At 58.7% G+C, this 226,441-nt stretch carries 204 protein-coding genes, 8 tRNA genes, 3 rRNA genes and 9 pseudogenes (2 of these 224 running past the window's edge); 104 read left to right on the forward strand and 120 right to left on the reverse strand.

Annotated features, from left to right (window positions below):
• Positions 1-1,304, forward strand: the 3' portion of a protein-coding gene (locus ACYZT2_RS23875) for a methyl-accepting chemotaxis protein (RefSeq protein ID WP_461967897.1). The gene continues 838 nt to the left of window position 1, outside the view; only the last 1,304 of its 2,142 coding nucleotides appear in the window; its start codon lies beyond the left edge, outside the window; its stop codon occupies positions 1,302-1,304.
• Positions 1,305-1,443: 139 nt separating this feature from the next.
• On the opposite strand, the gene ACYZT2_RS23880 is transcribed toward ACYZT2_RS23875, so the two are convergent.
• From ACYZT2_RS23880 to ACYZT2_RS23890, 3 genes are read right to left on the reverse strand one after another with little or no spacing between them, the layout of a single operon-like run.
• Positions 1,444-2,067 (reverse strand): SOS response-associated peptidase, encoded by a 624-nt coding sequence (locus tag ACYZT2_RS23880; protein WP_461967899.1) that lies wholly within the window; start codon positions 2,065-2,067, stop codon positions 1,444-1,446.
• Between the two features lie 35 nt (positions 2,068-2,102).
• The gene (locus tag ACYZT2_RS23885; protein WP_461967901.1) at positions 2,103-2,363 is read right to left on the reverse strand and encodes a putative signal transducing protein; all 261 of its coding nucleotides are present in this window, start codon (positions 2,361-2,363) and stop codon (positions 2,103-2,105) included.
• A 9-nt stretch (positions 2,364-2,372) separates the two neighbouring features.
• A complete protein-coding gene (locus tag ACYZT2_RS23890; protein ID WP_461967903.1) occupies positions 2,373-2,555 on the reverse strand; it encodes a CPXCG motif-containing cysteine-rich protein in 183 nt (60 codons plus the stop codon).
• Positions 2,556-2,697: 142 nt separating this feature from the next.
• On the opposite strand from ACYZT2_RS23890, the gene ACYZT2_RS23895 reads away from it, so the two are divergent.
• Positions 2,698-3,861: a 1-acyl-sn-glycerol-3-phosphate acyltransferase gene (locus ACYZT2_RS23895; RefSeq protein WP_461973237.1), complete on the forward strand. Its 1,164-nt coding sequence runs from the start codon at positions 2,698-2,700 to the stop codon at positions 3,859-3,861.
• Between the two features lie 176 nt (positions 3,862-4,037).
• On the opposite strand, the gene ACYZT2_RS23900 is transcribed toward ACYZT2_RS23895, so the two are convergent.
• The gene (locus ACYZT2_RS23900; protein ID WP_461967905.1) at positions 4,038-4,316 is read right to left on the reverse strand and encodes a hypothetical protein; all 279 of its coding nucleotides are present in this window, start codon (positions 4,314-4,316) and stop codon (positions 4,038-4,040) included.
• A gap of 193 nt (positions 4,317-4,509) precedes the next feature.
• Between ACYZT2_RS23900 and ACYZT2_RS23905 the strand changes: the two genes are divergently transcribed.
• A complete protein-coding gene (locus ACYZT2_RS23905; RefSeq protein WP_030129737.1) occupies positions 4,510-4,716 on the forward strand; it encodes a hypothetical protein in 207 nt (68 codons plus the stop codon).
• A gap of 276 nt (positions 4,717-4,992) precedes the next feature.
• Here ACYZT2_RS23905 and ACYZT2_RS23910 read toward each other — a convergent pair whose 3' ends face one another.
• Entirely contained in the window at positions 4,993-5,577 is a 585-nt protein-coding gene (locus tag ACYZT2_RS23910) for a YajG family lipoprotein (RefSeq protein WP_038981596.1), read from the reverse strand.
• Positions 5,578-5,782: 205 nt separating this feature from the next.
• Here ACYZT2_RS23910 and ACYZT2_RS23915 point away from each other — a divergent pair, with 205 nt between their 5' ends.
• On the forward strand, positions 5,783-6,016 hold the full coding sequence (locus ACYZT2_RS23915; RefSeq protein WP_461967908.1) for a hypothetical protein: 234 nt from the start codon (positions 5,783-5,785) through the stop codon (positions 6,014-6,016).
• A 739-nt stretch (positions 6,017-6,755) separates the two neighbouring features.
• Positions 6,756-8,264 carry a malate dehydrogenase (quinone) gene (gene mqo, locus ACYZT2_RS23920; protein ID WP_461967910.1) on the forward strand — a complete coding sequence of 503 codons (1,509 nt, stop codon included), beginning with the start codon at positions 6,756-6,758 and terminating at the stop codon, positions 8,262-8,264.
• A 155-nt stretch (positions 8,265-8,419) separates the two neighbouring features.
• Here the strand turns inward: mqo and ACYZT2_RS23925 are convergent, their stop codons facing one another.
• From ACYZT2_RS23925 to ACYZT2_RS23935, 3 genes are all read right to left on the reverse strand, one after another.
• Entirely contained in the window at positions 8,420-8,707 is a 288-nt protein-coding gene (locus ACYZT2_RS23925) for a PA4642 family protein (protein WP_461967912.1), read from the reverse strand.
• A 63-nt stretch (positions 8,708-8,770) separates the two neighbouring features.
• Positions 8,771-9,256 carry a hypothetical protein gene (locus tag ACYZT2_RS23930; protein ID WP_461967914.1) on the reverse strand — a complete coding sequence of 162 codons (486 nt, stop codon included), beginning with the start codon at positions 9,254-9,256 and terminating at the stop codon, positions 8,771-8,773.
• A 177-nt stretch (positions 9,257-9,433) separates the two neighbouring features.
• The gene (locus ACYZT2_RS23935; RefSeq protein WP_253552804.1) at positions 9,434-9,991 is read right to left on the reverse strand and encodes a hypoxanthine-guanine phosphoribosyltransferase; all 558 of its coding nucleotides are present in this window, start codon (positions 9,989-9,991) and stop codon (positions 9,434-9,436) included.
• Positions 9,992-10,166: 175 nt separating this feature from the next.
• On the opposite strand from ACYZT2_RS23935, the gene upp reads away from it, so the two are divergent.
• Both upp and ACYZT2_RS23945 read left to right on the forward strand, forming a co-directional pair.
• Positions 10,167-10,805 carry a uracil phosphoribosyltransferase gene (gene upp, locus ACYZT2_RS23940; RefSeq protein ID WP_008011992.1) on the forward strand — a complete coding sequence of 213 codons (639 nt, stop codon included), beginning with the start codon at positions 10,167-10,169 and terminating at the stop codon, positions 10,803-10,805.
• A gap of 2 nt (positions 10,806-10,807) precedes the next feature.
• Positions 10,808-12,082 carry a uracil-xanthine permease family protein gene (locus ACYZT2_RS23945; protein ID WP_461967917.1) on the forward strand — a complete coding sequence of 425 codons (1,275 nt, stop codon included), beginning with the start codon at positions 10,808-10,810 and terminating at the stop codon, positions 12,080-12,082.
• A gap of 130 nt (positions 12,083-12,212) precedes the next feature.
• Here ACYZT2_RS23945 and hemH read toward each other — a convergent pair whose 3' ends face one another.
• Both hemH and ACYZT2_RS23955 read right to left on the reverse strand, forming a co-directional pair.
• The gene (gene hemH / locus ACYZT2_RS23950; RefSeq protein ID WP_461967919.1) at positions 12,213-13,235 is read right to left on the reverse strand and encodes a ferrochelatase; all 1,023 of its coding nucleotides are present in this window, start codon (positions 13,233-13,235) and stop codon (positions 12,213-12,215) included.
• Positions 13,236-13,243: 8 nt separating this feature from the next.
• Positions 13,244-14,152, reverse strand: coding sequence for a TIGR01777 family oxidoreductase (locus ACYZT2_RS23955; protein ID WP_461967921.1), 909 nt, complete (start codon positions 14,150-14,152; stop codon positions 13,244-13,246).
• Positions 14,153-14,348: 196 nt separating this feature from the next.
• On the opposite strand from ACYZT2_RS23955, the gene ACYZT2_RS23960 reads away from it, so the two are divergent.
• From ACYZT2_RS23960 to ACYZT2_RS23985, 6 genes are all read left to right on the forward strand, one after another.
• A complete protein-coding gene (locus ACYZT2_RS23960) occupies positions 14,349-15,335 on the forward strand; it encodes an NAD(P)/FAD-dependent oxidoreductase (protein WP_461967923.1) in 987 nt (328 codons plus the stop codon).
• 154 nt (positions 15,336-15,489) lie between these two features.
• Positions 15,490-16,449 (forward strand): YbgA family protein, encoded by a 960-nt coding sequence (locus ACYZT2_RS23965; RefSeq protein WP_461967925.1) that lies wholly within the window; start codon positions 15,490-15,492, stop codon positions 16,447-16,449.
• Positions 16,449-17,390 (forward strand): MerR family transcriptional regulator, encoded by a 942-nt coding sequence (locus ACYZT2_RS23970; protein ID WP_461967927.1) that lies wholly within the window; start codon positions 16,449-16,451, stop codon positions 17,388-17,390. The genes ACYZT2_RS23965 and ACYZT2_RS23970 overlap by 1 nt, the downstream gene beginning before the upstream one ends.
• A 34-nt stretch (positions 17,391-17,424) precedes the next feature.
• Positions 17,425-18,873, forward strand: coding sequence for a deoxyribodipyrimidine photo-lyase (gene phrB / locus ACYZT2_RS23975; RefSeq protein WP_461967929.1), 1,449 nt, complete (start codon positions 17,425-17,427; stop codon positions 18,871-18,873).
• 67 nt (positions 18,874-18,940) lie between these two features.
• Positions 18,941-19,717: an SDR family NAD(P)-dependent oxidoreductase gene (locus tag ACYZT2_RS23980; protein ID WP_461967931.1), complete on the forward strand. Its 777-nt coding sequence runs from the start codon at positions 18,941-18,943 to the stop codon at positions 19,715-19,717.
• 60 nt (positions 19,718-19,777) lie between these two features.
• The gene (locus ACYZT2_RS23985) at positions 19,778-20,083 is read left to right on the forward strand and encodes a YkgJ family cysteine cluster protein (RefSeq protein WP_007905822.1); all 306 of its coding nucleotides are present in this window, start codon (positions 19,778-19,780) and stop codon (positions 20,081-20,083) included.
• 114 nt (positions 20,084-20,197) lie between these two features.
• Here the strand turns inward: ACYZT2_RS23985 and ACYZT2_RS23990 are convergent, their stop codons facing one another.
• The 6 genes from ACYZT2_RS23990 to hemA form a co-directional block, all read right to left on the reverse strand.
• On the reverse strand, positions 20,198-20,716 hold the full coding sequence (locus tag ACYZT2_RS23990) for an acyloxyacyl hydrolase (RefSeq protein WP_461967934.1): 519 nt from the start codon (positions 20,714-20,716) through the stop codon (positions 20,198-20,200).
• A 117-nt stretch (positions 20,717-20,833) separates the two neighbouring features.
• Positions 20,834-21,625: a glutamate racemase gene (murI, locus tag ACYZT2_RS23995; protein ID WP_461967936.1), complete on the reverse strand. Its 792-nt coding sequence runs from the start codon at positions 21,623-21,625 to the stop codon at positions 20,834-20,836.
• Positions 21,618-22,373: a molybdopterin-synthase adenylyltransferase MoeB gene (locus ACYZT2_RS24000; RefSeq protein WP_461967938.1), complete on the reverse strand. Its 756-nt coding sequence runs from the start codon at positions 22,371-22,373 to the stop codon at positions 21,618-21,620. The genes murI and ACYZT2_RS24000 overlap by 8 nt, the downstream gene beginning before the upstream one ends.
• Positions 22,367-23,197, reverse strand: a complete 831-nt coding sequence (gene prmC, locus ACYZT2_RS24005) for a peptide chain release factor N(5)-glutamine methyltransferase (protein WP_461967940.1) — start codon at positions 23,195-23,197, stop codon at positions 22,367-22,369. Before prmC ends, ACYZT2_RS24000 begins: the two co-directional genes overlap by 7 nt.
• Positions 23,198-24,280, reverse strand: coding sequence for a peptide chain release factor 1 (gene prfA, locus ACYZT2_RS24010; RefSeq protein WP_461967942.1), 1,083 nt, complete (start codon positions 24,278-24,280; stop codon positions 23,198-23,200).
• Positions 24,277-25,566, reverse strand: a complete 1,290-nt coding sequence (hemA, locus tag ACYZT2_RS24015; protein WP_048397746.1) for a glutamyl-tRNA reductase — start codon at positions 25,564-25,566, stop codon at positions 24,277-24,279. The genes prfA and hemA overlap by 4 nt, the downstream gene beginning before the upstream one ends.
• 235 nt (positions 25,567-25,801) lie before the next feature.
• Between hemA and ACYZT2_RS24020 the strand changes: the two genes are divergently transcribed.
• From ACYZT2_RS24020 to ACYZT2_RS24060, 9 genes are all read left to right on the forward strand, one after another.
• The gene (locus ACYZT2_RS24020; RefSeq protein WP_461967944.1) at positions 25,802-27,526 is read left to right on the forward strand and encodes a tetratricopeptide repeat protein; all 1,725 of its coding nucleotides are present in this window, start codon (positions 25,802-25,804) and stop codon (positions 27,524-27,526) included.
• Between the two features lie 4 nt (positions 27,527-27,530).
• Positions 27,531-28,148 carry a lipoprotein insertase outer membrane protein LolB gene (lolB, locus tag ACYZT2_RS24025; protein WP_461967946.1) on the forward strand — a complete coding sequence of 206 codons (618 nt, stop codon included), beginning with the start codon at positions 27,531-27,533 and terminating at the stop codon, positions 28,146-28,148.
• 2 nt (positions 28,149-28,150) lie between these two features.
• Positions 28,151-29,002 carry a 4-(cytidine 5'-diphospho)-2-C-methyl-D-erythritol kinase gene (gene ispE, locus ACYZT2_RS24030; RefSeq protein WP_461967948.1) on the forward strand — a complete coding sequence of 284 codons (852 nt, stop codon included), beginning with the start codon at positions 28,151-28,153 and terminating at the stop codon, positions 29,000-29,002.
• 37 nt (positions 29,003-29,039) lie between these two features.
• Positions 29,040-29,114, forward strand: a tRNA-Gln gene (locus ACYZT2_RS24035).
• Positions 29,115-29,160: 46 nt separating this feature from the next.
• On the forward strand, positions 29,161-30,102 hold the full coding sequence (locus tag ACYZT2_RS24040) for a ribose-phosphate pyrophosphokinase (protein WP_003171603.1): 942 nt from the start codon (positions 29,161-29,163) through the stop codon (positions 30,100-30,102).
• A 143-nt stretch (positions 30,103-30,245) separates the two neighbouring features.
• The gene (locus tag ACYZT2_RS24045) at positions 30,246-30,845 is read left to right on the forward strand and encodes a 50S ribosomal protein L25/general stress protein Ctc (protein WP_461967950.1); all 600 of its coding nucleotides are present in this window, start codon (positions 30,246-30,248) and stop codon (positions 30,843-30,845) included.
• A 169-nt stretch (positions 30,846-31,014) separates the two neighbouring features.
• Complete coding sequence (gene pth, locus ACYZT2_RS24050) at positions 31,015-31,599, forward strand: aminoacyl-tRNA hydrolase (protein ID WP_461967952.1); 585 nt, start codon at positions 31,015-31,017, stop codon at positions 31,597-31,599.
• Between the two features lie 23 nt (positions 31,600-31,622).
• The gene (gene ychF, locus ACYZT2_RS24055) at positions 31,623-32,723 is read left to right on the forward strand and encodes a redox-regulated ATPase YchF (RefSeq protein WP_461967954.1); all 1,101 of its coding nucleotides are present in this window, start codon (positions 31,623-31,625) and stop codon (positions 32,721-32,723) included.
• Between the two features lie 383 nt (positions 32,724-33,106).
• Positions 33,107-34,507 carry an aminotransferase-like domain-containing protein gene (locus ACYZT2_RS24060; protein WP_461967956.1) on the forward strand — a complete coding sequence of 467 codons (1,401 nt, stop codon included), beginning with the start codon at positions 33,107-33,109 and terminating at the stop codon, positions 34,505-34,507.
• Positions 34,508-34,513: 6 nt separating this feature from the next.
• Here the strand turns inward: ACYZT2_RS24060 and panB (ACYZT2_RS24065) are convergent, their stop codons facing one another.
• Complete coding sequence (gene panB, locus ACYZT2_RS24065) at positions 34,514-35,329, reverse strand: 3-methyl-2-oxobutanoate hydroxymethyltransferase (RefSeq protein WP_461967958.1); 816 nt, start codon at positions 35,327-35,329, stop codon at positions 34,514-34,516.
• Between the two features lie 35 nt (positions 35,330-35,364).
• Between panB (ACYZT2_RS24065) and ACYZT2_RS24070 the strand changes: the two genes are divergently transcribed.
• Together ACYZT2_RS24070 and ACYZT2_RS24075 are read left to right on the forward strand one after the other, a co-directional pair.
• The gene (locus ACYZT2_RS24070; RefSeq protein WP_461967960.1) at positions 35,365-35,676 is read left to right on the forward strand and encodes a hypothetical protein; all 312 of its coding nucleotides are present in this window, start codon (positions 35,365-35,367) and stop codon (positions 35,674-35,676) included.
• Between the two features lie 21 nt (positions 35,677-35,697).
• Complete coding sequence (locus ACYZT2_RS24075; protein WP_461967962.1) at positions 35,698-37,011, forward strand: MFS transporter; 1,314 nt, start codon at positions 35,698-35,700, stop codon at positions 37,009-37,011.
• Positions 37,012-37,119: 108 nt separating this feature from the next.
• On the opposite strand, the gene ACYZT2_RS24080 is transcribed toward ACYZT2_RS24075, so the two are convergent.
• Positions 37,120-38,337, reverse strand: coding sequence for an MFS transporter (locus ACYZT2_RS24080; protein WP_461967964.1), 1,218 nt, complete (start codon positions 38,335-38,337; stop codon positions 37,120-37,122).
• A 323-nt stretch (positions 38,338-38,660) separates the two neighbouring features.
• Between ACYZT2_RS24080 and ACYZT2_RS24085 the strand changes: the two genes are divergently transcribed.
• From ACYZT2_RS24085 to ggt, 3 genes are all read left to right on the forward strand, one after another.
• Positions 38,661-40,718, forward strand: coding sequence for a methyl-accepting chemotaxis protein (locus tag ACYZT2_RS24085; RefSeq protein ID WP_461967966.1), 2,058 nt, complete (start codon positions 38,661-38,663; stop codon positions 40,716-40,718).
• Positions 40,719-40,834: 116 nt separating this feature from the next.
• Positions 40,835-40,911 (forward strand) — tRNA-Met (locus ACYZT2_RS24090).
• Between the two features lie 149 nt (positions 40,912-41,060).
• Positions 41,061-42,905, forward strand: a complete 1,845-nt coding sequence (gene ggt, locus ACYZT2_RS24095; protein ID WP_461967968.1) for a gamma-glutamyltransferase — start codon at positions 41,061-41,063, stop codon at positions 42,903-42,905.
• Between the two features lie 103 nt (positions 42,906-43,008).
• On the opposite strand, the gene ACYZT2_RS24100 is transcribed toward ggt, so the two are convergent.
• From ACYZT2_RS24100 to ACYZT2_RS24120, 5 genes and pseudogenes are all read right to left on the reverse strand, one after another.
• A complete protein-coding gene (locus ACYZT2_RS24100) occupies positions 43,009-43,437 on the reverse strand; it encodes a TOBE domain-containing protein (protein ID WP_461967970.1) in 429 nt (142 codons plus the stop codon).
• A 74-nt stretch (positions 43,438-43,511) separates the two neighbouring features.
• The gene (locus ACYZT2_RS24105) at positions 43,512-43,856 is read right to left on the reverse strand and encodes a gamma-glutamylcyclotransferase family protein (RefSeq protein ID WP_461967972.1); all 345 of its coding nucleotides are present in this window, start codon (positions 43,854-43,856) and stop codon (positions 43,512-43,514) included.
• 167 nt (positions 43,857-44,023) lie between these two features.
• Positions 44,024-44,290, reverse strand: a pseudogene (locus ACYZT2_RS24110) (LysE family translocator); the annotation flags it as partial.
• 66 nt (positions 44,291-44,356) lie between these two features.
• Entirely contained in the window at positions 44,357-44,965 is a 609-nt protein-coding gene (locus ACYZT2_RS24115; protein ID WP_461973247.1) for a methyl-accepting chemotaxis protein, read from the reverse strand.
• Positions 44,945-45,721, reverse strand: a pseudogene (locus ACYZT2_RS24120) (PAS domain-containing protein); the annotation flags it as partial. The gene ACYZT2_RS24115 and the pseudogene ACYZT2_RS24120, both read right to left, overlap by 21 nt.
• A 241-nt stretch (positions 45,722-45,962) precedes the next feature.
• Between ACYZT2_RS24120 and ACYZT2_RS24125 the strand changes: the two are divergent.
• Entirely contained in the window at positions 45,963-47,135 is a 1,173-nt protein-coding gene (locus tag ACYZT2_RS24125) for a hypothetical protein (RefSeq protein ID WP_461967974.1), read from the forward strand.
• 179 nt (positions 47,136-47,314) lie between these two features.
• Positions 47,315-47,839 (forward strand): SET domain-containing protein-lysine N-methyltransferase, encoded by a 525-nt coding sequence (locus ACYZT2_RS24130; protein WP_461967976.1) that lies wholly within the window; start codon positions 47,315-47,317, stop codon positions 47,837-47,839.
• Between the two features lie 7 nt (positions 47,840-47,846).
• Here the strand turns inward: ACYZT2_RS24130 and can are convergent, their stop codons facing one another.
• Positions 47,847-48,491, reverse strand: a complete 645-nt coding sequence (can, locus tag ACYZT2_RS24135; RefSeq protein ID WP_461967978.1) for a carbonate dehydratase — start codon at positions 48,489-48,491, stop codon at positions 47,847-47,849.
• 176 nt (positions 48,492-48,667) lie between these two features.
• On the opposite strand from can, the gene ACYZT2_RS24140 reads away from it, so the two are divergent.
• Positions 48,668-49,072: a serine kinase/phosphatase gene (locus ACYZT2_RS24140; RefSeq protein ID WP_461967980.1), complete on the forward strand. Its 405-nt coding sequence runs from the start codon at positions 48,668-48,670 to the stop codon at positions 49,070-49,072.
• A 125-nt stretch (positions 49,073-49,197) separates the two neighbouring features.
• Here ACYZT2_RS24140 and rimI read toward each other — a convergent pair whose 3' ends face one another.
• Both rimI and ACYZT2_RS24150 read right to left on the reverse strand, forming a co-directional pair.
• Positions 49,198-49,650 carry a ribosomal protein S18-alanine N-acetyltransferase gene (gene rimI, locus ACYZT2_RS24145; protein WP_461967982.1) on the reverse strand — a complete coding sequence of 151 codons (453 nt, stop codon included), beginning with the start codon at positions 49,648-49,650 and terminating at the stop codon, positions 49,198-49,200.
• Positions 49,643-50,383, reverse strand: a complete 741-nt coding sequence (locus tag ACYZT2_RS24150) for an energy transducer TonB (RefSeq protein WP_461973249.1) — start codon at positions 50,381-50,383, stop codon at positions 49,643-49,645. The genes rimI and ACYZT2_RS24150 overlap by 8 nt, the downstream gene beginning before the upstream one ends.
• Before the next feature lie 238 nt (positions 50,384-50,621).
• Here ACYZT2_RS24150 and mksB point away from each other — a divergent pair, with 238 nt between their 5' ends.
• Genes mksB through mksF form a run of 3 tightly spaced genes read left to right on the forward strand, consistent with a single transcriptional unit; the run spans position 50,622 to position 55,439 of the window.
• Positions 50,622-51,899 (forward strand): Mks condensin complex protein MksB, encoded by a 1,278-nt coding sequence (mksB, locus tag ACYZT2_RS24155; RefSeq protein ID WP_461967984.1) that lies wholly within the window; start codon positions 50,622-50,624, stop codon positions 51,897-51,899.
• Positions 51,889-52,602: an Mks condensin complex protein MksE gene (mksE, locus tag ACYZT2_RS24160; protein WP_461967986.1), complete on the forward strand. Its 714-nt coding sequence runs from the start codon at positions 51,889-51,891 to the stop codon at positions 52,600-52,602. Before mksB ends, mksE begins: the two co-directional genes overlap by 11 nt.
• A complete protein-coding gene (gene mksF, locus ACYZT2_RS24165; RefSeq protein WP_461967988.1) occupies positions 52,599-55,439 on the forward strand; it encodes an Mks condensin complex protein MksF in 2,841 nt (946 codons plus the stop codon). Before mksE ends, mksF begins: the two co-directional genes overlap by 4 nt.
• Positions 55,440-55,568: 129 nt before the next feature.
• Here the strand turns inward: mksF and ACYZT2_RS24170 are convergent, their stop codons facing one another.
• The 14 genes from ACYZT2_RS24170 to ACYZT2_RS24235 all read right to left on the reverse strand — a co-directional run bounded on the left by ACYZT2_RS24170 (position 55,569) and on the right by ACYZT2_RS24235 (position 71,043).
• Complete coding sequence (locus tag ACYZT2_RS24170) at positions 55,569-57,872, reverse strand: PqiB family protein (protein WP_461967990.1); 2,304 nt, start codon at positions 57,870-57,872, stop codon at positions 55,569-55,571.
• Positions 57,865-58,488: a paraquat-inducible protein A gene (locus ACYZT2_RS24175; protein WP_461967992.1), complete on the reverse strand. Its 624-nt coding sequence runs from the start codon at positions 58,486-58,488 to the stop codon at positions 57,865-57,867. The genes ACYZT2_RS24170 and ACYZT2_RS24175 overlap by 8 nt, the downstream gene beginning before the upstream one ends.
• Positions 58,475-59,134 carry a paraquat-inducible protein A gene (locus tag ACYZT2_RS24180; RefSeq protein WP_461967994.1) on the reverse strand — a complete coding sequence of 220 codons (660 nt, stop codon included), beginning with the start codon at positions 59,132-59,134 and terminating at the stop codon, positions 58,475-58,477. Before ACYZT2_RS24180 ends, ACYZT2_RS24175 begins: the two co-directional genes overlap by 14 nt.
• Before the next feature lie 146 nt (positions 59,135-59,280).
• A 5S ribosomal RNA gene (rrf, locus tag ACYZT2_RS24185) occupies positions 59,281-59,396 on the reverse strand.
• A 171-nt stretch (positions 59,397-59,567) separates the two neighbouring features.
• Positions 59,568-62,459, reverse strand: a 23S ribosomal RNA gene (locus tag ACYZT2_RS24190).
• 229 nt (positions 62,460-62,688) lie between these two features.
• Positions 62,689-62,764, reverse strand: a tRNA-Ala gene (locus tag ACYZT2_RS24195).
• Between the two features lie 10 nt (positions 62,765-62,774).
• Positions 62,775-62,851: transfer RNA gene (locus ACYZT2_RS24200), tRNA-Ile, on the reverse strand.
• Between the two features lie 123 nt (positions 62,852-62,974).
• A 16S ribosomal RNA gene (locus tag ACYZT2_RS24205) occupies positions 62,975-64,513 on the reverse strand.
• Together the 16S, 23S and 5S rRNA genes with 2 tRNA genes alongside form the textbook arrangement of a ribosomal RNA operon.
• Before the next feature lie 545 nt (positions 64,514-65,058).
• Positions 65,059-65,679 (reverse strand): protein-methionine-sulfoxide reductase heme-binding subunit MsrQ, encoded by a 621-nt coding sequence (msrQ, locus tag ACYZT2_RS24210; protein ID WP_461967996.1) that lies wholly within the window; start codon positions 65,677-65,679, stop codon positions 65,059-65,061.
• Positions 65,679-66,692 (reverse strand): protein-methionine-sulfoxide reductase catalytic subunit MsrP, encoded by a 1,014-nt coding sequence (msrP, locus tag ACYZT2_RS24215; RefSeq protein ID WP_461967998.1) that lies wholly within the window; start codon positions 66,690-66,692, stop codon positions 65,679-65,681. Before msrP ends, msrQ begins: the two co-directional genes overlap by 1 nt.
• A 63-nt stretch (positions 66,693-66,755) precedes the next feature.
• Positions 66,756-67,613, reverse strand: coding sequence for a CDP-diacylglycerol--serine O-phosphatidyltransferase (gene pssA, locus ACYZT2_RS24220; RefSeq protein ID WP_008006914.1), 858 nt, complete (start codon positions 67,611-67,613; stop codon positions 66,756-66,758).
• A gap of 146 nt (positions 67,614-67,759) precedes the next feature.
• On the reverse strand, positions 67,760-68,776 hold the full coding sequence (gene ilvC / locus ACYZT2_RS24225; RefSeq protein ID WP_007948647.1) for a ketol-acid reductoisomerase: 1,017 nt from the start codon (positions 68,774-68,776) through the stop codon (positions 67,760-67,762).
• 48 nt (positions 68,777-68,824) lie between these two features.
• Positions 68,825-69,316, reverse strand: coding sequence for an acetolactate synthase small subunit (gene ilvN, locus ACYZT2_RS24230; RefSeq protein WP_003176102.1), 492 nt, complete (start codon positions 69,314-69,316; stop codon positions 68,825-68,827).
• Between the two features lie 2 nt (positions 69,317-69,318).
• Entirely contained in the window at positions 69,319-71,043 is a 1,725-nt protein-coding gene (locus ACYZT2_RS24235; protein WP_030130347.1) for an acetolactate synthase 3 large subunit, read from the reverse strand.
• 401 nt (positions 71,044-71,444) lie between these two features.
• Here ACYZT2_RS24235 and ACYZT2_RS24240 point away from each other — a divergent pair, with 401 nt between their 5' ends.
• On the forward strand, positions 71,445-71,867 hold the full coding sequence (locus ACYZT2_RS24240) for a DUF4124 domain-containing protein (protein WP_461968001.1): 423 nt from the start codon (positions 71,445-71,447) through the stop codon (positions 71,865-71,867).
• A 31-nt stretch (positions 71,868-71,898) separates the two neighbouring features.
• On the opposite strand, the gene ACYZT2_RS24245 is transcribed toward ACYZT2_RS24240, so the two are convergent.
• From ACYZT2_RS24245 to mrcB, 3 genes are read right to left on the reverse strand one after another with little or no spacing between them, the layout of a single operon-like run.
• Positions 71,899-72,237 carry a YqcC family protein gene (locus ACYZT2_RS24245; RefSeq protein WP_461968003.1) on the reverse strand — a complete coding sequence of 113 codons (339 nt, stop codon included), beginning with the start codon at positions 72,235-72,237 and terminating at the stop codon, positions 71,899-71,901.
• The gene (locus ACYZT2_RS24250) at positions 72,234-72,968 is read right to left on the reverse strand and encodes a tetratricopeptide repeat protein (RefSeq protein WP_461968005.1); all 735 of its coding nucleotides are present in this window, start codon (positions 72,966-72,968) and stop codon (positions 72,234-72,236) included. The genes ACYZT2_RS24245 and ACYZT2_RS24250 overlap by 4 nt, the downstream gene beginning before the upstream one ends.
• A gap of 16 nt (positions 72,969-72,984) precedes the next feature.
• The gene (mrcB, locus tag ACYZT2_RS24255; protein WP_461968007.1) at positions 72,985-75,306 is read right to left on the reverse strand and encodes a penicillin-binding protein 1B; all 2,322 of its coding nucleotides are present in this window, start codon (positions 75,304-75,306) and stop codon (positions 72,985-72,987) included.
• A gap of 118 nt (positions 75,307-75,424) precedes the next feature.
• Between mrcB and ACYZT2_RS24260 the strand changes: the two genes are divergently transcribed.
• The 3 genes from ACYZT2_RS24260 (at position 75,425) to ACYZT2_RS24270 (ending at position 77,932) form a co-directional block, all read left to right on the forward strand.
• Positions 75,425-76,981 carry a bifunctional aminoglycoside phosphotransferase/ATP-binding protein gene (locus ACYZT2_RS24260; RefSeq protein WP_461968009.1) on the forward strand — a complete coding sequence of 519 codons (1,557 nt, stop codon included), beginning with the start codon at positions 75,425-75,427 and terminating at the stop codon, positions 76,979-76,981.
• Positions 76,982-77,072: 91 nt separating this feature from the next.
• A complete protein-coding gene (locus ACYZT2_RS24265; protein WP_461968011.1) occupies positions 77,073-77,417 on the forward strand; it encodes a pentapeptide repeat-containing protein in 345 nt (114 codons plus the stop codon).
• A gap of 242 nt (positions 77,418-77,659) precedes the next feature.
• Positions 77,660-77,932 (forward strand): TfoX/Sxy family protein, encoded by a 273-nt coding sequence (locus ACYZT2_RS24270; RefSeq protein ID WP_007902045.1) that lies wholly within the window; start codon positions 77,660-77,662, stop codon positions 77,930-77,932.
• Positions 77,933-78,200: 268 nt separating this feature from the next.
• Here ACYZT2_RS24270 and ACYZT2_RS24275 read toward each other — a convergent pair whose 3' ends face one another.
• From ACYZT2_RS24275 to ACYZT2_RS24290, 4 genes are read right to left on the reverse strand one after another with little or no spacing between them, the layout of a single operon-like run.
• Positions 78,201-79,064 carry a ChaN family lipoprotein gene (locus ACYZT2_RS24275; RefSeq protein ID WP_461968013.1) on the reverse strand — a complete coding sequence of 288 codons (864 nt, stop codon included), beginning with the start codon at positions 79,062-79,064 and terminating at the stop codon, positions 78,201-78,203.
• 21 nt (positions 79,065-79,085) lie between these two features.
• On the reverse strand, positions 79,086-79,853 hold the full coding sequence (locus ACYZT2_RS24280) for a heme ABC transporter ATP-binding protein (protein WP_461968015.1): 768 nt from the start codon (positions 79,851-79,853) through the stop codon (positions 79,086-79,088).
• Positions 79,853-80,836: a FecCD family ABC transporter permease gene (locus tag ACYZT2_RS24285; protein WP_461973250.1), complete on the reverse strand. Its 984-nt coding sequence runs from the start codon at positions 80,834-80,836 to the stop codon at positions 79,853-79,855. The genes ACYZT2_RS24280 and ACYZT2_RS24285 overlap by 1 nt, the downstream gene beginning before the upstream one ends.
• 50 nt (positions 80,837-80,886) lie before the next feature.
• Positions 80,887-81,759 carry a heme/hemin ABC transporter substrate-binding protein gene (locus ACYZT2_RS24290; protein WP_461968017.1) on the reverse strand — a complete coding sequence of 291 codons (873 nt, stop codon included), beginning with the start codon at positions 81,757-81,759 and terminating at the stop codon, positions 80,887-80,889.
• A gap of 162 nt (positions 81,760-81,921) precedes the next feature.
• Between ACYZT2_RS24290 and ACYZT2_RS24295 the strand changes: the two genes are divergently transcribed.
• Positions 81,922-82,239 (forward strand): Rieske (2Fe-2S) protein, encoded by a 318-nt coding sequence (locus ACYZT2_RS24295; protein ID WP_461968019.1) that lies wholly within the window; start codon positions 81,922-81,924, stop codon positions 82,237-82,239.
• Here ACYZT2_RS24295 and sfsA read toward each other — a convergent pair.
• The gene (gene sfsA, locus ACYZT2_RS24300) at positions 82,236-82,949 is read right to left on the reverse strand and encodes a DNA/RNA nuclease SfsA (protein ID WP_461968021.1); all 714 of its coding nucleotides are present in this window, start codon (positions 82,947-82,949) and stop codon (positions 82,236-82,238) included. The two genes, ACYZT2_RS24295 and sfsA, sit on opposite strands and share 4 nt — an antisense overlap.
• Positions 82,949-84,121: a pyridoxal phosphate-dependent aminotransferase gene (locus tag ACYZT2_RS24305; RefSeq protein WP_461968023.1), complete on the reverse strand. Its 1,173-nt coding sequence runs from the start codon at positions 84,119-84,121 to the stop codon at positions 82,949-82,951. Before ACYZT2_RS24305 ends, sfsA begins: the two co-directional genes overlap by 1 nt.
• A 335-nt stretch (positions 84,122-84,456) precedes the next feature.
• On the opposite strand from ACYZT2_RS24305, the gene dksA reads away from it, so the two are divergent.
• The 15 genes from dksA to ACYZT2_RS24380 all read left to right on the forward strand — a co-directional run bounded on the left by dksA (position 84,457) and on the right by ACYZT2_RS24380 (position 104,613).
• A complete protein-coding gene (dksA, locus tag ACYZT2_RS24310; RefSeq protein ID WP_030130357.1) occupies positions 84,457-84,900 on the forward strand; it encodes an RNA polymerase-binding protein DksA in 444 nt (147 codons plus the stop codon).
• A 205-nt stretch (positions 84,901-85,105) separates the two neighbouring features.
• A complete protein-coding gene (gene gluQRS / locus ACYZT2_RS24315; protein ID WP_461968026.1) occupies positions 85,106-86,002 on the forward strand; it encodes a tRNA glutamyl-Q(34) synthetase GluQRS in 897 nt (298 codons plus the stop codon).
• A 77-nt stretch (positions 86,003-86,079) separates the two neighbouring features.
• Positions 86,080-86,256, forward strand: a complete 177-nt coding sequence (locus tag ACYZT2_RS24320; RefSeq protein ID WP_003176118.1) for a hypothetical protein — start codon at positions 86,080-86,082, stop codon at positions 86,254-86,256.
• Positions 86,240-89,194, forward strand: a complete 2,955-nt coding sequence (locus ACYZT2_RS24325; RefSeq protein ID WP_461968028.1) for a sensor histidine kinase — start codon at positions 86,240-86,242, stop codon at positions 89,192-89,194. The genes ACYZT2_RS24320 and ACYZT2_RS24325 overlap by 17 nt, the downstream gene beginning before the upstream one ends.
• A gap of 22 nt (positions 89,195-89,216) precedes the next feature.
• Positions 89,217-90,653 (forward strand): sigma-54-dependent transcriptional regulator, encoded by a 1,437-nt coding sequence (locus ACYZT2_RS24330; protein ID WP_461968030.1) that lies wholly within the window; start codon positions 89,217-89,219, stop codon positions 90,651-90,653.
• 889 nt (positions 90,654-91,542) lie between these two features.
• Entirely contained in the window at positions 91,543-92,943 is a 1,401-nt protein-coding gene (locus ACYZT2_RS24335) for a polynucleotide adenylyltransferase PcnB (RefSeq protein WP_461968032.1), read from the forward strand.
• Between the two features lie 3 nt (positions 92,944-92,946).
• On the forward strand, positions 92,947-93,432 hold the full coding sequence (gene folK / locus ACYZT2_RS24340) for a 2-amino-4-hydroxy-6-hydroxymethyldihydropteridine diphosphokinase (protein ID WP_461968034.1): 486 nt from the start codon (positions 92,947-92,949) through the stop codon (positions 93,430-93,432).
• Positions 93,433-93,814: 382 nt separating this feature from the next.
• Positions 93,815-94,615 (forward strand): 3-methyl-2-oxobutanoate hydroxymethyltransferase, encoded by an 801-nt coding sequence (gene panB, locus ACYZT2_RS24345; RefSeq protein WP_461968036.1) that lies wholly within the window; start codon positions 93,815-93,817, stop codon positions 94,613-94,615.
• Complete coding sequence (gene panC / locus ACYZT2_RS24350) at positions 94,612-95,472, forward strand: pantoate--beta-alanine ligase (protein WP_461968038.1); 861 nt, start codon at positions 94,612-94,614, stop codon at positions 95,470-95,472. Before panB (ACYZT2_RS24345) ends, panC begins: the two co-directional genes overlap by 4 nt.
• A gap of 128 nt (positions 95,473-95,600) precedes the next feature.
• Positions 95,601-95,981: an aspartate 1-decarboxylase gene (gene panD / locus ACYZT2_RS24355; RefSeq protein ID WP_461968040.1), complete on the forward strand. Its 381-nt coding sequence runs from the start codon at positions 95,601-95,603 to the stop codon at positions 95,979-95,981.
• A gap of 229 nt (positions 95,982-96,210) precedes the next feature.
• A complete protein-coding gene (gene pgi / locus ACYZT2_RS24360; RefSeq protein ID WP_461968042.1) occupies positions 96,211-97,875 on the forward strand; it encodes a glucose-6-phosphate isomerase in 1,665 nt (554 codons plus the stop codon).
• 233 nt (positions 97,876-98,108) lie between these two features.
• Entirely contained in the window at positions 98,109-100,046 is a 1,938-nt protein-coding gene (acs, locus tag ACYZT2_RS24365) for an acetate--CoA ligase (RefSeq protein WP_461968044.1), read from the forward strand.
• Between the two features lie 205 nt (positions 100,047-100,251).
• A complete protein-coding gene (locus tag ACYZT2_RS24370) occupies positions 100,252-101,268 on the forward strand; it encodes a class I SAM-dependent rRNA methyltransferase (RefSeq protein WP_461968046.1) in 1,017 nt (338 codons plus the stop codon).
• 61 nt (positions 101,269-101,329) lie between these two features.
• A complete protein-coding gene (locus tag ACYZT2_RS24375) occupies positions 101,330-104,317 on the forward strand; it encodes a DUF748 domain-containing protein (protein ID WP_461968048.1) in 2,988 nt (995 codons plus the stop codon).
• Entirely contained in the window at positions 104,317-104,613 is a 297-nt protein-coding gene (locus ACYZT2_RS24380) for a DUF2845 domain-containing protein (protein WP_461968050.1), read from the forward strand. Before ACYZT2_RS24375 ends, ACYZT2_RS24380 begins: the two co-directional genes overlap by 1 nt.
• 281 nt (positions 104,614-104,894) lie before the next feature.
• On the opposite strand, the gene ACYZT2_RS24385 is transcribed toward ACYZT2_RS24380, so the two are convergent.
• Both ACYZT2_RS24385 and ACYZT2_RS24390 read right to left on the reverse strand, forming a co-directional pair.
• The gene (locus ACYZT2_RS24385; RefSeq protein ID WP_461968052.1) at positions 104,895-105,251 is read right to left on the reverse strand and encodes a BON domain-containing protein; all 357 of its coding nucleotides are present in this window, start codon (positions 105,249-105,251) and stop codon (positions 104,895-104,897) included.
• A gap of 316 nt (positions 105,252-105,567) precedes the next feature.
• A complete protein-coding gene (locus tag ACYZT2_RS24390; RefSeq protein ID WP_461968054.1) occupies positions 105,568-105,987 on the reverse strand; it encodes a pilin in 420 nt (139 codons plus the stop codon).
• A gap of 226 nt (positions 105,988-106,213) precedes the next feature.
• Between ACYZT2_RS24390 and pilB the strand changes: the two genes are divergently transcribed.
• The 5 genes from pilB to yacG are packed head-to-tail and all read left to right on the forward strand — an operon-like array spanning position 106,214 to position 110,825.
• The gene (gene pilB, locus ACYZT2_RS24395) at positions 106,214-107,914 is read left to right on the forward strand and encodes a type IV-A pilus assembly ATPase PilB (protein WP_461968056.1); all 1,701 of its coding nucleotides are present in this window, start codon (positions 106,214-106,216) and stop codon (positions 107,912-107,914) included.
• Between the two features lie 2 nt (positions 107,915-107,916).
• Positions 107,917-109,134 carry a type II secretion system F family protein gene (locus ACYZT2_RS24400; protein ID WP_461968058.1) on the forward strand — a complete coding sequence of 406 codons (1,218 nt, stop codon included), beginning with the start codon at positions 107,917-107,919 and terminating at the stop codon, positions 109,132-109,134.
• Between the two features lies 1 nt (position 109,135).
• The gene (locus ACYZT2_RS24405) at positions 109,136-110,008 is read left to right on the forward strand and encodes a prepilin peptidase (protein WP_461968060.1); all 873 of its coding nucleotides are present in this window, start codon (positions 109,136-109,138) and stop codon (positions 110,006-110,008) included.
• Positions 110,005-110,628: a dephospho-CoA kinase gene (gene coaE / locus ACYZT2_RS24410; protein WP_038981519.1), complete on the forward strand. Its 624-nt coding sequence runs from the start codon at positions 110,005-110,007 to the stop codon at positions 110,626-110,628. Before ACYZT2_RS24405 ends, coaE begins: the two co-directional genes overlap by 4 nt.
• Positions 110,625-110,825 carry a DNA gyrase inhibitor YacG gene (gene yacG, locus ACYZT2_RS24415; protein WP_077750267.1) on the forward strand — a complete coding sequence of 67 codons (201 nt, stop codon included), beginning with the start codon at positions 110,625-110,627 and terminating at the stop codon, positions 110,823-110,825. Before coaE ends, yacG begins: the two co-directional genes overlap by 4 nt.
• A 9-nt stretch (positions 110,826-110,834) precedes the next feature.
• Here yacG and ACYZT2_RS24420 read toward each other — a convergent pair whose 3' ends face one another.
• Entirely contained in the window at positions 110,835-111,050 is a 216-nt protein-coding gene (locus ACYZT2_RS24420; protein WP_007938959.1) for a hypothetical protein, read from the reverse strand.
• Between the two features lie 63 nt (positions 111,051-111,113).
• The gene (locus tag ACYZT2_RS24425) at positions 111,114-111,803 is read right to left on the reverse strand and encodes an energy-coupling factor ABC transporter permease (protein ID WP_461968063.1); all 690 of its coding nucleotides are present in this window, start codon (positions 111,801-111,803) and stop codon (positions 111,114-111,116) included.
• A gap of 243 nt (positions 111,804-112,046) precedes the next feature.
• On the opposite strand from ACYZT2_RS24425, the gene ACYZT2_RS24430 reads away from it, so the two are divergent.
• Complete coding sequence (locus ACYZT2_RS24430; RefSeq protein ID WP_461968065.1) at positions 112,047-113,501, forward strand: TrkH family potassium uptake protein; 1,455 nt, start codon at positions 112,047-112,049, stop codon at positions 113,499-113,501.
• A 9-nt stretch (positions 113,502-113,510) separates the two neighbouring features.
• On the opposite strand, the pseudogene ACYZT2_RS24435 reads toward ACYZT2_RS24430, so the two are convergent.
• The 5 genes and pseudogenes from ACYZT2_RS24435 to ACYZT2_RS24455 form a co-directional block, all read right to left on the reverse strand.
• Positions 113,511-113,606: pseudogene (locus tag ACYZT2_RS24435) on the reverse strand (LysR family transcriptional regulator); the annotation flags it as partial.
• Between the two features lie 143 nt (positions 113,607-113,749).
• A pseudogene (locus ACYZT2_RS24440) lies at positions 113,750-114,998 on the reverse strand (OprD family porin).
• A 15-nt stretch (positions 114,999-115,013) separates the two neighbouring features.
• A complete protein-coding gene (locus ACYZT2_RS24445) occupies positions 115,014-115,151 on the reverse strand; it encodes a hypothetical protein (protein ID WP_461968067.1) in 138 nt (45 codons plus the stop codon).
• A 16-nt stretch (positions 115,152-115,167) separates the two neighbouring features.
• Positions 115,168-115,290 (reverse strand): annotated as a pseudogene (locus ACYZT2_RS24450) (benzoate/H(+) symporter BenE family transporter); the annotation flags it as partial.
• A gap of 3 nt (positions 115,291-115,293) precedes the next feature.
• Positions 115,294-116,293: pseudogene (locus ACYZT2_RS24455) on the reverse strand (MFS transporter).
• A 362-nt stretch (positions 116,294-116,655) separates the two neighbouring features.
• Between ACYZT2_RS24455 and ppk2 the strand changes: the two are divergent.
• The 7 genes from ppk2 to ACYZT2_RS24490 all read left to right on the forward strand — a co-directional run bounded on the left by ppk2 (position 116,656) and on the right by ACYZT2_RS24490 (position 123,445).
• On the forward strand, positions 116,656-117,480 hold the full coding sequence (gene ppk2, locus ACYZT2_RS24460; RefSeq protein WP_461968069.1) for a polyphosphate kinase 2: 825 nt from the start codon (positions 116,656-116,658) through the stop codon (positions 117,478-117,480).
• 49 nt (positions 117,481-117,529) lie between these two features.
• On the forward strand, positions 117,530-119,305 hold the full coding sequence (locus ACYZT2_RS24465) for a SulP family inorganic anion transporter (RefSeq protein WP_461968071.1): 1,776 nt from the start codon (positions 117,530-117,532) through the stop codon (positions 119,303-119,305).
• Between the two features lie 143 nt (positions 119,306-119,448).
• Positions 119,449-120,336 (forward strand): AI-2E family transporter, encoded by an 888-nt coding sequence (locus ACYZT2_RS24470; RefSeq protein WP_461968073.1) that lies wholly within the window; start codon positions 119,449-119,451, stop codon positions 120,334-120,336.
• Between the two features lie 75 nt (positions 120,337-120,411).
• Complete coding sequence (locus ACYZT2_RS24475) at positions 120,412-121,038, forward strand: DUF1780 domain-containing protein (RefSeq protein WP_095630608.1); 627 nt, start codon at positions 120,412-120,414, stop codon at positions 121,036-121,038.
• A gap of 166 nt (positions 121,039-121,204) precedes the next feature.
• Positions 121,205-121,378 carry a DUF3094 domain-containing protein gene (locus tag ACYZT2_RS24480; RefSeq protein WP_253548430.1) on the forward strand — a complete coding sequence of 58 codons (174 nt, stop codon included), beginning with the start codon at positions 121,205-121,207 and terminating at the stop codon, positions 121,376-121,378.
• A gap of 60 nt (positions 121,379-121,438) precedes the next feature.
• On the forward strand, positions 121,439-122,737 hold the full coding sequence (locus ACYZT2_RS24485) for an NAD(P)/FAD-dependent oxidoreductase (RefSeq protein ID WP_461968076.1): 1,299 nt from the start codon (positions 121,439-121,441) through the stop codon (positions 122,735-122,737).
• A 306-nt stretch (positions 122,738-123,043) separates the two neighbouring features.
• Positions 123,044-123,445, forward strand: coding sequence for an HvfA family oxazolone/thioamide-modified RiPP metallophore (locus tag ACYZT2_RS24490; RefSeq protein WP_461968078.1), 402 nt, complete (start codon positions 123,044-123,046; stop codon positions 123,443-123,445).
• Positions 123,446-123,551: 106 nt separating this feature from the next.
• Here ACYZT2_RS24490 and ACYZT2_RS24495 read toward each other — a convergent pair.
• The 7 genes from ACYZT2_RS24495 to rluD all read right to left on the reverse strand — a co-directional run bounded on the left by ACYZT2_RS24495 (position 123,552) and on the right by rluD (position 128,661).
• A tRNA-Pro gene (locus ACYZT2_RS24495) sits at positions 123,552-123,628 on the reverse strand.
• Between the two features lie 94 nt (positions 123,629-123,722).
• Positions 123,723-123,798 (reverse strand) — tRNA-Lys (locus tag ACYZT2_RS24500).
• A 5-nt stretch (positions 123,799-123,803) separates the two neighbouring features.
• Positions 123,804-123,880, reverse strand: a tRNA-Pro gene (locus tag ACYZT2_RS24505).
• Between the two features lie 9 nt (positions 123,881-123,889).
• Positions 123,890-123,965 (reverse strand) — tRNA-Asn (locus ACYZT2_RS24510).
• 317 nt (positions 123,966-124,282) lie between these two features.
• Positions 124,283-126,847 carry an ATP-dependent chaperone ClpB gene (gene clpB, locus ACYZT2_RS24515; RefSeq protein ID WP_461968080.1) on the reverse strand — a complete coding sequence of 855 codons (2,565 nt, stop codon included), beginning with the start codon at positions 126,845-126,847 and terminating at the stop codon, positions 124,283-124,285.
• A gap of 129 nt (positions 126,848-126,976) precedes the next feature.
• Positions 126,977-127,702 carry a peptidoglycan editing factor PgeF gene (pgeF, locus tag ACYZT2_RS24520; RefSeq protein ID WP_461968082.1) on the reverse strand — a complete coding sequence of 242 codons (726 nt, stop codon included), beginning with the start codon at positions 127,700-127,702 and terminating at the stop codon, positions 126,977-126,979.
• On the reverse strand, positions 127,699-128,661 hold the full coding sequence (rluD, locus tag ACYZT2_RS24525; protein WP_007942311.1) for a 23S rRNA pseudouridine(1911/1915/1917) synthase RluD: 963 nt from the start codon (positions 128,659-128,661) through the stop codon (positions 127,699-127,701). The genes pgeF and rluD overlap by 4 nt, the downstream gene beginning before the upstream one ends.
• A gap of 151 nt (positions 128,662-128,812) precedes the next feature.
• On the opposite strand from rluD, the gene ACYZT2_RS24530 reads away from it, so the two are divergent.
• The 4 genes from ACYZT2_RS24530 to ACYZT2_RS24545 all read left to right on the forward strand — a co-directional run bounded on the left by ACYZT2_RS24530 (position 128,813) and on the right by ACYZT2_RS24545 (position 133,126).
• Positions 128,813-129,835, forward strand: a complete 1,023-nt coding sequence (locus ACYZT2_RS24530; protein WP_461968084.1) for an outer membrane protein assembly factor BamD — start codon at positions 128,813-128,815, stop codon at positions 129,833-129,835.
• A 135-nt stretch (positions 129,836-129,970) separates the two neighbouring features.
• Positions 129,971-130,204 carry a PP0621 family protein gene (locus tag ACYZT2_RS24535; protein ID WP_461968086.1) on the forward strand — a complete coding sequence of 78 codons (234 nt, stop codon included), beginning with the start codon at positions 129,971-129,973 and terminating at the stop codon, positions 130,202-130,204.
• Positions 130,194-131,783 (forward strand): sensor histidine kinase, encoded by a 1,590-nt coding sequence (locus tag ACYZT2_RS24540; protein WP_461968088.1) that lies wholly within the window; start codon positions 130,194-130,196, stop codon positions 131,781-131,783. The genes ACYZT2_RS24535 and ACYZT2_RS24540 overlap by 11 nt, the downstream gene beginning before the upstream one ends.
• Positions 131,784-131,785: 2 nt before the next feature.
• On the forward strand, positions 131,786-133,126 hold the full coding sequence (locus ACYZT2_RS24545) for a sigma-54-dependent transcriptional regulator (RefSeq protein ID WP_461968090.1): 1,341 nt from the start codon (positions 131,786-131,788) through the stop codon (positions 133,124-133,126).
• A gap of 127 nt (positions 133,127-133,253) precedes the next feature.
• On the opposite strand, the gene thiO is transcribed toward ACYZT2_RS24545, so the two are convergent.
• The 7 genes from thiO to ACYZT2_RS24580 are packed head-to-tail and all read right to left on the reverse strand — an operon-like array spanning position 133,254 to position 140,050.
• Entirely contained in the window at positions 133,254-134,354 is a 1,101-nt protein-coding gene (gene thiO, locus ACYZT2_RS24550) for a glycine oxidase ThiO (RefSeq protein WP_461968092.1), read from the reverse strand.
• Between the two features lie 56 nt (positions 134,355-134,410).
• Positions 134,411-134,812, reverse strand: a complete 402-nt coding sequence (locus ACYZT2_RS24555) for a type IV pilin protein (protein ID WP_461968094.1) — start codon at positions 134,810-134,812, stop codon at positions 134,411-134,413.
• 14 nt (positions 134,813-134,826) lie between these two features.
• A complete protein-coding gene (locus ACYZT2_RS24560; RefSeq protein ID WP_461968096.1) occupies positions 134,827-137,946 on the reverse strand; it encodes a pilus assembly protein in 3,120 nt (1,039 codons plus the stop codon).
• Positions 137,933-138,412 (reverse strand): pilus assembly PilX family protein, encoded by a 480-nt coding sequence (locus ACYZT2_RS24565; protein WP_461968098.1) that lies wholly within the window; start codon positions 138,410-138,412, stop codon positions 137,933-137,935. The genes ACYZT2_RS24560 and ACYZT2_RS24565 overlap by 14 nt, the downstream gene beginning before the upstream one ends.
• Before the next feature lie 11 nt (positions 138,413-138,423).
• Entirely contained in the window at positions 138,424-139,134 is a 711-nt protein-coding gene (locus tag ACYZT2_RS24570) for a PilW family protein (RefSeq protein WP_461968100.1), read from the reverse strand.
• Entirely contained in the window at positions 139,131-139,580 is a 450-nt protein-coding gene (gene pilV / locus ACYZT2_RS24575) for a type IV pilus modification protein PilV (protein ID WP_305446957.1), read from the reverse strand. Before pilV ends, ACYZT2_RS24570 begins: the two co-directional genes overlap by 4 nt.
• On the reverse strand, positions 139,577-140,050 hold the full coding sequence (locus ACYZT2_RS24580) for a GspH/FimT family pseudopilin (RefSeq protein WP_461968103.1): 474 nt from the start codon (positions 140,048-140,050) through the stop codon (positions 139,577-139,579). The genes pilV and ACYZT2_RS24580 overlap by 4 nt, the downstream gene beginning before the upstream one ends.
• A gap of 129 nt (positions 140,051-140,179) precedes the next feature.
• On the opposite strand from ACYZT2_RS24580, the gene ACYZT2_RS24585 reads away from it, so the two are divergent.
• A complete protein-coding gene (locus ACYZT2_RS24585) occupies positions 140,180-140,737 on the forward strand; it encodes a GspH/FimT family pseudopilin (RefSeq protein WP_461968105.1) in 558 nt (185 codons plus the stop codon).
• Here ACYZT2_RS24585 and ispH read toward each other — a convergent pair.
• From ispH to murJ, 6 genes are all read right to left on the reverse strand, one after another.
• The gene (ispH, locus tag ACYZT2_RS24590) at positions 140,706-141,653 is read right to left on the reverse strand and encodes a 4-hydroxy-3-methylbut-2-enyl diphosphate reductase (protein WP_461968107.1); all 948 of its coding nucleotides are present in this window, start codon (positions 141,651-141,653) and stop codon (positions 140,706-140,708) included. The genes ACYZT2_RS24585 and ispH overlap by 32 nt on opposite strands.
• Before the next feature lie 140 nt (positions 141,654-141,793).
• On the reverse strand, positions 141,794-142,231 hold the full coding sequence (gene fkpB, locus ACYZT2_RS24595) for an FKBP-type peptidyl-prolyl cis-trans isomerase (RefSeq protein ID WP_461973252.1): 438 nt from the start codon (positions 142,229-142,231) through the stop codon (positions 141,794-141,796).
• 7 nt (positions 142,232-142,238) lie between these two features.
• On the reverse strand, positions 142,239-142,751 hold the full coding sequence (gene lspA, locus ACYZT2_RS24600; protein ID WP_008008698.1) for a signal peptidase II: 513 nt from the start codon (positions 142,749-142,751) through the stop codon (positions 142,239-142,241).
• A complete protein-coding gene (gene ileS, locus ACYZT2_RS24605) occupies positions 142,744-145,575 on the reverse strand; it encodes an isoleucine--tRNA ligase (protein WP_461968110.1) in 2,832 nt (943 codons plus the stop codon). Before ileS ends, lspA begins: the two co-directional genes overlap by 8 nt.
• A complete protein-coding gene (ribF, locus tag ACYZT2_RS24610) occupies positions 145,576-146,526 on the reverse strand; it encodes a bifunctional riboflavin kinase/FAD synthetase (RefSeq protein WP_461968112.1) in 951 nt (316 codons plus the stop codon).
• 129 nt (positions 146,527-146,655) lie between these two features.
• Positions 146,656-148,194 (reverse strand): murein biosynthesis integral membrane protein MurJ, encoded by a 1,539-nt coding sequence (gene murJ, locus ACYZT2_RS24615; protein WP_461968114.1) that lies wholly within the window; start codon positions 148,192-148,194, stop codon positions 146,656-146,658.
• Positions 148,195-148,581: 387 nt separating this feature from the next.
• Here murJ and rpsT point away from each other — a divergent pair, with 387 nt between their 5' ends.
• Positions 148,582-148,860, forward strand: a complete 279-nt coding sequence (gene rpsT / locus ACYZT2_RS24620; RefSeq protein ID WP_003185593.1) for a 30S ribosomal protein S20 — start codon at positions 148,582-148,584, stop codon at positions 148,858-148,860.
• 186 nt (positions 148,861-149,046) lie between these two features.
• Here rpsT and ACYZT2_RS24625 read toward each other — a convergent pair whose 3' ends face one another.
• The 5 genes from ACYZT2_RS24625 to rplU form a co-directional block, all read right to left on the reverse strand.
• Positions 149,047-149,511 carry a CreA family protein gene (locus ACYZT2_RS24625; RefSeq protein ID WP_461968117.1) on the reverse strand — a complete coding sequence of 155 codons (465 nt, stop codon included), beginning with the start codon at positions 149,509-149,511 and terminating at the stop codon, positions 149,047-149,049.
• A 12-nt stretch (positions 149,512-149,523) separates the two neighbouring features.
• On the reverse strand, positions 149,524-150,642 hold the full coding sequence (gene proB / locus ACYZT2_RS24630; RefSeq protein WP_461973254.1) for a glutamate 5-kinase: 1,119 nt from the start codon (positions 150,640-150,642) through the stop codon (positions 149,524-149,526).
• A 123-nt stretch (positions 150,643-150,765) separates the two neighbouring features.
• The gene (gene cgtA, locus ACYZT2_RS24635) at positions 150,766-151,989 is read right to left on the reverse strand and encodes an Obg family GTPase CgtA (RefSeq protein ID WP_461968119.1); all 1,224 of its coding nucleotides are present in this window, start codon (positions 151,987-151,989) and stop codon (positions 150,766-150,768) included.
• A 193-nt stretch (positions 151,990-152,182) separates the two neighbouring features.
• The gene (rpmA, locus tag ACYZT2_RS24640; protein ID WP_007901871.1) at positions 152,183-152,458 is read right to left on the reverse strand and encodes a 50S ribosomal protein L27; all 276 of its coding nucleotides are present in this window, start codon (positions 152,456-152,458) and stop codon (positions 152,183-152,185) included.
• 35 nt (positions 152,459-152,493) lie between these two features.
• The gene (gene rplU / locus ACYZT2_RS24645; protein WP_007901869.1) at positions 152,494-152,808 is read right to left on the reverse strand and encodes a 50S ribosomal protein L21; all 315 of its coding nucleotides are present in this window, start codon (positions 152,806-152,808) and stop codon (positions 152,494-152,496) included.
• A 240-nt stretch (positions 152,809-153,048) separates the two neighbouring features.
• Here rplU and ACYZT2_RS24650 point away from each other — a divergent pair, with 240 nt between their 5' ends.
• From ACYZT2_RS24650 to ACYZT2_RS24660, 3 genes are all read left to right on the forward strand, one after another.
• The gene (locus ACYZT2_RS24650) at positions 153,049-154,017 is read left to right on the forward strand and encodes a polyprenyl synthetase family protein (RefSeq protein WP_305503360.1); all 969 of its coding nucleotides are present in this window, start codon (positions 153,049-153,051) and stop codon (positions 154,015-154,017) included.
• Positions 154,018-154,196: 179 nt separating this feature from the next.
• Positions 154,197-154,538: a zinc ribbon domain-containing protein YjdM gene (locus ACYZT2_RS24655; protein WP_010467527.1), complete on the forward strand. Its 342-nt coding sequence runs from the start codon at positions 154,197-154,199 to the stop codon at positions 154,536-154,538.
• 206 nt (positions 154,539-154,744) lie between these two features.
• Positions 154,745-155,002, forward strand: coding sequence for a PA4570 family protein (locus tag ACYZT2_RS24660; RefSeq protein WP_084319505.1), 258 nt, complete (start codon positions 154,745-154,747; stop codon positions 155,000-155,002).
• A gap of 125 nt (positions 155,003-155,127) precedes the next feature.
• On the opposite strand, the gene ACYZT2_RS24665 is transcribed toward ACYZT2_RS24660, so the two are convergent.
• From ACYZT2_RS24665 to ACYZT2_RS24675, 3 genes are all read right to left on the reverse strand, one after another.
• Positions 155,128-155,745 (reverse strand): FKBP-type peptidyl-prolyl cis-trans isomerase, encoded by a 618-nt coding sequence (locus tag ACYZT2_RS24665; RefSeq protein WP_038981481.1) that lies wholly within the window; start codon positions 155,743-155,745, stop codon positions 155,128-155,130.
• A gap of 128 nt (positions 155,746-155,873) precedes the next feature.
• Positions 155,874-156,170 (reverse strand): DUF6482 family protein, encoded by a 297-nt coding sequence (locus ACYZT2_RS24670; protein WP_461968124.1) that lies wholly within the window; start codon positions 156,168-156,170, stop codon positions 155,874-155,876.
• A gap of 212 nt (positions 156,171-156,382) precedes the next feature.
• On the reverse strand, positions 156,383-156,871 hold the full coding sequence (locus tag ACYZT2_RS24675; RefSeq protein ID WP_461968126.1) for a TIGR00645 family protein: 489 nt from the start codon (positions 156,869-156,871) through the stop codon (positions 156,383-156,385).
• 160 nt (positions 156,872-157,031) lie between these two features.
• Between ACYZT2_RS24675 and ACYZT2_RS24680 the strand changes: the two genes are divergently transcribed.
• Positions 157,032-158,861: a hypothetical protein gene (locus tag ACYZT2_RS24680; RefSeq protein ID WP_461968128.1), complete on the forward strand. Its 1,830-nt coding sequence runs from the start codon at positions 157,032-157,034 to the stop codon at positions 158,859-158,861.
• A 5-nt stretch (positions 158,862-158,866) separates the two neighbouring features.
• On the opposite strand, the gene ACYZT2_RS24685 is transcribed toward ACYZT2_RS24680, so the two are convergent.
• Together ACYZT2_RS24685 and ACYZT2_RS24690 are read right to left on the reverse strand one after the other, a co-directional pair.
• Complete coding sequence (locus tag ACYZT2_RS24685) at positions 158,867-159,208, reverse strand: PA4575 family protein (RefSeq protein WP_007901845.1); 342 nt, start codon at positions 159,206-159,208, stop codon at positions 158,867-158,869.
• Between the two features lie 325 nt (positions 159,209-159,533).
• Positions 159,534-161,972, reverse strand: coding sequence for a Lon protease family protein (locus tag ACYZT2_RS24690; RefSeq protein ID WP_461968131.1), 2,439 nt, complete (start codon positions 161,970-161,972; stop codon positions 159,534-159,536).
• 275 nt (positions 161,973-162,247) lie between these two features.
• Between ACYZT2_RS24690 and ACYZT2_RS24695 the strand changes: the two genes are divergently transcribed.
• From ACYZT2_RS24695 to ACYZT2_RS24710, 4 genes are all read left to right on the forward strand, one after another.
• Positions 162,248-162,736 carry a DUF3015 domain-containing protein gene (locus ACYZT2_RS24695; protein WP_007901840.1) on the forward strand — a complete coding sequence of 163 codons (489 nt, stop codon included), beginning with the start codon at positions 162,248-162,250 and terminating at the stop codon, positions 162,734-162,736.
• A 105-nt stretch (positions 162,737-162,841) separates the two neighbouring features.
• Positions 162,842-164,695 carry an Lnb N-terminal periplasmic domain-containing protein gene (locus ACYZT2_RS24700; protein WP_461968134.1) on the forward strand — a complete coding sequence of 618 codons (1,854 nt, stop codon included), beginning with the start codon at positions 162,842-162,844 and terminating at the stop codon, positions 164,693-164,695.
• Between the two features lie 202 nt (positions 164,696-164,897).
• Complete coding sequence (locus ACYZT2_RS24705; protein ID WP_461968136.1) at positions 164,898-165,254, forward strand: hypothetical protein; 357 nt, start codon at positions 164,898-164,900, stop codon at positions 165,252-165,254.
• 71 nt (positions 165,255-165,325) lie between these two features.
• The gene (locus ACYZT2_RS24710; protein WP_461968138.1) at positions 165,326-165,820 is read left to right on the forward strand and encodes a GreA/GreB family elongation factor; all 495 of its coding nucleotides are present in this window, start codon (positions 165,326-165,328) and stop codon (positions 165,818-165,820) included.
• A 157-nt stretch (positions 165,821-165,977) separates the two neighbouring features.
• Here ACYZT2_RS24710 and ettA read toward each other — a convergent pair whose 3' ends face one another.
• Complete coding sequence (gene ettA, locus ACYZT2_RS24715) at positions 165,978-167,642, reverse strand: energy-dependent translational throttle protein EttA (RefSeq protein ID WP_461968140.1); 1,665 nt, start codon at positions 167,640-167,642, stop codon at positions 165,978-165,980.
• 285 nt (positions 167,643-167,927) lie between these two features.
• On the opposite strand from ettA, the gene ACYZT2_RS24720 reads away from it, so the two are divergent.
• The 3 genes from ACYZT2_RS24720 (at position 167,928) to ACYZT2_RS24730 (ending at position 174,127) form a co-directional block, all read left to right on the forward strand.
• Positions 167,928-171,776, forward strand: coding sequence for a sensor domain-containing protein (locus ACYZT2_RS24720; protein ID WP_461968142.1), 3,849 nt, complete (start codon positions 167,928-167,930; stop codon positions 171,774-171,776).
• Between the two features lie 248 nt (positions 171,777-172,024).
• Positions 172,025-173,278, forward strand: a complete 1,254-nt coding sequence (gene glyA / locus ACYZT2_RS24725; RefSeq protein WP_461968144.1) for a serine hydroxymethyltransferase — start codon at positions 172,025-172,027, stop codon at positions 173,276-173,278.
• Between the two features lie 291 nt (positions 173,279-173,569).
• Positions 173,570-174,127 carry a hypothetical protein gene (locus ACYZT2_RS24730; RefSeq protein WP_461968146.1) on the forward strand — a complete coding sequence of 186 codons (558 nt, stop codon included), beginning with the start codon at positions 173,570-173,572 and terminating at the stop codon, positions 174,125-174,127.
• 344 nt (positions 174,128-174,471) lie between these two features.
• Here the strand turns inward: ACYZT2_RS24730 and yjiA are convergent, their stop codons facing one another.
• From yjiA to ACYZT2_RS24745, 3 genes are all read right to left on the reverse strand, one after another.
• Positions 174,472-175,443: a GTPase gene (gene yjiA, locus ACYZT2_RS24735; RefSeq protein WP_461968148.1), complete on the reverse strand. Its 972-nt coding sequence runs from the start codon at positions 175,441-175,443 to the stop codon at positions 174,472-174,474.
• A 170-nt stretch (positions 175,444-175,613) separates the two neighbouring features.
• Entirely contained in the window at positions 175,614-175,811 is a 198-nt protein-coding gene (locus ACYZT2_RS24740; protein WP_007895266.1) for a YbdD/YjiX family protein, read from the reverse strand.
• 14 nt (positions 175,812-175,825) lie between these two features.
• Positions 175,826-177,892, reverse strand: coding sequence for a carbon starvation CstA family protein (locus ACYZT2_RS24745; protein ID WP_461968150.1), 2,067 nt, complete (start codon positions 177,890-177,892; stop codon positions 175,826-175,828).
• Positions 177,893-178,048: 156 nt separating this feature from the next.
• Between ACYZT2_RS24745 and ACYZT2_RS24750 the strand changes: the two genes are divergently transcribed.
• The gene (locus tag ACYZT2_RS24750; RefSeq protein ID WP_461968152.1) at positions 178,049-178,417 is read left to right on the forward strand and encodes a PilZ domain-containing protein; all 369 of its coding nucleotides are present in this window, start codon (positions 178,049-178,051) and stop codon (positions 178,415-178,417) included.
• Between the two features lie 119 nt (positions 178,418-178,536).
• Here the strand turns inward: ACYZT2_RS24750 and radA are convergent, their stop codons facing one another.
• The 3 genes from radA to katB are packed head-to-tail and all read right to left on the reverse strand — an operon-like array spanning position 178,537 to position 182,103.
• Positions 178,537-179,904 (reverse strand): DNA repair protein RadA, encoded by a 1,368-nt coding sequence (radA, locus tag ACYZT2_RS24755; RefSeq protein WP_461968154.1) that lies wholly within the window; start codon positions 179,902-179,904, stop codon positions 178,537-178,539.
• A 45-nt stretch (positions 179,905-179,949) separates the two neighbouring features.
• Positions 179,950-180,504 (reverse strand): ankyrin repeat domain-containing protein, encoded by a 555-nt coding sequence (locus ACYZT2_RS24760; RefSeq protein ID WP_461968156.1) that lies wholly within the window; start codon positions 180,502-180,504, stop codon positions 179,950-179,952.
• Between the two features lie 57 nt (positions 180,505-180,561).
• Entirely contained in the window at positions 180,562-182,103 is a 1,542-nt protein-coding gene (katB, locus tag ACYZT2_RS24765; RefSeq protein WP_461968158.1) for a catalase KatB, read from the reverse strand.
• 285 nt (positions 182,104-182,388) lie between these two features.
• On the opposite strand from katB, the gene mscL reads away from it, so the two are divergent.
• Positions 182,389-182,802: a large-conductance mechanosensitive channel protein MscL gene (mscL, locus tag ACYZT2_RS24770; protein WP_461968160.1), complete on the forward strand. Its 414-nt coding sequence runs from the start codon at positions 182,389-182,391 to the stop codon at positions 182,800-182,802.
• 463 nt (positions 182,803-183,265) lie between these two features.
• On the opposite strand, the gene ACYZT2_RS24775 is transcribed toward mscL, so the two are convergent.
• Entirely contained in the window at positions 183,266-184,324 is a 1,059-nt protein-coding gene (locus ACYZT2_RS24775; protein ID WP_461973063.1) for an IS110 family RNA-guided transposase, read from the reverse strand.
• Between the two features lie 180 nt (positions 184,325-184,504).
• Positions 184,505-185,281, reverse strand: coding sequence for a ferredoxin--NADP reductase (locus tag ACYZT2_RS24780; protein ID WP_461968162.1), 777 nt, complete (start codon positions 185,279-185,281; stop codon positions 184,505-184,507).
• A 273-nt stretch (positions 185,282-185,554) separates the two neighbouring features.
• Between ACYZT2_RS24780 and ACYZT2_RS24785 the strand changes: the two genes are divergently transcribed.
• Positions 185,555-186,262, forward strand: a complete 708-nt coding sequence (locus tag ACYZT2_RS24785; protein WP_461968164.1) for an autoinducer binding domain-containing protein — start codon at positions 185,555-185,557, stop codon at positions 186,260-186,262.
• Between the two features lie 191 nt (positions 186,263-186,453).
• Entirely contained in the window at positions 186,454-187,578 is a 1,125-nt protein-coding gene (locus ACYZT2_RS24790) for a methyltransferase (RefSeq protein ID WP_461968166.1), read from the forward strand.
• A gap of 74 nt (positions 187,579-187,652) precedes the next feature.
• On the opposite strand, the gene ltrA is transcribed toward ACYZT2_RS24790, so the two are convergent.
• From ltrA to ACYZT2_RS24810, 4 genes are all read right to left on the reverse strand, one after another.
• A complete protein-coding gene (ltrA, locus tag ACYZT2_RS24795; protein ID WP_461968168.1) occupies positions 187,653-189,074 on the reverse strand; it encodes a group II intron reverse transcriptase/maturase in 1,422 nt (473 codons plus the stop codon).
• A gap of 489 nt (positions 189,075-189,563) precedes the next feature.
• A complete protein-coding gene (locus ACYZT2_RS24800; protein ID WP_461973256.1) occupies positions 189,564-189,731 on the reverse strand; it encodes a DUF2474 domain-containing protein in 168 nt (55 codons plus the stop codon).
• 52 nt (positions 189,732-189,783) lie between these two features.
• Positions 189,784-190,791 carry a cytochrome d ubiquinol oxidase subunit II gene (cydB, locus tag ACYZT2_RS24805; protein WP_429429804.1) on the reverse strand — a complete coding sequence of 336 codons (1,008 nt, stop codon included), beginning with the start codon at positions 190,789-190,791 and terminating at the stop codon, positions 189,784-189,786.
• Between the two features lie 3 nt (positions 190,792-190,794).
• Positions 190,795-192,234, reverse strand: coding sequence for a cytochrome ubiquinol oxidase subunit I (locus ACYZT2_RS24810; RefSeq protein WP_461968170.1), 1,440 nt, complete (start codon positions 192,232-192,234; stop codon positions 190,795-190,797).
• 509 nt (positions 192,235-192,743) lie between these two features.
• Between ACYZT2_RS24810 and ACYZT2_RS24815 the strand changes: the two genes are divergently transcribed.
• Positions 192,744-193,982: an MFS transporter gene (locus ACYZT2_RS24815; protein ID WP_461968172.1), complete on the forward strand. Its 1,239-nt coding sequence runs from the start codon at positions 192,744-192,746 to the stop codon at positions 193,980-193,982.
• Between the two features lie 21 nt (positions 193,983-194,003).
• On the opposite strand, the gene ACYZT2_RS24820 is transcribed toward ACYZT2_RS24815, so the two are convergent.
• Entirely contained in the window at positions 194,004-194,555 is a 552-nt protein-coding gene (locus ACYZT2_RS24820; protein ID WP_461968174.1) for a DJ-1 family glyoxalase III, read from the reverse strand.
• A 67-nt stretch (positions 194,556-194,622) separates the two neighbouring features.
• Positions 194,623-195,078 carry a DUF4879 domain-containing protein gene (locus tag ACYZT2_RS24825; protein ID WP_461973258.1) on the reverse strand — a complete coding sequence of 152 codons (456 nt, stop codon included), beginning with the start codon at positions 195,076-195,078 and terminating at the stop codon, positions 194,623-194,625.
• Positions 195,079-195,291: 213 nt separating this feature from the next.
• Here ACYZT2_RS24825 and ACYZT2_RS24830 point away from each other — a divergent pair, with 213 nt between their 5' ends.
• Together ACYZT2_RS24830 and trmA are read left to right on the forward strand one after the other, a co-directional pair.
• Entirely contained in the window at positions 195,292-196,587 is a 1,296-nt protein-coding gene (locus tag ACYZT2_RS24830) for an NCS2 family permease (RefSeq protein WP_007895297.1), read from the forward strand.
• Positions 196,584-197,663: a tRNA (uridine(54)-C5)-methyltransferase TrmA gene (gene trmA / locus ACYZT2_RS24835; protein WP_461968177.1), complete on the forward strand. Its 1,080-nt coding sequence runs from the start codon at positions 196,584-196,586 to the stop codon at positions 197,661-197,663. Before ACYZT2_RS24830 ends, trmA begins: the two co-directional genes overlap by 4 nt.
• Before the next feature lie 54 nt (positions 197,664-197,717).
• Here the strand turns inward: trmA and ACYZT2_RS24840 are convergent.
• Both ACYZT2_RS24840 and ACYZT2_RS24845 read right to left on the reverse strand, forming a co-directional pair.
• A pseudogene (locus tag ACYZT2_RS24840) lies at positions 197,718-198,163 on the reverse strand (DUF2442 domain-containing protein).
• Complete coding sequence (locus ACYZT2_RS24845) at positions 198,160-198,588, reverse strand: DUF4160 domain-containing protein (RefSeq protein ID WP_461968179.1); 429 nt, start codon at positions 198,586-198,588, stop codon at positions 198,160-198,162. Before ACYZT2_RS24845 ends, ACYZT2_RS24840 begins: the two are co-directional and overlap by 4 nt.
• A 261-nt stretch (positions 198,589-198,849) precedes the next feature.
• Here ACYZT2_RS24845 and ACYZT2_RS24850 point away from each other — a divergent pair, with 261 nt between their 5' ends.
• The 3 genes from ACYZT2_RS24850 to ACYZT2_RS24860 all read left to right on the forward strand — a co-directional run bounded on the left by ACYZT2_RS24850 (position 198,850) and on the right by ACYZT2_RS24860 (position 201,295).
• Positions 198,850-199,761, forward strand: coding sequence for a LysR family transcriptional regulator (locus ACYZT2_RS24850; RefSeq protein WP_461968181.1), 912 nt, complete (start codon positions 198,850-198,852; stop codon positions 199,759-199,761).
• A 233-nt stretch (positions 199,762-199,994) separates the two neighbouring features.
• Positions 199,995-200,435, forward strand: coding sequence for a type II 3-dehydroquinate dehydratase (gene aroQ / locus ACYZT2_RS24855; protein ID WP_030129491.1), 441 nt, complete (start codon positions 199,995-199,997; stop codon positions 200,433-200,435).
• A 5-nt stretch (positions 200,436-200,440) separates the two neighbouring features.
• Positions 200,441-201,295, forward strand: coding sequence for a shikimate dehydrogenase (locus ACYZT2_RS24860; protein ID WP_461968184.1), 855 nt, complete (start codon positions 200,441-200,443; stop codon positions 201,293-201,295).
• 103 nt (positions 201,296-201,398) lie between these two features.
• Here ACYZT2_RS24860 and ACYZT2_RS24865 read toward each other — a convergent pair whose 3' ends face one another.
• The 3 genes and pseudogenes from ACYZT2_RS24865 to ACYZT2_RS24875 all read right to left on the reverse strand — a co-directional run.
• Positions 201,399-202,076, reverse strand: a complete 678-nt coding sequence (locus ACYZT2_RS24865; protein WP_461968186.1) for a TetR family transcriptional regulator — start codon at positions 202,074-202,076, stop codon at positions 201,399-201,401.
• A gap of 103 nt (positions 202,077-202,179) precedes the next feature.
• Positions 202,180-203,190, reverse strand: a pseudogene (locus ACYZT2_RS24870) (4-hydroxyphenylpyruvate dioxygenase family protein); the annotation flags it as partial.
• Positions 203,179-203,913: pseudogene (locus ACYZT2_RS24875) on the reverse strand (IclR family transcriptional regulator); the annotation flags it as partial. The pseudogenes ACYZT2_RS24875 and ACYZT2_RS24870, both read right to left, overlap by 12 nt.
• Positions 203,914-204,155: 242 nt before the next feature.
• Here ACYZT2_RS24875 and ypfJ point away from each other — a divergent pair.
• Both ypfJ and ACYZT2_RS24885 read left to right on the forward strand, forming a co-directional pair.
• On the forward strand, positions 204,156-205,040 hold the full coding sequence (gene ypfJ / locus ACYZT2_RS24880) for a KPN_02809 family neutral zinc metallopeptidase (protein WP_461968188.1): 885 nt from the start codon (positions 204,156-204,158) through the stop codon (positions 205,038-205,040).
• Positions 205,040-205,999, forward strand: coding sequence for an alpha/beta fold hydrolase (locus ACYZT2_RS24885; protein ID WP_461968190.1), 960 nt, complete (start codon positions 205,040-205,042; stop codon positions 205,997-205,999). The genes ypfJ and ACYZT2_RS24885 overlap by 1 nt, the downstream gene beginning before the upstream one ends.
• 125 nt (positions 206,000-206,124) lie before the next feature.
• Here the strand turns inward: ACYZT2_RS24885 and ACYZT2_RS24890 are convergent, their stop codons facing one another.
• The 3 genes from ACYZT2_RS24890 to ACYZT2_RS24900 all read right to left on the reverse strand — a co-directional run bounded on the left by ACYZT2_RS24890 (position 206,125) and on the right by ACYZT2_RS24900 (position 208,260).
• On the reverse strand, positions 206,125-206,718 hold the full coding sequence (locus tag ACYZT2_RS24890; protein WP_461968192.1) for an HAD family hydrolase: 594 nt from the start codon (positions 206,716-206,718) through the stop codon (positions 206,125-206,127).
• The gene (gene tesB, locus ACYZT2_RS24895; protein WP_447794576.1) at positions 206,715-207,584 is read right to left on the reverse strand and encodes an acyl-CoA thioesterase II; all 870 of its coding nucleotides are present in this window, start codon (positions 207,582-207,584) and stop codon (positions 206,715-206,717) included. Before tesB ends, ACYZT2_RS24890 begins: the two co-directional genes overlap by 4 nt.
• Positions 207,585-207,690: 106 nt before the next feature.
• Positions 207,691-208,260: a GNAT family N-acetyltransferase gene (locus ACYZT2_RS24900; RefSeq protein WP_461968194.1), complete on the reverse strand. Its 570-nt coding sequence runs from the start codon at positions 208,258-208,260 to the stop codon at positions 207,691-207,693.
• A gap of 92 nt (positions 208,261-208,352) precedes the next feature.
• Between ACYZT2_RS24900 and ACYZT2_RS24905 the strand changes: the two genes are divergently transcribed.
• Together ACYZT2_RS24905 and ACYZT2_RS24910 are read left to right on the forward strand one after the other, a co-directional pair.
• A complete protein-coding gene (locus tag ACYZT2_RS24905; protein ID WP_461968197.1) occupies positions 208,353-209,273 on the forward strand; it encodes a histone deacetylase family protein in 921 nt (306 codons plus the stop codon).
• Between the two features lie 280 nt (positions 209,274-209,553).
• A complete protein-coding gene (locus ACYZT2_RS24910; RefSeq protein ID WP_461968199.1) occupies positions 209,554-210,795 on the forward strand; it encodes a TIGR03862 family flavoprotein in 1,242 nt (413 codons plus the stop codon).
• Between the two features lie 152 nt (positions 210,796-210,947).
• On the opposite strand, the gene ACYZT2_RS24915 is transcribed toward ACYZT2_RS24910, so the two are convergent.
• Together ACYZT2_RS24915 and yedA are read right to left on the reverse strand one after the other, a co-directional pair.
• A complete protein-coding gene (locus tag ACYZT2_RS24915; protein ID WP_461968201.1) occupies positions 210,948-212,282 on the reverse strand; it encodes a DEAD/DEAH box helicase in 1,335 nt (444 codons plus the stop codon).
• A 77-nt stretch (positions 212,283-212,359) separates the two neighbouring features.
• A complete protein-coding gene (gene yedA, locus ACYZT2_RS24920) occupies positions 212,360-213,286 on the reverse strand; it encodes a drug/metabolite exporter YedA (RefSeq protein ID WP_461968203.1) in 927 nt (308 codons plus the stop codon).
• A 163-nt stretch (positions 213,287-213,449) separates the two neighbouring features.
• Between yedA and ACYZT2_RS24925 the strand changes: the two genes are divergently transcribed.
• Positions 213,450-213,905, forward strand: a complete 456-nt coding sequence (locus ACYZT2_RS24925) for an Lrp/AsnC family transcriptional regulator (protein WP_008012657.1) — start codon at positions 213,450-213,452, stop codon at positions 213,903-213,905.
• A 137-nt stretch (positions 213,906-214,042) separates the two neighbouring features.
• Here the strand turns inward: ACYZT2_RS24925 and ACYZT2_RS24930 are convergent, their stop codons facing one another.
• The 3 genes from ACYZT2_RS24930 to ACYZT2_RS24940 all read right to left on the reverse strand — a co-directional run bounded on the left by ACYZT2_RS24930 (position 214,043) and on the right by ACYZT2_RS24940 (position 216,038).
• Complete coding sequence (locus tag ACYZT2_RS24930) at positions 214,043-214,654, reverse strand: 3'-5' exonuclease (protein ID WP_461968205.1); 612 nt, start codon at positions 214,652-214,654, stop codon at positions 214,043-214,045.
• 22 nt (positions 214,655-214,676) lie between these two features.
• On the reverse strand, positions 214,677-215,156 hold the full coding sequence (locus tag ACYZT2_RS24935; RefSeq protein WP_030129509.1) for a LabA-like NYN domain-containing protein: 480 nt from the start codon (positions 215,154-215,156) through the stop codon (positions 214,677-214,679).
• Between the two features lie 141 nt (positions 215,157-215,297).
• Complete coding sequence (locus tag ACYZT2_RS24940; RefSeq protein ID WP_461968207.1) at positions 215,298-216,038, reverse strand: DUF2076 domain-containing protein; 741 nt, start codon at positions 216,036-216,038, stop codon at positions 215,298-215,300.
• A 177-nt stretch (positions 216,039-216,215) separates the two neighbouring features.
• On the opposite strand from ACYZT2_RS24940, the gene ACYZT2_RS24945 reads away from it, so the two are divergent.
• Complete coding sequence (locus tag ACYZT2_RS24945; protein WP_461968209.1) at positions 216,216-216,890, forward strand: YciC family protein; 675 nt, start codon at positions 216,216-216,218, stop codon at positions 216,888-216,890.
• Positions 216,891-216,977: 87 nt separating this feature from the next.
• Positions 216,978-218,060: an endonuclease/exonuclease/phosphatase family protein gene (locus ACYZT2_RS24950; protein ID WP_461968211.1), complete on the forward strand. Its 1,083-nt coding sequence runs from the start codon at positions 216,978-216,980 to the stop codon at positions 218,058-218,060.
• 95 nt (positions 218,061-218,155) lie between these two features.
• On the opposite strand, the gene hrpB is transcribed toward ACYZT2_RS24950, so the two are convergent.
• Entirely contained in the window at positions 218,156-220,675 is a 2,520-nt protein-coding gene (gene hrpB / locus ACYZT2_RS24955) for an ATP-dependent helicase HrpB (RefSeq protein ID WP_461968213.1), read from the reverse strand.
• Between the two features lie 109 nt (positions 220,676-220,784).
• Between hrpB and ACYZT2_RS24960 the strand changes: the two genes are divergently transcribed.
• Together ACYZT2_RS24960 and ACYZT2_RS24965 are read left to right on the forward strand one after the other, a co-directional pair.
• Positions 220,785-221,204: a polyribonucleotide nucleotidyltransferase gene (locus ACYZT2_RS24960; RefSeq protein ID WP_461968215.1), complete on the forward strand. Its 420-nt coding sequence runs from the start codon at positions 220,785-220,787 to the stop codon at positions 221,202-221,204.
• 30 nt (positions 221,205-221,234) lie between these two features.
• A complete protein-coding gene (locus ACYZT2_RS24965; protein ID WP_461968217.1) occupies positions 221,235-222,131 on the forward strand; it encodes a cation diffusion facilitator family transporter in 897 nt (298 codons plus the stop codon).
• Here the strand turns inward: ACYZT2_RS24965 and ACYZT2_RS24970 are convergent.
• On the reverse strand, positions 222,125-223,123 hold the full coding sequence (locus ACYZT2_RS24970; RefSeq protein ID WP_461968219.1) for a DUF6515 family protein: 999 nt from the start codon (positions 223,121-223,123) through the stop codon (positions 222,125-222,127). The genes ACYZT2_RS24965 and ACYZT2_RS24970 overlap by 7 nt on opposite strands.
• Before the next feature lie 435 nt (positions 223,124-223,558).
• On the opposite strand from ACYZT2_RS24970, the gene ACYZT2_RS24975 reads away from it, so the two are divergent.
• Positions 223,559-224,038: an Lrp/AsnC family transcriptional regulator gene (locus ACYZT2_RS24975; RefSeq protein WP_007894448.1), complete on the forward strand. Its 480-nt coding sequence runs from the start codon at positions 223,559-223,561 to the stop codon at positions 224,036-224,038.
• Between the two features lie 212 nt (positions 224,039-224,250).
• Positions 224,251-224,460, forward strand: a complete 210-nt coding sequence (locus ACYZT2_RS24980; RefSeq protein ID WP_038981401.1) for a DUF2788 domain-containing protein — start codon at positions 224,251-224,253, stop codon at positions 224,458-224,460.
• On the opposite strand, the gene ACYZT2_RS24985 is transcribed toward ACYZT2_RS24980, so the two are convergent.
• Together ACYZT2_RS24985 and amn are read right to left on the reverse strand one after the other, a co-directional pair.
• Positions 224,455-225,096 (reverse strand): pseudouridine synthase, encoded by a 642-nt coding sequence (locus ACYZT2_RS24985; RefSeq protein ID WP_461968222.1) that lies wholly within the window; start codon positions 225,094-225,096, stop codon positions 224,455-224,457. The two genes, ACYZT2_RS24980 and ACYZT2_RS24985, sit on opposite strands and share 6 nt — an antisense overlap.
• Before the next feature lie 122 nt (positions 225,097-225,218).
• Positions 225,219-226,441, reverse strand: partial view of an AMP nucleosidase gene (gene amn, locus ACYZT2_RS24990; protein WP_161794734.1) — the 3' portion only. 277 nt of this gene lie beyond the right edge of the window; the window shows 1,223 of its 1,500 coding nt (coding positions 278-1,500); its start codon lies beyond the right edge, outside the window; it ends in the stop codon at positions 225,219-225,221.

Raw genomic sequence — 226,441 nt, forward strand, 5'->3', positions numbered from 1 at the left:
GCGAAAAGGTCAGCGACATACTCGACAGCAAGCAGATTGCCAACATGGCCAACCTCAAGCGCGGCGAAGTGACTTACACCGTCGACAAGGCCCAGGGCCGGATCGAGTTGTACCTGCCGTTCGGCATCGGCCAGACCGACGCCCGCTGGACCCTGATGCTGGAACTGCCATTGACTGCGGTGATGGCCGATCTGCAAAAACTTCAGGGTGATCTGGATGCACAGCGCAAATCCGACACCTTTGGCATGGCCATGGTCGGTCTATTGATTGCCGGTATCGGTTTGTTGGTGATCTGGCTGGTGGGCCACGGCATTGCTCGCCCGCTCAAGCAAATGGTCGCGATGCTCGACGACATTGCTCAGGGCGAAGGCGACCTCACTCGCCGACTGACCAGTGACCGCGCCGACGAATTGGGCTCGATCGCCAAGGGTTTCAACACGTTCCTGGCCAAGTTGCAGGCGATGATTACGCAAGTGGTGACGTCGGTGCAGAGCGTCAGCGACTCATCGGAACATACCGCCGACATCGCCATTCGCACCAACATCGGCGTGCATAAACAAATGGCCGAGATCGATCAGGTCGCGACCGCCGTGCATGAAATGACCGCCACCGCCCAGGATGTCGCGCGCAATGCGACCCAGGCTGCGCAAGCTGCCAGCCATGCGGATCAAGCAGCGGCGCAGGGCATGCAAATTGTCCGGGATACGTCGAATTCAATTGGCGTACTGGCGGTGGAAATCGGCAAAGCCGTCGGCGTGGTGCAGACCTTGGCCAAGGACAGCGAAAACATCAACGCGATTCTGACGGCCATTCGCGGCATCGCCGAGCAGACCAACCTGCTGGCCTTGAACGCGGCCATCGAAGCGGCGCGGGCCGGAGAACAGGGCCGTGGCTTTGCGGTGGTAGCCGATGAAGTGCGCAACCTGGCGCAGAAAACCCAGAAGGCCACTGAAGAAATTCAGACCATGATCCAGCAACTGCAGCAAGGCACCCGCGATGTGGTGCGGGTCATGGAAGACAGCCAGAACCGCACCGACGAAAGCGTGCAGCATGCGGCAAAAGCGGCCGAGGCGCTGGAGACCATTACGCAGGCGGTGTCGGTGATCAACGACATGAACACCCAGATTGCCAGCGCGGCCGAGGAGCAAAGCGCGGTGGCCGACGACATTAACCGTAACGTGATCAACATCGGGCAAGTGGCCAATGAAGTGGCCGGCGGAGCGGATGAATCGAGCGCGGCCAGTGCGGATTTGACCAAGTTGGCGGAACAGCAGCGGCGGTTGATCAATCAGTTCAAGGTTTAACAATTTCGGGAAGGTCCTGCGGACCTTATCGCGAGCAGGCTCGCTCCCACAGGGATATTTGGGAACACATTATTTGTGATCACCGAAGATCAAATGTGGGAGCGAGCCTGCTCGCGATGAAGCCAGCACCGCCGCCTCATCAACCCGGCGTCAAACACTCCGGCCCATTGAGCTTCGGATCATTCACCAGATTCGCCAGCACCCGCTCACGTAATGCCGCGGGCTCACTGGCAAGCAACGCCTGCAAGGCATGCAACGGGGTTTCCGGGTTGAGCCAGGCGTCCTGACCCGCCGCATCCAAAATCAACGGTCGACGCTGACTCGAGGCCGGCTGGGTGATCACCGCCGTACTCAGCCACACCTGCTCCTGCACCGGATACGCCTCCCAGATCGCCGCGAAGAACAGCGCCGAACCCTCCCCCGGGGTCAGCCAGTAGGGACGTTTGCGGGTGGTGCCGCGCCATTCGTAAAAACCATTGGCCGGCAGCAGGCAACGACGCAGGCGCAAGGCTTCGCGAAACATCGGTTGTTCGGCAACGGTTTCGGCGCGGGCATGGGCCGGGGTGCGGGACAAGTCGGTCAACCATGGCGGCGTCAGGCCCCAGCGGGCACGGGCCAACTCACGTTGCCCGTCTGCGCCGGCACGCAACATCAACACCGACTCGTTTGGGGAGATATTCCACTGGGCCTGCTGATCGGCGGGGAATCCGGGCAGGGCCGCGAAGGCGGGGTTCCAGCGAAACAGGGCATAACGTCCACACATGGGGCAATACGACTCTTGATCAAACGAACGTCAGCCTAACAGACCAGCGTGCCGGGAAAACTGTCCGGTTCATCGCTGGACAGTGGCAGCGCGGCATTGTACGCGGAGATCAGCTCCCGGGCGTATTCGGCCTGATCGTTATCGACCGATAGGCCCAGCAGGCCGAACATCGGCAACTCCCCGGTGCCGCCGACCAAATCACGCCCAACCAGATGCGCCTCGATGCCCTCGCTGGCGAGCATGCTCTGCAGCAATTCGCCTTCCATCAGGTTTTCCGGTTCGTAGATTCGCTGCATACGCCTTCCTTACTCGTTTTCGCTGTAAACCTCGAGCATCCATTCCGAACCATCGGTTTCGAGATGAAACTTAATCGGCCGACAACAGACCGGACAGTCTTCGATATATTCCTGATCCCCACCGGACAGGTCCAGAAGTGCCTCGGATTCTTTACCACAATATGGACATGTATAGCGCTCGGTTTCCAGCATCGCGGTCTCCCAGGTGACTTGTGCGTATAATCGCCGGTCTATTTGCAGGGCTATTTTTGTCTGGCTAACTTTTCAGACCGTGCCCCGTTGGTTTTCGATCAAAACCTTTACTTACCCTAGCCGTTTCTAACAAGAGAGCATGATGGGCGAATTCGATGCCATCCGACCTTACGACGACAGCGAAGTCCCGGCAGTACTGAACCGGTTGCTTGGTGACAAGGCGTTTCTAGATATCCTCATCCACTTCCGCTTCCCGCGTTATGCCGGTGCCTTCGGCTGGATGCTCAAACCTCTTATAGCTCATCGGCTGCGACGTGAGTTCGCCGGCATCACGTCGGTGGCCACCTTGCAGGACAAAGTCGAGTTTTACGTCGACCACACCATCGAGCGCGCCACGGACGGGGTGACCTACACCGGCGTGGAGCAATTCAAGTCCGGCAGCGCCTACCTGTTCATCGCCAACCACCGCGACATCGTGATGGACCCGGCCTTCGTCAACTATGCCGTGTACCACGCCGGCCTGCCGACCCCACGCATTGCCATTGGCGACAACCTGCTGCAAAAGCCTTTTGTCAGCGATCTGATGCGCCTGAACAAGAGCTTCATCGTGCACCGTTCGATCACTGGTCGCCGGGAAAAAATGGCGGCGTATCAGCTGTTGTCGGCGTACATCAACCATTCGATCCGTAACGATTGCGCCTCGATCTGGATCGCCCAGGCTGAAGGCCGGGCCAAGGACGGCGACGACCGCACCGAGTCGGCGATCCTCAAGATGTTCCACATGAGCCGCAAGGACGAGCCGTTCGGCGAAGTCATCCGTTCGCTGAACCTCACCCCGGTGTCGATCAGCTACGAATACGACCCGTGCGACCAGGCCAAGGCCCGCGAGCTGTACATCCGCGCCACCACCGGCAGCTACAGCAAGGTGCCGGGCGAGGATGACGTCAGCATCGCCAAAGGCATCACCGGTTACAAAGGCCGGGTCCACGTGAACTTCGCCGCGCCGATCACTGAACTGTTCGAAGACACCAAGCAATTGGCGATCGAAATGGACAAGCAGATCCTCAGCGGTTACCGGTTGTTCCCGGCGCACTACCTGGCCTATGCGCAGTGGAAAGACGCCGACCCGCAACTGCAGGTACCGAAAGCAGCCGAGGTGTTTGCGGCGGATGAACTGGCCAAGGCTCAGGAAGAATGGCAGGGTCGGCTGGATGCTTGCCCGGAGGAGCACCGTCCGTTTCTGGTGCTGCAATATGCGACACCGGTGCGTAATCAATATCGGGTGAAGGCCGGGTTGCCGCTGTAAGGCAATGGGCTGGATACGACAACGGCGCCTTCGGGCGCCGTTTTTGTTTGTGTTGCAAGATCAAAAGATCGCAGCCTGCGGCAGCTCCTACGGGGAATTGCGCATACATGTGGAATATCGTGTGTACTCGGTCAATGTAGGAGCTGCCGAAGGCTGCGATCTTCTGATTTTGAAATCTAAATCCGCGTGCTGATCCACGACACCAACAACGCCATCCCGAGGCAGGCAAACCCGAAGCGGTAGAAAAACCGGTTCATGCGCAGGGTCGCCCAATCCAGCGTTGGCTCTTCACTGGGACGACTTTGGCGCTGCGCCTCGATACTGGCCAGGGCGCGCTGTTCGCGACGACGGGTGGCGTGCAGTAACCAGCCGCCCGGGAAGGCGAACAGCAAGGCCAGCAGGTTGATCAATTTGGCAGGATGAGCGGTAAAGAACGAAATCAATTGCAGCGACATCACAAACCTCAGGCAAAACCGATGTGGCGGACGTCAACCGACGACCGCGGCGCGAATTCTACCGAAAGCGCTCCGGCCTGCCCCGGCTTTCCGACAAATAACGAAACCATTTGGCCGATTGCTGTCCTGTGTCACGGCGCCGTCATCTGAATCCGCCAGTCTGTCGCCCCTCGAAACCGACACGGACCCCGTCATGCTCCACGCCGAAAACCAGGACCGCCTCTACCTCATTGCCCAAAGCGACGAACAACAAACCTTAGTCGGCAGCCTCGCCTTCAACGTTCAGGACCGGCATTGGCTGGTGTATTGCGCGCTGGGCGGGCATCAACATGCGGATTTACCGGAGGCGGATTTGCTGACGGGGGTGAGTGTTCTGGATTTCTATTCGGAGGCGGCTTAGGCGTCTGCTCCTACTGTAGGAGCGAGGCTTGCCCGCGAAGACGGTCCAACATTCAACATTGATGTCGACTGACGGACCGCTTTCGCGAGCAAGCCCGCTCCCACAGTTGAACGGTGTACATCTGCAAGGGATTGGTCGGCTGTCAGGCCGTCTTCGCGGGCAAGCCTCGCTCCTACAGGTGAATCGTGAGCAGGTTCGCTTCCACAATGAATCTGTGGACACAAAAAAACCCGGCGCCATCACTGACACCGGGTTCTTTAAACAAGCCGCAAACCGTTACTCGGCAAGCACCTGACCAATCGTCGGGTCCTTGAACAAGCGGGTCAACGCATCACTCAACACATCACTGACCAGCTTGGTATTGGTTTCCTGATTCGGTGCCATGCCAAAACGCTGATCCAGCGACGCACCGTAGCGGCCGCTATAACGACGGTTGGCATTCTGCACATCCGAACGGAACGTCGCGCCAATCGTCGCCTCAGTCACATACATGCCTTCCTTGGGCGACTGGTACTTCAGCTCGGCCAGGGTCACCGTCAATTGCGGTGCATTCAGCGCATTGGCCGTCGGGGTAAAGCCCAGCAAGCGCACGGCCGCTTCAGCCTGAGCCTGCAACTTCGGCAGAATCTGCGCGCCCTGCACGGTGATCGCGCTGGTCTCCGGATACAGACCACCACGAGTTCCCAGGGTTGGCGACGGACGACCATCCACCACACGCACCACCACCGGCTGACCACGGCCGACCGGCGCCAGCTGAGCCGTCAGCTTGGGTTCCGGGTTCAGTTGTTGCGGGCTGTGGGCGCAGCCGACGAGGGTCAAACTGGTCACAGTGATCAAACCGAACAACAGGCGTTGCAACATGCTCTTCTCTCCAGAATCAGGCACAAACAGGCCCGCAGTATAGCGGTGCGCCACTGCGGCGAACTAGCGTCCAGCAACGATTACTGAAATCTCTGACAAACCCGGCACAGCGCGGCTCCTGTCACACATCTGTCACCGCCCATACACATGCACGTCATCGCTCAGTGGCAACCTTCACGGCAGTCACCCCACAAGGTACTTTGCCATGCGTTTTCTCATCTCGCTGTTCACGCCACGCCCACTGCATCGCTGCTTTGCCCTGCTCGACCGCAATGGCCACTGCCAGGCGTTCAAACAATGCAACCTGCAGCCCATGGGCGATGGCTGGGTCGAAATCGAAGAAATCCGCCTCAACTGGCTGCACCATCCGCTGCCCGCCAGCGCCCGTGTCAGCCAGCGCCAGCCACGTGCGCGGGCACAACACCTGTTGACCACCTGACCGGACACCTAATAAAAGTCATTAAACACGACCATTTCCCTGCGTTTCTTCGTTACAATCTCCCCCCGATTATAAGGACGTCTCCTGATCGGGCCTCGCAGCATCGTCAATGCCTCGGTATTGACACCCCCGCACCGCCCACAGAGAGCCGCCCACACAGATCGAGTGAAGCTGGCGCGCTTGCTGTTTCTTGAGCAAAACACCACTTTTCGCGAATCTGCAGAGCTGTCATTACGCTCGGTCACTGAGCTGTTTGCCCGTTTTGCCTGTCATGTACCCCATGGCGGCAATCCATCCGGGCACGGTGCCAGGCTGGGACAGCCCTTTTTTGAGGTTCACGTCTTCAAAAGAGCGTGAAAAAAACGGGTTTTCACAACTTCACAAGAGTGTGGCGAGCAAATGAATAGTTTTGCGTCTGAACATGCACCATTAGCGTCTACAACAGCCCAACGACACAGGACCGAGTATTCCTCGAACACCGGAGCCTGAAGCCTGTCCGCTACGGATTTGGTTGCACAAACGGATGTCTCGACCATAAGTCGAATTGCCAGCCGCGTGCCGAAATGAGTTCATGTGACTCTTGAGGCCAGGCCGCATGCATCCGTCGAAGTTGCGAAAAATTGCGAAGATTCGGACATGGCGATCCTGGCCATGGGTACTTGGGGCATCACTGACACGCCCCGGAACGCCTGGCAGCTATGCCGACAATTTGGTGCTGCAGATTTTGGAGACGCGTTAAATGGCGCATAACGAAGCAGTCGACGTAGTACTGGTTGGGGCCGGCATCATGAGTGCCACCCTTGCTGTACTGCTCAAAGAGCTCGACCCCGCGATCAAGCTGGAAGTCGTCGAGCTGATGGATTCCGGTGCCGCGGAAAGTTCCAACCCGTGGAACAACGCCGGTACCGGTCACGCCGGGCTGTGTGAGCTGAACTACACGCCACAGGCCGCCGACGGCACCGTCGACATCAAGAAAGCCGTGCACATCAACACCCAGTTCGAGGTGTCGAAGCAGTTCTGGTCCTACCTGACCAGGAAAGGCACATTCGGCTCGTGCAAGTCGTTCATCAGCCCGGTGCCGCACCTGAGCTTCGTGCAGGGCGACGACGGCGTCTCCTTTCTCAAGGAACGCTTCAAGGTGCTGAGCAAGCACCACGCCTTCTCGGACATGGAATACACCGAAGACAAGGCCACCATGGCCGAGTGGATGCCGTTGATGATGCCAGGCCGCCCGGCTGACGAAGTCGTCGCCGCCACTCGCGTGATGAACGGCACCGACGTCAACTTCGGCGCCCTGACCAACCAACTGCTCCAGCACCTCACCAGCGCACCCGATGCCCAGGTCAAGTACTGCAAGCGTGTGACTGGCCTGAAGCGCAACAACGGTTTCTGGACTGTCAGCATCAAGGACGTCAACAGCGGCAATACCCGTGAGGTCGATGCGAAATTCGTGTTCCTCGGCGCTGGCGGAGCGGCACTGCCACTGCTGCAAGCCTCGGGCATCGAAGAAAGCAAAGGCTTCGGCGGTTTCCCGATCAGCGGCCAATGGCTGCGTTGCGACAACCCGGAAGTGGTCAAGCACCACCAGGCCAAGGTCTACAGCCAGGCTGCGGTAGGTTCGCCACCGATGTCCGTGCCGCACCTGGACACCCGAGTGGTCGATGGCAAGAAGTCCCTGCTGTTCGGGCCTTACGCCGGTTTCACCACCAAGTTCCTCAAGCACGGTTCGTTCATGGACCTGCCAATGTCGGTCCGCGCCGGCAACATCGGCCCGATGCTGGCCGTGGCCAAAAACAACATGGACCTGACCAAGTACCTGGTCAGCGAAGTGATGCAGTCGATGGAGCAGCGCCTGGAATCCCTGCGTCGTTTCTACCCTGAAGCGAAAGCCGAAGACTGGCGCCTGGAAGTGGCCGGCCAACGGGTGCAGATCATCAAGAAAGACCCGAAGAAAGGCGGCGTTCTGCAGTTCGGTACCGAACTGGTCGCGGCCAAGGACGGTTCCCTTGCCGCCCTGCTTGGTGCTTCGCCAGGCGCTTCGGTGACTGTTTCGATCATGCTTGAGCTGATCGAAAAATGCTTCCCGAACAAAGCGTCCGGTGAATGGGCTACCAAGCTGGCGGAAATCTTCCCGGCTCGGGAAAAGGTTCTGGAAACCGACGCTGCGCTGTATCGCAAGATCAATGCGCACAACAATGTCGCGCTGGAACTGGTTGAAGCCAGTAACGAGACCGAAAGCTACGCTTGATTCGGCCGCATAAAAAACGCCCCGTCCTCATTGAGGGCGGGGCGTTTTTTGTGCCTTTAAAAGATCGCAGCCTCGCTTCGCTCGACAGCTCCTACAGGTGTGGGCGAACCATTTGTAGGACCTGTCGAGCGCAACGAGGCTGCGATCTTTTGATCTTAACCGCGAGCCTTGCTGATCAGCTCGATGTACTCGGCCGCATTGCGCTGATCCTTGATCAGGGCGACAAAGTCATTGCCGTGCTCATCCTTGCCATCCAGGTCACAGCCGGCTTCAACAAAGAATGTCAGAAAACGCTCGAAGTCATCGATGCGCAGGCCACGGTACGCCTTGATCAGTTTGTGCAGCGACGGTGAAGTGGCGTCGACCGGCTCAAAATCGAGGAACAGCTTGATCTGCTCATCGCCGATCTCGTCACCAATCACTTGCTTCTTATCTTTACGCATTGCCGACTCCAGCTCGCAGACATTTCACGGGGCGGGCAGTTTACCCCCGCGCAGGCGCCAGGCTCAACGCGGACGAACGCTGCCTGTGTGCAAATCGGCCCAGATATGGCCGTTGGCGTAGCTGAGGAACTGGCAATACACCGTGTCATTGCGCAACAAGTCGATCACCACCCGGTATTGGGCGAGCGGGTAATAGAGCGTCAAGGTTTTGCTTTTTTCGTCGTAGATCGGCTTTTTCAGGCTTTTGCTTTCGCCATCAAAGTTGACCAATACCTGGCTGATGGTCGCGCCCTTGTTCAAGGATTTTCCCTTGAGACGGATCAGCAAGGGCGATGTAACCGGGATAGGCTGTTGGTTGGACTGGCGCTGGCTGCCGATCACCACCGAATAGTCGGTGATCTGCAACAGTTGTTGCTGCTCGGGTTCGGCGTCACGCAGGGTCAGGTCGTCTGGAGGCAAAAACTGCGCATGCATCGGCGATGGAGCGGCGGCCAGGGGCAGGCTGAGGGTCAGCAACAGGGCGGCGCAGCTGCGGATCAAAAGGCTCATGAATGGCTCCGGGGGCGGGGCCGAGCACTGTAGCATGGGTGCATGGAAGTGGATCTGTGAACACAATCCATTGTGGGAGCGAGCCTGCTCGCGATAGCGTTGGCACATCCAACATAACGTTGCCAGACAGACCGCTATCGCGAGCAGGCTCGCTCCCACAGGAATTCGCGTCGGGAGTTACATGCCTTTAACAGCAAAAATCCCGTTAGCGTTACGCCAGTAGCCTTTGTAATCCATGCCATAACCGAAGATGTAACGGTCGATGCACGGCAGGCCGACGAAATCGGCTTTCAGGTCCGGGCGAGCCTTGCGGTCGTGGTCCTTGTCGATCAGCACGGCAGTGTGCACGGCGCGGGCGCCAGCGTGTTTGCAGAAGTCGATGATCGCGCCCAGGGTGTGACCTTCATCGAGGATGTCGTCGATGATCAGCACGTCACGGTCGATGAACGAGACTTCCGGCTTGGCTTTCCAGAACAGGTCGCCGCCGCTGGTTTCGTTGCGATAACGGGTGGCGTGCAGGTAGGACGCTTCCAGTGGGAAGTTCAGATACGTCAGCAGCTTGCCGGAGAAAATCAGCCCGCCGTTCATTACGCAGAACACCACCGGGTTACGTTCAGCCAGCTGATCGTTGATTTGTGCACCGACGCGGGCGATGGCCGCCTCGACTTCAGCTTCGGTGTACAGGCAGTCAGCCTCTCGCATGATTTGACGGATATGCTCGAGATCAGCGGACATGGCGCTCTCCAGGGGGATGGTAAAGGGAGGGACGGTTCAGGAAAAGCGGGCAAAGGTACGCATCAAGCGAGGCCAGATCAAGCGTTTGTGGACTAACGTTCTGTATGTCTATAGGACAACACCCTCGGATAGATTAATCTAGGCCGGTTTTTTGCCCGCCGCCGGAGCCTTCCCCATGCCCATCCTCGAGATCCGCCATCCGCTGATCCGTCATAAACTTGGCCTTATGCGCCGCGCCGACATTAGCACGAAGAATTTCCGTGAGCTCGCTCAGGAAGTCGGTGCCTTGCTGACCTATGAAGCCACCAAAGACCTGCCGCTGGAAAGCTACGACATCGAAGGCTGGTGCGGCACGGTGTCGGTCGAGAAAATCGCCGGCAAGAAAATTACCGTGGTGCCGATCCTGCGTGCCGGTATCGGCATGCTCGAAGGCGTACTGAGCCTGATCCCGGGCGCCAAAGTCAGCGCCGTGGGCGTGGCCCGCAACGAACAAACCCTGCAGGCCCATACCTACCTGGAAAAACTGGTACCGGAAATCGACGAACGCCTGGCGATGATCATCGACCCGATGCTCGCCACCGGCAGCTCCATGGTCGCCACCATTGATTTGCTGAAAAAGGCCGGCTGCAAGGACATCCGCGCAATGGTCCTGGTGGCCGCCCCTGAAGGCATCGCCGCTGTGGGGAAGGCTCACCCGGACGTGATGATCTACACCGCTTCCATTGACGAAAAACTCAACGAACACGGTTACATCATCCCAGGCTTGGGCGATGCCGGTGACAAGATCTTCGGCACCAAGCAGAAGGACGCTTGAGCATGCAGCAAGAGTTCAACGATCCGCTCTGGCGCACAGTGCTGTCGGGTGCGCAGATGCTGTTCGTGGCCTTTGGCGCGCTGGTGTTGATGCCGTTGATTACCGGCCTCGACCCGAACGTGGCGCTGTTCACCGCAGGTTTGGGGACGATTCTGTTCCAGATCGTTACCGGGCGTCAGGTGCCGGTGTTCCTCGCCTCGAGCTTTGCCTTCATCACGCCGATCATTCTCGCCAAGGGCCAGTTTGGCCTGGCGGCGACCATGGGCGGCGTGATGGCGGCGGGTTTTGTTTACACCTTCCTCGGCCTTGCCGTGAAGATCAAAGGCACCGGGTTCATCGACCGCCTGCTGCCACCGGTGGTGATTGGTCCGGTGATCATCTCCATCGGCCTGGCCATGGCACCGATCGCCGCCAACATGGCGATGGGCAAGGCAGGCGATGGCACGGAGCTGATTCCTTACCAGACGGCGATGTTGATCTCGATGCCGGCACTGCTGACCACCCTGATCGTCGCGGTGTTCGGTAAAGGTATTTTCCGCCTGGTGCCGATCATCTCCGGCGTGCTGGTCGGTTTTGCCATGGCGTTCTATTTCGGGGTGGTCGACACCGCGAAGATTGCTGCTGCACCGTGGTTCGCGATTCCACAGTTCACGGCGCCGGAATTCAACTGGCAGGCGATTCTGTTCATCGTTCCCGTAGCCCTGGCCCCGGCCATTGAGCACATCGGCGGCGTGATTGCAGTGGGTAGCGTGACTGGTCGCGATTATTTGAAGAAGCCCGGCCTGCATCGCACCTTGCTCGGCGATGGCATTGCCACCACCGCGGCCGGTCTGTTCGGCGGCCCACCCAACACCACCTACGCCGAAGTGACTGGCGCGGTGATGCTGACCAAAAACTACAACCCGAAAATCATGACCTGGGCGGCGATCTTCGCGATCAGCCTGGCGTTCATCGGCAAGTTCGGCGCCCTGCTGCAAAGCATCCCGGTGCCGGTGATGGGCGGGATTCTCTGTCTGTTGTTCGGTTCGATTGCTGCGGTGGGGATGAACACAATGATTCGCCACAAGATCGACTTGGGCGAAGCACGCAATCTGGTGATTGTCTCGGTGACGCTGGTGTTCGGGATTGGCGGCGTGCTGGTCGGCACCGGTACCGGCCCGGACGATTTCGGCCTCAAAGGCATCGCGCTGTGCGCGGTGGTGGCGATTGCGCTGAACCTGTTACTGCCGGGCCATGACAGCTGGAAGCACAAGCAGGCGCAAGAGCCGTTGCTGTAAGGGTTTGAGCTCTTTGTTGTCAGTGCAATAGCTATCGCGAGCAGCCTCGCTCCCACATTTGATCGGTGTCGAACACAAAATCTGTGTTCACCGAATATCTACTGTGGGAGCGAGCCTGCTCGCGATGCTTTTAAAGCGCCAACGGCGCCCGTTCACACAATGCGTTCAACGCCTTGGCCCACTGCGGATCATCGTTGAGACACGGCACCAGCACCAACTCCTCCCCTCCCGCTTCGCGGAATTGCTCCTTCCCGCGATCACCAATCTCTTCCAGGGTTTCGATGCAATCGGCGACGAACGCCGGGCACATTACCAAGACCTTTTTCACACCACTTTTGGCCAACTCATCGAGGCGCGCTTCGGTGTAGGGTTCGATCCACTTGGCCCGCCCCAGACGCGACTGGAACGACACCGACCATTTGCCGTCCGGCAGACCCATGCGCTTGGCAAACTCTGCGGCCGTGCGCAGACATTGAGCGCGGTAACAGGTCGCGACCACTTCCGGCGGCGCTCCGGCGCAGCAATCGCCGCCACCTTCGAAGCTGTGTCCTGGGTTGAGCTTCTTCAGGTGCCGTTCCGGCAAACCATGAAAGCTCAGCAGCAGGTGATCGTAATCCTGCTGCAGATGAGGTTTGGCGCTAGCCACCAATGCATCGAGGTATTCCGGCTGATCGTAGAACGGTTGGAGAATCGAGAACTGCACGTCGAGTTTCTTCTCCCGCACCACCCGCTTGGCTTCTTCGATCACCGTGGTCACGGTGCTGTCGGCGAACTGCGGGTAGAGCGGCGCCAAAGTCACTTTTTTGTGCCCCAGGGCAGCCAGCCGCACCAGAGTCGATTCAATCGATGGCTCGCCGTAGCGCATCGCCAGTTCTACCGGCCCGTGGGTCCACTGCGCGGTCATGGCCCGTTGCAGACGACGGCTGAGCACCACCAGTGGCGAGCCGTCCGCCCACCAGATCGACGCATAAGCGTGGGCCGATTGCTCCGGGCGCTTGATCAGGATTGACGACACCAGCAAACGCCGCACCGGCCACGGCAGGTCGATCACATACGGGTCCATCAGAAATTGATTGAGGTAGCTGCGCACATCCGCCACCGAGGTGGAAGCAGGTGAACCCAGGTTGACCAGAAGCAACGCGTGATCGGTCATGCAACGTCCTATTTCTTAAGGCGGCTGGACAGATCGTCCAACGCCGCGCGCAAATCAGTGAACTGGAAAGTGAAGCCCGCTTCCAGCAAGCGAGCCGGCATGGCCTTCTGGCCACCCAGCAGCAACAATGACAACTCGCCCAGGCCCACCTTCAACACCAGAGTCGGCATCGGCATGAACGCCGGACGATGCAACACGCTACCCAACGTTTGGGCGAATTCGCGATTGCGCACCGGCTTGGGCGCGCAGGCATTATATGGACCGCTGGCCTCATTGCGGTGCAGAAGAAAATCAATCAGGGCGATTTGATCCTTGATATGAATCCACGACATCCACTGCCGACCATTGCCGAGCGGCCCGCCCAGCCCCAGTTTGAACGGCAACAACAGCCGCGACAAAAAGCCGCCCTCGGCGGACAGCACCAACCCGGTACGAATGAGAATCACGCTTATGCCCAAGGCTTCGGCGCGCTGCGCGGTTTCCTCCCAGGCGACGCACAACTGGCTGGCGAAATCATCGATGACCGGTGGCGATTCTTCAGTCAACTCCCGCTCACCAGCGTCGCCGTACCAACCGATCGCGGAGCCAGAAATCAAGACCTGCGGTTTCTGCTCGCGGCTTTCGAGCCAGGCCAGCAGGGTTTCGGTCAGGGTGATCCGACTGCTCCACAACAACGCCTTGCGTTTGTGCGTCCAGAGTCGATCGGCAATCGGTGCCCCCGCGAGGTTGATAATGGCATCCACCGGTTCTTGACCCAGGTCCTCAAGCCGTGCGATTCCACGTACCTGTGTGCCACAGACTTGGGCGACTTTGGCAGGCGTGCGACTCCACACCGTCAGGTGATGCCCTTGGCTCAACCAGTGTCGGCAGAGTTGACGTCCTATCAAACCAGTACCGCCGGTCAGCAATATGTGCATGACATCTTCCTCGCGTGGCGTTTTACCCGCATCACTAGTCTATTTTTATAAGCAGGGATCTTTAGTATCGGACAGGCTCTGTGCTTAACAATAGGCCAAGCTGCCAGAACGAGAACGCTAAAAGTTATACCAAAAAACAATATTGTACAGGTTTGAACCACGGCGTAGTCTGTACAGACAGGTAAACGAGGCCCCTATGACTGTACCTATCGCAATCATCGGCACCGGCATCGCCGGACTCTCAGCCGCCCAGGCCCTGACGGAGGCCGGGCATGTCGTGCAACTTTTCGATAAAAGCCGCGGCAGTGGCGGACGCATGTCGAGCAAGCGCAGCGATGCGGGTGCTCTGGATATGGGCGCGCAATATTTCACTGCTCGCGATCGCCGCTTCGTCACCGAAGTCCAGCGTTGGCAAGCCAACGACTGGGTCGCCGTATGGACGCCGCAGCTCTATACCTTCCACGGCGGCCAGCTCAGACCCTCGCCGGATGAACAGACTCGCTGGGTCGGCACGCCACGCATGAGCGCGATCACGCGCGGCCTGCTCGGTGATCTGGAAGTGCATTTCGCTTGCCGCATCACCGAGGTCTATCGCGGTGAAGAACATTGGCATCTGCAAGACGCCGACGGCTTCACTCACGGTCCGTTCAGCCATGTCGTCATCGCCACGCCAGCCCCTCAGGCGACCGCGCTGCTGGCGGCCGCGCCGAAACTCGCCGGGGCCGCTGCCGGGGTAAAAATGGAACCCACCTGGGCCGTCGCGCTGGCGTTCGACACACCGCTGGAAACCCCCATCGAAGGCTGCTTCGTGCAGGACAGTCCTCTCGACTGGCTGGCGCGCAACCGCAGCAAACCGGGACGCGACACCACCCTCGATACCTGGGTGCTGCACGCCACCAGTGCCTGGAGCCGGCAGCATATCGATCTGCCCAAGGAAGCCGTGATCGAGCAACTGCACGGTGCCTTTGCCGAACTGCTGCACGACGCCATGCCTGCTCCGACCTTCAGCCTCGCTCACCGCTGGCTGTATGCCCGGCCGGCCAGCAGCCATGAATGGGGTGCCTTGGCCGATGCCGATCTAGGACTTTACGTGTGTGGTGACTGGTGCCTGTCCGGCCGTGTCGAGGGTGCCTGGCTCAGTGGTCAGGAAGCCGCCCGCCGACTGCACGAACACCTGCAGTGAATTGAATCGGTCCAGCCCATCGCTGCTGTCGACATAGGCAGCAGCCCCGCAAAAACCTATACAAAAAATTTGACTTGTACATCTTTGAATCTATGATGAAGTACATGTTGTACAGACCTAACAATCTGTACAGGTCTGGATTCGAGGCGCTCCGATGCCCCCTACAGCCATGAAACCCAAAATCGCCATCAGCGCCTGCCTGATGGGAGCCGAAGTGCGTTACAACGGCGGGCACAAGGCATCACCTCTGTGCAGCCGCATCCTTACTGATTATTTCGATTTCGTCCCGGTGTGCCCGGAAGTCGCCATTGGCCTGGGTATTCCTCGCCAACCAATCCGTCTGGTCGGCAACCTGGCACATCCGGAGGCTGTCGGCACCGTCCACCCAGAGATCAACGTCACCCGGCCGCTGGCCGAGTACGGTCAAAAAATGGCGCTGGAGTTGGGCGACATCTGCGGCTATATCTTCATGCAGAAATCCCCTTCGTGCGGGCTGGAACGGGTCAAGGTCTACCACGCCAACGGCGCGCCAGTGGATGGCGGTAGCCGTGGTATCTACGCCCAAGCCTTCTGTGCATTGCATCCTGATTTACCGGTGGAAGAAGACGGCCGCCTCAACGACCCGGTGCTGCGGGAAAACTTCCTCACCCGCGTGTTTGCCTACAGCGCCTGGCAGCAGTTGCTGCAAACAGGCCTGACCCGGCGCGCCCTCACTGACTTTCACTCGCGCTACAAATACCTGCTAATGGCCCACAACCCGATGCAATACAAAACCCTGGGCAACTTGTTGGGCAACATGGGGCAGACCGATCCGCAAGTGCTCGGCCCGCGCTATTTCAGCGAGCTGATGGCGGCCCTGAAAAAATGCGCCACACGCCGCAGCCACACCAACGTGCTGCAGCACCTCAGCGGCTATCTCAAACAGGCCATCAGCCCTGCAGACAAACAGGAAGTGCAGCACATCATCGGCCAATACCGCCGGGGCATCGTGCCGCTGGTGGTGCCACTGATGCTGCTCAAACACTACTTTCGCCAACACCCGGATCCATACATTGCGCAACAGGTTTACCTGCAACCGCACCCGGAAAACCTCAGCCTGCGAAACGCGATTTAATGAAAAATCCACCGGACACCAGCGCCAGCGAAGACCTCGGCACCGACTTCAAGAAAGCCTTGGACGCTGGTTGGCTGCCCATTCGTGAAGTGGCCCGGCAGACCGGGGTTAATGCCGTCACCTTACGCGCCTGGGAACGGCGCTATGGGCTGATCGTGCCGCAGCGTACGCCCAAGGGGCATCGGCTGTTCTGCGCCGAACACGTTCAACGAATCCTGACGATCCTCACCTGGCTCAATCGCGGCGTGGCTGTCAGCCAGGTCAAACAACTGCTCGACACGCCTCAGGGGCTTACCGACCCCGTCGGGAACGATTGGCTGCTGCTGCGCCAGACACTGCTGCAAGCGGTCACTCAGCTAGCCGAACGCACCCTTGATGACACGGTGAATCAGGCGATGGCGCTGTATCCGCCACGCACCTTGTGTGAACGATTGTTGATGCCGTTGCTGGCGGAACTGGAACAACGCTGGCAAGGCCAGTTCGGCGCGCAGATGGAGCGAGTGTTTGTTTATTCCTGGTTGCGCAGCAAGTTCGGCGCGAGGATCTACCATAACAACCGTCAGTTACGCACCGCGCCGCTACTGCTGATCAATCACTCGGACCTGCCACTGGAGCCTCATCTGTGGCTCACCGCCTGGCTGATCAGCAGTGTCGATTGCCCGGTGGAAGTCTTCGACTGGCCGCTCCACGCTGGCGAACTTGCCTTGGCGGTCGATCACCTGCAAGCCCGCGGCGTACTGCTGTATTCCAGCAAAGCCATGAATCTTTCACAGCTGACGAAACTTTTGAATGGCGTCAGCTGCCCAAAAATGATTGCCGGACCAACGGTGTGCATTCACCACGCCGAGTTATCCGCAAAAACCGTCGCCATTGCTGACTTGTCCCTGGCCGAAGACCCGTTATCGGCCCATCTGGGCCTCATTCAGCGCGGGATCATCTAATGGCGATTTTTTAATGGCTCGTGCGGATACCACCATGCAATTGATCTGGCTGCGCAGCGACTTGCGTCTACACGACAACACCGCCCTCTCGGCCGCCGCAGCCCGCGGCCCGAGTGTGGCGGTGTATTTGCTGAGTCCACAGCAATGGCTGGCCCATGACGACGCGCCGTGCAAAGTGGATTTCTGGCTGCGCAACCTGAGCGAGTTACGCCATGCGCTGGACGCCCTGAACATCCCGCTGCTGATTCGCAAGGCGTCCCGCTGGGATGAGGCACCGAAGGTCCTGCTCGAGCTGTGCCAGCAATTGAAGATCGACGCAGTGCACGTCAACGAAGAGTACGGCATTCATGAAACCCGTCGGGATGCCGCGGTGGCCCAAGCCCTGAAAGCCCAAGGCATCGACTTTTACAGCTACCTCGATCAATTGCTGTTCAAGCCCGGCACCGTGCTGACCAGAACCGGCACCTATTTCCAGGTCTTCAGCCAGTTTCGCAAGGTCTGTTACGAACGCTTGCATGCCTCATTGCCGAGATTGGTTACCGCCCCCGCCATCCAGGCTCCGCTGGGTATCGCCAGCGACGAACCGCCCTCTCGTGTCGAGGGTTTCGACACGCCCAGCGACAGTTTGCGTGCTCTCTGGCCGGCCGGCGAAGCCGAAGCCCGACGCCGCCTCGATACTTTTACCGACGCACAGATCGACTATTACCACAGCGAGCGCGATTTCCCGGCCAAACCCGGCACCAGCCAGCTCTCGGCCTATCTCACCGCAGGGGTCATCTCCCCTCGCCAGTGTCTGCACGCCGCGTTGCGAAGCAATCAGGGGGAGTTCGAAGGCGGCAAGGTCGGCGCCGTTACCTGGATCAACGAGTTGCTGTGGCGCGAGTTCTACAAACACATTCTGGTGGGCTACCCACGGGTCTCCCGGCACCGCGCCTTTCGCCCGGAAACCGAAGCCCTGGCTTGGCGTGATGCCCCGGAAGACCTCGAGGCCTGGCAGCAAGGCCGTACCGGCCTGCCGATCATCGATGCCGCCATGCGCCAATTGCTGGAAACCGGCTGGATGCACAATCGCTTGCGCATGGTCGTGGCAATGTTCCTGACAAAAAACCTGCTGATCGACTGGCGTGAAGGCGAGCGTTTCTTCATGCGGCATCTGATTGACGGAGATCTGGCGGCGAACAACGGTGGCTGGCAGTGGAGTTCGTCCACCGGCACCGATTCGGCGCCCTACTTCCGGATTTTCAACCCGCTGAGCCAGTCGGAAAAGTTCGACGCCGAAGGGGTTTTCATTAAGCATTGGTTGCCGCAGATCAATGAAATGAACAAAAAATACCTGCACAATCCCGCGAGACTCGGCGGATTGTTCGGTGTGACGGATTATCCATCGCCTATCGTCAACCTGAGCACTTCCCGCGAACGGGCCTTGGCCGCGTTCAAGAACCTGCCATCCCGACAGGGTTTATCACTACCGGAATTAAATTGATGCCGGCGCATTGCATTATAAATACGGTGTTGAGCCGGAAAATTATCGGGTTAAAAAGGGAATTGGGATGAGTCTTACACCTCCAAGGCGATACTGGCTGACCGGCGCCAGCAATGGCATTGGTGCCGCTTTGGCCGAAAAAATACTGAAAACCGGTGCCCACCTGGCCGTCAGCTCCCGCTCATTGGCGCCATTGAAAGCCCTGTCTCAGCGTTATCCCGGACAGGTGCTGGTGGTCGCAGGTGATTTGACCAATGGCCAACGGGTGCGCGAAATCGGCGAGCAGATTGCCGAGCAATGGGGTTCTCTGGACACCATGATCCTCAACGCGGGTACCTGCGAATACGTCGATGCCAGTCAGTTCGACTCGTCAATCATCGAACACATCGTGCGTACCAACCTGCTTGCCAGCAGCTATTGCATCGAAGCTGCCCGGCCCCTGCTGCAGGCGGGCACTGCGCCGCATCTGGTGGGCATGGCCAGCTCGGTGACTTACCTGCCCCTGCCACGGGCCGAAGCCTATGGCGATGCAAAGCCCGGGTTGCGTCATTTATTTGAATCCTTGCGCATCGACGTGGCGCCGCAAAACATCGAAATGACCATTGTCAGCCCAAGACTTATCGATATCCCCCTGAGCAAAGACGTTCCAGAACACCTCGACTGGTCGGCGGACAAAACTGCGCGATACCTCTTCGACCTGCTCAAAGATCGGCCACTGGAGCTCCCCTTACCGGAACTGCTCATGCCTGTTCTTTGGCCTCTGCCGCAAAAGCCTGGCCAGACGGGACTGGAAATCGGCAAGCGCATGGAGCGAAACAATCCGCCGTTCGAGGATCTGCCGTAAAGCCTGAGCGTCCGTCAGGCCTTTCACACAGCGTGGGCCCACTGCCTTACACTGCGCGCCATGAAAACCATTCCCCACACGCAAATAGCCGAACCCGCGGTCACCTGCTCGACCTGCGCAGCCTGCTGCTGTCAGCTTGAAGTCATGCTGATCACCGACACCGGTGTGCCCGAGCGTTTTATCGATACCGACGATTGGGGTGGGGAAGTCATGTTGCGACTGGATGACGGCTGGTGCGCCGCGCTGGATCGCAACAGCATGATGTGCACCATCTACGAAAAACGTCCACTGATCTGCCGGGAGTTCGAAATGGGCGCACCGGAATGCATCACCGAACGCCAGGGGATTGCGACGGCGTATCGGTGAAAGGGGCAATTTTAGAGAAAGGTCAGCAGGCCTGACGCCTTCGCGGGCAAGCCTCGCTCCTACAGGGTAAGGTGGTTCCTGTAGAAGCGAGGCTTGCCCGCGAAGCTTTTGACGTTACAACGGCATCGTGTAATGCAATGCGTAACTCTCTACGCCATCGTTCGGGCTGCTGATTCCGGCATTGGAATAGTGCGTGGCGCGAATCCCGACTTCATGTCCGCCGGTAAAGCGCAGACCAAACCCGAAACGGTCTTCGAACTGAAAGGCGCTGCCCAGTTTGTTGTCTTCGACTTCGGTGTTGGCAAACACCGCGATGCCGATACCCGCTTCAATGTAGGGTTTGATGGTCTGACCGGCAAACTCGTACACCAGTACCGGCGAGAACGACACACTGTGATTGCTCGACGTTTCATCGCCATCCCAATAGGTGTAAGCACCGCTCCAGTAGCCGGTCAAGCGACCGATATCACTCTGCAACCAGCTCTTGTCCCAGTCGAATTGCATGCCCAGTCGGTAGGTCATGGTCGAATCGCTGGTCTGGCTGACCCCGAATTCCACCCCTGCTGCCTGCGCGGTAAAACTGTGCCCCATCAATGCGGTCGCAATCGCGGCCAAGCAGAATAGTCGCTTCATTAGAAACATCCTTTTCCGAACAATTTCGTATTTTTTATGCTGCCCAACAGACAAAGCTATAGCAGTAGGCGCTATCGGAAGTTCAGCCCAATTATTCGTTTCTTCACATTTTTTTATCTACACGTCGAAGCTTTGCACAACACCCGTCGAGTGCCACAACACCGGCAAGATATTTCTGAAATGTTCCGGATCCGCACTCGACCAGAACCGGGCAGCGCGAGCAGGTCCCTCGGCCAGCAACTCACGCTCGGCCAACAATCGTTGAAGCTGCCGTGCCACAGCAGCACCGGTATCGATCAGGGTGATGCTCTGGGGGATCATCTGCTTAAGCAGCGGCTTGAGAAAGGGATAATGCGTACAGCCAAGAATGATCGTGTCTGCACCTGCAGCCAGCAGCGGGTCGACATACCCTTGCAGCAACTGACGCAATGCCTCGCTGTGCAAATCGCCATTTTCAATCAGCTCCACCAGCCCTGGGCATGGTTGAGTGATGACTCGCACATCGGCGGCGAAACGGTCCAGCAAGGCGGCGAACTTGGCACTCTGTAAAGTGCCGGTGGTGGCGAGTACGCCAACGACACCGCTGCGCGTCGCCGCAGCAGCCGGTTTGACTGCGGGCTCCATGCCGACAATGGGCCACTCGGGGAAATCACGCCGCAAGTCGGCAACACCCGCGACGGTCGCAGTGTTGCAAGCGAGCACCAACGCCTTGGCGCCCTGCTGCTGAAAGAATTGCGCCATGACATTGCAACGCTGACTGATGAATGCCGGTGATTTCTCACCGTAGGGAATATTCCCGCAATCGCCGAGGTACAAAAGAGACTCGTTGGGCAGCAACTGCTGGATCTCGGCCAGTACGGAGAGTCCACCGACGCCGGAATCGAATACAGCAATCGGCGCTTCACGCATGGCTTGACCCGCAGACGCTGCAACCCGGATCACGCTTGACCCGCAATTCACGGAAGCGCGTGCCCAAGGCATCGATCAATAACAGACGCCCCACCAGAGGCTCGCCGAACCCCACCAGTAGTTTCAGCGCTTCGAGGGCTTGCAGACTGCCGACCAGGCCCACCAGCGGACCGAGTACGCCAGCCTCGCTGCAGGTCAGCTCGGCTTCGCTGCCGTGCCCATATAAACAGTGGTAGCACGGGCTTTCCGGACGACGGGAGTCGAAGACCGACAACTGCCCTTCCAGCCGAATCGCCGCACCACTGACCAGCGGTTTGCGCGCAGCCACACACGCGGCGTTGACCGCTTCGCGGGTGGAAAAATTATCGGAACAGTCCAGCACCAGATCCACCGCCGCCACTGCTGCCGCCAGGGAATCTTCATCCAGGGCGGAGCGATGGGCAATCAGCTGAATCTGGGGATTGATTGCGGTCAGGCGACGGATCGCCGAATCGACTTTGCTCAGGCCGACGCTGTCGGTGTCGTGAACGATTTGGCGTTGCAGATTGGTCAGGTCGACCGTGTCGAAGTCCGCCAGATGCAACTCACCGATACCGGCCGCCGCCAGGTACAGCGCAACCGGTGAGCCGAGACCGCCGAGGCCGACAATCAGCACGCGGCTTTCTTTGAGCCGTAACTGGCCGTCGATGTCGACGTGTTGCAGCAGAATCTGCCGGCTATAGCGCAGTAATTCCTGATCATTCAGCACGGCAAGCGCCCCAGACTGATGCGTTCGTGACCGCCCAGATCGGTGCGGCTATGAACCTCTTCAAAGCCGCGGATCGTTAGCAAATCGCGCACGGCTTCGGCTTGATCGTAACCATGTTCAAGCATCAACCAGCCACCTGCCTCAAGATGATCCGGTGCCTGGGCGACGATCAAACGCAGATCATCGAGCCCATCGACGCCGGCCACCAGGGCACTGGTCGGTTCGAAGCGCACGTCGCCCTCCGCCAGATGCGGATCGGTCGAAGCAATGTAGGGCGGATTGCTGATGATCAATTGAAAGCGTTGGCCTTCCAAAGCGCTGAACCAATGGCTACTCAGCACCGTGACGTTGTTCAGGTGCAGCCGCTGGCGATTGCGCTCGGCCAAGGCCACGGCTGCCAGCACGCGATCCACGGCGCTGACTTTCCAGGCCGGGCGTTCGCTGGCCAGGGCCAGAGCGATGGCGCCGCTGCCGGTGCCCAAATCGAGCACCAAGGCCTGTGTGGCTGGCAACAATTCCAGCGCGGTTTCTACCAGCAGCTCGGTGTCCGGACGCGGAATCAGCGTGTGGGGCGCGACTTCCAGGTCGAGCTTCCAGAAACCTTGCTGACCCAGAATGTAGGCCACCGGCTCACCGCTACGGCGGCGATGCAGGTACTCGGCAAACTTCAGGGCCGCTTCACTCGGGACGATACGCTCGGGCCAGGTGTGCAGAAAACTGCGGGACTTGCCCAAGGCAGCCGCCAGCAGCAATTCGGCATCCAGACGCGCGGTGGGCGAATCGGGCAAATCAGCGGCGCGCAACAAACTGGCAATGATCGTCATTTACTCACCTATCGCTGCCAATTGGTCGGCCTGGAACTCGGCCAGCAGCGGTTCGATCACCGCATCCACGCCACCGGCGAGAATTTCGTCGAGCGAATACAGCGTCAGGTTGACCCGGTGGTCGGTGACCCGGCCCTGGGCAAAGTTATAGGTGCGGATCCGCTCGGAGCGGTCACCGGAACCTACCAGCAATTTACGCTCGCTAGCGATAGCGTTCGCGGCGGCGCTGGTCTGCTGGTCGTTGAGCTTGGCCGACAGCCAGGACATCGCCCGGGCGCGGTTCTTGTGCTGGGAACGTTCTTCCTGGCACTCGACGACAATACCGGACGGCAAGTGCGTGATACGGATTGCCGAATCGGTCTTGTTGACGTGCTGACCACCGGCACCGGAGGAGCGATAGGTGTCGACCCGCAGATCCGCCGGGTTGATCTCGATCACTTCCTGCTCGTCCGGCTCGGGCAACACGGCCACGGTGCAGGCCGAGGTGTGGATGCGGCCTTGGGATTCAGTAGCCGGAACCCGCTGCACGCGGTGTGCACCGGACTCGAACTTCAGCTTGCCGTAAACGTTCTCGCCTTCGACCCGGGCAATGACTTCTTTATATCCGCCGTGCTCGCCTTCGTTCTCCGAAAGAATCTCGACCCGCCAGCCACGCCGCTCGGCGTAACGCGAATACATGCGGAACAGGTCGCCGGAGAAGATTGCCGCTTCGTCACCGCCAGTGCCGGCGCGGATTTCGAGAAATACGTTGCGCCCGTCGTTCGGATCTTTGGGCAGCAGCATGCGTTGCAGGCTGGCTTCGATTTCGATCAGTTGCTCTTTGGCTTCGCGGACTTCTTCCACGGCCATTTCGCGCATGTCCGGGTCGCTGTCCTTGAGCAGCGCCTGAGCCCCTTCGAGGTCGCCCTGCACTTTAAGCAGCTGTTTATAGGTGCCAACGATCGGCTCGACTTCCGCGTATTCCTTGGAATAGGTGCGGAACTTGTTTTGATCAGAAATGACTTCGCCGTCGCCAAGCAGGGCGGTCAGTTCCTCGAAACGGTCCTGGAGGATGTCCAGCTTATTGAGCAGTGACGCTTTCATTGCGGTTTCTTATCCGAAAAGCTATCCGATGAGCCCTCACCGAGGGCAAAGAGTTCCTGGGCCATGGCCAGCGCATCGAGGCGGCCTTCGGCAGAGAGCTTTTTCAATTGCACACTCGGGGCGTGCAAGAGTTTGTTGGTCAGGCCGCGGGCCAGTTGCACCAGCACGTCTTCGGCGCTGCTGCCATTGGCGAGCATCCGTTGGGCTTTCTGCAATTCTTCGTCGCGCATGCGCTCGCTTTGTTGACGATAGGCCTTGAGCACATCCACTGCCGCCAGTTCGCGCAGGCGAACCATGAAATCTTCGGCACCGACCGACACCATTTCTTCGGCGGCCTGGGCAGCGCCCTGACGGCTTTTCAGGTTTTCGGCGACCACTTCGTGGAGATCGTCGACGCTATACAGGTAAACGTCGTCCAACTCGCCGACTTCAGGCTCGATATCCCGAGGAACGGCAATATCCACCATGAAAATCGGTTTGTGCTTGCGCAATTTCAAGGCACTTTCCACCGCACCTTTACCGAGAATCGGCAACTGGCTGGCGGTGGAACTGATGACGATGTCGCTACGCACCAGTTCTGCGGGGATGTCCGAGAGCAGCACTGCGTGGGCGCCGAACTGCTCGGCCAGGATGCTCGCGCGCTCCAGAGTGCGGTTGGCGACCACGATTCGCTTCACCCCCAGCTCATGCAGATGGCGGGCAACCAGGGTAATGGTCTCGCCAGCGCCGATCAGCAAAGCCTGGCTACGTTGCAAATCACTGAAAATCTGTTTCGCGAGGCTGACCGCGGCAAACGCAACGGATACCGGGTTTTCGCCGATGGCGGTGTCGGTTCGCACCTGTTTGGCCGCATTGAACGTGGCCTGGAACAGTCGCCCGAGCAGCGGACCAATGGTGCCGGCCTCGCGAGCGACAGCGTAGGCCGATTTCATCTGCCCGAGAATCTGTGGTTCACCCAACACCAGCGAATCGAGCCCGGAAGCGACCCGCATCATGTGACGAACTGCCGCATCATCTTCATGCACATAAGCGCACGCGCGCAGCTCGTCGAGGCTCAAATGATGATAATCGGCCAGCCAGCGCAATACGATGTCAGCCGAAAGGTGATCCTGTTCTATATACAGTTCACTGCGATTGCAGGTGGAGAGGATCGCAGCTTCGCGGCTGTCGGTGAGTCGGCAGAGCTGCTGCAAGGCCTCAACCAGCTGCTCAGGGGTAAAGGCCACGCGCTCGCGGACGTCTACTGAAGCAGTCTTGTGGTTAATACCGAGTGCAAGGAAGGCCATTCAAGGTCGCTGATGGTGACGTGAAGCCGACAATTGTCCTACTTCGACAGAGCCAGAACAACCACTCGATATCTATCGCTCCTGTAAGAGCTGCCGAAGGCTGCGATCCGTTCTCGTTTACAAGGGCGCCGGGCCTGCGGGGATTGCCCGCGCGGGTAAATTGGCCGGGCGGTTATGTTTGGCCGAAGGCTTGTGTCATGATGATCCGACCGCAGGTTAGTCGTCCTCTTCCTATATGAATAGATCTTCCGCGTTGCTCCTCGCTTTTGTCTTCCTCAGCGGCTGCCAGGCCTTGGCGCCCGTTTCATCGGACGGTACGCCGCCGGTCGAAGACAGCACTCCAGCCCCTGAAAAGCCCAAGGTTTACAGCTCGTTCAGCGAAGAAACCGTCTTCAGTCTGTTGAGCGCCGAATTGGCTGGCCAGCGCAATCGCTACGACATTGCCCTGGACAACTACGTGACCCAGGCCATCAATACCCAGGATCCGGGCATCTCCGAGCGGGCATTTCGCATTGCCGAGTACCTGGGTGCCGATCAGGCCGCCCTCGACACCGCATTGGTCTGGGCGAAAAACGCCCCAGACGATCTCGAAGCGCAACGGGCGGCTGCCGTGCAACTCGCCCGCGCCGGTCGTTACGACGACTCCATGGTCTATATGGAGAAAGTCCTGCAAGGCAAAGGTGACACGCATTTCGACTTTCTCGCCCTGTCCGCAGCCGATACCGACCAGGAAACTCGCAACGGTCTGATGAAAGGTTTTGACCGCTTGCTGCAGCGCCATCCGCACAACAACCAGCTGATTTTCGGCAAGGCCTTGCTGCTGCAACAGGACGGCGATGCCAAGGGCGCCCTGACCCTGCTCGAAGACAATCCGCCGGACGAGGGCGAAATAGCGCCGATCCTCCTGCGCGCGCGCCTGCTGCAAGGGCTCAAGCGTGGCGATGAAGCCTTGCCGCTGCTGCAAAAAAGCATCAAGAAATACCCGGACGACAAGCGCCTGCGCCTGACCTACGCGCGCATGCTGGTTGAACAGGACCGCATGGACGATGCCAAGGTCGAGTTCTCAAGCCTGGTGCAACAATACCCCGAAGACGACGAACTGCGTTATTCCCTGGCGCTGGTCTGCCTGGAAGCCAAGGCGTGGGACGAGGCCAAAGGTTACCTGGAAGATTTGATCGCTCGGGAAAGCCATGTCGACTCGGCACACCTGAACCTGGGGCGCATTGCTGAAGAGCGTAACGACCCGCAGGGCGCATTGATCGAATACGCGCAGGTCGGGCCGGGCAACGATTACCTGCCGGCGCAATTGCGTCAGGCCGATATCCTGATGAGCAATGGCAAGGCCGCCGAAGCCCAAAGCCGCCTCGCAGCCGAGCGCGGTGAGCAGCCCGATTACGCGATCCAGTTGTATCTGATCGAAGCCGAAACCTTGTCTGCCAACAAACAGGGCGACACGGCCTGGAAAATCTTGCAGCAAGCCCTGCAGCAATTCCCGGACGATCTGAATCTGCTGTATACCCGGGCCATGCTGGCAGAAAAACGCAATGACCTGGCGCAGATGGAAAAAGATCTGCGACTGATCATCAAGCGCGACCCGAATAATGCGATGGCGTTGAACGCACTCGGCTACACCCTGTCCGACCGCACCACACGCTACGCCGAAGCCAAGGCCTTGATCGAACAGGCGCACCAGATCAACCCGGAAGACCCGGCAGTCCTCGACAGCCTCGGATGGGTCAATTTCCGCCTGGGCAACCTCGATGAAGCCGAGCGTTATTTGCGCCAGGCGCTGGAGCGCTTTCCCGATCAGGAAGTCGCCGCGCACCTGGGCGAAGTCCTGTGGGCCAACGGCAAACAACGCGAAGCCAAGCAAATCTGGAGCAAGTTCCTCAAGGAACAGCCCGACAGCCCTACCCTGCGCGGCACCATCAAGCGCCTGACCGGATCAGAGACTCTTTAAAATTATGTTTTTGCGCCACTTCATTATTTTCAGCTTCATCGCCCTGCTCGCCGGTTGCGCGGGCTTCGTTGCCCGCGAATCGGTCCAGGGTCAAGGCAACAAGGCCCAATGGCGCGAGCACAAACAGCAACTGACCGGCCTCGACGGCTGGCAGATCAACGGTAAAATCGGCATCCGCGCGCCAAAAGATTCAGGTAGCGGCACGTTGTTCTGGCTGCAACGCCAGGATTACTACGACATTCGCCTCTCCGGCCCGCTGGGTCGCGGCGCGGCCCGCTTGACCGGTCGTCCGGGCAAAGTCTCGCTGGAAGTGGCCAATCAGGGCCGCTATGACGCTCAGACCCCGGAAGCCCTGGTTGAAGAACAACTGGGCTGGAAATTGCCGGTATCCCATTTGGCATGGTGGGTTCGCGGGCTCCCGGCCCCGGACAGCAAAAGTCGGCTGACCCTCGACGTCGACAGCCGCCTGGCCAATCTCGAACAGGATGGCTGGCAGGTCGAGTACCTCAGTTATGCAGAGCAAAACGGCTACTGGCTGCCCGAGCGGATCAAACTGCACGGCACCGACCTTGATGTCACGCTGGTGATCAAGGAATGGCAACCACGCAAACTGGGGCAGTGACCATGACTGCACCACGCCTGACACTGCCCTCGCCCGCCAAGCTCAACCTGATGCTGCACATCCTCGGTCGCCGCGAAGACGGTTACCACGAGTTGCAGACGATTTTTCAGTTCCTCGATTACGGCGATGAAATCACCTTCGCCGTTCGCGACGATGGCGTGATTCGGCTGCACACCGAATTCGCCGATGTCCCCCACGACAGCAACCTGATCGTCAAGGCCGCAAAAAAACTTCAGGAGCAATCCGGTTGTTCGCTGGGTGTCGACATCTGGATCGAAAAAATCCTGCCCATGGGCGGTGGAATCGGTGGCGGCAGTTCGAATGCGGCAACCACATTGCTGGGTCTCAATCATCTCTGGCAACTGGGCTGGAATGAAGATCGGCTGGCCGCGCTGGGCCTTACGCTTGGCGCCGACGTCCCGGTTTTCGTGCGTGGCCACGCAGCTTTCGCCGAGGGCGTGGGGGAGAAACTCACCCCTGTGGAGCCCGAAGAACCGTGGTATCTCGTGCTGGTGCCGCAAGTATCTGTAAGTACAGCAGAAATTTTTTCAGATCCACTGTTGACACGTAACACTCCTCCCATTAAAGTGCGCCCCGTTCCCAAGGGAAACAGTCGAAATGACTGCTTGCCGGTGGTAGCAAGGCGTTATCCGGATGTACGTAACGCATTGAATTTGTTAGGTAAATTTACCGAAGCAAAACTCACCGGAACTGGAAGTTGTGTGTTTGGGGGCTTCCCAAGCAAAGCTGAAGCTGATAAAGTCTCGGCCCTTCTAACAGAGACCCTTACAGGGTTTGTAGCAAAAGGAAGCAACGTTTCGATGTTGCATCGCAAGCTGCAAAGTCTGCTCTAAAAGGAATCGAGTACTGGGTACTCGTTGCAACAGATACAGGGGCGTCGCCAAGCGGTAAGGCAGCAGGTTTTGATCCTGCCATGCGTTGGTTCGAATCCAGCCGCCCCTGCCATTTTCCTATACTCATCCAGGTTACCCTCAGCCTTCAGGTACTGCGCGTGTCCAAGATGATGGTCTTTACGGGGAACGCTAACCCCGATCTGGCTCGGCGTGTTGTACGTCAGCTGCATATCCCTCTCGGTGACATTTCTGTCGGTAAGTTTTCCGACGGCGAAATTACTGCCGAGATCAATGAAAACGTTCGCGGTAAAGACGTCTTCATTATTCAGCCGACTTGCGCTCCGACCAACGACAACCTGATGGAACTGGTAGTGATGGCTGATGCCTTCCGCCGCTCCTCGGCTACTCGTATCACAGCTGTTATTCCTTACTTTGGTTATGCCCGTCAGGATCGCCGTCCGCGCTCCGCACGTGTGGCTATCAGCGCGAAAGTCGTTGCTGACATGCTTACCGTAGTCGGCATCGATCGTGTTCTCACGGTTGATCTGCATGCTGACCAGATTCAGGGCTTCTTCGATATTCCGGTAGATAACATCTACGGCTCCCCGGTACTGGTGGATGACATTGAAGATCAGCGCTTCGAAAACCTGATGATCGTGTCCCCGGACATTGGTGGCGTCGTGCGTGCACGGGCTGTTGCCAAATCCCTGGGCGTGGATCTCGGGATCATCGACAAACGCCGTGAGAAAGCCAATCACTCTGAAGTGATGCATATCATCGGTGATGTCGAAGGGCGTACCTGTATTCTGGTCGATGACATGGTCGATACCGCCGGCACTCTGTGCCACGCGGCCAAGGCCCTGAAAGAGCATGGCGCTGCCAAGGTTTTCGCCTACTGCACGCACCCTGTGCTGTCGGGTCGGGCGATCGAAAACATTGAAAATTCCGTGCTGGACGAGCTGGTGGTAACAAACACCATCCCGCTGTCCGCTGCAGCACAAGCCTGTGCGCGTATCCGTCAACTGGATATCGCACCGGTAGTTGCCGAGGCGGTCCGCCGCATCAGCAATGAAGAATCGATCAGCGCGATGTTCCGTTAAGGGCCCTGCCCTTCTCATTACATCTCGTTGACGAAAAGCGCCCCGCCCCGGCATTCCTGTCGGGGCGGGGCTTTTTTGCCCATATCGCCTTTAAGCGCTGGTCGCAAACGCTGGGGCGAATGTGGTTATTTTGGAGATACAACATGAACGATTTTACTCTGAATGCTGAAGTGCGTTCCGACCTGGGGAAAGGTGCGAGCCGCCGCCTGCGTCGTCTCGCAAGCCTGGTTCCAGCTGTAGTTTACGGTGGCGACAAAGCCCCTGAATCCATCAGCATGCTGGCTAAAGAAGTTGCCAAACTGCTCGAGAACGAAGCGGCTTACAGCCACATCATCGAGCTGAACGTTGGCGGCACCAAGCAAAACGTAATCATCAAGGCTCTGCAGCGTCACCCGGCCAAAGGCCACGTGATGCACGCTGACTTCGTACGCGTTGTAGCTGGCCAGAAACTGACCGCTATCGTGCCTGTACACTTCGTTGGCGAAGCTGCTCCGATCAAGAAAGGCGGCGAAATCTCGCACGTTGTTTCTGAAATCGAAGTTTCGTGCCTGCCAAAAGACCTGCCTGAATTCATCGAAGTTGACCTGGCTGATGCCGAAGTCGGCTCGATCATTCACCTGTCCGACCTCAAAGCCCCTAAAGGCGTTGAGTTTGTTGCTCTGGCTCACGGTAACGACCTGGCTGTTGCCAACGTTCACGCTCCACGTGTTGCTCCAGAAGCTACTGAAGGCGCAGCAGAGTAATTTCACTCTGTTCGCCGGAGTGACCGGAAACATCGCGGACTAGAGCGTAGCGAGAAAGCGGGCGAGAACGCGGAGTTTACATAATGGTAAATGAGCACTTGTCGTCCACTTTCGCCGCACACCCTGATTGCGGCGATGTTATCCACCACTCCAAGGAAGGGCCCCTATCGTGACTGCCATCAAACTGATCGTTGGCCTGGGAAATCCAGGCGCTGAATACGAACAGACCCGGCATAACGCAGGGGCCCTTTTTGTTGAGCGCATCGCGCACGCGCAGGGTGTCAACCTTGTGGCCGATCGCAAGTATTTCGGCCTGACCGGGCGCTATTCGCATCAGGATCAGGATGTTCGTCTGCTGATTCCCACCACCTACATGAACCGCAGCGGCCAGGCCGTCGCGGCACTTGCCGGCTTCTTCCGCATCAAGCCTGAAGAAATCCTGGTGGCGCATGACGAACTCGATCTGCCTCCGGGCGTTGCCAAGCTCAAACAGGGCGGCGGCCATGGCGGTCACAACGGGTTGCGCGACATCATCGCGCAACTGGGCAATCAGAATACCTTTCACCGCTTGCGACTTGGCATTGGCCACCCGGGCGTTGCCAGTATGGTTTCAAATTTCGTCCTGGGTCGTGCGCCACGCGCCGAACAGGAAAAACTCGATGTCAGCATCGACTTTGCCCTCGGCGTGCTGCCGGATATCCTCGCCGGTGAATGGAACCGCGCGATGAAAAACCTGCACAGCCAGAAGGCCTGACTCTACTCCTCGGGGAAAACACCATGGGATTCAATTGCGGCATCGTCGGCCTGCCTAACGTCGGCAAGTCCACCCTGTTCAACGCCCTGACCAAATCCGGGATCGCGGCCGAGAACTTCCCCTTCTGCACCATCGAGCCGAACACCGGTATCGTGCCGATGCCGGATCCGCGTCTGGAAGCCTTGGCGGCCATCGTCAATCCAAAGCGCATCCTGCCGACCACCATGGAATTCGTCGACATCGCCGGCCTGGTTGCCGGTGCCTCGAAAGGTGAAGGCCTGGGCAACAAATTCCTCGCCAACATCCGCGAGACCGATGCTATCGCTCACGTGGTCCGCTGCTTCGAAGACGAGAACGTGATTCACGTCTCCAACAGCGTCGACCCGAAACGCGACATCGAGATCATCGACCTGGAACTGATCTTCGCCGACCTCGACAGCTGCGAGAAGCAACTGCAGAAAGTCGCCCGCAACGCCAAGGGTGGCGACAAGGACGCCGTGGTCCAGAAAGGCCTGCTGGAACAATTGATCGCTCACTTCACCCTCGGCAAGCCAGCGCGCACGCTGATGAAGAGCATGGGCGCCGATGATAAAGCAGTGATTCGTGGCTTCCATCTGCTGACCACCAAGCCGGTCATGTACATCGCCAACGTCGCTGAAGACGGTTTCGAGAACAACCCGCTGCTGGACATCGTCAAAGCCATCGCCGAAGAAGAAGGCGCCATGGTGGTTCCGGTCTGTAACAAGATCGAAGCCGAAATCGCCGAGCTGGATGACGGCGAAGAGAAAGACATGTTCCTCGAAGCCCTGGGCCTTGAAGAGCCAGGCCTGAACCGCGTGATCCGCGCAGGCTACGAAATGCTGCACCTGCAGACCTACTTCACCGCCGGTGTCGAAGAAGTCCGCGCCTGGACCGTCCGCGTCGGTGCTACTGCACCACAAGCCGCCGGCGTGATCCACACCGACTTCGAAAAAGGCTTCATCCGCGCCGAAGTCATCGCCTACGACGACTTCATCCAGTACAAGGGCGAAGCCGGTACCAAAGAAGCCGGTAAATGGCGTCTGGAAGGCAAGGATTACATCGTTAAAGACGGCGACGTGATGCACTTCCGTTTCAACGTCTAACGGTGACCGTGGATTTACACGGCTCCCGGTAAACTCAAAATCCCCGTAATCACTTGCTGATACGGGGATTTTTGCGTCTTGGGGGTCACCCCCTTCCTCCACTGTGATCCGGAATGTTGATGAGTACGTTACCGGAACTCCTCAGCAGCCGGTTCCGCCACGCGGGTACGCTGCCGAGTTATGCAAGAATGGTTGTATTGGCAATCACAACAGGGATTGAAGAGCATGCCATTTCCTCTCGAATGTCGTCTGGTTTTGCTTGATGTCATTGCCCTGAGGCCCAGGGTCATCGCTGAACTTGAACACCTGGAACAACATGCCTCAGGCATGCCACGCCAGGTCGCCAGCATTGTCGTGAAGTGGGCACACAGGATTTTCAGCACGTGAGCCTGGATACAACCAAAGACGCTTCCTTCGCCTATCAGGCGGTGTACCGCTATTTGGTCGAGTTGATCGAGACCGCCAATTCCGAACGTGAGCAAAAATTACCGTCCTTGCGGCAACTGGCTCGGCGTCTGAACGTGTCGGTGTCGACGACCAAGTACGCCTATTCCCTTCTTGAGGACGAGGGGCGGATTTATGCCAAACCCAAATTCGGTTATTTCATCAAGGCGATGCCGCCCCCTTTATTAAGCGAGGGCTCGCCCAATCTGTTGGACAACGTATTCTCCAACGCACGCCAGCCTGGGATGCTGGCCCTTAGCAGCGACGCGCCGGCTATGCTGTTGTCGCTGGAAAATCCACTGTTGATGATGGAGCGCGAACTGGCTCGGCAATATCCGCGCTCCCATGCACCACTCTATCAGCCATTCGGCGAACCCGAGTTGCGCGGCGCTCTGGCCGACCGATACACCCGTTCCACGCACTGCTACTGGCAGGCCGAGCATGTGTATATCGGCTCGGACCTGCGCAGTGTGCTGGAGTTGTCCCTCAGTGCCCTGAATTTGGTTGGCACTGTGGCGCTGGTGGAATCGCCGTGTTCGTGGGCGATCCTGCGCCAGTTGCAAGCGGCAAAGATTCGCGTGATCGAAGTGCCCCTCGGCGAGGATGGACGTTTCAACCTGCCCGCACTCAATGAGCTGCTCAGGCGTGAGCCCATCCGGCTGGCAGTGCTGTCGTCGACCGTAAACATTCCCCAAGGCAATTTGATGCCAGCGCAGGATAAGCAGCAGATCTGTCGATGGTTGGCGGAGCGGGACATCTGGCTGTTCGAAAATGACAGCTACGGTGAGTTCTATTTTTCCCCCCTGCCCGCCCGCTATCGCGACTTTGCCGATCCGGAAAAGCTGCTGGTGTTCTCGACCTTCGACAAGATCATTGGCTCGGAAGCCCCCTACGGTTATGTGCTGTGTCGCCGACACGGGCCTCAGTTGCATCGGCTATTCCTGGAACGGGCATTTCGCCTGTCGCCGATCCGTCAGAAAGCGATCGCCAAACTCTTCAGTTCCAAGCGCATCGACCAGCATCTGATGGTGTTGCGGGCCATGCTGCTGGACCGTATGACACGGATGAAGGTCCTGCTGGAGGAACAAGGTGATGCCCCGTTACAGATTGTCGCCCCGCAAGGCGGCGCGACGTTCTGGCTCGAGGCCATACATCCCGTGGACATGCGACGGGTGTTCGAGCGCTTGCTGGCCCAGCGCATCGTTATCGCCCCCGGGGAAATCTTCAGCCAGCAGGGGGCCTGGCGGCATCACGTGCGCCTGAGCTACACCCTCGACTGGAGCAAGGATATTCCCTTGGCCCTGAAGAAACTGGCCCAGGCTATCAATGATGAGTCCTAACCATGACTAGAGCCCATAGCAATGCCGTGACTCAGGGAATCGGCCATCGCGCACCTCTTCGGCAAAACGCTCACAAGCGTCGCGAATCACCGCGCCGACATCGGCGTACTGTTTGACGAATCGCGGTACCTGCTCGCCGCCCAAACCCAGCACGTCTTCGGTCACCAGCACCTGGCCGTCGCAGGCCGGTGAGGCGCCGATGCCAATGGTGGGCATTTTCGAATCCAGAGTAATTTGCCGGGCTACGCCTTCGGCCACACCCTCGAGCAACAGACTGAAAGCTCCGGCTTCGAGATTGGCCCGAGCATCTTCGGCAATTACCGCGCCGGTTTCGGCGGTCAGGCCCTGGGCCTTGAATCCCCCCATGACATTGACGAACTGCGGCATCAGCCCGACGTGGGCCATGACCGGAATACCGCGCGCCACCAGAAACTCGATGGTACCTGCCAGAGCTTTGTTGGCTTCCAGCTTGACGGCATCGCAACCGGTGCGCGCCAGGACCTGCGCGCAATTGCGAAAGGCCTGCTCGTTGGATTCCTGATAGCTGCCGAACGGCATGTCGGCGATGACACAAGACAGACGTGTGCTGTCGACCACGGCCCGGGTGTGGCCGATGATTTCTTCGAGCTGCATGCTCAGCGTCGAGGCCCGACCATAGCCCACCATTGCAGTAGAGTCACCGACCAGAATGAAGTCGACGATAGGGTCGATCAGCCTGGCAATAGAGCTGGAGTATGCCGTCAGGGATACGATTTTCTGTTGGCCCTTCATCGCGACCAGTTGCGGAACCGTCAATCGTTTAGTACGGGTATGAGTGCTCATAAGTGTCTTCTTATGATGATTGAAAACTCCACGGGATGGTCATTACAACCGACCGAGTACAAATCGCGATTGTTCAACCTCCGATGATTAAAATCGTCGAAATTACGCTGAATTTCTTCCATGTTGTGCTCAATGTCCAGGATGAGGAAGTGCCCGATTATTGGTTAAACGCAAGAAAACTCAATGTACAGATTTGCGCTAAAAAGCAACCCAGATGCATTGTCTGGTTGTCCCGCCCGGTAATTGGATGGACCATTGCCAGCCAGATACCTGATGGCATTATTCAGACGACATGGCCCGTTCAAGGGCTTGGTTTCGAATGCTGTTTCAGTCGCGAATTTTCATAAGTACCAGTTTAGAGTCCCTTTATGACGGCCCATATTTATCCACAACCCGGTCGCTTTTCCCGGTCTGACTACAAGACCCTGGGTCTGGCGGCGCTGGGTGGCGCACTGGAAATCTACGACTTCATCATCTTTGTGTTCTTCGCCCTGACCCTCAGCCAATTGTTCTTTCCACCAGAGATGCCTGAGTGGCTGCGATTGCTGCAAAGTTTCGGGATTTTCGTCACCGGCTATCTGGCACGCCCGCTGGGCGGCATCCTGATGGCGCACTTCGCTGATCGGGTGGGGCGCAAGCGGGTGTTCAGCCTGAGCATCCTGATGATGGCTTTGCCCTGCCTGTTGATCGGGATCATGCCGACCTATGAACAGATCGGTTACTGGGCCCCCTTGATCCTGCTGCTGTTGCGGGTGCTGCAAGGTGCCGCGGTGGGTGGCGAAGTGCCGAGCGCCTGGGTGTTCGTGGCCGAGCATGCCCCGGTCGGGCATCGTGGCTATGCCTTGGGTGTGCTGCAGGCCGGGTTGACGTTCGGCTATTTGCTGGGGGCATTGACTGCGACCCTTCTGGCGCGGATCTACAGCCCGGCCGAGATCCTCGACTTCGCTTGGCGCTTCCCCTTCCTGCTGGGCGGTGTATTTGGAGTGATCGGGGTCTGGCTGCGGCGCTGGCTGAGCGAAACCCCGGTGTTCATGGCCTTGCAGGCGCGACGGGAGGCGGATGCAGAGCTGCCGTTGCGGACGGTGTTGCGCGATCACCGCAAGTCCATCCTGCCGGCGATGCTTTTGACCTGTGTGCTGACGTCGGCGGTGGTGGTGCTGGTGGTGATCACCCCGACCGTCATGCAGAAAAGCTTCGGCATGAGCGCCCGTCATACGTTCGCACTGAGCAGCCTGGGCATTGTGTTCCTGAATATCGGCTGTGTGCTGGCGGGATTACTGGTTGACCGGATCGGCGCCTGGCGTGCAGTGCTGGTTTATAGCCTGCTGCTGCCGGTAGGAACGGCGACGCTCTACGCCAGCCTGATCAGTGGTGGCTACTGGATCAGCGTGGCCTATGCTGTGGCCGGCCTGACCTGCGGCGTGGTGGGCGCGGTGCCTTCGGTAATGGTGGGATTGTTTCCGGCTCGGATCCGGGTGTCCGGCATCTCCTTTACCTACAATATTGCCTACGCACTCTGGGCCAGTACCACACCGCTGCTGCTGATCGGGCTGATGCCGTGGAGCCCTTGGGTCTGCGTAGGCTATTGCATAATCATGGGTACCGTCGGAGCCCTCATGGCATGGTTCTACGGTTTTCGCTCATCGTCCTCGGCTGACGTTTCGGTGGTTACGGGCGCCTGAGCCTGGCCCTTCGCGCCGCCGCTCGCGGCGCTTGCCCCTGAATATCAAAGGACGGCTCGGCATGCGCTGCGTCAACGATTTGCATGATCCCTACAGGTCGGTGTGGGGTCAGGCCTTTTTGGTTCTTGGCAGAAAGATCGCCAACACCCCAAGCAACGGCAGGAACGAACAAAGAAAGTAGACGTACTCAATGCCGTGGACATCCGCCAGATGCCCGAGTAACGCCGCACCAATCCCTCCGAAGCCGAACATCAGGCCGAAGAACACGCCGGCAATCATCCCGACATTCCCCGGCACCAGTTCTTGCGCATACACCACAATGGCCGAGAACGCCGAGGCGAGGATGAAACCGATCACCACGCTAAGGACGCTGGTCCAGAACAGATCGACGTGAGGCAGCATCAGGGTGAACGGTGCGACGCCGAGGATCGAGAACCAGATCACCGCCTTGCGCCCGATCTTGTCGCCGATCGGCCCGCCGAAGAAGGTCCCCGCCGCTACCGCTCCGAGAAACAGAAACAGGTGCAACTGCGAGCTGGCCACCGACAGGTCGAATTTTTCAATCAGGTAGAACGTGAAGTAACTGGTGAGACTGGCCATGTAGAAATACTTGGAGAACACCAGCAACCCGAGGACCACCAGTGCGCTGATCACCCGTCGTTTCGACAGGCCGTGAGTCGCTGCCTGACCTTGTTTGAGCTTGAACAGATTCAGGTGGTTGGCGTACCAGCGACTGATCCGATACAGCACGAACAGCGCAAACAGCGCGAACAATCCGAACCAGGCCACATGTCCCTGACCATAGGGAATGATGATCGCAGCCGCCAGCAACGGCCCGAAAGCCGAGCCCGCATTACCACCGACCTGAAACGTCGACTGCGCCAAACCGAAACGCCCCCCCGAGGCGAGTCGCGCCACACGAGAAGCTTCCGGGTGAAAGGTCGATGAACCGACACCGATCAACCCCGCCGCCAGCAGAATCATCGGGAAGCTACCGACCACGGACATCATCAGAATGCCGATCAATGTGCAGACGGTACCGGCCGGCAACAGCCAGGGTTTGGGATGACGATCAGTGTGGTAACCGACCCATGGCTGCAACAGCGAGGCCGTCAGTTGAAAGGTCAGAGTGATCAGGCCGATCTGGGTGAAGGTCAGGCCATAGCTGGCCTTGAGCATCGGATAGATCGACGGCAATACCGCTTGAATCAGGTCGTTGATCAGATGCGCCAGCGCCACCGCGCCGATAATGCGCATGACCAGCGGACTGCTTTGTGAAGTCGCGGGCGCCGACGTCACGGCGGACTGAACGTTGCTGATGGCCATGAGAGTTTCCGTACTGCGGATGGGTGCGCACTGGCAGGTCGGTCAATGTGCCATTTTTCGGTGCGGTTGCGCCATCCCCTTAGCCTGCTACCGACTTCAAAAAAAGAAGGTGATAGCGCAAAGCCATGGTCTGAATCTTGCCTTGTTTATCCGCTTCAACGCGGGCCCTTACAAAGGGAACCGAGAATGGGAAGTTTCGCTACAGAGTCGGCCTACAGAGCGGACCAAGGTGAACTTTCGAGCCTTTTAGAAGGGCACGAGTCGCGGTCGCAACGACCTCGACGCACGCCAATGGTGCGTGGTGTCCAGAGGAGTCATGGGGCATGCAGGCTTTTTTATCACCGGGGATCGGGTTGCTGGGGCGTTTCGGCTTCGCGCGCAAATTTCAGCTGCTGTTTCTGCTGTTTATCCTGCCACTCGCGGGCAGCCTGTGGATGATCGGTCAGGACTATCGTGACAAATTGAGCCTGATCTCGGGTGAACGCGCCGGGGTTCGTCAATTGCTCGCCCTGGATGCGCTCGACAACCTGCTCGCCGCCCAGCGTGACCGCGCCGCTCGTTGGCGCGCCACTGAAACCAATCGCCAACCGACACCCGCGACCATCGCGGCGATGGCAGCGTTCGATGCGGTTCAGCCGGCCGTCGCCCAAGCCATCACGGATTTGGGCAATACTCTGAAAACCGAAGGTGCCGAGGGTCAGACCCTCATCCGCTATCAGGCCCTGCAAACCGCCCTCACCGGCCTGGACTCGAAAAGCCTGAGCAGCGTCGGTTGGTGGCCGGACGGTTACGATCGCTTCACCAATGCCTTGAGTGCTCTGCAAGCCTTGCGCGAACAAATCGCCATGGACAGTCGCCTGACCCTCGCGCCATGGCTGGAAACCTGGCTGTTGACGCAGATTTCCACTCAACACGCACCGGACCTGATCGAACGGGTCGGTCGCCTCGCCGCGGTCGGTCAGGCCTCAGTAGTATCCGGGCAGTTCACCCTGCAAAGCCGCCTGCAACTGCGGGACTTGCGCAGCCGCATCGGCGATGCCCGGGAGCAGCTGATGAAAACCGCCGGCCTGCTGGAAGCGCGCCTGCCCAGCGCCTTGCAAACCTGGGCCGGGCAATATCACGACAGCCTCAAACACCTGGACGCCGGTTTGAAAGTGCTGGACGACGGCGTTTTCGGCGGCAGCATCAACCTCAAGCCGGAAGACTTTGAACGCAGCCTCGACGCCCTCCTCGGCGACCTCGCCTCGTTGCGCCAGCAATCGTTGGTTTCTCTGGATCAACGGCTGGATTATTACCACGGCTCGGCCATCCGCCAATTCATCCTGGTGGCGACAGTTTTTGGCTGCCTGCTACTGGCCGCGCTGTACCTGTTCATCTGTTTGCAGGCCTCGATCCGTCGCAGCGCCAGCGGCATTACGCTGTTGGCCGAAGCACTGCGTGACGGCAACCTGAGCCTGCAAGTACCGGTGCAGGGCCGCGACGAACTGGCGGCGATCAGCACCGCCCTCAATGTTGCGGTGGTGCAACTGCGCAACAGCCTCTTGGGGGTCGATCATGAGACCTTGCAGCTGAGCAACGCAGTGCGCACCCTCAACCATCACTCGAGCGGAGCCCTTGGGGAAGTCGAAGCTCAGCAGTTGCAGATCAGCCAGATCGCCGCTGCGGCCACGCAACTGGCGGCCACTTCTCAAGGGGTCGCCCAGAGTTGCGAACAGGCCTCAGGCAGCGCTCAGCACACCCAGCGTATCGCCGCCGACAGCAGCCGTGACAGCCAACGCACGACAGCGAGTATTCAGCAGCTCAACCAGCGCTTGAACGACACCGCGGCAGCCCTGGGCCGGGTCAGCGAGCAAGGGCAGCAGATTCAATCGGTGGTCGATACCATTCGCGGCGTCGCCGAACAAACCAACCTGCTCGCGCTCAACGCCGCCATTGAGGCGGCACGGGCCGGCGAGCAAGGTCGTGGCTTTGCCGTCGTGGCCGATGAAGTGCGCAGCCTGTCGCAACGCACCCAATCGTCCACCGCGCAAATCGCCGGCACCGTTGATAGCTTGCGCAGCACCGTCAACGAAGCCGTGAGCCTGATGGAAGCCGCCTGCGGCCAAGCCCAATCGGATGCGCAAGCCGTCACCGGTCTGGGCGAGCGACTGGGGGAAATCGCCAGCGCGGTGCAGAGTGTCACCGACACCCTGGCGCAGATCGCCACCGCTGTCGAAGAGCAAGCGAGCACCGCCGATGAAGTCAGCGGCAACATCCAGCAAGTCGATCAGGCCGCAGTACGCTTGCTTGAAGGCGCACGGGCGGTGAACCTCGCGGCAGACACCTTGAGCCAGGGCAGCAAGGCCTTGAGTGCGAATACCGGCAGATTCCAGCTCAATTGACACCCTCTCGTGGCCCGATTTTTCGGGTCAGCGGGATAAGCGGTTGAAAGTGTGGAGAAATATTTTAAATTTACGCTTGACGCATTTCCATTACAGGTGAATAATGCGCGCCACTTGGCTACATAGCTCAGTTGGTTAGAGCATAGCATTCATAATGCTGGGGTCCGGGGTTCAAGTCCCTGTGTAGCCACCAAGTACTAAAAACGGCTTACCGAAAGGTAGGCCGTTTTTTTATGCATCGAGAAAAATGGCATTGTTTCAGGACGGCGGACCTGATTTGCGTCGTTCCCCCCAGACCGATAAAGTCCCCGGACATTTTATCCCATGGACGGAGTGCCCTGCGTGTTCTCAGCCTTCCACTTGAGCCGCTATCGCCTGTCAGCCTTTTCGCTGATCGCCATCGCTTTAACCCTCACCGCGTGTAATACCCTGCCCTCTTCGCCGCCAGTTTCTACTCTGCCGGTCGCGCCGGAAATCGCCTCCGGTTATCGCACCGACCTGCCGACCCGGCACGCCTCGAAACACATGGCCGCAGCCGCCAACCCGCTGGCAGCCGAAGCCGGGCGGGAGATGCTGCGTGAAGGTGGGTCGGCGATTGATGCGGCCATTGCCATGCAAGCAGTGTTGACGCTGGTCGAACCGCAATCGTCGGGTATCGGCGGTGGCGCATTGATTGTCCTGTGGGATGGCAAGGCTGTACGCACCTATGATGGGCGCGAAACCGCTCCGGCCGGCGCCACTGAAAAACTGTTCCTGCAAGCCGACGGCAAACCGATGCCGTTCACCCAGGCACAGATCGGCGGGCGCTCGGTGGGGACGCCGGGTGTATTGCGGGCACTTGAACTGGCCCATCAAAAGCACGGTCGCCTGCCGTGGTCGAAGTTGTTCGAGCCCGCCATCAAACTGGCGGAACAAGGCTTCGCCATTTCGCCCCGACTGCATCAGTTGATCGCCGCAGACGCTTTCATACAGCGCTCACCGGACATGGCCGCCTACTTTCTGAATGTCGATGGCAGCCCGAAAGCCATCGGCACACAGCTGAAAAACCCGGCACTCGCCGCCGTGTTCAAGCGCATCGCCAAGGAAGGTCCAGATGCCCTGTACAAAGGTCCGATCGCCAAAGAGATCGTCGCCAAGGTTCAGGGCCATGCCAACCCTGGCAGCCTGTCGCTGAACGATCTCCAAGGCTATAAGGCTAAGGAACGCGGGCCGCTGTGCACCGACTACAAGCGCTGGAAGGTCTGCGGCATGCCGCCACCGTCGTCGGGCGGGATCGCCGTGGCGCAAATTCTCGGCACCTTGCAGGCGCTGGAATCCCGCGACCCGCGTTTTGCCCTGGCACCACTCAAACCGGTCAAGACCAGCAAACCGGCAGGCATCGAACCCGCCCCAGAAGCTGTGCACCTGATCGCCGAAGCCGAGCGCCTGGCTTACGCCGACCGAGCGCAGTATGTCGCCGACACCGACTTCGTACCCGTTCCGGTAAAAGGTCTGATCGACCCGACTTATCTGGCCAGCCGCGCCACCTTGATTGGCGACCGCAGCATGGGTCTGGCCAAACCCGGCACCCCACCGGGTATCCAAGTTGCCTATGCGCCGGACCACTCACCGCTGCGCATCTCCACCTCGCAAGTGGTGGCAGTCGATGACGAAGGCGGCGCCGTGTCCATGACCACTACCGTGGAAGCGGCGTTTGGCTCGCACCTGATGGTCCAGGGGTTTCTGCTCAACAACCAGATGACCGACTTCTCGTTCATCCCTGAAGAGAACGGACAAAAAGTCGCCAACCGCGTCGAACCGGGTAAACGCCCGCGCTCGTCCATGGCGCCAACACTGATCTTCGACCGTCAGAACGGCGAGTTCCTGGCCACCGTCGGCTCCCCCGGCGGCTCGCAAATCATCGAATACGTGGCCAAATCCACCATCGGCCTGCTCGACTGGAACCTCGACCCGCAAGCGGCCATCAGCCTGCCCAATTTCGGCAGCCGCAACGGCCCGACCGAACTGGAACAGGGGCAGTTCAGCCCAGAGCTGATTCAGGCACTGAAGGACAAAGGGCACAACGTGAACGAGATCGACATGACCAGCGGGACTCAGGCGATTGTTCGGATCAAGGATGCGCAAGGGAACGCTTCGCTGGCGGGCGGGGCTGATCCACGGCGTGAGGGAGAAGCACTGGGGGATTGAGTCGTACCTGGAAATGAAGGGGCTTACCGAGAGGTAAGCCCTTGTTTACAGGTATCAAACCCTGATCAGGTATCGCGTGCTGTCTATTCCTACTCGCAAAAACTCAGGCCGGCACACCCAAAATAATATGCGACGCCTTGATCACCGCTGTCGCACTCACGCCCGGCGCCAAACCCAGCTCTGCAACCGCTTCACGGGTAACGATCGAATAAACTTCGCTGCCGCCATCGAGCTGGATCACCACTTCAGCGTTCACCGCACCATCAGTGACGCTGGTGACTTTGCCTTCCAGGCAGTTGCGCGCCGAAAGGCGAATGTCGCTGGATTCGGTCATCAGCATGACCCACGGCGCCTTAACCAGCGCGACCGCTTCCTTGCCGACCGCGAGGCCGAGGTTCTTCACGCTTGCCATGGTCACCACAGCAACCAGCTCATTGCCGCCTGGAAGTTTCAGGGAGACTTCGGCGTTGACCGCGCCTGACTGCAATTGACTGATGGTGCCTTTGAATACGTTACGGGCGCTGACTTTCATTTGGATTGTTCCATTAAATTACATTTTTTGTATACAACCCCCCCTATCATTCGGGATAACCGCGAGTTGTGCAACTACGCGCTCACATACACCCACGCTTCAATCCCGGATTTCAGTACCACGCTGACACGCTTGTAATCCGATACTTCATAGCTGTCGGCGGCAGCCAATTCTTCGGGGGTGATCTGGAACACCATCCCCGGAATCGGCGCGCTGCTCTCGCTGCCCGGACGAAGTATCGGATGCTGGGACTTGCCGCTGGTGGCCAACACCTCGGGGTCAGTAATTTCCACCCAGGACTGTTCGTAACCCGGCATCGCGTCGTCGCTGCCAGTCAGCTCTCGCCCGAAGTTGGCGAGTTGCACGGCTTTGTCCTGCAAGGTGCCGTAAGAAAACAGGTACACCGTTGAATCGCTCATCCATAAGTCCTTGGTTAGCTTTCTTGATTGAGCAGGAAATTCGAAGGATCGTTGAGGTGCCAGTGGCCTTGTTTGTCGATACCGATCAGTAACGGTTCGACGCGTGAACGACCCCGCGCGTTAAGAACCCCTCAACGATTGGCCACCAGATGTGCGCCGAACAACAGCTAGCAACTGCCGGCGAACCGATCCAGCCATTTGCGCGAGCGGTCGTAGACACCCGCAACCCGACGGCTGGCAAACAGCAGCGCTACGCTGCAATACCAACTGAACGACAAAGTCGCCATGGTCAGTACGGCCAGCGCCAGCAACATCAGCGGAGGGGAAGAAGGCATGACCGTGGCGAAAATCGTTGCGACGAAAAGCGCCGACTTCGGGTTGGTCATATTGCCCAGAAAACCCCGCCCATAAGCCGAGAGCAGCGTGCGCAACGCATCCTGTCCTTGGAAGTGAAATGGGTAGCCCCTTTTTGATGGCGACCCACGCCTGGATGGATCGCATCAAGTCGATAGTTGATTGGCAAACTGCCCGACCGCGTTCACCACTTTCTGCGCACCGTCCTGGATCTCGACGATCACCGTCCCCGCCTCCGCCGCCAGCGCCAGACCTTGTTCAGCCTGGTGTTTACCGTCGGTCATGAGTGCCACGGCGTTGCGCGCCATGTCCTGGTTCTGGCGCACAACGCCGACAATTTCATCGGTCGCCTGGCTGGTACGCGAAGCCAGTTGCCGGACTTCGTCAGCCACCACGGCAAAACCCCGACCCTGCTCACCGGCGCGTGCCGCTTCGATGGCCGCGTTGAGCGCCAGCAGATTGGTCTGTTCGGCGATGCCACTGATGGTTTTGACGATGGTGCCGATCACCAGCGATTGCGCGTTCAGCGCCTCGATGCCTTCGCCGGCGGTTTGCATGTGTTTGGCCAGGTCACGCATCACGTCCACGGCTTGGGTCACCACGGCAGTACCGCGCTGTGCGCTCTGGTCGGTTTGCTGAGAAGTGCTGTAGGCAATGTTGGCCGCTTCGGCAACGGCTTGCTCCTGATTCACCTGATCGGTAATCACCGTGGCGAATTTCACCACTTTGTAGAGTTTGTTGTTGGCGTCGACCACCGGGTTGTAGGAAGCCTCCAGCCAGACCACGCGACCGTGGTTATCAATACGTTTAAAACGATCGGCCACAAACTCGCCAGCGTTCAGGCGACGCCAGAAGTTCTGATACTCGGCACTGTTATATTCCTCAGGTTCGCAGAAAGTGCGGTGATGTTTGCCCTGGACCTGCGCGAGACTGTAGCCCATGCCGTTGAGAAACCGCTCGTTGGCCGTCAGCACGTTGCCATTGAGGTCGAACTCGATGACCGCGGTCGAGCGCACTAGCGCACCGATCAGGTTCTCATGTTCACGGGACGCCTCGATGGTGCGGGTCAGGTCGCTGGAGTAAATCGAGAAGTGTTTGATCCGGCCATCCGAGGACCGCACCGGTTGCATGATCGACCGCAGCCAGGCTTCGGCACCGTTGCCCCGCAATAAACGAACCGTGCCGGCAAAGTGCTCGCCACGGGTCAGCGCAGTCTTGAAGCGGCGATGAAATTCGTTCGATTTCACATGGACGGGGACGATGTCTTCGATGTGTCGGCCGACCAGATCGTTGCCCTTGTAGAGCATTTCACCCATGAAGTTCTGGTTGGTCGATTGAACCCTGCCATCGGCATCAAGGGTCAGGACCAGCATCTCGCTGTCCAGGCTCTCCTTGACTTGCTGAAGGCTGGAGAGTTCTTCGCGAAGAGCCGACAGCTCCTGCTTCAAGCGTTTGTTGAACATGGGAAGCACCGATGGACTGGGGTAGAAAGCGGCATACAGCCTAGCCATCGGCCGTGGGGATATTTTCTGAAGAGTGTTTCTGGGTTGTCCTACAAAAATAGTCGCTATACAAACCCCGTTCTCTTCCGCAGAAAATCATACAGATCCCTGCCCCACATCGGGTACTAACGCATTTTAAACTATCGGTGAAACGGCGATCTTTTCACCTGGGCACTAGACCGCTCGACACAAGTAGTTTCAGTATGTACCCGCCCCGCCTCCGAGGGCTCACGCTGAAAAGGATCTGAGCATGTTCAAACTCGCAGGACTCACCTTGGCCGCACTCACCCTGAGTGCCGCCGCTCACGCCGATGTCGATCTGAACCTGGGCAGTACCGAACGTGTTACTCGGCTGTTCGCCTACCCCAACAACTGCAGTGTCATCTGCTATCGCAACTGGACGCTCGAACAGACAGTCGAGCACTACCTGACCCAAAGCGTACAACGCGATGGCTACAAAACCGCAAAAGTGGTGGTCAAAACCGACAATAAGCAGCTTTACGCCAATATCAGCGGTGTGCCCAACGGCTATGACAAGCCATTGACCGCATTGCTTAACGCTGGGGATTTGGCTTACAACGGCGCCAGCAAGCTGAGTGCCGATGGTAAATGGACCTATAGCTGGTATCTGTTCCTGCCGCTGGGCATGGCGTTGGAAAATCGCAAAAGCGTCGAACTGCTGCACTTCCCGCCGGATTATTCGCTGACCCAGGCCCAGGACTACCTGGAGTCCAAGACCACCGACCGTTGGGCCACGCTGTTGACTGCCAACGGCATCCCTGTCGACCAGACACCGGGTTATCAGACCATCATCGACATCGCGCCGATTGCCGCACCGTCCAGCGCCGGCAAGGACCTTGAAGGCGTCTATGACTACTTCAAGGATTACCAGACCACCATGGTCAAGGAAGTCAGCCAGAACGCCAGCGGCGCTGCGTTGCCAATGGTTGCCTTCGGCGCACCGGTGCGTAACTGGATCAAGCAACAATATGGGCCGACCGTGGACGTCCTGGGCCTGGCAACCATCAGCCCGAGCGAGGGTGTGAAGGTGCCGGTACTGGGTTCCAACCATCCGAGCTACATCTGGTACGCCGCCGATCCCGAAGCCTACAGCGGCAGCGATGCCCAAGCCAAGGCTGACGCCGCGGGGCTGAAAGTCATGGGGCAGGATTTGAGCGCCGCGTGCTGGCAGGCCGGAATGGGCAGCAAACCGGGTACCGACCCTACCGTTCAGCTGAAAAGCTGTACTCAGACCTGGCAAGTGACCCAGAAAGAAAAAACCTGCGAACTGTTCTACACCTCGATCCGCAACCTGACGCCTGAACAGGCCGTGGCCAAATGCGCAACAACGACGGTCAAATCCCAGCTGAAACAGCTGAAGAGCCCGTCTCTTGCGAACTCTGCTCCTGCCCCACACTTGTAAACGATGAAAGTCTTTCCCGCGTGAGCCATGGCTGACGCGGGAAATAGCCTTTTACGCCTGTCATATCTGACAGTAGATCGATTGTTTCATTTGCGAGAGGCTTGAGGCATACCCATGTGCTGCAAAGCTGACGGATGTCGGTTGACGGAGGTTGTAGCACCCAGCTGACAAGGATTGTTATGAGAGCCCACAACCAACAAAAAATACCCCCACCGCCATCCAATGGCATCTATCCCTTTGAAGAATTGCCCCTTCGCCTTGGATTCCCCTCCAGGGATGACTTTGAAATTCTCAACAACGCAGAGGGATCGGCAATAGCGGTCATGGCTCTGCGCGAATTTCCTCGAATCAGCCGAATCTGCCGGGTTTCTGGGCATCTGTTGCCCTATCGCTGCCGACATACCCGGCAGATGGCCCCCGAAATCCATGTCTACGATCCGCGCTTCTGCGGCCTGCTGAGCCACTCTTGCGACCCCAATGTCTTTCTCGACATGAGCGAGCTGTGGTTATGGGCGCTCAAAGACATCAAAAAGGGTGACCGGCTGACGATGGATTTCGCCACGACAGAAGACAAACTGCTGCGGCAGTTCGCCTGCCGCTGCGGTTGTCCGTGCTGCCGTGGCTGGATCATCGGCTATGACGAGTCGCCGAATGCCAATGGAGAACAGTTCTTTCAACACTGGCGTCGGCGAAGTCACGGCTGAAAGGCTTTTACAACGCCTCGACCGGACGCAAACGATACTGCGGTGGCAACTGTTCGAAACCGCTGATGGTGGCGTTCAGGCTTTTCCAGCGACCGTCCTTGATGCCATAAATGCAACCATGGATCGACAGGCTTTGCCCACGATGCCAGGCGTTTTGCACGATGCTGGTATGACCGACGTTGGCCACCTGCTGGATCACGTTGAGCTCGCAGAGGCGGTCGACCCTTTCTTCTTCGGTGGACAACTTGGCCAGTTCGTCGCGCTTTTCATAATAGAGATCGCGAATCGAGCGCAGCCAGCCGTCGATCAGACCCAACTGACGGTCCTGCATCGAGGCGCGTACACCGCCGCAACCGTAGTGGCCGGTGACCAGGATGTGTTTGACCTTGAGTACGTCGACCGCGTACTGAATCACCGACAGGCAGTTGAGGTCGGTGTGCAGTACAACGTTGGCCACGTTGCGGTGCACAAACAGATCACCCGGCAGCATGCCGACGATTTCATTGGCCGGCACCCGCGCATCGGAACAGCCGATCCACAGGTACTCCGGGGTTTGTTGACGAGCCAGCTTGGCGAAGAAATCAGGATCTTCCTTGGTGATCGCGTCGGCCCAGCGCTCATTGTTATCAATCAGATCTTGTAATTCGTTCATGCAATGAAGCCTCAAGAATGATTTGCTACTTTGACAGACAACCCTGTGTCGGGGTCACGCGCGAGATGCAGATACCCCCCTGATGCATAAATGGCTATCCGGCGCTTCCCTGCCGGTGGAATTCTCGCAAGCCCGGTAGGTCAACTGTAGTAAGGCCTACAGTATGAGGGAATGCCATGACTGATTCACTACGTCCGTTCGATGAGGCGCAACCCGAGCCCATCGACGACAACGAAGACCGCATGGGCTCAGTACATGAGCTGGATTTCGACGAGGAAGAATCTGGCGCCAGAATCGGCGACTTGATCCCCGAACGCGAGCGTGCGCAGAAAATGCCCGACGAACGCATCCGCGAAGCTGGCATGACGGGGGGCTCGACCGATGACCATGAATCCACCGACGATGACATGAGCCCGGAAACCTTGATCCGTGAAGACGGCGCACGGGACGCCCGAGAAGAGGGTGAAGGCGACCAGGCGGATTGGGATTTGAGCATTGTCGATGAAGACGACATCGGCGGGGGCAATGGGCTGGATGAGGCGGAATTGGCGCAGCGCGATCCAATGGATGGCAAGCGTTGATCGTTGTCGTCAGTGAGGACGCCTTCGCGGGCAAGCCTCGCTCCTACGGAATTGGTGCCGAACACAAAATGTATGAACGGCACAAAACCTGTAGGAGCGAGGCTTGCCCGCGAAGCTTTTAAGACTCAATCCACTAATGTACAAGCCATGACCACGGCATCCTCTCGCCCGCCAACCGCCGGGTAGTAATCCCGTCGACGTCCGATTTCGTTGAACCCATACCGCTCATACAACCGAAACGCCGCCCGGTTGCTGTCGCGCACTTCCAGAAAACATTCCCGAGCCTCTGCCCTGTAAGCAATCGACATCAAATGCTCCAGCAGCGTCAAACCCAGGCCTCGGCCCTGATTTTCCGGTTTGACGGTGATGTTCAGCAAATGCGCCTCGTCGAGAATGATCTGCACCACGCCATGACCGACCTGCTGTTGCCCTTCGAACATCAGCCAGATCTGGTACTTGGCCAGGCCATCGAGAAAAATCCCGCGGGTCCAGGGGTGGCTGTAAGCCGCGTATTCAATTTTCAGTACAGTGTCCAGGTCCGCCTCGGTCATCGGGCGGAACGATACAGCGTCACTCATTCGATTCTTTCCAGCGCGCCATCAGCCGACGCATGGCTTGCCAGACATCAGCCTTACGCTGTGGCTCTTCCATTAATAATTCCAGACCCGGCAGGGCCCAGACCGGCCCCAGGCCTTCGACCTGAAGTTCACGGTTGAAGGATTCGGCGTTGGCCTCACCAGCGAAACGCACCGCCGGCAAGCCGATCAGCCACAGGCAGACGCATGGAGCGTCTTCCAGACGGGCCGACAGAAAGCCTTGTACGAAATCCCGAGCCGCTTCCGGCCCCTGATCCATGGTGCCGCGAGCCAGCAGCGGCCAGCGCACCGGTTCGCCGATGATCTGCGGGCTGTCTGGCAGGCCGGCGGCGCGCAGCATGTCTTTGAGTAACAGATAGGCCGGATCGCGGGTCTGGAAGCTTTCGCCTGTGGGTAACTCCACCAGCAACAGGCAACGACCTGCGCGCAGCAATTGCAGGGCGAAACGCGGTGGCGGAACGACCGGCGCCTTGACCGCGACCGGGACCACCTCTTCTTCGACCTTGGCGTTCGTGCGGGTGCTGGCCAGCGATGGCCGAGGCACCTCGATTTTTACCCGCTCGGCTGGTTTGGCCGCAGGTTCCACGGGCGCCTGCGCCACCGGAGCAGGCGCAACCGGGGTGACGACCAATGGCTCGGGCATCTCCAGCAGTTCGGGGCGCGAGGGCGCAGCAAAGGGCAATTCGGTGCGCGGCAGCCAGTTGACCACCTGCATGGCGGTCAAATAAGCGCGGCGACGGGACTCGATAAGCAAAGGTCGGCCACTTGCGGATAACTAAAGTGCAGTGATTCTACCGCCCTTCGCTCAAGATCGCCCGCGCTGTTGATCGATAGACTTCACCGATAGTCTTTCCACCCATGAAAAATGGCGACAGCCCATCCCGAGAGTGAATCGACGCGGCTGCGATGCAGTACAATCGCGGCTTTTAATCGCCAACCAGCCGGCCATTCCGATGATCGAACCCAAGCGCGTCTTGCGCGCCCTCGCTGAACACTGGGCACTTCTGGAGCCACTGTGCGAGCACTTCGACCAAGGCACCTTGAGCCTCAACGAACTGCGCACGCAACTGGCCGCCCAGCAACTCGACAGTACACCGCAGGACATCACCAGCCTGCTGGACGTGTGGATCCGCCTCGACATTCTGGTTCCCGTGGCAAAAAGCCCGAACCGTTTCGAGCTCAACGCACAGATCCACGACTTCCTCGCTTACCTGCGCCGTGAGCACCGTTTGGGCCTGTGCCTGGAAATCGAAGCCTACTTGCGCCATCTCGAGCGTCTGGCCGGTTACATTCAAGACGCCTTCGACATTCGCGACGGCCACGACCTGGCGCGCCAGTTGCGTCTGCTCGACATGCGCGTGCGGGACGTTCTGAAGAAACTCGCCAACGACGAACAGGCCCTGGTGGCCGTCGCCGAGCGGGCCAAGACCAGCGACCGGCAGATCCCGCTGCGTCAGCGCTACGCTGAAGTGCTGGCGACCTGGGACGAATACGTCGAGCCGATGATTCAGTTGGTGAACGCCGACGGCGCCTTCGAACAAGGCGTGCGCAAGGTCGAAAACGTCCTGCTGAAGATGCTCACTGAACAGCAGCGCCTCGGCCATCTGGTCGACGACGATATGTTGCTGCGCACCCACGCACGCATCCTCGAAATGCAGACCAGTGCTCAACTGACTCTGCGTCATGCCCGTGAACTGCTGCTGCCGCTTCGTGAAGAAGCGCGCCGGCACAACGCCGTGACCCGTGGCGCAGCGCTGGCCTTATCGGCCATTCGTCGTAAAGGTATCGATGCGGTACCGCAAGCCGCGATGCCGATGTTCACCCGGCCGCAAAGCACCTTCCTCGGCAGCGCCAGTCAGGTTGAAGCCTACGTGTACGCCTTGGCCCGTTTCGAGCCGAAACCTGCGCGTTTCCCCAAGGCCCACAAGACCCAGAAAGGTGAAGCCCCGCGCGCGCCACGCACGGTTCGGGAGATGCTCGAGCGCTGCGAAGACGCATTGCCGATGCCGGACCTGATGACCTGGCTGCTGGAGCAGGAGCCGGACGGCGCTACTGACGAATTGCTTTATTGGTTCTCGCGACTGTCGCGGGAGAAACGCTTCAAACGCGAGCGCCTGGAACGCCGCGATTACCACACTCACGAGCATCAGGTCAGCCTGCGCTCCTTCGCCCTGCTCTCGGCACGCGCCACCGCCGCCGAGGATTCTGCGAGCATCCCACATGTATCTTGATCTTTCCGAACTGTCCCAGCTGGCGCCGATTTTTCGCGAGCTGTTCAAGGGCTACCACGTTAGCCGCCGCGACCCGGAGCTGTACGCGCAACTGTCAAACTTCCAGGACCAGTACCGCACGCTGTTCAAGGCGTTGGGCTTTGAACTGGTCTGCGACACCCGTGGTTTCTACTACTTCGTCCCGGACCTCGCTGCTGCGGCGGTGAACAAGACCGCGCAACGTCTGGCGCTGTTCACCTTCATTCTCGTCGAGCATCTGGCTGATCAGGGCCGCGATCCAGTCGCCGTGCTCGACGGTGGCAGCCTCGGCCGCGATGAATTGCCATCGTTGCTGGAAAAGTACCGCGACTTGTTCATCCAGGCCGAAGTGCAGACCGTCGAAGAACTCGAAGAAAAAATCATGCGCCGCATGACTCAGCTCGGTTTCGCCGGTGAAGAAAACGGCATCTACCGTTTCCTGCCGCCGATGCACCGCTTCCTCGATGTTTGCCTGTCGGTTCAGCAGGACCGCGACTTGGCGGCCAGCCTGCACAGCGTGCTGCCATTGCCGGTGCCAGTGCTGATCGATGACGACAGCGATGAAAAGCTGCTGCAAACCGATGATCCGCTGGACCTCAGAGAATTTGAGGTAGAGAGCGAAGAAGAAAGCGAAGAACTCGCCATGGCCCGCGCCATCGCCGAAGAACAGGAGACCGACGCATGAGCAAGGAACGCTACGGCATTCGCCGCTTTGCCCTTTTGAACACCGCCGGTTACAGCCTCGGCCTGTTCCCGCTGGAAGAGCCACTGTCGGTTTACGGCGCGAACAACCTCGGTAAATCCGCTTCGATCAACGCCTTGCAGTTCCCGATTCTGGCGCGCATGTCGGACATGAGTTTCGGCAAGTACAGCCTGGAGCAATCCCGGCGTTTCTACTTCGCCTCGGACACCAGTTACATCCTCGTGGAAGTTTCCCTGCCCCACGGCCCGCACGTAATCGGCGTGGTCGGCCGCGGCCCGGGCGGCGGTTTCGGTCACCAGTTCTTTGCCTATGCCGGCAAACTCGACCTGGCCCATTACCAGAAAAACGACACTTGCCTGCGGCAGAAAGAGCTGTTCAACAACCTCGAACGCGAAGGCCTGAAAGCCTACGAACTCAAGCCGGATGAACTGCGTCGTTTGCTGGTGGGTGGCCACACTTCGATTCCGCTGGACCTGACGTTGATCCCGCTGCGCTCCACCAGCGAGCAGAGCCTGAAGACCTTCCGCGCCCTGTTCATCAACTTGCTGCACATGCGCGAAATCACCGCGGCCAAGCTCAAGCAGTTGTTCCTCGATGCTTTCGAACACAGCCTGCGTTCCGGCAGTGTCGATTACATCGCCGCGTGCGAAGAAGCCTTCCGCGATGTTCGCCGCATGGAGCAGGATTACAACTCGCTGGTCACCGCTGGCCCGCTGGTTGAAGCACTGGCCGCTGGCGTGGCTCAGCGCAATATTTTGCGCGGCAAACTGCACCGGATCTCGCCATTGCTCGATTCCCTGCTCGGCACCTGGTCGGATTACGCCAGTGCGCGCAAGGAAGAACTGACGATTCAGGCCGAGCACTACCGCAACGAGCAGGACGCGCTGCAAAACGATCAACGCGGCGGCACTCAGGAGCTAATGCGTCTGGAGCGGGAAATCACCGGCATCCAGCGCTGGCTCGGCGAGTTGTCGGTGCTCAAACATCGCTTCGCACTGGTCGATGACGTCAAAGTCCTTGAGCAGCAACTGCTCGCGGCCAAGGATGCGCACGACGAACTGGCCGGTGCGCTGGCCCAGTCGAGGCAATTCAGCGCCGAGGATCTGGAAGAACGCCTGCGGGATCTGGAAAAACGCCTGAAGTCGGTCAAGCAACAACTCGATCACGCCGACAACAACAGCTACGCCCGTTTGCGCGAAGAATTCTCGCAGCAGGACGTCGAACGCCTGATGCGCCTGTTCAACAGCGCACTGTTCAGCCTGCCACTGGGTGAACACGGCATTACGCTGGACGAGGACGGTCAGTGGGTCAAATCCATGGAGCTGATCCTGGATGGCTTCAAAGGCGAGCGCTTCGAAGTGCCGGGCCTGTCCATCGACATCTCGCACATCGAGCCGCCAGCGCTGCAAGCTCTGGCTGACCGTGCGGCGTTGCGCGATCAGAAAGAGCGTCTGGACAAAGAACTCAAGCAACTGAAAACCCAACAAGCCGTGGCAGCCGACCGCGCGGCCAGCAAGACCCAGACCGAAGCGCTGTACCAGCAAGTGCTGGATGCGCAGAAAGCCCTGGAAGACTTCCGCCGCGCGCAAACCCTGAGCGCCGAAGAAGGCGACAAGCTTGAGCAATTGGCGCAGATGGAAGCCGCTCAGGATGAATTGAAGCGCTCCAGCGACGCCTTCACCGAACGCGTCCAGCAACTGTCGGCCAAGCTGCAACTGGTCGGCCGGCAGATCGGCGACATGGAAGCCAAGCAACGCACCCTCGATGACGCCCTGCGTCGTCGTCAGCTGTTACCAGCGGACCTGCCGTTCGGCACGCCGTTCATGGACCCGGTCGACGATTCCATGGACAACCTGCTGCCGTTGCTCAATGACTATCAGGACAGCTGGCAAGGATTGCTGCGCAGCGACGGGCAGATCGAGGCGCTGTACGCTCAGGTTCGCCTCAAGGGCGTGGCCAAGTTCGACAGCGAAGACGATATGGAGCGTCGCCTGCAACTGCTGATCAATGCGTACGCGCACCGCACCGACGAAGCCCTGACCCTCGGCAAGGCTCGCCGTGCGGCAGTCACCGACATTGCCCGGACGCTGCGTAACATCCGTAGCGACTATGACAGCCTCGAACATCAACTGGCGCTGTTCAACCGCGAGATCAACAAGCGTCAGGTCTCCAACCTGCAAAGCTTCCGTATCGTGCTCGCGCCGAACAAGGAAGCGCTCAAGCACATTGACCAGATCATCCATAGCGCCGGTCAGTACGAAGAAGGCGAAACCCTTTCCGTCTTCGACCTGAGCCAAAGCGCCGATCAGGACAACAAGAACGAAGAAGCCAAGGAATACCTGGCGCGGCTGGTGGCGGCAAACCACAACCAGCTCGGTCTCAAGGATCTGTTTGAGCTGGCGTTCGAGATCACCAAGGTCAATGGTCAGCCGGTGATCCACACCGACATCGACGGTGCGGCGTCCAACGGCACCACGATGACCATCAAGGCGCTGACCAACATGTACTTGTTGCTGCACTTGATGGACCGCGACCAGGCCGGCCGCGTGCGCCTGCCGTACTACCTCGACGAAGCGGCGGACATCGACGAAAAGAACCAGGCAGCCCTGCTGGAAACCAGCCTGCAATTGGGCTTCGTGCCGATTCTGGCGAGTGTGAAGCCGCAAGTTTGCGCCAGTGTCGCCATCGACCTGGAAGGCGGCAGCGGCCCGAACGGCATCTACATCGACGAGGCGGACTGGAAGTACATCCGCCGCCACGATGAAGTGAAGGCAACCGTTGTTGTACAAGCTGATGAGCCAGAGCTGGATCCGGTCTGATTTGATTTAATCCAAGCCAACAAAAAAGGCCGCGATCCAATGGATCGCGGCCTTTTTTATCTTTTCATTGTAGGAGCAGGGGGGCGCCTAGCCCTTGCCCGCGAAGGCGATATCACAGACGCCGACAGACTACTTGCCGATCGAGATCTTCGGCGCCCAAGTCAGCCACTCATCTTCGAACTGGTCGAACAGCGGGAAGGTTTGCTCGGGCCGCGCCGGGACACCCATGCGGTCGCCATCCGGCGTGGCAAAAGCAATGCCGCCCTGAACCAGCGTCTCCAGCGATTCGGTGCGTATTGTCGCGCCTTTGAACAAGCCGTAGTCAAAACCAAAACCACTGGTGTTCCAGAACCGGGTGCCACTGCGCACCAGCGGCGCGTACTTCGGCTCAATCAGGATGTGCACCAACACTCGATCAGCCGTCTGGCCCAGTTCATAGCCGGTCACCTTGCCTACCGTGATTTCGCGATAGGTGACGGGGACGCCGGTCTTCAGCGAGCCCCGGCGAGCAGCGCTCAACACCAGGCTTAAACCAGCCTCTTCCTTGGCGATTTCCGGAGGATTGGTCAAGGCCTCGAAAGTCTTCTGCGGGCCGAGGTTCTTTGGCGCCGGTTGCACTTCGATGTATTTCCCGGTGACCAACGTTTCGAGGTTCGAGGTTTTCATGAGGCCAAGCTCAGGTTTGACCACCCAGAACTGACTGCCGACCCGAGCGATACGCTCCGGCACTTCTGTGATTCGCGCGGTCAGCAGTACTGATTGAAGGTCATCACTGAGGTCGACGTCCTCAATCTTGCCAACGTCCAGGCCTTTGAATCGAACCGGCGTGCCACTGCGCAGGCCATCGGCGCGATCGACCTTGATCGTCACCATAGTGCCTTTCTGCGTTGCCTCATCATGGTTGGCATGCAGGCGGAAACGTGGAATACGTTTTTGCAACGGCGCCTTGGCTTCCGGAGTTTCGAAGGCGATGCCACCGGCCATCAGGCTTTGCAACGACTCACTTTTGACCTGGATGCCGCCGGTCAACCCACCGGTAAGCGTAATGCCGCTGGCATTCCAGAAACGCGTCGAGGCGTTGACCAGCCCTTCGTATTCCTTCTCGATATGCACCCCGATCACCAGCTGCTTTTTGGTGCGCGAGAATTGATAGCTTTGAACCGAACCGACCTTGACCTGTTTGTAGAGAATCGGACTGCCGACTTCCAGAGACCCAAGGTTGTCGGTGAACAACACCAAGTGCAGGCCTGGCGAACGCAGATCCAGTGGCGGCGCCTTGGGCCGTGCTTCGAACTCGCGCTGCGGTGCACCACCCTTGTCGCCAGGGCGCACGGCGATGTAGTTACCTTTGACCAGCGCTTCCAGGCCGGTAATACCGGCAAGCGAAATCGATGGTTTTACCACCCAGAACTGGGTGCCAGTGACCAGGTAATCCTCGGCCAGTGGGTCGAGAGTCAAATCGGCGCTGGCACTGGACAGGTCCGGGTCAATCTTGAGCGTTTTCAGATTACCGACCTGGATGCCTTTGTACATTACCGGCGTACGACCAGCCTGCAGACCTTCGAAATCGCTGAGTTTGACCTTGACCCGAATACCCGCTGCGGCTGCATCGAAATCCTCATAGAGACGGAACGGCAGGCTTGGATCGGTGGGCGGGCTGTCCTTGCGGTTTTCCGGAGTGGCGAACGCAATACCACCGGCGACGATGCTGGCGAGGGACTCGCTACGCACTTTCACACCAGAAAGGTTGGCGTCGATACTGATGCCGCTGGCATTCCAGAAACGCGTGTGTTTACGCACCAGACTGGCGTAGGTCGGCTCAATGAAGACTTTGAGCTCGACAGTGCTCTGGTCTGCGGACAGCACGTAGCTTTTGATCTGACCGACTTGAATCTGCTTGTAGAACACCGGGCTGCCGCGATTCAGCGAGCCGAGGCGATCAGCCTTGATGGTCAGGTGCAGGCCGGGTTGGGCGTCCGACAGCGGAGGCTCTTGGGCCAGGGCCTTGAATTTGCGGGTCGGCTCGCCTTCACCTGGGCTGACAGCCACGTAGTTACCCGAGACCAGCGTCTCCAGGCCCGTGATACCGGCCAGGCTAACGCTCGGTTTGACCAGCCAGAAACGCGTGCTGGTCCTGAGGTATTGCTCCACGTCTTTGTTCATCTCGATGGTAGCGATCACTCCTTTGGAGCTGCCTTCGTCATCGAGTTTGAGGGCTTTCACCTTACCGACCGACATGCCTTTGTAGACGACCTCGGTCTTGTTGGCCTGAATGCCTTCACCACTTTCGAAGCGCACCTGAATCTCGATGCCCGTCTCGCTGTAGGCACGCCAGCCGAGCCAGCCGCCGATGATCAATGCGATCAGGGGCAATACCCAAATGGCTGACCAGTTCGAGGCCGGTCGGGTTTTCGCTTTAGGCAAATCAGTCATGGTCGTCGTCCGACTCCGTGTTATCCCAAATCAGTCGGGGATCGAAAGTTACTGCGGCAAGCATCGTCAAAATCACCACACTGGCGAAGGCGATGGCGCCAGGATTGGCTTCGATACTGGCAAGCCGTCCAAAATTCACAACCGCCACCAGGATGGCGATCACAAAGATATCCAGCATCGACCAGCGGCCGATGAACTCGATAAAGCGGTACATCAGAATGCGTTGGCGTGCCGAGAGCGGCTGGCGACGCTGCACCGAAAACAGCAGCAATGCGATGCCCACCAGCTTGAACGTGGGTACCAGGATGCTGGCGATAAAAACCACGGCGGCGATCGGAATCATGCCGTGCTGAACCAGTTGGATCACACCGGACATAATGGTGCTCGGATCGCCCTGCCCCAAAGAATTGACGGTCATGATCGGTAGCACATTGGCCGGGATGTAGAGAATCGCGCCTGTGATCAACAATGCCCAGGTACGCATCAGACTGTTTGGGCGGCGGGCGTGAACCAGCGCGCCGCAGCGGGTGCAAACCTGCTCGTCGGTATCGGCTTCCTGTCTATTCAACTCGTGGCATTCGGCACAAATCAGAATGCCTGCATCAATCGCCCGCATGGGCATCTTCTCCTGATAGAGCCTGCCAGATCTGGTGCGGTGACATCACCACTTCCAGCCAGACCTGAACCAACAACAAACTGATGAAACACGCCAGACCAAAACCTACGGTGATCGCCGCCATATCGGCCAATTTGACGATCGCAACCAGCACACCCATGAGGTAAACCTCAAGCATCCCCCAGTCCCGTAGATGGTGATAAATGCGGTAGAGCAGCAGACCGTAACTGCGTCCGATATCGAAGCGAATACTCAGCAACACGACCAATTGGCAAAGCAGCTTGAGCAGCGGAATCCCCATGCTGCAAAGAAATACCACTGCCGCTACGCCTCGCATACCGGTATCGAACAGACCTACAACGCCACTCCAGACAGTATCGTGCGACGATTGTCCGAGTAGATGGAGCTGCATGATGGGTAAAAAGTTCGCAGGTATATACAACAACAGCGCGGCAATGACCAAGGCGAGACTGCGCTGCACGACATTGTGTCGATGGGCATACAGCTCATAACCGCAGCGTACACAGATGGCTTTCTCACCATGAGCAAGCTCAGGCTTGCGCATCAGCAAATCGCACTCATGACACGCTACCAAGTCGTCCAGCGGTAAATCTGACAGCCTTGGGGCGTCAACCGGATCTGGCATAAAGGCTCTGGCTCCAATAAGTTGGACCTATTCTAGTGTCCTGACTCGAAAATAACTGTGCAATTTTGTGTTGTCGCCGGAGTGCTCTTTCCTGCGCACAAACAAAACCCCTACCTGCATACGCAGATAGGGGTTTCGGAATTTGATCTTGACGATGACCTACTCTCACATGGGGAAACCCCACACTACCATCGGCGATGCATCGTTTCACTGCTGAGTTCGGGATGGGATCAGGTGGTTCCAATGCTCTATGGTCGTCAAGAAATTCGGTAGCCAGGTCGTTTGCCTTGCGGCTCACGCTCCAGCGAATGGGTATGTGACAGCTTGGTGTTTTGTGAGTATCTCGAACTTTCGGTTCGTTTCGTCTTCACACACCGCAATCTGGTGCCTTTTCGCTTTTCAGCTCGAAGCCTGCAAATTGCTTGGGTGTTATATGGTCAAGCCTCACGGGCAATTAGTATTGGTTAGCTCAACGCCTCACAGCGCTTACACACCCAACCTATCAACGTCGTAGTCTTCGACGGCCCTTCAGGGGACTCAAGGTCCCAGTGAGATCTCATCTTGAGGCTAGTTTCCCGCTTAGATGCTTTCAGCGGTTATCTATTCCGAACATAGCTACCCGGCAATGCCACTGGCGTGACAACCGGAACACCAGAGGTTCGTCCACTCCGGTCCTCTCGTACTAGGAGCAGCCCCTCTCAAATCTCAAACGTCCACGGCAGATAGGGACCGAACTGTCTCACGACGTTCTAAACCCAGCTCGCGTACCACTTTAAATGGCGAACAGCCATACCCTTGGGACCGGCTTCAGCCCCAGGATGTGATGAGCCGACATCGAGGTGCCAAACACCGCCGTCGATATGAACTCTTGGGCGGTATCAGCCTGTTATCCCCGGAGTACCTTTTATCCGTTGAGCGATGGCCCTTCCATACAGAACCACCGGATCACTAAGACCTACTTTCGTACCTGCTCGACGTGTCTGTCTCGCAGTCAAGCGCGCTTTTGCCTTTATACTCTACGACCGATTTCCGACCGGTCTGAGCGCACCTTCGTACTCCTCCGTTACTCTTTAGGAGGAGACCGCCCCAGTCAAACTACCCACCATACACTGTCCTCGATCCGGATAACGGACCTGAGTTAGAACCTCAAAGTTGCCAGGGTGGTATTTCAAGGTTGGCTCCACGCGAACTGGCGTCCACGCTTCAAAGCCTCCCACCTATCCTACACAAGCAAATTCAAAGTCCAGTGCAAAGCTATAGTAAAGGTTCACGGGGTCTTTCCGTCTAGCCGCGGATACACTGCATCTTCACAGCGATTTCAATTTCACTGAGTCTCGGGTGGAGACAGCGCCGCCATCGTTACGCCATTCGTGCAGGTCGGAACTTACCCGACAAGGAATTTCGCTACCTTAGGACCGTTATAGTTACGGCCGCCGTTTACCGGGGCTTCGATCAAGAGCTTCGCGTTAGCTAACCCCATCAATTAACCTTCCGGCACCGGGCAGGCGTCACACCCTATACGTCCACTTTCGTGTTTGCAGAGTGCTGTGTTTTTAATAAACAGTCGCAGCGGCCTGGTATCTTCGACCGGCATGGGCTTACGCAGTAAATGCTTCACCCTCACCGGCGCACCTTCTCCCGAAGTTACGGTGCCATTTTGCCTAGTTCCTTCACCCGAGTTCTCTCAAGCGCCTTGGTATTCTCTACCCAACCACCTGTGTCGGTTTGGGGTACGGTTCCTGGTTACCTGAAGCTTAGAAGCTTTTCTTGGAAGCATGGCATCAACCACTTCGTCACCCAAAGGGTAACTCGTCATCAGCTCTCGGCCTTAAGATCCCGGATTTACCTAAGATCTCAGCCTACCACCTTAAACTTGGACAACCAACGCCAAGCTGGCCTAGCCTTCTCCGTCCCTCCATCGCAATAACCAGAAGTACAGGAATATTAACCTGTTTTCCATCGACTACGCTTTTCAGCCTCGCCTTAGGGACCGACTAACCCTGCGTCGATTAACGTTGCGCAGGAAACCTTGGTCTTTCGGCGTGGGTGTTTTTCACACCCATTGTCGTTACTCATGTCAGCATTCGCACTTCTGATACCTCCAGCAAGCTTCTCAACTCACCTTCACAGGCTTACAGAACGCTCCTCTACCGCATCACCTAAGTGATACCCGTAGCTTCGGTGTATGGTTTGAGCCCCGTTACATCTTCCGCGCAGGCCGACTCGACTAGTGAGCTATTACGCTTTCTTTAAAGGGTGGCTGCTTCTAAGCCAACCTCCTAGCTGTCTAAGCCTTCCCACATCGTTTCCCACTTAACCATAACTTTGGGACCTTAGCTGACGGTCTGGGTTGTTTCCCTTTTCACGACGGACGTTAGCACCCGCCGTGTGTCTCCCATGCTCGGCACTTGTAGGTATTCGGAGTTTGCATCGGTTTGGTAAGTCGGGATGACCCCCTAGCCGAAACAGTGCTCTACCCCCTACAGTGATACATGAGGCGCTACCTAAATAGCTTTCGAGGAGAACCAGCTATCTCCGAGCTTGATTAGCCTTTCACTCCGATCCACAGGTCATCCGCTAACTTTTCAACGGTAGTCGGTTCGGTCCTCCAGTTAGTGTTACCCAACCTTCAACCTGCCCATGGATAGATCGCCCGGTTTCGGGTCTATTCCCAGCGACTAGACGCCCTATTAAGACTCGCTTTCGCTACGCCTCCCCTATTCGGTTAAGCTCGCCACTGAAAATAAGTCGCTGACCCATTATACAAAAGGTACGCAGTCACCCAACAAAGTGGGCTCCCACTGCTTGTACGCATACGGTTTCAGGATCTATTTCACTCCCCTCTCCGGGGTTCTTTTCGCCTTTCCCTCACGGTACTAGTTCACTATCGGTCAGTCAGTAGTATTTAGCCTTGGAGGATGGTCCCCCCATATTCAGACAAAGTTTCTCGTGCTCCGTCCTACTCGATTTCATGACCAAGAGATTTTCGCGTACAGGGCTATCACCCACTATGGCCGCACTTTCCAGAGCGTTCCGCTAATCTCAAAGCCACTTAAGGGCTAGTCCCCGTTCGCTCGCCACTACTAAGGGAATCTCGGTTGATTTCTTTTCCTCAGGGTACTTAGATGTTTCAGTTCCCCTGGTTCGCTTCTTAAGCCTATGTATTCAGCTTAAGATACCTAACTTATGTTAGGTGGGTTCCCCCATTCAGACATCTCCGGATCAAAGTCTGTTTGCCGACTCCCCGAAGCTTTTCGCAGGCTACCACGTCTTTCATCGCCTCTGACTGCCAAGGCATCCACCGTATGCGCTTCTTCACTTGACCATATAACCCCAAGCAATCTGGTTATACTGTGAAGACGACATTCGCCGAAAATTCGCGATTAAACTCACAAATTTTACCTTAGCCTGATCCACTACCAGTGAAAGTAGTGTTCAGTCTATCTTTCTATCACATACCCAAATTTTTAAAGAACGATCTAATCAAAGACTAGAAATCAATATTCACACCGGAATATTCATTTCTAAACTCTCAAACGTTTCGAAGCAGTTTATGGTGGAGCCAAGCGGGATCGAACCGCTGACCTCCTGCGTGCAAGGCAGGCGCTCTCCCAGCTGAGCTATGGCCCCATAACAAAATTGGTGGGTCTGGGCAGATTCGAACTGCCGACCTCACCCTTATCAGGGGTGCGCTCTAACCAACTGAGCTACAGACCCAATTTCGAGCTTGTAACTGTTAGCGTTGAGCTATCAGCTTGGAGCTTAAAGCTGCTTCTATCGTCTTCTTCAATGAATCAAGCAATTCGTGTGGGAACTTATGGAGCAGCTGATGTCGTCGATTAAGGAGGTGATCCAGCCGCAGGTTCCCCTACGGCTACCTTGTTACGACTTCACCCCAGTCATGAATCACACCGTGGTAACCGTCCTCCCGAAGGTTAGACTAGCTACTTCTGGTGCAACCCACTCCCATGGTGTGACGGGCGGTGTGTACAAGGCCCGGGAACGTATTCACCGCGACATTCTGATTCGCGATTACTAGCGATTCCGACTTCACGCAGTCGAGTTGCAGACTGCGATCCGGACTACGATCGGTTTTCTGGGATTAGCTCCACCTCGCGGCTTGGCAACCCTCTGTACCGACCATTGTAGCACGTGTGTAGCCCAGGCCGTAAGGGCCATGATGACTTGACGTCATCCCCACCTTCCTCCGGTTTGTCACCGGCAGTCTCCTTAGAGTGCCCACCTTAACGTGCTGGTAACTAAGGACAAGGGTTGCGCTCGTTACGGGACTTAACCCAACATCTCACGACACGAGCTGACGACAGCCATGCAGCACCTGTCTCAATGTTCCCGAAGGCACTCCGCTATCTCTAGCAGATTCATTGGATGTCAAGGCCTGGTAAGGTTCTTCGCGTTGCTTCGAATTAAACCACATGCTCCACCGCTTGTGCGGGCCCCCGTCAATTCATTTGAGTTTTAACCTTGCGGCCGTACTCCCCAGGCGGTCAACTTAATGCGTTAGCTGCGCCACTAAGAGCTCAAGGCTCCCAACGGCTAGTTGACATCGTTTACGGCGTGGACTACCAGGGTATCTAATCCTGTTTGCTCCCCACGCTTTCGCACCTCAGTGTCAGTATCAGTCCAGGTGGTCGCCTTCGCCACTGGTGTTCCTTCCTATATCTACGCATTTCACCGCTACACAGGAAATTCCACCACCCTCTACCATACTCTAGCTCGTCAGTTTTGAATGCAGTTCCCAGGTTGAGCCCGGGGATTTCACATCCAACTTAACGAACCACCTACGCGCGCTTTACGCCCAGTAATTCCGATTAACGCTTGCACCCTCTGTATTACCGCGGCTGCTGGCACAGAGTTAGCCGGTGCTTATTCTGTCGGTAACGTCAAAACAATTACGTATTAGGTAACTGCCCTTCCTCCCAACTTAAAGTGCTTTACAATCCGAAGACCTTCTTCACACACGCGGCATGGCTGGATCAGGCTTTCGCCCATTGTCCAATATTCCCCACTGCTGCCTCCCGTAGGAGTCTGGACCGTGTCTCAGTTCCAGTGTGACTGATCATCCTCTCAGACCAGTTACGGATCGTCGCCTTGGTGAGCCATTACCTCACCAACTAGCTAATCCGACCTAGGCTCATCTGATAGCGCAAGGCCCGAAGGTCCCCTGCTTTCTCCCGTAGGACGTATGCGGTATTAGCGTCCGTTTCCGAGCGTTATCCCCCACTACCAGGCAGATTCCTAGGCATTACTCACCCGTCCGCCGCTCGCCACCAGGTACAAGTACCCGTGCTGCCGCTCGACTTGCATGTGTTAGGCCTGCCGCCAGCGTTCAATCTGAGCCATGATCAAACTCTTCAGTTCAAACATCTTTGGGTTTTTAAGAAACCCTAAACTTGGCTCAGCAATCGTTGGTTACATCTTTGATTTCTCGCGGAGTAACTTGTGATGCTGATAATCTTGTTGACTATCAGTCTGACTCCACAAGCACCCACACGAATTGCTTGATTCAGTTGTTAAAGAGCGGCTGGTTAAGATCTTTCGTCTCAACCGAGGCGCGCATTCTACAGCAGCCTCTGTTGCTGTCAAGCGGTTATTTTCAGAAGTTTTCAAGGATTTCCTCAACAACTTCAACCACTTGCGCTTCCGATCTCTCGTTAGCGGGAGGCGAATTCTACAGCGTTACACGCTGCTGTCAACACCTCTTTTTCTCCGCTTTCGACCGAGATGATCGAACCGTCAAAAGAGCTAAACAACACCGCTCTTTCAACTCCTTCTGGCTTCAATGAGCTGAAGCGTAACCGCTGCCGAAAACTGCGTAACCCTTTGTTTACCAAGGAGTTTTCCGTTTCGACTGCGCCAGAAGTGGGGCGAATTATAGACTTCCTGAATCTGCCGTCAACCTCTAATTACACCTTTCTGGCAGAAGGTGCCTTTTTGGCTGTTAAACGTGGAATCCGGCGGGTTACAGGCGGCAATCTCAACACCAACAACAACGCACCTATAGAAGCATAGATCGCCCACTCCTTCAGATCGGCACGAACGACCCACAACATATGCAGTAATCCGAGCCCAAGAACCACATAGACCAACCGATGCAGTTTCTTCCAGCGAGAACCCAAACGCCGCTGACTGTAGCGATTAGAGGTAACCGCCAATGCCAGCAAACAGAGAAATCCCAGTACCCCGACAATAATGTAGGGCCGCTTACGCAACTCGATACCCAACTGCGACCAATCAAAGCCAAGGATGAACGCCGTGTAACCGCTCAAATGCAAAACCACATAAGCGAAACACCACAAACCCAACTGTCGCCGAACCGCTATCCACCCCGGCCAACCAGTGAGCTTCTGCAAAGGCGTCATGCTTAATGTAATGAGCAGCAGCACAAGCGTCCCCTGCCCCAATCGATCAACCAGTACTTTGCCCGGATCTGGCCCCAGCACATCCGCCCAGGCCTGATACAACCAAAGCAGCGGCCAAATCGCTGCAGCGCTGAAGACGCCAATACGCCAGAACGGATATCGCATCAGTAATTCTTCCGCAGATCGAGCCCTGTATATAGAGAAGCGACTTCATCCGAGTAGCCGTTGAACATTTGCGTGTCCCGCACATTGGGCTTGAACAGACCACTCGGCAAACGCCTTTCCCGTGCCTGGGTCCAACGCGGGTGATCGACTGTCGGGTTCACGTTCGCATAAAAGCCATACTCATCCGAGGCAATACTCTGCCAGGTCGTTTTCGGCTGCTCGCTGACCAGACTGATCCGCACGATGGATTTAATGCTCTTGAAGCCGTACTTCCAGGGCACCACCAGACGCAGCGGCGCACCGTTCTGATTCGGCAACTCACGCCCGTACATGCCCACAGCAAGAATCGCCAACGGATTCATCGCCTCATCCAGACGCAGCCCTTCCACATAAGGCCAGTCGATCAAGGCAAAGCCGGAACGCTGCCCGGGCATACTCTTGGGATCCTGCAAGGTTTCGAAGCGAATGAACTTGGCTTTGGACGTCGGCTCGACTTCCTTGAGCAAAGCCGAAACAGGAAAACCGATCCACGGAATAACCATCGACCAAGCCTCCACACAGCGAAGACGATAGATGCGCTCTTCCAGTTGATAAGGCTTCATGAAGTCTTCCAGCGCATACCGCCCCGGCTTACCCACCTCCCCGTCCACCACCACGTTCCACGGTTCGGTTTTCAGCGCACCGGCGTTGGCCGCGGGATCACCTTTATCGGTACCGAACTCATAGAAGTTGTTGTAGTGGGTCGCATCCTTGAAAGGTGTGATCGCCTCGTCTTTGACGTTGACCGCCCCCCATTTGGTAGAAGGAAGCTTTTCGGCAAACCAGGAGGGCGCCTTGCCAGGCTCGACATCAGCATAACGCGCAACATCGTCGGCACTCGCCCAACGCGGCAGACTGCTCGCAGCCAAACCGGCAACGGCGGCACCTAATACACTGCGGCGAGAAAGGTAGAGGGATTCAGGTGTGACGTCCGACTCATGACAGTCAGACGCTTTGGGGACTTTGATCAGCATGGCAACTCCGCAGCTTTGGAGGACAGATGCACCCATAGACTGCGGAGTATGAGGGAAATTACATCACTCGGCTTTTTTGTGCCGACGAAGGCGCAACAGGTACTGCACCGGCCCGGAAGCCGCATAGGCAAGGAAAACCAGCAGCAGGATGCGCGGCGGATCACTGAACACAACGGCGAATACCAATACCACTGCGAGGATCGCGACAAAGGGAACGCGCCCTTTCAAGTCCAGCTCCTTGAAGCTGTTGTACTTGATGTTACTGACCATCAGCATGCCAGCGGCGGCAACCATCAGTGCAACCAGGAACGACATCTTGGAACCCTGAATGCCGTAATCGCTGAATGCCCAGACAATGCCCGCGACCACACCGGCGGCAGCCGGGCTGGCCAGACCGATGAAGTAACGTTTGTCTGCGGTGCCGACCTGAGTGTTGAAACGCGCCAGACGTAACGCCGCCCCCGCTACATAGATGAAGGCGACCATCCAGCCAACCTTGCCCATGTCACCCAGGGCCCAACCGAATGCCAGCAATGCCGGCGCCACACCAAAGGCAACCATGTCCGACAGCGAGTCGTACTCGGCACCGAAAGCACTTTGGGTGTTGGTCATACGGGCAACGCGGCCGTCGAGGCCGTCGAGTACCATGGCGACGAAAATCGCGATCGCGGCAAACGCAAAATATTTGCTCGCGCCGATTGCATCACCGGCACTCAAGGCACTCTGGGCGCTCATCGAGTTGATGATGGAATAGAACCCTGCGAAGAGGTTCGCAGTGGTGAACAGATTCGGCAGAAGATAGATACCACGATGCCGGACTTTACGGCCTTCAGCGTCATGCCCTTCTTCGATGTGTTCATCGATAGGCAGAAGGCTTTCGGCGTCAGAAGCCTGCTTTGGCTCTTCGGGACGTTCGCTCATGGACATTTACCTTGCAACGGGGTGGAAAGTTTCGACAGGTGTCTGGGACGACGGTTCGGCCACAAACAATGCAGCTTTATACCAGAACCGGCGGATCCAAACGAAAAAACGCGGCCTAGGCCGCGTTTTCCGTACAAGCTCGGGACTTAGTTCTTGGCTTTGTCGACGATCTTGTTGGCACCGATCCACGGCATCATGGAGCGCAGTTGCTCACCGATGATTTCGATACCGTGAGCGGCGTTGTTACGACGCTTGGCGGTCATCGAAGGATAGCCGGTGGCGCCTTCGCTGATGAACATCTTGGCGTATTCGCCGTCCTGAATACGTTTCAGGGCGTTGCGCATGGCCTGACGGGATTCGGCGTTGATCACTTCCGGACCGGTCACGTACTCGCCGTACTCAGCGTTGTTGGAGATCGAGTAGTTCATGTTGGCGATACCGCCTTCGTACATGAGGTCAACGATCAGCTTCAGTTCGTGCAGGCATTCGAAGTAGGCCATTTCCGGCGCGTAGCCAGCTTCAACCAGGGTTTCGAAACCGGCTTTTACCAGCTCAACGGTACCGCCGCACAGAACGGCTTGTTCGCCGAACAGGTCGGTTTCGGTCTCGTCCTTGAAGGTGGTTTCGATGATGCCGGTACGACCGCCACCAACGCCAGCGGCGTAGGACAGTGCAACGTTTTTGGCGTTGCCCGAAGCATCCTGGTAGATAGCGATCAGGTCAGGGATACCGCCGCCTTTGACGAACTCGGAACGCACGGTGTGGCCCGGAGCTTTCGGCGCGATCATGATCACGTCGAGGTCGGCACGTGGCACAACCTGGTTGTAGTGAATCGCGAAACCGTGGGAGAAGGCCAGGGTGGCGCCTTTCTTGATGTTCGGCTCGATTTCGTTCTTGTACAGGGCAGACTGGAACTCGTCCGGGGTCAGGATCATGACCAGGTCGGCAGCCGCTACGGCGGAAGCAACGTCAGTCACTTTCAGGCCGTGAGCTTCGGCTTTGGCAACAGTGGCCGAACCTTTACGCAGACCAACAGTAACGTCAACGCCGGAGTCTTTCAGGTTGCACGCTTGAGCGTGGCCTTGGGAACCGTAACCGATGATGGCAACTTTCTTGCCCTGGATGATCGACAGGTCGCAGTCTTTTTCGTAATAAACTTTCATGAAATTCCCCTCTATATCCTGGCCATTCAGGCCATTCGCTAATTTGGTTTAGATGCTCAGTACTTTGTCGCCGCGGGCAATCCCGGTGACGCCACTGCGTACGGTTTCCAGAATCGAGGCAGTCCCGATCGATTGAATGAAGCTGTCGAGCTTGTCGCTGGTACCGGTCAATTGAACGGTATACACGCTAGCGCTGACATCAACGATCTGCCCACGATAAATATCGGTGGTGCGCTTGATCTCGGCGCGCTGGGCGCCGGTGGCCTTGACCTTGACCAGCATCAGTTCGCGCTCGATGTGAGCACTCTCCGACAGGTCAACCAGTTTTACCACTTCGATCAGCTTGTTCAGGTTCTTGGTGATCTGTTCGATGACTTCATCATGGCCGACCGTGGTCAGCGTCAGACGCGACAGAGTCGGGTCTTCGGTGGGTGCCACGGTCAGGCTTTCGATGTTGTAGTTGCGCTGCGAGAACAGGCCAACTACACGAGACAGAGCGCCCGGTTCGTTTTCCAGAAGCAAGGAAATAATGTGCCGCATGATTAAGTACGCTCCGTCTTGCTCAGCCACATATCGCGCATGGAGCCGTCTTTGATCTGCATCGGGTAAACGTGCTCGCTGGTGTCGACCGAAATATCGATAACCACCAGGCGATCTTTCATGGCGAACGCCTCTTCCATCTTCGACTTCAAATCTTTCGATTCGGTGATGCGCACGCCAACGTGGCCATAGGCCTCCGCCAGCTTGACGAAGTCAGGCAACGATTCCATGTAGGAATGCGAGTGGCGGCTGCCATAACTCATGTCCTGCCACTGGCGAACCATACCCAGTACACCGTTATTTAGAATGACGATTTTTACCGGCAAACCGTATTGCAGGCAGGTCGACAGTTCCTGAATGTTCATCTGGATGCTGCCCTCACCCGTTACGCAGGCGACGTCGTCATCCGGGAAGCTCAGCTTGATGCCCATGGCTGCCGGAAAACCGAAGCCCATGGTGCCCAGGCCACCGGAGTTGATCCAGCGGTTTGGCTTGTTGAACGTGTAGTACTGCGCGGCGAACATTTGGTGCTGGCCCACGTCGGAGGTCACAAAGGCGTCGCCCTTGGTCACTTCGCACAGGGTTTCGATCACGGTCTGCGGCTTGATCACGCTGCCGTCGCCCTTGTCATAAGGGAACAGGCCACGGTCACCGCGCCACTCATCGACTTGCTTCCACCAGCTGGCAACGGACTCCTTATTCGGGGTCTCGCCGATTTCCTTGAGGATCGCGACCATTTCGGTCAGGACACTCTCGACCGGACCGACGATAGGCACGTCTGCCTTGATGGTCTTGGAGATCGACGCCGGGTCGATGTCGATGTGAATGATCTTGGCATTCGGACAGAACTTGGCCGGGCCGTTGATCACGCGGTCATCGAAGCGCGCGCCAACTGCAAGGATTACATCGGCATGGTGCATCGCCAGGTTGGCGGTGTAGCTGCCGTGCATGCCGAGCATGCCAATGAACTGACGGTCGGTGCCAGGGTAGGCACCCAGGCCCATCAGGGTATTGGTCACTGGCAGGTTGAGCATCTTCGCCAGTTCGGTCAGCGGCGCGGAGCCACCACCGAGAATCACGCCGCCGCCTGCATAAAGCACAGGACGCTTGGCCGCCAGGAGCATTTCGGCTGCCTTGCGGATTTGCCCGGAGTGACCGCGAACGGCCGGGCTGTAGGAACGCAGCTTGGCTTTTTTCGGGAAGATGTATTCGAACTTCTCGGCCGGGTTGGTCATGTCTTTCGGGATATCGACAACGACCGGACCAGGACGACCGGATTGCGCCAGGTAAAACGCTTTCTTCATGACTTCCGGGATTTCCGATGCATGCTTGATCATGAAGCTGTGCTTCACGATTGGCCGGGAGATACCGATCATGTCGGTTTCCTGGAATGCATCGGTGCCTACCATGGTACTAGGCACCTGGCCGGAAATGATCACCATCGGAATGGAGTCCATGTAGGCCGTGGCAATACCGGTGATGGCGTTGGTGGCGCCCGGACCGGAGGTCACCAGTACCACACCGGCTTTACCGGTGGCACGGGCGTAACCGTCGGCCATATGGGTCGCAGCCTGCTCGTGACGAACCAGGATGTGAGTCACTTCCGGTTCTTTGAACAGGGCATCATAGACATGAAGAAGAGCACCGCCCGGGTACCCGTAGATATATTTGACGCCTTCGTCACGCAAAAAGCGGACGAGCATCTCACCGCCAGATAAAAGCTCCACGTTGTTCACCTCTAAAACGCCAGAATACCGCCCACATACAAAGAGGACGGGTCTTAATAGGTTTACTTCTCGGCAGAGCATGAGCGACGGTGGTCGCCGACTACGTCAGCACTGACTGAGCAAGTATTGGGATCGTCCCAAGTGTTGCGGGCCTTTCCCACCCAGCGCGAGGTAACGCGTTGCGGGTGTAACAGGTCGGCGCGGATGTGCGCCTCATGATCTACCGAGCGGGTCTGCTTCTGGCAGTCCCTCTACAGCGGACTTTGGATTCTTCTGTTTCGCCCATCGCAAGTCAAGCCGTCAATGTGCTTTATTCGAACTAAGCGCATGAGAACGCAAGAAAAAACCTTTAAACCGCCACTGTGTTAGCTTCGATTGCGCACCCATGACAAGGAAATGGCATGCGAACGTTCTTCTTCACCGCCGGCTTGCTGATCAGCCTGAGCCCTTTGTGCATGGCGGGTCAGATCTATAAATGGGTCGATGCCCAGGGCGTTACCCATTTCGGCGCGCAACCGCCCCCCGACCAGGAGCCCACCCTCGTGGTGACACCCGCCCCGCCCGTCGGCAAACCGGACACGCCAACGCGCAGCAACGTCATAGGCGATCAACGGGCCATCGACAACAAAGTGAAAAAGCAGATCGCCGAGCAGCAAGCCCAGCTAAAAGTATTCTGCGAGCAAGCCCGAACGAACCTGGCTCAACTGCAGAATAATCCGCGACTACGAGAGGATGTCGAAGGTGAGATGCGCCGCCTGACCGACCAACAACGTCAGGAGCGCATCACCGAAGCACAGAAACAGATTGCGAAAAACTGCATGTAGGCACCTGTAGCCCCCCTGCAACGGATCGGCGTTAGCGGGAGGCGGTGATCAACAGGTCGAACTCTTTGAGCAAGACCTGAAGCTGCCGATCCTTGCCTTGGACGTTGCGGGCGGCGAAGACCATTTCGGCCATCTCCTGGATCCCCGATGCGTTGGGTAATGGCAGGTCTTGTTCCAGGATCGACTTCATTCTTGGCAGGAAGATCCATTGCAGCCATTGCTCGAAATCCAGCGTATCCACCGAAAATGGCTCGACACTGGAAAGCGCTTCAGCGGATGGCGAGACTTCGTCCCACCAACCCTGAACGCGCAGTTCGCGCTCGATCAACAGCAATTGTTCAGCAATCTTTGGAAAGCGTGCATCCCTCACAGCGAAACCTTGGCCTTCTGACGCGCCAACGCTGCACCGGCGGAGTCACCCTGCTTCTCACGAGCCTGGGCGATCAATTCCCACAGGCTGGCCTGAAGGGCCGGACGACCATTGGCAAACGTCAAACCACGACGAGCGAATTGCTCGGCCTGTGCCGCATCGCCTTGGGCCATACGCACCTGGGCCAGGCGATAAAGCACTTGTGGCTCACGCGGCGCGACGCGCTGGGCGCGCTCGAGGCTGGAAGACGCGCCATTAAGGTCGCCGCTGGCCTGTTGCTGCTGGGCGGTGGTCAACAACGCCAGGACCGGACCGTCCAGTTGCTCATCGGCAGACAGGCCGCCGGAGTTCGCCGAAGGGATCCCGCTCGGCGTTGATGGCATGCTGTAGCTGCCCTGATTGATCGGTGCCGACTGAACCGGCGAGGTATCGATCGGCCCCGGGGTGATCGGGCCTGGGGTAATCGGCGAAGTGCTGATCGGTGCCGAGGAAACGGCGCCACCACCCGGCACCATCACCACAACGCCAGTGTCACCTTGCGGGATTGCCTGAGTCTGGGCTTGTGCAGGACGTTTTACCGTCGACTGCCGGAAACCGCCATTCGCCGAAATCCGTTCGCTGTTGGAGACGGCGGTGCCCGAATCCACAACCGGAATCGAACCACGCTGTACGGTGGAGCAGCCACTGAGCAAAGCCACGGCAGTCACCGCCGGAATCAACCACTTGTTCACTTGAAACCCTCTTTGCTTAATTCATCCAGCCCTTGACCCAATCCATCACCGATTCGCCGGAAGGGCTTCCGCCACCGCAAGCAGCACCGGGAGGCGGTTCGCTGCCGCGAATATACGGCATCTGCACCGCGCCTGGGCAGCTGCCTTCAGAACCTTGCCCGGTGCGCGAATCGACCCAAGCCTGAACAATGTTGTCCGGCTGCGGCATGTCCAGCGGCAGCGGATCGGCCTTGCGCATGAAACTGGTCCAGACCTGCAACGCACCGGTGGCACCGGTGAACGGCGTCTTGCCGTTATCATCGCGCCCCAGCCACACCACTGCCAGCAGATCCTGACTGAAACCGGCGAACCAACTGTCCCGCGAATCGTTACTGGTACCGGTCTTGCCGGCCAAGGTCAGGGTTTTCGGCAACACGTTATAAACCGAGCTGCCCGTACCTTCACGCATGACTCGTTGCATGGCGCTCTGAACCAGGTAAATGGACGCCGGATCGAACTGCTGCTGAATCTGGAACGGATAACGCTTGAGCGGCTCGCCCTCGGCAGTCAGTACGCTGCGAATCCCGCGCATCGGCGTATTGAATCCGCCGTTGGCCAGTGTCTGGTACATGGTCGCCACTTCGATCGGGGTCAAGCCACCGGCACCCAGCAACATCGACGGGAACGCCGGGAACTCGCGACTCACCCCCAGACGCGCCAGGGTCTTCAAGACATTCGGTACGCCCACCGCCAAGCCCAGACGCGCGGTCGACAAGTTGTAGGAATGCGCCAGCCCTTGATAAAGGAACACCGTACCGTGGGAACGGCGATCATAGTTCTGCGGTTTCCAGACCTGACCGTCCGCGCCTTTGACCGAGAAGGATTCGTCCGACAGCCAACTGGTCAGTGTGTACTGGCTCGGCTTCTCAAGGGCTGTCAGATAAACCGCCGGCTTGATCAACGAGCCGATCGGTCGTACCGCGTCCAGCGCCCGGTTGAAACCGGCAAAGCCCGCCTGACGACTGCCGATCATCGCCTGCACTTCTCCAGTTTCCGGGTTGGTCACGACCATGGCCGCCTCAACCTCATCGGAGCCCTTGCGCCCGGCCAATCGTTTGAAGGTGTCATTGACCGACGCTTCGGCTTTCATCTGCAGGATCGGGTCGAAACTGGTGAAGATCCGCAGCCCCTCTTCGGTCAAGTCTTCGTCGCGGTAGTCTTCGCGCAACTGACGCTTAACCAGGTCGAGGAAGCCCGGGAACGAACTATCGGCCAACTTGCCGCGAGTGGTCACACCCAGTGGCATTTTCTTCGCCGCTTCAACCTGCTCGGCGCTGGCAACGCCTTGCTCCCCCAGAACATCGAGCACCAGATTGCGCCGCTCCAGCGCCCGCTCAGGGTTGCGACGCGGGTTGTAATAGGACGGCCCCTTGACCATGCCCACCAACATAGCGACTTGATGCAGTTTCAGCTCGGACAATGGCTGCCCGAAGAAGAACTGGCTGGCCAGGCCAAAACCGTGCACCGCGCGCTGACCATCCTGGCCGACGAACACTTCATTGAGGTAAGCCTCAAGAATTTCGCGCTTGTCGTAATGCAGCTCAAGCAACATCGCCATCATGGCTTCGGTGAGCTTACGGGTCAGGCTGCGTTCGCTGGTGAGATAGAAATTCTTGACCAACTGTTGCGTCAGCGTACTGCCACCCTGGGTCATCTTGCCGCCCGAGGTGTTGACATAGACGGCTCGGGCAATCGACTTCGGCGACACGCCCCAGTGGTCGTAGAAATCCCGGTCTTCTACGGCAATCAGGGTTTCGAGCAGATACGGCGGAACCTGATCGATCTTGATCAGGATGCGGTCTTCAAGGTTTTTCGGGTAAATCCCGCCAATCAGCAGCGGCTCCAGTCGCACCACAGAAAGCTTCGAACCGTTGGTCGCCGAGAGTTCGGCCACGTAATCGCCGGAGAAGCGCACGCGCACAGGTTGAGCCGTCTCCATGCCTTCATAGAACTGGAAGCCACGGGTATTCAAGTCGACGGTATTGCCATTGACTGCCGCCGCGCCGGGGCCGTTGCTGACGGCTTCGCGGCGGTAGCCCAAGGCATCGAGCTCGGTCAGGAAGTCTTCCTTGCTCAACTTTTGGCCAGTGAACAGCTCAAGCGGGCGCGCATATACCTTGGCCGGGATGGTCCAGCGCTTACCGGAGAACTTCTCCTGGACCACAGCGTCGAGGTAAACCGCGAACCCGGCAAGCACCACAAGGCCGACCAGGCTGAGTTTAAGGGCCCAGCCCAGCCAGGGGCGCATGCCCTTGGAAGGTGGTTTTTTGGGGGTGCGGGGGGATCGAGTACGAGTCATGGCGGCGGATTATACGCACTTTATTCATCCTCAACAGAAGCCCGCCGAGGTTTGCGTCGGGCGGACTTGCGGCCATAATGACGGCCTTGAATTTCCCCCAGACTCTGAAGGATCGCCTGTGAGCCAGTCCCTGATCGCTGCCCTGCAAAACCCGGCCCTCTACCCGCATCCCGTAGAAGGGTTCCAGGTCATCGAGACCCATATTTCCTGGGTGCTGCTCACCGGCCCCTATGCTTATAAAGTCAAGAAGCCAGTGAATTTCGGCTTCCTCGACTTCACCAGCCTCCAAGCGCGCGAGCATTTCTGCGCTGAAGAACTGCGCCTGAACCAGCGCTTGACCCATGATTTGTATCTCGAAGTGTTGCCAATCACTGGCAGCACCGAGGCACCACAACTGGGCGGCGCGGGTCCGGTTGTCGATTACGCCCTGAAAATGCGTCAGTTCCCACAAAGCCAATTGCTCAGCACCTTGCAAGCCAACGGCGAATTGACCACCACGCACATCGACGAGATGGCGCAGCAGATCGCTCAATTCCACCTCAGCGCGCCGAAAGTACCTGCCGAACATGAAGCCGGTACGCCGGACAGCGTGATGGCGCCGGTACGGCAGAACTTCGAACAGATTCGTCCGTTCCTCAGCGACAAGGCCGATCTGCTGCAACTCGAGGCGCTGCAAGCCTGGGCCGAAAGCAGCTTCGAGCGCCTCAAGCCGCTGTTCGCCCAGCGCAAGGCCGACGGTTTCATTCGTGAATGCCACGGCGATATTCACTTGGGCAACGCCACCGTGATCGACGGCAACGTGGTGATCTTCGACTGCATCGAGTTCAACGAACCGTTCCGCTTCACCGACGTTTACGCCGACACCGGTTTCCTGGCCATGGACCTGGAAGACCGCGGCCTGAAGAGCCTGGCGCGCCGTTTCATCAGCCAATACCTGGAGCTGACCGGCGACTATCAGGGCCTTGAGCTGCTGAACTTCTATAAAGCCTACCGCGCATTGGTTCGCGCCAAGGTCAGCCTGTTCAGCATGCCCGCCGAGGCCGATCCGGTGCAGCGCGCCACCACACTGCGTCAGTACCGCAACTACGCCAACCTGGCGGAAAGCTACAGCACCATTCCTTCGCGCTTCCTGGCGATTACCCACGGTGTATCCGCTGTCGGTAAAAGCCACGTGGCCATGCGCCTGGTGGAAGCACTGGGCGCCATCCGATTGCGTTCCGATGTCGAGCGAAAGCGTATGTTCGGCGAGCAAGCCGTACCGAACGACCTGCAGGCCGGCATTTATAGTGCCGACGCCAATGCTGCGACTTACAGCCGTCTGCATGAAATTGCCGGTGTAATTTTGCATGCCGGTTTCCCGGTGGTGGTCGATGCCACGTACCTCAAGCGCGACCAACGCGACGGCGCGGCGAAAATCGCCGAAGCCACGGGCGCACCGTTCCTGATCCTCGACTGCGACGCACCGCAAGCGGTGATCGAGAGCTGGCTGAAGCAACGTCAGGCAGACAGTAAGGATCCGTCCGACGCCAACCTGACTGTTATCGCCGCCCAGCAAGCCAGCCGCGAGGCCCTGACGCCAGCAGAAATTCTCTGCAGCAAACGCGTCCAGACCAATGAAAGTGGCACGCTCGATACCGTCGTTGCGCAGATTCGCCAACGTCTGCCAGGCCTGTAAGAAACTATTTCAACCGTGAAGCCTTCACCGGCTTCACGGCTATCAAATAGTGGCACTATACTGGCGTCATAAAACCATCAGGTGATGCGATATGAGCCAGCCGAAACTTCTCGACACCCCGCTTTATGCCTTGCTGCACAAAGACGACATCACAGGCTTTAACAACGAACGCCCGAAGGATGGACCTATCGACATGGTCGGTGGCGACTTTCGTGGTCTCGATCTGCGTGAACTGAACGCCGACGGCGTCGACTTCACCGATGCCTATTTCCGCTCTGCCGACTTGCGCGGCATCGACTTTCGCAACTCATCCCTGGAAGGGGCGAGCCTGGCTCACGCGCAGATCTCCGGCACGTACTTCCCGCCAGAGTTGAGTGCCGATGAGATTCTGATGTCGATGAATTTCGGTACGCGACTGCGTTATCGCACCCGCTAAAACCGCCTTTCTATCAGGTCCGGCGCCCCTGCTTTGCGCTGGACTCTGTACTTTTTTACCCTGAAACTCAATCCTCTCCCCCCGCTTCCCGACTGCACTCGCAGCCTTTTCACGCCGCTTCTTGAGCCCGCTTCTTAGAAGCTTTTGCGTCGAAACCGACCAAACAATCACGCTTTTCCTACTGATGGCTACACTGCTGAGAGGCTCGCCCACGCACCGTTCGGCTGTCGCAAGGAGGCTTGATGAATGATGAACTGCAACACCTGAAAAATCTTGGCAAGACGTCGGCACAATGGCTGCATGCCGTGGGTATCCACAGTGCATCGGACTTGCGTCGGCTGGGAGCTGTGGATGCTTATCGGGCCGTGCGCACGCGCGGCTTTCGGGCTTCCAAGGTGTTGTTGTATGCGATCGAAGGCGCACTGATGGATGTTCACTGGAACGACATTCCCGCCGAACGAAAGGAAGCCTTGAACAAACAACTGGACGCCATCTCGTCACGCCACAAGATTTGAATGGGTAATTACGCTTACGCATGCAGCCTGAAGATCAATGATTGCGAGGCGCTCACCAAAGGAATTGGTGAGATTCGCAGAAACTGAAAATCAGCGGTTGACTTGGTAATGAGAATCGCTATGATTATCACAACTGGTCGCGAGACTGGTCGATATTCTGAAAAGCCCTTGGTTCGGACTCTCAGATTATCTCCTCATCAGGCTAATCACGGTTATTTGACCCGGCTCTTGCCGGGTCTTTTTTTGCCTGTGGAAAACTCGCCAGGTTTTACTGCCCTGACTGCCTGCCGAACTGTTTACGCATTTGCGCGCAGTAATCCTGCGGCGGCGTGGCAGGCGTATACCAGACGTAATCGGCCATGGTCGGCGTGACCTCGGCGCCCTGCTCCGCCAGCATCAATACGGTTGGCGCCTCGTGCTCACCCAAGTCCTGCATATGGATTGGCACTCCGACATCCTTGCGCGCGTGGTATGCGCCGGCAAACAGCAGTGAAGGCGCAGGTGCGGCCAGTAATCGCCCGGCCATCCGCCGGTCACGTTGCTGCTGGACAGTCAGCATCGCGGGCATTTGCGATGTGGGCAGCAAGCCGCAATGGGAATCGCTGATCTGTGCCAGCAACGTCTCCTTGACCATCGGGGCGTTAGAACGCGAACCGCTCAATGTCGGCGGCTTGGCATAGACAGTACGGACTTCAATCGTGTCCAGATTGGCCGCCAGCAACGGGTATGGCTGAGTCAGGGCAAAACCAACGATCGGCCCATAAAGATTCCAGTCCCAACCGGATTGCCAGGCCAATGCATTGGGCAAGTCCGCCGGTAGCGGTGAAGACTGCCTAACACGATCGACGCGCACTTGTTGATCCGGCGTGAGCATTTCCAGCAGCAAACTGCCTTGGGGCCGCTGCTCATTCAATGCCTGCAATAACCATAATTGCAGTTGATGGTGATCACGATTGTCATGCTGTTCGCCGACGATCAGCCGCGAAGGCTTGGTTAACCGTGCAAGCAGTTCCTGCGCTGTCAGTGTTTGACCGCTGCGCAGTTCCCGGATCTCGCCACTGATCGGCGGCGGCGCCGACACATGCTGGCAAGCACTCAGTAACAGCACAGCCAGAATCACCATCACACGCATGTTCTCACCTCGATGAAATGCTCAGCGGGCGATGATCAGCGGATGCCCACGTTCCGGGTGCGGCTGCACCAGTACTTCCAGCCCGAACACAGCCTTGAGCGGTTCGGGGCGCAGCACCTGCTCCGGGGTATCCAGCGCCACGGGACGCCCACCTTCGAGCAGCAACAGACGATCACAATAGCGTGCCGCCAGGTTCAGATCATGCAAGATCACCAGCGCCGCGGCGCCACGATCAGCGAACTCGCGCACCGCTTGCAGAGTAGTGTGTTGGTGCAGCGGGTCGAGCATTGATGTCGGCTCATCAAGCAACAACGTTTGCCCCGCCTCCCCCGGCCACAGTTGCGCTAGCACCCGCGCAAGGTGCACCCGCTGACGCTCGCCGCCAGACAATGCCAGATAACTACGACCACTCAGGTGCTGCGCATCGGCTGCGTGCAGCGCGGCGGCGATGATTTCGTCATCCCGAACCCGGCCGCTTTGATAAGGCAAACGCCCCATGCCGACCACTTCTTCGACGCGAAAGGCAAAGTCCAGGGTCGACACCTGCGGCAACACCGCCAACCGCTGGGCTCGCTGCCCCCCGGCCCAATGACTCAGCTCGCGCTCATCGAGCCAGACATTGCCGTGGTCCGCCTGCAATTCGCCGCAGAGGGCGCCGAGCAAAGTGCTTTTACCGGCACCGTTGGGGCCAAGCACACCGAGGACTTCGCCCGGCTTGAGTTCAAGGGTGATGTCCGTGAGAACAATCTTTCGACCGCGCCGGATTTGCAGATTCTGCGTTCGTAACATCAGGCACGCCCTCTGAGCAGTAAATACAGAAAGAACGGTGCGCCAATGAAAGCCGTGACGATCCCGATCGGCAACTCGGCCGGCGCCAGGGCCAGTCGCGCCACCAGATCGGCAAACAGCAAGAGACTGGCGCCCGCCAATATCGACGCCGGCAACAACACCCTATGATCGGGGCCGGCCAGCAACCGCACCAGATGCGGCACCACCAGGCCGACAAAACCGATCATCCCCGCTGCCGCGACCGCTGCGCCGACGCCCAGCGCCGTGCAGAACACCAGTTCGCGCTTGAGGGCTTCGACGTCGATGCCCAAGTGACCGGCCTCCGACTCTCCCAGCAACAATGCATTCAAGGCCTTGGCTCGACGCGGCAACCACAGCGCCACACCGGTGCTCACCAGCAGCAACGGCCAAAGTCGCGAATAGCTGGCGCCGTTAAGACTGCCCAGGTTCCAGAAGGTCAGGGTGCGCAGGGTCGCGTCATCCGCCAGATAGGTGAATAACCCTACCGCCGAACCGGCCAGGGCAGTCAATGCAATACCGGCCAGCAGCATGGTGGCGACGTTGGTCTGGCCATTGCGTCGCCCCAATCGATAGACCAGCGCCGTTACACCCAGCCCGCCGAGAAACGCGCACACCGACAACAAATAAGGCCCGAAGGATTCAGGCAGACCGCCGAACACCGATCCACCGACAATCGCGATGGCTGCACCCAATGCCGCGCCACTGGAGACCCCGACCAATCCCGGATCGGCCAGAGGGTTGCGAAACAGGCCCTGCATCGCCACGCCGGACAGCGCCAGCACGCCGCCCACCGCCAAGCCCAACAAGGTTCGTGGCAAGCGAATCTGCCCGAGGATCAGCTCGGCCTGCTCCAACCCGTCGGGCGCGATTGGCAAACCAATCAGCCGCAACGCCGCGCGCAACGTGTCGAACAACGGCAAACTCACCGGCCCCAACGCCAGCGACAACCAGATTGCCAGCAAACACAGCAGGCTCAGCCCAATGAATAAGGCACGGGGTCTAACCAGAAGAGTCATTGGCCGGTCGTACCGGGATAGAACTCGTCAGACAGCCTGATCAGGCTTTCCGGCAACCTTGGCCCCAGTCCACCCACCAACAACGTCGGGTCCAGTTCCATGACTCGCCCCTCCTTGGCCGCGCGGGTGGACGAGAGGATCGGATTCTCCTTGAACAACGCCGCGCGCGCCGCATCGCCCGTCAATGCACGGTCGGCAAACACCAGCACTTCGGGATTGAGACTGGCCAGGGACTCTATGGAAAACGGTTTGTAGCCAGTATGGGTTGCCAGGTTGTGGCCACCGGCCTGTTGCAGCAACCAATCGGCGGCGGTGTCTTTACCGGCAATCAACGGTTTACCGCCCGCATGCCCCAACAGCAGCAATACGCCCGGTGCTTTGTGTTTGAGTTGCGCCTGACTGACCCGTGCCTGTTGCTGATCGAGTTGCTGTTGATAAGTCTGGAATACTTGCGAAGCCCGATCTTCAGCCCCCAGCAATTTGCCCAGATGCTGCAAGTTGCCCTGCAATGTCGGCAAATCTGGTTGGGCCGAGAACAGTTCGACCTGAACGCCCGCGCTGCGAATCTGTGAAAGCACCGGTGGCGGCCCCATTTCTTCGGTGCCCACCAGGATCTGCGGGCGCAGGCTCAGAACGCCTTCTGCCGAGAGTTGCCGTTGATAGCCGATGCTCGGCAGTGCTTTCAGCGATTCAGGATGCTGACTGGTGGTATCGACACCCACCAGTTTCGACTCACCACCCAATGCGCTGACCCATTCCGACAACGCACCACCGGCGCTGACCCAACGTTGCGGCAACTCGGCTGCCGTGCTCTGGTGACTGACGAGCAGGCCGACACAGAGCGCAGCAACGCGGGTACTCAGGCGCATAAACAGCTTCCTTTAAGGTTTTCCCGGGCATCGAGAGGGCAGGCCAAGTATCCTCGGCATCCGGCAATCGCCCTGTGGGTGAGCGGCCATTTGATAATTGTTTGCATTTGAACGTCAAGCTCGGACATATCTGGTCACGAGCTGCGGGACTTGAGGATAAACATGAAGTTTCTTTGCACAGGTGCCGAATTGTCTGACGCCAGCAGTCGCGGTTTCGACGTTAACGGTCAGAAACTCCTGGCGGTGCGCCGGGCTGGCCGGGTGTATGTGTATGAAAATCGCTGCCCGCACCGGGGCGTCGGACTGGAATGGAAGCCCGACCAGTTTCTCGACGCCAGCAACAGCCTGATCCAGTGCGCCACCCATGGCGCACTGTTTCTGATCGAAGACGGCGAATGCGTCGCCGGTCCGTGTGCCGGACAATCCCTGGCCACCATCCCCTGCCGCGAAGACGAGCAAGGGATCTGGGTCACGCTTTAACCCTTCAGCAGCACTTCCAGCCGCCGATTGACCACCATCTCTTCGTGGGTCAAGTGCACGCCATACGCCAGCACTTCGACCCCACACGCCACCGCTTCGCGTAACGCCGCCGCGTAGGCCGAATCGATTTCTTCCGCAGGACGCACGGAGTCGATGCCGGTCAGGTTCACGCAATACAACTGCACGGCACGAATCCCGTCCCGGGCCAAATGCGCCAACTCGCGTAAATGCTTGGCCCCGCGCTGGGTCACCGCGTCGGGAAACGCCGCCACCAACGAGCCATCGAAGCCCAGGGTGACGCTTTTGACTTCCACATATGCGGGCCCGCTCGGGTAATCGAGACGGAAATCGATGCGGCTGCTTTCCTGACCGTAGGCCACTTCGCGCTTCAGTTCGGTAAAGCCGTTCAGCTCGGTGATGACATTGGCCCGCAACGCCTCCTCGATCAAACCGTTGGCGCGCCCGGTGTTTACGCAGAACAGCCGCCCCTGTGGGGTTTCCCCGACTTCCCAAGTGCCGGGCAACTTACGCTTGGGGTCGTTGGAACGGCTGAACCAGACCTGCCCGCCTTCGACTTGGCAATTAAGCATCGAACCGGTGTTAGGACAGTGAATGGTCAGCAACTCGCCGCTAACGGTTTCGATATCGGCAAGAAAACGTTTGTAGCGTCGGATCAAGCGACCTTCTTCAAGGGGAGGATGAAAACGCATCAGCCTTGCCAGCTCCGCAATCCGCGAGCGATCCGCTCAACCGCTTCCTGCAAGCGTGGAAGACTTTGGGTGTAGGCAAACCGCACATGATGCCCGGCCTGATAACGCCCGAAGTCCAGGCCTGGGGTGATCGCAACGTGCTCGTTTTCGAGGAAATGCTGGCAGAACGCGAAGGCATCGCCGCCGAACTTGCTGATATCGGCGTACAAATAGAACGCACCTTCCGGTTCCACGACGATACCGAAGCCCAGCTCCCTCAGTGCTGGCAACAGGAAATCACGACGTCGCCCGAACTCGGCGCGGCGCTCCTCGAAAATCTGGATGGTGGCGGGTTCGAAGCAAGCCAATGCGGCGTGCTGGGCCATGCTTGGCGCGCTGATGTAAAGGTTCTGGGCGAGTTTCTCCAGCTCACCGACCGCCGCTTCTGGCGCTACCAGCCAACCGAGGCGCCAGCCGGTCATGCCGAAATACTTGGAAAAACTATTGAGGACGAAAGCGCTGTCATCGACTTCCAGCACGCTGGCCGCATCCGTGCCGTAAGTCAGGCCATGGTAGATCTCGTCGACCACCAGATGGCCGTGGCGGGCCTTGATCGCTGCAGAGAGCCCGGCCAACTCGTCGCGGGTCAGGATGGTCCCGGTCGGGTTGGCCGGTGATGCCACCAGGGCGCCGACGCTGTCGTGATCCCAGTGACGCGCGACCAGATCCGGGGTCAGCTGATAACGCACGTCCGGACCTACAGGAACAAGCTGCGCCGCGCCTTCCACCAACCGCAGAAAGTGCCGGTTGCAGGGGTAACCCGGATCGGCGAGCAGCCAATGCTTGCCTGGGTCGACCAACAAGGCAGTGGCCAACAGCAACGCGCCTGAACCGCCGGGCGTGATGAGAATTCGTTGCGGATCGATGTTCAGCCCGTAACGCTGCTGATAAAAGCCCGAAATGGCTTCACGCAGTTCAGGAAGGCCGCGGGCGGCGGTGTAACGGGTCTTCCCCGCCGTCAGCGCGGCCTGGCCGGCCTGGATGATCGGCTCGGCGGTGGTGAAGTCCGGCTCGCCGATCTCTAGGTGAATCACGTCGTGGCCGGCTGCTTGCAGTTCGTTGGCCCGCGCCAGCAGGGCCATGACGTGAAACGGTTCGATAGCGCGACTGCGCGCACTGTAGGACAGAGCCATTAGCCTTCCTTACAACGGGGGAAAAGAATCGATTCTACCCAAGCACAGGAACGAGCGAGAACCTAAAGCGGTCAGAGCCCATATAACGCGGGTCTCAAACGGTTCAAGCGTATGCTCCAGGTTTGACTAAAATCAATAATTGATCGGGTCTCCAGAGCCACCAGGCAAGGCTTTGTAATCTTTTGCAAGGCCTACGGGCCGCGGGCTCGACATCCGGGAGTAGCGCGGTCCGATTTGATCTGGTAAGTTCGCCCGCTTGCAGCCGCAGGGCCGGCAGGTGTCGGTGATGGAGCAATCCTGCGCAATGGATTACAAGAGTAGAGGCGGTCCATTTCATGCCCACCCAAGCAAAGCAACAACAGAACCAGTCGATCAGCGGCTTCGAACCCTACAAAGAAGTGAAGGGCGAAGAGTACATGGGCAAGCCCATGCGCGCTCACTTCACCAAGATCCTGAACAAGTGGAAACAGGACTTGATGCAGGAAGTCGACCGTACTGTTGATCACATGAAAGACGAAGCGGCCAACTTCCCGGACCCGGCAGATCGTGCCAGCCAGGAAGAGGAATTCAGCCTTGAATTGCGCGCCCGCGACCGCGAGCGCAAGTTGATCAAGAAAATCGACAAAACCCTGCAATTGATCGAAGACGAAGAATACGGCTGGTGCGAGTCCTGTGGCGTCGAAATCGGCGTCAAGCGACTGGAAGCCCGCCCTACCGCCGACATGTGCGTTGACTGCAAGACCCTGGCGGAAATCAAGGAAAAGCAAGTCGGCAAGTAATCTTTGCGACTTGAACGAAGAACGGAGCGTGCGAACGCTCCGTTTTTTTGTTTCTGAATTTCGCCTCGGTAGAAAACCTGTGGGAGCGAGCCTGCTCGCGAATGCGGTGTGTCAGGCAACATTAATGTTGGAGCTGATGGCCCCTTCGCGAGCAGGCTCGCTCCCACAGGGACTTGCGCACGACCAGACAAAGTAAACTTGCCCTATGACCGCCATCGCCACCCCCGCCTACATCGGGCGCTTCGCCCCCACGCCCAGTGGCCACTTGCACTTCGGTTCTCTGGTCGCAGCACTGGCCTCCTACCTCGACGCCCGTTCGGTCGGCGGGCGCTGGCTGGTGCGCATGGAGGATCTCGATCCGCCACGGGAAGAGCCCGGCGCTCAGGCCGCGATTCTCAAGGCACTGGAAAGCTACGGGTTCGAGTGGGATGGCGACATGGTCCGACAGAGCGAGCGGCACGCTGCCTATGACGAAGTCATCAATCGCCTGTTCAATCAGGGCCTGGCCTACGCTTGTACCTGTTCACGCAAGCAATTGGAGCCGTATCACGGCATCTATCCCGGATTCTGCCGCAACGCGGGGCACGGCACCGAGAACGCAGCGATTCGCCTGCGTGTGCCGGAACTGGAATACCACTTCATCGACCGGGTGCAGGGCGAGTTCCGTCAACATCTCGGCCGGGAAGTCGGTGATTTCGTGATCCGCCGTCGCGACGGGCTTTACGCCTATCAATTGGCCGTGGTGCTGGACGACGCCTGGCAAGGCATTACCGATATCGTGCGCGGTGCCGACCTGCTGGATTCCACGCCGCGCCAGCTCTATCTGCAAGAGCTGCTGGGCCTGCCGCAACCGCGCTACCTGCACATCCCGCTGATTACCCAGCCGGACGGCCACAAACTCGGCAAATCCTATCGCTCGCCGCCGCTGACCGAAGATCAGGCCACGCCGCTATTACTGCGCGCATTACGGGCGCTGGGGCACAAGCCTGTGACCGAACTGAATGACGCCACGCCGCGGGAAGTGCTGAACTGGGGCGTTGCCCACTGGGATGCATCGCTGATCCCGCGCACACTGACCTTGCCCGAAGCGCAACTGCAGTGATGCCACTTGCAGTGGCGCGCCCATCCGTTACCATCGCCGCACGTTTTCGGGCACGCGCATAAAAAAGAGAGGCCGGGATGTACATCTATCGCTTGGTCCTGCTCCTGGTAGTCGGGATTTATCTGTTCTCCCCGGCCATCATGGATTGGTGGATCGACGCCACGGGCGCCTGGTATCGCCCTTATTTGCTCTGGCTGATTCTGATTGTCGTGACCTTCATCCTGCAGAGCCAAAAAGATGCCGATGAGCTTTAGCCTGACCCAGATGATCCTGATCAGCGCCGCGTACCTGGCGGTGCTGTTCGGTGTGGCCTGGATCAGTGAACGGGGCATGATCCCCCGGGCGATCATTCGCCACCCGCTGACGTACACCCTGTCGCTAGGCGTCTACGCCAGTGCCTGGGCGTTTTACGGCACGGTGGGCCTGGCCTATCAGTACGGCTACGGTTTTCTGTCCAGCTACCTCGGGGTTTCCGGAGCGTTTCTGCTGGCGCCGGTGCTTTTGTACCCAATCCTGAAAATCACCCGCACTTATCAGCTCTCGTCCCTGGCCGACTTGTTCGCGTTTCGTTTCCGCAGCACCTGGGCCGGCGCACTGACGACCATTTTCATGCTGATCGGCGTGCTGCCGTTGCTGGCGCTGCAGATTCAGGCGGTGGCCGACTCCATCAGCATCCTCACCCGCGAGCCGGTGCAGCATCGCGTGGCCCTGAGCTTTTGCGCACTGATTACGCTGTTCACGATTTTCTTCGGCTCACGCCACATCGCTACCCGCGAGAAACATGAAGGACTGGTGTTTGCGATTGCCTTTGAGTCGGTGATCAAACTGATCGCGATTGGCGGCGTCGGCCTGTATGCGCTGTATGGCGTGTTCGATGGCCCGCAACAGCTGGAACTGTGGCTGCTGCAAAACCAGACCGCCCTCGCCGCCCTGCACACGCCATTGCAGGAAGGCCCGTGGCGCACGCTGCTGCTGGTGTTCTTCGCCTCGGCGATCGTGATGCCGCACATGTACCACATGACCTTTACCGAAAACCTCAACCCGCGCTCACTGGTCAGTGCGAGCTGGGGTCTGCCGCTGTTTCTGCTGTTGATGAGCCTCGCGGTGCCGCTGATTCTCTGGGCCGGGCTGAAACTCGGCGCTACGACCAATCCGGAATACTTCACCCTGGGCATCGGCATCGCCGCCAACAGTAAAGCCCTGGCGCTATTGGCGTATATCGGCGGATTGTCGGCGGCCAGTGGCCTGATCATCGTCACCACGCTGGCGCTGTCCGGGATGGCGCTGAACCATCTGGTGCTGCCGCTCTATCAGCCGCCGGCCGAAGGCAATATTTACCGTTGGCTGAAGTGGACCCGCCGGGCACTGATCGTCGCGATCATCATGGCCGGTTACGGTTTCTACCTGATGCTGGGTGCCGAGCAGGATCTGGCCAACCTCGGCATCGTCGCCTTCGTCGCCACGTTGCAGTTCCTGCCGGGGGTATTGTCGGTGCTGTACTGGCCGACCGCCAACCGTCGCGGCTTCATCGCCGGCCTGCTGGCGGGGATTCTGGTGTGGCTGGTGACCATGCTGTTGCCGCTGGTCGGCAATCTGCAAGGCTTCTACATTCCTCTGCTGAACATGATTTACGTGCTGGACGACACCAGTTGGCACATGGCAGCGATTGCCTCGCTGGCCGCCAACGTGCTGATGTTCACGCTGATTTCGTTGTTCACCAACGCCAGTCCTGAAGAGGCCAGCGCCGCCGAAGCCTGCGCGGTGGACAACGTTCGCCGCCCGCAACGCCGCGAACTGCATGCCGCCTCGCCCCAGGAATTTGCCACACAGCTTGCAAAACCATTGGGCGCCAAGGCTGCACAGAAAGAAGTCGAACAGGCGCTGCGTGACCTCTATCTGCCGTTCGATGAACGCCGGCCATACGCCTTGCGCCGTCTGCGTGACCGTATCGAAGCCAACCTCTCCGGCCTGATGGGGCCGAGCGTGGCGCAGGACATGGTCGAAACCTTCCTGCCCTACAAGGCTGGCGGCGAAAACTACGTCACCGAAGACATCCACTTCATCGAAAGTCGTCTTGAGGATTACCACTCGCGCCTCACCGGTCTTGCCGCCGAACTCGATGCCCTGCGCCGCTACCACCGCCAGACCCTGCAGGAATTGCCGATGGGCGTGTGCTCGCTGGCCAAGGATCAGGAAATCCTCATGTGGAACAAAGCCATGGAGGAACTGACCGGGATTGCCGCGCAGCGTGTGGTCGGTTCGCGCCTGAGCACCATTGGCGATCCGTGGAGAGAACTGCTGCAAGGCTTCATCAATCTGCCGGATGAGCATTTGCACAAACAGCACCTGGCCCTCGACGGTCAGACGCGCTGGCTGAACCTGCACAAAGCGGCGATCGATGAACCGCTGGCGCCGGGCAACAGCGGCCTGGTACTGCTGGTGGAAGATTTGACCGAAACCCAGATGCTCGAAGACAAACTGGTGCACTCCGAGCGCCTGGCCAGCATCGGTCGACTGGCAGCCGGCGTGGCCCATGAAATCGGCAACCCGATCACCGGCATTGCCTGTCTCGCGCAAAACTTGCGCGAAGAGCGTGAGGATGACGCCGAACTCACGGAAATCAGCGGGCAGATCCTCGAGCAGACCAAACGCGTGTCACGCATCGTTCAGTCGCTGATGAGCTTCGCCCATGCCGGCAGTTATCAGCACACTGACGAGCCCGTCTGTCTGGCGGAAGTGGCTCAGGATGCCATCGGCCTGCTGGCCTTGAACCGGCGCAATTTCGAAGTACAGTTCTACAACCTGTGCGACCCCGATCACTGGGTCGAAGGCGACCCGCAACGGCTCGCCCAGGTATTGATCAACCTGCTCTCAAACGCCCGCGACGCCTCACCTGCGGGCAGTGCGGTGCGAGTTAAAAGCGAAGCCGGCGAACACACGGTCGATCTGATCGTCGAAGACGAAGGCAGCGGTATTCCCTCGAACATCATGGACCGACTGTTCGAACCTTTCTTCACCACCAAGGATCCTGGCGAAGGCACCGGTCTGGGCCTTGCACTGGTCTATTCCATCGTTGAAGAGCATTATGGACAAATCACCATCGACAGCCCGGCTGATGTTCAAAGCCAACGCGGCACCCGTATTCGGGTGACTTTGCCGCGTCATGTCGAAGCGACGTCCGCTGTGAACTGAGACCGTCGAGAGTATCGAATCAATGCCGCACATTTTGATCGTCGAAGACGAAACAATTATCCGCTCCGCCTTGCGCCGTCTGCTGGAACGTAACCAGTACCAGGTCAGCGAAGCCGGATCCGTGCAGGAAGCACAAGAGCGTTTCAGCATTCCCACATTTGACCTGATCGTCAGCGACCTGCGTCTTCCGGGCGCACCGGGTACCGAGTTGATCAAACTCGGCCAGGGCACTCCGGTGCTGATCATGACCAGTTACGCCAGCCTGCGTTCGGCCGTCGACTCCATGAAGATGGGCGCGGTCGATTACATCGCCAAGCCTTTCGATCACGACGAAATGCTTCAGGCCGTCGCGCGAATCCTGCGTGACCGGCAATCGGCGCAAGCCAGCGGTGAACCGGTCGTCGGTAAAACGGGCAATGGCGCCGCGAAAAACGGTGTCGACAACAGCAACGGCGAAATCGGCATTATCGGCTCGTGCCCGCCGATGCAGGACCTGTACAGCAAGATCCGCAAAGTCGCGCCGACCGATTCCAATGTCCTGATCCAGGGCGAATCCGGTACCGGTAAAGAACTGGTAGCACGCGCCCTGCATAACCTGTCCAAACGCGCCAAGGCGCCGATGATTTCGGTGAACTGCGCGGCCATTCCGGAAAGCCTGATCGAGTCCGAACTGTTCGGCCACGAAAAAGGCGCATTTACCGGCGCCAGTGCCGGGCGTGCCGGGTTGGTGGAAGCAGCGGACGGCGGCACCTTGTTCCTCGATGAAATCGGCGAACTGCCACTGGAAGCCCAGGCCCGCCTGTTACGTGTGTTGCAGGAGGGCGAAATCCGCCGGGTCGGTTCGGTGCAGTCGCAGAAGGTCGATGTACGCCTGATTGCCGCGACGCACCGGGACCTCAAGAGCCTGGCGAAGATCGGCCAGTTCCGCGAAGACTTGTATTACCGCCTTCACGTGATCGCCCTGAAACTGCCGGCCTTGCGTGAGCGCGGTGCAGACGTCAATGAAATTGCCACGGCATTCCTCGCGCGGCAGAGCGCACGGGTTGGCCGTACCGATCTGAAATTCGCCACCGATGCCGAACAGGCCATTCGACATTACTCCTGGCCGGGTAACGTTCGCGAGCTGGAAAACGCGGTCGAGCGTGCGGTGATCCTGTGCGAAAGCCCGGAGATCTCCGCAGAGCTGCTGGGCATCGATATCGAACTGAGCGATCTGGATGACGACGGCTTCATTGGCCTGGCGCCCCAGCAGGGCAACAGCGCCGGTAACACCAGCCACGAACCGACCGAAGATTTGTCCCTGGAAGACTACTTCCAGCATTTCGTACTCGAGCATCAAGACCACATGACCGAAACCGAACTGGCCCGCAAACTCGGGGTCAGTCGCAAATGCCTGTGGGAACGCCGTCAGCGTCTGGGCATTCCGCGGCGCAAGACCGGGGTGGCGAGCGAGAGCTGAACCACCGCTGTCGGATGTGCGGGTAACACATGACCTTGTGAAAAAACTGTTACCTCAGCTTTTTCACGTAACAGAAGCCGGGGCTTACGGTAACGAAGCCCCGGTTTTTTTGGGCCCCGAAAAACATCATTAGCCCGCCTAACCCCTTGTTTTACTAGGCTTCACAAAAGTTGGCACGCACCCTGCTATATGTTTGGTACAAGAACAATAACAAGCAATGCACAAGACAATAAAAATAAGACGTATCGACTCACGCATAATAAAAACAAGACGGCGAGAGGCGTAGCTAACTGATTCTTTTGGAGAGGCGTTGCATTTGGGGCTTGCCCCACGACCAGGCCGAGAATAATAAAAAACTGTCTTAAGACAGTGCCTGAACTGGTTGGATCTAACGATCATAGCAACACAGCGACCAAAGCAATCCGTTTGCTCTTGGCTCCCGATTGGGAGGGTCATGAAGGAAAACTTCATGGCAAGGGCGCTCAACAAAAACAAGAAGCCCGAAACCAATAATAAAAATAGAGCATGCAACTACTTCTTGGGGAGCTTCGGCTCCCCTTGTGGTTTCTGGCGTTTGGCCTTCACGCTGCCCTGTAGCAGCTGCCGAGCCCGCGAGGCTGCGTTCGGCTGCGCAGCAGTCGCAAATGCGGACAGCCGGTTTCTTCTGACACACCGTAATCTCTGGTTTTACGACGGCTTCGCCGCCCAACGCTGCCTCGCGCTGCTCGACAGCTGCTACAGGGCTGCCGAACAAAACCGTGCCCGCCAGACAACCCCTTCAAGCGCTTGCGCAGCTTCCTACACCATCCCCCGACTAAATGCTAGAATCCCCGCCCATCATGCGGTCATTCTTCGTTATGGCCGAACATTCCTTCAAACAGTGCATCCCATGCTGAAGAAGTTGTTCCAGTCATTCCGTTCTCCCAAGCGTCATACGCAACACATTCGCAGTACGCCTGAAGTGCTCAACAGCGGCCAACATTCGCTGCAAAAGGCACAGTTCAGCCGTTACGCAGTGAATATCGTCGAACGCCTGCAGAACGCCGGTTACCAGGCTTACCTGGTCGGCGGCTGTGTGCGTGACATGCTGCTCGGCATCACGCCGAAAGACTTCGACGTCGCCACCAGCGCCACGCCAGAACAGGTACGCGCGGAATTTCGCAACGCGCGGATCATCGGTCGGCGTTTCAAACTGGTGCATATCCACTTTGGCCGCGAAATCATTGAAGTCGCGACCTTCCGCGCCAACCACCCGCAAAACGACGAAGATGAAGACAGCAACCAATCGTCTCGTAATGAAAGCGGGCGCATTCTGCGCGACAACGTCTATGGCACCCTGGAAGAAGACGCGCAACGCCGCGACTTCACCATCAACGCCTTGTATTACGATCCGGTCAGCGAACGCATTCTCGACTACGCCAACGGCGTACACGACATCCGCAATCACCTGATCCGCCTGATTGGCGATCCGAAGCAACGCTACCAGGAAGACCCGGTGCGGATGCTGCGGGCCGTGCGTTTCGCCGCCAAGCTGAATTTCGGCATCGAAAAACACAGCGCAACGCCTATCCGCGAACTGGCGCCGTTGCTGCGCGAGATCCCGTCGGCTCGTCTGTTCGAAGAAGTGCTCAAGTTGTTCCTCTCCGGCCATGCCGCGGACACCTTCGAAATGCTGGTCGATCTGCAGTTGTTCGATCCGCTGTTCCCGGCCAGTGCGGCAGCGTTGGAATACAACCCGACCTACACCCACACGCTGATCAGTGAAGCGCTGATCAACACGGACCTGCGGATCAAGCAGAACAAACCGGTCACCCCGGCATTCCTGTTTGCCGCCCTGCTCTGGCCTGCCCTGCCGGCCCGCGTGTTGCGCCTGCAAGAACGCGGCATGCCGCCGATTCCTGCGATGCAGGAAGCCGCTCACGAGTTGATCGCCGAACAGTGCCAGCGCATCGCCATTCCGAAACGCTTCACCATGCCGATCCGCGAGATCTGGGACATGCAGGAGCGTCTGCCACGGCGCAGCGGCAAACGCGCCGACCTGTTGCTGGACAACCCGCGGTTCCGTGCCGGTTACGACTTCCTGCTGCTGCGCGAAAGCGCCGGTGAGCAGACCGATGGCCTGGGCGAGTGGTGGACCGACTATCAGGACGCCAACGACAGCGAACGCCGGGACATGATCCGTGACCTGAGCGGCAAGGACGAAGGTACCGGTGCTCCACGCAAACGTCGCCGCAGCGGCGGTGCCAAGCGCAAGCGCGCTGCCGGCGCACCGAGCGCTACAGGCGAGTAAGCCATGGAACGCATCTACATCGGCATGGGCAGCAATCTGGCTGACCCCGCCGAACAATTGCGCAGCGCTGTCGAAGCGCTGGCGCAATTGCCGCAAACCGAACTGATCGGGGTTTCCGGGTTTTATCAAAGCGACTCGCTGCTTCCCGGCCAACCGCGTTACACCAACGCGGTCGCCGCGCTCGACAGCAGCCTCGCGCCGCTAAACCTGCTCGATGCGCTGCAAGCCATCGAGAACGGCCAAGGCCGCGAGCGTCTTGAACGCTGGGGTCCGCGCACGCTGGATCTGGACATCGTGCTGTTCGGCGATCGACTGATTGACGTACCTCGTCTCAAAGTCCCCCACTACCACCTGCAGGAACGGGCCTTTGTGCTCTATCCGCTGGCCGAGCTGGCACCGGCGGATTTGCGCCTGGCCGATGGCCGCAGCCTCACGGAATTGCTCGCTGCCTGCCCGTTCGTCGGGTTGGAACGCATTTCTCACGCCTGACAAAATATCCCTGTGGGAGCGAGCCTGCTCCCGATGACGGACTGACATTCAACAATGATGTTGACTGAATGACCGCTCTCGCGAGCAGGCTCGCTCCCAGATTGGTTTTTGTCGGACAAAAAACCTGCAGATCATCCTTGCCAACCTGCTGAATCGCATCAGTAACGCCGGTAACACCCCGCGCGTAACAACGCGGTAACACACACAATTGACTTCCCGGGTTCTCCTCACGACTATAGGCGTCCCGCTGCCGCCAACGCGGCGCTAAAGGGCGCAATCCAGGCCTTACAAGCACCACGAAAGAAGGTGCGCCTGTATAAATGACGAATCACGCGCGTTACTCGCAGTAGTTTCCATAGCGCCTGTAATGAGGATTTTTTTCATGCCAGCCATCACCCTGACCACGCTCCAGAGCCTCAAGCAGAAAGGTGAAAAAATCACCATGCTGACCTGCTATGACGCGACCTTCGCCCATGCCTGTAATGAGGCCGGGGTTGAAGTGCTGCTGGTGGGCGACTCACTCGGCATGGTCTTGCAAGGTCACGACAGCACTCTGCCGGTGACCACCGCTGAAATGGCCTACCACGTAGCGGCCGTCAAACGCGGCAACGCCGATGCCCTGATCCTTGCCGACCTGCCCTTCATGGCCTACGCCACCAACGAACAAGCCATGATCAACAGCGCCCTGTTGATGCAGGCCGGTGCGCACATGGTCAAGGTTGAAGGAGCATTGTGGCTCGCGGACTCGATCCGTCTGCTGGCCGAACGTGGCATCCCGGTGTGCGCGCATATGGGGCTGACGCCGCAATCGGTCAACATCCTCGGCGGCTATAAAGTCCAGGGCCGCAACGAGAACCAGGCGCGGCAAATGCGTGCCGACGCCATCTCCCTGGAACAGGCCGGCGCGGCCATGCTGCTGCTCGAATGCGTGCCCAGCGAACTGGCCGAAGAAATCACCCAAGCGGTGAAGATCCCGGTGATCGGCATCGGCGCCGGCAGCGGCACCGACGGCCAGGTGCTGGTCCTGCACGACATGCTGGGCCTGTCCATTACCGGCCGCGTGCCAAAATTCGTGAAGAACTTCATGACTGGCCAAACCAGCATTCAAACCGCCTTGAGCGCTTACGTCACTGAAGTCAAAGCGGCGACTTTCCCTGGCATCGAACACGGATTCTCTGCATGAACACCGTAAAAACCGTACGCGAACTGCGGGCCGCCGTGGCTCGTGCCCGTAACGAAGGCAAGCGCATCGGCTTCGTGCCAACCATGGGCAACCTGCACAGCGGGCACATCGCGCTGATTACCAAAGCCACCCAACGGGTGGATTTCGTGGTCGCGAGCATTTTCGTCAACCCCCTGCAGTTTGGCGCCGGCGAAGACCTCGACAAGTACCCGCGGACCCTGGCCGCGGATCAGGAAAAACTGCTCCAGGCCGGTTGCCATCTGCTGTTCGCACCGGCCGTCGAAGAAATGTACCCCGACGGCATGGCGGGTCAGACCCGCGTCAGCGTTCCGCAACTGTCCGAGGGCCTGTGTGGCGCCAGCCGTCCGGGGCATTTCGAAGGGGTGGCGACCGTAGTCAGCAAGCTGTTCAACATGGTCCAGCCGGACCTGGCGATTTTTGGCCAGAAAGACTTCCAGCAACTGGCGGTGATTCGTGCTCTGGTGCAGGACTTGAACATGCCGATCCAGATCATCGGCGAACCCACCGTACGCGCCGCCGACGGTCTGGCGCTGTCGTCGCGCAATGGCTTCCTCAGCGAAGAACAACGTGCCGTCGCGCCAGTGGTCTACCGCACCCTGACCCATATTGCCGATGCAATTAAACAGGGCGAGCGGGATTACCCGATGTTGATCAACGAGCAGATCAAACAGCTTGAAGCCGCTGGCCTGCGTGCGGACTATCTGGAAATTCGCCATGCGCTGACCTTGCGTCCGGCGACGGTCGAAGATCGGGATCTGGTGATTCTGGTGGCGGCGTTCCTGGGCACGACACGGTTGATCGACAACCTGCATCTGAACCTTGACGCTGCGGTTTAAACGGCAAGATCAAAAGACTAAACAGCAACATCGAAAAATAACGGCTAGATCAAAAGATCGCAGCCTGCGGCAGCTCCTACGCGCCTGTGGGCGCTCCCGCCGTTCGATTCCGACCAGGGGAAACACTCATGCACGCCATCATGCTCAAGGCGAAGCTGCATCGCGCCGAAGTCACCCATGCTGTACTCGATTACGAAGGCTCCTGCGCCATCGACGGCGAATGGCTGGACCTGTCCGGCATCCGTGAGTACGAACAGATCCAGATCTACAACATCGACAACGGCGAACGCTTCACCACCTACGCGATTCGTGGCGAAGAAGGTTCGCGCATGATTTCGGTCAACGGTGCTGCTGCGCACAAGGCCAAGGTCGGCGACCGCGTGATCATCTGCGCTTACGCCCATTACAGCGAAGCCGAGCTGCTCAACTTCAAGCCGCGCATGCTCTACATGGCGCCGGGTAACGCACTGAGCCACACCAGCAATGCCATCCCGGTTCAGGTCGCCTGATCGAGCCGCCCCCCCTGCCCACGTTCCGTTTGTCGGACCGCTCCCTGCTTAAATGTTAAAAAAGTACCGGGAGCAGGTCAGACAAAGTCAAGACAGATTGCAGCGCGAGGTTTACTGTATTCGCCCTGCGCCATGAAATCGTGTCGACGCAGTTGACCGGACGCCCACCCGCAGCGCTCCGGGATTTTAGTGTTCAAAAGGCCGTTCAAGTAAAAGGAAAACCGCAGCGATGGCGTATTACCGCACTCCTCACGACGTTACCGCTCTGCCCGCCTGGCAAGCGTTGAATGATCACCGCCAAGCCATGCAGGATTTCAGCATGCGCGAAGCCTTTAATGCCGATCCGCAGCGCTTTACTCAATTCACCCTCAGCAGCTGCGGCCTGTTTCTCGACTACTCGAAAAACCTGATCAACCCCGAGACCCGCAACCTGCTGGTGGGCCTGGCCAACGAAGTCGATCTCCAGGGCGCGATCAAAGCGCTGTTCGATGGCGAAATCGTCAACTCTTCCGAAGGCCGTCCCGCGCTGCACACCGCACTGCGCCGCCCAGTGGGCGACAAGCTGTCGGTCAACGGCGTCAACGTGATGCCCGACGTGCACAAGGTGCTGAACCAGATCACCGATCTCGTGGGCCGCATCCACGATGGTCTGTGGCGCGGTTACACCGAGAAGCCGATCACTGACGTGGTGAACATTGGCATCGGTGGCTCGTTCCTCGGCCCTGAGCTCGTGTCCGAAGCGCTGCTGTCCTACGCCCAGAAAGGTGTGCGCTGCCATTACCTGGCGAACATCGACGGCAGTGAATTCCACGAACTGACCATGAAGCTGCGCGCCGAGACCACGCTGTTCATCGTCTCGTCGAAATCCTTCAACACCCTCGAAACCCTGAAAAACGCCCAGGCCGCACGCGCCTGGTACTTGGCTCAGGGTGGTTCGGAAGCCGAGCTGTATCGTCACTTCATCGCCGTTTCCAGCAACAATGCGGCGGCCGTGGCGTTCGGTATTCGCGAAGAAAACATCTTCCCGATGTGGGACTGGGTTGGCGGGCGTTACTCGCTGTGGTCGGCTATCGGTTTGCCGATTGCACTGGCCATCGGCATGTCGAACTTCAAGGAGCTGCTGTCCGGTGCCTACACCATGGACCAGCACTTCCAGAGCGCGCCATTCGAACAGAACATGCCGGTGCTGCTGGCGTTGCTCGGCGTCTGGTACGGCAACTTCTGGGGCGCGCAAAGCCACGCGATCCTGCCGTACGACCACTACCTGCGCAACATCACCAAACACTTGCAACAGCTGGACATGGAATCCAACGGCAAGAGCGTGCGCCAGGACGGCACGCCAGTGTCCACCGATACCGGCCCAGTGATCTGGGGCGGCGTCGGCTGCAACGGTCAGCACGCTTATCACCAGTTGCTGCACCAGGGCACCCAACTGATTCCGGCCGACTTTATCGTGCCGATCGTCAGCTTCAACCCGGTGGCCGACCACCACCAGTGGCTGTACGCCAACTGCCTGTCCCAAAGCCAGGCACTGATGCTGGGCAAGACCCGCGCCGAGGCCGAAGCCGAGCTGCGTGACAAGGGCATGAGCGAGGATGAAGTACAGAAACTGGCGGCGCACAAGGTGATCCCGGGCAACCGTCCGAGCAACACCCTGGTGGTCGAGCGCATCAGCCCGCGTCGTCTTGGCGCACTGGTGGCGCTGTACGAACACAAAGTCTTCGTGCAAAGCGTGGTCTGGGGCATCAACGCCTTCGACCAGTGGGGCGTGGAACTGGGCAAGGAACTGGGCAAAGGCGTTTACAACCGCCTGGTCGGCAGCGAAGAAACCCCGGCTGACGATGCCTCCACCCAAGGCTTGATCAACTACTTCCGCGGTCGTCACCGCGGTTGATTTGACGCAACACAGCTGCCCTTGTGGGAGCGAGCCTGCTCGCGATAGCGGTCTGACATTCAAATTGATGTTGAATGTTTTGCCGCCATCGCGAGCAGGCTCGCTCCCACATTGGTTTGCGTCGGTCAAAAAATTTGCGGCCGGCACCTTCTACACCGGTCGGCATCCGACTTGAACCCTTTCTCCACTCGGCGCATCTTTATTACTTGTCGTAACAAGAATAAGGAACCGTCATGTTCGATATCAGCACGTTCCCCAAAGCCGATGCCGTCCGCCGGGCTGCACAGTTAAGTCAAGACGACTACCAACGCCTGTACCGTCAATCCATCGAACACCCCAGCACCTTCTGGGCCGAACAGGCCACACGCTTTCTCGACTGGAGCGCGCCGTGGCAAACCGTCCAGCGTTACGACCTGAAAACCGGTGAGGCGAGCTGGTTCGCTGGCGCAACGTTAAACGTCAGTTACAACTGCATCGACCGTCACCTGGAAAAACGCGGCGATCAAATCGCGATCATCTGGGAAGGCGATGACCCCGCCGAATCCGCCCGGATCACCTACAAAAAACTCCATCACAACGTCTGTCGACTGGCCAACGTGCTCAAAAGCCGTGGCGTAAAGAAAGGCGACCGCGTGTGCATCTACATGCCAATGATCCCCGAAGCCGCCTACGCCATGCTCGCCTGCGCGCGCATCGGCGCGATTCATTCGGTGGTGTTCGGCGGTTTCTCCCCGGACTCGTTGCGTGACCGGATCCTCGACGCCGATTGCCGCACCGTAATCACTGCCGACGAAGGTGTGCGCGGCGGTAAATTCGTGCCGCTCAAACAGAACGTCGACACGGCGCTGCAAAGCTGCCCCGACGTGAGCACCGTGATCGTGGTCGAACGTACCCAAGGTCAGGTTAACTGGGTCGACGATCGGGATATCTGGTACCACCAGGCTTTGCGCGACGTCGGCGACGACTGCCCGCCAGAGCCGATAGAGGCCGAAGACCCGCTGTTCATCCTCTACACCTCCGGCAGCACCGGCAAACCCAAAGGCGTGCTGCACACCACTGGCGGCTACTTGCTGCAAGTCGCCATGACCTTCAAGTACGTGCTCGACTATCGCGACGGTGAAGTCTTCTGGTGCACCGCCGATGTCGGCTGGGTCACCGGCCATAGCTACATCGTCTACGGGCCACTGGCCAACGGAGCGACCACGTTGATCTTCGAAGGCGTGCCGAGCTACCCCAGCACTTCGCGCTTCTGGCAGGTGATCGACAAGCACCACGTGAATATCTTCTATACCGCTCCGACCGCGTTGCGCGCGTTGATGCGTGAAGGCCCCGAGCCGTTGAAGGAAACGTCCCGCGAGAGCCTGCGGTTACTCGGCACCGTCGGTGAGCCGATCAACCCGGAAGCCTGGGAGTGGTATTTCAATACGGTCGGCGAGCAGCGCTGCCCGATTGTCGATACCTGGTGGCAGACCGAAACCGGCGGCATCATGCTCAGCCCGCTGGTCAGCACTCAACGGATCAAACCCGGCTGCGCCACCCAACCGATGTTCGGCGTGCAACCGGTATTGCTCGACGAACACGGCAAGGAAATCAAAGGCGCTGGCAGCGGCATACTGGCCATCAAGTCCAGCTGGCCGGCACAGATTCGCAGCGTCTACGGCGACCCGAAACGGATGATCGAAACCTACTTCAAGCCCTACCCCGGCTATTACTTCACCGGCGATGGCGCACGTCGCGACGAGGACGGCGACTACTGGATCACCGGGCGCATCGATGACGTGATCAACGTCTCCGGGCACCGCATCGGCACGGCCGAAGTAGAAAGCGCGCTGGTGCTGCACGACAGCATCGCCGAGGCCGCCGTGGTCGGTTACCCCCATGACGTCAAAGGCCAGGGCATCTATGCCTTCGTCACGCCCATGAATGGCACCGAACCCAACGACGAACTGAAGCACCAATTGCTGGCGCATGTCAGCAAGGAAATCGGCAGCTTCGCCAAACCGGACTTGATCCAATGGGCTCCGGCCCTGCCGAAAACCCGTTCGGGCAAGATCATGCGACGAATTCTGCGCAAGATCGCCTGCAACGAACTGGACAGCCTGGGCGATACCTCGACCCTCGCCGACCCGAGCGTGGTGCAAGGGCTGATCGATCAACGACTGAACCAATGAGCTCGTGTTGTGCATTGGCCGTCGAACGCTAATCACATCCCTGTAGGAGCGAGGCTTGCCCGCGAAGAACGATAACTCGGTGCAACAGATAAACCGCGCCATCGTTCTTCGCGGGCAAGCCTCGCTCCAGGTACAGGTACAGGTTCTTCATCGTCCAAGCTGTTAAACTCCCGCGCCCCCAATTCCCTCCTGCAAGGCGCTCAGCATGTCTTCCTTGAATCAGGCGCTGCGCGCCGCCCTCGATCATCGTCAGGACCTGCTTGCCGAGTTGCATCAGCAAGGCACCGATTGCTATCGCCTGTTCCACGGCAGCCAGGAAGGCGCTGGCGGCCTGACCATCGACCGCTACGGTCCGCAACTGTTGGTGCAGAGCTTTCACCACGCACTGGAGCGTGACGCCCTGCTGCAACTGCACGAGATCGTCAATCAACAGCTGGGCCTCGACACCCTGCTGGTCTACAACGACCGTTCCCGTGGCAACTCGCGTATCGACCGCGAAGACACCGTCTACCGCGCCGACGAAGCCGCCCTGCAAGATTTGATCGGTCACGAATGGGGACTGAACTACCGGGTTCGCGGGCGCCACGCCGGCCAGGACCCGCTACTGTTTCTCGACCTGCGCAACGCTCGCGGCTGGGTCAAGGCGCACAGCAAAAACAAAAGTGTGCTGAACCTGTTTGCCTATACCTGTGGCGTCGGCCTCAGCGCCGCGGCGGGTGGCGCGAGCGAGGTGTGTAACCTGGACTTTGCCGAAGGCAATCTGGCGGTCGGCCGCGAGAACGGTCTGCTTAACCCGCAATTGCCGACGATGGAATTCATCCAGTCCGATTACTTCCCGGCGATTCGCCAATTGGCCGGTCTGCCGATCAGCCAGCGTCGCGGCCAGAAACTGCCGAGCTATCAACGTCTGGACCCACGTCAGTACGATCTGGTATTGCTTGATCCTCCGGCCTGGGCCAAGAGTGCTTTCGGCACGGTCGACCTGTTGCGCGACTACCAAAGCCTGCTCAAACCGGCGCTGCTGACCACCGCGGACAATGGCGTGCTGATCTGCTGCAACAACCTGGCGAAGGTCAGCATGGACGATTGGCGCGAACAGGTTCTGCGCTGCGCAGAGAAGGCCGGGCGTCCGGTGCGTGAGTGGACCGCGCTGACACCGGGCGGTGATTTCCCGTCGATGGACCAGCAGCCGCCGCTGAAAACGCTGATCCTGCAGCTCTGAAAGTCCACGCCGATAATCAGATAAATCCTATAAAGCGTGGTTGCTTAGGAACCGCAAACGCATGCCATACTCCAAGGCACTCCGATTCCGACAAATGAAGCCGCACATGCCCAAAGGATTGATTCGCGCTATCGGCGCCTTGTTGACTGCCCTGGCTCTTTATAGCCTGTTGGGGTTTCTGATTTTGCCGGGCATCGCGTTGCGAATCGCCAACCAACAATTGGCCAACTACGCCACGACGCCCGCGACGATTTCGCGGATCGAACTCAACCCGTTCAGCCTTGAAGTCACCCTTTGGGGCCTGGTCATCGGCGAGCCGGGCAAAGAGCAAGTGGGGTTCGAACGTCTGTACGCCAACCTGCAGATCGACAGTCTTTGGACCAAGGCGCTGCACCTGTCCGATATCGAACTGGACAAACCCAAGACCGAAATCCTCTTCGGCAAGGACGGCAAACTCAACCTGCTCGGGTTGTTCAACATCCCCGCCAGCGAACCGACCCCGGTCGACCCGAACGCCAAACCGTTCCCGCTGCGCGTGGAGCGGATCAAACTGGCCGGCGGCTCCGTCCATTTCGAGGATGCACGGCCCAGCGAACCCATCGAATTCCTCTACGACAAACTCGATTTCGAACTGAAAAACCTCAGCACCCTGCCCGAAGATAGCGCCGACATGACGTTGGTGGCCGTCGGCCCGGCAGGTGGACAGATCGACTGGACCGGAAACTTCAGCCTGATCCCGATCGCCTCCGAAGGTAAGCTGAAAATCACTGACGGCAAGATGAAATCCTTTTGGCCCTACGTACGCGATGCTGTGCCACTCGCACTCGAAGATGGCGTCATCAGCCTCAGCACCGACTACAAACTCAACCTGGCGAAAGAAACCGAACTGCTGCTGAGCAACGTTGCCGTCAGCGTCGCGCCTTTCGCCATCAAGACGGCGGACGGTCGACCGCTGGCGAAGCTCGAGCGGCTGGACATCAGCGAAACCACCGTGGATCTGGCCAAACAGCAAGTGGTGGTCGGCAAGATCCGCAGCCAGAAACTGGAAACCTGGGCCGCCCTCGAAGCCGATGGGCAACTCGATTGGCAAAAACTGTTCGCCAGCCAACCGTCCAAAGCGGCCAACAAAGCCAATGCCGAGCCAGCCAGCGCGCCGGCAGCAGCCGATTCGCCGAAGCCTGAACCGACCGCGCCGAGCAAGCCTTGGCAGGTGCTGCTCAAAGACGTGCAATTGCGCAATTACCAAGTGCACCTGGCCGACCGCAAGGCACAACCGCAGGTGGCGCTGGAGCTGGGCCCACTGAACCTGGACCTGCAAAATTTCGACAGCCTCAATGGCTCACCTTTCAACCTCAAGCTCGACACCGGCGTGGGCAAGCAAGGCAAGATCACCGCGGATGGCGTGGTCAATCTGGCCCCGATCAGCGCCAGACTGAACGTGCAGACCAAGGACATCGACCTGCGCGTCGCCCAGTCCTACATCAACCCGTTCATTCGTCTCGAACTGCGCAGCGGCATGCTGGGCAGTGATCTGGCGGTCGACCTGAAAAGCACCGAACCGCTGGCATTCAACGTTACCGGCCGCGCCCAGGTCGATCAGTTGCATACCCTCGACACCCTGAAAACCCGCGACTTCCTCAAGTGGCAACAGTTGGTGCTCGAAGGCCTGAACTATCAGCATGGCGACAGCCTGTCGATCGACAAGGTCAACCTGTTACAGCCCTATGCGCGCTTCATGATCAACGATGATCGAACCACCAACATCGATGACCTGCTGATCCCGCAACCGGCCGATTCCGGCACCACAGCCGCCGCGGTCAAACCGGCTGCCGGGAAAGAAAAACCCTTGGGCATCCACATTGGCGGCATCGCCATCAATGATGGTTCGGCTAATTTCGCCGACTTCAGCCTGACCCCGAACTTCGCCACGGCCGCTCAACAGCTCAACGGGAAGATCGGCACCATCGACAGCCGCCAGGCAAAACCGGCCAGTGTCGACATCAAAGGCAAAGTCGATCGCTATGCGCCGGTGACCATCAAGGGTTCGGTCAACCCGTTCGATCCAATGGCCAGCCTGGACATCGCCACCAGTTTCAAACGGGTGGAACTGACTACCCTGACGCCCTACTCCGGCAAGTTCGCCGGTTATCGTATCCGCAAGGGCCGGCTCAATCTCGACCTGCATTACAAGATCACCAACGGCCAGCTCCTGGCCGAAAACAAAGTGGTGGTCGAGCAGTTGCAACTGGGTGAAAAGGTCGACAGCCCGGACGCGGTGAGCCTGCCGCTGAAGCTGGCGATTGCCTTGCTCAAGGATGTCGATGGCAAGATTTCCATCGAGTTGCCGGTGAGCGGCGACCTGAACAACCCGCAATTCAGCGTTATGCCTATTGTCTGGCAGACCTTGCGCAATCTGATCGTGAAAGCAGCTGCAGCGCCCTTCAAAATGATTGGCGGTCTGGTCAGCGGTGGTGGCTCTGAAGATTTGGGCACCGTGGCGTTCGCACCGGGTTCAACTGACCTGAGCAAAGAGGCCGAAGCGGCGCTGGTCAAACTGTCCCAAGCGCTCAAGGAGCGTCCGGCCCTGCGCCTGGAAATCGAAGGCACCGCCGCCAAGAGCAGCGATGGCCCGCTGATCGCCGAGCAACGCCTGGAGCGGGAATACCAGTACAACTACTACAAAATGCTCCAGCGCCGCGGTGACAAAGTACCGGCGCAGGCCTCATTGCTGGAAGTGCCGGACAACGAAAAAGGCCCGCTGCTGGAAGGGATCTACCGCACACGCCTCAAGACTCAGCCGCCGGCCGAATGGAAGGACCTGGGTAAGGAAGAACGCATTAAAAAAATGCGTGAAGGTGTGATCGCGTTCTGGAGTTCCAGCGAGGTGCTATTGCGTCAACTGGGGCAAGAACGGGCCAGCAGTATCAAGGATTATCTGGTGGACAAGGGTCAGCTGGCCGATGACCGCGTGTACTTCATCGACGCCAGCCTTGGTGAGGCAGAAAGCGATGGCCGCGTTATTACGCCCATGCATCTGGATGCCGAGTGATGGGCGCGCGCTGGCTTCTGAGCCTGGCCCTGATGCTGATTGCCGGCCAGGCAGCGGCGGCCGATACCTTGCGCTGCGGCAGCCAATTGATCAGCGTCGGGGACAGGGCCGGCGAAGTGCTGCAGAAATGCGGAGAGCCCGTTGCCCGCGACTTGCTGGGCTACAAGCGCAGCGCCAATCGACGGGAAGAATTTCCGGTCGAGGAATGGACCTACGGGCCCACCAGCGGGATGTACCAGTACCTGCGCTTTGAAGGAAATCGGTTGGTTCGAATCACCAGCAAACGCGGCAATTGAGCCCACAATCCAAAGTGGGGCACATTCAACTGTGGGAGCGAGCCTGCTCGCGATAGCGGTCTTTCATTCAACGTACGTGTCGAATGTTAGTCAGCAATCGCGAGCAGGCTCGCTCCCACAGTTGTTTTGCGTAGCCAAAAATAGAACAGGCCCCGACACGAATGCCGGGGCCTGTAATGGCCACATCCTTGTGGCCGTTCGCATGAACGCTCAAGTTGCGGCAAACGTATGACTCGGCCCGTCTACCGCACCTTCTCCCGGTCCAGGCGAGAAGCCTTGCCTTACTCGGATTTCAGGCCGTCAGCGGACACATCTCTGACCCCTTTGATTTTCTTGGCGATAGCCACGGCGGTTGTTTTCTGAGCGTCTGTCAGAACGGTCATGGAAGACAGGGAAACAACGCCTTTGTTGGTTTCGACTTTGATGTCAGTGCCTGGGATGCCTTTTTCGGTCACCAGGTCTGCTTTGACTTTGGTCGTGATCCAGGTATCGGAAACATCCTCTTTCGCTTCAGTGACTTCACCGGCGGCCAGCATCATAGGTGCCTGAGTCGCTTGGGTGGTCTGTGCAAATGCGGCGTTGGCCATGGTCAGGGTCAACGCGGTTGCAGTAGCGGCAGCGATAGCGAACTTCTTCATACGAGTAACTCCTGTATTTCTGGAAAGTCTGCTGCGTGTCTTGTCAGCAGGGTTACTGGAGAGAGTGCGAACGCTGTGCCAACTGTCACATAAAAAATAAATACTGATAAATCAATTACTTAACAACTACGGCGATTTTCGAAATCATGCAAATTGCATGACTGCGAAATTATCTACATGCAACATGCGGGTTTTAACGCAGGCCTAAGGCCATGAAATGTCGGGGGTTTTCTTGATTATTGGCGCGGCCCATAAATGACGAGCAAAAAAATGCCCCGCGTCGTGAAAGGCGGGGCATTGGCAGGATGACAATGGTTCAGGCGTCAGCGGCACCGGTGCAGCCTTTAGGAGTGTATTGCTGTTGAGCCGTGGTGACACATGTCCAGCCGCCGGTAAGGGTGCGTGTAAGCGTGATGGTTTTGCTGAGCACCGGCCCTGGAGCATTGAGAATCGTGCAGCCAATAGTACCTGCACCGTCAGCGGCGGTGCCCGATGCCGTAATCGTGCAATTACCGGTGGTCACCGTACCGCCGATCAGTGCGAGGGTGGGGTTGGTGCCCTGGTTGATGATGTCTTCGAAAGGCACTTTCAGTGCCGAGATTTCTGCAAGCGCAGCGGTTACTTTCGCCCGTGCCTGGTACTTCGAATACTGCGGTAATGCAAACGTTGCCAGAATCCCGATGATGGCCACCACGATCAGCAGTTCGATCAAGGTAAAACCTTTTTGATTTTTCATAGACAGGCTCCATGCATGAGTCGAAATCTCATGATCTGAATAGGGCATAGCACAGGTCATGCCAAGCCGCGCGCGCCCCTGCCTGCGGGGCGGGAGATCGCGGCAAAGACCTTTCCTACTACACGGATCCGCACTATCTGACACTTTTTGTCACCTCACCCCGGCTGGTTTGGTTCCACTGCTTGACTAGGCTATAAGTCATTAACTGTCTGCGTCCGGTATCCCAATGAATGAGATTGCCCTTAGCGGTCTGGCCAAGCAATTGGTACTGGCCGAGCTGATCACTGACCAAAGTGCGCAACAGGCGTATCAGCAAGCCCAACGCAATCGAATTTCGCTGGTCAGCTATCTGGTGCAAAACAAACTGCTGAAAAGTTGGCAGGTCGCCGAGGTGGCCTCGGAACATTTCGGCATGGCCCTGCTGGACCTCGATTGCCTGGACAAGGACACCCAACCCCGAGGGCTGGTCAGCGAGAAGCTGATCCGCCAGCACCACGCCCTGCCCCTCTGGCGGCGTGGCAACAAGCTGTTCGTGGGAATTTCCGACCCGACCAATCATCAAGCCATCAATGACATCCAGTTCAGCACCGGGCTGAGCACCGAAGCTATTCTGGTGGAGGAAGACAAGCTCAGCGACGCCATCGAAAAATTCTTCGACAGCCACTCCACCGGCCTGGAAGACATGGCCGATGTCGACCTCGACGGGCTAGACATCGAGTCGGTCGATGACCAGAAACAGGATTCAATCATAGGGCAAGATGCCGATGATGCGCCGGTGGTGCGCTTCGTTCACAAGATGTTGCTCGACGCCATCAAGAGCGGTTCTTCCGACCTGCATTTCGAGCCCTATGAAAAAATCTACCGCGTGCGGATGCGCACCGATGGCATGCTGCGGGAGGTCGCCAGGCCGCCGACGCAACTGGCCAATCGCATTGCTTCCCGGCTGAAGATCATGGCCAGTCTCGACATCTCCGAGCGGCGCAAACCCCAAGACGGGCGAATCAAGATGCGCCTGTCCAAAAGCAAGTCCATCGACTTCCGGGTCAACACACTGCCAACCCTGTGGGGCGAGAAGGTGGTTATCCGGATCCTCGACCCGTCCAGTGCCCAAATGGGCATCGATGCCCTCGGCTACGAACCCGATCAGAAAGACCTGTACATGGCCGCCCTCAAGCAGCCACAGGGGATGATCCTGGTGACCGGCCCCACCGGCTCAGGCAAGACCGTGTCGCTCTATACCGGGCTGAACATCCTCAACACCGTCGACATCAATATTTCCACCGCCGAAGACCCGGTAGAAATCAACATGGAAGGTATCAACCAGGTCAACGTCAATCCCAGGCAAGGACTGGATTTCGCCCAGGCGTTGCGCTCGTTTCTGCGTCAGGACCCGGACGTGATCATGGTCGGCGAAATCCGCGACCTCGAAACCGCCGAAATCGCCATCAAGGCCGCCCAGACCGGGCACATGGTGCTTTCCACCCTGCACACCAACAGCGCCGCGCAAACCCTGACCCGCTTGCACAACATGGGGATTCAGGGGTTCAACATCGCGACCTCGGTCAGCCTGATCATCGCCCAGCGCCTGGCGCGCAAACTGTGCAGTCATTGCAAAAAGCCCATCGAGATTCCCCGCGAGGCGTTGCTCAAAGAAGGCTTTCCCGAGGAACGCATCGGCTCGTTCACGATCTATGAACCGGTTGGTTGCGATCAGTGCAACAACGGTTACAAAGGGCGAGTAGGGATTTATGAAGTGGTCAAGAACACCCCAGACCTGCAACGGCTGATCATGGCCGAAGGCAATTCACTGGAAATCGACATCCAGATGCGTAAGGACGGCTTCAACGACCTGCGTACTTCAGGCCTGCTCAAGGCCATGCAAGGCATCACCAGCCTTGAAGAAATCAACCGGGTCACGAAGGACTGAACATGGCGGTCAAAGCAGCGAAAATCAGCGTATATGCCTGGGAAGGCACAGACAAAAAAGGCACAAAAATGACCGGCGAATTGACCGGCCAGAATCCCGCGCTGATCAAGGCCCAGTTACGCAAGCAGGGGATCAACCCGGGCAAGGTGCGAAAAAAAACCGCGTCCATTTTCAGTGCCGGCAAACGCATCAAGGCCCTGGACATTGCCCTGTTTACCCGGCAGATGGCGACCATGATGAAAGCCGGCGTGCCGCTGCTGCAATCGTTCGACATTATCGGCGAGGGCTTCGATAACCCGAACATGCGCAAGCTGGTGGACGAGGTGAAACAGGAAGTCGCGGCCGGCAACAGCTTCGCCGCGGCCCTGCGCAAAAAGCCCCAGTATTTCGATGAGCTGTACTGCAACCTGGTGGATGCCGGCGAACAGGCCGGCGCCCTGGATACCCTGTTGGAACGGGTTGCAACCTACAAGGAAAAGAGCGAAAGCCTCAAGGCCAAGATCAAGAAAGCCATGACCTACCCGCTGGCGGTGGTGTTCGTCGCGATCATTGTGACCGGGATTCTGCTGGTCAAGGTTGTACCGCAATTCGAATCGGTGTTCTCAGGGTTTGGCGCCGAGCTGCCGGCGTTCACCGTGATGGTCATCAGCTTGTCGGAGTTCCTGCAGGCCTGGTGGTGGATGATGCTCGGCATGCTGGTTGCGGCGTTCTTCGGCGTACGTCACGCCTTTAAAAAGTCCCCGGGCTTTCGGGACCGAATGGACAGCTGGCTGTTGAAACTGCCGCTGGTTGGCGCGCTCATGTACAAGTCCGCCGTGGCCCGTTACGCCCGAACCTTGTCGACCACCTTTGCCGCCGGGGTGCCACTGGTCGAAGCCCTGGAATCAGTGGCGGGTGCGACCGGCAACATCGTGTTCAAGCGAGCGGTGTTACGCATCAAGCAGGATGTTTCAACCGGCATGCAGCTGAATTTTGCCATGCGCACCTCCGGCATCTTTCCGAACATGGCGATCCAGATGACGGCCATCGGCGAAGAGTCTGGCGCACTGGACGACATGCTCGACAAGGTCGCGAGCTTCTATGAGGACGAGGTGGATAACATGGTCGATAACCTGACCAGTCTGATGGAGCCTTTCATCATGGTGGTGCTGGGGGTTATCGTCGGCGGCCTGGTGGTTGCGATGTACCTGCCCATCTTCCAACTTGGCTCAGCGATCTGACATGTCCTTGAACGAATTTCTGAGTCTCAACCCGCTGGCCTTCACGATCACTGCATTGGTGATCGGGTTGCTGATCGGCAGTTTTCTCAACGTGGTGGTCTGGCGCTTGCCGAAAATGCTTGAGCGTGAATGGCGCTTGCAGGCCCATGACGTCCTGGATTTGCCACCCGAAGCCCCCGGCCCGGCTTACAACCTGATACTGCCCCACTCCGAGTGCCCCGACTGTGGCCATCGGATTCGAGCATGGGAAAACATTCCCGTACTCAGTTATCTGTTTTTACGTGGGCGATGCTCGAACTGCGCGACGCCGATCAGCAAACGTTACCCACTGACCGAACTGGCCTGCGGCGTGCTGTCGGCGTTCGTCGCCTGGCATTTCGGTTTCGGTTGGCAGGCCTGCATGGTGCTGGTCCTGAGTTGGGGTCTGTTGGCGATGAGCCTGATCGACGCCGAACATCAGCTGTTGCCGGACGTGCTGGTGTTGCCGTTGATATGGCTGGGGTTGATCGTCAACAGCTTCGGGCTCTTCGTCTCACTGCATGACGCGCTCTGGGGCGCGGTGGCCGGCTATATGGCGCTGTGGATGGTGTTCTGGCTGTTCAAGCTGATCACCGGCAAGGACGGCATCGGCTACGGTGACTTCAAGCTCTTGGCGATGCTCGGCGCCTGGGGCGGTTGGCAGATCCTGCCGCTGACAATTCTGCTGTCATCGCTGCTGGGCGCCATCATCGGGGTGATTTTGCTGCGCCTGCGGGACGCAAAAACCTCGACTCCGCTGCCCTTTGGCCCCTATCTGGCGATTGCCGGCTGGATTGCCTTGCTCTGGGGTGGTCAAATAACCGGCTTCTATTGGCAGTTTGTCGGTTTGAAATGAATACCCCTGTGGAAAAACCCTGGATTCTCGGCCTGACCGGCGGCATCGGCAGCGGCAAAAGCGCGGCCGCGCAGCACTTCATCGATCTGGGCGTGCACGTGGTGGACGCCGATCATGCGGCTCGCTGGGTGGTCGAACCCGGTCGCCCGGCACTGGCGAAGATTGCCGAGCACTTTGGCCCCGGCGTGCTGCAAGCCGACGGCCAACTGGATCGCGCGGCGCTGCGCAAGCTGATCTTCGAGGTGCCGGATGAACGCCGCTGGCTCGAAGCGCTGCTGCATCCGCTGATCGCCGAAGAAATTACCCACCATCTGGCCAAGGCACAATCGTCTTACGCGATTCTGGTTTCGCCGCTGCTGATCGAGTCCGGGCAGTACGCCATGACCCAACGGGTTTTGGTGATCGATGCGCCGGAACAGTTACAGATCGAACGCACCCTGCAGCGTGACCAGACCAGCGAACAGCAGGTCCAGGCGATCCTCAAGGCACAGTCCAGCCGACAGGACCGCGTGAGCCATGCCGACGATGTGGTGGTCAATGACCGCGACCTCGCCTGGCTGCACAGCGAGGTTGAACGCCTGCATCACTTTTACCTTACTTTGCGTGGAGGCCAGTCATGAGCCAAACCCCAACCGTCGATTGCCCAACCTGTGGCGCCCCTGTCGAATGGAGCCCCGAGAACAAGTTCCGGCCATTCTGTTCAGATCGTTGCAAACTGATCGACCTGGGTGCCTGGGCGTCGGAAGAACACAAGATCCCGGTGAGCCCGGATGCCGAAGACGAAATGTTCAGCGAAGACTTCGACCCGCGTCACTGATCCCGCCCCTCAGGGCCGCATAAAGCCGTAATCCTGGCCTTCGTCGAGGTTCTCGGCGAGAAACCGCAACTCATCGGCCAGGTCTTCGATATTGCGTACCGCCTTGCTCTGCTGCACCACCGCACTGAGCAAGGCGCGCAGGCTCAATCCCGGATCGAAGCCCACCTCTTGTGCCACATCCAGACTCTGACGCAACTCCTGCCGGGCCCACTCATACACACTCATGCCATTGCTCCTGAAGGTTTTCCGGAGCATGGATTCGTCAACGATTTTTGGATTTGATGTGGATCAAGATTTGGGGTCGTCGTCTTTCCAGGGCGCCGAAAGGTAGCGCGTGCGATTGAACGTTTCCAGCCACTCGGGGCAGAACACCACCAATGCGCTGACCACCATACCGTTGATAAAGGCTTCCGGAAAAATCAGCAGCCACAGATAACCGACAAAATCTATCAGCCAATAGGGCATGGCGAAACGTTCGTCGTACCACAGCAATGTGAGCGCCAGAATCAGGCACAACAAGGCCGACAACGCAGCGGCAAAAAAACCGGAACAGAAGATATACACAAAAGGATTACGCGGCTGCGCGCGTTCGACCAGGATTGCGCAGCACTCGGTGACCAGCACCGGCAGCAGAATCAGCAGCGCGCCGTTGACCCCCATGGCCGCCATGTCCTGCCGTCCGAGCAGCACCAATCCCACTTGCGCGACCAACCCGCCGACAATCGCCAAGGGCCAATCCAGCAGTAACGTCACCGCCGTCATGCCGATGAAGTGATAGGACACGCCGGTGTCGAAGTCCCGTCGCACCAGCCAAAGCATGAACAGCGCGAACACCGTGCCGAACAACAGATGCTGACGGCGGCTGTCGCTGAACAGTTCGACCCATGGGGCTCGACAGACTGCCCAGATAATCACCGGCAGGTAAATCAGCCAACCCACTGTGAGGCTTTGCGGTGACAACAGTTCGGCGCCGATCATGAGCGAGTTTTTTCCGGCGCCTGGCCCCACACAAACGCAAGACTGAACAACAGCACTGTTCTATATTCCACGCGTCTCTCCCTTCGTGACAGCCTCAGTCTACACCGGCGGTTCTGACTGCCCGTGTCATTCCACTACACTGACGTGCGGAGATTTGAGGAAAGGCGAAAGTTACGCAAACTTTACGAGACAAAATGAATAGCCGATCGATACTGCGCGGCGCTAACAAGACAGGCGTTATTTATGTCCATTGCGGCACTGCGGCTTATCGGTTTCATCTTGGGTATTTTTCTCATCACGTTGGCCGTGAGCATGGCGATACCGATGCTCACGCTGCTGGTCTACGAACGCCAAGATGATATGTCGGCCTTTCTGTGGTCGAGTCTGATCACATTGGTGTCCGGGTTGCTGTTGATTAACCGGGGGCGCCCTGAAAACGCTCAGTTGCGTCCCCGCGACATGTATATGCTGACGACCGCCAGTTGGGTGATCGTCTGCATGTTCGCCGCATTGCCCATGGTCCTTATCCAGAACATCAGCTACACCGACGCGTTTTTTGAAACGATGTCCGGCATCACCACCACCGGATCGACCATCCTGACCGGTCTGGACACTGCCTCTCCCGGGTTGCTGGTCTGGCGTTCAATGCTGCACTGGCTGGGCGGGATCGGCTTCATCGGCATGGCCGTGGCCATTCTGCCGCTATTGCGGGTCGGGGGGATGCGGCTGTTTCAGACCGAGTCATCCGACTGGTCGGAGAAGGTCACACCACGCTCCCACGTCGCCGCCAAATATATTCTGGGGCTGTATATCGGGCTTACCGGTCTCTCCACGCTGGCCCTGTGGCTAGCAGGGATGACACCGTTCGAAGCAGTCAACCATGCGATGTCGTTGATTTCCACGGGAGGATTTTCGACTTCCGATGCGTCTCTGGCCCACTGGCCACAACCGGCCATTCATTGGGTGGCGGTGGTTGTCATGATTCTGGGCAGCCTGCCTTTTACGCTGTATGTGAGCACGTTGCGCGGGAATAAACGAGCCTTGCTCAAAGATCACCAGGTACGCGGATTCATTGGCTTTTTGCTCACTACCTGGCTGCTGTTCGGTAGCTGGTTGTGCTTGAACAGCGAGTATGGCTGGTGGGAGGCGTTTCGGATCGTGGCGGTCAACGTGACCTCGGTGGTCACGACGACCGGCGTGGCGCTGGGGGATTACACTTTATGGGGCAGTTTCTCCGTGTTGCTGTTCTTTTATCTGACCTTTGTCGGCGGCTGCTCCGGCTCCACCGCTGGCGGTCTTAAAATCTTTCGTTTTCAAGTGGCTGGCGCACTGCTCGTCGGCAGTCTGAAACAATTGATCCACCCTCGAGCCGTTATCCGGAAAAAATACAACAACCATCCCATTGACGACGATATCGCCCGTTCGCTGCTGACGTTTTCATTCTTCTTCACCATCACCATCGGGGCGATCGCCATGGGGTTGGCGCTTATCGGCCTGGACTGGACCACGGCATTGAGTGGCGCGGCCACGGCCGTCTGCAACGTGGGCCCCGGCGTTGGTTCGATCATTGGCCCGGCAGGAAACTTCTCGACACTGCCCGATGCCGCCAAATGGCTGCTGACCGTTGGCATGCTGCTGGGAAGACTTGAAATCCTCACTGTTCTGGTGCTGTTCATACCGGTTTTCTGGAAATACTAGTCCCAACGCACCGGCCTCGGTCAGGCTCAACCGCCGCGTGGTGCGTTGCAGCGAGCGTGCCTGTACATGTTCCTCCGGGTCCGCCACCAATCGAGACACCTGTGCGACGACCCGGCACAGCCGCTGCACATCGCCAAGGTGGTTTCAGTGTCGAACACCGCGACCGCTTGCAGCGATCATCAACAGCAGACTGGCGCCGAATGGATGCGGCCGCTGTGCTTGTCCAATACTCATAACAGCGTCCAAGTTTAGCTGAGGATCAGGCGATTTTCGTCGATATCGCTGCGGTAGTTGGAGCGCGCCATGACGTTGCGAACACGGATGCCGAGGCCTTTGAGACTGCCGCTCTGCAGCACATAGCCGATATCCAGATCGCGCTCGCGGTCCTTGCCTTCAAAGCCCTTGCCGGTGTCGACGTTATTGCCGGTGATGTAGCGCACGGTACTGGTCAGCCCGGCATGCCGAGGGCCGCAAAATCATAGTCGTAACGCGCCTGCCAGGAGCGTTCATCGGTGTAGGCGAACTCGTAGGTCGGCACTTCATTGCTCAGTGGCGAGATGTTGGCAAACACTCGCGGGAAGGCGCTGTCGCCGAACATGCCCTGATAGCCGACATAAAACGTGTGGCCGCCGCGCTTGGCCGACAGCAAGGAGAAGAACGCCTGGTTGTCGATATTGCCCAGCAACTTTTTGCCATCTTCACGCGAATCGTAATAGCCAAGGTTGGCGCCCAGGGTCCAGTCTCCTAACGGCTCGCTGTGTTTGAAGCCAAGAAAGCGCTGGTTGTAGATATCTTCCAATTGCCCGAACCAGGCGCTGACCGAGCTGCGTTTATCATTGAAGGCGTAATCGGCGCCGGCAAAGTTGAAGCCATCGCTGCTGACCTGATGCTGCGGTACATGACCGAGCATGGCCTGCATCTTTTCATCGCCGGCCTCGTTGCGCAGGCTGGTCGAGTTCAAGTGACCACCTTGCAAGGTCAGGCCATTGATCTCATTGGAGCTGATGCTTGCGCCCTGATAGCTGGGCGGCAGCAGACGAATATCGCTGAAGGCCAGCACCGGCAGGTTGGGTTGCAGCTCACCCACCTTCAACTCCGTCTTGGAGTAACGCATCTTCAACGCACCTTCCAGACGACTGTAATCATTCGCCGCGCGCCCATCATCATGCACCGGCAGCAAACCGGCATTGACCCGGTCCGGGCTGCTGTCGAGTTTGAGGCCGAGCAGGCCGATGACATCCACACCAAAACCGACCGGGCCTTGGGTATAACCGGATTTGACGTTGAGGATAAAGCCTTGCGCCCACTCTTCGGCCTTCGACTGTTGATTGGCCCCGACGATGTCGGAAAAGTCCCGGCTTAGTAGTAATTGCGCGCTTGCAAGGTGGCCGTGGCGTCTTCGATGAAGCCGCCCTCGGCGGCCATCGCTCCAGCGGAGAAACTCGAGGCGACCGCCATGGACAACACTGAACCGGTTGTTGGAAGAGTCTGTTTCATTATTTTCTCTTATTTTTATTGATCGGCAGGTTGAAGTGCTTCAGCCGCAACGGTTTTGCTGCGAGGGACAGGACGCCGGACGCTTAACAGCCAGTGCGAGACCATGCCGAAAATCAGCCCCCAGAAAGCGGCGGACAATCCGAACAGCGACATGCCCGACGCCGTGATGAGAAACGTCAGCCGTCTCGGCAGCCTGAAAGATGATCACCAAGGGGCCTGCGTAGGAAATCACCGTGGCGATAAATCCGGCGACGGCTGCTGACAGGGAAAAGTCCTGGAATAGAGCTTTCATGACTCAAGCACCCGTCGGCGACAGCGCTCGGCTGACACCAGCGCTGCGCCGGCTGCTGATGGTGAAAACAGTCATGGCGAGGGCGGCCACCGCACCGGGCAAGGCAAACGCCATGAAGTTCAGTTGCAGCGGCAGGCTGATCCCCAGCAAGGCACCGCCCAGCAGCGGACCGACAATCGCGCCGTTGCGGCCGATGCCCGACGCCCAGCCCAAACCGGTGGAGCGAATGGTCATGGAGTAGAACTGCGCAGCGCAGGCGTACAGCAGAATCTGCGAGCCGATGGTGGTGGCGCCGGCAAGGGCGATCAGCAGGTACAACACCGGCATCGGACTGTTGAAGCCCAGCAAGGTAATCGATACCGCAGCAATGACGAAGAACACCGCCAACACGCGCGGCAGATTGAGCTTGTCGCCCAGCACCCCGCCACCGACCGCACCGAAAATGGCCCCGAAGTTGAGCACCAGCAGGAATGACAGACTCGAACCCAGGCTGTAACCGGCGTTGGCCATCAGTTTTGGCAACCAGGAGCTCAAGGCGTAGACCATCAGCAAGCAGCAGAAAAATGCCAGCCACAGCATCAGCGTGCGCAGTGCACGGCCCTCGCGGAACAGCTGCAACACCGAGATGCCGGTGCCCTTCACTTCGCTCACGAGCAACTGATCGCTGGCGTGTGCAACATAAGCCGGGTCAACCCGCTCCAGAATGTTGCGCGCCTCTTCATTGCGGCCCTGACGCAGCATGAAACCCACCGACTCGGGCAGGAAATACATGATCAACGGCAATAACAGCAACGGCAGCACCGCCACGTAAAACACCGACTGCCAGCCAAGACTCGGGATCAACCCAATGCCGAGCCCCGCCGAGAGCATGCCGCCCACCGAGTAGCCGCTGAACATGATCTCCGTCGAAGATGATGATGAGGGCGCACCAGAACAGCACCATCCAGTGAAAGCGGTTGAATCGAGCGTTGTCGATGACCTCATGTACGTTGATCTTGCGCATGGCATCTATCTCTTGTTGTTGTTTTTTTAAGAGTCGGTAACGCGGCTAACGTCCGTACAGCCGAGGGTAGAGACGCCGGGCACGGCGCAATAGCCGCTTTGCGCAGATCGCTATCCGTTTTGTGCAATGCCCTGAATCGGGCGTAGGGCGAGGAGTGCTCCAAGAGCCTGTAGCAACCCTGTAGAGGGTTGATTCATGGACTAGACTCACGCGGTTGGTGATGGCGCTAAACGTCAGGAGCAGGGGGCCGTCCAGGGCTGACGCCAGTTTTGCTCGAAACAATGCGCGATCTGCAAGCTGATAGTTGCACCGGCAGGGTCAAGCTATCGGTAGTCAGCGGCTGGCATTTGTGAGGCTGGGTCATGGCAAAGGACAAGAAGAAACCCCCTGTTAAAAGTAACGCCGCTGAACCCTTGAAACTGACGAACAAAGACTATCTTGAGCAGTTACGCCGGCTGCATGTCGAAATGGTCAAGTTGCAGGAATGGGTGAAACAAAAGGGCATCAAGATTTGTATCGTCTTCGAGGGGCGCGACGGCGCCGGCAAGGGCGGCACGATCAAGGCGATCACTGAGAGGGTGAGCCCGCGTGTCTTTCGGGTGGTGGCGCTACCTGCACCGACCGATCGCGAGAAGAGCCAGATGTATATGCAGCGCTACCTGGCGCACATGCCAGCGGCTGGCGAAGTGGTGATCTTCGATCTCAGTTGGTACAACCGCGCAGGGGTCGAGCGGGTGATGGGATTTTGTACCGATGAGCAGGTGGCCCGTTTCCTGGCCCTGGCCCCCCTCATGGAACGCATGATGGTCGACTCGGGCGTAATCCTGTTCAAGTATTGGCTGGAAGTCAGCGAAGAGGAGCAGACCCGCCGGCTCGAGGCGCGGATCAAGGATGGCCGTAAAATCTGGAAACTGAAGCCAATGGATCTCAAGTCATACAGCCGCTGGTATGACTACTCGCGCGCACGTGACGACATGTTCAAGGCGACCGACACCGAACATGCTCCGTGGCTTGTGGCCAACTCGAACGACAAGAAGCGTGCCCGCCTCAACATCATCTCTGATTTGCTCAGCCGCATTCCGTACAAGAATGTACCGCGCGAGAAGGTGATTTTGCCCAAGCGGCAGAAATCAGGTGGCTATCGCGAACCGGATTATCCGCTGCGGCGAATTCCAGAAAAATTCTGACCGGCACGTTCAAGCGGATCTGCGCTGTACATCAAAGGGCCACAGTCCCATGAGCCATTCGGATGCTTCGCCTCCCGTCCCGGAACCGGGTCGCATTGCCCATCGGGTTACCGGCGGCGACACCGGTTGGAGTCGCTGGCTGCCGGGACTGCGCACGCTACGCGGATACAAAATAGTCTGGTTGCGGCACGACCTCGTGGCCGGACTGGTGCTGACCACGATGCTGGTGCCCGTCGGCATCGCCTACGCAGTGGCATCGGGCGTACCCGGCATCTACGGCCTTTACGCGACCATTGTTGGGCTACTCGCGTATGCGCTGTTCGGACCCAGCCGGATTCTGGTGCTGGGACCGGATTCCTCGCTGGCTGCCGTCATCCTCGCCGTCGTCCTGCCACTGTCCGGTGGCGACCCGCATCGTGCAATCGCCCTCGCGGGCATGATGGCGATCGTGTCGGGGGCGGTGTGCATCCTGGCTGGCATCGCGCGCCTGGGCTTTGTCACGGAGCTTCTGTCCAAACCGATCCGCTACGGGTACATGAACGGGATCGCACTGACGGTATTGATCAGCCAGCTGCCCAAGTTTTTCGGTTTTTCGATTGAATCCGACGGCCCGCTGAGAAACCTGTGGGCGATCGCTACAGCGGTCATGGAGGGGAAAACCAACTGGACCGCCTTCATGGTCGGCGCAGCCACTTTGGCGGTGATTCTGCTGCTCAAGGGCAACAAGCGCGTGCCGGGCATTTTGATCGCCGTGGCAGGAGCGACTGTCGCCGTGGGTGTGCTGGACCTTGCAGAGCGCGCTGGAATATCGGTCCTCGGCTCTCTTCCACAAGGCTTGCCTGCGTTCGCCATCCCTTGGATCACTACTGCCGATATCGTCCCCGTCCTGATCGGCGGTTGCGCCGTTGCCCTGGTTTCGTTCGCCGATACCAGCGTGCTCTCGCGTGTCTATGCGGCGCGGACCCGTACCTATGTCGACCCGAACCAGGAAATGGTGGGCCTCGGCGTCGCCAACCTAGCCGCCGGTTTTTTTCAGGGTTTTCCGATCAGCAGCAGTTCGTCACGTACGCCCGTGGCCGAGGCCGCAGGCGCCAAAACCCAGCTGACCGGAGTCATCGGCGCGCTGGCTGTTGCCTTACTGCTGTTGGTGGCGCCGGACCTGTTGAAGGATTTACCCTCCAGCGCACTGGCTGCGGTGGTGATCGCATCCGCCATCGGCCTGATCGAGGTCACCGATCTGCGACGAATTTATCGAATCCAGCGTTGGGAGTTCTGGCTATCGATTGTCTGCACCATCGGCGTGGCCGTGCTGGGCGCGATTGAAGGCATCGGCCTGGCCATCGTGATCGCCGTCATTGAATTTCTGTGGGATGGCTGGCGCCCTTACTCTGCCGTTCTGGGGCGCGCGAAAGGCGTCAAGGGTTATCACGACATCAAGCGCTACCCCGACGCGCGCCTTATACCCGGTGTGGTCCTGTTTCGCTGGGATTCGCCGTTGTTTTTCGCCAATGCCGAGTTGTTCCATGACCGAGTGCTGGACGCCGTGGCTGCATCGCCTACGCCAGTGCGCTGGTTGGTCATTGCGGCAGAACCCGTCACCAGCGTGGACGTGACCTCCGCCGACATGTTGGCGGAACTGGACGAAACCTTGCACGCGGCGGGCATCAAGTTATGCGTGGCCGAGATGAAGGACCCGGTCAAGGACAAGCTGAAGCGATTCGGGCTTTTCGCGCGGCTTGGCGAAGCGGCGTTTTTTCCAACAATTGGCGCAGCAGTCGACAGCTATCTGCTGGTACATCCGGTGGATTGGGACAAGGATCTCTGAGTGGCATCGGAGACTCTCAGCGACAGTCTTTATCAATGATATCCATGTTTATCGGCACGCCCGCGGACCGCACGCAGATTTCCAGCACGTCTATGCTGGACTTACCGAATGCTTGCCTGTGCCACTTTCTACAGGAGGTGATCATGGTTCCCACGCCCATTCTCGAAAAGGTTTTTTCACGAGACCTGCTCGATGTACTGATTCGTGCCGGAGTGATTGCCGTTCTGGTGATCTTCTGCTTTCAGATATTCAGCCCCTTCCATGATCTGATGCTGTGGTCGGTGATCCTGGGAATCACCCTCTACCCCTTGCAAGTCAGGTTCAAAGGCAAACTGGGGAACAAAGACGGGATTACCGCGGCGCTGATCGTATGGATCGCTATCAGTATTCTTATGGTGCCTGTTTATTTGTTGGGAGCCTCGATTGCGGAATCCGTGGAGAGGGTCATGACCCTGGTCAAAACCGACAGTTTTCATATTCCGCCACCGTCGGATACGGTAGCCAGCTGGCCACTCGTGGGAGAACCTCTTTATAACTTATGGGCGCAAGCCACCACTGACCTGCCCGATCTGGCACAGAAGTTCATACCGCAAATCAAAGGTGTCAGCCTTTCCCTGCTGAGCAAGCTTGCGGGTGTCAGCATGGGGCTCCTTTTATTCATCGTCGCACTGATTATTGCCGGTATTTTTTTAGCGTATGGAGAAAGCGGCCACCGCAGCGCGGTGCAAATCGTTTCGCGCTTCAGTGGTCCGATCAATGGGCCGAAAATTGCCGATCTGTGCACCGCCACCATCCGGGCAGGGGCGCTGGGGGTGGTCGGCATCGCCTTCATCCAAATGCTGTTGGTGGGCATCGGCTTTGTGTTCATGAGCGAAGGTGCCAGTACGGCGACCATTGTGTTTGCCATTTATGTCTTCATCGCGGGATTGGTCGATAACGTCCTCAAACCACTGTTGCTGGGGACAGATCTGACACGGCGACAGAAGATATTCGGTGATGAACCCCATAGGCATGCCAGAAAAAACGGCTGAAGAAATCCCGACAGACTTTTTTCTTTTGCGACAGACTTATTATTCAGATCACATTTGAACGCTAAGCTTGGGCCTATGGATGATTCAGATTATTTACGCCTGCTGACCATTGCGGCCGAGCAAGCCAACACGTTCCTCTCCAATGCCCGCAAATGGGAGCGTGAGCGTTGGGTTTGCCAGCGACTGCTGCAAGGCCTGAACATTCCCTATCGCGCCGACGAGTTTGCCCCCGCCGGAGAGCCGCCGGACGTGTTGTTCCGCGACGCGAACTTCGAAGTGTTCTTCGTGCTCGACGAGGGCCGACGCCTCAACGACGAATGGCGCGACGAGCTACAACGTCGCCGCAGCGCGTTTTCCCTGAGCCAATTGGTGCGCCGCGAGGCCAAGCCCCGGCGCATCCCGGCCAATGAGTTTCTGCTGAGACTGGCGCCGACCTTGCGCAAAAAAGCCCACAACTACCAAGAGCGCGGCATGGACCTGGGGGAGCTGGACATCATCGCTTTCGCCAGTCTCAAGCGTGAAGTGCTGGACCTCAATAGCCACTTTCCACCACCCACCGAATACTTGCGTCAGGGTTGGCGCTCGTTGTCGTTGGTCGGCCCGACCTTCGCCCGAGTGCTGTTCGCCCATCCGGAGGCCCCGGATTTCCTGCGCGGCAATCTGGGTCGAAGCATCGTTTTCGACGTCGGAATCAGCCTGTGAGTCCGTTGCAGGAGTTGGTCGCCGAGTGTTACAAAGTGGCATCATTCGCCTGGACGACAGGGTGAATGTCGAGCCGATTCCGGACAGCGGCTATGCTCCGTTCAACGCAGGATCCCCCCGCTGTAGCTTCTAAACATTCAGCAACGTCTACCTGACGAGGCCCAATATGACCAGCCGCCTGAACCCGGACGACCAAAAGCATGTCGAAGAGTACCTGCGCCTGTCCCAGCACCAAGTCGAGCGCCGGCCTTTTCGGCCGTGGATGCTCCTGGTGGTGGTGTTGGCAGTGACCATTGGTTTAGGCCTGTTGAGCCGTTTTATCAGTTACCTGACGCTATGAGCTGCCTTGCGCTCGCTCGGGTAATTGCACCGATTTCTTTTAGCCTTGCGAGATATCCCCATGACTCATCGTATTGTCATCGTTGGCGGCGGCGCCGGCGGTCTGGAGTTGGCTACCCGTCTGGGTAAGACTCTGGGCAAGCGCGGCACGGCCAGTGTGATGCTGGTCGACGCGAACCTGACCCACATCTGGAAACCGCTGTTGCACGAAGTGGCGGCAGGTTCCCTGAACTCTTCCGAAGACGAACTCAACTATGTTGCCCAGGCAAAATGGAACCACTTCGAGTTCCAGCTGGGGCGCATGAGCGGGCTCGATCGCGCACAGAAGAAAATCCAGCTGGCCGCCACCTACGACGAGGCCGGTCTGGAACTGGTGCCGGCGCGCGAAGTGCCTTACGACTCGCTGGTGATTGCCGTCGGCAGCACCACCAACGATTTCGGCACGCAGGGTGCGGCACAACACTGCCTGTTCCTCGACACCCGCAAACAGGCCGAACGCTTCCATCAGCAACTGCTCAATCACTACCTGCGCGCCCACGCCGGGCAAACCGATAAAGTCGAGCAGATCAGCGTAGCGATCGTCGGCGCCGGTGCCACCGGGGTCGAACTGGCAGCGGAACTGCACAACGCCGCCCATGAACTCGCAGCCTACGGCCTGGACCGGATAAAACCGGAAAACATGCACATCACCCTGATCGAAGCCGGACCACGGGTGCTCCCTGCCCTGCCGGAACGAATCGGCGGGCCTGTGCATAAAACCCTGGAGAAACTCGGGGTCAACGTGATGACCAATGCCGCGGTCAGCGAAGTGACGGCAGACAGCCTGATTACCGCCGATGGCAAAGTGATCAACGCCAGCCTCAAAGTCTGGGCCGCCGGAATTCGTGCGCCGGGTTTCCTCAAGGACATCGATGGCCTGGAAACCAACCGCATCCATCAGCTGCAAGTGTTGCCGACCCTGCAAACCACCCGCGACGAGAACATCTTCGCCTTCGGTGACTGCGCGGCCTGCCCACAACCGGGCACCGACCGCAATGTGCCGCCCCGTGCCCAGGCGGCGCACCAGCAAGCTTCGTTGCTGGCCAAATCGCTGAAACTGCGGATCGAAGGCAAAGCCCTGCCGGAGTACAAGTACACCGACTATGGTTCGCTGATTTCGCTGTCGCGTTTTTCGGCTGTGGGTAACTTGATGGGCAACCTTACCGGCAGCGTGATGCTCGAGGGCTGGCTGGCGCGGATGTTTTACGTGTCGCTGTATCGCATGCACCAGATGGCGTTGTATGGCGCATTCCGCACGGCGATGTTGATGCTGGGCAGCAAGATTGGGCGCGGGACTGAGCCGCGGCTGAAGTTGCATTAAACACTGTGGGAGCGAGCCTGCTCGCGATAGCGGTCTGACATTCAGCACCTTTGTTGAATGTTAATCCCTCATCGCGAGCAGGCTCGCTCCCACATTTGCTCTCTATCAATTTGGAGATCTGTGTCTCACTGTATCTCCCCCACCGATTCCATCCCTTCGCTTACAAAGCCCCCCCTTGCACGACACAGTAGCGATACACCACGCCCGCTAAATGGCCACACCCGAGTAAGGCTCTGCCTGGTCATTGCCGCACTTGCGTGGCGTCCTTTATCGAGCGGTTGTGTCGTGCAACCCAGGAGATTTGTAATGTCCCGTACCACTACTCTCAGCAAAAATACCGTTGGCCTGCTCGGCGCTGTCTTGGCCGGAGGCATGATGTTGTCCGGTTCCGTATTCGCTTCGCAGCCGCTGACTCAAGGCTACCTGCTGGCCTCGGCGGAACAGGTCGTGAAGACGCCGGAAGGTAAATGTGGCGAAGGCAAGTGCGGCGATGCCTCGATGGCCAAGACCGATACCGATGATGACGGCAAGGTATCCCGCGCGGAATTTTTGAAAGTGGCACCCAAGGCTGACTTCGACAAGATCGACACCAACCATGACGGCCAAATCGACGAGCAGGAGGCTTTTGATAACGTAAAAGCCAACTACGAAACCAATGGCAAAAAAATGCCGAAGGGTTTGTTCGAGCACCTGAAAGACAATAGTTAAGCCTCTGAAGGCCCAAGCCTTGCTTCTTCATCGAGAAGCGGGGCTTTTTTGCATTTACAGCAGGCAAAAAAAATCCCCGTATCTTTCGATACGAGGATTTTTAATATGGTCGGGGTAAGGGGATTCGAACTCCTGACATCCTGCTCCCAAAGCAGGCGCGCTACCGGACTGCGCTATACCCCGGTAAAAAAAAGGCACCTTTGAAGGCGCCTTCTTCGATCAGCGCTTTTAGCCTCTGATCTTAAGATTCGATTCCAGCGCTAACTGGTTTCAAAAATGGTGGGTCGTGTGGGATTCGAACCTACGACCAATTGGTTAAAAGCCAACTGCTCTACCAACTGAGCTAACGACCCAAAAATGGTCGGGGTAAGGGGATTCGAACTCCTGACATCCTGCTCCCAAAGCAGGCGCGCTACCGGACTGCGCTATACCCCGGTTTGAAATTGGCTCCGTGACCAGGACTCGAACCTGGGACCCAATGATTAACAGTCATTTGCTCTACCGACTGAGCTATCACGGAACTACATATTTCAATTACAAATGGTATTTCAATTAACAACTGTGAAGCTTGCTTCACCTCTTCGACCCGTTCGCATCGCTGCGTTCGTGTGTCTGAGGCGCGCTATTCTACAATCTTAAGCACCTCTGTCAACCCCCTAAATTGCTTTCAAGTTAATGATTTGCAACTTATTTCAGATTCCTGCTTGGGGAGCAGAAACCCTTCAGGGCGACTTACTGCGGGGCGCACTTTACAAGCCTTTTCCTTTGAGTTCAACAGCCTGGCGAAAAAAAGGCCTCGCAATGCGAGGCCTTCTTTTATTGCACTGCCGTCGAGCGTCAGACGAAAACGATTTCGTCGTTTTCCACGGTGCCCTTGGCCGTCTCGCCCGGCAGGAATCGACCCGACAGAATCAGCTGTGCCAACGGGTTCTCGATCCAGCGCTGGATCGCCCGTTTGAGCGGCCGAGCGCCATAGACCGGGTCGTACCCGACGGCGATCAGCTTATCCATCGCTTCCGGACTCAGCTCAAGCTTCAGCTCGCGCTCGGTCAGGCGGCTACGCAGGCGACCCAACTGGATCTCGGTAATGCCGGCGATCTGATCCCGAGCCAACGGCTCGAAAATCACCACTTCGTCGACCCGGTTGATGAACTCCGGCCGGAAGTGCGTGGAAATCGCATCCATCACCGCCGCGCGCTGCGCTTCGCGATCCCCTACCAACTCCTGAATCTGCACCGATCCAAGGTTGGAGGTCATGACGATCACAGTATTCTTGAAATCCACCGTGCGACCGTGGCTGTCGGTCAAACGGCCATCTTCAAGCACTTGCAGCAAGATGTTGAATACGTCCGGGTGAGCCTTCTCGACCTCGTCCAGGAGGATCACCGAATAAGGCTTGCGACGCACCGCCTCGGTCAGGTAACCGCCCTCTTCATACCCTACATAGCCCGGTGGCGCGCCGATGAGTCGAGCCACGGAATGTTTCTCCATGAACTCGGACATGTCGATCCGCACCATCGCCTCTTCGGTATCGAACAGGAACTCGGCCAGCGCCTTGCACAGCTCGGTTTTACCGACACCGGTCGGGCCGAGGAACATGAACGAGCCGCTCGGGCGATTCGGGTCGGACAACCCGGCGCGGGAACGCCGCACCGCGTTGGAGACAGCGATCACCGCTTCGTCCTGACCGATCACACGTTGGTGCAACAGGCTTTCCATCTTCATCAGTTTTTCGCGCTCGCCCTCGAGCATTTTCGCCACGGGGATGCCGGTCCACTTCGACACGACTTCGGCGATCTCTTCTTCAGTCACTTTGCTGCGCAGCAACTGGTTTTCGCTTTTGCCGTGCTGATCGACCATTTGCAGGCTGCGCTCCAGGTCCGGGATCACTCCGTATTGCAGCTCGGCCATGCGGTTCAAGTCGCCCTTACGGCGCGCGGCTTCCAGTTCCTGACGGGACTGTTCGATTTTCTGCTGGATCTGCGCCGAACCCTGGACTTCGGCTTTTTCCGAGTTCCAGATTTCTTCGAGGTCCGAGTATTCACGCTCGAGACGGACGATTTCTTCCTGGAGTTTTTCCAGACGTTTTATCGCCGCTTCGTCGCTTTCTTTCTTCAGCGCCTGGGATTCCACCTTCAGCTGAATCAAGCGACGCTCCAGACGGTCCAGCACTTCCGGCTTGGAGTCGATCTCCATACGGATGCGGCTGGCTGCTTCGTCGATCAGGTCGATGGCTTTGTCCGGCAGCTGACGGTCAGTGATATAGCGATGACTGAGCTTGGCCGCAGCGATGATCGCGCCATCGGTAATCGCCACCTTGTGGTGAACCTCGTAACGCTCTTTCAGGCCACGCAGAATCGCGATGGTATCTTCTTCGCTCGGCTCGTCCACCAGCACTTTCTGGAAGCGCCGTTCGAGGGCCGCATCCTTCTCTATATATTGGCGGTACTCGTTGAGCGTGGTCGCGCCGACGCAGTGCAGCTCACCGCGCGCCAATGCTGGCTTGAGCATATTGCCCGCATCCATCGAGCCTTCGCCTTTACCGGCGCCGACCATGGTGTGCAGTTCGTCGATGAACAGAATGATCTGCCCTTCCTGCTTCGACAGTTCGTTGAGCAGGGATTTGAGGCGCTCTTCGAACTCGCCGCGGTATTTGGCACCGGCAATCAGCGCCCCCATGTCCAGGGACAAAAGGCGCTTGCCTCTCAGGCCATCCGGCACTTCGCCGTTGATGATGCGTTGGGCCAGGCCTTCGGCGATGGCGGTTTTACCTACGCCAGGCTCACCGATCAACACCGGGTTGTTCTTGGTGCGGCGTTGCAGGACCTGAATGGTGCGGCGGATTTCGTCGTCACGGCCAATCACCGGATCGAGCTTGCCTTCTTCGGCACGCTTGGTCAGGTCGATGGTGTATTTATCGAGTGCCTGACGTGATTCTTCATGGTTGGCGTCATTGACTGCCTCACCGCCGCGCAGGTTATTGATCGCGTTTTCCAGGGCTTTCTTGCTCACGCCCTGGCCCAGCAACAATTTGCCGAGTTTGCTGTTCTCGTCCATGGCGGCGAGCAGCACCAGTTCGCTGGAGATGAACTGATCACCCTTCTGCTGGGCCAGGCGATCGGCCTGGTTGAGCAGGCGCGCCAGATCCTGCGACATGTTCACATCGCCGGTCGGGTTCTGGATTTTCGGCAGCTGATCGAGGGCTTTGGTCAGTTCTTTACGCAAGCTGTTAACGTCAAAACCCACCTGCATCAGCAGGGGTTTGATCGAACCACCCTGCTGTTCAAGCATGGCCTGCATCAAATGAGCTGGCTCAATGGCCGGATGATCGAGGCCAACGGCCAGGGATTGGGCGTCGGACAAGGCTAACTGCAACTTGCTGGTTAAACGGTCTATACGCATGGGTCACCTTCCTTTTGAGCAGGCCGGACCTATAAACATCCTGAATGAAGAAGCCTGCCAGATACGTCACTAGATGTGGTCGATTCTGGAAGATTCAAGCGTCGTGACGTTGATGCAAGTCAGGTAAGTCTAGCGTTCGAGCCAGATCAGGGAGGCAAACCGGCCGGTGCGTGGACTACGGCGGTAAGAAAAGAAACGTGGATCGCTCACCGTGCAGAAACCACCGCCATAGACGGCTGTGACACCGCGAGCAGCCAGACGCAAACGCGCCAGCTCATAGATGTCGGCCATGAACTTGCCAGCATTCTGGCTCGGCACAAAGGCTTTGGCGGCTTCAGGCAATTGCTGGACGAAGGTTTCGCGCACTTCCGGGCCGACTTCAAAGGCCTTTGGACCAATGGCCGGGCCGAGCCAGACCAGTACCTCGGCGGGTGGCACGGCCAGACTGTCGAGGGTTGCTTCGAGCACACCCGCCGCCAACCCGCGCCAACCGGCATGGGCGGCAGCGACGCGGGTGCCGGCGCGGTCGCAAAACAGTGCTGGCAGGCAATCAGCGGTCATCGCCGCGCAGGCGATACCGGGTGTTGCCGTCCAACTGGCGTCAGCAGTGGCCGTAATGCTTGGGTCAGCATGGGCCACGACAATGCCGTGAACCTGCTTTAACCAGGCCGGTTGAATAGAGAAATGATCGGTAAGGAGACGGCGGTTCTCGGCGACAGCTTCGGGGCTGTCGTCGACGTGATCACCCAGGTTGAGGCTGTCGAACGGCGCCAGACTGACGCCGCCCGCACGGGTGGTAACGCAGGCTTTCACCCCGGCAGGCGCAGGCCAGTCGGGAATCAGCCAGCCACTCATCCGATGAATGCCTCGCGGTCTTGCTTGAGCAGCGTCAGCAACCAGACAAAGTCATCCGGCAGCGGCGATTCCCAGCTCATGCGTTTACCGGTGGTCGGATGATCCAGCTCCAGGAACCGCGCATGCAGTGCCTGACGCGGGAACGCCTTCAAGGATTCGACCATGGTCACACTGGCGGCCGGTGGAATTCGGAAACGACCGCCGTAGGCAGGATCTCCGACCAACGGGTAGTTGATGTGCGCCATGTGCACGCGAATCTGGTGCGTACGACCGGTTTCCAGCTTCACCCGCACGTGAGTGTGGGAGCGAAAACGCTCGAGCACCCGGTAATGGCTGACGGCTTGCTTGCCACCTTCCATCACGGCCATGCGCTGGCGTTGCTGGCCATGACGACCGATCGGCGCGTTGATCTTGCCCCCGGCTGTCACCACACCGATCACGATGCACTCATAGATCCGGCTTACGCTGCGGCTCTGCAATTGCGTGACGAGTTGTGTCTGCGCCTGAATGGTCTTGGCCACCACCATCAGACCGGTGGTGTCCTTGTCCAGGCGATGCACGATACCGGCGCGGGGCACATTGATGATGTCCGGCACGTGGTGCAGCAAGGCGTTGAGCAAGGTGCCGTCAGCGTGGCCGGCAGCCGGATGCACCACCAGGCCCGCAGGTTTGTTGATCACCAGGATGTCGTCGTCTTCATAGACGATGTCCAGCTCGATGTCTTGAGCGATCCATTCGCCTTGAGCTTCCTGCTCGGCAGTCAGCTCAAGAATGGCGCCACCATGAACGATGTCTCGCGGGCGGATAACCGCCCCATCCACAGTCAGGCGGCCGTCTTTGATCCAGGCGGAAAGGCGCGAGCGCGAGTGCTCAGCGAATAATTGTGCGGCGACTTGATCGAGGCGTTGGCCGCCCAATTCGGACGGCACCTCTGCGCGAAGTTCAATTTTATCGGACATGCTCAGACTAGGCGTCGGCACAGCCTTTGGTTTCGGCTGCGCGCTTGTGGTTAAATACGGCGTCTTTTGCCCCGAGGCTTTTCAACGGGGCGCTCATCATAACAGGACGGCCCCGCCCAAGACAGCGGCCGTCATAGGGACGCAAGCCGCCATGCAAGTGAAACACCTGCTGCTGATCGCCATCCTCGCATTGACCGCTGCTTGCTCATCGAAGGAAGTCGTAGACGAAAACCTGAGCGAAGTCGAGCTGTACCAGCAGGCTCAGCACGATCTGGACAACAATAGCTACACCGCCGCCACAGCCAAGCTGAAGGCGCTGGAGTCGCGTTATCCGTTCGGTCGCTACGCCGATCAGGCTCAACTCGAGCTCATCTACGCCAACTACAAGAATGCCGAGCCTGAGGCTGCGAAGTCCGCCGCCGAGCGTTTCATTCGTCTGCACCCGCAGCACCCGAATGTGGATTACGCCTACTACCTCAAGGGTCTGACCTCTTTCGATCAGGACGTCGGCCTGCTGGCGCGCTTTCTGCCGCTGGACATGACCAAGCGTGACCCGGGCGCTGCTCGCGACTCCTACAACGAGTTCGCGCAGCTGACCAGCCGCTTCCCGAACAGCCGCTACTCGCCGGACGCCAAGCAGCGCATGATCTACCTGCGCAACCTGCTGGCTTCCTACGAGATTCACGTTGCCGACTATTACCTGACCCGTCAGGCCTATGTCGCCGCCGCGAACCGTGGTCGTTACGTGGTGGAAAACTTCCAGGAAACCCCTTCGGTCGGTGACGGCCTAGCGGTGATGACTGAAGCCTACCAACGTCTGCACCTGGACGAACTGGCCGCAACCAGCCTCGAAACCCTGAAGCTCAACTACCCGAACCACCCAAGCCTGGTGGACGGTCAGTTCGTGCCCTCAAAGGACGAAGCCGATAACCGTTCGTGGCTGAGCAAGGCCACCCTGGGCCTGATCGAATCCCGTCCGCCGCTGCCGCCGGGTGAAACCCGCGCCAACCAGGACGTGCAGCGACAGTTCCAGGATGCCAAGGACTCGATTCCGAACGAGCTCAAGCCTAAAGATGAAAACGGCGATGTGATCGAAGAAGACGAACACGAGTCCGAAGCCAACAATACCGACCGCTCGTGGTTCAGCTACATGACCTTCGGCGTGTTCGACTGACGCTAATGTTGTGCCGAGAAGGCGCCTTTCGAGGCGCCTTTTTTATTACCGGATTTCAGGGACGGGCGTATTGCGCTGTGCGCCTGACCCGTCCTTGGCTAAACTGCCAATTCATTAGTCAAAAAGCAGCTCACCATGCTTCGTTTATTGTTCTGGATCGCCCTGATTGCCGCTGCGGTATGGCTTTGGCGCAAGTTCAAAGGCCCTACGTCGGGCACCCATACGCCACGCGAACAGGATGCCCCGCCCATGGTGCGTTGCGCCCATTGCGGCGTACACCTGCCCCGCGACCGCGCGCTGAAACTCGAACAACAGTGGTATTGCAGCCAGGCTCATCTTGAGCAAGGCCCGGGCTCCAGTGATCGCTGAGACGTCCAGTCCCGGCACCAAACAGGCCCAGCGACTGCTGCGCCTCTATCACCTCTACCGCTTAAGCGTCGGCATCACTCTGGTGCTGCTGATCTCCAGCAACATGGACAACCAGTTGCTGACGTTCGCCAATGACGACCTGCTGCGCAATGGCAGCTGGTTGTACCTGGTGCTGAATATCCTGCTAGTGGTCTTTCTGGGAAACACCCGGCGCCCGGCGCAGTTATTCAGCCTGACGCTGGTCGATGTCCTGCTGCTGTGCGGCCTGTTCTATGCAGCCGGCGGCGTGGCCAGCGCCATCGGCAATTTGCTGATCGTGTCGGTGGCCATTGGCAACACTCTGCTGCGCGGGCGTATCGGCTTGCTGATCGCAGCAGTCGGCGCCCTCGGCATCGTGGGCTTGAGCTTCCTTCTTAGCTTCAGCCACCCCGCCAGCGCCAGCGATTACCTGCAAGTCGGTACTCTCGGCGCCCTGTGTTTTGCCGCGGCATTGCTGGTGCAAGGCTTGATCCGACGACTGGAAGTCAGCGAAACCCTGGCTGAGCAGCGGGCCAGCGAAGTGCTTGGCCTCGAAGCGCTCAACGCGCTGATCCTGCAACGTATGCGCACGGGCATTCTGGTGCTCGACGACCAACGGCGTGTACAACTGGCCAATCACAGCGCCTTGACCTTGCTGGGGCAGGAAAAACTCGATGGCCAGTTGATTGACGACCACTCGAGGCCGTTGGTCGAGCGGCTTCAACTGTGGTTCAACAATCCGACTTTGCGCCCGCAAAGCTTGAAAATCGCCAGCAATGGGCCGGAGCTGCAACCGAGCTTCATTGCCCTGGACCATAGCCCGCACCACCAGACGCTGGTTTTTCTCGAAGACCTTGCCCAAATCGCCCCACAGGCCCAGCAACTGAAACTCGCCGCCCTCGGCCGCCTGACTGCCGGTATTGCTCATGAGATCCGCAATCCACTGGGCGCCATTAGTCATGCCGCGCAGTTACTGCAGGAATCCGAGGAACTGAACGGCGCGGATCGGCGTCTGACGCAGATTATTCAAGACCACTCTCAGCGAATGAACCGGGTAATCGAAAACGTCCTGCAACTGTCCCGTCGTCAGCAAACCGTGCCGCAACGGCTCGATTTGAAACCGTGGCTGGAGCACTTCGTCGCCGAAACCCGCGAAGGGGCGACCGCGCGTCAGCAGATTCACCTACGCATCGGCTCGGGAAACTTCAAAACCCTGATGGATCCGAATCAGCTGACCCAGATTCTCGACAATCTGTTGCGCAACGCCTGGCGCCATAGCGCCCTGAACCATGATCGGGCGCAGGTCTGGCTCGAGTTGTTTATTGACCCGGACAGCCAGTTGCCGACCCTTGAAGTCCTGGACGATGGCCCCGGCGTGGCGCCGGACCAGCGCTCGCACTTGTTCGAACCGTTTTTCACCACCAGCAGCCAGGGTACTGGCCTGGGGCTTTATCTGTCCCGTGAGCTGTGCGAAAGCAATCAGGCCCGCCTAGACTTCAAACCACGCCAAGGCGGCGGCTGCTTTCGCATCACCTTTGCTCACGGACGCAAACAAAGTTGAACATGAGCCCACGGCAAAAAATCCTGATCGTCGACGATGAGCCGGATATCCGCGAACTCCTGGAAATAACCCTGGGACGGATGAAACTCGACACCTTCAGTGCCCGCAACCTTGCAGAAGCACAGGCGCTGCTGGCACGGGAGACGTTCGACCTGTGCCTGACCGACATGCGCCTGCCCGACGGCACCGGTCTGGCGCTGGTGCAGCACATCCAGCAGCGCTATGCGCAAGTGCCAGTGGCGATGATCACCGCCTACGGCAGCCTGGAAACGGCGATCAACGCCCTCAAGGCTGGCGCCTTCGATTTTCTGACCAAACCGGTCGACCTCACCCGCCTGCGCGAACTGGTCACCAGCGCCTTGAGTCTGCCGGCACCAGGCGGTGCCAGCAGCGCCATCGACCGTCGGCTACTGGGCGACTCCCTGCCGATGCGTAGCCTGCGCAAACAAATCGACAAACTGGCCCGCAGCCAGGCCCCGGTGTACATCAGCGGCGAGTCCGGCAGCGGCAAGGAACTGGTCGCACGACTGATCCACGATCAAGGCCCACGCGCCAGCCGACCGTTCATCCCGGTGAACTGTGGGGCGATTCCATCGGAATTAATGGAAAGCGAGTTTTTCGGCCATCGAAAAGGCAGTTTCAGCGGTGCCATCGAAGACAAACCCGGGCTGTTCCAGGCCGCTCAGGGTGGCACTTTGTTCCTCGATGAAGTGGCAGATCTGCCGCTGGCGATGCAGGTCAAACTTTTGCGGGCCATTCAAGAGAAAGCCGTGCGCAGCATCGGTGGGCAGCAGGAAACCGTGGTCGATGTGCGCATTCTTTGCGCCACCCACAAAGATCTCGATGCCGAAGTCGCCGCCGAACGCTTTCGCCAGGATTTGTACTACCGCCTGAACGTTATCGAGTTGCGGGTGCCGCCCTTGCGCGAACGCCGCGACGACATTGAGCTTCTGGCCAACAATATGCTCAAGCGACTGGCGACTGTCACTGGCCAACCCGCTGCCAAACTCCACCCGCAAGCCCTCGACGCACTGAAAAGCTATCGTTTTCCAGGAAACGTACGGGAATTGGAGAACATGCTTGAGCGGGCGCACACCTTGTGCGAGAACAAACAGATCGAAGCCAGCGACCTGCGCCTGGCCGAAGGCAACTGTAACCGGGACGGCGATGTGCCGGACCTGACGCAGATCGACAACCTGGAAGCCTATCTGGAAAACGTCGAACGCAAACTCATCCTCCAGGCGCTGGAAGAAACCCGCTGGAATCGCACAGCGGCGGCTCAGCGGTTGAATCTGTCGTTTCGATCGATGCGATACAGACTCAAGAAATTGGGGCTGGATTGAGGGCCTCTTCGCGGGCAAGCCTCGCTCCTACAGATTGATGTCGTTCACAAGTTCATTGATCGACTCAAATCTGTAGGAGCGAGGCTTGCCCGCGAAGGCGATCTGACCGACAACAAAGATCGCTCGGTCAGATCCGCCCGGCCGGCGCATACGGCGCAGGGTCGATAATCGGTTCACGCCCCAGCATCACATCCGCAAACAACTGACACGAAGCAGGCGCCAGCACCAATCCATTGCGGTAATGCCCGCAGTTGAGCCAGAGCCCGTCAAATCCCGGCACCCGGCCGATATAGGGAATCCCTTCCGGCGACCCCGGCCGCAGCCCGGCCCAATGCCCCACCACCTCGGCATCCGCCAGCGCCGGAATCAACTCCACGGCCGAGGCCTTCAGGCTTTCCAGCGCGGTGTCGGTCGGCGTCTTGTCGAAGCCTTCATGCTCCAGCGTACTGCCGATCAGAATGTGCCCGTCACGCCGAGGAATGGCATAACGCCCCTTGGCCAGGACCATGCTTGGAAGGAAGTCCGCCGCGCACTTGTAAAGAATCATCTGGCCTTTGACCGGCTCGACCGGCAGTTCCAGGCTCAGGCTTTTCAGCAAGTCACCGCTCCAGGCCCCTGCCGTCAAAACCACCTGATCCCCCGCAATGGCCCCCATCGAGGTCTGTACCCCGACCACCGACGCGCCTTCACGGATAAACCCGCTGACCTCGCACTGCTCAAGAATCGTCACGTTCGGCAGCGCCAGCAAGGCGGCCTTGAGGGATTTCACCAGCCGTGGATTACGCACATTGGCCACATCGGCCATGTAGATCGCCCGCGAAAAACCGGCGCCCAATACCGGCACCGCATCGTGCGCCGCAGAGATATCCACAGCCCGCAGCGGGCGGTTTTCCCGTTTGGCCCAGGCGAGCGCTTCGGCTTCGTCATCCAGGTCCAGCCAGTACAACCCAGTGGTGTGCACTTCAGGATCGACACCCGTGGCAGCGAACAGGCGTTCCGCCAGCTGTGGATAAAAATCCTGGGACCAATGAGCCAGCGCAGTAACCGCCGGGCTGTAGCGCCACGGGTAGAGCGGCGAAACGATCCCGCCACCGGCCCACGACGACTCCTGACCGACATTCGAGCGGTCCAGCAGAACGACGCTCTGCACTTCGGACGCGAGATTGAACGCCGTCAGCAGGCCAATCACCCCGCCGCCGACAATCACCACTTGCTGTTGCCTGCTCATGTTCTGATCCAACCGTTCAATAGACAGAGGGCATAAAGGGCGCCCGAAAAATAAACTCAGCGACCCCAGCAATCCTTGGTGGTCAGGCCGGACGTCGCATTGACCATGCTTCTGACTCCGGTATTGGTGAGGGTGAAATCACCGCACTTGTCGCTCGCCATGCTCGAACCGGCCTTGCGTGTGGCCGTCAGCAGGAAGGTCTGATCGGTCAGGGTCGGGGTGATGGTATAGAAATCATTGCCAGCGCTCAGGCCGGTAGCCTCGGTGTAGACATTCTTCTTCGAATAGAAGCGCTCCAGAATCTGCGCCTGTTCGGAAAGCAAACCGGCCACTTCAGTACGGCGGCCCTTTTTTACGTACTCGGTGAGGCTCGGATAGCCAATGGTGATGACGATCCCGATGATCGCTATCACGATCATGATTTCGATCAGGGTAAAACCTCGGTTGGATCTGCGCATGCCTCAACTCTCACTTACTGTATTTGTCGCCACATAATGCGGCGGCCGCTGCCGCCACCGGATTTTTCCACCAGTGTGGTCACGCCACCACCGGAGTCGTTTACAACCTTGCGGGTTGCGTCATTGACGACCGCGTTCAGGGTCGGGATACCACCGGTGAAGATCACCCCGCTGGAAATCGTGTCAGTGCTGTCGACCACCCCGTCGGCATTGGTGTCGAGCACCGCGTAATTGAGCATCTTACCGCTGAATGCATCGAGCTCGACCAGTTTGCCGGTGCCGAAGCTGGCGCAAGGGTCCGTGGTATCCACACTGGCCGTGGTAAATACGATTCGCCCCGACACCAGACTGGCCTGGTTGATCACCCGCTCCCCCGTCAGCACGCTGTTGTACACCAAGGGCAAGTACCAGCCTTTCTTTGCCGGGTAGGTCACTTCGTTCTGGCTGGTGGTGATGAATTGCCCCGAGCTGCCCGAAAAAACACCGGTTACCGCCTGCGCCTGCAAGCTGGAAGTGGTGATTTGCCCCGCGCCACCCTCCGCATCCCATACCGCGTAGAACGCTTGTAGATCCTTGTTGGTCTTGTCGGCGGCCTCATTGAATTTGCCGGTGCCGAAAAACACTTCCTTGCCGCCCAATGCATGGTCGGCGAGCAATGGTTGTACGGTGATTGGCTGGGTCGCGCCGCCCGCCGTGGTAAACAACGGCTTGCCGGAAAACGCTACACCCCAGGTGTCGGTGGTGGCGCCACTCAAATCGAACTTCCACAACCGCCCTTTCAAGTCGCCACCATAGGCGGCCTGCACCACATTCTGCGAGTTGACTCTGAGCTTCACCGACGACAGACCGTTGGTGGTTTCTGTACTGTCGACCACGATTTTCTTGATCAGCGAGCCGTCGCGGATATCCACCACATACAGCGCCGCCACCCCGGAGTTGCTGCCATAACCGTTGGAGATAAACGCGGCCCAACGACCATCGGCCAAGCGTGCCACTTCGGGGCGGGCATAGGCATAACCCAGATCATTGAAAACGTTTGTCGTACTGGCCGTGGCCGGCGCGCTGATTTCCCATAACGCATTGGTTACGTTACCGGCAGAGGCGTCGAACAGTTGCAGTGCATAAAAGGTTTTGCCGCCCGCCCCTGTCCCACCAATCGCCAGGGTTTTCCAGGCGCTGTTGAGTTGGGCGTCGAACACCCCGACCTGTCCATCGACCAGATACTTGTGGCTCACGCCATTGATGTAAGTGGGGTCAGAAATGTAGCGCAATGATGGCAGCACACTGGAAGGCATATAGCCGTAGCCTCTGACACCGTTGGTCGAGTTGATGACATTTACAAATCCATCGTTTGCGTTCACCACCAAGCTGGCATTCATGTTGGCGGCTTTGGTGGTCAGGTAGGTGCTGTAGCTAGTATCGCCCACCAGATCGGACGCGGTTTGGTCCGTGGGCGCAGCCATTACGAGAGGCGAATTGATGATATCGCCGAGCAATACACTGCGCGATCTCAACCCGGTCTTGTTGGTGCCCTTGCTCCACTCCACGAGATCGCTGCCGGTGATACCGACGGGCAGGCTCTGGCTGAGGGAAGTCTGTTGGACCGGAGAGAAATTGTTGTAGGCCAGGGTGACGACGGCGTTGCTCAGGGTATTCCAGGACTGGTAGGTCGGCGCTGTAGCACCGGGCACGATGGTGGTATCAGTCGTCCACAACACTGCGGCCGTGTTCACCGCCCCCGCCGATGTGAAGCCAAAAGACTTGATGGCGCCACGCCAGTCCTTGGGGTCGTAGCTGGTCTGGAAGTAGCTCGAATTGCTGGTCAGGGTCGTGCCATTGGCCACACCACTGCCACCTGAGCCCGCCTTGGAAGTGATGTCCCTCAGGGCCAAGGACAGTGCACTGTTGAGCCCGGCACTGTCGCTCGCCTGGTAGTACTTGCCCTGCCCATAGGTCGCTGCATCCGACAACATCTGGTTAGCGACGGCGAAACCTACGGTGTAGGTGTTCATGTTCTGCTTGGGAAAATCCACCGCGTTCCAACTTTTGCCCGCAGCATCGGTGCCCGTGGAGCGCATGTCGATATCGAAGGCGAACTTGGCGATGTCATCCAGGTACAGGGTGTCGCCCTCTTCATCACCCAAGATGTTGGCGCCATCGTTACCGCTGATACCGTCCCAGTTCGGTAACGCGCTGCCACCCAGCGGATCGCTGGTCGGAAAGGTTCGGTCGAAGGTCGGCAGACCATCGGTGATCACAACCCCGTAATTTCTCTGGCAGCGATACTGAATCGGACTGGTATAGGTGCTGGGCGTCGAGTTGTTGTACGGCGCCATGCCACGGAAATAGCGGGTGATCTCGTAATAGGCTTCAGCCAGGGGCGTATTGGCCTTCGCGCTCAGTTCGTCGATTCCGGCGATCAATGCGTTGTAATTGGTATCAGCCTGAGCCTGAGTCACAGTACCGCTGACGGCCGACAAATCGCTGACCGAACGGGCAATGTAACCGCCGTCATTCTTATGGTTGCCGACCGCCAGGTTGAACGTCGCCAGACCGATACGCAGCGAGCGATTGCCGGCCACCAACGCTTTGGAGACGTTGCGCGCCACATTCATCCGGTAATCATTGGGAATCGAACCATCGGTGAAATCCCGGTCGGAATTGTTGGCGAGGCTTATCAGATACGACAGGTATTTCGCCGTATAACGCGTGTCCTCGCTCCCCACTGGATCGGGAAGCTTCAGGCAAAGCGAATCCCAACCGAGAAAGCTGTTGTTGTAAAAACCGTACCATCCTTTCGAACAGGTCCCTCGGGTCAAACTCGACAAAAGAATATTGGTATCGGTCATATCAAGGTCGCGGCCTTTCAAGCACGAACCATTCGAGAGGCAAATAGTCACCGGGGTGCGTGCGACTGTGGGGTCGAAGCCTGCCGCCCAGATAATGTTGTTCATACTCCCCGAGTCGTCGAGTAACAGCATCACATTGGGGGCCACGGCGGCGGCGCTCAACAGCGGCGAATCAGAGGGCGTGAAGGCGTAAGCCGGCGCTACCAGATAAAGGCTCAACGCCGCGCCGCAGAACAACTGCAACAACCAACGGCGCCAGCCTGTGCGCGCCTCAATATTTCGCATAGATACTCTCCACCACACTGCGCGAGTTGCCCGCGATGGCCACGGCGGTCACCCGGTACAGCGTTGCCGACGTATTGCTCGGCACGTTTACGGCGGTCAGGGTGGTGCCGATGTTCTGCACCCCGTAAAAACCGCTGCCGGAGGCGATCCAGGTCACCCCCGAGGTGGAATTGAACCCGGCAGCGGTAACGACCGACGCCTCGGCTGGCGGCGCGCATTGGCTGGTACCGCTGCAAACCGGCAATGAATAGCTGTTCAGTTGCACCGCGCTTTCGCCGACGCGCAATGCCGCTTCTGCACCCTGGAACGATTGGTTGCGCAGGATCACGCTACCGGCCATTTTTTCCTGCAACGTCGCGCTCTGCATCGACGAAAGCCCGATCAACGTCAGCACCAGGAGAAACACCAGGCTGACCAACAGCGCCATACCGCGCTGGGCGTGAGGGGGCATGGGAGAAATACTCATCGGCCCTCCCCTCATGGCAACCGGTTGCGCAAGGCGGCAACCACGGTGAAGGTTTGATTGTGTACCCGGTTGCTCGGGTCGCTGAGGGTCAGCGTGAGCCGCACACTGCGGATTCGCGCCGGATCAGACGGGTTGTCGCTGTAGCTGGAGGCGGCCGTATCCGTAGCCGAGCTGGCGAGGCCGAAGCGCACGTTGAAGGCACTGACATTGTTCACCAGCACCTGCTGCGTCGGTGTGGTGCCGGATCCCATCAACAGTTGGTCGTTGCTGAAGCTGTAGACCAACCGCCTGATCGGAAACGCCAACTGCCCCGACGCCGGCGTTTGTTTACCGGTGTGGGCCGTCGCGGTATTGCGGCAGTCGGAAACGACTGTCCAGGTCGGCGCCCCGCCACTGCCGCCGACATCGGCGGTGACCAGAGTCAATTTGAGGTTGGCATTGTCCCAACTGATCGGCGTGATCTGACTGGCATTGAAACTCCCTGCCGCGCTTTCATCGGTAATCGTACCCAGGCAACCGAACATGCCGACCATGCGGATTTCCTGAATCATCTTGCTCAGGACAAACCGTGCATCCTCCTGCATGCCGGCGGCGGTGTGCTGACTGACGTAGGTGTTTTTAGCGGCGATGAAGATCTGCGCCACGCCAAGAACCACGACCAGACTTAACGCCAGGGCGATCAGTAACTCGATCAGGCCGAAACCTCTGTTGGCTTTGATCATGGTGTCGTCGCCGGGTCAACGGTGGCGCGACTGGTGAGGACGAAACTGCGGCGTGAGTCGGCGGTATTGGCGGCTCGCGAGTCGTCCCAGGTAATGGTAATGGTGTACACCCGCTGGTTGCGGGTGATGCTGCCGGTCGCCGTGGCGCCGCCGAAATTGACGATGTTGGTGGTGAAGTCGTAAAGATCCTGATCCCGGGCCACGCTCAGGTTGCCCGAGGTCGGTGGCGTGACGGTGTAATCGGCGCCGGAGTTGGCGCGAATGCGGTCCATCATGTCGTAGGCGATGAAACTCGCCTGACTGGTCATCCGCGAGCTATCGGTGTACTTCAGCGCATTGAGCTGAATCGCCGCCGCGCCCAACAACCCCACGGCCAGAACCAACAACGCGACCAGTACCTCGATCAGCGTCATGCCCTCCTGTGCACGCTTGCTCCAACCCCTCATCCGCAACTTCCACCCAATAGAATTCGTCCGTTCAAACACACATTCAGCGTCCGGCTCTGCGCCCCCAGTACATAACTGATCACGACTGCCGTGGACGGTGCCGACAAACCGCCCAGATTGTTGAAATCAATAGCGGTCACTCCTGAGGTTAGCGTCAGAGTTGCACCACTGCTCAGCGCTGGAACAACCCGCAATACATTGGCCGGATTGCCAGTACCGTCATAAACGGTCAGCTCGCCGGTCCAGACACTGCCGCCTGCTGTCGGGCGAACACGAGTGGTAATACCCCGATTGATTGCCTCAAGCCTTGCGAAATTGAGCGCGCGCTGCAGGTCGCCGATTTCGGTGTCGGCCTTGGTGCTTTGCACCGAGCGGGTAAACGCCGGAACGGCCAGGGTGATCAGGATCAGAAACACCGCGAGCGTGATCAGCAGCTCGATCAGCGTGAAACCTTTTGTACGATGATCCATCGGTGCCCTCCGTTGCCGTCGGCTATACCTGCTTCTACACGCTAGAACATTCGACCGGCCCCCGTCGGTTGATTTGCCGCGAAAGGCGCATGGATTGCGCCGTCCGCACATACCAGGGAGGGAGTGCCAATGCCGCAACAGGGTTTCAGTCTGGTCGAACTGCTTATGGGACTGGCGATTGGCGCAATTGTTCTGTCGCTGGTCAGTCCGGCGTTTGCCACGCTCACCGAATCGAACCATCGGCAACAGGCAGCCGAGTCGCTGATCAGCGGGATCCGGCACGCCAGAACCCAAGCCATCACCCTCAACCAGAGCGTGGTCATTCATGGCATCAACGGCGACTGGAGCCAAGGCTGGCGGATCATTCTGGACATCAGCGGCAAAGGGCCGGAGGACAGCAGCAATCCACTACTGGTGGAGCGCGCAAGTGATGCTCGGACGCCGATTGTCGGTAATTGGTGGGTAGGGCGTTTCGTGCGCTTCAGCAGTCTGGGCCAACCGCAGATGCCCGGAAGGTCGTTTCAGGCAGGGACACTACATATTTGTTCGGCTCGCGAGCCTGTCAGCCAGCTCCAGGTGGTGCTGGCGGCGAGCGGCCGAGTGCGCCTGAACAGCGAAAAGGCCGAGCAGGCGCTGTGTCGAAAGGCGAAAAGCGTTAAAGCAGTGAACGCACGCGCAGCTCTTTAGGCATGGAGAAGGTGATGTTCTCCTCGCGACCGGCCAGTTCATCGGCCCCGGTGGCGCCCCAAGCCTGCAATTGCTGGATCACGCCACGCACCAGTACTTCCGGAGCGGAGGCACCGGCAGTGATGCCAACCCGCTCGACACCGTCGAACCAGCTCTTTTGCAGGTCTTCGGCGCCGTCGATCAGATAGGCCGGGGTGGCCATGCGTTCAGCCAGTTCACGCAGGCGATTGGAGTTGGAGCTGTTCGGGCTGCCGACCACCAGCACCACGTCGCATTCATCGGCCAGTTGCTTGACGGCGTCCTGACGGTTTTGCGTGGCGTAGCAGATGTCGTCCTTGCGCGGACCGCCGATCGCCGGGAATCGAGTACGCAGGGCGTCGATCACGCGACTGGTATCGTCCATGGACAGGGTGGTCTGGGTGACGAAGGCCAGTCTTTCAGGGTTGTTTACTTGCAACGCGGCGACGTCTTTCTCGTCCTCGACCAGATAGATCGCGCCACCATTGCTGCCATCGTACTGGCCCATGGTGCCTTCGACTTCCGGGTGACCGGCGTGGCCGATGAGGATGCATTCCCGGCCGTCGCGGCTGTAACGCGCGACTTCGATGTGCACCTTGGTCACCAGCGGGCAGGTCGCGTCGAACACTTTCAGGCCACGGCCTGCGGCTTCGGTACGCACGGCCTGGGAAACGCCATGGGCGCTGAAGATCACGATGACGTCGTCCGGCACCTGATCCAGCTCTTCGACGAAGATCGCCCCACGGGCGCGCAGGTCTTCGACGACGAATTTGTTGTGGACCACTTCGTGGCGGACGTAGATCGGTGGCCCGAAGACTTCCAGGGCGCGGTTGACGATTTCGATCGCCCGGTCCACACCGGCGCAGAAGCCACGGGGGTTGGCGAGTTTGATTTGCATGCTGTGCCTCGTGTCTTGCGCGCAAGAAGTTAGAACATTGTAGGAGCAGAGCTTGCTCGCGAAGGCGTTATCACTTTCAACATCAATGTTGAACGAGACACCGCCTTCGCGAGCAAGCTCTGCTCCTACACTTGACCGTATTACAGCGCTTTGACGTTGATGATCTCGACGTCGAAGGTCAAGGTTTTACCGGCCAGCGGGTGGTTGAAGTCGATGGTCACCTGGGCGTCATCGAATTCTTTCACCACACCGGGCAGCTCAGTATTGGCCGCATCATTGAAGATCACCAGCAATCCTGGCGACAACTCCATGTCCTTGAACTGCGAACGCGGGATGATCTGCACGTTTTGCGGGTTCGGCTGACCAAAGGCGTTTTCCGGCTCGATGGTCAGGATGCGTTTGTCGCCGGCCTTGAAGCCGAACAGCGCTGCTTCGAAACCTGGCAACAGGCTGCCATCGCCAACCTTGAAGGTCGCCGGGGCTTTGTCGAAGGTACTGTCGACGGTGTCGCCGTTCTCAAGACGCAATGCAAAGTGCAAGGTGACTTCCGTGTTCTGGCCGATGCGTTGCTCAGCCAATACCTGTTCAGTCATGAACGGTTTCTCCGGTCTTTTTACTTTTGAACATATCCAGTGCAAGCATCACGGCACCGACAGTGATTGCACTGTCGGCAAAGTTGAACGCCGGGAAATACCAGCGGTTCTGCCAATGCACCAGAATGAAATCGATCACATGGCCCAAGGCAATGCGGTCGTACAGGTTACCCAGCGCGCCACCCAGCACCAGTGCCAAGGCGACTGCCAGCCAGGTTTCGTTGCGCCCCAAGCGCTTGAGCCAAACCACCAGCACCGCACTGACCACCACCGCGATCAGGGCGAACAGCCAGCGCTGCCAGCCCGAGCTGTCAGCCAGGAAACTGAACGCTGCGCCGGTGTTGTAGGCCAGGGTCCAGCTGAAGTAATCGGGGATCACCACGATTTGCTGGTACATGCTCAGCGAGCCTTCGAAGTAGAACTTGCTGGCCTGGTCGATGACCAGGACCAGCAAACTCAACCAGAGCCAGCTCAGCCGTCCGAAACGGCCAACGGCGTTAGGCATAGTGACGAACCTCGCCAGCGCCGCTGATGTTGTCGACGCAACGACCGCAGATTTCCGGATGCTCCGGGTTCACGCCGACGTCTTCACGGCAATGCCAGCAACGGGCGCACTTGGCATGGCTCGACTTGACCACTTTGAGCTTCAGGCCGCCAACTTCGGTGACCACCGCATCGGCCGGCGCCTGCACGAACGGCGCAACGGTAGCAGTCGAGGTAATCAACACGAAGCGCAGTTCGTTGCTCAGCTTGGCCAGGTCGGCGCTCAAAGCCTCTTCGGCGTACAGCGTCACTTCGGCTTGCAGGTTGCCCCCGACGGCCTTGGCCGCGCGCTGGATTTCCATTTCCTTGTTGACCGCGACCTTCACCGCCATGATCCGCTCCCAGTAGGCGCGGTCCAGCTCGACGTTTTCCGGCAGCTCGGTCAGGCCTTCATACCAGGTGTTGAGCATTACCGATTCGTTACGCTCGCCCGGCAGGTATTCCCACAGTTCATCGGCGGTGAATGCCAGGATCGGCGCGATCCAGCGCACCAGCGCTTCGGAGATGTGGTACAGCGCGGTTTGCGCCGAACGGCGGGCCTTGCTGTTGGCGCCAGTGGTGTACTGACGGTCCTTGATGATGTCGAGGTAGAAACCGCCCAGCTCCTGCACGCAGAAGTTGTGGATCTTGGAGTAGACGTTCCAGAAGCGGTATTCACCGTAGTGCTCTTGCAGCTCGCGTTGCAGCAGCAGGGTGCGGTCCACGGCCCAACGGTCCAGCGCCAGCATTTCTTCGGCTGGCAGGATGTCGGTGGCCGGATTGAAACCGGTCAGGTTGGAAAGCAGGAAGCGCGCGGTATTACGTATGCGCCGGTAGGCGTCCGCACTGCGCTGCAGGATCTGCTCGGAAACCGCCATTTCACCCGAGTAATCGGTAGAAGCGACCCACAGACGCATGATGTCGGCGCCCAGGGTGTCGTTGACCTTTTGCGGCGCGATCACGTTGCCCAGGGACTTGGACATCTTGCGGCCGGACTCGTCGACGGTGAAGCCGTGAGTCAGCAGTTCGCGGTATGGCGCGTGGTTGTCGATGGCGCAACCGGTCAGCAACGACGAGTGGAACCAGCCACGGTGTTGGTCCGAACCTTCCAGGTACAGGTCGGCACGTGGACCGGTCTCGTGGCCCATCGGGTGCGAACCGCGCAGGACGTGCCAGTGCGTGGTGCCCGAGTCGAACCAGACGTCCAGGGTATCGCTGATCTTGTCGTACAGCGGCGCTTCTTCACCGAGCAACTCGGCGGCGTCCATCTTGAACCAGGCTTCGATGCCTTCGACTTCGACGCGCTGGGCGACGATTTCCATCAGCTCGACGGTGCGTGGGTGCAGCTCGCCGCTTTCCTTGTTCAGGAAGAACGGGATCGGCACGCCCCAGTTGCGCTGACGGGAGATGCACCAGTCCGGACGGTTGGCGATCATCGAGTGCAGACGCGCCTGGCCCCAGGCCGGAACGAATTTGGTGTCTTCAATGGCTTTGATCGCCCGCTTGCGCAGGGTGTCGCCAGAAGTCGGCTCTTTGTCCATGCCGATGAACCACTGCGCGGTGGCGCGGTAGATCAGCGGAGTCTTGTGACGCCAGCAGTGCATGTAGCTGTGTTCGATGATGGTGGTATGCAGCAGCGCGCCGACTTCCGACAGTTTGTCGACGATTGCCGGGTTGGCTTTCCAGATGAACTGGCCGCCGAAGAACTCCAGCGACGTCGCGTATACCCCGTTGCTTTGCACCGGGTTGAGGATGTCGTCGTTGACCATGCCATAGGCTTTGCAGGTCACGAAGTCGTCCACGCCGTAAGCCGGGGCGGAGTGAACCACGCCGGTGCCCGCGCCCAGTTCGACGTATTCGGCCAGGTAAACCGGCGACAGGCGATCGTAGAACGGGTGACGGAAGTTGATCAGTTCCAGTTCTTTACCGGTGGTGGTCGCAATGACCGAACCTTCCAGGCTGTAGCGGGCAAGGCACGACTCGACCAGCTCTTCAGCCAGCACCAGCAGTTTGTCGCCAGCATCGACCAGGGCGTAGTTGAACTCGGGGTGAACGTTCAGCGCCTGGTTGGCCGGGATGGTCCACGGGGTGGTGGTCCAGATCACGATCGAAGCAGGTTTGCCCAGCGATGGCAGGCCGAACGCGGCAGCCAGTTTGGCTTCATCAGCGATCGGGAACGCCACGTCGATGGTCGCGGATTTTTTGTTCTCGTACTCGACTTCCGCTTCAGCCAGGGCCGAACCGCAGTCAAAGCACCAGTTCACAGGCTTCAGGCCCTTGAACACGAAGCCACCCTTGACGATTTCCGCCAGGGCACGGATTTCACCGGCCTCGTTTTTGAAGTCCATGGTCTTGTACGGATTGGCGAAGTCGCCCAACACGCCCAGACGGATGAATTCGGATTTCTGGCCCTCGATTTGCTCGGTGGCGTAGGCACGGCACAGTTCGCGGGTCTTGTCCGCGCCCAGGTTCTTGCCGTGGGTCACTTCGACTTTGTGCTCGATCGGCAGACCGTGGCAGTCCCAGCCCGGAACATAAGGCGCGTCGAAACCCGACAGGGTTTTCGACCGGATGATCATGTCCTTGAGAATCTTGTTCAGCGCATGACCGATGTGAATCGTGCCGTTGGCGTACGGAGGACCGTCGTGAAGTACGAACTTCGGACGATCCTTGCCAATCTCGCGCAACTTACCGTACAGGCCAATGCTGTCCCAGCGCTGCAGAATCTGCGGTTCGCGCTGAGGCAGGCCGGCCTTCATTGGGAAGGCGGTGTCCGGAAGGTTTAGCGTGGCTTTATAGTCGGTCATTTAAGGCTCTTCATTAGCGATTGGCGCTAGGTGCGACAGGGCACGGGCGGCGGCGACATCCGCATTGATCGCCGTCTTAAGCGCCTCCAGAGAGGCGAAACGCTGCTCTTCACGCAGCTTGTGGTGGAAAACCACCGTCAAACGCCGGTCATACAGATCGCCGGCAAAATCTAAAAGATGTACTTCGAGGTGGGCTTTGCCATCACCTTGGACCGTTGGCCGCACGCCGATATTGGCGACGCCTGGCCAGGTCTTGCCGTCGATGTCGACGTTGACCAGGTAAACCCCGCTCAGCGGCACACGACGACGCTTGAGCTGCACGTTGGCCGTGGGCGTGCCCAATTGACGCGCCAGCTTCTGGCCGTGCAAAACTCGCCCGGCAATCCGGTACGGCCGACCAAGCAGCCGTTCGGCCAAGGCAAAATCGGCAGCGGCCAGGGCATTCCGCACCTGAGTGCTGCTGACACGAATGCCGTCCAGCTCGACGGTCTGCGCCGCTTCGACGGTAAACCCCTGAAGGACGCCAGCCTGTTGCAGGAAATCGAAATCCCCTAGCCGGTCACAGCCGAAACGGAAATCGTCACCGACCTCCAGATGCTGCACGCCGAGGCCGTCCACCAGAATGGTATCGACGAATTCGCTGGCGCTGAGTTTGCTCAGGCGGTGATTGAACGCCAGGCACAGCACCCGGTCGACACCTTCCACGGCCAGCAACTGCAGTTTGTCCCGCAGCCGGGCCAGACGGGCCGGGGCGGTGTCCGGGGCGAAGAATTCTCGCGGCTGCGGCTCAAAAATCACCACGCAGCTGGGCACGCCCAACTCGAGCGCACGCTCACGCAGCCGGGCCAGGATAGCCTGGTGACCACGGTGAACACCGTCAAAGTTGCCAATAGTGGCGACACAGCCCCGATGCTGGGGGCGCAGGTTGTGGAGGCCTCGAACCAGCTGCATAACGCGCTTCTTGCTCATAAAGTGGTCGATTATAACCACACCCGGCGGCCGACGACAGGCAACACCGTAACCCAAAGTGATCGAGCCGACAAAACCGTCGGCCCGCCCGTGTTTATCGAGACAAAAGCCTCAGTTCAGCGCTTTGCGATTGAAGTCGCGCAAACGGAAGCCCATCAACAGCAACATACCGAAATAGACCACCACGCCGGCGATCACCAATGCGCCCAGTCGCAGCAAACGCTCCAGCATATGCCCTTGCGCCCAAGCCGGCATAAAGTGCATTGCACCCAGCAATACCGCGGACATCACCGCCACCGCCACCAGCAGTTTGAGCCCGAACTTCGCCCAGCCCGGCTGAGGCTGATACATCTGCTGCTTGCGCAGTTGATAGAACAACAGCCCGGCATTGAGGCACGCACCCGCGCTGATGGCCAGGGCCAGACCGGCATGAGCCAGCGGACCGATCAGCACCAGGTTGAACAGCTGGGTGACGATCAGGGTGAAAATCGCGATTTTCACTGGAGTCCGAATGTTTTGTTGCGCATAAAAGCCCGGCGCCAGCACTTTGATCACGATAATCCCCAGCAAGCCGACCGAATAAGCAATCAGCGCGCGCTGGGTCATGGCCGCATCGAAAGCGCTGAACTGACCGTACTGGAACAGCGAAACCGTCAGCGGCTCAGCCAGAATCCCCAGCGCCAGGGCGCACGGCAATACCAGCATGAAACACAGGCGCAGCCCCCAATCGAGGATCCGCGAGTATTCGTGGCGATCCTGGCTGGCATAGGTCCTGGCCAGAGTCGGCAGCAGAATCGTGCCCAGCGCCACACCCAGCACGCCGGAGGGCAATTCCATCAGGCGATCGGCGTAATACATCCAGGACACGGAGCCAGCCACCAGAAACGAAGCAAATATGGTGTTGATGATCAGCGAAATCTGGCTCACCGAAACACCGATGATCGCTGGCAGCATCTGTTTCATGACCCGCCAGACACCGCTATCGCGCAGATTCAGGCGTGGCAGCACCAGCATGCCGATCTTTTTAAGGTGCGGCAGCTGAAACAGCAATTGCGCCAGACCGCCCACCAGAACGGCCCAGCCCAGCGCCATTACCGGCGGATCGAAATACGGCGTCAGGAACACCGCAAAGATGATCATGCTGACATTGAGCAGGGTTGGCACGAAGGCCGGGACCGAGAAGCGGTTCCAGGTATTGAGGATCGCGCCGGCCAATGAAGACAGGGAGATCAGCAATATATAAGGAAAAGTGACCCGCAGCAGATCGGTGGTCAGCTCGAATTTTTCCGGGGTGGTGACGAAACCCGGTGCCGTGGCCCAGATGACCCAAGGCGCGGCGAGCATGCCCAACGCGGTGACCAGCGCCAGCACCAGCGTCAGCAGGCCCGAGACATAGGCAATGAAGGTTCGTGTCGCTTCCTCGCCCTTCTGGCTTTTATATTCGGCGAGAATCGGCACGAAGGCTTGGGAAAAAGCTCCCTCGGCGAAGATCCGCCGCAGCAGATTGGGCAGTTTGAAGGCGATAAAGAAGGCGTCGGTCGCCATTCCCGCACCAAATGCGCGAGCGATAAGGGTGTCGCGAACGAACCCCAACACCCGGGAGACCATCGTGATAGAGCTGACAGCGGCCAACGATTTGAGCAGATTCATTGAAAGAGTTTTTGCCTGTCGATAAACAGCAGGCGAACAACGCGCCCACTTATGCGATACTCCGCGCCGCAACAGCACAGAGCCAAAGCTCGCGAGTTTACAGGTCGCACGCCGGAAAGAAATATCCAGCTCACCGCCCCCTTGAAAACGTAGCGAGCGAAGGCAAGACAAGGCGAAAGCAGGCGAGAAAGCGCAGTTGACTCTAGTCAATGAGCATTTCGAGTCTGCTTTCAACGCTGTATTGCCGAGCGCAGTAGTTTTCATGGGGGTGGAACCGGCCACTTAGCGGATCGTCTCTCCCGCCCTTGACAAGACATCAACTCATCGGCATGATTCGCGGCCTATTTTGTTTGCTATTTCCTAAAAAGTCTTTCGAGGAGCTCGACGGTGGCCAACACACCTTCCGCCAAAAAACGTGCAAAACAGGCTGAGAAGCGTCGCAGCCACAACGCCAGCCTGCGTTCCATGGTTCGTACCTACATCAAGAATGTAGTTAAAGCCATCGACGCAAAAGACGCTGAAAAAGCTCAAGCTGCTTACGTTCTGGCTGTGCCAGTTATCGACCGTATGGCCGATAAAGGCATCATCCACAAGAACAAAGCTGCTCGCCATAAGAGCCGCCTGAATGGCCACGTAAAGGCCCTGAACGTTGCCGCTGCTGCCTAAGCGACACGCTCATTAAAAAACCGACCTCAGGGTCGGTTTTTTATTGCCTGCGATTTATCAAATACACCGCAAAAAAAAATGCGGGAGCGAGCCTGCTCGCGATTGCGGACGTCTAGCCAGCATAGATGCTGAATGTCAGTCCGCTATCGCGAGCAGGCTCGCTCCCACACTTCGACTTGCGTCAGCTTATTGAGCGTGCGTCCACGGCAGAATCGGAATCGCCGTCACCGCATTCTGCGGACTGCCTTCGATCAAACGATCGCTATAAACCAGATACACCAGCGTATTGCGCCTCTCATCGAGGAATCGCACCACCTGCATGGTCTTGAACACTAACGAAGTGCGCTCCTTGAACACCTCCTCGCCATCCTTGAGCTCACCCTTGAAGTTGATCGGCCCGACCTGACGGCACGCAATAGATGCCTCTGCGCGATCCTCAGCCAGACCCAACCCACCCTTTACACCGCCGGTTTTGGCGCGCGACAGATAGCAGGTCACGCCATCCACTTTCGGATCATCAAACGCTTCGACAACGATACGGTCGTTCGGGCCGACGAACTTGAACACCGTCGACACCTGGCCAATTTCATCGGCCGAGGCCAGTAGCGGCATCGCCAACAACAAGCCCAATAATCCTTTTGCCACACGCATTCAGGTACTCCTTCAGACCAGAATCAGGTTATCGCGGTGAACCAGTTCCGGCTCCGCCATGTAACCCAGCAGACCGACAATCGCCTCAGACGACTGACCGATGATTTTTTGTGCTTCCAGAGCACTGTAGTTAGCCAGGCCACGGGCGATTTCACGACCGTCCGGCGCCACGCAGACCACCATTTCGCCACGACGAAAACTGCCCTGGACCAGTTTTACGCCCACCGGCAGCAAACTTTTGTTGCCTTCGGACAACGCCGTCACCGCTCCCGCATCCAGCACCAGGGTGCCGCGGGTTTGCAGATGCCCGGCCAGCCACTGCTTGCGCGCAGCCAGCATGCCGCGCTCTGGCGACAACAAGGTGCCGATGCGCTCGCCTGCCTTGAGACGATCCAACACTCGCTCAATGCGCCCACCGACAATGATGGTGTGCGCACCGGAACGCGCCGCCAGACGCGCAGCGCGCAACTTGGTCTGCATACCGCCACGGCCCAGCGCGCCGCCCGTACTGCCAGCCACCGCATCCAGCGCCGGATCATCGGCACGCGCTTCGTAAATCAGCTTGGCGTCGGGATTGTTGCGCGGATCGGCGTCGAACATGCCATCGCGATCGGTGAGGATCACCAGCAAATCGGCTTCGACCAGGTTCGCCACCAGCGCCGCGAGAGTATCGTTGTCGCCGAAACGGATTTCGTCAGTGACCACGGTGTCGTTCTCGTTGATCACCGGGATCACCTTGAGCTCGACCAGCGCGCGCAAGGTACTGCGAGCGTTCAGGTAGCGCTTGCGGTCGGACAAATCGTCGTGCGTCAGGAGAATCTGCGCGGTATGCCGGCCATGCTCGGCGAAGCTCGACTCCCAAGCCTGCACCAAACCCATCTGACCGATGGCGGCAGCCGCCTGCAACTCGTGCATTGCACTGGGTCGCACGGTCCAGCCCAGACGACTCATGCCCGCCGCCACCGCCCCGGAGGACACCAGCACCAGCTCAACACCCGCCTCGTGCAGGGCAACCATCTGCTCGACCCAGACACCCATTGCCGCGCGATCCAGGCCTTTGCCGTCCGCCGTCAGCAAAGCGCTGCCGATCTTCACGACCCAACGCTGCGCACCTGTCACCTTGCTCCGCATCATCTTCAACCTTAGCTTGAGGACAGCACGACCCAGCGCTGCCCATGACGTTATTCGTGACTACCGATTTCCAGATACTAAAACGCCGCTCTAGTGAGCGGCGCTTAAGTTTATCGCAACGAATCAGTCACGCACGTAAATGATTTCCGGACCGTCTTCGTCATCCACATCTTCTTCGTCCCAATCGTCGTCACCGATGTCATGGACCGACTTCACACCACTGCGACGCAGGGCACGCTGATCGTCCAGCGCCTGCAACTGGGCGCGCGCTTCATCTTCGATGCGCTGATCGAGCTCGGCCAGCTCTTCCTTGTAGGCCGGATCGTTAGCCAGACGATCGGCACGATCTTCCAGGTAACGCATGATGTCATGGCAAAGACGCTCAGTGCCTTGCTTGGCGATAGCGGAGATCACGTAGACCGGACCGGTCCACTCCAGACGATCAACGATTTCCTTGACGCGAGCGTCGTGCTCTTCTTCAAGGATCTGGTCGCACTTGTTCAGCACCAGCCAGCGATCACGCTCAGCCAGGGACGGGCTGAACTTGGTCAGCTCGCTCACGATTACTTCAGCGGCATCCGGAGCACTGGCCTCATCCAGCGGCGCCATGTCGACGAGATGCAGCAGCAGACGGGTACGCGACAAGTGCTTGAGGAAACGAATCCCCAGGCCCGCGCCGTCGGAAGCACCTTCGATCAGGCCCGGAATGTCCGCCACCACGAAGCTCTTCCAGCGATCGACGCTGACCACACCCAGGTTCGGCACCAGAGTGGTGAACGGGTAGTCGGCGACTTTCGGCTTGGCAGCCGATACCGAGCGAATGAAGGTACTTTTGCCAGCGTTCGGCAAGCCGAGCAAACCGACATCCGCCAACACCTTCATTTCCAGTTTCAGGTCGCGCTGCTCACCCGGCTTGCCCGGCGTGGTCTGGCGCGGCGCCCGGTTGGTGCTGGATTTGAAACGAGTGTTACCCAGACCGTGCCAGCCGCCGTGAGCCACCAGCAGACGCTGGCCGGCTTTGGTCAGGTCGCCGATCACTTCCTGAGTCGCGGAATCGATGACAGTAGTGCCGACCGGAACACGCAGCACCAGCTCCTCACCTTTCTTGCCGGTGCAATCAGTGCTGCCGCCGTTGGAACCGCGCTCGGCATCGAAGTGCCGGGTGTAACGGTAGTCCACCAAGGTGTTCAGGTTTTCGTCGGCAACCATGTAGACCGAGCCGCCATCACCACCGTCACCGCCGTTCGGGCCGCCGTTTTCAATGAATTTTTCGCGACGGAAGCTCATGCAACCGTTGCCGCCGTCCCCAGCCTTTACTCGAATCGATACTTCATCAACAAACTTCATAACAAAACGCCTCTCGCCATACGGACGAGCCGAAAAAACCTAGACATAAGACTCTTGCAAAAATGAGCGCAGCGACCTCAATCAACGACCGCCAATACAGCGCTGGAGCCCATCACAAACAGCTTTGCAAGAGACTCACCCCACAAACGAAAAAGCCCCGTCGCAAGACAGGGCTTTTCCAGCAACTACGTAATTATGCCGCGACGACGTCAGTCTTCGGAACAATGCTTACGTAACGACGACCGAAGGCGCCTTTTACTTCGAACTTGATCACGCCGTCGATTTTAGCGAACAGAGTGTGATCTTTGCCCATGCCAACGCCGTAGCCAGCGTGGAATTGGGTGCCGCGCTGACGCACGATGATGTTGCCCGGAATGATAACCTGGCCGCCATACATCTTCACGCCAAGGCGTTTGGCTTCTGAGTCGCGACCGTTACGGGTACTACCACCAGCTTTTTTGTGTGCCATGAGTTCAATTCTCCTAGTGAGGAATTAGGCTGAAATTAAGCCTGAATACCGGTGATTTTGATCTCGGTGTACCACTGGCGGTGGCCCATACGCTTCATGTGGTGCTTACGACGACGGAACTTGATGATGCGGACTTTATCGTGACGACCTTGGGAGATCACTTCAGCCACAACGGTAGCGCCAGGAACAACTGGAGCGCCAATATTCACGTCGTCGCCATTGGCAACCAACAGAACGCGATCAAAAGTAACGGATTCGCCGGTAGCGATTTCCAGTTTTTCGATCTTCAGGTATTCACCTGGAGCAACTTTGTACTGCTTGCCACCAGTAACGATTACTGCATAAGACATGGTATTTCTCCGATAATCCTGCTCACCCAGCTCTTTATAAGAAGAGGTATTGGCTGGCATGGCTGCATAAGGCTGGAAGGCCTGTTTGCAATTGCGTAAGGCAGGTGCTGCCCAGGAAGTTCAGGGTGCGCGATTGTACGCAAGCTGCCGGGGCGATGCAAGAGGCTGTCCATCGTGCCTTGACACCCGCCGACGTGGGTCCTAGCATGCCGCGCAACCCTTCTGGAGCAACTGTCGCTGATGCAACCCCAAGCTTTCTACCGCGCGGTGGCGGACGATTTTAGCGCCGTCGACGGCATCATCAAGAAACAGCTGACTTCCCGAGTGCCGCTGGTATCGAAAATCGGCGACTACATTACCTCGGCTGGCGGTAAACGTCTGCGCCCGTTGCTCGTGCTGCTGTGCGGCAAGGCGCTCGGCCGCGAAGGCGATGACCTGCGCCTGTTGGCCGCGACCATCGAGTTCCTGCACACCGCCACCCTGCTGCACGACGACGTCGTCGACATGTCCGGCATGCGCCGTGGCCGCTCGACCGCCAACGCCATGTGGGGCAACGCACCGAGCGTGCTGGTGGGCGACTTCCTGTATTCGCGCTCTTTCGAAATGATGGTCGAACTGGGCTCCATGCCGGTTATGAAGATCCTTTCGCAAGCCACGCGCATCATCGCCGAAGGCGAAGTGTTGCAGCTGTCGAAAGTCCGCGACGCCAGCACCACCGAAGAAACCTACATGGAAGTCATCCGCGGCAAAACCGCGATGCTCTTCGAAGCTTCGACCCACAGTGCCGCGGCCCTGGCCGGTGCCACGCCGGAACAGAGCGAAGCACTGCGCACTTTCGGCGATCACCTGGGGGTGGCCTTCCAATTGGTCGACGACCTGCTGGATTACCGTGGCGACGCCGAAACCCTGGGCAAGAACGTCGGTGACGATCTGGCCGAAGGTAAACCGACGCTGCCGCTGATCTACACCATGCGCGAAGGCACCCCGGAGCAGGCCGCACTGGTTCGTCAGGCGATCCAGAAAGGCGGCATCGAAGATCTGGAAAGCATTCGTGAAGCCGTTGAAGCTTCCGGCTCGCTGGATTACACCGCGCAACTGGCCCGCGACTACGTGGCCCGTGCGATCAAATGCCTCGACGCCCTGCCCGCCAGCGAATATCGCGATGCGTTGGTGGAATTGAGCGAGTTTGCGGTCGCCCGCACGCACTGACACGTGCCCTGTAGGAGCGAGGCTTGCCCGCGAATGCGATCTACCAGTCGACACCAATGTGACTGACACACCGCATTCGCGGGCAAGCCTCGCTCCTACAAAATCATGTGTCGCCCCCTCCCCCGTATAAACCCTATATAATGTGCGCTTTTTAGCCATCCTGAATCCAAGGAGCTTTAGTGAGCACGTTGCCACCCTGCCCGAAATGCAATTCCGAATACACCTATGAAGACGGCGCGCAGCTGATCTGCCCGGAGTGCGCCCACGAGTGGTCCGCCAGCGGCGAAGCCGAAGCGGCCTCCGATGACACCGTGAAAAAGGATTCGGTCGGCAATGTCCTGCAGGATGGCGATACCATCACCGTGATCAAGGACCTCAAGGTCAAAGGCACGTCGCTGGTGGTCAAGGTCGGCACCAAGGTCAAGAACATCCGCCTGTGCGATGGCGACCACGACATCGACTGCAAGATCGATGGCATTGGCCCGATGAAACTCAAATCCGAGTTCGTCAGAAAAGTCTGAATCTGCTGTATTCCATCCCGCGCCAGGCGTGGGATGTCGCTTCGCCCTTCCCCGCATCACCCAGCATTCCCACGCAGTAGCCAAACGCCAGTCGCTTTGACGCCCAGCAATTTCCCCGCAGAAAAAAACACAAACCGCCAATAGACCCTTGCTATTTGATGAATAAGAATTATTCTCATTGAAACCCATCAATGGAGATGAGACTCATGACTTATTTGATCGATGCCTGGCTGGACCGCCCACACCCCTACCTCAGAATCCTGCATCGGGAAACCGGGGAAGTCTGTGCGGTGCTTGAAGAAGAAGCCTTGAACGAGCTGCAGGATCAGGGTGATCTGGACGTCAACGGCTTAAGTTCCAGCGAGCCGGTGGTGCTCAAGGAACTGGTGCGCAATCTGTTTCTGTTCTGCTATGCCCGGGCATTGCGCCCGACCAGCGATCTGAACCACAAGATCGAAGTATGAGTAACACTGCAAATCTCTGTAGGAGCGAACCTTGCTCGCGAAGCAAGCGACTCGGTCTGAGTTCAAAACCGAGTTGATGCTTTCGCGGGCAAGCCTCGCTCCTACAGGATCAAAGGCCTACCGGTTTACAGAACGTCGAGCAGTTCGACGTCGAATACCAGTACGCTGTGCGGCGGAATGCTGCCAACGCCTTGAGCGCCGTAAGCCAGTTCGCTCGGCACGTACAGACGCCATTTGCTGCCGGCGTTCATCAGTTGCAGAGCTTCGGTCCAGCCAGCGATAACGCCGCCAACCGGGAATTCTGCAGGCTGACCACGATCGTAGGAGCTGTCGAACACAGTGCCGTCGATCAGAGTGCCGTGGTAGTGAGTGCGCACTTGATCTTCACGGGTCGGCTTGGCGCCTTCACCTTGAGTCAGCACTTCGAACTGCAGCCCGGAAGCCAGAGTGGTGATGCCTTCGCGCTTGGCGTTTTCAGCCAGGAAAGCCAGGCCTTCGCCAGCAGCGGCTTCAGCCTTGGCCGCAGCTTCGGCTTGCATGATTTCGCGGATCACCTTGAAGCTGGCGGACATTTCTTCCTGGCCAACACGGCTTTCCTTGCCGGCGAACGCGTCGGTCAGGCCAGCCAGGATCGCGTCCAGGCTAACGCCCGGTGGCGGGTTGTCACGCAACTGGTCGCCCAGCTGACGGCCAATGCCGTAGCTGACGCGGGTTTCGTCGGTGGACAGATTTACTTCGGACATGACACTGCTCCGCTGTGCGGACGGCCCTGGAACTTGCCGTGCGTGCACAGCGCCTCCCGGAGCGCCCGGAATCAAAAGGGCGAGCAGACTAGCACAGATGCAGTCACGTTTGAGCTGCGTCAGCGCTGTCACACAGAACGGAAGGTGATCGGTACTTTCAGGCTTTCCTCGGTGCTGGCACCGCACATTTCGTCATGAACCGACGCATGCATAACGTTGAACGACAACTTGGGAAAGGCATGAAGCACGTCACGCGCATGCTCGACCGAGCGCAGATGCATTACTTCGCCGTGGGCATCGCGCAATGGATACGCCGAACCATGCATACGAGCCTCCAGCACGTAGATCACGCCATCTACCGAGATCAGGTTCAGCTCATCGATCTTTCCGGCGATGGCATACGCATTCAACTCTTGCAGGTTCATGAACGCACCTCACGCAGTGGCGAGCCAGGATCTCTACATGGATATGCCTCGACGGGCCAAAGTACAAGCCACAGACGACACCACCCGTCTGTTTCATACCTCTTCTTGTAGGAGCGAGGCTTGCCCGCGAAGGCGGTGTAACAGACAACACTTATGTCGACTGACACGGCCTCTTCGCGGGCAAGCCTCGCTCCTACAAAGGATTGTGCAGATCAGTGCTTGGTCAGCTTGTCCAGATAGCCCATGGCGAACGCCGACACCACGAAAGTCATGTGAATGACCACGTACCACTTCAAATGCTCTGGATCGACGTTTTTGGCGTCCATGAAGATCCGTAGCAGGTGAATGGACGAAATCGCCACGATGGACGCCGCGACCTTCATTTTCAACGAAGATGAATCCATGGTGCCCAACCAGTTGAGCTTTTCCTTGCTGTCGTCAATATCCAGCTGGGAAACGAAGTTCTCGTAACCGGAGATCATCACCATCACCAGCAAGCCGCCCACCAGCGCCATGTCGATCAGCGACAGTAGTACCAGAATCAGATCCGATTCGGCTATCGAGAACACGTTAGGGATGACATGGAAGACTTCCTGGAAGAATTTCAGTGCCAACGCCAGCAAGCCCAGGGACAAACCGAAGTAGATGGGCGCCAGTAACCAGCGGGAGGCGTACATTGCATTTTCGATAAAGCGTTCCATTGAATCTCACACAAGCGGCTGGAAATGGCGGCGAGTATAACAGCCACCTGTTACACCCAGAAACCGCCGGAAAATCCGCAACCTGCGTGTGTGTGACAAAGTTTTTCTGCTAGTGTCCAGATGATTGACAGGTCAGCGACGTCGGACAGGAAGACTGGAAATGGATGTGCGATTGCCTTTAACGAGTGCCGGACTTTGCCTCACGTTACTGCTCGGAGGCTGTTCACCCAGTGATGAAAAACGCCAGGTCAGCCTCGAAGAAAAAATCGCACAGTTCGAACAATCCCTGGAGACGATCGAGGACCCCAAACTCAAGGATGCCGTGGCCGAGCTAGGCGGTTCCCTATTGTTACTCGAGCGCGCGCATCTCAAGCTCGATACCAAACCAGTGGTCACCGAATACGGCGAAGGTGCTCTCGCCGTGCTCAAGCACTACCCCACGCCCCAGGCGCTGGTCGACACCTACATCAACGGTCTGTTCGTGCTGCACAAGGAGTCCAGCTCGGACTACCTGACCGACTTGCAACCTGTATTCCCCTTCAACTTCAACATTCCGGGCGCGTTCCTTTTTCCTCATGGCCTGGAATGGCGATCGGTGACCCTGAGCAACAAGCGCGTCATCGCGTTCCAGCCGGAATGGTCGGAAACCGATCCCGGCATTCAGCTGAGCCCCTCGAGCTCCAACCTGACCAACCCCGATGATTTGACGGTGACCTACCCCTTCATCGAAGGCCTGGATGTGGACAAGAAGAGCCAGCCACAACCGGTGAGCCTGCAAGGCCAGGTGGAAGTCATCGCCCCGCGCCGGCTCTACAGCTTCGACCTGACGAAAAAGGACGTCGGCCAGACTCGCACCAACGACAATCTCAGTGTCACCCTGCTGAAACTGACCAATAACTACGCCGAGATCGAGTTCAATAACAGCGCGCCGTTGGCCCCCGAGATACGTGACACATCACTCAACCCACTGATCGTTCAGGCCAGAGACGCCACCGGGCAGTTCCTCTCTCGCTCAGGTGCGATCAACGAAACAGCCGCGCAAATTGCGTTTTATCAGAAACAACTGACAAAGATGCAACAGCAGAAGGCCTGGAGCGAAGCGTTCGAAAAACAGCTCGATGAGGAGCAGCGTGCTTTTGAAAAGCAACAAACCCGGCATTACACCAAGGTCTACTTCAACGGGCCGATCGACACCGTCGAGGCCAGTCTGCTGGACTTCTCGGCGGTCACCGTGACCCGCAAGGAACTGGACCTGCCAATACGCCGCTTCGACCCGCACACCACGGAAAAAGCCATCCAGCCACTGACCTTGCCGGTGGTGGTGTATGACGACCAGGCTGCGATTTGGCTCAAGGGCGCAACGTTGAGCGAGGAACAACTGAAAAAAAGCATCAGCATCAGTCAGTCGGTGGATGACCCGAGTGCCGCTCGCATCGAATTCAATCACCTCAGAAGCTTCAATGATGAACTGCTTGGCACCTCATTCAATCCCGGCGAAAGCCCGGTGACGTTCTTTACCCAAGACCGCAATGGCCAGCGCGATGGGCCGATCGAGCTGCCGCCAGAGGCGTATCAGGTCGATCCAATACGCGGCGACATCATCTATGATCTGAACCTGTTTCCGGAAACGCCGGCCTACGCTGTGGGTTCCATGCCGCACTTGCTGGCGACTATCGACCAGCAAACATACGACGCCCGCCAGTTGCCCAAAGGCCTGGAGTTCAAAGGGAATGCGTTGGTGGTTGATCTGAAGCTGTTTCCCGCCCAGGACTGGCGTTTTTTCGCCAAGGACGACAGCGGTAATTATTTGAAAGAGATTCTTTCGGTCAGTCACGACGCGAGCGCGCAAGGCCCGGCGTTATTTGCAGTGCATTACTTCTATGGCCAGCCCACACGTCTGGAAACTTATCAGCGAACCAACCTCACCACCGTGCAATATGGGTTTGAGGTCAAACTCGACAAGGCTGAGCCAGGCAACCTTGATCAATAGTCTGTTCAGTGCTCGGGACGAAACTCGGGACCGCTAAGGTTGCGGTAACGACCACCATTGATCTCTCGCAACTGGGCTTGCAGATGCAGACACCAGATTTGCGGGTCGTCGGCCAGCTCGTAGCCATGCAAGGTCAGACTTTCAACGATGGTGTCGAGGATCGATTCAGCCACGACCGGCCCACGGAACGGGCCTTGGGCCTTGATGGCAGAAGGCTGCTCGCCGGCCATTCCGGCGGCGAAGAGCAAGGTCCACATGCCCGTATCTCCCGCCAGCGGGCGGATAGCACATTCGATACGGGTCACGAGGCCCAGGCATTGACGGGTGAGGCAGAGGTTGCGCGACATGGCGGCGACCCTCGGTAGATCCGGTCTTCAGCCTCCACGGGAAGGCTGTCTCGATCCAGTGATTACTGTCGATATCCTTGAGCAGATAATAGAAGAAAAGTCTGGCTCGTACGCGAACCGAGACCAGAAGGTGCCGAGTGGTCGCTGCGTGAATATTGACGCCATTTTGACGGCGCTCTTGGGCATCGAACACAAAACCCTGTGGGAGCGAGCCTGCTCGCGATTGCGGACTTTCAGCCACCCCAAATGGTGAATGTCGGTCCCTCATCGCGAGCAGGCTCGCTCCCACATTAGTGGAGAGGTATGAGCTCAGCTCAAATGTGCGTCAAGCCGGTTTGATTTCCAGCATTGCTTCCTGCGCCAACTCCTTTTCGGCCTCTTTGAGGTCTTCTTCGCTGATCATTTCCGCAATCACCCGCAAACGTTCCACTACTCGCGCGTTGATGCTGCCTTCAGGGAATGCGCCATTCTCATCCGGCGCACCGGCCGGCTCGCCGACCAGCAGGCTCAAGGCCTCGTCGGCCTGGCGTACTGCGTAGACATGGAACTGCCCCGCGCGCACCGCCGCCAGCACCTTCTCGTCGAGCATCAGTGTGGCAACGTTGGCCTGAGGAATAATCGCCCCTTGCTCCCCCGTCAGACCACGAGCCTCACAGAGTCGGAAGAAACCTTCGATCTTCTCGTTGACCCCGCCCACCGCTTGCACTTCACCGAACTGGTTGATCGAGCCGGTAATCGCAAAGCACTGCTTGAGCGGGGTTTTCGACAAGGCCGAGATCAGCGTGCACGCTTCGCCAAGAGACGCGCTGTCGCCGTCGACATAACCGTAGGACTGCTCCAGGGCGATGCTCGCGGAAATCGCCAGCGGGAATTCCTGGGCATAACGGCTGCCCAGATACCCGGTGAGGATCATCACGCCTTTGGAGTGGATCGGCTGGCCGAGGTTGACCTCGCGCTCGATGTCGACGATACCGCTGCCGCCCGGATAAACCGTGGCGGAAATCCGCGCCGGCACCCCGAAGGCCGAATCGCCGACTTCCAATACCGTCAGCCCGTTGCACTTGCCGACAGCCGCGCCATCGGTGTCGATCAGAATGATCCCCGCCAGCATGTCATCGAGAATCCGCGCCGAAACACGCCCGGTACGGGTGGCCTTGGCCTTGAGCGCACGCTCGATGTGCCCGGCGTCGGTCATGTCGTCACCCGCCAGGTCGCGAATGAAATCCGCCTCGCTGACCAGTTGGAACAAATCGCCGATTCGCGCCGACAAACGCCCCTGGTGTTCGGCCAGACGCGCGCTGTAAGTCGCCAGACGCGCCACAGCGTCCGCGGTCAGCGGCGCCATGCCTTCCTCGGACGTACGGGTTTTGAGCAACTGGGCGAATTGCTCCAGGCTCTCGTCGACCATCGGGATGTCTTCGTCGAAATCCACCAGGACACGGAACATCTCCTGGAAGTCTGGATCGAGGTCTTGCAGCGTGTAATACAACTGCCGGGCGCCAATGATGACGACTTTGACCTGCAACGGAATATGTTGCGGAGTAAGGGTCACAGTGGCGAAACGGCCCATCTCGCCCAGCGGCGATTCCATTTTCAGTTTGCGCGATTGCAGCGCGCGTTTGAGCGCATCCCACACGAACGGCTCGCTGAGCATTTTTTCCGCTTCAAGAATCAAGAAGCCGCCGTTGGCGCGGTGCAGCGCACCCGGACGCAACTGTCGATAAGTGGTGTAGAGCGCGCCCTGATCGGTGGTGTACTCGATGCGGCCGAACAAGTTTTCGTAAGTCGGGTGCGGCTCAAAGACCACTGGCGCACCGCCGCTGAACGGATGACCGACCACCAGGCTCGGGGCGTATTGCTCTTCGAGCATTTTACGGGCGATGGCGTCGGTCTTGCTGTCGTCCACCAGTTGCTCGACCACAGTCTTCAGCAGGTAAACCTGCATCGCTTGCAGGTAACCGCAAACGCCTGCGTTTTCCGCGTACTTTTCCGACAGCGGCGCGAGCAATGGCTGCAAGGCCAGGGTGATGGTTTCTTCGTTGAGCTGACGCAGTTGATTGCTCGACTCGCGCTTCCATTGCGGCAGGCTGGCGAGCTCTTCGTTCAACCGCTCTTCCAGCCCGGAAATGTCGTCATGAAAGCGTTCGCGCTCGGCTTCCGGCAATTGGGCGAATTCCGCCTCATCCAGTGCCTTGCCTTCGCTCATCGGGGTGAAGGCAATATTGCTGCTGTCGCGGTAGAGCGCGACCTCTTTCTCCAGCGCCAGACGCTCGATCACATCCAGTGCACGGTCATAACGCTGGTTGAAAGCGCGGTCTATGGCGCTTTTCTTCTGCTGATAGGACGGGTGCTCGAACACCGCCGGAAAGGTCGCCAGCAGGTTGTCGATCAAACCGTTGATATCGCCGATGAAGGCACCGGCTGTGCCCGAAGGCAATTCCAGCGCACGAGGTTCGCGCGGTTCGTCGAAATTATTGACGTAGACCCAATCCGCCGGGGTCTGCAGGCGTTTGCCTTCGGCCTTGAGGTAGCGTTTGACGAACGAAAACCGGCCGGTGCCGGGCTCGCCCATGACGAATACGTTGTAACCGGGGCGTGGCATGGCCACACCGAACTGCAAGGCTTCGACCGCACGTTCCTGGCCAAGCACACCGCGGAAGGGCTCCAGATCATTGGTGGTAGAGAAGCTGAACTGTTCAGCGGAAAACGGACGGGTCAGCGCTTCAGGCGCTAGACGCAAGCTGGCAGCAACAGGATCAGGCATCGGGCTTCCTTACATCAGGCGGGGCAGATAGCGGCATTCTGGCGCTGCCCGTACCTCACTGGCAAGGCGCGCCTCAAGTCAAAGTCTAGACAAAGCGTCAGCCCCGGGCCGCGCGGGTCAAAATCATTGTTTTCAAGGAATGTTTCGCAAAAGATTACGGAACTCCCGGAACATGCCTAAACTCCATGCTGCGCGGCTGGAACTAATAACCGGCCCACTGGCACCTTAGGGGCCAGCACCCTGTCCATTGGAATGCACACTAAGAGAACATAGCTATGAAACGGATTCTTCTCGGTACTCTCTTCACCGCTGTATCCATCAACGCCATGGCTCAGGCGCCAGGCGGTCCGGACTGTGGTTGGGGCAACATGCTGTTCGAAGGTCAGCGTGGCACCCCGGCACACTTCCTGGCATCCACTACCAACGGCACTTCCGGTAACGCAACGTTCGGTATGACCTCTGGTACCAACGGTTGCTCGACCAATGCGTCGCTGACCTATGGCGGCAAATCCTGGATCGCCATGAATGGCATGATGAACGAGCTGTCCGAAGACATGGCTAAAGGTCAGGGCGAAGCGCTGACCACTTACGCCGTGGTACTGGGCGTGGCGCCGGAAGACCGTGCGCACTTCGCCGCTGTGACACATCAGCACTTCCAGCAGATCTTCAGCAAAGCTGACGTGACCGCTGATGACGTGCATACCAACACCCTGGCCGTGCTGAAAAGCGACCCGCGTCTGGCCAAGTACGCCACTCAAGCTTAAGCTCGACCGGCCCGCTCTCCTTGGGGAGCGGGTTTTATTTTTTGAACCTGGCCCTTTTGGCCTGCCCCTTTGGGTCTTTGTTTCTTTCGGCTTAAGTTGCTCACTATGCTCAAACGCCTTGCCTGGCTGGCGCTCTGTGTCTGCGCCCCGCTGTCTGCCGCGCCACACATCGACAATCAACGTTTGCAGCAACTGGCCAACGACCCCTTCTGGATTTCCCTGGGGCATTACGAAACCGCCAAGCTCGGTGGCTGGCGCAGCTATGTCAGCGACAAGAAATTCTTTCTCGCCCCCGATGGCAACGAACACCCCGACCGCGAACTGGCGGCGACCGTGCAGGCACTGTATGCCCCGACCGGTGCCGGCGAGCAGCATGCCCAATGCGTCTATCCGGCCCGCACCCGCTGGCTCAAGGCGCAACTTGCGCTGAGCGATCTGCCGACCCCGGACTGCGCTGAGTTCAAGCAATGGTTCAAGGACGTTGCGCCCCACAGCGCGGTGATGATTTTCCCGGCGGCCTACCTGAACAGCCCATCGTCGATGTTTGGCCACACCTTGCTGCGCATCGATCAGGCCAATGTGCAGAGCGACAAGACGTCGCTGCTCAGTTACGCGATCAACTTCGGCGCCTACATCGAAGGTTCGGACAACAGCATTCTGTACGCCTGGAAAGGCTTGATGGGCGGCTATCCCGGGCTGTTCGCGCTGGTGCCGTATCAGGAAAAACTCTCGGAATACCGCAGCCTCGAGAACCGCGATCTGTGGGAATACCGCCTGAACCTGACGCAACAGGAAACCGAGCGCATGGTCGAGCACGTCTGGGAGCTCAAGCAGATCCAGTTCGACTACTTTTTCTTCGACGAAAACTGCTCCTACCGCCTGCTTGAACTGCTGCAAGTAGCGCGGCCGAGCCTGCAATTGACCGAGCAATTCCCGTTGACGGCCATCCCCACCGACACGGTCAAAGCGGTGAAAGAAGCCGGGCTGGTGGAATCGATCGAGTATCGCCCGTCCCGTGAGCGCGAACTGCTGAGCCGTGCCGAGCCATTAACCTTTGAAGAGCAGGAGTGGGTGCTGAAAGTCAGCGCCGATCAGAAGCAATTGCAGACCCCGGCGTTCAAGGCTCTACCTCGCGACCGTCAGGCGTTGATCATCGACGGGGCTTATCGTCTGGAGCGTTATCGCGCCAACGGTCAGGAGCGTGACCCGCAACGGGCCCAGCGCAGTTTCGAATTGCTGCGCGCAATCAATCAAAACCCGCCCCCGGAGCTAAAAATTCCGCAACCCGGCTTGCCCGAGGACGGTCACGAGTCCCGCACCTGGCAGGCCGGCATCGGCACTCGAGGCGACAAAGCCTTCGGCGAATATGGCCTGCGCATGGCCTATCACGACCTCAATGACAACATGGAAAGCTTCCCCCTCGGCGCGCAGATCGAAATCCTGCAAATGAAGCTGCGCCAATACGAAGGCAATGACTGGCAGTTGCAGCAACTGGACCTGGCAACCATCCGCTCGCTGACGCCTCGCAATGAATTGTTGCAGCCGCTGTCATGGCAAGTCACCGGCGGCCTGGAGCGCGTACCGGGCAAGCATGATGACGAAACCCTGGTTAGCCATGTCAATGGCGGAGGCGGCGGGACCTGGCAACTGGGTGACGACATGCTCGGTTTCGCCTTGGGCACCGTGCGTGTGGAGCATAACAACGACTTTGCGGGCTTCATCGCCCCGGCGGCGGGCTTCAACAGTGGCCTGCTGTGGAAAAACCCGCTGGGCAACTTCAGTCTGGAAGCCAAGGGTGATTACTTCACCAATGGCGAAGTGCGCCGCAGCGTGAGCCTGAATCAGCAGTGGGAACTGTCGCGCAATCTGGGCGTGCGCCTGAGTGCTCAACGTGAATTCAGCCATCTGGCTTCGCCCGAAAACGAAGTGATGCTTGAGGTGAAGTGGTATCACTATTGATCTGCCCCCTGTGGGAGCGAGCCTGCTCGCGATGGCGGTGGAACAGGCAGCATGGATGTTGAATGTAATGGCCTCATCGCGAGCAGGCTCGCTCCCACAAGGGATTTGCGCCCCACAGATTAATCACAAGCCTTTCACATACATCCGACAAATCCGGTTCTAGACTTCCCTTATAGGCCGTTGAACGGCCCTGGAGTCCGAGATGTGGCGTTGCGTGGGTGTGTTGGGGTTATTGGTAGTGATCTCGGGGTGCCAGTCGACCCACGAGGATCTGATCGCCAAGGGCTATCCGCCGGCGTTCGCCGATGGCTTCGATGACGGTTGCAGCAGCGGCCGGCAAGCCGCCGGGGCGATCACCGGTGAGTTTCGCAAAAATGTCCCGCGTTACCTCAAGGACAAGCAGTACGGCGAAGGCTGGACCGATGGCTTCCGTCAGTGTCAGGCCATGCGTGAAAACGAGGATCGTAACGAGTACAAGGACCGCCATTGGGACGAGCGCGAACGGGCCTGGCAACAACAGAAAGACAGGGACGCCGCGCGAGCCTATCGCTCGCAATAAGTCGTTTACAGACATTCGTAGAAACTTAAAGCCTGCGACCATGGCCCAAACCCTATTAACGGGAGAACAGCATGAGTCGCGCCTTCGTCAATGAAGATAACGCCGCCGCGCAAGCCGATCAGCCAGTCGAACGGCAGGTCAGCGCGCAGCCCAATTACGTCACGCCAGTGGGCCTGGTGCAGCTTCAGGCGAAAGTCGCCGAGCTGCAAAGCCTGCTTGATCAGGAAAGCGCCAAAGGCGAACTGGCCGACAAGCAGCGACAGGCCGACCTCGATCGCGACTGGCGCTACTTCAAGCAGCGCCTGCAAAGCGCCCAGGTGGTCGCGCAGGCCTCCTCGGTCGATAAAGTGCAGATCGGCAGCTGGGTAACCTTTGCCGACGAACACGGTCATGAGCAGCGCGTGCAATTGGTCGGAGAAGACCAGGCGGATGCGGCCCATGGGTTGATCAATTGGAGCTCGCCGCTGGGGCGGGCGTTGCTCGGGGCGCAGGTGGGCGATGAAGTGTTGTGGAAGCGACCGGCGGGGGATTTGGTGATTGAGGTGTTGGCCATAGCGATCGAGTGAATTCAATGACGCCTTCGCGGGCAAGCCTCGCTCCTACAGGTCGTGCAGTTCTTCTGTAGGAGCGAGGCTTGCCCGCGAAGGCCGCGCTGCGGTCTTACTGAACGCCCATAAAAAACGGAGCCCCGAAGGCTCCGTTTTTTATCCAACCAACCTGAAATCAGGCCAGTTTCTTGTGCCGTACGCGGTGCGGCTGGGAAGCCGCTTCGCCGAGGCGTTTCTTGCGATCGGCTTCGTACTCGGTGTAGTTGCCTTCGAAGAACACCGCTTGCGAGTCGTCTTCGTACGCCAGGATGTGAGTCGCGACGCGGTCAAGGAACCACCGATCGTGAGAGATCACAATGGCGGCGCCCGGGAAGTCCAGCAGGGCTTCTTCCAGGGAACGCAAGGTTTCAACGTCGAGGTCGTTGGACGGTTCGTCGAGCAGCAGGACGTTGCCGCCCTCTTTCAGGGTCAGGGCCAGGTGCAAGCGACCACGCTCACCACCGGACAGATCCTTGACGAACTTCTGCTGATCGCCGCCCTTGAAGTTGAAGCGCCCCACGTAGGTGCGCGACGGGATCTCGTAGTTGCCAATGCGAATCTGGTCGGAACCCTCGGAGATCTGCTGGAACACAGTCTTGCTGCCATCCAGGTCTTCACGGCTTTGATCGACGCACGCCAGTTGCACGGTTTCGCCGACTTCGATGGAGCCCGAATCCGGTGTTTCCTTGCCCATCAGCATACGGAACAGAGTCGATTTACCAGCACCGTTACCGCCGATCACGCCAACGATGGCGCCTTTAGGCATGGAGAACGACAGGTTGTCGATCAGCACGCGATCGCCATAGCCCTTGCTGACGTTCTTGAACTCGATGACCTTGTCGCCCAGGCGCGGACCGGCCGGGATGTAGATCTCGTTCGTTTCGCTGCGCTTCTGGAATTCCTGCGATTGCATTTCTTCGAAGCGTTGCAGACGAGCCTTGGATTTGGACTGGCGGGCCTTGGCGCCTTTGCGCACCCACTCCAGTTCTTCCTTCATGGCCTTTTCGTGAGCCGACTGCTGCTTGGATTCGGCCGCCAGACGATCGGACTTGGCTTCGAGCCAACCCGAATAGTTGCCCTCGTACGGGATACCGGCGCCGCGGTCGAGCTCGAGGATCCAGCCGGCGACGTTGTCCAGGAAGTAACGGTCGTGCGTGATCGCAACCACGGTGCCCGGGAAATCGTGCAGGAAGTGCTCCAGCCAGGCGACGGAATCGGCGTCCAGGTGGTTGGTCGGTTCGTCGAGCAGCAGCATGTCTGGTGCGGACAGCAGCAGCCGGCACAGGGCCACACGACGCTTTTCACCACCGGACAGGAATTCGACCTTGGCATCCCATGCTGGCAGACGTAGCGCATCGGCGGCGACTTCCAGTTGGCGATCCAGGTTGTGGCCGTCGCTGGCCTGCAGGATGGCTTCGAGCTTGGCCTGTTCTGCCGCCAGTTTGTCGAAGTCTGCATCCGGTTCAGCGTAGGCCGCATAAACCTCGTCCAGGCGCGCCTGAGCGTCCTTGATGACGCTGACCGCTTCCTCGACCACTTCACGCACGGTCTTGGTCGGGTCCAGAATCGGTTCCTGCGGCAGGTAGCCAATGTTCAGGTCCGGCATCGGACGGGCTTCACCGTCGAACTCGGTATCGACGCCCGCCATGATTTTCAGCAGCGTGGACTTACCCGAACCGTTGAGACCGAGTACGCCGATTTTGGCGCCAGGGAAGAACGACAGCGAAATGTTTTTCAGGATTTCCCGCTTCGGCGGAACAACTTTGCCCAGCCGATGCATGGTGAAGACGTATTGAGCCATGGAGAACCTTGGGTCAGTGACTGATGAATTAAAGCGCGGGCGAAGCCCGGGCCAGGCCATGCGCAGTGCAAGCGATTGATTAATCTCAATACCGGCGCGCGGAAAAAGCCTGAGTTTAGGAGCTGGAACGCTCCAGCGTAACCGGCAAAGCTACCTGATTGACGGAAGGCAGTCCAGCCGAGTAGGGCTGGCACTTCGCCACAACTCAAGGCATGCTAGCCGCCCTTCGGGCGTCCGGCTTATAGTGCACGTCGCGTCAGTCCAGCCAAACCGCAGGATTACAGTTTGTCTAATGTCTCTCCGCCATCGTCCGTGAGCGCACTCAATCCTGCGACCGGCTCGCCCCTGCGCGGAACCTTGAAGGGCGCGCTGGCGACCCTCGTGCTGTTGCTGCTCGCTTTGCTGTTCTGGCAGTTGCTGGATCAGCTTCGCGAAACCCAGAAAAACCAGCGCCAATACACCATCGACTACTCCGCCGACCTGGCTGCGCAAGTCAGCCTCAACATGGCGCTCAATGCGCAGATCGCCCTTAATCTGCTACCAATCATCGAACAACCGCAAAGCGCCGACGAACAGCAGGCGTTGCTGCGCAAACTGCAACAATCGCTGCCCGATCTGCGCAGCCTGGCGCTGCTCAGTCCCTCCGGAAAAATTCTCAGCGACAGTGCCGCCGACAGCCAGGACGCCAATTACCTCGGCGAACTGGTTCAGCGCAGCCGCGCCCAGGCGCACTATTTCAGTAATGCCGACGACGGCTCAGTGGTGCATCTGCTCCTGCATCAGGCCAGCGGCAGCAGCCGCGGTTATTGGGCCCTGCGTCTGACACCGACGTTTTTCTCCTCACTGACCAAACAGGGCGACGCTGGCATCCGCCCCCTGTGGCTGGTGGAAAACCGCATCAATCATCAGATCATCAGCCGCGATGACGCCCAACCCTCGGCCAAGCCCGCCGTGTTGACAGCCGACGAACTGGCCAACAGTGTGCTGACAGTCGCTCTGAGCAGCAGCGATTGGCAATTGCGCGGGCTGTTCGACCGCCAACGGGTGCTTGAACAACTGCTGCCGGCGTTCATTGGCAAATGCCTGCTGGGCCTGGCCTTTTCGCTGTTGCCGTTCATCGCTCTGCTGAGCATTCGTCGCCGTCAACGCCAACTGCATGAAGGCCGTCGACGCTATCAGGACATTTTCGAAGGCACCGGTGTTGCGCTGTGCGTGCTGGACCTGTCCGGGCTAAAAAGTGTCTTCGACAAGGCCCAACTCAACAGCAGCGAGCAGTTGAAGATCTGGCTCGAGACACTGGAGCAACGCCAGCAACTGCTGAAGGAACTGCGCATCACCGAGGTCAACCAGGTCGCCCTGCAACTGCTCAACGTCAATTCCTGCGATCAAGCCTGGAAACTGCTGATCGAAGGCAGCCCATTGGACTGCACGGCCATTGGCAATCAAGTGCTCGAAACGGTGCTGCACCAGCAAAAACAGCTTGAACTGGAAATCAAACTCCAGGACGCCAATGGCCGTGACCAGCACTTGTGGCTGGTGCTGCGTCTGCCGGAAGATCAGGCCGACTACAAGGCGGTGATCCTGAGCATCAGCGACATCACCAGTCGCAAGCTCGTCGAATTGTCGCTGTTGGAGCGTGAAGGGTTCTGGTCCGATGTGGTGCGCACCGTGCCGGATCACCTCTATGTGCAAGATGTGATCAGCCAGCGGATGATCTTCAGTAATCATCACCTGGGGCAAACGCTGGGTTACAACCGCACCGAGCTGCACCAGATGGGCGAGTACTTCTGGGAAATCCTCTTGCACCCCGAAGATGCCGACTACTACCACCGGTCACGCCAGTCCCAACGTCACGCGGGTTACACCCAATTGATGCAATGCCAGCTGCGTTTCCGGCATCGTGATGGCAAATGGCGGCGTTTCGATATTCGCGAACAGGCCTTGGCGCGGGACAAACACGATCAAGTCACGCGCATCATCGGCGTGGCCAAGGACATCACCGAGCAGATCGAAGCCAGCGAGTCCCTGCGCGACAGCGAGCAACGCTACCGGATGCTCGCCGAAAGCATCAGCGACGTGATTTTCTCCACCGACAACAAGATGTCGCTCAACTACGTCAGCCCCTCGGTGCAAGCCGTGCTGGGCTTCGACGCCGACTGGATATTCCAGAACGGCTGGCAGTCGACCATCGCCAACCCGCAACAACTGACCGGTATCTACAGCCTGATGGACCGGGTCAGCAAAGCGCTGGATAAACCCGAACAACTGGCGCTGCTGCGCAGTCAGGTGCAGACCCAGCTGTTTCTGTTCGACTGCCTGCGGGCCGATGGACGCAAGATCCCCATCGAGTTGCGTCTGGTGCTGGTCTGGGACGAACACGGTGCCTTCGAAGGCGTGCTCGGGGTCGGTCGCGACATCAGCCAGCAACGTCGGGCCGAAAAAGATCTGCGCATGGCGGCCACGGTTTTCGAGCACTCAACCTCGGCGATTTTGATCACCGACCCGGCCGGCTACATCGTCCAGGCCAACGAGGCTTTCAGTCGCGTCAGCGGCTACGCGGTGGCCCAGGTCCTCGACCAGTTGCCGAACATGCTCACTGTCGACGAGCAGCAGGAAGCCCATCTGCGCTATGTGCTCAAGCAATTGCATCAGCACAGCACCTGGGAAGGCGAAGTCTGGCTCAAACGACGCAATGGCGAGCATTACCCGGCCTGGGTCGGGATTACCGCGGTGCTCGACGATGAAGGCGATCTGGCCAGCTACGTGTGCTTCTTCAGCGACATCAGCGAGCGCAAGGCCAGTGAGCAACGGATTCACCGCCTCGCCTATTACGATGCCCTGACCCACCTGCCCAATCGCACGCTGTTCCAGGATCGCCTGCACACCGCGCTGCAATCGGCTGAACGGCAGAAGTCCTGGGTGGTGCTGATGTTCCTCGACCTCGACCGTTTCAAGCCGATCAACGACTCCCTGGGCCACGCCGCCGGCGACCGCATGCTCAAGGAAATGGCCACGCGCCTGCTCGGTTGCGTCGACGATGACGACACCGTGGCGCGCATGGGCGGCGATGAATTCACTTTGCTGCTGCAACCGCGGGTCAACCGGGAGATCGCGCTGAACCGGGCGATTCATGTGGCCGAACAGATCCTCGCCAGCCTGGTGAAACCATTCGTGCTGGAAGGCCGCGAGTTCTTTGTCACTGCCAGTATCGGCATCGCCCTGAGCCCTCAGGACGGCAGCGAACTCAGTCAACTGATGAAGAACGCCGACACCGCGATGTACCACGCCAAGGAGCGCGGCAAGAACAACTTCCAGTTCTATCAGGCCGACATGAACGCCAGCGCCCTGGAGCGTCTGGAGCTGGAAAGCGACTTGCGTCATGCCCTGGAACAAAACGAATTCGTGCTGTACTACCAACCGCAATTCAGCGGCGACGGCAAACGCCTGACCGGCGCCGAAGCTCTGCTGCGCTGGCGTCACCCACGACGTGGCTTGGTGCCGCCGGGAGATTTCATACCGGTGCTCGAAGAGCTCGGGCTGGTGGTGGATGTCGGCGACTGGGTAATCAGCGAAGCCTGCCGTCAGCTCAAGACCTGGCATCAGGCCAAGGTGCGGGTGCCGAAGGTCTCGGTGAATATCTCGGCCCGGCAGTTCTCCGACGGGCAACTGGGCACGCGGATCGCCACCATCCTCAAGGAAACCGGCCTGCCGCCGGCGTGCCTGGAGCTGGAACTGACCGAAAGTATCCTGATGCGCGAAGTCAGCGAGGCGATGCAGATTCTCGCCGGGTTGAAGAACCTCGGTCTGAGCATTGCGGTCGACGACTTCGGCACCGGTTATTCATCGCTCAACTACCTCAAGCAATTCCCGATCGACGTGCTGAAAATCGACCGCACCTTCGTCGATGGCTTGCCCTCGGGTGAACAGGATGCGCAGATTGCCCGGGCGATCATCGCCATGGCCCACAGCCTCAATCTGGCGGTGATCGCCGAAGGCGTGGAAACCCACGAGCAACTCGACTTCCTGCGTGAGCATGGTTGCGATGAAGTTCAGGGGTATCTGTTTGGACGACCGATGCCGGCGAGCCGGTTTGAGGCGCAGTTCAGTAATGATGCGTTGTTCATGTTCGACTGAAGCTTTGCGGCGGGGCTGATGCCCCCTTCGCGAGCAGGCTCGCTCCCACAGGTTTTTGGGTGTACACAAGATTTGTGATCACTGAAGATCCACTGTGAGAGCGAGCCTGCTCGCGAAGAGGCCTGCATGATCACCGCTGATCCCAGCATGAACACCACTTGTCTGCGACATGATGTCCTTTCATATGCCATCTAAAACCCATTGGGTTAGAATGCCTCCCTTTTCTGCCCCGATCCTTGAGGACCGCCATGTTCAGCCGTGATTTGACTATTGCCAAGTACGACGCCGACCTTTTTGCCGCCATGGAGCAAGAAGCTCAGCGCCAGGAAGAACACATCGAGCTGATCGCTTCGGAAAACTACACCAGCCCAGCGGTGATGGAAGCTCAAGGCTCGGTACTGACCAACAAGTACGCCGAAGGTTACCCGGGCAAGCGCTACTACGGTGGTTGCGAGTTCGTCGACGTGGTTGAGCAACTGGCCATCGACCGTGCCAAAGAACTGTTCGGCGCCGATTACGCCAACGTTCAGCCACACGCCGGTTCCCAAGCCAACAGCGCCGTTTACCTGGCCCTGCTGCAAGCGGGCGACACCATCCTGGGCATGAGCCTGGCGCACGGCGGTCACCTGACCCACGGTGCCAGCGTTTCGTCCTCCGGCAAGCTGTACAACGCCGTTCAATACGGCATCGATGCCAACGGCCTGATCGACTACGACGAAGTCGAGCGTCTGGCGGTTGAGCACAAGCCAAAAATGATCGTGGCCGGTTTCTCTGCCTATTCGCAGATCCTCGACTTCCCGCGCTTCCGCGAAATCGCTGACAAAGTTGGCGCCTACCTGTTCGTCGACATGGCTCACGTGGCCGGTCTGGTCGCCGCTGGCGTCTACCCGAACCCGGTTCCATTCGCTGACGTCGTGACCACCACCACGCACAAGACCCTGCGCGGTCCACGTGGCGGCCTGATCCTGGCTCGCGCCAACGCCGACATCGAGAAGAAGCTGAACTCCGCGGTATTCCCGGGCGCCCAGGGTGGCCCGCTGGAGCACGTGATCGCTGCCAAGGCGATCTGCTTCAAGGAAGCGCTGCAGCCTGAGTTCAAGACCTACCAGCAACAAGTGGTGAAAAACGCCCAGGCCATGGCCGGCGTATTCATCGAGCGCGGTTTCGACGTGGTGTCGGGCGGTACTCAGAACCACCTGTTCCTGCTGTCGCTGATCAAGCAGGAAATCTCCGGTAAAGACGCCGACGCCGCACTGGGCAAAGCGTTCATCACCGTGAACAAGAACTCGGTACCGAACGATCCACGCTCCCCGTTCGTCACCTCAGGTCTGCGTTTCGGTACCCCGGCTGTGACCACTCGCGGCTTCAAGGAAGCAGAGTGCAAAGAGCTGGCCGGCTGGATCTGCGACATCCTGGCAGATCTTTCCAACGAAGCGGTGATCGACGCCGTTCGTGAGAAGGTCAAGGCCATCTGCAAGAAGCTGCCGGTATACGGCGCTTGATCCAACACTGAAGTGAACGTAAAAAACCGATCAGTCCTGATCGGTTTTTTTATGCCTCACATTTGGCGCACCCTGTATAAGTCATGCAACTAACGTTAGCCATTAAAAACTGCAACAACTTCTAATACGTCACAAGTTCACAATCGTCGTTCAGCTGTTATTGTATCTCCGCGGCATCTACAACCCCGCACTCAATAAAACTTAGCGACGTTTTGTCAGGTTATTTGCAGAAACGGAATCTGCACGCCACCCAGGCCTTCCGGCCGGCGAATCATAAGGAAAGGAAGCACCATGAGTCCCCATCAGGAAAAATCATTCATCGCCACGTTAACCACATCCAGCGGGGCTTTGCTCGTCCCACGCCTAGCCTACGGTCGACAGACCTACATCCAGAAACCTGACTATGAGTCCTTCACTTTTGAAGCCAAGAAAGATATCTCCAACTATCTTTGTGTGAAACCCAACGCTACTTCAACGCCACTAAAGTTCTACTTCAAATGCATCAATGACTATTACTCCATTTACGTCATGAACGAAGGCCATTATTACTTCTACGCGTTAAGTAATGAAGACGAGGACTTGATCGCTCTTTACCCCCATGACGATGATCAAACGACTTTCAACCTGCTGGATGCCAATTCAAGGATCATTACGCTTGATGACCTGAACAGTAATTCCAGTCAAGTGCGGATCCAGACCCGCGGTGGCCGAACGCTGCACGCCCGTGCCGGGCAGCGCGCAACGGCGGGAGACAGGGAAAAGGTGTCCGGCCTGGTGTGTACCGGCAAGAAGCGCGGAACGCTGCTGAATTTCAGGTTGGACATCCTGCAGCGTAACGTCAGTTTCTGACACGACGCTCCGTTCAGCGAGTGCGTGAGAAACCAGTCAGTTAAGCCGTATCCGTAGCAGCAGCCTCGCAGGCTCGGCAGCTGCTACATGGAGTGCGTTGCGGCTGAAACCAGCGCCGAGATACGTCGGCACATCTTCGGGAAGGCGGCCTCCGGGAAACCGCCAGCGGAGGATCTTTATTCACGGATCTTCGACGCCATTCTCTCGGTTAGATCGCCATCGCGAGCAGGCTCGCCCCCACATTGGATCGAAGGTGAACACAGCATTTGTGAGCTCCTGAGATCAACGGTGGGAGCGAGCCTGCTCGCGATGGCGGCATCAGGCCTGCTGAAAATGTCGGGGGGTTACTCCGCCGCGACCCGCGCAAATCCCTCACGAATTTTCTTTTCCGGCAAATCATCGGCAATGAACACGATCACGCTTTCGCGTGTTTCATCATCGGCCCATTCCGTATCCCAGTCGAAGCCGTAGAGCTTCAGCACGCCCTGAAACACCATGCGCCGCGGTTCCCCCAGGATGCTCAAAACACCTTTATAGCGCAGCAGTTGCTTGCCATGTTCTTCCAGCAGTTCGTCCATGAACTCGCTGAGTTTGTCGATATCCAGCGGCTTGTCGGTGCGCAACACCAGGCTGGAGATACGGTCGATGGACGACGCCTTGTTCACTGGACGCAGACTCATACCACCGCCGAGATCGGCATTGAGGTTGAAGCCGCGTACGTCGAGCAGTTCTGCCAGGTCGATCTTGCCGTGCTCGACCAGGCGAATCGGTGCGCGACGGTTGATGCGGGTCAGACGCTCGCTGAGGGCGGTGAAGGTCGGCTCGTCCACCAGATCCCGTTTGCTCACCAGCAAGCGGTCGGCAAAACCGATCTGTGCCTGTGCGATGGTCTGGGTCAGATGATGTTCGGCATGTTTGGCGTCGACCAGGGTGATGATGCCGTCGAGGATGTAGCGCTCACGCAGTTCTTCGTCGATGAAGAAGGTTTGCGCCACCGGGGCCGGATCGGCCAGGCCGGTGCATTCGATGACCAGACGATCGAAGGCGATTTCGCCGCTGTCCAGGCGTTCGAGCAGCAGGTACAGCGCCTTGGTCAAATCGGTGTGAATGGTGCAGCAGACGCAGCCGTTGGACAGCGTCATCACTTGCACCGGATCAAAGCCCAACAGCTGGGTGTCGATACCGGCGTCACTGAATTCATTTTCGATCACGGCGATTTTCAGACCGTGCTCGGCTTTGAGCAGATGGCGCAGCAACGTGGTTTTTCCGGCGCCTAGAAAGCCGCTGAGGATCGTTACTGGAATGGGAGAGGACAAACGCAAGTCTCCTGTTTTCAAAAAATTAGAAAGCAACACTAACAAATGTGGGAGCGAGCCTGCTCGCGAAAGCGGTGTATCAGTCAACAACAGAGTCGAATGACAAATTGCCTTCGCGAGCAGGCTCGCTCCCACAGGTTATTGCGTTACATCATGATCCGCTCAGCGAATCAACAGCACTTCGGCCCACCCTTGCCACCGTAACGGGCTTCCTGACGTTCGCGAAAGAACATCTCGTAGCTCATCACCGGTTTGTCCGGGTGTTTGGTTTGCATGTGCTCGACATAGTTGTCGTAGTCGGGCATGCCGACCATCAGGCGCGCGGCCTGACCGAGGTATTTACCGAGGCGACTCAGGTCATTGAACATGGTGCAATCCTCGATTACGCATCCGGCTGAGCCTGGAATGGTGCTTCTTTATCCGTACGTTCCTTGGTGCCCCAGGCGGCAATGCCGACCTTGAGCGCAAAGAACAGGATGCTGAACACCACGAGCAAAAACAGCGCGGTCAGCGTTGCATTGGTGTAGGCGTTATAGATTACGTGCTGCATCTGCTCGATGCTCTTGGCCGGGGCCAGAATCTGCCCATTGGCCAACGCATCGCTGTATTTCTTCGCCAGCGACAGGAAACCGATTGCCGGGTTGGCGTCGAACAGCTTGATGAAGCCTGCGGTGGTGGTGCAGATCAGCAACCAAACGGCTGGCAGCATGGTGACCCAGATGTAGCGTTGGCGTTTCATTTTGATCAGCACAACGGTTGCCAGCATCAACGCGATACCCGCCAGCATCTGGTTGGAGATGCCGAACAGCGGCCACAAGGTATTGATGCCACCCAGCGGGTCGATCACGCCTTGGTACAACAGATAACCCCACATCGCTACGCAACCGGCGGTCGCGATCAGGTTGGCGGTCCAGGACTCGGTGCGTTTGAGCGCCGGCACGAAGGAGCCGAGCAAATCCTGCAGCATGAAACGCCCGGCACGGGTGCCGGCGTCGACCGCGGTCAGGATGAACAGCGCTTCGAACAGGATTGCGAAGTGGTACCAGAACGCCATGGTGTTTTCACCCGGCAGCACACTGTGCAGGATCTGTGCGATACCGACCGCCAGGGTCGGCGCACCGCCGGCACGGGCCAGGATGGTGGTTTCACCGATGTCCTTGGCCACCGCTTGCAGGGCTTCCGGCGTAATAGCGAAACCCCAGCCGCTGACGACTTGTGCGACTGCCACCACGTCACCACCGACGACCGCCGCCGGACTGTTCATGGCGAAGTACACGCCTGGCTCGATCACCGAAGCGGCAACCATTGCCATGATCGCCACGAAGGACTCCATCAGCATGCCGCCGTAACCGATGTAACGGGCGTTAACCTCGTTATCCAGCAACTTCGGCGTGGTGCCGGAGGAGATCAGCGCGTGGAAACCGGACACCGCGCCACAGGCAATGGTGATGAACAGGAACGGGAACAGACCGCCCTTCCACACCGGCCCGGTGCCGTCGATGAACTGGGTCAATGCCGGCATTTTCAGCTCGGGCATGGTGATCAGGATGCCGATCGCCAGCGCAACGATGGTGCCGATTTTGAGGAAGGTCGACAGGTAGTCACGCGGCGCCAGAATCAGCCACACCGGCAACACGGCCGCCACAAAACCGTAGCCGATCAGCATCCAGGTGATCTGGATGCCGGTGAAGGTAAAGGCTTTGGCCCAGACCGGATCAGCGGCAATCTGCCCGCCCAGCCAGATCGAACCCAGCAGCAATGCCACGCCGATCACCGAGATTTCACCGATACGACCCGGGCGGATGTAGCGCATGTAAATGCCCATGAACATCGCGATCGGGATGGTCGCCATCACCGTGAAAATGCCCCACGGGCTTTCGGCCAGGGCCTTGACCACGATCAGTGCCAGCACCGCGAGGATGATGATCATGATCAGGAAGCAGCCAAACAGCGCGATGGTCCCGGGGATGCGGCCCATTTCCTCACGGACCATGTCACCCAGGGAACGACCGTTGCGGCGGGTGGACATGAACAGGACCATGAAGTCCTGAACCGCACCGGCCAGCACCACCCCGGCAATCAGCCACAGCGTCCCGGGCAGGTAGCCCATCTGCGCCGCCAATACCGGACCGACCAGCGGCCCCGCGCCAGCGATGGCCGCGAAGTGGTGACCGAAGAGGATGTGTTTGTTGGTCGGCACGTAGTCCAGACCATCATTGTTGAGCACGGCAGGTGTAGCCCGACGCGGATCGAGTTGCATCACATTGTTAGCGATGAACAGGCTGTAGTAGCGGTACGCGACCAGATAAATGGCCACGGCGGCGACCACAATCCACAAGGCGTTGATCGCCTCGCCTCGGCGCAATGCCACTACGCCCAGGGCGCACGCTCCCAGGATTGCCAGCAGCAGCCAAGGTAAGTGGCGTAGCAGGCTATTATTATTTTTCATTTTATGATTCCAGCCAGAGTGGACAAGAAAGACAGCCATCGGGAGTTTAGCGCTACTGGCCTCAAAGGCCACCCCCAACATTGGTCTAGACCCTGTCTTGCTGGCAGGCTTTAACAATGCGGGTCTATAGTCAGCGGACATTCAGAGGATTGCGCCATGAGTGACCACCCTGCTGATCGCCGCCGCTTCAAACGTATTGCGTTCGATGCCCGAACCGAGCTGAGCCAAGGGGAGTTCATCTGGCCGGTGAAGTTGATCGACCTGTCGCTCAAGGGGTTGTTGATCGAGCGGCCCGAGCCGTGGCTGGGGAATCCAGACTGGCATTTCCTGGTTGATATTCATCTTAACGAAGACGTAGAGATCAAGATGGATGTGATGTTGACCCACGATGACCATGGTCAACTCGGGTTTGTCTGCAAACACATCAGCCTGGAATCGATTGAACGCCTGCGGAGGTTGATCGAGCTCAACCTGGGCGATCCGCAAGAGTTGGAGCGTGAACTGGGCGCACTCATCGAAATCTGACCGCTTTTGTACAAGGAGCTGCCGAAGGCTGCGATCTTTTGATCTTGATTTTCAGCGTATTTGAAGGCGCCAAGATCAAAAGATCGCAGCCTGCGGCAGCTCCTACAGGGGATTGGCGTTTATTCGAATAGTGCGTCGAGTGCCTGCTCCAGACGCGTCACGGCAATAATCTGCAATCCCGGCGGCGCCTCTTTCGGCGCATTGCCCTTGGGCACGATGGCGCGCTTGAAGCCATGCTTGGCCGCCTCTTTCAAGCGTTCCTGGCCGCTTGGCACCGGGCGCACTTCACCCGACAACCCCACTTCGCCGAACACCAGCAGATCATGGGGCAGCGGTCGGTTGCGCAAACTGGACATGACTGCCGCCATCAGCGCCAGGTCAGAAGCGGTTTCCAGCACCTTCACCCCACCGACCACATTGAGGAACACATCCTGATCGTGGGTCGGAATGCCGCCGTGGCGATGCAACACCGCCAACAACATGGCCAAGCGATTCTGATCCAGACCGAGCGTTACCCGGCGTGGGTTGGCCATATGGCTGTCGTCCACCAACGCCTGGACTTCCACCAGCATCGGCCGGGTGCCTTCCCACGTGGCCATGACCACGCTGCCCGGGACTTCTTCCTGGGCGCGGGTCAGAAAAATCGCCGACGGGTTAGAGACTTCTTTCAAGCCCTTGTCGGTCATACCGAACACGCCCAATTCATTCACCGCACCGAAACGGTTTTTCACCGCCCGCAGCAGACGCAGGCGGCCATCGGATTCGCCTTCGAAATACAGAACGGTGTCGACCATGTGTTCCAGCACTCGAGGGCCGGCCAGTGCGCCTTCTTTGGTGACATGGCCTACGAGAAAAATCGCCGTGCCGCTTTGTTTGGCGTAACGCACCAGCAACGCCGCACTTTCGCGCACCTGGGAGACGCCCCCCGGTGCCGATTGCAGTAGCTCGGTGAAGATCGTCTGAATCGAGTCGATCACCATCACCTTGGGCTTTTCCTGCCGGGCCGTGGCGATGATGGTTTCGATGCAGGTTTCGGTCATCACCCGCAACTGATCCTGAGGCAAGCCCAACCGCCGGGCGCGCATGGCCACTTGTTGCTGGGACTCTTCGCCGGTGACATACAGTGCTGGCATGCTCTTGGCGAGGTTGCACAAGGTTTGCAACAAAATGGTCGACTTGCCGATGCCGGGATCACCACCGATCAATACCACCGAACCATCCACCAAGCCGCCGCCGAGAACGCGATCCAACTCGCTGGACGCCGTGGAGAACCGCGGAATCTCTTCGACGCTGACTTCGGCCAGGGTTTTGATCTGCGCCTGCTGACCGGTCCAACCGGTGCGACCACTGGGGGCTGCAGCGCCGCCGCTCTCGACCATGGTTTCGGTCAGGGTGTTCCAGGCCCCGCATTCGCCGCACTGGCCGGCCCACTTGGGGAAGGTTGAGCCACACTCGGTGCAGCCGTACATGCGCTTGGCCTTGGCCATCTGAACTCCCGGCAAAAACCGCGATGATAGCTCAGCTCGCGCGGATCAGCGCGGCGGCGCCGTACGGATTTCACCGCTGGCCAGACGCGCGGCGCTGTTGCCCAGCGGATCTTCGGCGTTCATGTCCGCCCCTTTGGCCTTGAGTGCGTCCAGCAACTCGACGCGCTTGAACAAGCCGGCATACATCGCGGCGGTCTGCCCCGCGCCGTTGCGTTGGTCGGGGCTGCACTGGGCGGTCAGCAAGGTCCTGGCGATCTGCACTTCGCCTTTGAAAATCGCGCCCATCAACGCCGTATTGCCGCGTTGATCCTGGGCACAGGCGTCCGCCCCGGCAGCGAGCAAACGCTCCACTGCGGCGCTCTGACCGTGATAGGCGGCCAGTATCAGTGCGGTGTAACCCTTGCTGTCGCGGGTATCGAGGGAATAGCCGGCCTCGATGAAGGTCTCGAGCATCGACACATCACCGCGTCGAGCAGCATCGAAGTAGTAATCCTGTAATTGGGCTTTCAGCGCCTGAGGGTTCTTCGAGGTTTGCACGTCAGGCCCGGCGAATACACTGAGCGACCAGCACGCCAGAAACACAGACAGGTAAAAACGCATGACAGAGCTCCTTGATCAGACGGGACCTCGCATGAGGTCCCGCTTCAGGGGGATGGATCAGTCGACCAGTTTGGCCGCCAGCGCCTTGACCCGAGCCAGATCGCCCTTGGCTACTTTGGCCACCCCGGTCCCGTATTCCGGGTCGGCCTTGTAAAGGAAAGACAGGATGATGTGCTTGCTCTCGTCATCGGTGGTGGCCAGTGAGCCACCGAAGCTGTCGATCAGGTCCTGACGTTCCTTCGGGTTGAACGAGCGATACAGATCGCCGGCCTGCTTGAAGTTCTGCTCACGCTGAATCTTTGCCTGCTGCGTGCCGCCCGACAGGGCCGACTGGCTGTAACGCGCGGTTTGCGGTTCTTCACGGGACAGCAGGCGACTTGGCTGGTAATTCACGCCAGTGCTGCTGGCGCCGAGGTTCATTGCGCCATCCTGATTACCGTTGTTCACGGCGACTTTGGGTGCGTTGATCGGCAACTGCAAAGCGTTGGCCCCCAGACGATACAGTTGGGTATCGGCATACGAGAACACTCGTCCTTGCAGTAGGCGATCCTCCGAAGGTTCGATACCCGGAACTAAATTAGCCGGGGCCATGGCCACTTGTTCGGTTTCCTGAAAAACATTCGCCGGATTACGGTTCAACACCATTTGTCCAACTTTTCGCTCAGCAATACCCGGCCATATCTTGGTCGCATCCAATGGATCAAAATCAAACTTGGACAAGTCTTGTGGATTTAGAACCTGGATGTACAAGTCCCATTTCGGAAAGTCACCCTTGTTAATATGTGACACCAGGTCGTTAGTCATATGACTGTAGTCTTGCCCTTGAACACCCGTTACTTCTTTAGGGTCAAGATTTTTTATCCCTTGCAAACTTTTCCAGTGAAACTTTACATAGTGCACATCGCCTTTGGCGTTAACTAACTTGTAGGCATGTACACCATTGCCGTCCATCTCCCGATAACTGGCAGGCGTGCCGGAGTTGGAATACAACTCGGTCAAGGTGCGAGTGGCTTCTGGAACATGAGAGAAGAAGTCGAAACGACGGGAGTCGTCGTCAAGATTGGTGCGTGGGTCCGGCTTGAAGGCGTGGACCATGTCCGGAAACTTGATCGCGTCACGGATGAAGAAGGTCGGGAAATTGTTGCCGACCAGGTCCCAGTTGCCGTCTGCGGTGTAGAACTTGGTGGCGAACCCCCGCGGATCACGCAAGGTTTCCGGCGAATGGTTGCCATGGACCACCGCAGAGAAACGTACAAATACCGGCGTGTTCTGGCCGCCGGCAAATACCTTGGCCTTGGTCAGGTCACTGAGGTCGTCGGTCACGGTAAATGTGCCATGGGCGGCAGTGCCACGGGCATGCACCACGCGTTCGGGAATGCGTTCACGGTCAAAACGCTGGAGTTTCTGGATCAGTTGTATGTCTTGCAACAGCACCGGCCCGGTCGCGCCTGCGGTTTGCGAGTTCTGGTTGTCGCCGACGGCGGCCCCGTTATCGCGAGTCAAGGTCTGCGCGTTGACTGAGAAGGACAGCAGGCTGGCGGTCAGAACACCAAACGTACGACGGAGGGGAAAAGCCCCGAGGCCAAGGGGAGTTGTCATGGAAGTTTCCTCTGATTTTATAAGGCGCATCCAGGTGCGCCCCACAGAGGGTAGTGACCCAAAGGCCAAAACATAAATAGAAATCCCGCACCGAACCGATAGCGAAAAGGTTCTGGAAAGCCCGGTCTAGAGCGGGTAGTCGCGCGCGACTGGTGGCACTTTGTAAACTAATTGCCGGAAGATGTGTCGATAAGAGCGAGCATTGTAAGACGGTGTGTCGAGCATGAGCCGTTATGCTGATTTACACTGCGTTCACCAACCTCATCTGTAACAAGGAAATAACCTATGGGCGTGATAAGTGAGTTCAAGGCCTTCGCGGTCAAAGGTAATGTGGTCGACATGGCCGTGGGTATTATCATCGGCGCGGCCTTCGGCAAAATCGTTTCGTCGTTTGTCGGCGACGTGGTGATGCCGCCAATCGGCTTGCTGATCGGTGGGGTGGACTTCAGTGACCTGGCTATTGCGCTCAAGGCTGCCAACGGTGATGTTCCCGCGGTGATGCTGGCCTACGGTAAGTTCATCCAGAGCTTGATCGATTTCATCATCGTCGCCTTCGCGATCTTCATGGGCGTCAAGGCCATCAACCGTTTGAAACGCGAGGAGGCCGTTGCGCCAACCCTGCCGCCGGTTCCGACCAAGGAAGAAGAGCTGCTGGAAGAGATTCGCGACCTGCTCAAGGCCCAGAACAATCAGTCCTGATGACTGATCACACGGCAGAAACGGCGCCTTCAGGCGTAATGCCAGTCAGTTAAGCAATTTCAGCCGCGACGCCCTCTTTGTAGCAGCTGGCGAAGCCTGCGTTCGGCTGCGAAGCAGTCGTGAACCCGGCTAATGCGGTCCACCTGACGCACCGCAGTTGCTGATTTTACGACTGCTACGCAGCCGAACGCAGGCTTCGCCAGCTGCTATGTATGGACTCGCCCCCACTGTCTACCCGCTTTTGAAAAAACCGTCGCCCTGTTGCATCTATGTATTAGGCCTATTCGTGGAAGCCGTCTTCGGCTTCTGGCCAAAATTGGAAAAGCTCGTGGTATGCCGATTACAGTCAGGCCTCGAAGGCCAGTAGCAGCTTAGGCATCAATCCACGCCGGTCTTACCTGGGGTCAATTTTTCTTCAGCAAAGGGTCGGACAGTCAGTACCTCGGTGGCAGAACTCTGTCGCTCAGTGGCTCATCGTCGCTTGCTGGCCATCACCAGCGTGGCGACGATAAGTCTGGTCACTCTGTAGAAGCACCCAGACGATTCGCAGGTTGCGGTTGGCTAGCCTGATCGCAGCCTCCTTACGACCCAGCCGGCTCATCCAGCGCAACAAGCGGCGGTCATCGGGTTGCTGGGAATCAGGTCGTAGTTGTTGCAGCACCGCATGGGCTCCCTGGATCATCAGGCTGCGTAAATAAACATCACCTCGCTTGGTCATGTCCCCCAGCCGGACCGTCTGCCCGCTGCTGTGCTGGTCAGGCACCATGCCAAAGTACGCGGCAAACTTGCGGGCATTGGGAAATCGCTCAGGCTTGGTTTCCTTGGCCACCAGTGCCGTGGCAGTGACTGGGCCGATGCCGCGCACAGTCATCAGTCGCTTCGCCGTCATGTCGGCGCTGGCGGCCACTTCCAGGCGCCCCGTCAGCACGCTGATGCGTTCGCCCAAATGGCGCCACTCGGCCAACAGTTCGTCGATCAGTTCACGCAGCAGGCCCGGCACCGGCTGGGTGGCATCTTCCAGTACCCGCGGAATTTTCTGGCTGATCGCAACATCGCCCTGCGCCAAGGCCACGCCGTGCTCGAGCAGCAGGCCGCGCATCTGATTACTCACCGCCGTGCGTCGACGCACATAGCCTTGGCGGGCGCGATGCAACGCCTGCATTGCCAGCGCCGCAACGCTTTTGACCGGCACTGCGTAGATCTTTTCATCGCGACCAGCCCGCAGAATCGCCAGCGCATCGTTGCGATCATTTTTAGGCCCGCTGCGATGTGTGGCCACCAAACCGGCTGGAAGAATCCGCGCCAGATTGCCTTGGTCTTGCAACTGCCGGGCCCAAGCTTGAGCACCCGGACCGGTCTCCATCAGAACCACGACATGAGGCGGCAACTGGCGGAGAAACTCATAAAACGCCTCGCGCGACTTGATCCGCTGCTCGTAGTGCACCTGGCCGAGGACGTCTTCACCGGCGACCTGAAAGACCTGCTTGGCCAGATCGACCGCCACGGTTGTGCAGGCCGACAAATCGGAAGAAGACAGGGATTGATCAATCGAAGTATGCTTTTTCATGGACTCGCCCTCGCTGTCGTTGGCTGATTAGACTGCCACCGTGGCGCATTGACGCCTCGGCTTGGGCGAGTCCATCCAATTACAGATAGAATCGCGGCTTAACTGACTGGCATTAGCCTTCGGGCGCCGTTTTTTTTACCAGTAGTTTTCCACTGCCACCTGGCCGGGTCGTCGACTGAGGCTCAGGTGCATGCCCCGTTGTTTGAGCAACTTGCGCGTGTCATCGATCATCTGTGGATTACCGCAGAGCATCACCCGCGAATGCTCGGCTGTCAGCGCTACTCCGGCCGTTCGCTCCAGTTCGCCACGTTCCAAGAGCGTCGTGATCCGCCCATTCAAGGCACCCGGATGCTGCTCGCGGGTGACGGTGGCGATGAACTGCAGCTTGTGCGCGTACTCGGCCAGATAATCGCGTTGCGCCAGTGCTGTAATCAGCTCCTGATACGCCAATTCCCGCGCTTCGCGCACGCTGTAAACCAGGATGATGCGCTCGAATTTTTCCCAAACCTCGAAGTCCTGCAAGATCGACAGAAACGGCGCCAGACCCGTGCCTGTAGATAACAACCAGAGATCACGGCCATCGACGAAGCGATCCAGCGTCAGATAACCAAAGGCCTGCCGATCGACCAGCAACGTATCGTCGACTTCCAGCCGGCTCAATTCACTGGTGAACTCCCCTCCCGGCACGACAATGGAGAAGAACTCCAGGAACTCGTCATAGGGGGACGAGACCATGGAATAAGCCCGCCACACTGTACTGCCGTCCGCCTTGGTCACGCCCAGCCGAGCGAATTGCCCTGCGCGAAAACGAAAGCCCGGATCCCGGGTGGTCCGCAGGGTGAACAGGTTTGGAGTCAACGGCTGCACGTCAAGCAGCGTCTGGCGCGTGAATTTTTCTGCACTGGCAGTCATGGGTCGCTCCATTCAACAGATAACGCCAGTGTCCCGCAAAGCAGGCGGCGTAAACACCGGTGATTTGTAATGGCTTTTGCCCCTCTCATTAACAGTACCCATACAATTCTGTTTTTCCGTTAGTAACAGACCTAAGAACCGGTTATGCAGTTGCAAGCTTTTTCAAGAGCAAAAAAATCCAACATGCAAGTAAGAATTCTCCTACACTCGTGGCGTGCCGGATCCTGGATCCAATCAGCGCCAACGCAAGTAAGTCCGCAATGGAGTTACAAAATGAAAGTGTGGAAGGAATCACAGTTAACGCAGCTTTCTTACGCTCAGAAAATAGAGACCGCGTACGAGATTTCTCTTAATCTCGTTAAAAATCTTGGCTTTAATTTCTGTGCATTTTCAATAACCTCCCAAACAAGGGGAATACACCGCCATACGATTAATCTGAATAATTACCCCACCGAATGGAACACGAAATATGAACAAGAGCACTTTAGTGAAGTCGACCCGATACTAGCCCATTGCAATCATTCCGAATTACCGATTCTTTGGCAGGAAGAAGTCTTCTGCCAAACACCAACACTGTGGCAAGCACAAAAACAGCAAGGGTTGCGCTATGGCTGGTCCCAATCCGTTCATGATGAGAACGGGCTTTGCAGCATGCTGAGCCTGGCGAGAAGCCACTGCCCGATTACTACGCATGATCTGTACAAAAATCTGGGCTACGCGATGTTCATTAGCCGTCACCTGCACGGGCTTATTGCCAAAGAGCTGCCTGTGCCCTCGAAACCGGGCACAGTGCATTTATCATCCAGAGAAGTCGAGGTGTTGAAATACTCAGCCGATGGCAAGACCGCAAGCGAGGTCGCAATCATCCTCAACCTGAGTGAAAGCACGGCACAGTTCCATATACGCGGCGCCATCCGAAAATTCGGCGTTAACAACAAGATTGCGGCCGTGATCAGAGCCGCGAGAGTGGGCGTGATCTGAATCTGTTTGAATCCGCTAATCCCCGCGAGTAATCCAAGCGAAAAAAACGTACCATCTGCGATCCAATCCTGAGTGATGCCGTGTGAAATTCCACGACGTAGTCCACTCGGAATGGCTCGCCCGCTACCAGCCCCTGAGCGGCGGGCCGCTCGTTGATTATCCTTCGTTGACCACCCAGAGCCCCCCGCCTCATGCCTCTGCTCGAAACCCCTTTCGCTCAACTCGATCTGATCCGCCAGCCAGAACAGCAGAATGAACCGTTGCAAGCATTTGATGCCGCAGACGAATACCTGCTCAATCATCTGGCCGAGCAACAACCGGCAGCCGATACTCAAGTGCTGGTGCTCAACGACAGCTTCGGTGCTTTGGCCGCCAGCCTGGTGGGCAAGGTTCAGGTGACCAGCAGCGGCGATTCTTTTCTGGCTTTTCAGGGGCTGGAAAAAAACTTGATACGCAACGGCCAGACGTTTGATGCTGTGCCGAAGGTGCCTGCCAGCGAAGCGTTCATCGGGCCGTTCGACCGGGTATTGATCCGGGTACCGAAAACGCTGGCCCTGCTGGAAGAGCAACTGATCCGGCTAAAGGGGCAACTGGCTCCCGATGCCCAAGTGATTGCGGCCGCGATGGTGAAGCATTTGCCACGCGCTGCAGGCGATCTGCTGGAGCGTTACATCGGCCCGGTACAAGCCTCGCTGGCGGTGAAAAAGGCTCGATTGCTGATCGCCACAGCCGAAACCAAAGCCCCTGTTGTCTCCCCCTACCCGACTCGCTATCGACTCGACTCGCCTGCTATCGAACTGCTCAATCACGCCAATGTGTTCTGCCGCGAAGGACTGGATATCGGCACGCGGGCGTTTTTGCCGCACTTGCCGAAGAACCTCGGCGCAGCGCGGGTTGCCGACCTCGGATGTGGCAACGGCGTGTTGGCGATTGCCAGTGCCCTGCAAAACCCCGAGGCCCACTACACGCTAGTGGACGAGTCGTTCATGGCCGTGCAATCGGCCGCTGAAAACTGGCGCGCGGCGCTGGGTGATCGTGACGTGATCGTACGGGCCGACGATGGTTTGGCAGGTCAGGAACCGCAATCCCTGGACGTGGTGCTGTGCAATCCGCCGTTTCACCAGCAGCAAGTGGTCGGCGATTTCCTGGCCTGGCGGATGTTCCAGCAGGCACGTGAATCGTTGGTGGTGGGCGGCGCGCTGTACATCGTCGGCAACCGTCATCTGGGTTATCACAGCAAGCTGGCGCGTTTGTTCCGTGGCGTCGAGCAAGTCGCGGCCACCCCCAAGTTCGTCATTCTCAAAGCGCGTAAATAAAAGATCGAGTAGGAGGCGGATTTACATCCGCCGTCCTCTCACACCACCGTACATACGGTTCCGTATACGGCGGTTCAGGTTACACGGCTAAGCCGATCTATCGTATCCAGTATCGAGATCAGCCCGAGTCGGTCCCACAGCTTCTTCGGCAGCGCCTGATTCATATGAGGCGCTCCCGAGTTCCACCATGGGCCTCGGCCATTGACTGCCGATTTACACGCCCGCGCCTCATTAAGTCCCAAGCGTATCAAGTTGCGCGCCCTCGTAGAGGGCCGCTTCCATTGACGCCAGACGACACAGCGAAGCTTGTGCCGCACCCAGCCGTCCAGTTCCTCAAGTGGCCGCTTGCTCTGGCTCAGCTTGAAGTAGCCCGCCCAACCGCGCAGCACGGGGTTTATCCGCTCGATGATATTCGCCATCTTGTGGCCCCGCGCTTTGCGCAGCAGGCCTCTGAGTCGGTCGCGCAAACGACCTAGACTCATCGTCGCCACTCTCAGCTTCGGTTGCTGATGCCAGCTCATCCCGTAACCCAGGTAATCACACTTCCAAGACCTCGCAACTCGGCTCTTGTCCCGGTTCAGCGTCAGTTTCAGGCGCTGATTCAGGAAGCGCTCAACACTCCTCATCACTCGTTCGCCAGCACGAGGGCTGCGCACATAGATGTTCGCATCGTCGGCATAGCGCACAAAGCGATGACCCCGTCGTTCCAGCTCGCGGTCGAGTTCGTTGAGCAGGATGTTCGACAGCAACGGCGAGAGCGGGCCGCCTTGCGGCGTCCCTTCCTGCCGACGGCTGACGAGTCCGCCCGACATCGATCCCGCTTCGAGGTAACGACGGATCAGCGTGAGCACCCGCTTGTCTTCGATTTGGCGCGCCAGATAAGCCATCAGGATGTCGTGATTAACCCGATCAAAGAACTTCTCAAGATCAAGTTCCACGCACCAGCGATGCCCTGCCGCCACATGGGCGCGGGCTACTTCGATGGCTTGGTGGGCGCTTCTGCCCGGACGAAAACCGTAGCTATAGTCCGAGAACAGCGGGTCGAAGATCGGCGTGAGCTGTTGCAACAATGCCTGTTGGATCAGGCGATCCACAACGCTGGGAATACCCAGCTGCCGGGTGCCGCCTTTGGGTTTGGGGATGTCGACGGCGCGTACACCTTGCGGGTGGTACTCGCCGGCCAGCAACCTCTTCTGGAGGGTCGGCCAATACTGTTTCACATAGTCCGCCAACTGGTCGACCGTCATGCCATCGGCACCCGGCGCGCCCTTGTTGCTGACTACGCGATGATACGCACGTCTGAGGTTGGCGGGTGCAAGCACCCGCGCCATCAGCGTGTCCGGCTCCGCGTTCGTCCACGTCACAGACGCCGTCGATACCTTTGCGCTATCAGCCGTCATCCTCGGATTCTGTCCGGGACTCGGAGTAACAGTCTTCTCTGGGAGAAATTTCTGCATTTCGGTATTCAACGAGACTCTGACGCCTACTGGCGGCATAACCTGTTCGGCCCTTGGTGGCAGGGTTATTTGCCACTTACTACGGCCTCGGCTGACTTCTGCACGCTCATCCCGTCGCCTCTCGACGCGCGGTAGCACAGTGGCAAACGTGCAGATCTCCCAGGGTAATTCGCGCGACCTTCCTGCTTATGCCTGTCGGATCTACGTCACAGCGTTCCGTGCAAGTACTGGGCTTTGAAGATTTTGGCCTTCTTACCCCGCTGCGCCGCCTCTATCCGCTTCCTGTTCGTCAGGCCAGCATTTTGCCTCGGGCTTCCTTCAGATTCGCAGTCACCCGCGACACCCTTGCCTCTGGCTAACACTTCCCCTTGCCGGGTGTGTAGAGGACTTTCACCTCCAAGTCACCAGCGTGGCCACCACAGCCCAGCTGGTTGCGCTTGCGCGCAACGCGCCATGCCTGGCGCACCAAAAAAAACCCTCCATCGGGAGGGTTATAAATCCGTGCCGCAAGGCAACGGGATGGGAATTTCAGTGGGTGCTCAAACCGGCGGCATTCATGAACATGCGCATCAGCGAGGCCACAATGAACAGTGCCAAGACGCTGCCGGTCCAGATCATCGCCAGCCAGCCGAGTCGCTGCCAGAGCGGCTTTTTCTCGGCATCTTCGATTTCCTGCAAATCAGGTTTGCCAGCCATCATCGCTTTCTCCTCTGCAACGGTGCCGAATCCTGCGCCGTAGTCGTATGGGCTAGTGATAACCATCTTCGTGGGTGACCTTGCCGCGGAACACGTAGTAGCTCCAGAAGGTGTAACCCAGGATGAACGGGATGATGAACAGTGTGCCCACCAGCATGAAGCCCTGGCTTTGCGGCGGTGCGGCGGCGTCCCAGATCGAGATCGACGGCGGCACGATGTTCGGCCACAAGCTTATACCCAGACCGCTGTAACCGAGGAAGATCAGCACCAGGGTCAGCAGGAATGGCGTGTAATGCGCATTGCGCGCCACCGCCCGAATCAGACCGTACAAAGTCACCAGCACCAGAATCGGCACCGGCAAGAACCAGAACAGGTTCGGCAGGGAGAACCAGCGTGCAGCAATATCGGCGTGGGCCAACGGCGTCCAGATACTGACGATGCCAATCACTGCCAGTAACACGAAGGCCAATGGCCGCGCCAGGTCATGCATCTGCTCCTGCAATTTGCCTTCGGTTTTCATGATCAGCCAGGTGCAACCGAGCAGCGCGTAAGCCACCACCAACGCCGCACCGCAGAACATCGTGAACGGGGTCAACCAGTCAAGTGAACCGCCGGCAAACTGACGATTGACTACCGGTAGCCCATCAATGAACGCCCCCAACGCCACGCCCTGGAAGAAGGTTGCGGCGATCGAGCCACCGATGAATGCCTTGTCCCAGAGGTGACGCTTTTCGTCCTTCGCCTTGAAGCGAAACTCAAAGGCCACACCGCGAAAAATCAGCCCGATCAGCATGAAAATCAGCGGCAGGTACAGCGCCGAGAGCACCACCGAATAGGCCAGAGGGAAGGCGCCGAACAATGCCGCGCCGCCCAATACCAGCCAGGTTTCGTTGCCGTCCCAGACTGGGGCGACGGTGTTCATCATGACGTCACGATCGCTCTTGCCCTTGATGAACGGGAAGAGAATCCCGATTCCCAGGTCAAAACCGTCCATGACCACGTACATCATGATGCCGAAGATGATGATCACGGCCCAGATCAGCGGAAGATCAATACCCATGATTCAAATCTCCTTGTTCAGGCTGTGGTTGTGATCAGCGTCACCAGTGTCATCGGCTGCAGACAGCGGACGGGCTGGTGTGCGCTTCTGGCCAGGACCGCCTTCGTTGGTTTCCTTGCCTTCGTCGATCTTCGGCCCTTTGCGCACCAAGCGCATCATGTACCCAAGACCGGCACCGAACAGCGCGAAATACACCACAACGAACATGATCAAGGTGATGCTCATCTGTACGAAGCTGTGTCCGGAAGACGCGTCTGCCGTGCGCATCAAGCCATAGACCACCCACGGCTGGCGGCCGATTTCAGTGGTGAACCAGCCGGCGAGAATCGCGACCAGGCCGGATGGGCCCATCCATAGCGCCAGGTACAGGAATGGACGTGAGGTATAAAGCCTGTCGCGTTTGCGCAGCCACAGACTCCACAAACCAGTGAAGATCATCAGCACGCCCAGGCCGACCATGATCCGAAACGACCAGAAGACGATGGTCGAATTCGGCCGGTCTTCAGGCGCGAACTCCTTGAGCGCCGGCACTTGCTTGTCCAGGCTGTGGGTCAGTATCAGGCTGCCCAGGTAGGGAATCTCAACGGCGAATCTGGTTTTCTCGGCTTTCATGTCCGGCCAGCCGAACAGGATCAGCGGGGTCGGTTCATCGCCGACGTTTTCCCAGTGGCCTTCGATCGCAGCGATTTTCGCTGGTTGATGCTTGAGCGTATTGACGCCGTGGAAGTCACCGATAACCGCCTGAATCGGCGCCACGATCAGTGCCATCCACATCGCCATCGAGAGCATGGTGCGGATCGCCGGGTTGTCCTTGCCGCGCAGCAAGTGCCAGGCCGCCGAGGAACCGACGAAGAAGGCCGTCGCAACGAACGCCGCCGTGGACATGTGCAACAGCCGGTAGGGGAACGATGGGTTGAAAATAATCGCCAGCCAGTCCACCGGAATGACTTGGCCATTGACGATTTCGTAACCTTGCGGGGTCTGCATCCAGCTGTTGGAGGCCAGAATCCAGAAGGTCGAAATAAGGGTGCCGATGGCTACCATGACCGTCGAGAAAAAGTGCAGCTTGCGCCCGACCTTGTTCCAGCCGAACAACATGACACCGAGGAAACCGGCCTCGAGAAAAAAGGCAGTGAGCACTTCATAGGTCAGCAACGGCCCGGTCACCGAACCTGCGAAGTCCGAGAAACGGCTCCAGTTGGTGCCGAACTGATAGGCCATGACCAAACCGGAAACCACGCCCATGCCGAAGTTGACGGCAAAAATCTTCGACCAGAAGTGGTACAGATCGCGGTAAGTGTCGTTGTGCGTCTTCAGCCACAGGCCTTCGAGCACCGCCAGGTAACTCGCCAGGCCAATGGTGATGGCCGGGAACAGGATGTGGAACGAAATGGTGAATGCGAACTGAATCCGGGCGAGATCAAGTGCCTCCAAACCGAACATAAGTCTTCCTCTGTCAGGTAATACCGGCTGAAGGCTTGCGGCCTACACCCACTGCCCCCACGGATATGGAGTGTGGCGAATTCGAATTCGTTCTTTTTGTACCATCATCACAAACGTAGGGAGTCTGGCCATCTGGCCGCCGGATCAATTCCACGAAGGGTCTTGATCTGGATCAAGCGACGTTGAAAGAGTAGTCGCATTTTTGCCGATGGACGGTGTGGTCTTTTGCCGCGTGACAGGTTGCCTCATACCTTGGCCACTGCCCTGTAGCAGCTGCCGAAGGCTGCGTTCGGCTGCGCAGCAGTCGCAAAACCTGCCAGCTCGGTCTGCCTGAAACTCCGCGGTGTCTGTTTTCACGACTGCTTCGCAGCCGAACGCAGCCTTCGGCAGCTGCTACAAGGGATAAGGATCAGATCGGTGTCTAGCTAACTAAATTTCCCTGCCCTGCAACTTCTGGTTACAGGTTGGTGATAATCTCGCCCTTTCCCCTCGCCCAGACCTGCCTTCAGATGCCCAACCAAGCGCCCCTGCTGTTACGTCATCACCGCCCGTTTATCGCGTTCTGGCTGGCTCGGGTGTTCACCGCCAGCGGTTTTCAGATGCTCACGGTGGCTATCGGCTGGAATCTGTATCAACTGACCGGTAATGTGCTCGATCTGGGTCTGGTGGGGCTGGTGGAATTTGCCCCTCGAGTGTTGTTCATGCTGCACACCGGGCATGTCGCGGACCGCTATGACCGGCGCAAGGTCGCGGCGATTTGCCAGTCGCTACAAGCGCTGATCGCCCTGTCGCTGGCCATCGGCAGTGCGACCGACCATGTCACCCGGGAGATGATCTTCATCCTCGCGTTCCTGCTCGGCGCCGCCCGCTCCTTCGAAATGCCGACCACCCAGGCCTTGTTGCCGAGCATCGTGCCCAGCGCGTTATTCCCCCGCGCCGTTGCCGCGGCGCAATCTGCACAACAATCGGCGACCATTGTCGCCCCGGCACTGGGCGGTTTGCTCTACGCGTTCGGTAGCGTCTGGGTGTATGGCCCGACGGTGATCCTTTACCTCATCGCTTGTGCGCTGATGCTCAACCTCCCGGCCCGGCAGACACCGCTGAACAAGGGCAAGGCCACACTGGATTCACTGCTGGCAGGCATTCACTTCATTCGCAGTCGCCCGGACATTCTCGGGGCGATTTCCCTGGACCTGTTTGCCGTCCTGCTGGGTGGCGCGACCGCGCTGCTGCCGGTATTCGCCAAAGATATTCTGCTGACCGGCCCGTGGGGTCTGGGCCTGCTGCGTTCAGCCCCTGCAGTCGGTGCGCTGCTGATGTCGTTGTTTCTGGCGCGATTTGCCGTGGAGCGCAACGTCGGACGAGTGATGTTTACCGCAGTGGGTATATTCGGCGTGGCGACCATCGCTTTCGGCCTGTCGACTTCGTTCTGGTTTTCCCTCGCCGTGCTGGTGGTATTGGGCGCAGCGGACATGATCAGCATGGTGATCCGCGCCTCATTCGTGCAATTGGAAACCCCCGATGAAATGCGCGGCCGGGTCAGCGCGGTGAATGGCTTGTTCATCGGTGCTTCGAATCAGCTCGGCGAATTCGAGTCCGGCCTGACGGCCCACTGGTTCGGCACCGTGCCGGCAGTGGTGATGGGCGGCATCGGCACGCTGATGGTGACCGGGGTCTGGATCAAACTGTTCCCGACCCTGGCCAACCGCGACCGCATGCATGTTCCGGTGGAAGAGGTCAGGGCCTGACGTTGTTGTTCAGGGCACTCTTTAAACCACCAATTCCCCCGCCACCGTCGACCGCGTGGCTTTGCCGCAGAGTTGCTCCACAAGTGTCAGCGCAAACTCCAACGCGGCGCCTGAACCCTGGGCAGTAATGCAGTTGCCATCGACCACCACGGGTTGATCGACGAAGTTACAGCCTGACAGTTGATTGCTGACTGTGGGCAGGCAAGTCAAGCGTCGCTGACGCAAAACGCCAAAGGTTTGCAGCGCCAGCGCCGGTGATTCGGCAATACCGGCGAACAGGCGCCCGGCAGCAACCTGATCCTTGATCAGTTGTTGCAGGGGTTGGTGTGCCGCCAAATGCTGCGACCCCACAGCACCGCCGGGCAGCACGATCAGGTCGAACGGTTGGGCGAGCAAATCCACCAACATCGCATCGGCAGTCAAGCGGGTGCCGCGAGCGCAAGTGAGCATGCGCCGTGCCTCAATGCTGGCCACCACCACTTCAACCTTGGCGCGGCGCAGCACATCGATCAGGGTCACGGTTTGCAGATCGTCGATGCCCTCGGCGAGGGTAATCAGGGCTCTAAAGGTCATGGGCGCGGTCCACAGGATAATCTTTAAAGCGTAGTCAGCTTTCCTGGCCCTTGTTCGAGGCCAGCCGTTACTTGATGTAAAGCTGCGTCGACAGCGTATTGCCCGGTGCGTTGATCGAGGTGTTGCTGAACGTGAAGATGCCGTCCTGCTTGCCCGCCAGTGTGAAGATGTACAGATAGCCGACGGTTTTTTTCCCGGCGGAGCACTCGGTCAGGTTCCCGGTATCAAAAGCACAGACAGGGGTTCGGGTGCCGTCCACTTTGAATCCGTCCAGCGCAACATGAGGCTCGCGACCGTAGCCGACCTCCAGCACGTAGACCTTGATGTTCGGGCCGCTGTGATTGCAGCGCGTCTGGTCCTGACCGGCCGCAATATCTTCAAATCCACAGGATGGCGATTCGACCTTGAGCACCTTCACCTGGCTCAACGGTTGTGCCATGGCCGCAAAGGCTGTTTGCGCGCCGATGAAACAGGTGAGCAGCAATCCAAATACCGCAATCACACGCTTATTAATGCAATACATATCTACCCCCAAAACCAGCGCGCAGTATGGCGCAGTTCCCTTTTGTACAAAACATCGACGACGATCGCGGCCATAAGCAGCCATAGCCCCACGCTGCTGGTATGATGCGCGGCTTTTTCCGACCCACAGAAAATTACCAGGCGCCTGCAGCGGTCTGTGCTTTGCTGTTGAGGTCATACATTCACGGCGCCGGGCGCGCCACGGGGAGCAGACATGCTGGAAAGGCTGTTTCAACTCAAGGCACACAACACCAACGTGCGGACCGAGATTCTGGCGGGCGTCACGACCTTTCTGGCCATGGCCTACATTCTGTTCGTCAACCCGAGCATTCTCGGCGAGACAGGCATGGATAAGGGTGCGGTGTTTGTCGCCACCTGTCTGGCAGCTGCCATCGGCTCGGCCACCATGGGCCTGATCGCCAACTACCCGATTGCCCTCGCGCCGGGCATGGGTCTGAACGCCTTCTTCACTTACACCGTGGTCCTGCACATGGGCCATACCTGGCAAGTGGCGCTGGGTGCGGTGTTCATCTCGGCGGTGATGTTTTTCCTGCTGTCGATCTTCCGCATCCGTGAATGGATCATCAACAGCATCCCGTTGGCGCTACGCTCGGCGATCGCCGCCGGCATCGGCCTGTTCCTGGCGCTGATCGCCCTGCACAACGCAGGCATCGTGGTTAGCAACCCGGCAACCATGGTCGGCCTCGGCGATCTGAAGCAACCGGCACCGATTCTCGCGACCCTCGGTTTTGCCCTGATCGTTGCGCTCGAAGCCCTGAAAGTACGTGGCGCGGTGTTGATCGGTATTCTGTCGGTAACCATCGTTTCGATCCTGCTGGGCTTCACCCCGTTCGGTGGCGTGATGTCGATGCCGCCGTCGCTGGCGCCGACCTTCCTGCAACTGGACATCAAAGGTGCACTGGACATCGGTCTGGTCAGCGTCATCTTTGCTTTCCTGTTCGTCGACCTGTTCGACAATTCCGGCACACTGATCGGCGTCGCCAAGCGCGCCGGCCTGATGGGCAAGGACGGCCACATGCCGAAAATGGGCCGCGCGCTGATCGCCGACAGCACCGCGGCCATGGCCGGTTCCTTGCTGGGCACCTCGACCACTACCAGCTACATCGAATCCGCAGCCGGCGTGAGTGCCGGTGGCCGCACCGGCCTGACTGCCATCGTGGTCGCGATCCTGTTCCTGCTGGCGCTGTTCTTCTCGCCATTGGCGGCCAGTGTTCCAGCCTTTGCCACCGCGCCTGCCTTGCTGTTCGTCGCCGTACTGATGACATCCGGCCTGGCGGAAATAGACTGGGACGACATCACTGTCGCCGCACCGGTCGTGGTCACCGCCCTGGCCATGCCATTCACTTATTCCATCGCCAACGGGATCGCCTTCGGATTCATCTCCTGGACTGCCATCAAGCTGTTGTCCGGTCGCGGCCGTGAGTTGAATTCGGCGCTGGTGATTCTGTCGATTCTGTTCGTGATCAAATTGGGTTGGTTCAACGCATGACTTTTGACTCCCAGGCCTACGCCGTTCAGCTCGAAGAAAAGGTTACGCGCCTGCGCGACCTGCTGGCCCCGTTCGATGCACCCGAACCTGCGGTGTTCGATTCACCGCTGAAAAACTTCCGCCTGCGTGCCGAATTCCGCCTGTGGCGCGAAGCCGGCGAGCGCCACTACGCGATGTTTTCCCAGGAAGACAAACGCACGCCGATCCTGATCGAAGAGTTCCCGATCGCCAGCCTGCGCATCAACCAGTTGATGCCGCAGCTCAAGGCGGCGTGGCAAGCGAGTGCGGCGCTGAGCCACAAGCTGTTTCAGGTGGAGTTTCTCACCACGCTGGCCGGCGATGCGATGATCACCCTGTGCTATCACCGCCCGCTGGATGAGCACTGGCACACGGCCGCGTCGAAACTGGCAGCCGACCTGAATGTCAGCATCATCGGTCGCTCGAAGGGCAAACGCGAAGTGATCGGTCACGATTACGTGGTCGAGAAACTCGAAGTTGGCGGTCGCACTTTCAGTTATCGCCAGCCGGAAGGCGCGTTCACCCAACCCAACGGCACGGTGAACCAGAAAATGCTCAACTGGGCGTACGACGCCCTCGGCGATCGCTCCGACGATTTGCTGGAGCTGTATTGCGGCAACGGCAACTTCACCCTGCCGCTCGCAACCCGCGTGCGCAAAGTGCTAGCCACCGAAATCAGCAAGACTTCAGTCAACGCCGCGCTCAGCAATCTGAGCGAAAACGCAGTGGATAACGTCACGCTGGTGCGTTTGTCTGCCGAAGAACTGACCGAAGCCCTGAACGAAGTTCGTCCGTTCCGCCGCCTGCACGGCATCGACCTCAAGAGTTACGAATTCGGTAGCGTGTTCGTCGACCCGCCCCGCGCCGGTATGGACCCGGACACTTGTGAACTGACCCGGCGCTTCGACAACATCCTCTACATTTCCTGCAACCCGGAAACCCTCGCGGCCAACATCGCCCAACTGCACGACACCCACCGCATTACTCAATGCGCGATGTTCGACCAGTTTCCGTGGACCCATCACATGGAATCCGGGGTGTTGTTGACCCGTCGTTGATTGCAGCCTCCATATACAAATCAGCCGTCCACAGGACGGCTTTTTTGTGGGCGGTCAACGAGTCGCATCGGCCTTGCGCGGGCGACCGCCCTTCTTGCCGTTGGCCCGCGCAGCCTCGGCCTTGGCGGCGCTGCTCTGACGACCATTGCGCGAGGCGATCACCGAGGCGGCCATATCCATCAGCGGTTTGCTCGCAGAAATCAGACCGGCGATGGATACCTGCAAATCCTTGTCTTCATGACAAAGCGCAGCTCCGGCGAAACCGACTTTCAGCCCGGCGAAATCCTCAGTCTCAAACCATCGAACTCTGGATAGTTTTTTACTGGTAACAACACACCGCTGCCATCCTCGAAGCCGACGGCGAGACATGGATCAAAAAAGATCACCGTCGTCGCATTCAATCCGGCACGATGGCGCGCCTCACCACGTTCGATCGCTTCGTCCAGAGCGCCTTCGGTCACGGGGTGATCAACCTGCATTTTTGCGCTTATCGTTTTCATAATTCGATCTCCACGCCTTCTGGTGCTCCCATGAGGCTCAGTAGGGTCTTGTTGCTCTCCGGCTCATAGCGAGCCGAACCAATCATGTAAGTCGTGCTGCCAATCCACTTCATCGCGACCACTTCATTGGCCTGCCAATCCCATAACTGATTGTCGAGGCAGGCCGTCTGCAATTTGTTCCACCAGATGCCACGAGCTTGCCGTAAATGGGCAGGTTGTCTGAGCGCCTGACGCAATCCCTCTAGCACAGCCAGAGGAGGTCGATGCGAATGAGGGACGACATCCCGGAGTTCGACGCCGTTGTGCCAGAAGCTGAACCTGAAGCGCGCACTCCATGTGCCTGCGTCGACGTGAACGTGCGGCGGACAGTGTTCATCACGCAACATGACCACCAGTGAAAACCCTTTGTAGCGGCATACGTTCATGCCAACCCATCCGTTAGGTTATAGAGTTCGAAGATTCGCCATTCCTTGAAGAATCCGATAACTGGCACTGATCGATTGATCAACCGGCCACGTTTGAGCCTAGCGTTCCAGGCTGATCGGGCTCTGCGATCAAGGCAAAAAAGAGTAAGCAATCCTTCATTGCCAACACTTGGCCGGTGCTGAATCTGGCACTGTATTTGTGCGCTCTGATTTGATAAATACAAACTCAGACACTTCATTTGATTCCCGGTGTAATCAATCATGCAGCGACATTTCGACGATCTTCAATTAGGCAGCATCGAACTGTTTTGCCTGGCCGCAGAGGCTGGCAGCTTTACCGCCGCGGCCCTGGTGGCGGGCGTAACCCCGGCCGCTGTCAGCCGCTCGGTGTCGCGCATGGAAGAACGTTTGGGTGTACGGTTGTTTGCGCGTACCACCCGCAGCGTCAAGCTCACCGACAGTGGCCGGCGTTATTTCGAAGAGTGTCGCGAGGCTCTCGCACAACTGGTCGAGGCCCAGCGCGAGGTGATGGGGCAGCAGCAAGAACCTTCCGGCACTTTGCGCATCAGCATTCCCACGACCTATGCCCATCATCGAATCCTGCCCTTGCTGCCTGCGTTTCGGGCGCGCTTTCCCGCCGTGAAAGTCGAGGCGCATATCAGCAATCGCAACATCGATTTCGTCGGCGAAGGCTATGACATGGCAATCCGTGTGCGGGCCATTCCCGACTCAGGGCTGATTGCACGGCCGTTGGAGGATGCCGCGCTGGTGATGATTGCCAGCCCTGATTACCTGAAGCGCGCCGGCACGCCGCAGACGCTGGATGACTTGGCTCAGCACGAATGCATTCAGTACGAACTGCCCAGCAGCGGCCGGCGGATTGCCTGGCTGTTCAACGACAACGGCGTGCCGCGGGAGATCTTGGCCGAGGGTAATTACTGCTGCTCCGATGACGTATTGGGCGGCGTGACGCTGGCAAAAAGCGGCGCTGGGATCTTTCAAACCTATCGCTTCATCGTCGAAAAGGAACTGGCGGACGGTTCGCTGGTGGAAGTACTCAAGCCCTATGGCGGACGCTCACGCCCCTTCACTTTGCTGTATCCGCAAAGCCGCCATGTGCCGTTGCGGCTAAGAGCGTTTATCGATTTTCTGGTTGAGCATCTACCTCGCTGAAAAGATCGCAGGCTTCGCCAGCTCCTACGCCGACCGCGCACGGGCGCAATTTAACGGGCGCCCCCGCTTTTTGGAGCTGCCGAAGGCTGCGATCTTTTGTATCTGTCCGATCACCGCACAAATAATTCAGGCCTGACGCCCTCTTCAATTGACCTTATTAACCGGTTAGTACAATTTCTCCCCACAGGCTGAAACCCTCGGCCAATGCTAAAAATAATATGTGGAGAGACCCGATGTCCCCTATCGTTCTGGTGCTCAACGGCCCGAACCTGAACCTGCTGGGCACCCGTGAACCGGCGACTTACGGCCATGAAACCCTGGCGGATATTTCAGCGCTGTGCGGTCGTGCTGCCGAAGAGTTCGGCCTGACAGTGGAATTTCGCCAGACCAACCATGAAGGCGAACTGCTCGACTGGATTCACGCCGCCCGTGGCCGTTGCGCCGGGATCGTCATCAATCCGGCCGCGTGGACTCACACCTCGGTCGCTATTCGCGATGCCTTGGTCGCTAGCGAACTGCCAGTGATCGAAGTACATCTGTCCAACGTCCATGCCCGCGAACCCTTCCGGCATCACTCTTTTGTTTCGTCCATCGCCACCGCGGTCATGTGCGGTTTCGGCAGCCACGGCTATCGTTTGGCGCTGGAGCATTTCAGCCAACGTTTGGAAGGTTAAGCGTCATGACACAGAACACCGTGGTATTGGCCGGGTTGATCGGTGCCGGTATTCAAGCTTCCCGCACCCCCGCGCTGCACGAGCATGAAGGCGATGCGCAGGGTTTGCGTTACCTGTATCGGTTGATCGATCTGGATCAATTGAAACTCGACAGCAGCGCCCTGCCCGACCTGCTGATGGCCGCCGAGCGGATGAATTTCACCGGGCTGAACATCACCTTCCCGTGCAAGCAGACGATCATCCCGTTGCTCGACGAATTGTCGCCGGAGGCCCGCGGTATTGGCGCGGTGAACACGGTGGTGCTGAAGGACGGTAAACGCATCGGCCACAACACCGATTGCCTGGGTTTTGCCGAAGGCTTTCGCCGTGGCTTGCAGGGCGTTTCCCTTGAGCGCGTCGTACAAATGGGCGCCGGTGGCGCAGGCGCGGCAGTGGCCCACGCGCTATTGAGCGAAGGCGTACAGCTGCTGAGCATTTTCGATGTGGATCAAAGTCGCGCTCAGTCGTTGGCGAACAACCTCAATCAGCATTTTGGTTTTGGTCGAGCCGTGGCCGGGCATGATTTGCCTGGCACGTTGGGTCAGGCTGACGGCTTGGTGAATACCACGCCGATGGGCATGAAAAAACTGCCTGGCATGCCAGTACCGGTAGAGCTGCTTCGAGCGCAGTTGTGGGTCGCGGAGATCGTTTATTTCCCGCTGGAAACCGAACTGCTGCGCAACGCTCGTGCGTTGGGTTGCCGAACCCTGGATGGCGGCAACATGGCGGTGTTTCAGGCGGTGAAGGCGTTTGAACTGTTCAGCGGCGTGGTGCCGGATGCTCAGCGGATGCTGGCGCATTTTCAGAGCATGAATGGTTGAAGATCAAAAGATCGCAGCCTTCGGCAGCTCCTACACGGTAATCGGCGTTTAACCGATCCTGTAGGAGCTGCCGCAGGCTGCGATCTTTTAAGGGACCTACAAATCAGGCCTGCAGGTACCGCAAAACCGACTCGCAAATCATCTCCCGATGACGCTGCTTGATGCTTTCGTCCGGCAGGTCGATCTGAAAGATCTCACTGAAGGTATGACGGTTCGATACGCGATAGAAGCAAAACGAACTGATCAGCAGATGCACATCCAATGGATCGAGGTCGGTGCGGAATACACCTTCTTCGGAGCCACGACGCAAGATCTCGCCCAGTGAGTCGAGGATGGTGTTGTTCATCGCCTTGATCGCATCGGAGCGCTTCACGTACTCGGCGTTGTGAATGTTCTCGATGCTGACGATACGCACGAAATCGACATTGCGATCATGGTGATCGAAGGTGAATTCCACCAACCGGCGAATCGCTTCCACCGGCGCCAGTTCGGCCAGGTGCAAGCGGTTTTCGGTGCTGCGAATATCCCCGTAGAGTTTCTCCAGCACCTCGACATAGAGCTGTTCCTTACTGCCGAAGTAGTAATAGATCATGCGTTTCGAGGTGTGGATACGCTCGGCGATCGCGTCGACGCGCGCACCGGAAAGCCCCTGCTGAACGAACTCGACAATGGCCTCTTGAAGGATGTTCTCGCGGGTCTTTTCCGGGTTGTTCTTGCGACTCTTTCGAGGCTCGGCAATTGGCTTTTCGGGCGCTACGGAGAGTTCTGAAATTATTGTCATTGCGGGCTCACGGCCATCACTGCACAAGCTGGCGATTATGGGCTGCCGCGCACAGTGAAGGAAGTCGCGAGGCAGCAGTTTTGTACCCGTGTTTACGATTTTCCTACAACTTTGCCTGACGTACGCCACCACTTCGCGATTTAGCCATGGCCGCCAGTCGCACTGCCACGTTGGCTGCGCCGTAACCCGCGTAGCCGTTTTTGCGCTGGATGATTTCAAAGAAGAACCGTCCTTCGAACGGCTCGGTGTAGACATGAAACAGCTCGCCGCTCTGGGCATCGCGGTCATAGAGCACGTTGAAATAGGCCAGTTCGCTGAGGAATTCGTCGTCGAAATCGAAGCGCGCGGCGAGGTCATCGTAGTAGTTGAGCGGGATATCCAGCAGCGGTACGCCCGCCTCCTTGGCGCGGCTGACTTCGGCAAAGATGTCGTCGCAATCGAAAGCGATGTGATGCACGCCGGAACCGCGATAACTCGACAGCGCGTGTGAGATGGCGGTGTTGCGATTCTCGGAAATGTTCAGCGGCAGGCGAATCGAACTGCATCGGCTGCGCAATGCGCGGCTCTTCACCAGACCATACGGGTCGGGCAGCACCACTTCATCGTCGACTTCGAAATCCAGCAGGCTTTTATAGAACAGCACCCAACTGTCGAGGCTGTCGGCCGGCAGCGCCATCGCCATGTGGTCGATGCGCTTGAGGCCGCCGCTGGCCACGGCCGTCGGTTGCAGGTTGAAGTCGGTGCCGTAGACGTCAGCGTTCTGGTCCACCAGGTAAATCAGGCTGCCGTCCGGCGCACGCACCGCTGCCAGTTCAAGCTCATTGGGGCCAACAAGTCCGCGATACGGCTGGCCTTTATACGCAACGGCGCGGGCCAGCGCACTGGCGCTGTCCTTGACCCGCACGGCAGTGGCGCACAGCGATGGGCCGTGAGCCTCGAAAAAACTGTGGGCGAAGGAATAAGGCTCTGAGTTGAGGATCAGGTTGATATCGCCCTGACGCAACAGGCTGACGCTCTTGGAACGGTGCTGCCCGGCCTTGACGAAACCCAGCCGTTCCAGCCAATGGGACAGCTTGGCACCGAGGCTTTCGTCCACTGCGAATTCAAGAAACGCCAGCAACGTCGGTGCCAGTTCATGCAGGCGCGCCCCCGGCATCCGCGCGCTCGGTCCGGCAATGCTGAGCACCCCGATCACTCGCCCGTGCAATGGATGACGGATAACCGCAGCAATCGCCGACGTGCCTACCGCCGAACTTTCCTCGACCCAGGCATAGCCCTGCTCGCGCGCCAGGCGCAGCCGCTCCAGCAGTTCGATGTTGGAGCGTGGCGCATTGGGTCCCAGGCCCTCGGGCTTCTCGACTGCCTGGCGCTCAACCAGCGACAACGCTTCGGCATCGCTCATGCAGGCCAGCCACGCATGCCCGGAAGCGGTATAGAACAGCGGCGCATCGCGCCCCATGTCCGGGTCGTAACGCAGGCCGGAGCGGGCGCCCTGGGATTTGGCGATCCAGGTCTGGCGCTCGCCTTCGATCACCCCCGGACGCACCAGCTCACCGGTCTCCCGGGCCAGCCGATCGAGTACTGGCTGCACAATGTCCGCACCACTGCCGGACAAGTAACGAAAGCCCATGGCGACCAGTTTGGTCGATAAGTGATAGCGCAGGTTTTCCGGATTCTGCCGCACATACCCCAGACGAATCAGTTCGGCGAGCAGACGGTGGGTCGCGCTCTTGGGAATGTCCAATTGCTCGGCCAGGGTCTGCATCGGTAGACCGTGGGGTTCACCGGTAAGGCTTTCCAGCACGCTGAAAACCCGTTCGATCTGACTGCCTGCCATGGGAAATTCCGAATGAGGTTTGGCTGATTCTAAAAGACAACTCTAGGTAAGCAAAACCTGGAACCTGTCCGGCAGCTATCGTGACCGATCTGCAGTACCCGTCCGTCCATGAAACCGCTAATGTCGCCACTTAGGAGAACCCATGTCGCCAAGGGCTGTCAGACGACCGGACTGGCGCCATACCTACTCACCGGCAACACTCATCACCATGCGCCTTCATCAGGTAAAAAAGAGGATCCCCCATGCTTTGGAAAAAAGGCCGACGCAGCGACAACGTGGTCGATGCCCGTGGCGATGGTGGGGGCGGTGGGATGCGCTTCGGTGGAGGCAAGGGTCTGAGCGTGACGGCAATCCTGTTGATCGTCGGGATCGGCTGGATCACCGGCCAGGACCCGATGCAGATCCTCGGACAACTGACCGGGCAAATGAGCGAACAATCTGCCCCGGCCACCACCCAAACCCGCAAGGCGCCACCGGCCAATGATGAAGGGGCTGAATTCGTACGCTCGATCCTCGGCGATACCGAAGACACTTGGCGGCAGATTTTCCAGCAGGCCGATCGGCAATATAAAGACCCGACCCTGGTGCTGTTCAGCAACCGCGTCAACTCGGCCTGCGGCCTGGCGACTTCGGCGACCGGTCCCTTCTATTGCCCGGCGGATCAGAAGGTCTACCTGGACATGAGTTTCTTCCAGGAGATGTCCCAACGCTTTTCTGCGGCGGGCGACTTCGCCCAGGCCTACGTGATCGCTCACGAAATCGGACACCACGTGCAGACCTTGCTCGGCGTTTCAGCGAAGATTCAGACCGCTCGCCAACAGGGCCGGCAGATGGAAGGCGACAATGGTTTGCTGGTACGTCAGGAACTGCAGGCCGATTGCCTGGCCGGGATCTGGGCGAACCATGCGCAGAAACGTCTGAACTGGCTGGAACCCGGTGACATCGAGGAAGCCTTGAACGCCGCCAATGCCATCGGCGACGACCGCTTGCAACAACAAGGTCAGGGCCGCGTGGTGCCAGACTCTTTCACCCACGGCACTTCGGCCCAGCGAGTGCGCTGGTTCAAGGCCGGGTTCGCACAAGGCCAAGTTGGCGAGTGCGATACCTTTGCCGCGAAGAATCTGTGATGCGTAAGTGGCTGCTGGCTCTGTTAATCACCTGCGCAAGCACCCAGGCTGCCGAGAAAGGGGTCAAGGAGATCAGTTCCGGGCGCTTGTTGCTGAGCGCCGGGGAAATCGCGGTGAGCATTGGCCCGACACCAGCGAAAATCGAACGCGTACTGATCATCATCCATGGTCGATTGCGCAATGCAGAAACCTATCGCCAAAGCGCCGAACGCGCAGCCGAGCAGGCCGGGCAAAGTGCGAACACGTTGGTGCTCGCCCCGCAGTTTCTCAACGAAACCGACATTGCCAGCCATACGGTGCCCGACAGCGTTTTACGCTGGCAAGGCAATGACTGGATGGCCGGCGGCTTGTCCACCGCGCCGTTTACGCTGAGTTCCTATGCGGCGCTCGACGAAATCATCGCGCGCCTGGGTGATCGGCGACAGTTTCCGGACGTGAAGCAGATCGTCATTGCCGGTCACTCCGGTGGCGCTCAGGTGGTTCAGCGTTATGCCTTGCTGAGTCACCCTCAGCCGGCCCTCGACGCGGAGGGCGTGAAAGTGCGCTATGTGATCGCCAATCCTTCGTCGTACGCCTGGTTCAATGAGCAACGGCCAGTGGCGTTCAGTCATGCGAAGTGTCCGAACTTCAACCGCTGGAAGTACGGGCTGGCGGATCTGCCCGCCTATGCCGATGGGCAAACACCTGCGCAACTTGAAGAAAACTACGTCAAACGTGATGTCGTTTATTTACTCGGGCAGCAAGACATCGACCCGAATCACCCGGCGCTGGATAAAAGTTGTGAAGCTAGAGCCCAGGGGGCTTCTCGATTGATTCGTGGGCGCAACTATTTCAATTATCTGAAACGGCGCCATCCTCAAGGGTTGAGTCAGCAACTGATCGAAGTGCCCGGGGTCGGGCATGATGGTGATGGGATGTTTACGTCGCCTGAGGGGCAGAAGGTGTTGTTTGGTCAGTGAGTGTTGTGGTGCCTGATCTGACGCCTTCGCGAGCAGGCTCGCTCCCACAGTGGATCTGCTGTGGACACACTTTTCATGAACACTAGAGATCAAATGTGGGAGCGAGCCTGCTCGCGATGGGGCCTTCAAGCCGACAGCAACTTCCGCAATTCGACGCAATCGCGCGCATGCCAATCAGTCAATTCCGGCCACGGATTATCCGGCAGATTCACCAACACCGTCCGCGTCCCCGCCGCCCGACCGCAATCCAGATCGAAGCGGTAATCACCGACCATCACCATTTCGCTCGCTGGCACTTTCCAGGTTTCGGCCAGTTTCAGCAACCCACCAGGATGCGGCTTGGGCGGCGCTTCATCGCGACCCAGTACATCCTCTGCCGCAAAGCATTCGGCCAGGCCGATGGCCTCTAGCGTGACATGCGCCAGCTCGCGAGCATTGCGCGTGAGAATGCCCAGACGATAACCGCGCCCGGCCAACTCACGCACCAGTTCCACCGCGCCCGGCGCCGGCTTCGAACCCAACGCCAGATCCCGCTCGTGCTCCAGCAGCCACGCGTGTTTGGCCGCGGCTTCATCGGCTGGCAGCGCAGCGAGGTGAGTAAGGATGTCGTGTTCGGCGGGAATCGCCAACGCCACGCGAATCGCCGCGAAGTCATGCACCGCCACCGTCAGGGTGCCGTCCATGTCGAACACCCAGTGCCGCACCTCAGCCAGGCTCATGCCCAATCCTTGCGATGACGAATCAGGCCTTCCTGAGTGACCGAAGCCACCAGTTGCCCGGCGCGGTTGAACACGCTGCCGCGGGAGAATCCGCGCGAATTGCCGGCCCACGGACTGTCCATGGCGTACAGCAACCAGTCATCGGCGCGCAGGTCGGCGTGGAACCACAAGGCGTGATCAAGGCTGGCGACCTGCATGTCTTTCTGCCAGACCGATTTGCCATGAGGCAGCATCGAGGTGGTCAGCAGACCGAAGTCCGATGCGTAGGCCAGCAGGTATTTGTGCAGCGCGGGGGTGTCGGCCAAGGCACCGTCGGCACGGAACCACACGTATTTGATGGGATCGGCAGGTTGAGGGTTGTAGGGGTCTTTTTCGGTCACCGGCCGGACTTCGATCGGTTTCGGACACAGCAGTTTTTCGCGCATGTGTTCAGGGATCAGGTGCGCGCGCTGCTGGGTGAGTTCCAGCTCCGACGGCAGGTTTTCCGGGCCGACCACTTGCGGCATCTCAGTCTGGTGCTGAAAGCCTTCTTCGTCGTACTGGAACGAGGCACTGCAGGTGAAAATCGGATTGCCCTTCTGGATCGCCGTCACCCGACGCGTGCTGAAACTGCCGCCATCGCGCACCCGATCGACCTGATACACCACCGGCAATTTGGCATCGCCCGGGCGCAGGAAATAACCGTGCATCGAATGCACATGGCGCGCCGCCTCGACCGTCTGACTGGCCGCCGACAGGGACTGGCCGAGTACCTGGCCGCCGAACAACTGGCGAAAACCCAGGTCCTGGCTGCGGCCACGGAACAGGTTTTCTTCAATCGGTTCCAGGGTCAGCAGGTCTACCAGATCTTCCAACACTTGGCTCATTCAGACTCTCCTCACACAACGCAATGCCGCGCAGTCTTGGCTGCGGCGGTCGATTCAGTTTATGGCCCGGTTCAACATGAGGGCCATTGTAAACGTCCGCGCCTGCTTATCCATGCAAGGTTTGCAGCCATTGCTCACGGGTGATGCGGTACAGCACGTGCGGGCGCAACGGATGATCGGCTGCAAGCCGCGGGTGCTCGAAGTCATCGGAGGGGGCATGGTGCATGCCGATCGCTTGCATGACTTTCTCGGATGGCAGATTGGTCCTGGTGGTGAATGCGACGACCTCTTGCAGCGCCAACCGGTCAAACCCGCAGCGCAGAGCGGTCCACGCCGCTTCACTGGCATAACCCAGGCTCCAGTGCTCGCGCGCCAGGCGCCAACCGATTTCGATGGCCGGCGTAAACGGCGCGTCGAAGCCCACCACGCCGAGGCCGGTAAACCCGATGAACGTCCCGGTGTCCTTGCGCTCCAGTGCCCAGAGGCCAAATCCATGCTCGGCAAAATGCCCGCGAACCCGCCCGATCAGCGCGGCACTTTCCAGTCGACTCAAGGGTGCCGGAAAATAACGCATCACTTGTGGATCGGCGCACATCGCCGCAAACGCCGGTAAATCCTCGTCACGCCACTGCCGCAACAACAGTCGTGCGCTTTCGAGTTCCAGTATCGGCTCCATCGTGCCCCGCCCCTCCGTTTTCATGCCGCCAAGTCTACATCGCTGGTAGGATCCTTCACTCATTCCTACAGGCCTTCCTAGATAAATCAGTCATGCCACTGCCCCTGATCTACCACGAAGACTACAGTCCCGAGTTCCCGGCGGATCACCGCTTCCCCATGGACAAGTTTCGCCTGCTGCGAGATCACTTGGTGGACAGTGGCCTGGCCCGCGACGCCGACTTGCTGCGCCCGGACCTCTGCCCGCCAGAGATTCTCGCCCTCGCCCATGACCCTGCGTACATCGAACGCTACATGGGCGGCGAGTTGTCCCGCGAAGATCAGCGACGCCTCGGCTTGCCCTGGAGCGAAGCGCTGGCCCGGCGCACGGTGCGGGCGGTCGGCGGTTCGCTGCTGGCGGCGGAACAGGCACTGGAACATGGTTTGGCCTGTCACTTGGCCGGCGGCACTCACCACGCGCATTACGATCATCCCGCCGGGTTCTGCATTTTCAATGACCTGGCGGTGATCAGCCATTACCTGCTGGAAAGTGGCCGAGTGAATCGGGTGCTGATCTTCGACTGCGATGTGCATCAGGGTGATGGGACTGCACGGATTCTGCACAACACCCCAGAGGCGATAACCGTTTCCCTGCACTGCGAAAAGAATTTTCCTGCACGCAAAGCCGAAAGCGACTGGGACATTCCGTTGCCGATGGGCATGGGCGATGCCGATTACCTGAAGGTGGTGGACGACGCACTCAACTATTTGCTGCCGCTCTACCAACCGGATCTGGTGCTGTACGACGCTGGCGTCGATGTGCATAAGGACGACGCCCTGGGTTATCTGAAGCTGACAGATGAAGGCGTCGCCGCTCGTGATGAAAGCGTGATGCGTCATTGTCTGGGCCGGGATATTCCGGTGGTTGGCGTGATCGGCGGCGGCTACAGCAAGGACCGCAAAGCGCTGGCGCGCCGTCATGGAATCCTCCATCACAGCGCCCAACGGGTCTGGCAGTCATCAGGTTGTCATTGATGTGTGAGTCTTTACCCACAATGCCTGTGGAACCGCCTGTGGATAACCTGAGTGAAAGGGTCTGCAGCCCATGCGGGGTGTAGGCTACAGAACGGTGGTTGTTTTTTAACCAGCATTCGAATCCACCCACAATCTCTGTGGGAGCGAGCCTGCTCGCGATGAGGCCCTCACAGTCGATATCGATGTCGACTGATCCATCGCTATCGCGAGCAGGCTCGCTCCCACAAGGGACAGGGCTGGTAGAATGCCCGCCCTATCCCGCCATACCGCAGCGCATTCCATGACCCAGCCCTCCACTTCCCTTCCCCCTCACGTCGCTATCATCGGCGGCGGCCCCGCCGGTTTGATGGCGGCTGAAGTGCTGAGCCAGGCTGGGATCAAAGTCGACCTGTACGACGGCATGCCTTCAGTAGGGCGAAAATTCCTCCTCGCCGGGGTCGGCGGCATGAACATCACCCACTCCGAGGCCTACCCGGCGTTTCTCTCACGCTATGCCGAACGGGCGCCGCAGATTGCGCCGCTGCTGCGAGCCTTCGGCGCCGACGCCTTATGCCAATGGATTCATGACCTGGGCATCGAAACCTTTGTCGGCAGTTCCGGCCGGGTGTTTCCTACCGACATGAAAGCCGCGCCCCTGTTGCGGGCCTGGCTCAAGCGCCTGCGCGATGCCGGCGTAGTTATCCACACCCGCCATCGCTGGCTCGGTTGGGATAACCACGGTGACTTGCGCATCGACAGTCCCGAAGGCGAAAAAACTGTTCAACCCGACGCGACCCTGTTGGCCCTCGGCGGCGGCAGTTGGTCGCGCCTCGGTTCGGACGGTGCCTGGATGCTGCCGCTGGAACAGCGCGGTGTAGGACTGGCGCCATTGCAACCGAGTAATTGCGGCTTCGAGGTGCAGGCTTGGAGTGAATTGATGGTCAGCAAATTCGCAGGCGCCCCACTGAAAAACATCGCCATTGGTCTCAATGACGATGTGCCACGACTCGGAGAGTGTGTGATCACTGCCACGGGGATTGAAGGCAGTTTGATCTACGCCCTGTCGGCACCGATCCGCGAAGCGATCAATCAACACGGCTCGGCAACCATTCACCTCGATCTGTTGCCGGGCAAGCCTGTGGATAAAATTCAGGCAGCGCTGAGCAAACCGCGCGGCTCCCGTTCCATGTCCAAACACCTGCACAGTCAGCTTGGGCTTGATGGTGTGAAAGCGGCGTTGCTGCGCGAACTGACACCGGCCGACTACTTTACCGATCCGGCATTGCTGGCCAAAGCGATCAAGGCATTGCCGCTGACGCTGGTGAAAACCCGGCCATTGGATGAAGCCATCAGCAGCGCGGGGGGCGTGATGTTCGAGTCGATGGATGAACGTTTGATGCTCAAGCAACTGCCCGGCGTGTTCTGCGCGGGGGAAATGCTCGATTGGGAAGCGCCGACCGGCGGCTATCTGCTGACCGCGTGTTTCGCCAGTGGGCGAGCGGCGGGATTGGGGATGATGGAGTGGTTACGGCGCAAGGATTGAAGACCGAGGCGCGTCCATCGCGAGCAGGCTCGCTCCCACACTGATCGCATTCATTCTGAAAGAACTCGCTCCCACACTGGATCTTCATGTAGCGCAGATCAAAGTGGGAGCGAGCCTGCTCGCGATGGCGTCTTAACAGGCGCCGCCGCTGATCAAGGCTTCCGCTTACGCGGCCCGGTATTAAACACCGGCACTTTACGCACAGGCTTGATCGAAGGCTCCGGCGCCGAAGTATCCCCGCTCTCAACCCACTTGCCCAAATTGCGCTTACCGCCACTCGAAGTTTTGGGCTTCTTCGGTTTTTTCGGCTTCTTGACAACCTGACCGCTGGCATCGGTATCCGGCACGCGATGCTCAGGTTCGAAATCCTGCTCCACCTGACGAGTCAACGTCTGACGGGTCAACGTCTCGATGGCTGACAGCTGATTCACCTCATCGGCACACACCAGCGAAATAGCCTGCCCGGTTGCGCCCGCACGGCCGGTGCGACCGATGCGGTGGATGTAGTCCTCCGCCACGATCGGCAGGTCGAAATTGACTACCAATGGCAAATCTTCGATATCCAGACCACGGGCGGCAACGTCGGTGGCTACAAGGATCTGCACTTCACTGGCCTTGAAACGATCCAGTGCCCGCTGACGAGTCGCCTGAGGTTTGTCGCCGTGGATCCCGTCGGCATTGACGCCCAGGCCCTGGAGTTTTTCCACCAGCGCGTCTACGCCGTTACGGGTCTTGGCAAACACCAGCACCTGCTTCCACTTACCCTTGCGCATCAAATGAACGAACAGCTCCGACTTGCGCTTCTTGTCCACCGTCACCACCCATTGCTTGACGGTATTGGCGGCCACGTTGCGCGGGCTGACTTCGATGCTCAGCGGGTCGTTGAGCATTTGCCCGGCCAGCGTGCGGATGGCGTCGGAGAAGGTCGCGGAGAACAACAGCGTCTGACGTTTCTTCGGCAGCGCCTTGTAAATGTTCCCCAGCTCTTCGGAAAAGCCCAGATCGAGCATGCGATCGGCTTCGTCCAGCACCAGGGTTTGCAACTGGTTGAACTTGAGCGCGTTCTGACGGAACAGGTCGAGCAAGCGACCCGGAGTCGCCACCAACAGGTCGACGCCTTTGCGCAGCTTCATCATTTGCGGGTTGATGCTGACGCCGCCGTACACCGCGTACGTGCTCAACGGCAGATTCTCGGCGTACTGACGCACGCTTTCGTGAACCTGTTCAGCCAGTTCGCGAGTCGGCACCAGGATCAGTGCGCGCACGGAGTTGGCGCTGACTTTCGGCCCTTCCATGGCCAGCAATTGCAGCAGCGGCAGGGCGAAACCGGCGGTTTTGCCAGTGCCGGTCTGGGCTGCGGCCATCAGGTCACGACCGGCCAGCACCGCCGGAATCGCTTGTGTCTGCACTGGCGTAGGGGTCTGGTAGCCGAGCGTCTCGAGAGCGCGCAGCAAGGGTTCGATCAGGCCAAGGGTGGCGAAAGTCATGGGAGTACCGTAGGAAAATTCAGCGCGATTGTGCAAAACGAGTGTGCAAAACAGTGTGCAATGGCGCGCAGTTTACCCTAATTCGCGCGGGATTCTGTCGGCACCACTACGGCAGGCCGATCTGCACCATGGCGCCACTGCGGCAACCCGATCAACACCACGGCACTGATGATCACCGCCATGGCCAGCGCTTCCTCGATACCGATGGTCTCGCCAACAAACACGATCCCCAGCAACACCGCCACCGCCGGGTTGACGTAGGCATAACTGGTGGCGGCTGCCGGGCGCACGTTTTTCAACAGATACATGTAAGCGTTGAAGGCAATGATCGAACCGAAGAACGTCAGATAGGCCAATGCGGCCCAACCTTCGATCGGCGGCATGGCCTCCAGATGCTCACCGCTCAACGCACTGCCGATGAGCAACGCCACACCGCCGACCAGCATTTCCACGGCACTGGCCATCGCGCCCTGAGGCAACGGCAAGTGTTTGCTCCACACCGAACCGAAAGCCCAGGACGCTGCCGCGAACACCAGCAACGCCGCACCCAACGGGCTCGATTGCAGATTGGAACCGAGGTTGAGCATGGCGATACCGATCAGCCCGAGCGCAATCCCGGCCCATTCGAGACGGGTATTACGCGCGCCCCAGAAATATCCACAGAGCAAAGTGAACAGCGGCACCGTCGCCACTGCCAACGCAGCAACGCCGGAGGCCACGCCCGTATGCTCGGCGACGCTCACCGCACCGTTACCGAACGTCAGCAGCAAAATCCCGATGATCCCCGCCGCTTTCCACTGCGCCCACGTCGGTGCCGGTGCCCCGCGCCAGCGCAGGAACGCGTACATCAACGTCCCGGCGATCACGAAGCGGATACCGGCGAGCAACAACGGCGGCCAGTACTGCACGCCGATGCGAATCACCAGATAGGTCGATCCCCAAATCACGTACAGCGCGAAAAAAGCAGCGATCAGCGGTAAGGAAAAACGGCGTATGCCAGGCATGGGCAGCTCGAGAACAAGACAAAGAGAGCCGCTATTCTAGAAAGGCCAACGGCAGAAAATAAGTTACAAAACCTGTTTATCGCACCGGTACACTTTTCAAAACACGGAGTTCAGCGCTATAAACCGTTCTTTCGAAAGTCAGTCTTTTTTCAGGAGTGCCATGATGGACAAATACGACCGCATGCTCCTCAGCGCCCTGTTGGAAAACGGTCGTGCGTCCTACGCCGACCTGGCGCGCAAGGTGAACCTGTCCGCTCCGGCGGTGGCCGAGCGCGTGGCCAAACTTGAGGCCTGCGGGGTGATCACCGGCTACCAGGCGAAAGTCGACATGGCCAAACTCGGCCTGCCGATCCAGTGCGTCATCGAACTGCGCCTGAATCAGCACGGCAACCAGAAAACCTACGACGAACTGATCAAAATCCCACAGCTCACCGAATGCCATCGCGTCACCGGCGACCCGTGCGTGATCATGCAAGCGGCGGTGGGCTCGATGCCGGAGCTGGAAGAGTTGATCAACCGGATTGCCACATTCGGGTTCAGCAAGACCTCGATCGTGCTGTCCAGCGCCATCGAGAAGCGGGTGCCGTTGGGGCAGTTGGAGGGGAATGGCAAATCGTGATGCGGTGTCTGATCTGACGCCTTCGCGGGCAAGCCTCGCTCCTACGGTTTTTGAGGGCGAACCCAATATCGGGGCACGCGTAAATCCGTAGGAGCGAGGCTTGCCCGCGAAGAGGCCAGTAGAAGCACTACAAAACCTTAAAACCCGCGATACCGCTTCAAATGCTCATTGATCTTCGCCGCCGGCACTTTCTGCAAACTGACCAGCAGATCATGGGACAACTCCCGCAATCCATGCTTGCGCCGCAACTCTTCAGCCAAGTGCGCCGTCAGGTTGGCCGCCATTTCGGCATCGGCCATGGCACGGTGAGCCTTGCCGGTATTGGGCAGGCTGGCGAAAGTGGTCAGCGTGCCGAGTTTGTGGTCCGGCGCGGCGGGCATCAGGCGGCGGGCGAGTAACAGCGAGCAGGCAAAGTTCTGCAAGCGTGTGCGTTTGATTCGCCCAAGCTCAAAGTCCCAGAACTTCTGGTCGAACGCAGCGTTGTGCGCCAGTAGCGGTGTAATGCCAACGAATTCGTTGACCTCGTTCATCACCTGCTCGGCCGAGGGCGCGGTGCGCAGCATGGCGTTGCTGATGCCGGTGAGTTGCTCAATAAAGGCCGGCACCCGCACGCCAGCGTTCATCAGGCTTTGGTAACGCTCGACAATGCGCCCCTGTTCAAGAATCACCACGGCAATTTCCGTGGCCCGGCAGCTGCTGCTCGGGGAGAGCCCGGTGGTTTCAAAGTCGATGACTGCTATGCGTTCCAAACCTGTTTCAACTCCGTAAAAATCAATTCTTGAGCAGCAACGCGCCTTCGATCGGCACGTAACGGCTGGCGGCGCGGATCAGCGAATTGGCGGTGAGACCGGGCACGCCATAGGCCACCGCTTGCACGCCGTGCTTGCTGATGATGCGCTCCAGCAGCATGTCAAAATCACCATCACCGGAGGCCAGCACCACTTCGTCGACATGGTCGGCGGCGTCCATGATGTCGAGGGTGATGCCCACGTCCCAGTCGCCTTTGGCCGAACCGTCGCTACGCTGGATGTAGGGCTTGAGCTTCACGATGAAACCGAGATTGCGCAGGATCTGCTGAAACTGCTGCTGTTTGCTGTCGCCACGATCGATCGCATAGGCATAGGCCTCGACGATCTGCCCTTCCTTACTGACGTCAGCCCACAACGCGGCGTAGTTGAAGTGGCAACCATAGGCCTGACGCACGGTGTAATAGAGGTTCTGGACATCGGCGAACACTGCGATTTTTTTCACCGTACATCCTCATTAGCGTGCCGAAGCGCGGGCAGGATCAGGCACCAGGCCCGAAAAGTTGCCCAGTATGCCAGCCCGAAGGATTGTTCCGCGAATAATCGGCCATGTGGCGAGGGAGCTTGCTCCCTCGCCACAGATGTATCAGACGAAGGAATCGTCGTCGCCACCGAAGAACGATGAGCTGTCATCGCTATAGTCGGCGTCGGCGAATCCGCCTTGATCGCTGGAGTTGTCAGCCACGCGCTGATCATTGCCGCTGTCGCTCTGATCGTTGACCTGAGCCGGTTCTTCCTTGATGACTTCAACCACTTCCGGCTGCTGATTGTGCTGGAACAGGCTGCTGATGCCCTGCGCCAGCATCACGCCACCGGCCACACCCGCTGCCGTTTTCAATGCACCGCCGAGGAAACCGCTGCCGGCCGCCTGTTGTGGTGCGTAATTTTGCTGCGGTGCGGCACCGAAGTTTTGCTGTGGCGGCTGGGCATTGAACGATGACCGCCCCGGTTCACGCCAGCCGCCATTCGACGGGGCTGCGCTTTGAGTCGGCGCAGGCTGCGGATCACGGGAGCCACCACCGAAGATGCTCGACAAAAAGCCACCGCTGCTCGCCGCCGGGGCCGCCGTCTGAGCCTTGGCAGATTGCAGTTCAGCCTGCAATTGCTGGACTTGTCGGGTGAGTTGCTTGTTCTGTTCGTCGAGGCTCTTGATGGCTGCCTCTTGCACCAGAATCGCCTGGGTCATGAAATAGCCCGCCGCTGGCTGGCGAGTCAGGTGTTCCTTGATCCGCGCTTCGGCCTGGGCGTCGCGCGGGGCTGAATCCGTTTCGGCTTGTTGCAGCCGGGAAAACAGTCCATCGATCAGGGTTTGTTCTTCGCTGTTCATGGCGACCTCATAGATTGCCGGGAATATCGTCGCCCTCATCCACGGTGGATAAGGTGCTTACCCGTAATGGGGCTGATACAGGATGTTTCAATGACCTTTACCGAACGTTTACGTTTGCGCCCCAAAGGGGTTCATCGGTTAAAGTGAGGCACTGCTTTCAACCTGCGATACCGACTGATGAATCCGTTCGACGTACTGCGTGACTCTTTGTATTTCTTCAAGCGCAATCTGCGCCAGATCGTGCAGCTGTGCCTGCCGCTGGTGATTGTCGAGGCGCTGCTGCAACAAGTGGTCGACCACTCCACCGAGCCGGACAGTTTCCCCGGCATCAGTGTGATGGTCGGCCTGCTGGTGTACCCGCTGTACACCGCCGCACTGATCCTGTTTCTCGATGCCCGCAGCCGTGGCGAATCGCCGCGCACCCGCGACTTGCTGGCGACCTCCGCGACCCTGTGGCCGCGTTTCGCCCTGCTGACCGCCCTCAATACGCTGCTGATCCTGATCGGCCTGTCGCTGTATTTCCTGCCGGGCATCTGGTTGATGGTGACGCTGGCGTTCGGCGAATACCTGCTGGTGCTGCGCGGCATGGCACCGCTGGCGGCGATGAAGGAAAGCCTGCGCCTGACCCGCGGAAACTTCCTGCGCATTCTGGTGTGCATTCTGTGCGTGATGGCCCCGCTGTGGGTGCTCAAGGGTGCGACGCTGGCGGTTTATCCTGACCCGCAGAACCCGGTGATCTCACTGCTGATCGACAGCGCCCACAGCTTTCTACAACTGTTCACCAGCGTGGTGGTGTTCCGTTTGTTCATGCTGATCGCCGATGCGCCCGAGAAAGCTGACGGGGCGCTCTGAAGAACGATGTGTCGCGGCTAATTGATGGGCATGCCGTTTGCGCTCGGTTATGCTCGGGATCAATTTTGTAACGCTATAAGCCAAGCCATGACCCGTCTACTGCGCTACACCCTGCTGTGCGTGCTGATTGCCATTGGCCTGATTGCATTGATGATCTACAGCCTCACCTGGCGCCCCGAAGCCAAGGAAGTGCTGCCGGTCAGTTGCAACGCCCAGGCGCCCACGCTGGTGCCCGGTCAGGCGCTGAAGGTGATGACCTGGAACGTCCAGTATCTGGCAGGCAAGCGCTACGTATTCTGGAACGATCTGGCGGCAGGAAGCGACGAGAGCCCTACACCTGAAGACATGGCCTTCAGCCTCGACGAAGTGGCGCGGGTGATTCGAGACGAGCAACCGGATATCGTGCTGTTGCAGGAACTCGATGACGGCGCCAAGGCCAGTGACTACCGGAACCAGTTCAAATTGCTCCAGGATCGAGTCACCGACCTGTATCCGTGCAGCGCGCAGGCCTTCGACTGGAAGGCCGACTTCGTGCCAGAACCGCACATCTTCGGCAGCGTTGGCCGGCAATTGGCAACCCTGAGCCGCTACCAGATCGAACACGCCGAACGCCTGCAATTACCGGTCGCACCGGCCAATTTCATCAGCCGTCAGTTCAAGCCGAAAAACGCCTTGCTGGTCACTCACCTGCCATTGAGCAACGGTGGCCAAATGGCCGTGTTCAACACCCATCTGGAACGTGCCACCACCCCACTCGACGAAACCTTGCAACGCCAGGTGACAGCCGTGGCCAAGGTCCTCGACAAGTATGAAAGTCGCGGCACGCCGTGGCTGATCGGTGGCGACTTCAACTTGTTGCCGCTGGGCCAGTATCGACGCCTGGCCACCGAGCAACGCACGCCCTACTCCGCCGACAGCGCGCTGCATGTGCTGTGGGACAAATACCCGATGATCCCCACCAACAACGAAGCCAGCGGTATCGACCGGGCGCAATGGCTGACCCATTACCCGAATGACCCGGGTTTGAACGGCCCGGACCGGACCGTCGATTACCTGTTTTACAGCCCGCACCTCAAACGGGTCGAAGCGCGGGTGCGGCAGGACGATACGTTGCGCATTTCCGATCACTTGCCGGTGATTGCGCGGTTTTTGTTGCCGGCAGCGCCTTAGTAGTGAAAGGATCGCAGCCTTCGGCAGCTCCTACAGGGATCGCGGGGTGTACTCGGTCAATGTAGGAGCTGGCGCAGCCTGCGATCTTTTGATCTTCAGCTTTTACGAGGCTTGATCCGCGCGGTTGCCTCGGCCACCAGCGGATCATCCGGCCAGTAGTGTTTCGGATACCGCCCTTTCAAATCCTTCCTCACCTCGGCATACGTGCTGCGCCAGAAGTTCGCCAGATCCTGCGTCACCTGGACCGGTCGCCGCGCCGGGGACAGCAGATGCAATTTCACCACCTGCCGCCCACCAGCAATGCGCGGCGTCTCGGCCAGGCCAAACAGCTCCTGCAAACGCACCGCCAGAATCGGCGGCTGTTCACTGTAATCCAGACGAATCGATGAGCCCGACGGCACGCTCAAATGATGCGGCGCCAGCTCATCCAGCCGTTGCGGCAGCGGCCACGGCAACAGGTTATGGACGATGCTCGACAGGTCCAGATTGGCGAAGTGACTGAGCCGCGAGACTTTGCCCAGATACGGCATCAGCCAATGCTCGAGGCTTTTGAGCAGTGCAGCATCGCTGACATCCGGCCATTCACTCTGCTCCTTACTGCCGAGATCCAGCTGCCGCAACAACGCCACCCGCGCCTGCCACTGACGCAGTTCCGGGGTCCATGGCAACAGCTCCAGACCTTTGCGCCGCACCAGGTTCACCAGCGCCTGACTGCGAGCGCTTTCATCGAGCCCGGTCAGCGGTTCGCGACTGAGGATCAATTCACCGACCTTACGCTGCCGCTCGGCACGCAGCACGCCTTCGCGCTCATCCCAATCCAGTTGATCGACGCAACGCACCTGCTCGGCCAGCACCGAATCGAACAGCGCCGGATCGAAATCCGTCGCCAGGTAAATGCGCTCCTCACGCTGACCCTGACGACTGCCCAGATCGGCGATCACCAGCCATGGTTGTTTCATCAAACTGTCGGCTTCGGCGAACAGCGCGGCACGACCGTTGGCCAGTCGATATTCAGCGCCACCAGCCCGCCGCTGTTGAGCGACTCGATCGGGATAGGCCAACGCCAACAACGCACCGAGCCAGCGCGGATGCTCGGGATCGCTGACCGGCTCCGTTGCTTTGCCCCGCAGATAACCGCGATACTGCCGCGCCAGTTGCCGGGCACGTTGCACGCCACCCTGAGCGCCGCGTGCGGCCCGTTCTTCGCCGGACAGCAGCACCAATCGGCTGTGCAGATCCGCCCCGGCGCCACGCAAAATATCTCGCTCGCCGAGCAAGGCCGCGACATCGCAGGCCATGTCAGCGAGGCCGAGCGCCTGACCGCGTAACAGCAAATGGGCGATCCGCGGATGGGCCGGCAGTTCAGCCATTGCCTGACCATGACGGGTCAGCGCTTCGCCCTCCAGCGCGCCCAAACGCTCAAGCAGATCCTGAGCCTGTGCATAAGCCGCTGCCGGAGGCACGTCGAGCCAAACCAATTGACCCGGCGTCACGCCCCAACGCCCCAGTTGCAAAGCCAGCCCGGCGAGGTCCGCCGAGAGAATTTCCGCACTGGCGTAGGCCGCCAGTTGCTCGTGCTGATCCTGCGACCACAACCGATAACACACGCCGGGCTCCAAACGCCCTGCCCGGCCCGCGCGCTGAGTGGCGCTGGCTTTGGAAATACGCTGAGTATCGAGGCGAGCCATGCCGCTGCCCGGATCGAAACGCGGCACCCTCGCCAGCCCGGCATCGATCACCACGCGCACCCCGTTGATGGTCAGGCTGGTCTCGGCGATGTTGGTGGCCAGCACCACTTTACGTTTGCCCGCAGGCGTCGGATCGATCGCGGCGCGTTGGGCGGCGAGGTCCAATTCACCGTGCAACGGGCAGAGCAAAACCTGTGTGCTATCACCCAGTGCATCGGCGAGTTGCAGATGCACCCGACGGATTTCCGCCTGCCCCGGCAGGAACACCAGCACGCTGCCGGTTTCATCATTCAAGGCTTCAAGGACGGTCTGCACCAACCGTGGCTCGATGAATTCACCCGGCTGAAATGGTCGACCCCAGCGCATCGCCACCGGGTACATGCGACCTTCGCTGCGCAAGATCGGCGCATCATCGAGCAACCCAGCCAGGCGCTCGCCTTCCAGCGTTGCCGACATCAACAGAATTTTCAGCGGTTGGTCGTCGCGAAACAGCTCCCGACCATTGAGGCTCAGGGCCAGCGCCAGGTCGGCGTCGAGGCTGCGTTCGTGGAACTCATCGAAAATCAGCAAACCCACGCCTTCCAGCGCCGGATCATCCTGCAAGCGCCGGGTGAGGATGCCTTCGGTGACCACTTCGATGCGGGTGTTGGGGCCGACTTTGCTGTCGAGACGAATGCGGTAGCCAACGGTTTCGCCGACCTTCTCGCCCAGCTCACTGGCCAATCGCTCCGCCGCCGCCCGCGCTGCCAACCGGCGCGGTTCGAGCATCAGAATGGTCTGCCCGACCAGCCACGGCTCATCGAGCAAGGCCAAGGGCACGCGGGTGGTTTTACCGGCGCCGGGCGGTGCTTCAAGCACGGCTTCGTGGCGTGTAGCGAGGGCTTCGCGCAGGGCAGGTAAAACTTCATCAATCGGCAAAGAAATCATGCTGGCTCCAAAACAGAGCGGCGAGTATAACGGCGAACTGCTTGGCGTTTATCACGGTCCTAATTCATACAGGCGCCCCTTCGTTTTGTAATAACCCAGGAGATTTCACATGCGTGCTCCCTTTCGCTTGATCGGCGGTGTACTGGTCGCGACCTTGCTGACCCAAATGACTGCCTGCGGCACGATTTTCTACCCCGATCGTCGTGGTCAGATCGATGGCAAGATTGACCCGGTCATCGTCGCGCTGGATGCCGTGGGTCTGCTGTTTTATATCATTCCGGGCCTGATTGCCTTTGCGGTGGACTTTGCTACTGGCGCCATTTACTACGAGCCCGGCCGAACCGCTCAGGTGGCTCCGGAAAAACTCAAGGAAGCCATCGGTGCCGACGGCAAGGTCGATAACCACAAGTTGCAGACTATTCTCGAAACCGAGTTGGGCCGCAGCTTCCCGCTGGACGATCCACGTCTGATCCAGCACAAGGGCAGCGCCCAGCAACTGGCCATGTTCGGCCTGCAACCCGCCGCGTAATCGGTGCACTAAAAAGGAAAAGCCGCACTTATGACCACCAGTACCGAACACGCCCGCCTGCTGCGGTTGGCGACGCGCGCCTCGGTGGCGGTGGCGTGCATATTGATCGTCGCCAAAGCCATCGCCTGGTGGCTGAGCGGTTCGGTGAGCATGCTCGCCGGGCTGACCGACTCGGCACTCGATGGCGTCAGCTCGCTGCTCAATCTGCTGGCCGTGCATTACGCCTTGCGCCCGGCCGACGACGATCATCGTTATGGGCATGGCAAGGCCGAATCATTGGCGGGCATGGCTCAGGCGCTGTTCATTGGCGGCAGTGCGGTGCTGATTGCCTTGCAGGCGATCGAACGGTTGAAACATCCAGAGCCGGTAAGCGCCGCGTGGCTCAGCATCGGGGTGATTGTGTTTTCCCTCGCCCTGACCGTGGCCCTGCTGATGTTGCAACATCGGGTGATCAAGGCAACCGGTTCCAACGCCGTGCGTGCCGACTCCTTGCACTACCGCTCAGACTTGCTGCTCAACGGCAGCATTCTGGTGGCGCTGGTGCTGGCCGGGTTTGGATGGCACCAAGTCGACCCCTGGTTCGGATTGGGGATCGCCGCCTACATCCTCTGGAGCGCCATTCATATCGCCCGGGAAAGTTTTGCGGTGCTGATGGATGAAGAGCTGCCGCCGGATGTAAGCCAGCACATGCTTGAATTGGCCTGCAGCGTACCGGGGGTTTTGGGCGCCCACGACTTGCGCACGCGGATCTCCGGCAACCAGTGGTTTGTGCAATTGCATCTGGAATTGCCGGGAGAGCTGACCCTGTCAGTCGCCCACGGCATCAGCGACCAAGCCGCCGAGGCGATTCACACCGCTTACCCACGAGCCGAAGTGCTGGTGCACGCCGACCCGAAGGAAGTGGTGAAAGCCGCCAAGGCTCAGTAACTCACCTGATAACCGCGACTGCTCAGGCAGTTGCCCTGGGCCTGTCGGTAGGCTTGCACCACCGACGGATCCGGTTGATAGGTGACGGCGCGCGGATCGAAACCGCTCTGCTCCACGGCCCAGCGATAACACTCATAACCGTCCCGACTGACCTCCTCTGGCGACTGGCCGTTGGCCGGATACGCCACCACATCATAACCACTGCCCACCGGTTGTGGCTGCACGGGTGGTTCGACCACGATGTATTCCTGCGTGCTCGCCTGGTAGGCGTAATACGAGCCGGCTGCCAGGAACAACAACGCGCCACCAATCCACACTTCACGCGCGTAATCAGGCAAGTAGCGGACACGAATCCCGCGAGGCGGATGAACCACCACATAGCGGGGGCCTTGCGGGCGATACCAATAACCGCCGGAATAGAAATAATCCTGACCACGATACGGCACACGGTAGTTGCGATCGGGGAAGCGGTCGATCACGTATCCCGGACGATACTGCGGACCGGGACCCCAGCCATTGCCGTGTCCATCCGGGCGACCGGGCCAGCGCTGGTAATCGGGACGCGAGCCCGGCCCACCGGTCTGCCAGTGCTGGTTGTCATTGTTGCGCCGCGGCTCGTCCTGATAGTAGCCACGCCGGGGTTCCTGGGTCTGGCGCACAGTATCGGGCCGGCCCTGAATCGGCAGATTGTTATTGGGTTGTTGCGGCGGTCGGCCCTGAACATTGGGATCGTGCGACGGACGGTTCTGCCACTCGCCGCCCTGATTCTGGTCGTGGAGTTCGAACTGGCGGCTGTTGTCGCCACGAATGATGTCGTTGTTCGACCGGCGAGGCTGATTGTTACCGTCAGGCCCCTGACCTTTTCCCTGATGATCCGCCCCACGTTCCCCGCCATCGGGACCGCGATATTGCGGCTCATCGGCAAGCGTTAGCGCAGTGACACTCACACACAGCAAACCAACACCGGCCAAACGCCAGATGCGCGACTTCATGCTTTTCCTCACTGCGGGTCAGGGCCTGTACATAAGACTGGGAAAGCACAGGCCGGTTCTGCAACAGGTTATCAGCCGCGCAACTTATTTATTGAGGGCGGACGTCAAATTCCGGACAAGAAAAAAGGGAGACCCGTCGGCCTCCCCTTGAGAACTTCGTCCGTGCTCGACGCTTATGACGTCGGCTCACCTCACGCCGTCTTCTGGACAGTGTGTAGCTCGGGGGCCAACACATCCCCGGTGGGGGTGGCGACCGCAGCTGGCCTGATTGGGCGAGCCGCACTGGACTGTTTGTCCGAGCAGTGATTCTGGTGATAAGAATAGGCCCGGAGCGACGACAGAGGATTGCGAATATTGCTCAAATAAACATCACTTGCGCAATTTTTAACTCAGGATAGATAATCCGCCGCAATAGTTATGACAAAGGCCTGATTGATGAGCAAACTCGACCGATACGACCTGAGCATTTTGGCTGAATTGCAGCGCGACGCGCGCATCTCCAATCAGGAGCTGGCCGAACGTATCGGCCTGTCGCCTTCGCCTTGCTCACGACGGGTCAAGCAACTGGAAGACGACGGTTACATCACCCGCCAGGTCGCCCTGCTGGACCGCAAGATGCTCGGCCTGAGCCTGACCGCCTACGTGCTGATCGGCATGGACCGCCATACTCCCGAGCGTTTCGAGAACTTCGAAGCCGCTATTCGCACCTTGCCGCAGGTGCTGGAATGCAGCCTGGTGACGGGGATGGATGCGGATTATCAGCTCAAAGTGGTAGTGCCAGACATGGATCACTATCAGAAACTGCTACTGGGGCACCTGACCCGGATTGAAGGGGTGACCAGTGTGCGGTCGAGTTTTGTGTTGAACCAGGTGCTCAACAGCACCGAGTTGCCGCTGACTCATTTGCGCAGCTGAGGACGCCTTCGCGGGCAAGCCTCGCTCCTACAGGATTTGTGTCGATCACGGTATTACGGTCGACACAAACTCCGTAGGAGCGAGGCTTGCCCGCGAAGGGGCCCGCACAGGCGACGAATGACTGCGGCACACCGACGCAGGTCAATGCCTCGCCAATCCCCCATGGCGTATACTCCAGCGCCTTTTAGCCCCACCCGCGCTGGAGATGTTCGATGGATCCTGCAGTACTCGAAGAGTGGATGATGACTGGCCTGGTCAGCATCTTGATCATTTTCATGGGTTTCATCGTCTGGGATCTGGCGAAAAAATCCAAGGCCGGGCGCTTTGGTTCGTTCATTCTGTTCTTCGTACTGGGGCTGGGCGTGGCCGCCTTCGTGGTCAAAAGCGTGGTGATCGGCATGATCGAATCCGGCACTCTATAAGCGGGCCGGCACTTCCTTCCACTGGCCCTGATCGAGCCCTTCGATCGACCAGTCACCGATTCTGACTCGCACCAGACGCAACGTCGGCAAGCCGACCGCCGCGGTCATGCGTCGTACCTGACGGTTGCGGCCTTCGCGAATCACCAGTTCCAGCCAACTGGTCGGCACGCTTTTACGAAAGCGCACTGGCGGGTTGCGTGGCCACAGTTGCGGCTCATCCAGTTGTCGTGCTTCGGCCGGCAACGTCATACCGTCGTTCAGCTCGACGCCATCGCGCAAGCGCTGCAACTGCTCAGCGGTGGGTTCGCCTTCGACTTGCACCCAATAGGTCTTGGCCAGTTTGTGTTTCGGGTCGGCAATTCGCGCCTGAAGCTGGCCGTCGTTGGTCAGCAACAGCAAGCCTTCGCTGTCACGGTCCAGCCGCCCTGCCGGGTAAATCCCCGGAATCTCGATGAAATCCTTGAGCGTCGCTCGCCCTTCGCCGTCGCTGAATTGCGTCAGCACATCGAAAGGTTTGTTGAACAGAATCAGCTTCGGCTCGGCCGGGGGCGCTTTGGCGACACGACGCGGGGCTGAAGAGGATGGCGCAGGCTTCACGCCAGGGCGGCGGGAAACGGGACGTGGAGGACGAGACATGGCGAGAAGAACATCTAACGGTCAGGGCTGCTAATGCTAGGGCGTGCCATCGATTATTTCTACCGCAGTGGAAATAATCGATGGCACGCCCTGCCCTGACCGCTAAATGACCATGAGAACAATCAGCGGAACGGCGGCTCGTCGAAGCTGCGCAGTTTGCGCGAGTGCAGTGAGTTGAGCTCGGTGCGCAACAGATCCACCGCTTCGATGCCGATCTTCAAGTGCTGGCTGACCGCGCGTTCATAGAAGGCGTTGGCCGAACCCGGCAGTTTGATTTCGCTGTGCAACGGTTTGTCCGATACGCAGAGCAACGTGCCGTACGGCACCCGCAAGCGGTAACCCTGCGCGGCGATGGTGCCGCTTTCCATGTCCACCGCCACGGCGCGGGACAAGTTGATCAGCGGACGTTCCTGTGCCCAACGCAGTTCCCAGTTACGGTCGTCGTAGGTCAACACGGTGCCGGTACGCAGGCGCTTCTTCAGCTCGTCGCCCTTTTCACCGGTGATGTTGGCCGCCGCTTGTTGCAACGCCATCTGCACTTCGGCCAAGGCTGGAATCGGAATGTTCGGCGGCACGACGCGATCGAGAATCCCGTCGCGGCGCATGTAAGCGTGGGCCAACACGTAGTCGCCAATGGTCTGCGACTGACGCAAGCCGCCACAGTGACCAATCATCAGCCAGCAATGCGGACGCAGTACCGCCAAGTGATCGGTGATGTTCTTGGCGTTGGACGGGCCGACGCCGATGTTCACCAGGGTCACGCCATGACCGTCGCTGGCGATCAGGTGATAGGCCGGCATCTGGTAACGATGCCAGACCACGCCCGCGGCAATCGCCGACGCTTCGCCGTGGTCCATGCCCTTTTCGATGATCACGTTACCCGGCAACACCATGCGCACAAAACGCGGATCGTTGCGCAGTTGCTCCAGGCCATGAACGATGAACTGGTCGACGTAACGGTGGTAGTTGGTCAGCAGAATCCACGGCTGTACATGGCGCCAGTCGCTGCCGGTGTAATGCACCAGCCGGCGCAGGGAGAAATCCACTCGCGCAGCGTCGAACAGGGCCAGTGGCAGCGGGTCGGTGTTTTCCCAATCGTACAAGCCATCGGCAATGCCATCGGTCGCGGCCGACAAATCCGTACTCGGGAACACTCGCGCCAGCACCGCCGCCGTGACGCCGGAGCCGGCCAGTTCATCGCCCTGCTCGACCACGTACGGGTATGGAATGTTCTGCTGACTGACGCCGACTTCCACGGTCACGGTGAAGTCGTGCATCAACGGGACGAGTTGCTCCAGCAGGTATTTGCGGAAGGCACGGGGATGGGTGACGGTGACGCTGTAGG

It is taken from the genome of Pseudomonas sp. MDT1-85 (assembly GCF_054898065.1).

What these genes read in the sequence shown, in the direction of transcription:
- ACYZT2_RS23880 (WP_461967899.1), bottom strand. Translation starts at nt 2,067, where the DNA reads ATGTGTGGACGTTATGCCCTGTTTCGCTGGAACCCCGCCTTCGCGGCC.
- ACYZT2_RS23885 (WP_461967901.1), bottom strand. Translation starts at nt 2,363, where the DNA reads ATGCAGCGAATCTACGAACCGGAAAACCTGATGGAAGGCGAATTGCTG.
- ACYZT2_RS23890 (WP_461967903.1), bottom strand. Translation starts at nt 2,555, where the DNA reads ATGCTGGAAACCGAGCGCTATACATGTCCATATTGTGGTAAAGAATCC.
- ACYZT2_RS23895 (WP_461973237.1), top strand. Translation starts at nt 2,698, where the DNA reads ATGGGCGAATTCGATGCCATCCGACCTTACGACGACAGCGAAGTCCCG.
- ACYZT2_RS23900 (WP_461967905.1), bottom strand. Translation starts at nt 4,316, where the DNA reads ATGTCGCTGCAATTGATTTCGTTCTTTACCGCTCATCCTGCCAAATTG.
- ACYZT2_RS23905 (WP_030129737.1), top strand. Translation starts at nt 4,510, where the DNA reads ATGCTCCACGCCGAAAACCAGGACCGCCTCTACCTCATTGCCCAAAGC.
- ACYZT2_RS23910 (WP_038981596.1), bottom strand. Translation starts at nt 5,577, where the DNA reads ATGTTGCAACGCCTGTTGTTCGGTTTGATCACTGTGACCAGTTTGACC.
- ACYZT2_RS23915 (WP_461967908.1), top strand. Translation starts at nt 5,783, where the DNA reads ATGCGTTTTCTCATCTCGCTGTTCACGCCACGCCCACTGCATCGCTGC.
- mqo (WP_461967910.1), top strand. Translation starts at nt 6,756, where the DNA reads ATGGCGCATAACGAAGCAGTCGACGTAGTACTGGTTGGGGCCGGCATC.
- ACYZT2_RS23925 (WP_461967912.1), bottom strand. Translation starts at nt 8,707, where the DNA reads ATGCGTAAAGATAAGAAGCAAGTGATTGGTGACGAGATCGGCGATGAG.
- ACYZT2_RS23930 (WP_461967914.1), bottom strand. Translation starts at nt 9,256, where the DNA reads ATGAGCCTTTTGATCCGCAGCTGCGCCGCCCTGTTGCTGACCCTCAGC.
- ACYZT2_RS23935 (WP_253552804.1), bottom strand. Translation starts at nt 9,991, where the DNA reads ATGTCCGCTGATCTCGAGCATATCCGTCAAATCATGCGAGAGGCTGAC.
- upp (WP_008011992.1), top strand. Translation starts at nt 10,167, where the DNA reads ATGCCCATCCTCGAGATCCGCCATCCGCTGATCCGTCATAAACTTGGC.
- ACYZT2_RS23945 (WP_461967917.1), top strand. Translation starts at nt 10,808, where the DNA reads ATGCAGCAAGAGTTCAACGATCCGCTCTGGCGCACAGTGCTGTCGGGT.
- hemH (WP_461967919.1), bottom strand. Translation starts at nt 13,235, where the DNA reads ATGACCGATCACGCGTTGCTTCTGGTCAACCTGGGTTCACCTGCTTCC.
- ACYZT2_RS23955 (WP_461967921.1), bottom strand. Translation starts at nt 14,152, where the DNA reads ATGCACATATTGCTGACCGGCGGTACTGGTTTGATAGGACGTCAACTC.
- ACYZT2_RS23960 (WP_461967923.1), top strand. Translation starts at nt 14,349, where the DNA reads ATGACTGTACCTATCGCAATCATCGGCACCGGCATCGCCGGACTCTCA.
- ACYZT2_RS23965 (WP_461967925.1), top strand. Translation starts at nt 15,490, where the DNA reads ATGCCCCCTACAGCCATGAAACCCAAAATCGCCATCAGCGCCTGCCTG.
- ACYZT2_RS23970 (WP_461967927.1), top strand. Translation starts at nt 16,449, where the DNA reads ATGAAAAATCCACCGGACACCAGCGCCAGCGAAGACCTCGGCACCGAC.
- phrB (WP_461967929.1), top strand. Translation starts at nt 17,425, where the DNA reads ATGCAATTGATCTGGCTGCGCAGCGACTTGCGTCTACACGACAACACC.
- ACYZT2_RS23980 (WP_461967931.1), top strand. Translation starts at nt 18,941, where the DNA reads ATGAGTCTTACACCTCCAAGGCGATACTGGCTGACCGGCGCCAGCAAT.
- ACYZT2_RS23985 (WP_007905822.1), top strand. Translation starts at nt 19,778, where the DNA reads ATGAAAACCATTCCCCACACGCAAATAGCCGAACCCGCGGTCACCTGC.
- ACYZT2_RS23990 (WP_461967934.1), bottom strand. Translation starts at nt 20,716, where the DNA reads ATGAAGCGACTATTCTGCTTGGCCGCGATTGCGACCGCATTGATGGGG.
- murI (WP_461967936.1), bottom strand. Translation starts at nt 21,625, where the DNA reads ATGCGTGAAGCGCCGATTGCTGTATTCGATTCCGGCGTCGGTGGACTC.
- prmC (WP_461967940.1), bottom strand. Translation starts at nt 23,197, where the DNA reads ATGACGATCATTGCCAGTTTGTTGCGCGCCGCTGATTTGCCCGATTCG.
- prfA (WP_461967942.1), bottom strand. Translation starts at nt 24,280, where the DNA reads ATGAAAGCGTCACTGCTCAATAAGCTGGACATCCTCCAGGACCGTTTC.
- hemA (WP_048397746.1), bottom strand. Translation starts at nt 25,566, where the DNA reads ATGGCCTTCCTTGCACTCGGTATTAACCACAAGACTGCTTCAGTAGAC.
- ACYZT2_RS24020 (WP_461967944.1), top strand. Translation starts at nt 25,802, where the DNA reads ATGAATAGATCTTCCGCGTTGCTCCTCGCTTTTGTCTTCCTCAGCGGC.
- lolB (WP_461967946.1), top strand. Translation starts at nt 27,531, where the DNA reads ATGTTTTTGCGCCACTTCATTATTTTCAGCTTCATCGCCCTGCTCGCC.
- ispE (WP_461967948.1), top strand. Translation starts at nt 28,151, where the DNA reads ATGACTGCACCACGCCTGACACTGCCCTCGCCCGCCAAGCTCAACCTG.
- ACYZT2_RS24045 (WP_461967950.1), top strand. Translation starts at nt 30,246, where the DNA reads ATGAACGATTTTACTCTGAATGCTGAAGTGCGTTCCGACCTGGGGAAA.
- ychF (WP_461967954.1), top strand. Translation starts at nt 31,623, where the DNA reads ATGGGATTCAATTGCGGCATCGTCGGCCTGCCTAACGTCGGCAAGTCC.
- panB (WP_461967958.1), bottom strand. Translation starts at nt 35,329, where the DNA reads ATGAGCACTCATACCCGTACTAAACGATTGACGGTTCCGCAACTGGTC.
- ACYZT2_RS24070 (WP_461967960.1), top strand. Translation starts at nt 35,365, where the DNA reads ATGGTCATTACAACCGACCGAGTACAAATCGCGATTGTTCAACCTCCG.
- ACYZT2_RS24075 (WP_461967962.1), top strand. Translation starts at nt 35,698, where the DNA reads ATGACGGCCCATATTTATCCACAACCCGGTCGCTTTTCCCGGTCTGAC.
- ACYZT2_RS24080 (WP_461967964.1), bottom strand. Translation starts at nt 38,337, where the DNA reads ATGGCCATCAGCAACGTTCAGTCCGCCGTGACGTCGGCGCCCGCGACT.
- ACYZT2_RS24085 (WP_461967966.1), top strand. Translation starts at nt 38,661, where the DNA reads ATGCAGGCTTTTTTATCACCGGGGATCGGGTTGCTGGGGCGTTTCGGC.
- ACYZT2_RS24100 (WP_461967970.1), bottom strand. Translation starts at nt 43,437, where the DNA reads ATGAAAGTCAGCGCCCGTAACGTATTCAAAGGCACCATCAGTCAATTG.
- ACYZT2_RS24105 (WP_461967972.1), bottom strand. Translation starts at nt 43,856, where the DNA reads ATGAGCGATTCAACGGTGTACCTGTTTTCTTACGGCACCTTGCAGGAC.
- ACYZT2_RS24125 (WP_461967974.1), top strand. Translation starts at nt 45,963, where the DNA reads ATGTTCAAACTCGCAGGACTCACCTTGGCCGCACTCACCCTGAGTGCC.
- ACYZT2_RS24130 (WP_461967976.1), top strand. Translation starts at nt 47,315, where the DNA reads ATGAGAGCCCACAACCAACAAAAAATACCCCCACCGCCATCCAATGGC.
- can (WP_461967978.1), bottom strand. Translation starts at nt 48,491, where the DNA reads ATGAACGAATTACAAGATCTGATTGATAACAATGAGCGCTGGGCCGAC.
- ACYZT2_RS24140 (WP_461967980.1), top strand. Translation starts at nt 48,668, where the DNA reads ATGACTGATTCACTACGTCCGTTCGATGAGGCGCAACCCGAGCCCATC.
- rimI (WP_461967982.1), bottom strand. Translation starts at nt 49,650, where the DNA reads ATGAGTGACGCTGTATCGTTCCGCCCGATGACCGAGGCGGACCTGGAC.
- ACYZT2_RS24150 (WP_461973249.1), bottom strand. Translation starts at nt 50,383, where the DNA reads ATGCAGGTGGTCAACTGGCTGCCGCGCACCGAATTGCCCTTTGCTGCG.
- mksB (WP_461967984.1), top strand. Translation starts at nt 50,622, where the DNA reads ATGATCGAACCCAAGCGCGTCTTGCGCGCCCTCGCTGAACACTGGGCA.
- mksE (WP_461967986.1), top strand. Translation starts at nt 51,889, where the DNA reads ATGTATCTTGATCTTTCCGAACTGTCCCAGCTGGCGCCGATTTTTCGC.
- mksF (WP_461967988.1), top strand. Translation starts at nt 52,599, where the DNA reads ATGAGCAAGGAACGCTACGGCATTCGCCGCTTTGCCCTTTTGAACACC.
- ACYZT2_RS24170 (WP_461967990.1), bottom strand. Translation starts at nt 57,872, where the DNA reads ATGACTGATTTGCCTAAAGCGAAAACCCGACCGGCCTCGAACTGGTCA.
- ACYZT2_RS24175 (WP_461967992.1), bottom strand. Translation starts at nt 58,488, where the DNA reads ATGCGGGCGATTGATGCAGGCATTCTGATTTGTGCCGAATGCCACGAG.
- ACYZT2_RS24180 (WP_461967994.1), bottom strand. Translation starts at nt 59,134, where the DNA reads ATGCCAGATCCGGTTGACGCCCCAAGGCTGTCAGATTTACCGCTGGAC.
- msrQ (WP_461967996.1), bottom strand. Translation starts at nt 65,679, where the DNA reads ATGCGATATCCGTTCTGGCGTATTGGCGTCTTCAGCGCTGCAGCGATT.
- msrP (WP_461967998.1), bottom strand. Translation starts at nt 66,692, where the DNA reads ATGCTGATCAAAGTCCCCAAAGCGTCTGACTGTCATGAGTCGGACGTC.
- pssA (WP_008006914.1), bottom strand. Translation starts at nt 67,613, where the DNA reads ATGAGCGAACGTCCCGAAGAGCCAAAGCAGGCTTCTGACGCCGAAAGC.
- ilvC (WP_007948647.1), bottom strand. Translation starts at nt 68,776, where the DNA reads ATGAAAGTTTATTACGAAAAAGACTGCGACCTGTCGATCATCCAGGGC.
- ilvN (WP_003176102.1), bottom strand. Translation starts at nt 69,316, where the DNA reads ATGCGGCACATTATTTCCTTGCTTCTGGAAAACGAACCGGGCGCTCTG.
- ACYZT2_RS24240 (WP_461968001.1), top strand. Translation starts at nt 71,445, where the DNA reads ATGCGAACGTTCTTCTTCACCGCCGGCTTGCTGATCAGCCTGAGCCCT.
- mrcB (WP_461968007.1), bottom strand. Translation starts at nt 75,306, where the DNA reads ATGACTCGTACTCGATCCCCCCGCACCCCCAAAAAACCACCTTCCAAG.
- ACYZT2_RS24265 (WP_461968011.1), top strand. Translation starts at nt 77,073, where the DNA reads ATGAGCCAGCCGAAACTTCTCGACACCCCGCTTTATGCCTTGCTGCAC.
- ACYZT2_RS24270 (WP_007902045.1), top strand. Translation starts at nt 77,660, where the DNA reads ATGAATGATGAACTGCAACACCTGAAAAATCTTGGCAAGACGTCGGCA.
- ACYZT2_RS24275 (WP_461968013.1), bottom strand. Translation starts at nt 79,064, where the DNA reads ATGCGTGTGATGGTGATTCTGGCTGTGCTGTTACTGAGTGCTTGCCAG.
- ACYZT2_RS24280 (WP_461968015.1), bottom strand. Translation starts at nt 79,853, where the DNA reads ATGTTACGAACGCAGAATCTGCAAATCCGGCGCGGTCGAAAGATTGTT.
- ACYZT2_RS24290 (WP_461968017.1), bottom strand. Translation starts at nt 81,759, where the DNA reads ATGCGCCTGAGTACCCGCGTTGCTGCGCTCTGTGTCGGCCTGCTCGTC.
- ACYZT2_RS24295 (WP_461968019.1), top strand. Translation starts at nt 81,922, where the DNA reads ATGAAGTTTCTTTGCACAGGTGCCGAATTGTCTGACGCCAGCAGTCGC.
- sfsA (WP_461968021.1), bottom strand. Translation starts at nt 82,949, where the DNA reads ATGCGTTTTCATCCTCCCCTTGAAGAAGGTCGCTTGATCCGACGCTAC.
- ACYZT2_RS24305 (WP_461968023.1), bottom strand. Translation starts at nt 84,121, where the DNA reads ATGGCTCTGTCCTACAGTGCGCGCAGTCGCGCTATCGAACCGTTTCAC.
- dksA (WP_030130357.1), top strand. Translation starts at nt 84,457, where the DNA reads ATGCCCACCCAAGCAAAGCAACAACAGAACCAGTCGATCAGCGGCTTC.
- gluQRS (WP_461968026.1), top strand. Translation starts at nt 85,106, where the DNA reads ATGACCGCCATCGCCACCCCCGCCTACATCGGGCGCTTCGCCCCCACG.
- ACYZT2_RS24320 (WP_003176118.1), top strand. Translation starts at nt 86,080, where the DNA reads ATGTACATCTATCGCTTGGTCCTGCTCCTGGTAGTCGGGATTTATCTG.
- ACYZT2_RS24325 (WP_461968028.1), top strand. Translation starts at nt 86,240, where the DNA reads ATGCCGATGAGCTTTAGCCTGACCCAGATGATCCTGATCAGCGCCGCG.
- ACYZT2_RS24330 (WP_461968030.1), top strand. Translation starts at nt 89,217, where the DNA reads ATGCCGCACATTTTGATCGTCGAAGACGAAACAATTATCCGCTCCGCC.
- ACYZT2_RS24335 (WP_461968032.1), top strand. Translation starts at nt 91,543, where the DNA reads ATGCTGAAGAAGTTGTTCCAGTCATTCCGTTCTCCCAAGCGTCATACG.
- folK (WP_461968034.1), top strand. Translation starts at nt 92,947, where the DNA reads ATGGAACGCATCTACATCGGCATGGGCAGCAATCTGGCTGACCCCGCC.
- panB (WP_461968036.1), top strand. Translation starts at nt 93,815, where the DNA reads ATGCCAGCCATCACCCTGACCACGCTCCAGAGCCTCAAGCAGAAAGGT.
- panC (WP_461968038.1), top strand. Translation starts at nt 94,612, where the DNA reads ATGAACACCGTAAAAACCGTACGCGAACTGCGGGCCGCCGTGGCTCGT.
- panD (WP_461968040.1), top strand. Translation starts at nt 95,601, where the DNA reads ATGCACGCCATCATGCTCAAGGCGAAGCTGCATCGCGCCGAAGTCACC.
- pgi (WP_461968042.1), top strand. Translation starts at nt 96,211, where the DNA reads ATGGCGTATTACCGCACTCCTCACGACGTTACCGCTCTGCCCGCCTGG.
- acs (WP_461968044.1), top strand. Translation starts at nt 98,109, where the DNA reads ATGTTCGATATCAGCACGTTCCCCAAAGCCGATGCCGTCCGCCGGGCT.
- ACYZT2_RS24370 (WP_461968046.1), top strand. Translation starts at nt 100,252, where the DNA reads ATGTCTTCCTTGAATCAGGCGCTGCGCGCCGCCCTCGATCATCGTCAG.
- ACYZT2_RS24375 (WP_461968048.1), top strand. Translation starts at nt 101,330, where the DNA reads ATGCCATACTCCAAGGCACTCCGATTCCGACAAATGAAGCCGCACATG.
- ACYZT2_RS24380 (WP_461968050.1), top strand. Translation starts at nt 104,317, where the DNA reads ATGGGCGCGCGCTGGCTTCTGAGCCTGGCCCTGATGCTGATTGCCGGC.
- ACYZT2_RS24385 (WP_461968052.1), bottom strand. Translation starts at nt 105,251, where the DNA reads ATGAAGAAGTTCGCTATCGCTGCCGCTACTGCAACCGCGTTGACCCTG.
- ACYZT2_RS24390 (WP_461968054.1), bottom strand. Translation starts at nt 105,987, where the DNA reads ATGAAAAATCAAAAAGGTTTTACCTTGATCGAACTGCTGATCGTGGTG.
- pilB (WP_461968056.1), top strand. Translation starts at nt 106,214, where the DNA reads ATGAATGAGATTGCCCTTAGCGGTCTGGCCAAGCAATTGGTACTGGCC.
- ACYZT2_RS24400 (WP_461968058.1), top strand. Translation starts at nt 107,917, where the DNA reads ATGGCGGTCAAAGCAGCGAAAATCAGCGTATATGCCTGGGAAGGCACA.
- ACYZT2_RS24405 (WP_461968060.1), top strand. Translation starts at nt 109,136, where the DNA reads ATGTCCTTGAACGAATTTCTGAGTCTCAACCCGCTGGCCTTCACGATC.
- coaE (WP_038981519.1), top strand. Translation starts at nt 110,005, where the DNA reads ATGAATACCCCTGTGGAAAAACCCTGGATTCTCGGCCTGACCGGCGGC.
- yacG (WP_077750267.1), top strand. Translation starts at nt 110,625, where the DNA reads ATGAGCCAAACCCCAACCGTCGATTGCCCAACCTGTGGCGCCCCTGTC.
- ACYZT2_RS24420 (WP_007938959.1), bottom strand. Translation starts at nt 111,050, where the DNA reads ATGAGTGTGTATGAGTGGGCCCGGCAGGAGTTGCGTCAGAGTCTGGAT.
- ACYZT2_RS24425 (WP_461968063.1), bottom strand. Translation starts at nt 111,803, where the DNA reads ATGATCGGCGCCGAACTGTTGTCACCGCAAAGCCTCACAGTGGGTTGG.
- ACYZT2_RS24430 (WP_461968065.1), top strand. Translation starts at nt 112,047, where the DNA reads ATGTCCATTGCGGCACTGCGGCTTATCGGTTTCATCTTGGGTATTTTT.
- ACYZT2_RS24445 (WP_461968067.1), bottom strand. Translation starts at nt 115,151, where the DNA reads ATGTCGCTGTTCGGATTGTCCGCCGCTTTCTGGGGGCTGATTTTCGGC.
- ppk2 (WP_461968069.1), top strand. Translation starts at nt 116,656, where the DNA reads ATGGCAAAGGACAAGAAGAAACCCCCTGTTAAAAGTAACGCCGCTGAA.
- ACYZT2_RS24465 (WP_461968071.1), top strand. Translation starts at nt 117,530, where the DNA reads ATGAGCCATTCGGATGCTTCGCCTCCCGTCCCGGAACCGGGTCGCATT.
- ACYZT2_RS24470 (WP_461968073.1), top strand. Translation starts at nt 119,449, where the DNA reads ATGGTTCCCACGCCCATTCTCGAAAAGGTTTTTTCACGAGACCTGCTC.
- ACYZT2_RS24475 (WP_095630608.1), top strand. Translation starts at nt 120,412, where the DNA reads ATGGATGATTCAGATTATTTACGCCTGCTGACCATTGCGGCCGAGCAA.
- ACYZT2_RS24480 (WP_253548430.1), top strand. Translation starts at nt 121,205, where the DNA reads ATGACCAGCCGCCTGAACCCGGACGACCAAAAGCATGTCGAAGAGTAC.
- ACYZT2_RS24485 (WP_461968076.1), top strand. Translation starts at nt 121,439, where the DNA reads ATGACTCATCGTATTGTCATCGTTGGCGGCGGCGCCGGCGGTCTGGAG.
- ACYZT2_RS24490 (WP_461968078.1), top strand. Translation starts at nt 123,044, where the DNA reads ATGTCCCGTACCACTACTCTCAGCAAAAATACCGTTGGCCTGCTCGGC.
- clpB (WP_461968080.1), bottom strand. Translation starts at nt 126,847, where the DNA reads ATGCGTATAGACCGTTTAACCAGCAAGTTGCAGTTAGCCTTGTCCGAC.
- pgeF (WP_461968082.1), bottom strand. Translation starts at nt 127,702, where the DNA reads ATGAGTGGCTGGCTGATTCCCGACTGGCCTGCGCCTGCCGGGGTGAAA.
- rluD (WP_007942311.1), bottom strand. Translation starts at nt 128,661, where the DNA reads ATGTCCGATAAAATTGAACTTCGCGCAGAGGTGCCGTCCGAATTGGGC.
- ACYZT2_RS24530 (WP_461968084.1), top strand. Translation starts at nt 128,813, where the DNA reads ATGCAAGTGAAACACCTGCTGCTGATCGCCATCCTCGCATTGACCGCT.
- ACYZT2_RS24535 (WP_461968086.1), top strand. Translation starts at nt 129,971, where the DNA reads ATGCTTCGTTTATTGTTCTGGATCGCCCTGATTGCCGCTGCGGTATGG.
- ACYZT2_RS24545 (WP_461968090.1), top strand. Translation starts at nt 131,786, where the DNA reads ATGAGCCCACGGCAAAAAATCCTGATCGTCGACGATGAGCCGGATATC.
- thiO (WP_461968092.1), bottom strand. Translation starts at nt 134,354, where the DNA reads ATGAGCAGGCAACAGCAAGTGGTGATTGTCGGCGGCGGGGTGATTGGC.
- ACYZT2_RS24555 (WP_461968094.1), bottom strand. Translation starts at nt 134,812, where the DNA reads ATGCGCAGATCCAACCGAGGTTTTACCCTGATCGAAATCATGATCGTG.
- ACYZT2_RS24560 (WP_461968096.1), bottom strand. Translation starts at nt 137,946, where the DNA reads ATGCGAAATATTGAGGCGCGCACAGGCTGGCGCCGTTGGTTGTTGCAG.
- ACYZT2_RS24565 (WP_461968098.1), bottom strand. Translation starts at nt 138,412, where the DNA reads ATGAGTATTTCTCCCATGCCCCCTCACGCCCAGCGCGGTATGGCGCTG.
- ACYZT2_RS24570 (WP_461968100.1), bottom strand. Translation starts at nt 139,134, where the DNA reads ATGATCAAAGCCAACAGAGGTTTCGGCCTGATCGAGTTACTGATCGCC.
- pilV (WP_305446957.1), bottom strand. Translation starts at nt 139,580, where the DNA reads ATGAGGGGTTGGAGCAAGCGTGCACAGGAGGGCATGACGCTGATCGAG.
- ACYZT2_RS24580 (WP_461968103.1), bottom strand. Translation starts at nt 140,050, where the DNA reads ATGGATCATCGTACAAAAGGTTTCACGCTGATCGAGCTGCTGATCACG.
- ACYZT2_RS24585 (WP_461968105.1), top strand. Translation starts at nt 140,180, where the DNA reads ATGCCGCAACAGGGTTTCAGTCTGGTCGAACTGCTTATGGGACTGGCG.
- ispH (WP_461968107.1), bottom strand. Translation starts at nt 141,653, where the DNA reads ATGCAAATCAAACTCGCCAACCCCCGTGGCTTCTGCGCCGGTGTGGAC.
- lspA (WP_008008698.1), bottom strand. Translation starts at nt 142,751, where the DNA reads ATGCCTAACGCCGTTGGCCGTTTCGGACGGCTGAGCTGGCTCTGGTTG.
- ileS (WP_461968110.1), bottom strand. Translation starts at nt 145,575, where the DNA reads ATGACCGACTATAAAGCCACGCTAAACCTTCCGGACACCGCCTTCCCA.
- ribF (WP_461968112.1), bottom strand. Translation starts at nt 146,526, where the DNA reads ATGCAGCTGGTTCGAGGCCTCCACAACCTGCGCCCCCAGCATCGGGGC.
- murJ (WP_461968114.1), bottom strand. Translation starts at nt 148,194, where the DNA reads ATGAATCTGCTCAAATCGTTGGCCGCTGTCAGCTCTATCACGATGGTC.
- ACYZT2_RS24625 (WP_461968117.1), bottom strand. Translation starts at nt 149,511, where the DNA reads ATGCGTGTGGCAAAAGGATTATTGGGCTTGTTGTTGGCGATGCCGCTA.
- proB (WP_461973254.1), bottom strand. Translation starts at nt 150,642, where the DNA reads ATGCGGAGCAAGGTGACAGGTGCGCAGCGTTGGGTCGTGAAGATCGGC.
- cgtA (WP_461968119.1), bottom strand. Translation starts at nt 151,989, where the DNA reads ATGAAGTTTGTTGATGAAGTATCGATTCGAGTAAAGGCTGGGGACGGC.
- rpmA (WP_007901871.1), bottom strand. Translation starts at nt 152,458, where the DNA reads ATGGCACACAAAAAAGCTGGTGGTAGTACCCGTAACGGTCGCGACTCA.
- rplU (WP_007901869.1), bottom strand. Translation starts at nt 152,808, where the DNA reads ATGTCTTATGCAGTAATCGTTACTGGTGGCAAGCAGTACAAAGTTGCT.
- ACYZT2_RS24650 (WP_305503360.1), top strand. Translation starts at nt 153,049, where the DNA reads ATGCAACCCCAAGCTTTCTACCGCGCGGTGGCGGACGATTTTAGCGCC.
- ACYZT2_RS24660 (WP_084319505.1), top strand. Translation starts at nt 154,745, where the DNA reads ATGACTTATTTGATCGATGCCTGGCTGGACCGCCCACACCCCTACCTC.
- ACYZT2_RS24665 (WP_038981481.1), bottom strand. Translation starts at nt 155,745, where the DNA reads ATGTCCGAAGTAAATCTGTCCACCGACGAAACCCGCGTCAGCTACGGC.
- ACYZT2_RS24670 (WP_461968124.1), bottom strand. Translation starts at nt 156,170, where the DNA reads ATGAACCTGCAAGAGTTGAATGCGTATGCCATCGCCGGAAAGATCGAT.
- ACYZT2_RS24675 (WP_461968126.1), bottom strand. Translation starts at nt 156,871, where the DNA reads ATGGAACGCTTTATCGAAAATGCAATGTACGCCTCCCGCTGGTTACTG.
- ACYZT2_RS24680 (WP_461968128.1), top strand. Translation starts at nt 157,032, where the DNA reads ATGGATGTGCGATTGCCTTTAACGAGTGCCGGACTTTGCCTCACGTTA.
- ACYZT2_RS24685 (WP_007901845.1), bottom strand. Translation starts at nt 159,208, where the DNA reads ATGTCGCGCAACCTCTGCCTCACCCGTCAATGCCTGGGCCTCGTGACC.
- ACYZT2_RS24690 (WP_461968131.1), bottom strand. Translation starts at nt 161,972, where the DNA reads ATGCCTGATCCTGTTGCTGCCAGCTTGCGTCTAGCGCCTGAAGCGCTG.
- ACYZT2_RS24695 (WP_007901840.1), top strand. Translation starts at nt 162,248, where the DNA reads ATGAAACGGATTCTTCTCGGTACTCTCTTCACCGCTGTATCCATCAAC.
- ACYZT2_RS24700 (WP_461968134.1), top strand. Translation starts at nt 162,842, where the DNA reads ATGCTCAAACGCCTTGCCTGGCTGGCGCTCTGTGTCTGCGCCCCGCTG.
- ACYZT2_RS24705 (WP_461968136.1), top strand. Translation starts at nt 164,898, where the DNA reads ATGTGGCGTTGCGTGGGTGTGTTGGGGTTATTGGTAGTGATCTCGGGG.
- ACYZT2_RS24710 (WP_461968138.1), top strand. Translation starts at nt 165,326, where the DNA reads ATGAGTCGCGCCTTCGTCAATGAAGATAACGCCGCCGCGCAAGCCGAT.
- ettA (WP_461968140.1), bottom strand. Translation starts at nt 167,642, where the DNA reads ATGGCTCAATACGTCTTCACCATGCATCGGCTGGGCAAAGTTGTTCCG.
- glyA (WP_461968144.1), top strand. Translation starts at nt 172,025, where the DNA reads ATGTTCAGCCGTGATTTGACTATTGCCAAGTACGACGCCGACCTTTTT.
- ACYZT2_RS24730 (WP_461968146.1), top strand. Translation starts at nt 173,570, where the DNA reads ATGAGTCCCCATCAGGAAAAATCATTCATCGCCACGTTAACCACATCC.
- ACYZT2_RS24740 (WP_007895266.1), bottom strand. Translation starts at nt 175,811, where the DNA reads ATGTTCAATGACCTGAGTCGCCTCGGTAAATACCTCGGTCAGGCCGCG.
- ACYZT2_RS24745 (WP_461968150.1), bottom strand. Translation starts at nt 177,892, where the DNA reads ATGAAAAATAATAATAGCCTGCTACGCCACTTACCTTGGCTGCTGCTG.
- ACYZT2_RS24750 (WP_461968152.1), top strand. Translation starts at nt 178,049, where the DNA reads ATGAGTGACCACCCTGCTGATCGCCGCCGCTTCAAACGTATTGCGTTC.
- radA (WP_461968154.1), bottom strand. Translation starts at nt 179,904, where the DNA reads ATGGCCAAGGCCAAGCGCATGTACGGCTGCACCGAGTGTGGCTCAACC.
- ACYZT2_RS24760 (WP_461968156.1), bottom strand. Translation starts at nt 180,504, where the DNA reads ATGCGTTTTTACCTGTCTGTGTTTCTGGCGTGCTGGTCGCTCAGTGTA.
- katB (WP_461968158.1), bottom strand. Translation starts at nt 182,103, where the DNA reads ATGACAACTCCCCTTGGCCTCGGGGCTTTTCCCCTCCGTCGTACGTTT.
- mscL (WP_461968160.1), top strand. Translation starts at nt 182,389, where the DNA reads ATGGGCGTGATAAGTGAGTTCAAGGCCTTCGCGGTCAAAGGTAATGTG.
- ACYZT2_RS24780 (WP_461968162.1), bottom strand. Translation starts at nt 185,281, where the DNA reads ATGACTGCCAGTGCAGAAAAATTCACGCGCCAGACGCTGCTTGACGTG.
- ACYZT2_RS24785 (WP_461968164.1), top strand. Translation starts at nt 185,555, where the DNA reads ATGAAAGTGTGGAAGGAATCACAGTTAACGCAGCTTTCTTACGCTCAG.
- ACYZT2_RS24790 (WP_461968166.1), top strand. Translation starts at nt 186,454, where the DNA reads ATGCCTCTGCTCGAAACCCCTTTCGCTCAACTCGATCTGATCCGCCAG.
- ltrA (WP_461968168.1), bottom strand. Translation starts at nt 189,074, where the DNA reads ATGCCGCCAGTAGGCGTCAGAGTCTCGTTGAATACCGAAATGCAGAAA.
- ACYZT2_RS24800 (WP_461973256.1), bottom strand. Translation starts at nt 189,731, where the DNA reads ATGGCTGGCAAACCTGATTTGCAGGAAATCGAAGATGCCGAGAAAAAG.
- cydB (WP_429429804.1), bottom strand. Translation starts at nt 190,791, where the DNA reads ATGGGTATTGATCTTCCGCTGATCTGGGCCGTGATCATCATCTTCGGC.
- ACYZT2_RS24810 (WP_461968170.1), bottom strand. Translation starts at nt 192,234, where the DNA reads ATGTTCGGTTTGGAGGCACTTGATCTCGCCCGGATTCAGTTCGCATTC.
- ACYZT2_RS24815 (WP_461968172.1), top strand. Translation starts at nt 192,744, where the DNA reads ATGCCCAACCAAGCGCCCCTGCTGTTACGTCATCACCGCCCGTTTATC.
- ACYZT2_RS24820 (WP_461968174.1), bottom strand. Translation starts at nt 194,555, where the DNA reads ATGACCTTTAGAGCCCTGATTACCCTCGCCGAGGGCATCGACGATCTG.
- ACYZT2_RS24825 (WP_461973258.1), bottom strand. Translation starts at nt 195,078, where the DNA reads ATGTATTGCATTAATAAGCGTGTGATTGCGGTATTTGGATTGCTGCTC.
- ACYZT2_RS24830 (WP_007895297.1), top strand. Translation starts at nt 195,292, where the DNA reads ATGCTGGAAAGGCTGTTTCAACTCAAGGCACACAACACCAACGTGCGG.
- trmA (WP_461968177.1), top strand. Translation starts at nt 196,584, where the DNA reads ATGACTTTTGACTCCCAGGCCTACGCCGTTCAGCTCGAAGAAAAGGTT.
- ACYZT2_RS24845 (WP_461968179.1), bottom strand. Translation starts at nt 198,588, where the DNA reads ATGAACGTATGCCGCTACAAAGGGTTTTCACTGGTGGTCATGTTGCGT.
- ACYZT2_RS24850 (WP_461968181.1), top strand. Translation starts at nt 198,850, where the DNA reads ATGCAGCGACATTTCGACGATCTTCAATTAGGCAGCATCGAACTGTTT.
- aroQ (WP_030129491.1), top strand. Translation starts at nt 199,995, where the DNA reads ATGTCCCCTATCGTTCTGGTGCTCAACGGCCCGAACCTGAACCTGCTG.
- ACYZT2_RS24860 (WP_461968184.1), top strand. Translation starts at nt 200,441, where the DNA reads ATGACACAGAACACCGTGGTATTGGCCGGGTTGATCGGTGCCGGTATT.
- ACYZT2_RS24865 (WP_461968186.1), bottom strand. Translation starts at nt 202,076, where the DNA reads ATGACAATAATTTCAGAACTCTCCGTAGCGCCCGAAAAGCCAATTGCC.
- ypfJ (WP_461968188.1), top strand. Translation starts at nt 204,156, where the DNA reads ATGCTTTGGAAAAAAGGCCGACGCAGCGACAACGTGGTCGATGCCCGT.
- ACYZT2_RS24885 (WP_461968190.1), top strand. Translation starts at nt 205,040, where the DNA reads ATGCGTAAGTGGCTGCTGGCTCTGTTAATCACCTGCGCAAGCACCCAG.
- ACYZT2_RS24890 (WP_461968192.1), bottom strand. Translation starts at nt 206,718, where the DNA reads ATGAGCCTGGCTGAGGTGCGGCACTGGGTGTTCGACATGGACGGCACC.
- tesB (WP_447794576.1), bottom strand. Translation starts at nt 207,584, where the DNA reads ATGAGCCAAGTGTTGGAAGATCTGGTAGACCTGCTGACCCTGGAACCG.
- ACYZT2_RS24900 (WP_461968194.1), bottom strand. Translation starts at nt 208,260, where the DNA reads ATGGAGCCGATACTGGAACTCGAAAGCGCACGACTGTTGTTGCGGCAG.
- ACYZT2_RS24905 (WP_461968197.1), top strand. Translation starts at nt 208,353, where the DNA reads ATGCCACTGCCCCTGATCTACCACGAAGACTACAGTCCCGAGTTCCCG.
- ACYZT2_RS24910 (WP_461968199.1), top strand. Translation starts at nt 209,554, where the DNA reads ATGACCCAGCCCTCCACTTCCCTTCCCCCTCACGTCGCTATCATCGGC.
- ACYZT2_RS24915 (WP_461968201.1), bottom strand. Translation starts at nt 212,282, where the DNA reads ATGACTTTCGCCACCCTTGGCCTGATCGAACCCTTGCTGCGCGCTCTC.
- yedA (WP_461968203.1), bottom strand. Translation starts at nt 213,286, where the DNA reads ATGCCTGGCATACGCCGTTTTTCCTTACCGCTGATCGCTGCTTTTTTC.
- ACYZT2_RS24925 (WP_008012657.1), top strand. Translation starts at nt 213,450, where the DNA reads ATGGACAAATACGACCGCATGCTCCTCAGCGCCCTGTTGGAAAACGGT.
- ACYZT2_RS24940 (WP_461968207.1), bottom strand. Translation starts at nt 216,038, where the DNA reads ATGAACAGCGAAGAACAAACCCTGATCGATGGACTGTTTTCCCGGCTG.
- ACYZT2_RS24945 (WP_461968209.1), top strand. Translation starts at nt 216,216, where the DNA reads ATGAATCCGTTCGACGTACTGCGTGACTCTTTGTATTTCTTCAAGCGC.
- ACYZT2_RS24950 (WP_461968211.1), top strand. Translation starts at nt 216,978, where the DNA reads ATGACCCGTCTACTGCGCTACACCCTGCTGTGCGTGCTGATTGCCATT.
- hrpB (WP_461968213.1), bottom strand. Translation starts at nt 220,675, where the DNA reads ATGATTTCTTTGCCGATTGATGAAGTTTTACCTGCCCTGCGCGAAGCC.
- ACYZT2_RS24960 (WP_461968215.1), top strand. Translation starts at nt 220,785, where the DNA reads ATGCGTGCTCCCTTTCGCTTGATCGGCGGTGTACTGGTCGCGACCTTG.
- ACYZT2_RS24965 (WP_461968217.1), top strand. Translation starts at nt 221,235, where the DNA reads ATGACCACCAGTACCGAACACGCCCGCCTGCTGCGGTTGGCGACGCGC.
- ACYZT2_RS24970 (WP_461968219.1), bottom strand. Translation starts at nt 223,123, where the DNA reads ATGAAGTCGCGCATCTGGCGTTTGGCCGGTGTTGGTTTGCTGTGTGTG.
- ACYZT2_RS24975 (WP_007894448.1), top strand. Translation starts at nt 223,559, where the DNA reads ATGAGCAAACTCGACCGATACGACCTGAGCATTTTGGCTGAATTGCAG.
- ACYZT2_RS24980 (WP_038981401.1), top strand. Translation starts at nt 224,251, where the DNA reads ATGGATCCTGCAGTACTCGAAGAGTGGATGATGACTGGCCTGGTCAGC.
- ACYZT2_RS24985 (WP_461968222.1), bottom strand. Translation starts at nt 225,096, where the DNA reads ATGTCTCGTCCTCCACGTCCCGTTTCCCGCCGCCCTGGCGTGAAGCCT.